Source organism: Nocardioides nanhaiensis, assembly GCF_039542785.1.
GTDB classification, from domain to species: Bacteria; Actinomycetota; Actinomycetes; order Propionibacteriales; family Nocardioidaceae; genus Nocardioides; species Nocardioides nanhaiensis.
The window spans coordinates 229,313-449,386 of record NZ_BAABIM010000001.1; the positions used below are offsets into that span (position 1 = coordinate 229,313).

Genomic DNA, 220,074 nt, shown 5'->3' on the forward strand with positions numbered 1-220,074 from the left:
CCGCTGGAGGAGGGGGTTCCCGCCGAGGGGCACATCGCCGACCGGCTGGTCGCCATCCCGTTCCGCCAGGTGGCCGAGCGCGGCTTCGAGGCGGTCGACGACGGGACGCCGCTGGTGGTCGTCGACGTCGAGACCGAGCTGGAGTTCTCGGTGGCCGAGGTGGTCGAGGCGATCGAGGAGGTGCCGGTCACCTTCAGCGACACCGGCGGCTTCGAGACCGACGACGAGACCTACGCGAAGGTCGTCGAGCAGATCATCCGCGGCGAGATCGGTGTCGGCGAGGGCGCCAACCTGGTGGTCGGGCGGCACTACCGCGCGCAGCTAGAGCAGTGGGGGGCGCCGCAGGCGCTCACCGTGCTCAAGCGGCTGCTCGAGCGCGAGCGCGGGGCCTACTGGACCTTCTGCTTCTTCACCGGCGACCGCTACCTGGTGGGTGCGAGCCCGGAGCGGCACGTCTCGATCCACGGCGGCGACGTGCGGATGAACCCCATCTCGGGCACCTTCCGGCTGCGCGGTGGCGACGACGAGCGCCCGCTGCGCAGGCGGCTGCTGGACTTCCTGGCCGACGAGAAGGAGATCTTCGAGCTCTTCATGGTCGTCGACGAGGAGCTGAAGATGATGTGCGACATCTGCTCCGAGGGCGGCCAGGTGCTCGGCCCGTTCCTCAAGCCGATGACGCACCTGATCCACACCGAGTACCTGCTCGCCGGGCGCACCGACCGAGACCCGCGCGAGGTGCTGCGCGACACCATGTACGCCGCCACCGTGACCGGCAGCCCGGTCGAGAACGCCTGCCGGCTGATCGCGAGGTACGAGCAGCAGGGCCGCGGCTACTACGGCGCCGCGCTCGCGGTGCTGGGGCGCGACGAGGAGGGCGGCCCGGTGGTCGACAGCCCGATCGTCATCCGCACCGCCGACGTCTCGCTCGGGGGCGCCCTCAAGGTCACCGCCGGCGCCACGCTGGTGCGCGACTCCGACCCCGCCTCCGAGGTGGCCGAGACCCACGCCAAGGCCGGCGGCATCCTCTCCGCGTTCGGCCTGGTGCCGCCCGCGCCGACGCCCACCACCAACGTCGCCGAGCTGGTCAGCGACGAGGACGTGCTGCTGGCGCTCAACGCCCGCAACCGCCGCCTCAGCACGTTCTGGCTGACCGACCAGGCCGGGGCCAGCCCCGACCCGCGGCTGGCGGGCCGCAGCGTGGTGGTGCTCGACGGCGAGGACGACTTCGTCAACATGCTGCGCCACCTGCTGGGCGTCATGGGCATGACCTCGCGCGTGGTGCGCCACGAGGACTACGAGCCCGGCTGCTTCGCCGACGACGACCTGGTCATCGTGGGGCCCGGCCCGGGCGACCCGCGCGACGGCGCCGACCCCAAGATCGCGCGGATGCGCGCCGCCGTCGACGAGCTGCTGGCGGCCGAGCGCCCGTTCCTGGCGGTGTGCCTGGGCCACCAGACGCTCTGTCACCAGCTGGGCCTGCCGCTGGAGTTCAAGGACATCGTCTTCCAGGGCACCCAGTCCTCCGTGGTGCTCGACGACGGCGAAACCGACGAGCGGGAGGAGCGCGTCGGCTTCTACAACACGTTCGTGGGCCGGGTCGACGAGAGCACTGCTCTGCCCGACGGCGTCGCGGTCGACGTCGACGCGGCCACCGGTGACGTGCACGCCCTGCGCGGCCCGCACTACCGCGGCATCCAGTTCCACGCCGAGTCGATCCTCACGGAGAACGGGTTCCGCCTGGTCCACGACCTGGTGCGTGACCTGTTGCTGCCCGCACGGCAGTGACGACGCCGGACGTCGTGGTGGTCGACCACCACGACTCCTACACCTACAACCTGGTGCACCTGGTCGCGCAGGTGACCGGCACCCTGCCGCGCGTGGTGCAGCACGACGAGACCGACCCCGACGACGTGCTGCGCCACAGCCACGTGGTGCTCTCGCCCGGCCCCGGCCACCCTGCTGACCCGGCCGACTTCGCCGTCGGCGGTGCCGTGCTGCGCGCGGGCACCCGACCGGTGCTCGGTGTCTGCCTCGGCATGCAGGCCATCGTCACCGTGTTCGGCGGCCAGGTGCAGCGGGTCCGCCCCGCGCACGGCGAGGTCGCCCGCATCACGCACGACGGGCGCGGGGTGTTCACCGGTCTGCCGCAGGGCTTCGACGCCGTCCGGTACCACTCGCTCGCCGCCCTCGAGGTGCCGGAGGAGCTGGAGGTCGGCGCGCACGCCGAGGACGGCACGGTGATGGCCGTGCGGCACCGCTCCCTGCCGCTGGAGGGCGTGCAGTTCCACCCGGAATCAGTGCTCTCGCAGTGCGGTGCGCAGCTGGTCGCCAACTTCCTGGAGGCAGCGTGGTAGCCGACATCGAGCACACCTTCACGCGCGTGGCCGAGCGCCACGCCCGCTGCTTCTGGCTCGACGGTGGGGGAGCGCGCGACTGGTCGGGCCGTCGCTCGATCCTGGGCTGGCTCGACGACGAGGACGTCTCGCTCACCTACTCCGCGGCTCGTCGTGAGGTGCTGCGCCACGAGGCGGGGGAGGCCGTCGTGGTGGGGGACGACCCCTTCGCCGTGCTGGAGGAGGAGCTCGCCCGCGGTCACGCGCACGACCAGTGGTTCGGCTACCTCGGCTACGCGTGCCGGCCCGACCTGCCGGCACTGGTCGAGGAGGGTGGCGTGCCCGACGCCGTGTGGATGCGGTCGCCGCAGGTGCGGTTCTTCGAGCACCCGGCCTCGGGTGCCGGACGACTGCCGCGCCGCACGGCCGCCGAGCCGCAGGCGGAGACGCCGGTGCCGGACACCTACGCCGCGGCCTTCGCCCGCGTGCAGGAGCACCTGCGCGCCGGCAACACCTACGAGGTCAACCTGACCCACCGGCTCGGCGTGGGCGACGACGTGCCGCCGCACGAGGCGTACCTGCGCCTGCGGTCGCTGAACCCGGCGCCCTACGCGGGATTCCTGCAGCACGACGTGCCAGGCGCCAGCGCCTGGCTGCTGAGCTCGAGCCCCGAGCGCTTCGCCACGGTGGGCGCCGACCGCACCGTGGAGACCAAGCCGATCAAGGGCACCACACCGCGACGTCAGGACCCGGCGGACGACGAGCGCGAGCGCCGTCGCCTGGCCACCGACCCGCGCTTCCGGGCCGAGAACCTGATGATCGTCGACCTGCTGCGCAACGACCTGGCCATGGTGTGCGAGCCGGGGACGGTGGAGGTCCCGGCGCTGATGCAGGTGGAGAGCTACGAAACCGTCCACCAGCTGGTCTCCACCGTGCGGGGCCGTCTGCGCGACGAGATGGGCACCGTGGCGGCCCTGCGCGCGCTGTTCCCCGCCGGCTCCATGACGGGAGCCCCGAAACGCCGCACCATGGAGGTGATCGCCGAGGTCGAGAGCACTGCTCGCGGCGCGTACGCCGGCGCCTTCGGGTGGATCAGCGGCGACGGTCGAGCCGACCTCGGTGTCGTGATCCGCAGCCTCACCAGCGCCGGCGACGGGCACTGGCAGCTGGGCACCGGCGGCGGCATCACCGTGCTCTCCGAGGTCGCCGACGAGCACGCCGAGGCGTCGCTGAAGGCCGCCCGCCTGCTCGAGGTGCTCGGACCCGGTTCAGCCGGGTGACTCGGTGCCGAAGCTCCCCGAGGGTGAGGGCGTGGTGATCTCGGCGGGTGCCCCGGCCGAGAGCAGCCCCAGGATGCGACGCACCGCCGTGACCGAGCGCTCGCGGTCGAACGGCGCGGGGTCCACGAGGTCGAGGGTCTGGATCAGGTCGCCGTTCTCGACGAAGCCGCTGACGAACAGCTGCTCGCCGTCGGTGTCGACGACGACGCGGGCGTCGTCGGCGCCCGGCACCTGCACCTGCGTGACCGCCGACTCCTCGACGCCCATGCCCTCGAAGATCGAGTCGAGCCCCGAGTCGAGCTGCTGGTAGTTGGCGTTGAGCACCGGACCACCCTCGGCGAGCGGGGTGAAGGTGCACACGGGCGCCTCCGGGGTGCCGGACTCCTGGGCCAGCTCGGTGCCCAGCAGCCGCGAGACCTCGGCGACCTCGAGCGCGGTGCACGGGTTGAACAGCGGCTCCGCCGGACCGGCGGGCTCGTAGCGGGGGAGCTCGTCCTCGCCGCAGCCGGCCAGGGGCAGGGCGAGCGCCAGCGCGAGGGCGGCGCCCGCGAGGCGGGCGGCGGTCATGAGGACTCCCGGGGTCGGTCGGCGCGGCCGGGGAGGCGCAGCACCAGGCGCGCACCTCCGCTGGGTGAGGCGAGGGCCTCCACCGAGCCGGCGTGCCGGTCGGCGGTCTGCGCGACGATGGCCAGGCCCAGGCCGGAGCCCGGCAGCGTGCGCGACTCCTGGGCGCGCCAGAAGCGCTCGAAGACGTGCGGGCGGTCCTCCTCGGCGATGCCGGGGCCGTCGTCGTCGACCGTGAGGACGCCGTCCACGAGGCGGCACGTGACCCGGCCGCCCGCCGGGCTCCACTTGGCGGCGTTGTCGAGCAGGTTGGTGATGGCGCGCTCCAGCGCGGCGGCGTCGCCGGTGACCCACCAGGGGTGAGCGACGGCGTCGAAGGTGACGCCCGGTGCGCGCAGGCGCACCCGCTGCAGCGCGTGGTCGAGCACCTCGCTCAGCTCGACCTCGGCCACCACCGACTCCGGCGGCACGTCGCGCGCCAGCTCGGTGAGGTCGCCCACCAGCGTGGTGAGCTCGTCGATCTGGGAGCGGATGTCGTCGAGCATCTCGGCGCGGGCGGCGGGCTGCAGCACCGGACCGCCGGTGCCGTCGGCGCCGCCGGCGTCGGACTGGCTGAGCAGGTCGATGTTGGTGCGCAGCGAGGTGAGCGGGGTGCGCAGCTCGTGGCCGGCGTCGGCCACCAGGCGTCGCTGGCGCTCGCGGGAGGCGTCGAGGGCGAGCAGCATCTGGTTGAACGCCGCCGCCAGGCGCGCCACCTCGTCGTCGCCCTCCACGGGCAGCGGGCGCAGGTCCTCGGTGCGGGCGATGTGCTCCACCGAGGTGGTGAGCCGGCGCACCGGCCGCAGGCCGTTGCGGGCCACGGCCCAGCCGGCCAGACCCGCCGCGACGACGCCGGCGCCGCCGAAGAGGAGCATCACGATGCCGAGCCGCCCCAGCACGGAGCGCTGGTCGGCCAGCGACTGCGCCATCACGATCGTGAAGCCGTCCTCGCGGCCGACGGCGACGACGCGCCAGCGGGTGGTGCCGTCGTCGCCCATGATGGTGCGGACCGACTGGGGGTCCTCGCCCTCCACCACCTCGCGCTCGGGAACGCCGAGGGACAGTGCCGGCAGGTCGCGGCTGGTGGCCCGCGCGACGCCGACCCCGCCGGTGAAGCAGGCCACGTAGGAGTTGGCGGCGCCGAGGTACTCGGCCGGCACCTGCACCTCGGGGTCGCAGAGCTTGATGGAGGCCGACTCGGCGCGGCTGATGAGCGAGGTGTCGAGGGAGGACTGCAGCTGCGCGCGCACCGTCACGTACGCGCCGGCCGCCACGAACGCCACCGCCAGGCCCACCGCCATGGTGGTCAGCACGATGACCCGGCTGGCCAGCGAGCGCCGGTAGTGCCACCGCGCCGGCGTCTCACCCGCGGGCGTGCCGGGCGGTGTGCGGGGCGGCGGGTGCGTGGGCAGCGACGCGGGTGCACTCACCCGATCAGGACTCCTTGAGCACGTAGCCGACGCCGCGCACGGTGTGGATCAGCCGGCTCTCGCCCTCGGCCTCGGTCTTGCGGCGCAGGTAGCCCACGTAGACCTCCAGGGAGTTGGCGGTGGTGCCGAAGTCGTAGCCCCACACCTCCTCGAGGATGAAGGCCCGCTCGAGCACCCGGCGCGGACGGCGCAGGAACATCTCGAGCAGCGTGAACTCGGTGCGGGTCAGCTCGATCGCGCGGCCGGCGCGGGTGACCTCGCGGGTCGCGACGTCCATGGTGAGGTCGGAGAACGACAGCACCTCGTCCTGGCCGTCGTCCTCGGGCACGACGCGGCGCAGCAGGGCGCGCAGCCGGGCCAGCAGCTCGGGCAGCGCGAAGGGCTTGGTGAGGTAGTCGTCGGCGCCGGCGTCGAGCCCCTCGACCCGGTCGCCCACGGCGTCGCGTGCGGTCAGCACGATGATCGGCACGTCGTTCTTGGCCGCCCGCAGCGCGCGCGTGGTCTCCAGCCCGTCCAGGCGCGGCATCATCACGTCCATGACGACGACGTCGGGCCCCACCTGCCCGATGGTGGCGAGCGCCTCGGCGCCGTCGCCGGCCAGGTGCACCTCGTAGCCGTTGAACTCCAGCGAGCGGCGCATCGACTCGCGCACGGCCTTGTCGTCGTCGACGACGAGCACGCGCGGCGGGGTGGGGGCGGTCGTCACGGTGTCATGGTGCCAGCCGGTCCTGAGTCGCGCCTGAGACGGCCCGACCTCGACCCGACCTCGACCCGATCCCGACCTGACCGTGCCGGTCAGTGGTAGCGGCGGGCGACCTCGGCCGCGCGGGCGCCGTAGCGCCCGCCGAACAGGCAGGCGTGCACGAGCAGCGGGAACAGCTGGTGCAGGCCGATCCGGTCCTCCCAGCCCTCGGCCAGCGGTGCGACCTCCTGGTAGCCCTCGAGCACGCGTGCGAGGTGGGGCAGGCCGAACAGCGCGAGCATGGCCAGGTCGACCTCGCGGTGCCCGGCGTGGGCGGCGGGGTCGATCACGTGGGCGCGACCCTGCCCGGGTGCGGCGGGGTCCTGGCCCCACACCACGTTGCCGTTCCACAGGTCGCCGTGCAGACGGGCGGGCGGCTCCTCGGGCAGCAGCGCCGTGAGCCGCGGCACCACCGCCTCCACCGCGGCGGCGTCCTCGGGCTCGACGGCGCCGCGGTCGCTGGCGAGCTTGAGGTAGGGCAGCAGGCGGCGCACGGCGTAGAACTCCGCCCACGTGGGAGCGGGTCGGTTGGGCAGCGGCAGCCGGCCGATGAAGCCCTCCTGCTCGGCCCCGAAGGTGCCGGTCTCGCTGCCGGCGGCATGGGTGACGGCGAGCGTGCGGCCGAACTCGGCGGCGGCGTCGCCGCTGCTGCGGCCGGGTTCGACCCAGGCCAGCACGAGGCACTCCTCGTCGACGCCGAGCACCTCGGGCACGGGGACGCCGCCGGGCACTTCACCCAGCCAGCGCAGACCCGCCGCCTCGCGCTCGAAGAACCCGGACGGGGCGTGGTTGAGGGTCTTGACGATCGCTGTCTGCCCGGTCGAGAGGCGCAGCTTGGTGGCCGTCGAGACGTCGCCGCCGGCCACAGGCGCCGTCGCCACCACCGAGGCGCCGATCAGCTCCTCGGCGCGGCGGGCCACGAGGGGTTGGCGGGTCATGGCGCGACCGCTCGCGCCAGCCGCGCGACCAGTGCGTCGCTCGTGCGCTCCACCATGGCCAGCACCTCCTCGAAGCCGTCGTCGCCACCGTAGTACGGGTCCGGCACCTCGCCACCGGGTTCGACGGGGTCGTGGTCCCGGAAGAGCCGCAGCCGTCCCTCGGCGGCGAGCCCGGGGCTGACGGCGCGCAGGTCGGCCAGGTTCTGGCCGTCCATCGCCAGCACCAGGTCGTGCTCGTCGGCCCAGTCGTCCTCGTACTGGCGGGCCCGGTGCCGGCTGGGGTCGTAGCCCGCAGCGGTCAGCGTGGCCGCGGCGCGGGAGTCCATCGGGCCGCCCACGTGCCAGCCGCCGGTGCCGCCGCTGGTGACCCGCACCTGCTCGCCCAGCCCGGCGTCCTCGACCTTGCGGGCCAGCACCACGTGCGCCGTCGGCGAGCGGCAGATGTTGCCCAGGCAGACCAGTGCCACCGCGTAGCGGCCGGGCGTGCGGGCAGGGGGCAGGGGGGCGGCTGCCTCCGTCACCGGCGGTCCTCGCCGATCAGCCCGTCCACCAGGTAGGTGACCACGGTGATGATCACCGCACCGAACACCGCCGACCAGAAGCCCTCGACGCGGAAGCCGAGGTCGACGGCGTCGGCCAGCACCGCGGTGAGCTTGAGCATCGCGGCGTTGATGACCACCAGGAAGAGCCCCAGGGTCACGATGATGAGCGGGAACGAGAGCAGCGTCAGGATCGGCTTCACCAGCGAGGTGACGACGCCGAGGATCAGCGAGACCAGCAGCAGCGGGAGGATCTTGTCCTCGATCTCGGCGCGCCCGGAGGTGGCGCCGGTGAAGCTGATGCCCTCGATCAGCCAGGCCGCGGTGGCCAGGGAGACGGCGGTGGTCACGAGCCAGGTCAGGAAGCGCACCCGCCTATCGTCCCAGGTCGCGAGTGGCGGTCGGCGGGGCGGTAGCTGGGGCCAGCGGGTGGGGTGGGGCTGGTGAGGCTGTTGGGGGCGCGGGGGTTCGTGGGGCTGGGAGGCGATCCCACGTCCACGTGGGATCGCGGAACAGGGGGGCCGGAATTCTGGCCCTCCGGTTCCGCGATCACCCCTCCACTGTGATGCGAGCGACGTGTGAGGCGCTTGGGGCGGCGACGGCGACGCGCCCTGCCGGCTTCGGCCGCCTGGCAGCTACCTCGCCGACCGCCGACCGCCGGTCCCTCGTCCGACCGTGACCGGTGGCCGAGGACTACCTAGACCAACCCCAGCGCGTGCACGATCTCCTCCTCGGCGTCGACCAGGTGGGCGCGCAGGAAGCGGTGGGCGGCCTCGACGTCGTCCTCGTCGAGCAGCCGCACCAGGGCGGTGTGGGTCTCGGCCTGGTCGTGGGCGTTGCGGTTGATCCGCTCCACCTGCGCCAGGGCCAGGCGCAGCTCGTCCATCAGCCCCTCGGCCATCGACACCAGCCGCGGGCTGCCCACGAGCGCCACCAGCGAGACGTGGAAGGCCAGGTGCCGGGCGTTGAGCTCCTGGTAGCTGGCGCCGGCCCGCACCGCCGAGGTGTAGGCGTCGAGCGTCTCGTGCACGTGGGCGCGCTGGTCGGAGGAGGCCGCCTGCCAGGCGCGGACGCCGGCGCCCTCGAGCACCCAGCGGGCGGCGCAGACGTCGCGCACCGAGGCCGCCTGGGGCGTGGCGACGGCGACGCCGCGGTGCGGCTCGCGCACGGCCAGCCCCTCGGCGACCAGCACGGTGAGGGCTTCGCGCACCGTCGAGCGGGAGACGCCGAGCGACTCGGCGAGCGCCACCTCGCGCAACGGGGTGCCGGACTCCAGCTCGCCCTCGAAGACCGCGCGGCGCAGCTCCTCGGCGACCCGGTCGACCGTGGAGGAGTGCTCCAGGCGCAGGCTCGCGAACGGGCGCTCGGCGGGCATCCGCGCATTCTTGCCTGCTGGGCTCCGGTGCGCCACACTGGCGAATGTCTGATTGTCAGACAATATGAGCCACGTCACGCACCCGTGACCGATGACCCGGAGGTGGATCCATGACCGACACCCGCGCCGACACCCGCGCCGACGCACTCACCTGGGGCCGTCACTACGTCGCCGTCGAGCCGACCCACTTCCGGGTCGAGTACGCGATCAACCCCTTCATGGACCCCGCCGTCCAGCCCGACCCCGCGCTCGCGATGCAGCAGTGGCGCACCCTTGTCGAGACGCTGCGCGGCCTCGGCGCGCACGTCGACGTGCTCCCGCAGCGCCCGGACGCGCCCGACATGGTCTACGCGATGAACCTCGGCCTCGGCGTCGTCCGGCCCGACGGCGGTCGGCACGTGGTGATGAGCCACATGCGCTACCCGCAGCGCCGCATGGAGACCGCCTCGGCGCAGGCCTGGTTCGCCGAGCACGGCTGGAGCACCTCGCAGGTCGGGCGCGACGGCGTCGGAGCGCACCTGGAGGCCGGTGACGCCTTCGCCTGGCGCGGCGACCTGGTGGTCGGCTACGGCCCGCGCACCGAGGAGCTGGCGCTCAAGCACCTGGCCACCGACCTCGGGGTGCGCATGCACGGGTTGCGCATCACCCACCCGGGCATGTACCACCTCGACCTCGCCTTCTGCCCGCTCGACGAGCGACGCGCGCTCATCTGCCCCGAGGCCTTCGACGACGCCTCGGCCGCCGCGCTCCTGGAGCTGGTGCCCGAGCCGCTCGTGCTCACCGAGGCGGAGGCGCTGACCACCTTCGCCGCCAACTCCGTGGTCGTGGGTCGCACCGTCGTCATGCCCGACTGCCCCGATCACGTGCGCGCGCAGCTGGAGTCCTGGGGGTTCGAGGTGGTCGTGCTGGACCTGGGCGAGTTCCACAAGGGGGGCGGCTCGATCCGCTGCCTGACCAACCCCGTCGACCTCACCCTCGGGCGCGACCTCGTGGTGCAGGACACCCCCACGGTGGTCCTGCCCCCGGTGTAGGCGTGTAGCCGCCGACGGCGCTGGGTAGCGTCGTCGCCGTGTTCCCGGTCGGCGGCGTAGGCGTGATGCTGGTGCTCATCGCACTGGCGGGTGCCGCCTGCGCGCTGCTCGGCTGGGCCACCCGGCGGCGCCTCGGGCTGCTCGGTGCGACGACGCTGGCGCTGCTGGTCTGGAGCCTGGTCGTCATCGGCGTGCTCACGCTGATCCCGGCCAACGGCGCCCCCGGCTGGGTGATGGCCGAGGAGCGGCTCGAGACCTGCTCCTTCGACTACGGCGGGCCCGCGCCCGAGGGCTTCTGGATCTTCGGCGGCGGGCAGCGCATGCTCAACGTGGCGATCTTCGTGCCGGCCGGCGCGCTGCTCGTGCTGTTCGCGGCGCGCTGGCCGCGCACGGCCTGGCTCACCGCCCCGTTCGGCGTCCTGGCGCTGGCTGCCTCGTCGGTCGTCATCGAGCTCGCCCAGCTCGAGCTCGCCCGCCTGGACCGGGCCTGCGACGTCACCGACATGGTCGACAACGCCACCGGCGCCGCGGTGGGCGGCGCGGTGGGGTTGGTGCTCGCGCTGCTGCTGCGGCCGTGGCGCCACCGCGGCGTGGATCCCGGTCGCGGACGATGAGTCCGGAGCGCGGGACCGGTCGGCACTGACATGCGCACTCTCGCCATCACCCAGAACATCACCCTCGACGGCCGGATCGAGATGCTCGACGACTGGTTCGACGGAGCAGCCCAGGGCGACGCTGGCCACGAGGAGCAGCTGGCCGAGAACGCCCGGCAGCGGCAGCGGGCCGACGCCCTGCTGGTGGGTCGCAGGACGTTCGAGGACTTCCGCCACTCGTGGCGCGCCCTCGCGGACGACGCGACCGGCATCTCGGACTACCTCGACGGCGTGCGCAAGCACGTCGTCTCCAGCACGTTGGACGAGGCCGACCTGGACTGGGCGGGCAGCAGCGTGCTGCGTGGGGACCCGGTGGCCGCGGTGCAGGAGCTCAAGGCACGGCCCGGCGGCGACATCGTGTGCACCGGCAGCATCCGGCTCACCCACACCCTGGTCGCGGCGGGGGTCGTGGACGAGTACCGGCTCTTCGTCTACCCGGTCGTGCAGGGCCGGGGGCAGGGACTCTTCCCCGAGGGGCACTCCGCCTCCGGCCTGCGGCTGACCGAGGCCCGCGCCTTCGGCAACGGCGTCGGGTACCTGCGCTACCGCGCTGGCTAACCTCGGCGCATGGCCCACCCCCAGCCCCGCTCCAGCGTCGCCGCCATCCCGGCGTACGTGCCCGGCAAGCCCTCTACGCCCCGTGAGGGCCTGACCACCTACAAGCTCTCGTCCAACGAGAACCCCTACCCGCCGCTGCCCGGCGTCGTCGAGGCCGCCCACGGCGCGGTCTCGGTGATGAACCGCTACCCCGACATGGGCAACAGCGCGCTGTACGCCGCGCTCTCGGCGCGGCTCGGGGTGCCGGTGACCCACCTGGCCGCTGGCACCGGCTCGGTGGCGCTGATCTACCAGCTGCTGACCGCCTTCTGCGAGCCCGGCGACGAGGTGGTGCACGCCTGGCGCAGCTTCGAGGCCTACCCCATCGCCATCACGACGGCGGCCGCCGTCAGCGTGCCCGTGCCGGTCGCCGCCGACGGGCGGCACGACCTCGACGCCATGGCAGCCGCGATCACCGACCGCACCCGCGTCGTGCTCGTCTGCACCCCCAACAACCCGACCGGCCCCGCCGTCACGCAGAGTGACCTGGACGCCTTCCTGGCCCGGGTGCCCGAGCACGTGCTGGTCGTGGTCGACGAGGCCTACCTGGAGTTCGTGCGCATGGACGACGCCGTCGACGGCGTCGCCACCTATGCCCGGCACCCGAACGTGGTGCTGTTCCGCACCTTCTCCAAGGCCTACGGCCTGGCCGGGTTCCGGGTGGGCTACGCCGTGGCGCACGACCCGGTGGCCGCCGCACTGCGCGCCGTCTCGCTGCCCTTCGGCGTCTCGCACGTGGCGCAGGCCGCCGCCATCGCCTCGCTGGAGAACGAGGCCGCGCTGCTCGAGCGGGTCGACGCCCTGGTGGCCGAGCGCGACCGGGTGGTCGCCGGCCTCGCTGACGCCGGGTGGACCGTGCCCGAGCCGCAGGGCAACTTCGTCTGGTTCGGGCTCGGCCCGCGCACGCCCGAGCTGACGGCGGTAGCGGAGGCCGCCGGCATCACCGTGCGGCCCTTCGCCGGCGAGGGCGTGCGGGTGAGCATCGGCGAGCCCGAGGCCAACGACCGCCTGCTGCAGCTGGCGCGGGAGCTGCGCCCGTGAGCGGCGCGCCCGTCGTCCCCGTCGTGGTGGTCGGCGCCGGCATCTCCGGCGTGGCCTGCGCCCGCGCCCTGCAGGCCGCTGGCGCGCCCGTGCGCGTGGTCGACCGCGGGTACCGCATCGGCGGCCGGATGGCGAGCAAGCGCCTCGACGACCGCGCCGTCGACCTGGGTGCCTCCTACTTCACCGTCTCCGACCCGGCCTTCGAGGCCGTGGCCGCCGACTGGCGCGACCGGGGGCTGGCCGAGCCCTGGACCGACACCTTCCACGTCGTCGACGCGACCGCACCCGGCGGTGCGCTGGAGCCCAAGAGCGGCCCCGTGCGCTGGCGCGCCCCGGGCGCGTTGCGCTCGCTGGTCGAGGACCTCGCCGCACCGCTGGAGGTGGAGCGCGCCGAGGTCGCGCAGGTCGACCGCGACGAGCGCGGCGTCCTCACCGTCGACGGCGAGCCGGCGGCCGCCGTCGTGCTGGCCATGCCCGACGTGCAGGCACGCCGGCTGCTCGGCCCCGGTCTCGAGGGGGTGGGTGAGCAGCTGACCCGCGACTTCGAGCCGGTGCTGGCCCTGGTCGCGCGGTTCGCGGAGCGCAGCTGGGGCTTCGACGGCGTCTTCGTCAACGGCGACGACGACCTGGCCTGGATCGTCGACGACGGACGCCGCCGCGGCGACGACGCCCCCGTGCTGGTGGCGCACACGACGCCCGAGCGCGCTGCACACCACCTGGAGGACCCGGAGGGGGCCGGTCCTCTCCTGGTGGCGGCGCTGCGCCGGGTGCTCGGTCTGCCCGAGCCAGAGTCGCACGTGGTGAAGCGGTGGTCGCTGGCGCGGCCGGTCGGCGAGCGCGAGGAGCCGTACCTGCTGGCCGGCGGCGAGAACACCGAGACCGGCCTGCTCGGCGTCTGCGGCGACGGCTGGGGGCCCACGCCCAAGGTGGAGGGCGCCTACCTCTCGGGGCACCGCCTGGGGCAGGCGTTCGCCGAGCGACTCGCCTGACGGCCGGGGGAGCTCCGGCCGTCGGCGGGACCGACTAGCGGCGCTTGCGCAGGAACCCGCGGGCGGCCTGCTCGACGCCACGCGCGATGTCGCCGTTGGCGCTGCCGCGGGCGTGCCCGCGGCGACCGGCACCGCCGACACCTCCGACCCCTCCCGCGGGGCGACGTCGTCCGCCGCCGGTGACCCTGCTGATGAGCTGACGAAGCATGGTGCTCTCCCTCTTCTGGTCCCCCCGAGATCGAGGGGGTGAATCGGTCAGGTACCCGCCCGCTCCGACAAACCTCCGGTACGTGAGGCCTCGTCGAGGGGCTCCGGGCGGCGGTCGAGCTCACGCCAGCGCGGGTCGAGCGCCGGGGCCGTCGTCACCAGCAGGTACGCCACGCCGCAGGTGAGCATGGCCGCGGCCAGGCCCCACGACTCCACCAGCAGCCCGCCGACCAGGCCGCCCAGCGGCATCAGCGCAAAGCACAGGGCGGTGCTCAACGAGGAGACGCGGCCGACCAGCGGTGCCGGGATGCGCTCGAAGATCACTGCTCCCAGCACGGGGTTGAGGAACCCGGAGGCGAACCCGGCGACGGCGAACACCGCGGCTACCGCCACGAGCGGCACCTCCACCACGAAGATCGCGAACCGTGGCAGGCCGGTGAGCAGGAAGCCCACCAGGTAGACGGTGTAGCGCGGCAGTCGGGAGGCGAACGCGGCGGCACAGGCGGCACCCAGCGCCGAGCACCCGCTCATCAGGGCCAGCAGCAGTCCCAGTGCGGCAGCACCCTCGCCCGAGGTGACCGCCCACACCGGCATCAGGACCGCGCTCCACGCCATGTCGAGCAGGTTGGTGAGCGCCACCATGACCGTGATGCCGAGCAGGAGCGGGTCGCTGCGCAGGAAGCGCCAGCCCTCCCGCAGCTGGTCGAGGTAGCGCTGCTCGCCCGGCTCCACCTCGCCCGCCGCGGCAGCAGTGCTCTGCACCGGGACGCCGGCGGTGGCCCAGGCCAGCACCAGCGCCGCGACGCCGAGCGCTCCCGCGTTGACCACCAGCGCCTCGGCGGCCCCCACCGAGGCCACCAGGATGCCGGCGAGCGCCGCCCCGGTCATGGACGCGGTGCGCTCGGCCGCGCCGTCGAGGCCGGTGACGCGTTCCAGGGGCACCCCGGCGTGCGCGGCCAGCGCGGGCGACATGGCGTTCTGGGCGCTCTCGCCCGGGCCGCGCAGTGCGCCCGCCACCGCCACCAGCACCAGCAGCAGCGGGAAGGTGAGCGCGCCGGCCAGGTGCAGCGCGGGGATGGAGCCGACCGCGACGACCGAGAGCATCTCGCAGGTGAGCGCGACGCGTCGCGGGCCGACCCGGTCGATGATCGGGCCGCCGAGCACCTTGAGCAGCACCAGCGGCGCCATCTCGCAGAGCGCGACGAGCCCGGTGAGCGCGGCGCTGCCGGTGAGCTCGAGCGCGAACAGGGGCAGCGCCACCATCGAGACGCGCGTGCCGGTGGTGGAGAGGAAGCCCGCACCGAGCCACCCGGTGAAGGCCCGGTTCACCGCTCCTCCTCCGACTCCGGCACCGCCCGGGCGACGCGCCCCGGCCGGGGGAAGGTGTGCAGCACGACCACGAAGTCCTCGGCGCCCTCGTCGGCCGGGTCCTCGTCGGTCTCCTCGATGGCGGCGATGAGCGCCGTCATGAGCGCCTCGGCACGCCGGGGGGTGAGCCGCAGGCCCCAGTCGCTCAACGTGGAGGCGCGTCGCCAGGCGTCGGGCACCAGCTCGCGCTCCTCGACGGCGCGCTGCAGCTGCTCGGTGTGCACCACCGCCACGGCCTGCACGAACGCGTCCTCGGCGGCACGCGCCTCGGGGTCGGTGGTGAACTCCGTGCGGGTGCTCTGGGCCGAGGCCCGCCACCACCGCTCGCGGCCGTTGCCCCGCTCGGCGTCGTCCTCCACGAAGCCGTGCTGGGCCAGCTGGCGCAGGTGGTAGCTGGTGGCACCGGAGTTGAGGCCCAGCCGGGTGGCCAGCGCCGTCGCGGTGGTGGGTCCCTCGCTGCGCAGCAGGCCCAGGATGCGCAGGCGCACCGGGTGGCTGAGGGCGCGCAGCTGGTGCGGCTCGGGCGTGATCGAGGTGAGGTCCACGAGAGCACCGTAAGTCCACAAAGATGTCTTTGCAAATAGTTCTTTGCGATCGGCCGGGTCGCTTCGCAACACGCCGGCTACCTGCGCGGTGCGCGGAGCGGGCAGGCTGGGCGCATGTCCATCAAGGTCGCGCTCGAGCACCGCACCAGCTACGACTTCGCGCACCCCGTGCAGGTCGGCCCCCACGTGGTGCGACTGCGGCCCGCGCCGCACTGCCGCACGCCGATCGAGGCCTACTCGCTGGACGTCTCGCCCGCCGAGCACTTCGTGAACTGGCAGCAGGACCCCTTCGGCAACTGGCTGGCCCGGCTGGTGTTCCCCGAGAAGGTCAGCCGGCTGGAGATCACCGTGGGCCTGGTGGCCGACCTGATGACCATCAACCCCTTCGACTTCTTCATCGAGGAGCACGCCGAGACCTTTCCCTTCGCCTACGAGCCGCAGCTGGCCGCCGACCTGGCGCCCTACCTGCGGCCGGTGGAGGAGGCGGAGGCCGCCCGGGCGCTGCGCGACCCGGACGCCGCGTCGCCCGAGCCGGTGCCCACGGTGCAGTTCCTCGCCGACCTCAACGCCGCGGTGCACCGCGAGGTGGCCTACAGCGTGCGCATGGAGGCCGGCGTCCAGACGCCCGACGAGACGCTCGCGCGCGCCATCGGCTCGTGCCGCGACAGCGCCTGGCTGCTGGTGGCGATGCTGCGCCAGCACGGCCTGGCCGCGCGCTTCGTGAGCGGCTACCTGGTGCAGCTGACCGCCGACCAGGAGGCGCTCGACGGGCCGAGCGGCCCCACCGCCGACTTCACCGACCTGCACGCCTGGGCCGAGGTGTTCGTGCCCGGCGCGGGCTGGGTCGGCATGGACCCCACCAGCAGCCTCTTCGCCGGCGAGGGCCACATCCCGCTCAGCGCGACGCCGCACCCCAGCAGCGCCGCACCGATCGAGGGCGTCACCGACCCGGTGGAGGTCACCTTCGGCTTCCACAACGAGGTGCGCCGCATCCACGAGGACCCGCGGGTCACCAAGCCCTACACCGAGCTGCAGTGGGCGCGCGTCGACGCGCTGGGCGAGGCCGTCGACCGGCGCCTGGTCGAGGGTGACGTGCGGCTGACGATGGGCGGGGAGCCCACCTTCGTCAGCCTCGACGACGCCACCACCGACCAGTGGAGCACCGACGCCGACGGCCCCGAGAAGCGTGTGCTGGCCGGCACGCTCGCGGCGCGCCTGCGCGAGACCTACGCGCAGGGCGGTGTGGTGCACCGTGGGCAGGGCAAGTGGTACCCCGGCGAGCCGCTGCCGCGCTGGAACATCGCGCTGCAGTGGCGCACCGACGGCGTCGACCTCTGGCAGACCCCCGAGCTGTTCGGCGACCCCTGGGCCGAAAGCAACACCGCACCCCCGGAGGCTGCCGAGGCGCTGGCCCGGCGGGTCACCCGGGTGCTCGGCCTGCCGGAGCAGCACCTGCTGCCGGCCTTCGAGGACCCGCTGGCCGCCCTGGTGGAGCAGGTGCGCCGGCCCGTCGGCGAGCCTCCCCCGGGAGAGCCCACGATCGACGACGTCGCCACGCTCGACGCCGGCGTCCAGACCCCCACCGGCTGGGTGCTGCCGCTGGTGACCGCCGAGACCGGCTGGACGAGCCCGGCGTGGCGGTTCCGTCGCGGCCGGCTGGTGCTCACCCCGGGCGACAGCGCGGTCGGGCTGCGGCTGCCGCTGGACGCCATCGCGTGGCGCGACCCCGAGGCCGCCGGGGAGCCGAGCTACCTCGAGGCCGGGCCGCCGCTGGAGCCGCAGGTGCCGGTCGTCACCGTCGTCGACCCCGAGGAGGTGCCCACCACCGCGATCGCGTTCGAGGTGCGCGAGGGCCTGGTGCACGTGTTCCTGCCGCCCACCGAGCGGCTGGAGGACTACGTCGACCTGCTCAAGCTGGTGGAGGTGGCGGCCCGGCGCGTGCGCGACGAGCTGCCCGGTGGGCTGGTGCTCGAGGGCTACGGACCGCCGCCCGACAGCCGGCTGACCCAGCTGGTGGTCACGCCCGACCCCGGCGTGATCGAGGTCAACGTGCAGCCCACCGCCAGCTGGGCCGAGCAGCGCGACCTGCTGACCACGCTCTACGACGAGGCCCGGCGCGCGCGGTTGACCACCGAGAAGTTCGACCTCGACGGCCTGCACACCGGCACCGGCGGCGGCAACCACCTGACCCTCGGCGGCCGGCAGCCCGTGGACAGCCCGCTGCTGCGTCGGCCCGACCTGCTCGCCAGCCTGGTGACCTACTGGCAGCGCCACCCCAGCCTGAGCTACGTGTTCTCCGGCCGTTTCATCGGACCCACCAGCCAGGCACCGCGCTTCGACGAGGGCCGGCCCGAGGCCGTGCACGAGATGGAGATCGCGCTCGCCGAGATCCGCCGGCTGCAGGCAGCGGCGCGGGAGGGCGACGCCGACGTCGAGACGGACGAGAGCGGTGATCACATCGCTCCGTGGCTCGTGGACCGCGCGCTGCGGCACCTGCTCACCGACCTGACCGGCAACACCCACCGCGCCGAGTTCTGCATCGACAAGCTCTACAGCCCCGACTCCAGCCGCGGGCGGCTCGGCCTGCTGGAGATGCGCGGCTTCGAGATGCCGCCGCACCCGCGGATGGCGCTGGTCCAGGCGCTGCTGGTGCGCAGCCTGGTCGTGATGTTCTGGGAGCGCCCGCTGGTGGCACCCCTGGTGCGCTGGGGCACCACGCTGCACGACGACCCGCTGCTGCCCGAGGGCGCGGAGCGCGACCTCGCCGAGGTGGTGGCCGACCTGCGCGCGGCCGGCATCGACTTCGAGCAGACCTGGCTCGCACCCTTCACCGAGTTCCGCTTCCCCCGGATCGGGGTGGCCACCGGCGGCGTGGGCGCGGGCGCGTGGGAGCTCGAGCTGCGCCAGGCCATCGAGCCGTGGCACGTGCTCGGCGAGGAGGCCACCGGGTCGGGGACGGCGCGCTACGTGGACTCCAGCGTCGAGCGGCTGCAGGTGTCGGTCCGCGGGATCGACCCGCAGCGGCACCTGGTCACGTGCCAGGGTGTCCCCGTGCCGCTGACCCCCGCTCGGACAGACGCAGGCGCGTCCTACGCGGGCGTGCGCTACCGGGCCTGGCAGCCGTGGTCGGCCCTGCACCCCTCGATCGAGGTGCACGCGCCCCTGGTGTTCGACGTCGTCGACACCGTGGCCGGCGTCAGCCTCGGCGGGGCGACCTACCACGTGGTGCACCCCGGCGGCCGCGCCTACGAGACGCCACCGGTCAACGCGCACGAGGCCGAGGCGCGCCGCGCCGCGCGCTTCGAGCCCCACGGCCACACCGCGGGCCACCTCGACGTCGGAGCCCTGCGCGAGGCGGCCGCGACCGCCGCGAGCCCCGACCACCCCCACACCCTGGACCTGCGCCGAGCCCGGGTCAGGACCCGGGTCGAGTAGCACCCCCGTGACCGTCTTCTCCGACTACGCCGCCCGGGTCACCCAGCCGGCGCTCGACGGGCGCGTGGAGCGCTACGACGAGGTCGTGCGCCCCGACGGCTCGCTGCGGCCGGCGTGGCGGGAGTTCGCCGAGGTGGCCGTGGCGATCACCGACCGCGACCTGCGGCGCGTGGACGAGGAGATCGGGCGCTCGCTGGCCGACGACGGCGTCACCTACTCCCGCCCCGGCCGCCGGCTGGGCCCCTGGCGGCTGGACCCGGTGCCGCTGGTGCTCGACGCCGAGACGTGGACGCCGCTGGAGGTCGGCCTGGCCCAGCGCGCCGAGCTGCTCAACGCGGTGCTCGTGGACCTCTACGGCGAGCGTCGGCTGCTCGCGGAGGGCGTGGTGCCCGCCGCGGTGGTGATGGGCCACGCCGGCTACGTGCGCGCCGTGGCGCGGCCCAGCACCATCGAGCCGCGGCCGCTGGTGCTCTCGGCCACCGACCTGGGCCGCGACGCCCGCGGCGAGTGGCGGGTGCTGGGCGACCGCGCGCAGGCGCCGTCGGGGATGGGCTACGCCATGGAGAACCGGCGGGTGGTCTCGCGGGTGCTGCCCGAGCTGTACCGCGAGGCCCGGCTGCACCGCATCGAGCCGTACTTCTGGGCGCTGCGCTCGGCACTGCTGCAGTCGGCCTCGGGCGACCTGGCCGACCCGCGGGTGGTGGTGCTCTCGCCCGGCACGCAGTCCGAGACCGCCTACGACCAGGCGTTCATCGCCTCCTCGCTCGGCTTCCCGCTCGTGGTGGGCAGCGACCTGGTCGTGCGCGACGGCTCTGTCTACCTGCGCGGGCAGGGGCGCCTGGAGCGCGTCGACGTCATCCTGCGCCGCGTCGACGCCGCCTGGAGCGATCCGCTCGAGCTGCGCGGCGAGAGCCAGCTGGGCATCGCCGGGCTGACCGAGGCGGTGCGCCGCGGTCGCGTGCGCGTCGTCAACGGCCTGGGCGCCGGGGTGCTCGAGAACCCCGGGTTGCTGCCGTACCTGCCCGCGGCCTGCGAGCTGCTGCTGGGCGAGTCGCTGCGACTGCCCTCGGTCGCCACCTGGTGGTGCGGCGAGCCCGCCGGCCTGGAGCAGGTGCTCGACCGGCTGGAGGGGCCCGACGCCGTCACGGTGCGCGCCCTCGACGGCCCGAGCACCGGGCTGCGCCACCTCGAGCCGGCCGAGCTGCGGGCGCGGGTGCTGGCCGCCCCCCACCGCCACGTGGGCCAAGAGCAGCTGCCGTTCTCGCAGGCCCCGGCCTGGCGGGCCGAGCGCTCCAGCCCCACGGGCGGCACCGTGCTGCCGCAGTCGCTGACCCTGCGCACGTTCACGCTGCGCTACGGCTCCTCCTACCGCCCGCTCGTGGGCGGGCTGGCCAGCGTCTACGAGGGCGGGGCGGTGCAGTCCACCACCAGCAAGGACGTCTGGGTGCTCAAGGGCGAGGCCGGCGACCCCGACCAGGGCCTGGCCGAGGTGCTGCCCATGACCACCGGCCGCGCGGTCACGGTGGCCGTGCCGCGCGTGCTCGAGGACATGCTCTGGTTCGGCCGCTACGCCGAGCGTGCCGAGGACATGCTGCGCCTGGTGCTGGCCTGCCACGGACTCTCCGACGGCGGTCGGCCGCCCGGCGCCCGCGCCGGCGGCGGCCGGGCGCTCGACGTGATGCTCGCCGCGGTGCGCCGGATGGCCGGGCACCAGCACGACGACGTCGACGGGGAGCTGCGCTCGGTGCTGCTCGACGGCGCCCGCGACGGCAGCGCCGCCCAGGCCCTGGGGGCGCTCCGCGAGGCCCTGGCCGGGGTCCGCGACCAGCTCTCGCCCGACATCTGGCGGGCCTTCGGCACCACGGACCGGGCCGCCGCCGCGCTGCAGGCCACCCCGCACGGCCACCAGGTCTCCGAGTCGGCCGGACGGATGCTCACGGGCATCCTCTCGATGCAGGGCGTCACGGCCAGCATGATCCGCGACGAGGGTTGGCACATGATCGCCGTGGGGCGCTCGCTCGAGCGCGCCCTGCAGGTGTGCCACCTGCTGGCGGCCACCACCACCGAGCGTCGCGGCATCGACGTCGACCGCGAGGTGCTCAACGCCGTCCTGGTGGCCACCGAGAGCGCCGTCACCCACCGGCGCCGCTACCGGGGCTACGTGCGACCCGGTGGAGTGCTCGAGCTGCTGCTGATGGACGCCACCAACCCGCGGTCGGTGGCGTTCGCGCTGGCCGACGTGGCCGAGCACCTGCCGGCGCTGGCCGCCTCCACGGGCTCCTCGCGACCCGAGCGGCTGGTGGCCGACCTGGCCGCCGATTTGTCCGGCACCGACGTCGCCACGCTGGTGGCGATCGGTGGCGCGAGCCGGCCCAACCTGGAGGCCTTCCTGGCCACGTTCACCGCCCAGCTGCTGCGGCTGGCCGAGGCCGTCGTCGAGCTGCACGTGGCCGACGGGCCCGCCCCGCGGCCCTTCGGCGCGCTGACCTTGGTCGAGAGCCTGGAGCCGGGCCGGTGAGCGTGCGGTACCGGGTGCGGCACACCACCACCTACAGCTACGACGAGCCGGTCACCGACAGCTACGGGTCGTGCTGGCTGGTGCCGCGCGCCCTGCCGTGGCAGCAGGTGGCCGACTACCGGGTCGAGGTGCGGCCCGACCCGGTCGACGTCGGCGAGGACACCGACCACTACGGCAACCACGCCACCTACTTCCAGGTGCGCGAGCCCCACCGCGAGCTGGTGGTGGAGGGGTGCGGCGAGGTCGTCGTGGGCGTGCCGGTGGTCGACGAGGAGGCCGCCGCCACCCCCTGGGAGCGGCTGCGCCCGCTGCTGGAGCCGGCTGCCGACGGCGCCTGGCTGGCCACCGACGTCGCGCTGGAGTCGACGCTGGTGGAGCACGCGGAGGCTGCGCGCGCCTACGCCGCACCCTCGCTGGGTCGTGGGCGGCCGGTGGGGGACGCGGTGGCCGAGCTGGTGCACCGCATCCACGCCGACTTCGAGTACGACCGCACCGCCACCACGGTCACCTCCACCATCGGCGAGATCCTCGAGCAGCGCGCCGGCGTCTGCCAGGACTTCGCGCACCTGACCCTGGCCTGCCTGCGCAGCCACGGGCTGGCCGGTCGGTACGTGAGCGGCTACCTGGCCACGACGCCGCCGCCGGGCCAGGCGCGCCTGGTGGGTGCCGACGCCTCGCACGCGTGGGTCTCGGTGTGGCTGGGCGGCGACCACTGGCTCGCCGTCGACCCCACCAACGACACCGCGGTCGACGAGCGCTACGTCACCGTCGCCTGGGGCCGCGACTACGGCGACGTCCCGCCGGTCAAGGGCGTGATCTTCACCGAGGCCAAGCGCTCGACGCTGCGGGTCTCGGTGGACGTCGCACCCGTGTAACCCACCACCTCTACGGTGTCCCCATGGAGCAGCCGCACGTCGTCGTCCTGTTCGGTGCCACGGGCGACCTGGCCAAGCGCAAGCTGCTGCCGGGTCTGTACCGGCTGCGGCGCGCGGGCCTGCTGACCGACGCCCGGGTGATCGGCACCTCGCTGGAGGAGATCGACACCGAGGCGTTCGTCGACCTGGCGCGCGAGGCGTGCGTCGAGCACGGCCGCGGCGCCTACGACGAGGAGAAGTGGGCGCTGTTCGCGACCACGCTGAGCTACGTCTCGCAGGCCGCCGGACCGGCTGCGCTGGCCGACGCCGTCGCCGAGGCCGAGTCGGTGCTCGCCGACGCCGCGCAGGCCGCGGGCAAGGAGATCCAGCGCCTGCACTACCTCTCGGTGCCGCCCAAGGCCGCGCTCGACGTGCTGCACCAGCTCGACGAGGCCGGGCTGGTGGAGCGCAGCCGGATCGTGATGGAGAAGCCCTTCGGCACCGACCTGGAGTCGGCGAAGAAGCTCAACCACCGGGTGCACGAGGTCTTCGGGGAGGAGCAGGTCTTCCGCATCGACCACTTCCTGGGCAAGGAGGCGGCCCAGAACATCCTGGCGTTCCGCTTCGCCAACGGGCTCTTCGAGCCGATCTGGAACCGTAACTTCATCGACCACGTGCAGATCGACGTGCCCGAGACGCTCGGGCTCGAGGGCCGCACCGCCTTCTACGAGTCCACGGGCGCCTTCCGCGACATGGTGGTGACCCACCTGATGCAGGTGCTGGCCTTCATGGCCATGGAGCCGCCCACCTCGCTGGCACCGGGCCCGATCAGCGACGAGAAGCTGAAGGTCTTCCGCTCGATGAAGCCGCTGCAGCCGAAGGATGCCGTGCGCGGCCAGTACACCGGCTACCGCGGCAAGGAGCAGGTGGCCGACGACTCCGACACCGAGACCTTCGTGGCGCTCAAGGTCGAGATCGACAACTGGCGCTGGGCCGGCGTCCCGTTCTTCCTGCGCACCGGCAAGAAGCTGGCCGAGGGGGCACGGATCATCTCGATCGCCTTCAAGGAGCCCCCGCTCTCGATGTTCCCGCAGGGCTCGAACGTGGGCATGCAGGGCCCCGACCACCTCACCTTCGACCTGGCCGACCAGTCGAAGATGTCGCTGTCGTTCTACGGCAAGCGCCCCGGGCCGGGCTTCAAGCTCGAGAAGCTCTCCATGCAGTTCGCCACCCACGAGACGCCGTCGGCCGGGCTGGTGCTGGAGGCCTACGAGCGGCTCATCCACGACGCGATGCGCGGCGACCACACCCTGTTCACCACCGCCGCCGGCATCGAGACGCTGTGGGAGAAGGCGATCCCGCTGCTCACCGACCCGCCGCCGGTGCGCTCCTACGCGCCCGGTTCGTGGGGGCCGAACGCCATCCACCAGCTCGTCGCCCCGCACGCGTGGCGGCTGCCGTTCGAGCGCACCTGGCGCGACCCCGACGCGCACGGGGTGTGAGCCCGGCTCACGCCTCCACGCGCGTCCCGTCGTCCCGGTAGCGCACCTGCTCGAAGTTGATCGCGCGTCTGCTGTTGGCCAGCGCGGTCACCTGCACCGTGCCGCACACCCCGGAGCGGTCGAACATCACCGACGTGCCCGCGGCGATGCCGTCGTGCTCCGTGCGGTGCAGGGCGGTGAGACCGACGTCGAGACCGTCGGGCAGCCGGGTCAGGGTCAGGGTGAGGTCGGTGTTGATGTGCTCGACGCCGCGGGCACCCCAGTTGGTGGTCAGGCTGGCGCCGTCGGCGGTGGCCGCGGCGGCCACGAAGCCGCTCGGACGCTCCTGCGGGACCACGGGCACCACGTGGTTCCACGAGCTCTTGCGGCCGGCGTTCTGGTGGGCGCCGAAGTCCTGGGACCAGTCGGCGTCGCTGCGCACGAACGGCACGTGCGGCTCCTCGGCGGCCGGGGCCACCTCGAGCGGCGGCGGGGCGAACAGCGGGTCGGGCTCGGGCGCCCAGAGCCCGACGTCGGGGGTCTCGGTGGGCTTGAGGAACAGCCCGGCGGCGCGGGTGACGGTGCGGCCCTCCTGCTCGACGGCGACATCGACCAGCAGCAGGCGCGCGCTCTCGCGGACCACCTCGGTGCGGATCACCAGCGGCTCGTTGCGCACCGGCCGGAACAGGTCGACGGTCCAGCGCGCGGCCCGCAGGTCGGTGCGCCCGGCCGCGTGGACCTCCGACTCGGCGGCGCGCGCCAGGGCGCCGCTCACGGCCACGCCGTGGAGCTGGGTCTCGCTCCAGCTGCTGATCGCGAGGGGGGTGGGTACCAGTGAGGAGCCGTCGTCGTCGAGCGTGAAGAAGGAGAGGTTGTCCGGCATGCGTCAGATCATCCCGTCCCGTGTCCGGAGCCGATCGTGAGGGCCTTCCGCTGTCGCGTCTGCGACAACCAGCTGTTCTTCGAGAACTCGGTCTGCGTCAGCTGCGGCACCGCCCTGGGGTACTCCCGCGAGGAGCGCGCGATCGTGCCCGTCGACGAGCAGGGTCGCTACGTCGACGCCGCCGGCCTGGTGTGGCACGTGTGCGCCAACCTGGGCCTCTCCGGCTGCACCTGGCTCGCCCCGCTGGAGGGTGGGCTCTGCTTCTCGTGCACGCTCACCCGCACGCGCCCCAGCGACGACGACCTGGTCGGGCTGGCGAACTTCCCGCTGGCCGAGCAGGCCAAGCGCCACCTGATCGTCGAGCTGGACACGCTCGGCTTCGCGATCGTCGGCAAGGACCCCGCCGCGGGAGGTGACGAGGAGAACGGCCTGGCCTTCGACCTGCTCTCCAGCGTCGAGGAGAACGTCGTCATCGGGCACGAGAACGGCGTGGTCACCATCGACCTCGCCGAGAGCGACGACGCCTACCGCGAGAAGGTGCGCGCCAGCCTGGCCGAGCCCTACCGCACCATGCTCGGTCACTTCCGGCACGAGGTCGGTCACTACTACGAGTGGCAGCTGGTCCAGGGCGAGGAGCTGATGACGCGCTGCCGCGAGCTGTTCGGCGACGAGTCGAAGGACTACCAGGCCGAGATCGACCGGCACTACGCCGAGGGGCCGCCCGAGGGCTGGGAGCAGGAGTACATCTCCACCTACGCCACCATGCACCCCTTCGAGGACTTCGCCGAGACGTGGGCCCACTACCTGCACATCGCGGACTCGATCGAGACCGCCCGCGAGTTCGGGCTGGTCACCGTCGGCGGCATCGGGGCGTTCTCGACCTTCCGCGACCTGGTCACCGGCGTCTGGGTCCCGCTCTCCACCGCGCTGAACCAGATGAACCGCTCCATGGGCAAGGACGACGTCTACCCGTTCGTGATCCCCGCGCGGGTGCTCGACAAGCTGGAGTTCGTGGCCTCGCTGGCTCCCGTCCGGGAGCCTGTGGGCCAGAATCAGGTGTGACCTCGACCGAGCCGACCTGGTACCGACTCACGACCCGGGTCAGCGACGCCGGCTCGCTGCGCGCTGCCCTGGTCGTGCTCGTCGTCGTGGTGGTCGTGGGCGCCGCCGGCGTCACGGCGGCGGCGCAGGCGGCGGCCGGCTCGCCGAGGGGCATCGTCGCGCGCTACGAGCGGGCCCTCGGCCAGATCCCGGCCGACTGCGACGTGCTCGGCGACGTGGCCACGCGGGCGCACGCCGACGAGCTCGCGCCGCTGTGCCTGCCCACCGGCGACGAGGCGGACTGGGTGTTCGGGTGGCCCGAGGGCGGGGAGGCGACGACGCGCACGCAGGTGGTCTCCGAGACCGAGGACGGGGACACCGCGCGGGTCGAGCTGTTCACGGTCAGCACCTCGCCGGGGTCGCGGGTCGAGGCACGGACCACCTACGTGCTCGAGCGCGAGAACGGGGACTGGCGGGTCGCCGGCACCGGGTAGGCGCGATGCCGGGCGTGGCCTGCGTGAGTGGGTACCGCAGGAGGGAGCCCGACGGGTTCGCAGACGTGTGTCGACGGAGAGGTGGACGAGGTCAGTGGCTGGTCAGGACGGCGGGCAGGACGGCGGGCAGGACAGCGAGCAGGGCGGGTCGTACGTGGAGAAGGGCGGCTTCAACCGCGACATGAACTACGTGCCCGACCGGATCACCCAGGACGGTCGCCGGCCCGAGCACGGCCCGGTCGAGGGCGAGCTGTGGCCGGTGGAGCCGGGCCGCTACCGGCTCGTCGCTGCCGCCGCCTGCCCGTGGGCCAACCGCGCCATCATCGTGCGAGGGCTGCTCGGGCTCCAGGACGTGATCAGCATGGGTCTCACCGGACCCACCCACGACGAGCGCAGCTGGACCTTCGACCTCGACGAGGGGGGCCGCGACCCGGTGCTGGGCTACGAGCGCCTGCAGGAGGCCTACCTCAAGCGCTTCCCCGACTACTCCCGCGGCATCACCGTGCCGGCGATGGTGGAGGAGTCCAGCGGCGAGCTGGTGACCAACGACTTCCCGTGGATCACCCACGACTTCTTCCACGAGTGGCGCGACTTCCACAGCGCCGACGCCCCGGACCTGTGGCCGACCGACCTCCGCGAGGAGATGGAGGAGGTCATGAAGCGGGTCTTCACCGAGGTCAACAACGGTGTCTACCGCTGCGGCTTCGCCGGTGACCAGGAGAGCTACCAGGACGCCTACGACCGCCTGTGGACGGCGATGGACTGGCTCGAGGAGCGGCTCGCCTCGCGGCGGTTCCTGATGGGTGACGCCATCACCGAGGCGGACGTGCGGCTGTTCACCACGCTCGCCCGCTTCGACGCCGTCTACCACGGCCACTTCAAGGCCAACCGGGTCAAGCTGACCGAGATGCCGCAGCTGTGGGGCTACGCGCGCGACCTGTTCCAGACGGCCGGCTTCGGCGAGACGATCGACTTCGCCCAGATCAAGACGCACTACTACGTGGTGCACAAGGACATCAACCCCACCCAGGTGGTGCCGGCGGGCCCCGAGCCCGACGTGTGGCTCGAGCCCCACGGCCGCGGCTGACCCTCGCGGTCTTTCGGTGCGGTCTGGACGGCTGCGCGTCTCCCTGCGAGGCGGCGCGCGCAGCCGCTAGCCTCCCCGCGGGCGCCGCTCGGCGCCCGTCCTCATGGGGGAGGAAGACGTTGGTGCCGCCATGCGACGACGACGCGCCGCCATCCTGGTCCTGCTCGCCGCCCTGCTGACGGCGGGACTCTCCGCCGCGCAGGCGGCGCCCCCCGATCGGTCCCGCGGCGGTGGTGGCGGCGGGGACGCCTGCGGGGAGCCGCTGCTGCGCGAGGACGGCACCCGCTGGGTCTGCACGATGGCGGAGGAGTTTGACGGACGGTCGCTGGACCGCCGGCGCTGGTTGCCGCAGACCAGCTTCGCGACCGGGGTCGAGGGGGCCCGCTCCTGCCACGTGGACTCACCCGCCACGGTGTCGGTGCGCAGCGGCGTGCTGCGGCTCTCGGTGCTGCCTGCCCCGCAGCCCTTCGACTGCGTCGGCCTCACCGCCACCCACTACTCCGGTCAGGTCTCGACCTACCGGCTCTTCAGCCAGCAGCACGGTCGCTTCGAGGTGCGGATGCGTTCCACGCCGACCGAGGAGCCCGGGCAGCCCGGTCTCCAGGAGGCGTTCTGGCTCTGGCCCGACGACCGCTACCCTTCGCTGCTGCCCTGGCCGGCGGCCGGGGAGATCGACGTCGCGGAGACCTACTCCCAGCACCCGGACCTGGCGATCCCGTTCCTGCACTACACGGCCTGGGACAACGGCGGCCCCGTGCAGGGCCTGAACACCGAGTACTGCCTCGCGCAGCGCGGTGAGTGGCACACCTACACGCTCACCTGGACGGCGTCCACGATCGCCATCGACGTCGACGGCCGGCGCTGCCTGACCAACGACTCCGGTGACCAAGCGTTCCAGAAGCCGTACATCATCGCGCTCACCCAGGCGCTGGGCATCGCTGGCAACGCGCACACCGGCACCGCGCCGGCGACCGCGACCACCGAGGTGGACTACGTGCGCGTCTGGCGCTGAGATCCCGGCTCGTCGTCCTGCGCCAGCACGGTGGGTGCCTGGCCCGACCAGAACGCGTCGAGCCCGCGCCACCAGCGCAGCGACTCGGCCCCCAGCAGGGGCTCGAGCTGCTCGGGTGCACAGGCGGGATGGCGACGCGCTGCGTCCTGCAGGTCCTCGAGGTAGCCGATCGTGGCGAGCTCGCGCACGTAGGCGTCGCCCTCGAGGTGCATCCGCTCGACGACGGCCAGCGCCGCCGCGACCTCCACGCGGTCGCCGGCCACGAACCGCCCCACGAGGTGGTCGGCCACTCGGCCGGCGTCGGCGTAGTGCAGCCGCGTGCCGTCGTCCTCGACGACGAGCGGGTCGTGCTCCAGGTCTGCCCAGACCGCCGCGAACGAGGGGCACGCCGCCAGCAGCAGCGGCACGACGTCGTCGCGGGTGATCACGGGGTCAGGCTAGGCCCGGTCGACCTCGCTCTTGGACTTCAGCACCTTCGAGCCGTCCTCCTGCTCGATCAGGTAGGCCGGCTCGTCGTCGCTGGCGTTGCGGGTGATCTCGCTGCCGTCGATGGTGCGGGTGACCTTCTCGTGGAAGACCTCGACCACCTTGCCGGTGGTCGTGTTGCCGCTCCAGTTCCAGCTGACCTCGGTGCCCTTGCGGATGCTCATGCCCCACCGGTTCCCCGAACCGGGTGAGTCAGGCCGGGTCGGGTCCGGATCAGGCCCGGCGCTCGGCCTCCGCCTTGAGCTTGGGCAGGGTGGCGTCGATGCCGGCCTGGTTGCGCGCGGGGAACCCGGCGGCCTTGAGACCCAGCGCGAGCAGCGTCGGGTAGTAGGAGGCGTCCCAGGTCTCGGTGACCCGGGTGCGGCCGGGGTTGCCGGCCACCGGCTCGAGCTCGTAGCGCCAGCGGTGCAGACCCTTGTGGCGCCAGGCGATCAGCCGGTCCGGCTCGAACTCCACGACGGTGTTGCCGATCTTGTACGGCGCCCCCATCTTCATGTCCATGCCGAACTTCGCGCCCAGGCTGAGCCGCTCGGGCCCGGAGACCGAGTCGCGCACGGTGCCCGACCCGTCGATCACGGAGTGCTGGCGCGGGTCGGCCAGGATGTCGAAGATCGTCGACGCCGGGGCGTCGACCTCGATGGAGCCGGTGGCACGCAGGTCGCTCATGCCCTCCAGGATGCCGGACGCCGCCTAGGCTCCCGGCCATGGATCTGGACGAGCAGCACCTCGACGAGCTGTGCGACGCCCTGGGCGACACCGAGTCGGCCACCCTGCTGGTGGTGGCGGACCCCGCTGCCACGGTCGAGTCGGTCGCCGCCGAGCTGGGAGCTCGGCTCGCCCAGGAGCAGGCGAGCGGGTGGGACGGCGCGGAGGAGGAGACCGCGTGGGCGCTGGTCGCGGTCGCGGGAGGTGTGCTGGCGTTCGAGGACACCGGCTACGGCGACCCGTCGCTCGCAGCTCTCTCGGCGCTGTCGCGCGGAGGCACGGCGAGCGTCGTGCGCAGCAACATCGACGGCAGCGAGCGCTTCGGTTACGCCCGCGGCGGCGAGGTGCTCTTCGACGACGACGAGTACTGCTTCCTCGAGGACACCAGCGAGGTTCCCGACGAGGTCCGTGCGCTCGTCGAGCTCGCCTGTCTCGACCCGGAGGAGGACGACGACGCCGAGGATGCGCCGAGCGGTTTCGTCGTCGGACTGGCCCTCGTCGAGCAGGTCACCGGGACCCGGCTGCTGCCGGCCGACCTGCAGCGCGCGGTGTCGGCGCCCCGACGCCCGGCGCCGAGCCTGGTGTACGGAGGAGGAGAGTCCTAGGACGTCCGATAGTCGGATGCCCGCGGTGATTGGCCGGGACACCACGACCCCGGTATCTTCGCCTGCACCCACGAATGTGGCCCCGATCACGTCTCGCCACCACCCCGGCAGGCCGGTCGGACCTGCCACCCGGCAAGCGGCGATCCCGTCACCGGCGACACGAAGGAGTGCAGCGTGAGCGACCCCCGAACCCCCGAGACCCTTCACGATCCCGAGTTCGGCCCCGACCTGGCCGAGGTGTTCGGCCCCGCGCAGCGCGACGGCGGCCCGGAGCTGGTGCAGCTGCTCACCCCCGAGGGCGAGCGCGTGCACCACCCCGAGTTCGACCTGGACTTCGGCGCCGAGGAGCTGCGCGGGCTGCTGCGCGACATGGTGCTGACCCGGCGCATCGACACCGAGGCCACCGCGCTGCAGCGCCACGGCGAGCTCGGCATCTGGGCGCAGCTGTTGGGTCAGGAGGCCGCGCAGATCGGCGCCGGCCGAGCCACCCGCCCGCAGGACTTCGTCTTTCCGACCTACCGCGAGCACGGTGTCGCCTGGTGCCGCGGCCTCGACCCGCTGCGGCTGCTCGGGCTCTTCCGCGGTGTCGACCACGGCGACTGGGACCCGGCGGAGTTCAACTTCAACCTGTACACGATCGTCATCGGCGCCCAGACCCTGCACGCCACCGGCTACGCCATGGGCATGCAGCGCGACGGCGTCGTCGGCACCGGCGACCCCGACCGCGACGCCGCCGTGCTCGCGCACTTCGGCGACGGCGCCAGCAGCCAGGGCGACGTCAACGAGGCGTTCATCTTCGCCGCCTCCTACAACGCGCCGGTCGTCTTCTTCTGCCAGAACAACCAGTGGGCCATCTCCGAGCCGATCGAGCGCCAGAGCCGGATCCCGCTCTACCAGCGGGCGCTGGGCTTCGGCTTCCCCGGCATCCGGGTCGACGGCAACGACGTGCTGGCCACCTACGCGGTCACCCGCGCCGCCCTGCAGCGCGCCCGCGAGGGCCAGGGCCCCACCTTCGTGGAGGCCTACACCTACCGGATGGGCGCGCACACCACCACCGACGACCCGACCCGCTACCGGCTCTCCGACGACGTCGAGCACTGGAAGCTCAAGGACCCCATCGCCCGCCTGGAGGTCTACCTCAAGCGCAACGGCCTGGCCGACGACGACTGGTTCGCCGACCTGGCCGCCGAGGCCGACGCGCTGGGCCACACCCTGCGCGAGGGTTGCAAGGCGCTGCCCGACCCGCAGGCGCTGGCGATGTTCGACCACGTCTACGCCGAGGAGCCGCCCGAGCTGACCCGCCAGCGGGAGGCCTACGCCGACTACCTCGCCGGCTTCGAGACCGCCGGAGGTGCGGCATGACCACCACGTCCACCAGCGCGTCCACCACCAAGGTCACCCTCGCCCGCGCCCTCAACATGGGTCTGCGCAAGGCGATGGAGGACGACCCCAAGGTCCTGCTCATGGGTGAGGACGTCGGCAAGCTCGGCGGCGTCTTCCGGATCACCGACGGCCTGCAGAAGGACTTCGGCGAGGACCGCGTGATCGACTCGCCGCTGGCCGAGTCCGGCATCGTCGGCACCGCTGTGGGCATGGCGATGAGGGGTTACCGACCCGTCGTCGAGATCCAGTTCGACGGCTTCGTCTACCCCGCCTACGACCAGATCGTGTGCCAGGTCGCCAAGCTGCACTACCGCAGCAAGGGCCGGGTGAAGATGCCGATGGTCATCCGGATCCCGTTCGGCGGCGGCATCGGCGCCGTCGAGCACCACAGCGAGTCGCCCGAGGCGCAGTTCGCGCACACCCCGGGCCTCAAGGTCGTGGCGTGCTCCAACCCGGTCGACGGCTACTGGATGATCCAGCAGGCCATCGCCTCCGACGACCCGGTGATCTTCCTCGAGCCCAAGCGGCAGTACCACGCCGACAAGGCCGAGCTCGACGAGTCCGCGACCCCGCCGCCGCTGTTCACCTCGCGGGTGGTCAAGCGCGGCAGCGACGCGACCCTGCTCGCCTACGGCCCCACGGTGAAGACCTGCCTCAAGGCCGCCGAGGCGGCCGCCGGCGAGGGGCGCTCGCTCGAGGTGATCGACCTGCGCACCCTGAGCCCGCTCGACCTCGACGTCGTCCACGAGTCGGCGCGGCGCACCGGCCACGTCGTCGTCACGCACGAGGCGCACGTCAACCTCGGCCTCGGCTCGGAGCTGGCCGCGCGCATCACCGAGGAGTGCTTCTACTCCCTCGAGGCGCCGGTGCTGCGGGTGGGCGGCTTCGACACGCCCTACCCGGCCTCGCGGATCGAGGAGGACTTCCTCCCCGACCTCGACCGGGTGCTCGACGCCGTCGACCGCTCGCTCGCCTTCTGACAGCCCGACCCACAGCCACCGACCAGGTTCCCCCGCGGAGGAGACCCATGCCCGAGTACCTGCTGCCCGACGTCGGCGAGGGCCTGACCGAGGCCGAGATCGTCAGCTGGAAGGTCAAGGTCGGCGACGTGGTCGCCATCAACGACGTCGTCGTTGAGATCGAGACCGCCAAGTCCCTGGTCGAGCTGCCCTCGCCCTACGCGGGCACCGTGACGGCGCTGCTGGTCGCCGAGGGCGAGACGGTGGAGGTGGGCACCCCGATCATCGCCATCGGCGACCCCGCCGCCGCCACGTCGCCCGGTGAGACCCCGCCCGCCGACCTCGAGATCGACCTCTCCAACCCCGCGGCCAGCGGCGGCGGCGAGGGGGAGTCGCTCGTGGGCCGGATGAAGGCCGACCGTGGCGCCACCCGGCGCCCGCGCCGCCAGCTCACCGAGGCCGCCGGCGTGCACACCGCCCGCGCCGACGTGCACGACGTGTTCAACCAGAACGCCACCCACCAGCACGAGGCCGTGCAGCACCTGGTGGAGTCCGTCGACCAGGCGTCCGCCGCCACCGCGCCGGCCGCACCCGAGGTGCCGGCCGAGCCTGCTCCGAGCGCCTCCACCGCGCGTGCGCTGGCCAAGCCGCCGGTGCGCAAGCTGGCCAAGGACCTCGGCATCGACCTGACCACCCTCACCGGCAGCGGGGCCGGCGGCGTCGTCACGCGTGACGACGTGCAGTCCGCCGCGGGGTCGGCCGGCCAGGAGGCAGCCCCTGCCGCGGCCGCGCCGCGACCCGCGAGCCAGGCGCAGGGCGAGCGCGAGTGGCGCGAGCCGATCAAGGGCGTGCGCAAGATGATGGGCCAGGCGATGGTCGACTCCGCCTTCACCGCCCCGCACGTCACCGAGTGGGTCACCGTCGACGTCACCCGCACCACCGAGCTGGTGGAGCGGCTGCGCGGGCACCGCGACTTCCGCGACGTGAAGGTGACGCCGCTGCTGGTGCTCGCCAAGGCCTGCGTGCTGGCGCTGCGCCGCACCCCGATCCTCGGGTCCACGTGGGACCAGGGGGCGCAGGAGGTCGTGCACCGCTCGTACGTGAACCTCGGCATCGCCGCCGCGACGCCGCGCGGCCTCGTGGTGCCCAACATCAAGGACGCCGACGCGCTCTCGCTGCGCGAGCTGGCCGAGGCGCTCGGCGCGCTCACCGCGACGGCGCGCGAGGGCCGCACCCAGCCCGCCGAGATGAGCGGCGGCACGTTCACCATCACCAACGTGGGCGTCTTCGGCGTCGACGCCGGCACGCCGATCATCAACCCGGGCGAGTCCGGCATCCTCTGCTTCGGCGCCACGCGCCGCCAGCCGTGGGTCGTGGGCACCGGCGCCGAGGAGCGCATCGAGATCCGCGACGTCTGCACGCTCGCGCTCTCCTTCGACCACCGCCACGTCGACGGAGAGGCCGGCTCGCGCTTCCTCGCCGACGTCGCCGGCATCCTGGAGGACCCCGCCACCGCGTTGATGTTCTGAGGACGGCGTCTCACGAGGGGCCCTGTGGACGCCGGGATGAGTGAGGGCGCCACAACGGGGTAGAACACGGGGGTGAGCACCGAGACTCCTGGCTACCCCGTGCCCGGGGAGATGGTCGGTCCGTACCGGATCGAGCGTCGCCTGGGCTTCGGTGGCATGGGCGTGGTGTTCGCGGCCTTCGACGCCAGCCTGCAGCGCTCGGTGGCACTCAAGATCATCAGCCCCCACCTGGCCGACGACGAGGGCTTCCGGGCCCGCTTCGTCCGCGAGGCCCAGGCCCAGGCCTCGGTGCGCTCGCCCCACGTCGTCGCCGTGCACTCCCACGGCGAGGCCGACGGGCGCCTCTACATCGCCACCGAGCTGGTCGACGCCGGTGACCTCGGCCGGCTGGTGCTCGAGCACGGTCCGCCGCCCATGCCGGTGGCGCTCGACATCCTGGCCCAGGTGGCCAGCGGCCTGGCCGACGCGCACGCCGCCGGGCTGGTGCACCGCGACATCAAGCCGGCCAACGTGCTGCTGCGCCGGCGCGAGGACGGCGTCCAGGCCTACCTGGCCGACTTCGGGATCGCCCGTCAGGTGGGCGTCGACCCGGCGTTCACCCAGGTCGGCGGCACCGTCGGCACGCCGTCCTACATGGCGCCGGAGCTGCACACCGGCGGCCGCGCCGGCCTGGAGAGCGACATCTACTCCCTGGGCTGCCTGCTGTGGGCCGCGCTCACCGGCACCGCGCCCTTCGCCGGCGGCAGCGACTACGAGGTCGTCACCGCCCACCGTGAGCAGCCGGTGCCGCAGCTGCGCGGCGGTACCCCCGCGGCCGAGAAGATCAACCAGATCCTGCTGCGCTCCCTGGCCAAGCGTCCCACCGAGCGGTACGTCGGCGCGGGTGCCATGGCCCGCGACCTGCGCGCTGCCGTCGCGCTGGCGGAGACCTCCGAGGAGCGCGCGGTCCCGGCCGGGAGTGCCGGCCGGCCCGTCGCCGGTCGCACCCACGTCTCCGGGTCGGGTGCACCCGCCGCGCCCGAGGGCTCCTCGATCTTCGGCAACCGGCACACCCCCACGCCCACCCCCGCCCCGCCGCGGGTCATCTCGCCCAGCCCCGCCACCCCGGGCTACACCGGGCGACGACGCCGGGTGGCGCTCGTCGTCGTCGCGGTGCTGCTGGCACTGGCGGCCGGTGCCGGCGTGGCGTACGCGCTCATGCGCGACTCCGACGAGGAGGGCGGTCCGCGCGCCGTCGATGCCAGCAGCTCGGGCGAGCCGGGCGCGGGGGCCGGCGACAGCGAGCCGCCGAGCGACGCCAATCCCCCCACCGGTGAGCCGACGGCGGCGCAGCGCCAGCAGCTGGTGGAGTCGATGGCGGACGGCATCGGCGCGGTCAGCCCGCTGATCACGGGTGAGAACGCGACCTGCACCGCACAGGCGTGGCTGGACGCCGTGGGCGTGCAGGCCTTCGTCGAGGCCGGCTTCGTGGACGTCGACTGGACCTTCGTCGACCGTCCGCAGGAGGACCTCACCCCCGAGATGCAGACCGCTGCCCAGGAGGCCGTGCTGAGCTGCGCCCTGGGGCAGGTCGGTTGAGCCGGTCCGGCTGAGCCCTCAGACCGCCTCACGGTGCACGGTCAGCCGCGGCACCCCGCCCAGGCCCAGCCGGTAGCGGGTGTGGTCGGGGTAGTGGGCGAGCAGGTCCCAGAGCGCGGCGTGCGCGGACCAGGGGAGCGGCTCGTCGCCACGGCGCCAGGTGTCGCCGAACGCGATCCACACCGGCGTCCATTCCGCGGCGAGGTCCCAGGCGCCGCGCTTGGCCATCAGCATCCGACGGCGCAGCTGGAACGCGAGGCGCGGCCCGTCGCCGCCGGTCACGTCGTCCGGCGCGGTGGCCACCGGCCACAGCCACAGGTCGCGGCCCACCAGCTCCAGCTCGAGCTCGGGCAGCACGGCGGGGTCGACCAGGACGGTCGCCACGTTCTCGTGCGGTGCGCGCCTCACGGTGCGACGGTACCCAGCGGAACCCGGTGTCGTCAGCCTCCCGAGGGCTCTCGCTGCCACGCAGCCAGCAGCTCGGCCTCGCGCTTGCCGCCGATGCCGGTGCGGGCGGCGTCGGGGTGCTCGCGCAGCCAGGCCAGCGTGTCGCGGGCGGTGGCGGCCACGGGCCTCGTGACCAGTCCCGCCGTCAGCGGGGCGGTGGTGTCGTGGTCCATCATTCCGTCGTGGTCGGGCCGCGGCAGCCACAGCGGCACGGCGTCGTCGCCCATCCAGGGCTCGACGCCCCGGGCCTGCAGGAAGCCCTGGTCGACCCAGGTGAGCGCCGGCTGCGCGCCGACGCCGTCGGCCACCGCGGCCAGCAGGTCGCCGAGCGGCGTCGCCGGACCGACGGCGTCGAGCACGCCTCGGTGGCGACGCTCGGCCAGGTCGACCAGCCACGCCGCGAGGTCGCGCACGTCGAGCACCTGCACGACGTCGCCCGGGTCGCCCGGGGCCAGCACCGACTCGCCGGGCCGGGCGGAGCCGAGCCGCTCGGGCCAGTACCCGAACCGCCCGGTGGGGTCGCCCGGCCCGACGATCAGCCCGGGGCGCACGATGCTGGCAGAGGCGGCGCCCTGCTGCACGGCCTGCTCGCACGCCACCTTCATGGCCCCGTAGGCGTCGGGGTCGGACGACGGGTCCGCGTCGTGGTGGAGCGGCTCGCGCAGCGCCAGCGACGCGGGGCCGCCGCCGCGCGTGCGGTCGTCGGCGTAGACGTTCACGGTCGAGACGAACACCCAGTGGGCAGCGGGCCAGGCGGCCACCGCGCGGCGCACGTGCGAGGGCGTCCGACTCACGTCCACGACCACGTCGGGCGCCAGGCCGGCCAGGTCGTCGGGAACAGCCTCCGCCCGCTCCCAGACCACGTGGCGGACGCCGTCGGGCGGCGACCCCGTGACGCCGCGGCTGGCGCACACCACGGTGTGGCCGCGCGCGGCCGCCAGCTGCGCGGTGGCGCGGGAGAGGAACACGGTCCCGCCGAGCACGAGGATCAGCACCTCGTCATCGAACGGGGTGGTCGGCGCGAGGGCAAGCGGATCTGCCCAGGGCAGAAGTCGGGTTCGGGGTACTGGCGCCCCCGGACGAGGGCGAGGAGGCGCGGGCGTGAGGCAACCGGACGAGACGACCGACGTGCTGGTGGTGGGCGGCGGCAACGCCGGCATCTCGACGGCGGCGCGGCTGCTGCGTGACGGTGCCCGGGACGTGATGGTGCTGACGCCCGGCGACGTGCACCTGTACCGGCCGTTGCTCAGCTACGTGGGCTCCGGGGAGGCGTCGATGCGCGACCTCGAGCGGGGCATGGCCGAGGTGCTGCCGCCGGGGTGCCGTCGCGTCGACGACGCCGCGGTCGGCGTCGAGGTCGAGGGCTGCCTGACGGTGCTGACCCGGGACGGGCGCCGGATCGCGTGCTCGACCCTGGTGCTGTGCCCGGGGCTCGAGGAGGCCTGGGACCTCACGCCGGGTCTGGCGGGTGCCTACGACGCCGGCTGGGCGGTCTCGACCTTCGTGGCCACCACGGCGCCCCGCGTGTGGGAGGCCGTGCGCTCGCTGCGCAGCGGCAGCGCCGTGTTCACCGTGCCGCCCGAGCCGGCACCGTGCGCGGCCACGGCGCTCAAGCCGCTGCTGATGGCGTGCGACCACTGGCGCCGCGAGGGCGTGCTCGAGCGCATCCGCGTGCACCTGGTGCTGCCGGGGCGCGGCGTCACCGGCCAGCCGGAGCCGGACCGCCGGCTCGAGGAGGTGCTGGCGGCCGCCGGCGTGGAGGTGCTCCGGGAGGCGCGCGTCGTCGCCGTCGACCACCTCGACCGCAGCGTGACCGTCGCGACGCCCGCGGGGGAGCAGGCGCTCGACGGCGTCGACCTGGCGCACCTGGTGCCGCACTACCGCGCGCCCGCCTGGATCCGCGCTTCCGGCCTGGCCGACGATGGCGCCGCCGGCCTGCTCGACGTCGACCCCGAGACCCTGCGGCACCGGCGGCACCCCCGCATCTGGGGTCTGGGCGACGCGGCGGCGTTGCACACGCGCCCCTCGGGTGGCGCGCTGCGCAAGCAGGTGGCCGTCCTGGCCCACAACCTGGCCCACGCCGACTCCACCGACGAGGGTGGCACCGAGCCCCAGCGCTACGACGGCTACACCGTCATGCCGATCACCACCGACCGGCGTCGGCTGATGCTGGTGGAGGTCGACCGCGCCGGCCGGCCCGTGCCGTCGGTGCCGTTCCCGGACATGACCGTGCCGCGGCGCCTCACGTGGCTGGTGGACCGGTACGCGCTGCCGGTGACCTACTTCCGCCGGATCCTGAAGGGCAAGGTGTAGCGGGGGGTCAGTCGCGCGACGGCGTGGTCTCGCCGAGCAGCCAGGCGTCGAAGAAGTCGCTCAGCTCCTCGCCGGTGGAGGACTCGATGAAGTCCAGGAACTCCTGGCGGGTGGCGTTGCCGTTGTCGTTCGCAGCGGGCCAGCCGCGCGCCATCGCGAAGAACGCCTCGTCGCCGACCCGTTCCCTCAGCTCGTGGAACATCAGCGCGGGGCCGTAGTAGACGTTGCTGGAGGCGAAGGCGCCCCGGTCGTAGGCGCCGGGCGGCCCGGACTCGGCGCGGTACTGGGCCTCGGAGGGCGCCCACTCGTCCATCACCACGCCCACCTCGACGCCACGCTGCTCGGCCTCCCACATGCCCTGCAGGTACATGGCCATGCCCTCGTTCATCCACAGGTCCGCCCAGTCGGTGGGGGTCACCTGGTTGCCGTACCAGTGGTGGGCCAGCTCGTGGACGACGACCTCGGGCGAGGTCGTGTACGGGGTGTCGCCGAGCGTCACCATGGTCTGGGTCTCCATGGCGCTGTCGGAGTCGACGACCACGGTCCCGAAGGTGTCGTAGGGGTAGGGGCCGAGCAGGTCCTCCAGCCAGTCCATCGCCTCCGGCGTCACGGCGAGGGCGGCCTTGAGGGCGGGGCGGTCGCGCGGAGTCCAGTAGGTGAGCGGCACGCCGGAGCCCGAGACGTCCTCGGTCATCTCGTAGTTGGCGAACGCCGCGGTGACCAGGTAGGGCGCGGCCGGCTCGGCCAGGTGCCAGCGGGTGGTGGTCTGCCCGTCGGCCTCGGTGCGCTCGAGCAGCTCGCCGTTCGAGACGCCGGTCCACGGCGCCGGCACCCGCATCGTGACGTCGTAGAGCGCCTTGTCGGAGGGGTGGTCGTTGACGGCGTACCACGTGTGCGCGCCCCAGGGCTCCTGCATCGTCCAGGTCTCGCCGGCGGGCGTCACCGTCCACCCCGTGCTGGAGAAGTCGGTGCGGGTGGTTGGCACCCCCACCGGCTCGGGGCTGCCGGCGTAGGCCAGGCGCAGCTCGTGCTCGACGTCGGCGCGCACCGGTGCCCGCACGAGGAGCGCGTCGCCGTCGCGACTCGTCGTCACCGGGTCGCCGTCGAGCGTCGCCTCCGAGACCTCGAGCGGGGCGCCGAGGTCGAGCCGCACGCTCCCGGCGTCCTCGGTGGCGCGGAAGGTGAGCGTCTGTGCGCCGGTGAGCGTGCGGGCCGCCGGGTCCCAGGCGAGGTCGAGGTCGTAGTGCAGGGCGTCGACCAGCGGGTCGCCGACCTCCGGGTAGTAGGAGTCCTCGCGGGTCTCGCTCCGGGCCAGGTCGAGGTCGGGCTCGGGGGCGGCCTGCGCCGACGGTGTCGGCGTGACCGACGGCGACGCCGACGACGGCTCCGACGAGGCGGGGCCCTCGGCGCCCCCCGTGCGGAGCTCGGCGGTGCCGGTGCAGGCCGTCAGGGCGACGACGAGCGTGGCGGGCACGATCCGGCGGGCGCGGTTCACGAGGACTCGCGGAGCATCGGCCGGACCAGCTTGCGGCCGTGGTGGATCTGCGCCTTGACGGTGCCCAGCGGGGCGCCCGTCTGCTCGGCGATGTCGGCGTAGGCCAGGCCGTAGACGTCGCGGAGCAGCAGCGGCTCCACGAACTGCGGGTGCTCGCGCTCGAGGGTCTCCATGGCCTCGAGCAGGTCGAGCCGGGTGCCGGCGATGACGCTGGTGGTGCGCGGGTCGGGGCGGTCCAGCGCGGGAGAGGCGGGGTCGCCGGCCGCACCGCTGGCCACGGCCTGGTTCTTCATCCGGCGGTAGGTGGAGCGGGCGGCGTTGAGCGCCACCACGTGCACCCAGCTGGTGACCCGCCCCTGGCCGTGCCAGCTGCCCAGCTTGGTGGCCACGCTGAGCATCGCCTCCTGGCAGGCGTCCTCGGCGTCGGGGGTGTAGGGCAGCACGCCGCGGCAGATGTGGAGTATCCGCGGTCGCAACGCGGCCAGGAGCTCGTCGAGGGCGGCGGACTCGCCGGCCCGCGCGCGGTGCGCGAGGTCGTCGAGCTCGTCGGGAGCGGGTGGGGCGGCGGGTGCCATGCGGCCATCCTCCCCGATCGGTGGGGGATGATGCCTGCGATGCACGACGACGACGCACCCGCTGCCGGTGTCTCCCCGGGCTCCCTGCTGCCCGGGCGGATGGGGCGCTACGTGGTGCGCCGCCGCATCGGCGCCGGTGGCTTCGCGACGGTGTGGCTGGCCTACGACGAGCAGCTGGACGCGCCGGTGGCCATCAAGGTCCTCGCCGACAACTGGACGGCCGACCACCACGTGCGCACCCGCTTCGTGGAGGAGGGGCGCTTCCTGCGGCGCGTGGAGTCGCCGCACGTCGTCACGGTCTACGACGCCGGCGACCTGGACGACGGCCGCCCCTACCTGGTGATGACCTACGCCGACCAGGGCACGCTGGCCGACCGCCTGGCCGACGTCGAGCGCGGTGCCGGGGCGCCCGTCACCGTGCCGCAGGCACTCTCGATGGTGCGCCAGGTGGCCGACGGCCTGCAGGCGCTGCACGACCGCGACGTGCTGCACCGCGACGTCAAGCCCGCCAACGTGCTGTTCCGCACCGTGCGCGGCGCGCGGGGTGCCGAGCCCGAGCTGCGCGCCCTGGTGGGCGACCTGGGTCTGGGCAAGGCGCTCGACGTCTCCTCGCGGCTGACGATGATCGCGGGCACGCCCTCCTACGTCTCGCCCGAGCAGGCGCAGGGTGAGACGCCCGACGCGCGCTCGGACCAGTACAGCCTCGCCGCGATCGCGTTCCTGGTGCTGACCGGGCGCCCGGCCTTCACGCACGCCAGCCTGACGGCGGCCGCCGACCCCGGCCCACCCCCGGCGCTGCCGGCGCCCGGCCAGCCGGCGGCGGCGCAGGCGGTGGTGCACCGCGGACTCGCCCGCGAGCGCGAGGAGCGGTTCGCGACCGTCACCGACTTCGCCGACGCGCTCGCCGAGGCGTTCGAGGGGTGGGAGCCCCCGGCCGACGCCGCCACCGCGGTGTGGCGCCCGCGCGACCCCGGCGCCACCCAGGCGGGCGCCGTCCCCACACCCCGCAGTGGCGCCGCGGCCTCGGAGGTCGCCACGCCGCCGGTGGCGGCGCCGCGCCGTCGTCGTCGACTCGCGCTGGCTGCGTTGGGCCTGGCGGTGCTGGCCGGTGGCGCCGCAGGTGGCTGGGCCCTGCAGCGGGCGGTGGCGCCCGACGAGGTGACCATCGGCGACGCCGGCGGCACCCTGGCCGTCACGGTGCCCGTCGGCTGGCGGCACCAGGTGGCCACGCAGGGCTGGACGCCCACCGAGGAGGGCACCTACCCGGCCGTCGCCACTGGCTCCGACGCCGGCTGGACCCGCACGGGCAGCAGCGCCGAGGGGGTCTTCGCCGGTCTGCTGCCCACCACCGCCGCCGAGGACCTCCCCGACCCGCCGCAGCACCCCGAGTGCGAGACGCCCGGCGAGCCCGTGCGCCGCGCGGGCTCGGTGACCGTGGTCTCCGAGGGCTGCCCGGGCGACGTCGTCGTGGTGGAGCGCCTGGACCGCGTCGCGGAGAACCGGGTGCTGTGGGTGCAGGTGCGGGCCGACGACGGCGCCACCGCCACCCGGGTGCTCGACAGCGTGCGGGTCTCCGGGATCTGACCTCTGCCCGTGGTGGTCTTGATGCCCCCTGGTGTATCTGGTCCGGCGGCCCAGGGGGTGATCCCACGTCCACGTGGGATCGCGGAACAGGGGGGCCAGAATTCTGGCCCTCCGGTTCCGCGATCGGCCCCCAGGTGCAACCCGTGTGACCACCGGGGCTGATGAGACGAACCTGCGCCGCTCAACTCACCGGGCGCAACCCGTCCCGGAACTGGTCGAAGAGCCCGCGCAGACCCACCTCGTCGCGAGCCCGGCCGACCACCGACATCTCCAGGCTGGCCTCGCCGGCGCCGGGAGCGGCGAACCAGCGGAAGAAGTTGTAGCGCAGCCGGTTGCTGCTGGGGGTGCGGTAGGTGAAGTAGAGGCTGTCGTCGGTGCGCTCGAGCAGGGTGAGGTCGGGGAACGAGGTGGGAGCCAGGCGCAGGGCGCGCAGCTTGTCGGCCAGCATCGTGGCCGGGGGCACGTGGTCGTTGACGGCCTTCACGCGCAGCGAGTAGCCGCCCTCGACGGGCTCGTCGGGCGGGCGGAACCGCACCTCCTGGCGGCTGTCGACCTGGGCGGGCGGCAGCTCGACGTCGTCCGGCACGCTGTAGGCCTGCCAGCCGCGCGGGGCCAGGTAGCGCCAGGCCTGCACGTCGTTGCCGATGCGGTAGGTGACGAACCGCGTCGGCGGCACCAGGGTGCGGTAGTCGATGTCCTCGGCGTACGGCTCCGGCTCGTCGGACTCCTCGTCCGCGCCCGGCAGTGAGGGTGAGGCGGCCAGCGGTGCGGCGGTCGGCTCGGTCACCACGTCGTCGCCGGTCTGCGTGGCGACGCCGAACCCGGCACCCGCGCCGAGCAGCGCGAGCGCCACCAGGGCGACGACGGCGCGGGGCGTGCTCACGGCGCGATCATGCCTGCTCACGACCACACCGCCAGGCCGCCACCCGGCATCGAGACCACGCGCTCTCCGTGCGGGCCGACGACGTTCCAGCTCTCGAACCGCGCACATGGTGCCACCCGCAGCAGACCGGCGGCCACGCCGAGGGCCAGCCCGCCACGCTCGTCGACGACGGCGCGGGTCACCGGGGCCTCGACGGCGGTCCCGAGCGCGGCGACGATCACCGGCTCTTGTCCGTCCGCGGTGTCGAGCAGCACTCCGTCCGGACCGGTCAGCGTGTACTCGTCCTCGATCGTCAGCGACCAGCGTCTCCCCACGGTCAGCTCCAGGACCGAGGTGCAGCGCACGGCGGAGAGTGGTTCGCCGACGAGTCGAGCCAGCACCTGCTGGGCGGCGCCGTCGTCCTGCCTCATGAGAACACCCGTGTCAGCACCTCGCGCGGGGGGACGCGCGCCGCAGCGCGCCGCAGCCTGGTGGTGGTCCTCGACGCCACAGGGTCCCTCCCGTCCGTCCACGCCCTACCCGGGTCGTGCCGCCGCGAAACCCCGCCACTAGCGTTCCGCCCATGGCCGACCTGCTGATCCGTGGCGCGCGACTGGTGCCGCTGACGCCGGGCGACGCACCGCCCGACCACCCCGTCGACGTGCGCGTCGCGGAGGGCGCCGTCGTCGAGGTGGCGGAGCGGCTCGAGCGCCCCGAGGGTGTCGAGGAGGTGGCGGCCGAGGGCCGCTGGCTGGTGCCCGGGCTGTGGGACCAGCACGTGCACCTCGGGCAGTGGACCCTGGCGCGGCAGAGGTTCGACCTCGCCGGCGCCACCAGCCCCGAGGACGTGGTCGCGCGGGTGGGCGCGCGCATCGCCGAGGGGCCGGGCCAGCCGCTGATCGGCTGGGGCCACCGGCCGGGCACCTGGACCCGCGGCGTCACCGTGGCCGAGCTCGACGAGGTCACCGGCGTGACCCCGGTGGTGCTGATCGCGGGCGACGCCCACCACGCCTGGCTCAACAGCGCCGCCCTGGCCGCGCTCGGGCTCCCCCCGCGCGAGGGCGAGGACCAGGTCGTGCGCGAGAACGAGTGGTTCGCCGCCTACGCGCTGCTCTACAGCCTCACCGGCACCGACGGCACCTCGCCCGCCGCCTACGCCGACACGCTGCGCGCCACCGCCGCGCAGGGCGTCGTCGGCGTGGTCGACCTGGAGTTCGTGGGCGGCGTCGAGGACTGGCTGGACCGCTGGGGCCAGGGCTGCGACCTGCTGCGCGTGCGGATGGCCACCTACGTGGAGGGTCTCGAGGACGTCGTGCACCGCGGGCTGCGCTCGGGGATGCCGCTCGCCGGCCCCGGTGGCGACGAGCGGCTGGTGATGGGGCCGTTGAAGATCATCAGCGACGGCTCGCTCAACACCCGAACCGCCTGGTGCTGCGAGCCCTACGCCGACGGCGACCGCCTCGAGCACCCGCGCGGCGCAGCGAACCTGACGGGCCACGAGCTGCGCCACCAGCTGACCCGCGCCAACGTCTCCGGTCTCGAGGTGGCCACCCACGCCATCGGTGACGCCGCTGTCTCGGCCGCCCTCGACGCCTACGCCGCCACCGGCGCGTTCGGCTCGATCGAGCACGCGCAGCTGGTGCGCCGCGAGGACGTGCGCCGGATGGCGCAGCTGGGCCTGCGCGCCAGCGTGCAGCCCTCCCACCTGCTCGACGACCGCGACCTGACCGAGCTGATCTGGCCCGGGTGCGCCGAGCGCTCCTTCGCGTTCCGCTGGATGCTCGACGAGGGCGTCACCCTGGTGCTCGGCTCCGACGCGCCGGTCTCGCCGCTCGACCCCTGGCTCTCGATCGCCGCCGCCGTGCACCGCAGCGACGACGACCGCGACGCCTGGACGCCGGCGCACGCGCTGACGCCGCAGGAGGCGCTGGCCGCCTCGGTGGACCGCCAGCCGATGGTGCAGCCCGGGTCGCGCGGCGACCTGGCCCTGCTCGACCACGACCCGCTGGCGCGCGGCGTCGAGGGCGGCGCGGGCGCCGTGCGCGACCACCTGCGCGGGGTCACCGCGGCGCTGACCACCGTCGGTGGCTCGGTGGTGCACCGCGCGGTGTGAGGTGCGCCGCGCGGTGCGGGACGCGTGGAACGCGTGGGCCCCCAGCCGCACCGCCTCAGGCGCCGACGTCCACCTGCTGCAGCACCAGGCCGGCGACGGCGCGCTGCTCGACGGCGAAGGGGTGGAAGGGGGTGCCGCGGTTGGCCATCGGGTCGACGCCGCCCATCCAGGCGTCCTCGCTGCAGGCGTCGTGGCCCTCGCTGGCCCCGGTGACGTCGACGTAGCCGGCGTTCTCGACGGCGCCCGCGGCGGTCTCGAGCACCTGCGCCATCCGGGTGTTGACGCCGCGGACGTAGGGGTAGTCGCCGGGGGCGAGGGGGATGCGTTCGGGGCAGGTGCCCTCCTCCGGCACCAGGTGCGGGTAGCTGACCACCAGGATCTGCGCCTGCGGTGCCCGCTCGCGGATGCCCCGGACGACACCGGCCACGCGGCGCCCCACCACCTCGACGCGCTTCTCCAGCAGGTCGAACCCGCTGGGCCGCACCAGCAGGTCGCGGCACGGCGAGCCCTGCGGGTCGACCCGGCGCATGACCGCGCACCGGCCGAACATCGTGTGGAAGAGCCGGAAGTCGTTGTAGCCGATGCTCAGGGTCACCAGGTCGGCGTCCTCGCGCAGCGAGTCGAACTGGGCCGGCACCAAGGAGGACCCGCCGGCGTCGCGCTCGCGCTCCATGTGGATGGTGGCCGCCCCGGAGCAGCTGGCGTCGACCACCTCCACGGCGACGCCCTGCGCGGCGAGGCGCTCGCCGACGATCGTGGGGTAGTTGCGGTCCGACTGGCGGCACCCGTCCTTGAACGAGGTGGTCGGCACGCCGTGGGCGGCGGTGTAGGAGTCGCCCAGCGCCACGTAGACGAAGGGGTCCACGGCCGGGGTGTCGACGGCGGCGGAGGCGGTGTCCTCGGCGGCCGGGCCGCCCTGCGGCTCGGACTGCTCCTCGGTGGTGGAGCAGGCGCCCAGCGCGAGGGCGCCGACGGCGAGCAGGCCGACGACGCGCAGCTCGACGGCGCGCAGGTGGAGGCCCCGCCTCCCCATCGACCAGGGCTTGGACATGACCCTCAGGGTACGGCCAGTGCCACCACGAGCCGCAGCACCTCCTCGGGATCGTCGAGCCGGTCGCCCAGCAGCTCGCGGACCTGTCCCATCCGGTAGCGCACGGTCTGGGGGTGCACGAACAACGCCTCGGCGACCTCCTCGCGGCGCCCCTGGAGCAGCAGCCAGGCGCGCAGCGTGTCCACCAGCTTCTCCGCGCTGGCCGGGCGCAGCTCCTCCAGGGGGGCGAGGACCCGGGCGCGCAGGTCGGCGAGCGCCTCGGCGTCGCTGCCGACCACCAGCCGCACCAGGTGCTCGTCGGTGTCGCCGCGCAGCCCGAGCCCATGGGCGCGGACCGCCCGCTCGTAGGAGCCCCGCACGGCGAGCCAGGGCCGGCCCGGCCCGACGACGGCGTCGCGCCCCTGCACCGCTCGCAGCAGACCCGCACGGCGACGGCCGTGGGCGTCGGGCACCAGCAGCACGGTGTCCTCCAGGCCCGGCGTCTCGGCCACCTGCAACGTCTGGGGCGAGACCTCGGCCAGCACGGGTCGCGCCGCCGCCTCGCGCAGCACGACAGCGGTCAGGGTCGTCGGAGGTGCCCACCCGGCGTGCTCGGCGGCGGTCTGCACGACCTCCTCGGCCGCCCCCTCGAGCAGGTGGCGCGCGACGCGGTCCAGCAGCCGCGCCCGGACGCGGCCCGAGGTGGCCGACTCGTCGGCGTGGCCGGCGACGCTGGCCGCGGAGAGCTCGTCGATGTAGGCGAAGATCAGGCCTGCGAACGAGGCCACCGTGCGGGCGTCGAGGCCGGCGACCACGGCCGAGGCCGACATGCGCTGCCAGGCCACCCGGGCGCCGATGCGGTAGGCGGCCAGCAGTGCGTCGGTGGTGCGCCCGCCGCGCGCCTCGCCGCGGCCGAGCTGGTAGGCGCCCTGGGTGGCCGGCGCGTTCGGCGACTGCGGGTCGACGCCGCGCTTGCGGGTGGCCAGCGAGAGGAAGCCGCCCAGCGCCACCTGCACGGCGTTGTTGATGGTGGCACCCATGGGACCGGAGAAGGCGTCCTCGTAGCTGGGCACCTCGGCGATGATCGCGGCCACCACGGCGTCGGCCACCGAGGGCAGCTCGGCACGGATCTCGGCCGCCGCCTGCTCGGTGAGCACCAGGGCGTGGCCGGCGGTGCGCCGGGCGGAGGGATCGGCGGGGGTGTGGGCCACGGGCTCAGGCTCCTCTCAGGATACGCACGGCGAGTCGTCGGCGTGTCGCGGAACGTTCGATCTTTTTTGTTCGCTGCGTATGAAACTACCGGACAGGTTCACGTCGCACGCAGCAGAATTCATCGCCCGGAGTCATCAGTATGGAGTCATGAGTAGTTTCGCCCTCACCCGTCTGGCCGCCGAGGACCGGCGACCCCGTCGCGTCGGCTTGCGCGAGCGGGCCCGTCGCCTGGCCGACGCCGCCGTCACGCCGCTGACGCTGGACGACGTGCTGGACACCTTCCACCCGCTGCGCGCCGGCACCGACCTGCGCGGGCGCATCGTCGAGGTGCAGCCCGAGACGGCCGAGTCGGCCACGATCGTCGTCAAGCCGGGCCGCGACTGGGCGGGCCACGTGCCGGGCCAGTACGTGCGCGTCGGCGTCGACGTCGACGGTGTCCGCCTGTGGCGCACCTACTCCCTGACCCACGGGCCCCGCCCCGACGGCTGCATCAGCCTCACCGTCAAGGCGATCCCCGGCGGCGTGGTCTCGAACCACCTCGTGCACGACGCGAAGCCGGGCCAGATGGTGCAGCTCGAGCAGGCCGAGGGCGAGTTCGTGCTGCCCCAGCCGCTGCCCGAGAAGCTGCTGCTGGTCACCGCCGGCTCCGGCATCACCCCGGTCATCGGCATGCTGCGCAACCTCTTCTCGCGCCACGAGCCCGCGATCACCCACCCGGGCCGGATCGTCCTCGTGCACGTCAACGCCACCGACCCCGCCTCGCTGTTCAAGGACGAGCTGCGCCAGCTGGCCGCCGACGAGCGGATCACGTTGCTGGAGCGCTTCGACGACCGCGACGGCCTGCTCGACGTCGACGACCTCGACGCGCTCGTGCCCGACCTCGCCGAGCGCCTCACCTACGCCTGCGGGCCCGCCGGGCTGCTCGACGCCCTCGAAGCCCACCACGCTGCCCGCGGACTGGAGCTCACGACCGAGCGCTTCCGCCCTGCCTTCGGCGACGTCGAGCCGGGCGAGGGCGGCACGGTCGGCTTCGCCGACGGCACCGTCGTCGAGGCCGACGGCGCCACCACCATCCTCGACGCCGCCGAAGCCGCCGGCGTCCTCATGCCCAGCGGGTGCCGGATGGGCATCTGCATGGGCTGCGTGATCCCGATGCGCGAGGGCGTCGTCCGCGACCTGCGCAACGGGGCCCTCACGCGCGCCGTGCCGGGCGAGACCGACCCCGCCGGCGTCCCGATCCAGACCTGCATCAGCGCTGCCGCCGGTGCCTGCCACGTCAACGAAGGAGCTCGTCGATGACCACCATCACGAAGAAGCCCGTCAACCCCACCGCCCACCTGACCCCCGAGGACATCGAGGCGATCGGTGTCGAGCTCGACACCATCCGCCAGGACATCCTCGACGCCCGGGGCGAGAAGGACGCCGCCTACATCCGCCGCGTCGTCGACGTGCAGCGCAAGCTCGAGCTGGGCTCCCGCGCGGTGCTGCTCGGGTCGGCCCTGCCGCCGCTCTGGGTGCTCGGCACCATCGGCCTCTCCGTGGCCAAGATCCTCGAGAACATGGAGATCGGCCACAACGTCATGCACGGCCAGTGGGACTGGATGCGCGACCCGAAGATCCACTCCACCACCTGGGAGTGGGACAACGCCTCCACCTCCGACGGCTGGAAGCACTCCCACAACGAGATCCACCACACCTACACGAACATCGTGGGCAAGGACAACGACCTCGGCTACGGCATCATGCGCGTCGACGAGGACCAGCGCTGGCACCCGATGTACCTGGCCCAGCCCCTGTGGAACCTCATCAACGCCTGCTTCTTCGAGTACGGCATCGCGGCCTACGACCTCGAGCTGGGCCGCAACCTGCGCACGCCGAAGGAGAAGCGCAGCGAGAAGTTCAAGAACGACCTGAGCAAGACGCTGGGCAAGATCCGCAAGCAGGCCACCAAGGACTACGTGGTCAACCCGGCACTGGCGCTGCCGTTCGGTGGCTTCCTGCCCGCCCTCGCCGCCAACTTCACCGCCAACGTGGTGCGCAACGTCTGGTCGCACTCGGTGATCATGTGCGGTCACTTCCCCGAGGGTGTCGAGACCTTCGAGAAGAAGTCGATCCCCGACAACGAGACCCGCGGCGAGTGGTACCTGCGCCAGATGCTCGGCTCGGCCAACATCTCGGGCTCCAAGGCGATGCACCTGATGACGGGCAACCTCTCCCACCAGATCGAGCACCACCTCTTCCCGGACCTGCCCAGCAGCCGGTACGCCGAGGTCGCCCCGCGGGTGAAGGCCTTGTTCGAGAAGTACGACCTGAACTACCACGCGGCCCCGCTGCCGGCGCAGGTCTACTCGGCCTGGCACAAGGTGGTGCGTCTCTCGCTGCCCAACGGTTGGATGGAGACCACCACGCCCGCCAACCTGCCCCAGCAGCTCAAGCTGCTCTACGGCATGGCCACCAAGGGCCCGAAGGTGCGTCGCGCCGCCCAGGCCCGCCTGCAGCAGCAGGCGCGTCGCGTGCAGGCCGAGAAGGCCGAGAAGAAGGTCGCGCAGGCCGCCTGACCTGCCACGACCCCGCTACGCACGAACCGGCCGGCACCCCACGGGGTGCCGGCCGGTTCGTCGTGTCCTGCTGAGCGCGACTGGTCAGCCGCGCGGCGTCGTCACTTGTTGACGGCGGCCTTGAACGCGGAGCCGGCCTTGAAGGCGGGAGCGGTGCTCGCGGCGATCTGCATCTCCTCGCCGGTCTGCGGGTTGCGACCGGTGCGGGCCTCGCGCTTGCGGGCCTCGAAGGTGCCGAAGCCGGGCAGCGTCACCTTGTCGCCACCGGCGACGGCGTTGGTGATGGAGGTCAGCACGGCCTCGACGGCGGCGTCGGCCTGGGCGTTGGTGAGCGAGGCGTGCTCGGCCACGGCGTCACGGAGCTGGGTCTTGTTCACGATAGTTCTCCTGCGGATCGGGGAGCCCGGTGGCGGTCGGGGTGCCACGCGGGCGTTCGGTACGACGCTCGAACCTAACGCCTCAGCCCTGCCGGGCCTTGAGGCGGGGGTTCTGCTTGTTGATCACGTACAGCCGACCACGGCGACGCACCACTTGGGAACCCGGCTGGTTCTTGAGCGATCGCAGGGAGTTGCGGACCTTCATCGGGAGTCCTTCCGGTAGGGGTGGGGGTCCACCACGCCGCGGTGCACGGCGCGGACCAGGGGGCGGGGGACGCGGTGCTCGACGCCGTCCAGCAGCACCGGCACCAGGTCGGGCGGGGCCGCCTTCCACTGCGAGCGGCGGTGCCGGGTGTTGCTGCGCGAGGTGCGACGCTTCGGGACGGCCATCACGCCACCTCCCGGATCGGGCCGAGCCACGGCTCGAAACCGTCGTAGGAGGTGCGCCAGCTGCCGCGGGCGGCTGCCTCGTCGGGGGTGAGCAGCAGGCGCCGGAAGGCCTCGGCCAGCTGCTCGCCGGGGCGACCGAGCCCGGTCAGGACGAGGCGGGTGAGCGGTGCTCGCTGAGCCCACGCCCCGTGGTCCCCGATGCTCAGCTGGCCGCCGGCGCCGTCCCAGGTGATCACCCGGTCGGGGCGGGTGGGGAGCCAGAAGCAGCCACGTGAGCGGTGCTCTCCGGAACCCAGGGACTCCAGGTCGTCCAGCAGGCGCTCGGGGTGGAAGGCCAGCGGGGAGACCAGGTCGAGGCGCCACACGTGCTGCAGGCGCACCCGGGGGAAGGGCACGGTGAGCACCGGGTCGATCCACGCCAGCGTGCGGTCGTGCTGGTGCAGCACGGTCGTCAGCGAGGGCACGTCTACGTGCTCCACGCCCGCCACCACCTGGGCTCCCGGGCGGGCCAGGGTCTCCAGCAGCTCACGGCCGGCGTCGTCGAGTCCACCGTCGGCCACGACGACGTCGGCGTACTCCACCAGCGCTGCCTGCACCTCGCCGACGCCGCGCCTGTCCTCCTCGCCGCTGTGGTGGCCGCGCTCGGCCAGCAGGTCGTCGCCGAGCAGGTCGGCGGCGACGCTGCCGCCGGCCACGGCCGCCACCACCGAGCTCACGCGCAGGTGGCGGGCCAGCCGGGTGTCCTGCGCCAGCACGGCACACACCTGCCCCGCCTCGGCGCCGGTGGGCAGGTGCGCCACGATGCTCTGCCAGCGCCCCTCGCGGCTGAGTCGCTCCAGGGTGGGCAGCACGTCCTCGCGCAGCGCGCAGCTGACGCAGGCGTGGGCGAGGTCGATCTCCTCGCGCTCCAGGACGCCGGTCAGGTCGCTGACCACCCGGATGAGCACGCTGCGCCCGGGGTCGATGTGGTGGCGCACCGCGACGGTGGTCGGCAGGTCGAACTGCAGCCCCACGACGGTGGCGGCCATCGCGTCGGGGTCGACGCCGGTCACGAGCACGACGGGGGTCCTCATCGGTCACCGCCGGCGCGCCTGCCGTAGCGGCGCTCGAAGGCCTCCACGCGCCCCTCGGTGTCCATGACCCGGCCCCGGCCGGTCCAGAAGGGGTGGGTGGCGCTCGAGACGTCGACGTCGACCAACGGGTAGGTGACGCCGTCCAGCTCGACCGTCTCCTCGTCCGGGCGTGGGGCGCGGGTGGAGCGGGTCAGCAGCAGCAGGTCGCCGGAGCGGTCGCGGAAGACCACCGGTCGGTAGGCGGGGTGGATGCCGTTCTTCATCTGGTTGTCCTCGTCTGTGTAGAATGAGAATCGTTCTCAAGTATGCCACACGATGAGGAGCCCGCATGTCCCGGACCTGCCAGGTCACCGGCCGGACGCCGTCCTTCGGCCACGCCGTCTCGCACTCCCACCGGCGCACCAAGCGCCGCTTCGACGTCAACGTGCAGCGCAAGCGCTACTGGGTGCCGACGCTCGGGCGCACCGTCACGCTGCGCCTTAGCGCGCGCGGCATCAAGGTCGTCGACGCCCGCGGCATCGACGCCGTCGTCGGGGAGCTGCTGGCGCGGGGGGAGAGGCTCTGATGGCGCGCCGCGGCAACGACCTGCGCCCGATCGTGAAGCTGCGCTCCACGGCCGGCACCGGCTACACCTACGTCACCCGCAAGAACCGGCGCACCACGCCCGACCGGATGACCATGCGCAAGTACGACCCCGTCGTGCGGCGCCACGTCGACTTCCGCGAGGAGCGCTGAGGTGGCGAAACGGAGCTTGATCGTGGCCGACGCCCGGCGCCGCGAGGTCGTGGCGCGCTACGCCGAGCGCCGCGCGGCGCTCAAGCAGCAGGTGCGCCTCGCCGAGCCCGGCTCGCAGGAGCTGGCCGATGCCGTCCGAGCGCTGCAGCGGCTGCCCCGCGACGCCTCACCGGTGCGGCTGCGCAACCGCGACCAGACCGACGGCCGCCCACGGGGCTACCTGCGCAAGGCCGGCGTCTCCCGGATCACCTTCCGCACGATGGCGCACCGCGGTGAGCTGCCGGGGGTGAGGAAGTCCAGCTGGTGAGCTGTCGAGCGGGTGCCGGGTCTGGGGGCGGTCCGTACGGTGGAGGGTGCCCCGCTCCACCCGCGGCCCCAGACGTCGGAGGAGCACCCGTCACACCGCTCCTGCGCGTCCGAGGTCCTCGATCCACGGAGGATCCACCGGCATGTCCCACACCCCCCGACCGTCGTGCTCAGCCGCGCCGCCGGCGCCGCCAGCGAGCCCGGCCGCCCGGCTGGCGCAGCCTCCCGCCGGCCGTCCAGCCGCCCCGCAGCGATTCGCCCTCGGGCGTGGCCGTGAAGACGTTGCCCGGGTGGGGGGCGGTCGCGGGCCCGCGCAGCAGGACCCGACGCACCAGCACCGGTGCGATCCGGTCGTAGAGCCACGGCGCGAGCCGGAAGCCCGCCACGGTGGGCAGGTTGACCGGACCGACGTGCCGCAGCCGCCGCGGGCGGTCCAGGCACCCGACGACGGCCTCGGCCACCCGCTCCGGACCGACGACCGGCGGAGGCGCCGACCCGGCGCTGCCCGCGTAGGTGGCGGCCTGGTGGTAGATCGGTGTGTCGACGGCGCCGGGCAGCACCAGGCTCGCGTGCAGCCGGGGCTCGGCGCGCAGCTCGCCCTGCAGCGAGCGGACCAGGCCGAGCTGGCCCCACTTGGCCGCGCAGTAGGCGCCGAGGGACGGCACGGCGATCTCGGCCAGCAGCGAGCTGACGACCACGAGTGTCCCGCCCCCCGCGGCGCGGAACCGCGGCAGGGCGGCGCGGGCCAGGTGTGCGGTGCCCACCACCGCCACCTCGCTCATCCGCGCCAGCACCTCGGGGGGCACCTGCTCCAGGGTGCCGTAGGCCATCGGCTGGGCGGTGGTGACGACGCCGTCGACGTGCCCGAAGGTGCGCTCCGCGGCGGCGAAGGCCTCCTCGAGCGCCGCAGCGTCGGTGATGTCGGCGGCGGCGACCAGGGTCGGACCCGGCAGGTCGGCGGCGACCTCGTGGAGCCTCCCGGCGTGACGGCCGACCAGCACCACCCGGTCACCGCGTGCCGAGAGCCGTCGGGCGGTGGCCAGGCCGATGCCCGAGCCGGCGCCCACCACCAGCACGGTCCGCGTGGTCCGGGGTGCAGTCATGCTCCCGACCGTACGCACCGCCCCGCGACGCACCGCGGGAGCGCGCGATGAGGCTCCCGGGTGGTCCCCGTCGTCGCGCCGGCCTGGTGGTCCTGGTCACCGGCGCCTCCAGCGGCATCGGTGCGGCCGTCGCACGCCAGGCCGCCGGCGACCACCACCACCTGGTGCTGGTCAGCCGGGGCAAGCAGAAGCTGGGGGAGGTCGCCACGGAGTGCCTCGCGGCAGGTGCGGCCTCGGCCACCGTGCACGCGCTCGACGTCGGCGACGACGAGGCGGTGCGCCTCGGCATCGACGAGGTCGTCGCCGAGCACGGCCGGCTCGACGTGGTCGTGCACTGCGCCGGGGTGGTGACCTACGGGCGCAGCGAGGAGACCTCCGCCGAGGACTTCGCCTCGGTGGTGTCGACCAACCTGCTGGGGAGCGCCAACGTGGCGCGGCACGTGGTGCCGGTGCTGCGCCGCCAGGAGCGGGGCGACCTGGTGCTGGTGGGGTCGCTGCTCGGGCACCTCGCCGTCCCCGACATGACGCCGTACGTGGTGAGCAAGTGGGGCGTGCGGGCGCTCGCGCGCCAGCTGCGCATCGAGAACCTCGACGTGCCCGGCGTCCGGATCAGCCACGTGGCCCCCGGCAGCGTCGACACCCCCATCTACGACAACGCCATCGACTCGGCCGGCATGGTCAACACGCCTCCGCCACCCACGATCAGCCCGGAGCGCGCCGCGAGAGCAGTGCTCGCCCAGGTGGGCGGTGGTCGACTCGAGTCCCAGACGGCCTGGCTCAACTACGCCATGATCGGCGCGTTCAACCTCGCTCCGCGGGTCTGGGACCGGGCGATCGGCCCGGTCTTCCAGGCCGTCTCGAGGACGCGGGCCAGATGAGTGAACAGTCGGAGCGACTGGCGCGCGGCGAGTGGTACCTCGACGACGAGGAGCTCCAGGATCGGCGCAGACGGTGCTGGCGCCTGCTCGACAGCTACAACGCCACCGGCGCCGACGACGACGCGGAGCGCGCACGCCTCCTGACGACGATGCTGGGGTCGGTCGGCGACGGGGTCGTGGTGATGCCCCGCTTCCAGTGCAGCTACGGCAGCAACATCGACCTCGGCGAGGGCGTCTTCGTCAACCGCGGCGGCTTCCTGATGGACGACGCACCGATCCACCTGGGCGCGCACACACGGGTGGGCCCGGGGGCGCAGCTGATGACGGCGCTGCACCCGGTGGACGACCACCAGCGACGTCGTGAGGGGTGGGAGCGTGCGCTGCCCATCACGATCGGCGAGAACGTCTGGCTGGGGGCCAACGTGGTGGTCGGCGCGGGCGTCAGCATCGGGGACGACACGGTCGTCGGCGCCGGCAGCGTCGTGCTGGAGGACCTGCCCGGCCGCGTGGTGGCCGCCGGCGCACCGGCGCGCGTCGTGAGGTCGACCGCACCCGGAGGTGCCTAGGCTGATCACCATGACCGACGACCTCGAGCTCGACGACGCCGAGATGGACGCCCTGCTGGCCGAGTGGGACGAGCTGGACCAGCTCGGCGCCGAGTACCTGGCCGAGCGGGTGCCCGACGTGGGCGCCGAGCTCGCGCTGGAGGACGAGCGGTGGCTGGCGCAGGTCGCCGCGTCCATGTTTCCCAGCGAGGCGCCGGAGGAGGGCGAGATCGAGGGGATCGCGGCACTGATGGCGCTGGAGCACGTCGACTGGCTCGGTCTTGCGCTCGGTGCGTGGCGCCGCGGCGGCGGAAGCGGTCTGGACGCCCAGCAGGTGCAGGACGACATGATCGCCCTCGAGGACGTCGAGGGCGACCTGGAGGACCCCGACGGCCACCTGCAGGTGACGGAGGCGGCGCTGCTGCACGTGGCGCCACGCTGGCACGAGCTCGGCGTCCTCGACGATCAGGACCAGGTGACCGAGCGCGGCGCCTGGGGTCTGCCGCGCGCCCTGTTCCGTGCGTGGAACGGGAGCGACCGCGCGGCCTCGTAGAACTGCGGACACGACTGCAGCTGGGCGGTCCTCGCCCGCGTGGAACCGGGCCCACCGCAGGGTGAGCAGGGCAACGCGTCCCACTTCCACGGCGCACCGACGTAGCGTGGCGGAATGACGAGCGCTGCCGCCCTGGCCGACGCGGTGCGCCGCGCCACCGCCGAGACGCCCTACACCGTGGTGGACGAGACCCCCGGCGGTTTCGCCGTGCAGATCGACGTCGCCGACCAGCAGTGGTGGACGTTGCTCCACCGCAAGTCCCTGAGGAAGTCGTTCAAGCACGTGGTGGCGGTCCACGAGGCCGCCGGCACCTACACCGTGACCGACCAGAGCCTCGAGGTCGCCTGGGAGGCCGGCGCCGACGTCAGCGGTGGGCTCCCACGCCCGACGCTGCAGGGCAGTGTGTCTGCCGAGCGGGGCCTGCTGGTCGAGAAGTCGTTCCGCAAGGAGTACGGCGTCGACGACCAGGGCGAGGTGGGCGCGGTCGTCGACTACAGCTTCGACTCCCGTGAGGGCAACCGGCTCATCGACGCGCAGGCGCGGCAGCTGGGTCTGAGCAAGAAGCTGAACCCGACGGCGAAGGTCGGCCTCGTGGTCGCCGGCGCCGTGCTGCTGGGCCTGCTGGTCTCCGGGATCGTGCTCGTGGTGCTGCTGCTCGTGAACTGACCCCCGTGGCACGCCCGGTCGGTCACGACCCCCCGAGCGCCGCGGAGACCACCTCGCGCGCCTCGGCCTGCACCTGTGCCAGGTGGTCGGGGCCGCGGAAGCTCTCGGCGTAGATCTTGTAGACGTCCTCGGTGCCCGAGGGGCGGGCGGCGAACCAGGCCGACTCCGTGGTGACCTTGAGCCCGCCGATGGCGGCGCCGTTGCCGGGCGCCTCGGTGAGCTTGGCGGTGATCGGCTCGCCGGCGAGCTCCGTGGCGGCGACGGCCTCGGGGGAGAGCGCGCCCAGCCGGGCCTTCTGCTCCCGGTCGGCGGGGGCGTCGACACGCGCGTAGGCGGGGTCGCCGTGCTCGGCCACCAGGTCGGCGTAGTGCTCCGAGGGGCTGCGGCCGGTGCGGCCGCGGATCTCGGAGGCCAGCAGCGCCAGGATGATCCCGTCCTTGTCGGTGGTCCACGTGGTGCCGTCGGTGCGCAGGAACGAGGCGCCGGCCGACTCCTCGCCGCCGAAGCCGAACGAGCCGTCGAGCAACCCGGGCACGAACCACTTGAATCCCACCGGCACCTCCACCAGCGGCTTGCCCAGCCCGGCCGCCACCCGGTCGATCATCGACGACGACACGAGCGTCTTGCCGATCCGCGCGCCCTCCGGCCAGCCCGGGCGGGCACCGCCGAAGAGGTAGCCGATCGCGACGGCCAGGAAGTGGTTGGGGTTCATCAGGCCGGCGTCGGGGGTCACGATGCCGTGCCGGTCGGCGTCGGCGTCGTTGCCGGTGGCGATGTCGAAGTCGCTGCGCCGGCCGATCAGCGAGGCCATCGCGTCGGGGGAGGAGCAGTCCATCCGGATCTTGCCGTCCCAGTCCAGGGTCATGAACCGCCAGGTGGGGTCCACCAGAGGGTTGACGACGGTGAGGTCGAGCCCGTGCCGCTCGGCGATCTCGCCCCAGTAGTGCACCGCCGCGCCACCGAGCGGGTCGGCGCCGATGCGCACCCCGCCCTCGCGGACGGCGTCGAGGTCGAGCACCGCGGGCAGGTCGTCGACGTAGGTTCCGAGGAAGTCGTAGCCCTGCGCCACCGCACGCGCACGGGTGAAGGGGGTGCGACGCACGCCGTCCAGCCCGGCGAGGATCAGCTCGTTGGCGCGGGCGGCGATGAGCTTCGTGGCGTCGGAGTCCGCCGGGCCGCCGTGCGGCGGGTTGTACTTGAAGCCCCCGTCGGCAGGCGGGTTGTGCGAGGGCGTCACCACGATGCCGTCGGCCAGGCCGGACCCCGATGTCAGGTCCTTGCCGCGGTTGGCGCGCAGGATCGCGTGCGAGACGGCCGGTGTCGGGGTGTAGCCGTCGCGGTCGTCGACGAGCACGGTGACGTCGTTGGCCACCAGCACCTCGATGGCCGTGGCCCACGACGGCTCGGAGAGGGCGTGGGTGTCGCGGCCGAGGAACAGCGGCCCGTCGTAGCCCTGCGCGCGGCGGTGGTCGCAGATGGCCTGGGTGGTGGCCAGGATGTGGGCCTCGTTGAACGAGGTGCGCAACGAGCTGCCGCGGTGCCCGCTGGTGCCGAACGCCACCTGCTGGTCGGCCCACGCGTCGCCGTCGGGGTCGGGGGAGTCGGTGTAGTAGGCGGTCACGAGGTGGGCGACGTCGACCAGGTCCTCGGGGGCGGCGGGCTGTCCAGCGCGGGGGTGGGCCATGGCTGCATCATGCCGCCTGGGGCGAATCCGGGAACCCCCCTCGCGGGTGCGGACATGAGAGAGCATGGATCCGACCACGCCGACGCTCGGGAGGCCCGAGGTGGACGACGACGAGACCGTCGCGCGACTGCGCGACGGCGACCCCGACGCCCTCGCCCGGCTCTTCGACCAGCACGCCGACCGCATCTACAACTTCTGCTTCCGCCGCACCGCCTCGTGGGCGCTGGCCGAGGACGCGACCAGCTCGGTGTTCCTGGAGGTGTGGCGCATCCGCGACCGCGCCACCACCCACGACGGCCAGGTGCTGCCCTGGCTCTACGGCGTGGCCACCAACGTGTGCCGCAACGCCGCTCGCGGCCAGCGCCGCTGGACGGCGCTGCAGGCGCGCACCCCGCGCCCCGAGGCGCAGCGCGACCACGCCGAGGAGGTGGCGGGGCGCGTGGACGACGAGCGCCGGATGGTGCGGCTCGTGGCCGCCCTGCGGCAGCTCCCGGAGCGTGACCAGCAGGTGCTGAGCCTCGTGGCCTGGGACGGCCTCACCTACGAGCAGGCCGCCGCCGCGCTGGAGGTGCCCGTGGGCACCGTGCGCAGCCGGCTCTCCCGCTCCCGCCACCGACTCACCGCCCTGCTCGCCGAGGGCGACGACCACCCCACGACCACTCCGGAGGACCTCCGATGACCGACCAGACTCCCGACCCCCAGGTGCCCGGCGAGCGCCGGCTCTCCGACCAGACCCGGGCTCGGGTGCGCGCCGAGCTGCTGCACCACGCCGAGGGCCGCGAGGTGGCGGCGCCGACGGCAGCAGGCCGTCGCCGCTGGCTGCCCGCCGCCGTGGCGGCGGCCGCGGTCGCCGTCGTCGGGGTGGGCGGGACCCTGCTCGTGCAGGCGGTGGACGACGACGGCGACACCGGCGCGCCGGCCGGGCCGGCGTCGAGCGTGCCCGAAGCCCCGGAGTCCGAGGCCCCCGAGCCCTCGCCATCGGCGCCGACCACCACCGGATCGGCGTCGCAGGGGCCGGAGGCGGGGGCGTGCCTACAGCTGCCCCAGGCGCGCAAGGCGCTCGATGCGCGTGCCATCACGATCGGGCAGACCACCGTCCGCCTCTACGAGACAGAGACCATGTGGTTCGTCTGCGACGAGTGGGCCGCGCTCGACGGCGGCGACCCGACGATGTTCGCACCGCAGCGCATCGGGTCGGCCCTGACCCGGGACCACCTGCGCGTCAGCATGAACTTCTCGATGAACGAGCGAGGGGTCGGCGAGTACGTGGCCGGCGGGGCGCTGCCCGACGACTCGGTGACCGCCATCAGCTACGAGTTCCCCGACGGCCACGTGCAGGAGGCCGTGATCCAGGACGGCATGTGGGCGATGGCCTACTTCGCCACGGAGCGGCCGCTGAACGGCACCGGGCGGATGCCGACCCAGGGCGAGGCCACCGTGGCCGTCGACTACCGCGACGGCACGACCCAGGAGTTCGTGCTGGAGTACCCGCTCGACTTCTGCGCCCAGATCAACCACGGCTGCTGAGGGCGCAGGGCAGCTACCGCGGGGCGTCCTCGCCGACCAGGCCGTCGACCGACTCGCGGATCAGGTCGGCCTGGCCGGTGTGGCGGGCGTACTCCTCGACCAGGTCGAGGAGCACCCGGCGCAGCGTGTGCCGGGGCTCCTCGTCGGCCACGGCCACGGCCTGGTCCAGGCCGCCGTCGGCGAGGGCCCGCTCCACCGCCGCCTCCGAGCGGGCCACCGCGGCGAGCCACAGCCCGAGCAGCTCCTCGGGGGAGTCCTGGGCGGCGGAGCTCCACTCCCAGTCAGGGTCCTCGGAGGTGGCCAGGGGCGCCCACACCGCGGGGTACTCCTCGCCGAGGAGCTGGTGGGTGAGGTAGTGGTCCTCGATCAGCGCGAGGTGCTTGACCAGCCCCCCGAGGGTGATGCTGGACGGCGCCAGCGTGCGCCTCATCCCCTCGGCGTCGAGTCCGCTCACCTTCCACCCGAACGTGCGGCGGTTGCGGTGCAGCACGGTGAGCAGCGCCTCGACCTCGGTGGGCGCAGCCGGGAACTCGCGTGCGGGCAGCAGGACGGCGTCACTCATGGCTCGATGCTGCCACCGTCCCGCTCCTCGCGCGCGGCGCGTCGTCGCTCGTCCTGCTGGCGGCGTCGGCGCACCTCGTGGAGGGCGATGACGACCGCGACCAGCACCGGGGCCACGTACTGCAGCCAGTCGGGCGTGGAGAAGCTCGGCAGGTCGACGTCGGGCCAGGGGATCGAGGGCAGGTCGGGCCACGGGATCGAGGGCAGGCTCGGCCAGGGGATCGACGGCAGCCCCCAGTCCGGCCACGGCACCCGCACCACCACCTGCGCCAGCAGCCAGACGACGAGCAGCCCGCCGAGGACCTTCGCGACGGCGCCGCCCGCGGCGATCGCGGCGTGGCGGCGCGGGTGCTCGCGCACGCGTGCCTCGTGGCGCGCGGCCGGCGACCCGGGAGCGGGCTCGAGGTCGACGTCGGGCTCGTCGGGCACGACCAGGGTGGCGCGGCGGCCGTGACCCAGGGTGCTGAAGACGAGCTGCAGCCGGCTCGGGCCACCGGCGTCGTCCGGTGCGGTCACGGTGAACCGCTCGTCCATCCGCGAGGCCGTGGCCACCTCGCTGCCGTCCACCAGCCAGCGCACCCGGTGCACGGTGGTGCCGCGGGACTCGACGCGGTGCTCACGCCCGTGCAGGGTCAGCGACCACACCTGGTCGGGGTCGCGGTCGGGGCGGGCCATGCCTGGACGCTAGGCAGCGGCGGGGGTACCGCGCATCGGTCGCCGGTCCACGACGCCCCGACCAAAGTCAGGGCCAGCGCAGACCCACGGCCCGTTCGCTGACCTCCCAGAGCGCCCGCTGGGCCACCGGGTCCTGGGCGCGACTGCCCGCGGTCACCACCTGGGCGACGCCGGAGAGCTCGCCGAGCCCGCCGGGGCCGCAGAAGGTGCCTCCGGGCAGGTCGGCCGTGGCCGCCATCAGCGTGGGCCACGCGCCGGCCGCCGGGGACTGCGACACCGCGCGGATGGCGCCGTCGAGCACGCTGGCGACACCGCCCGAGGCTCGCCCGTACTGCCCGTTGGCCGCCAGGTGCGTGCCGGCGAAGCCCGGGTGGGCTGCGGTGGCGCGCACCGGCGCGCCGGACTCGCGCAGGCGCCGCTCCAGCTCGAAGGTGAACAGCAGGTTGGCCAGCTTGCTCTGCGCATAGGCGTTCCACTTCTGGTACCGCCCGGGCACGCGGGGGTCTCCCAGCGGCGCGCTGCGCGCCGTCCGGTGGAACAGGGAGCTCACGGTCACGACGCGGGAGTCGATGCCGGTGGCCTCCGCGCCGGCGACGAGCCTCGGCAGCAGTAGCCCGGTGAGCAGGAAGGGACCGAGGTGGTTGGTGGCCAGCTGCAGCTCGAACCCGTCCCGGGTCCGCCGCAGCGGGGTGCCCATCACGCCGGCGTTGTTGACGAGCAGGTGCAGCGGCCCGAGCGTGCCGGCGTGCTCGGCGGCGTGTCGCACCGACTCCAGCGAGGCGAGGTCGAGCTCCAGCCGCTCGAGCTGCGCGCCGGGGACCTCGTGGCGGATCACGTGCGCGGCGTCGTCGAGCTTGGCCGTGGTGCGCCCGGCGAGCACCACGCGCGCGCCGGCGCGAGCGAGCTCGAGCGCGGTGTGGAAGCCGATCCCGCCGACCGAGGGACCGGTCACCAGGGCGGTGCGGCCGGCGAGGTCGGGCAGCGGACTCCTCGTCCAGGGACCGGCGCCGGACATCAGGGTGTGGTGGCCATGACGCCGAGCAGTCGCTCGCCGAGCGCCGTGTCGCCGGTGACCTCCACGGCGCCGGTCGCGGCCGGACGCCGCCCCCCGGCCAGCACGAGGAACGTCTCCCGGTCCGTGACGAGCTCCACCGAGGGGGTCGAGGGCAGCTGGTCGAGCCGACGCCCGCGGCCGTTCTCGTCGACGGCGAACGCCATCGGCTCGCTGCCCTCGACCCGCAGCACCGCGGTGGTGCCCGCGGGTGCCTGAGCCTTCTTGGCCAGCACGTAGCCGAAGGACTCCATCAGGTAGTCGGTGGTGTGCTGGGCGGCCGGCGTGTCCAGACCCCCGGGCCTGCCGACGGCGCGACGCACGTCCTGCTCGTGCATCCACACGTCGAGGGGCCGGTTGCGCAGCAGCGTCTCCCAGCTCCACGGCACGCCGCCGAAGATCACCGCGGGCCTGGCGGAGGCGTCGGTGGGCGGGTCGGCCTGCAGCGCGGTGCGGCGCGCGGCGGCGGCGGTGCGGATCTCGGCGACGATCGCCTCGGGTGCCGTCTCGCGCCGGTTGATGACGCCGATCTCGGTGTAGGCGCCCATGAACCCCGTGATGTGCGGCAGCTCGGGCACCTCGGCGGTCTCCTCGGGCGCGCCGGCCAGGATGCCCTCGAGGTGGGCGGTGTGCGCGGCGACGGCGCGCACGTCCCAGCCGGCGAGGTCGGTCGGCGTCGACCACTGCTCCTGCGGCAGCTCCTCCAGCAGGGCGGTGAAGGACTCGATCGCCTGCCACCACACCTCCACGTACCCGGCGAGTCGCTCCTGGTCGCTCATGGCCGTGAGGTTAGCGAAGCGGCTCACCCGCGGGCGAGCATGACCGCGATGGCCAGCATGGTGACGCCGATCAGGACGTCCAGGACCTGCCAGGCGCGGGGGCTGGCCAGGCGTCGGTGGGCGAGCCGGGCGCCGTAGCCCAGGGCGGTGAACCAGAGCAGGCTGGCCGCGCAGGCGCCGGCAGCGAACCACCAGCGGCCCTGCGATCCGTGGGTGCTGGCGATCGAGCCGAGCAGCAGCACCGTGTCGAGGTAGACGTGCGGGTTCAACCAGGTCAGCGCCACGGCACTCCCGACGGCGGCGCGACGGCTCGGGGCGCCTGCCCGCGCGGCCTCCAGCGTGTCGGCCGGTCGCCGGGCCCGCAGCAGCGAGCGCACGCCGTAGACGGTCAGGAACGCGACGCCGAGCCAGCGCACGACCTCCACCAGCCATCCCGCGCGCTCGACGATCGTGCCGATGCCGGCCACGCCGGCCAGGATCAGCAGCAGGTCGGAGACCGCGCACACCGCGACGACCACACCCACGTGCTGACGGGCCAGGCCCTGGCGCAGCACGAAGGCGTTCTGGGCGCCGATGGCCACGATGAGGGAGAGCCCGGTGGCCAGGCCGGCCGCGGTGGAGGTGAGCACGGTCCGACGCTAGGCGGCCGCCCGGGCGTAGGCCAGCGAATGATTCTGCGGATGCCGTAGCTGCGCTAATGTCCCGTCATGGTGACCCGGGGCGAGGTGCCGCCCGCCCAGCTCGAGGCGCTGGTGGCGGTGGTGGAGCTCGGCACCTTCGAGGCCGCGGCGCGCCGCCTGCACGTGACGCCGAGCGCCGTCAGCCAGCGGATACGCGCGCTCGAGGCAGCCGCGGGGCAGGTGCTGGTGCAGCGGGCCTCGCCGTGCCGGGCCACGCCCGCCGGCGAGGTGCTGCTGCGGCTGGCCCGCCAGGTGCGGCTGCTCACCTCGGAGGTCGCGCACGAGCTCGCGGCCACCACGGTCCTGGACCTGTCGGTCGCCCTCAACGCCGACACGCTCGCCACCTGGTGGCAGCCGGTGCTGGCCGAGGTGGCCGCGTGGGGCGACGTCGCGCTGCGCCTGCACGTGGAGGACCAGGCGTGGTCCGCGGACCTGCTGCGCCGCGGCGAGGTGCTCGCCGCCGTCACCTCCGACCCCGGCCCGGTGCAGGGCTGCCGGGTCGAGCGGCTCGGGGTGCTGCGCTACACCCCGGCGGCCACGCCGGCCTTCGCGGAGCGATGGCGGCGCGGTCGTAGGCTGGACTGGGCGGCGATGCCGGTGGTGGTGTTCAACGAGAAGGACGCCCTGCAGCACGACGTGCTGGCCGCGCACGACGTCGGCCTGCCCCCGGTTGTGCACCGGGTGCCCACCTCGCACGACTTCCTCGCCGCGGTGCGCGCCGGGCTGGGGTGGGGCACGCTGCCCGAGCCGCAGCTGGCGCCCGAGGTCGAGGCCGGCCGCCTGGTGGCGCTCACCCCGCGCCGGCACGCCGACGTCGAGCTGCACTGGCAGCGGTGGCGGTTGGACTCCCCGTTGCTGGAGCGGCTCGGCGACGCCGTCCACGCCGCCGCCCGCGCCGGCCTGCGCCCCTGACGCTGCCGAGACGACGACGGCCGCCCCGGTGCCGGGGCGGCCGTCGTGTGGAGCAGGAGCGTCAGGCGATCAGAACGCGGACTCGTCGAGGTCCATCACCGAGAGGTCGGTGGCCTGGGCGATCGCCAGCTCGGCGGAGATGCGCGGCAGGTTGGTCTGCGCGAAGAACTGCGCGGCCGCGACCTTGCCCTCGTAGAAGGCGCGGTCCTTGCCGGGCTCGCCACCCAGCTTCTCCAGGGCGACCTCGGCCTGACGCAGCAGCAGCCAGCCGCACACGACGTCGCCGAGCGCCATCAGCAGGCGGCTGGTGTTGAGACCCACCTTGTAGATGTTGCGGATCTCGTCCTGCGCCGACATCAGGTCGTTGATCATCAGGCCGACCATGGCGTTGGCGTCCTCGAGCGCCTGGGCGAGCAGCCCGCGCTCCACCTTGAGCCGGCCGTTGCCGCCCTCGGCGTCGAGGAACTTCTGGATCTCGCCCGCGAGGTGGCCCAGCGCCTTGCCCTGGTCCTTGACGATCTTGCGGAAGAAGAAGTCCTGGCCCTGGATCGCGGTGGTGCCCTCGTAGAGGGTGTCGATCTTGGCGTCGCGCACGTACTGCTCGAGCGGGTACTCCTGCAGGAAGCCGGAGCCGCCGAGGGTCTGCAGCGACTCGGTGCCGAGCAGCACCCACGAGCGCTCCGAGCCGTAGCCCTTGACGATGGGCAGCAGCAGGTCGTTGACCGCGGCGGCCAGCTTGGCCTCCTCGGTGTCGGTGGTGCCCGCGTGCTCGGCCAGGTAGACCGTGTCCTGGTAGGAGGCGGTGTAGAGCACCAGCGCGCGCATCGCCTCGGCGAAGGCCTTCTGCGTCATCAGCGAGCGGCGCACGTCGGGGTGGTGGGTGATGGTGACGCGCGGGGCGGTCTTGTCGGCCGCCTGGCTCAGGTCGGAGCCCTGCACGCGCTCCTTGGCGTACTCCAGCGCGTTGAGGTAGCCGGTGGAGAGCGTGGCGATCGCCTTGGTGCCCACCATCATCCGGGCGTTCTCGATGACCTGGAACATCTGCGCGATGCCGTTGTGCACCTCGCCCAGCAGCCAGCCCTTGGCCGGCTCGCCGCCACCCACGGAGGGGTCGCCGAAGGTGAGCTCGCAGGTGTTGGACACCTTGATGCCCATCTTGTGCTCGACGTTGGTGACGTAGACGCCGTTGCGCTCGCCGGTGAGCTCGCCGGTCTCGTGGTCGAAGTGGTACTTCGGCACCAGGAACAGGCTCAGGCCCTTGGTGCCCGGGCCGCCGGCGCCCTCGACGCCCACGGGGCGAGCGAGGGTCAGGTGCATGATGTTGTCCTGCAGGTCGGACTCGGCCGAGGTGATGAAGCGCTTGACACCCTCGATGTTCCAGGAGCCGTCCTCGTTCGGGGTGGCCTTGCTGCGGCCCGCGCCGACGTCGGAGCCGGCGTCGGGCTCGGTGAGCACCATCGTGGCGCCCCAGTTCTTCTCGACCATGATCTGGGCGATGCGCTGGTCGCGCTCGTTGCCGTTGCGGTCGACGACCGAGGCGAACGAGGGGCCGGCGGCGTACATCCAGATGGGGGCGTTGGCGCCGAGCACCATCTCGCCGAGGGCCCAGTTCAGGGTCGGGGGCGCGGGGGTGCCGCCGATCGACTCGGGGATCTGCAGACGCCAGTACTCCGAGGCCATGTAGGCGTCGTAGCTCTTCTTGAACGACGCCGGCACGGGCGCCAGGTTCGTGGCCGGGTCGAAGACCGGCGGGTTGCGGTCGCCGTCGACGTAGGACTCCGCGAGGTCCTCGCGGGCCAGGCGCTCGACCTCGCCCAGGATGGCGCGGGCGGTCTCGCCGTCGACCTCGGCGAAGGGTCCGGTGCCGAGGATGGAGTCGATGCCCAGCACCTCGAAGAGGTTGAACTCGATGTCGCGCAGGTTGCTCTTGTAGTGGCTCATGGCCCCACCGTTCCGTGTCGGTCACCCGGCGGTTACCGGGCGGTGCTACTTGGGAGTAACTTCATGGTACGAGGTGGTCGGCAGGGCTCGCAAGAAGACGCAGACTCCTAGCTCACCCGAGTCGGTCGATCTATCTGACAGACTGGACCCATGCGAGTCTCCGCCAAGTCCGACTACGCGCTCCGGGCGCTGATCGAGATGGCGGGCCGCGTCGACGGCAAGGCCGTGAGCGCCGAGGAGCTGGGCCGCCTGCAGGACATCCCGCACGGCTTCCTCCAGGCGATCCTGGCCGACCTGCGCCGCGCCGGCCTGGTGATGTCGCAGCGCGGCCAGTCCGGCGGGTGGCGGATGGGGCGCCCCGCCGACACGATCTCCGTGGCCGACGTCATCCGCTCGGTCGACGGTCCGCTGGTCTCGGTCTACGGCCTGCGGCCCGAGTCGGTGCAGTACAACGAGTCCGCCGACGTGCTCCAGCACGTGTGGATCGCGGCACGCCGCGCCCTGCGCGAGGTGTTCGAGCAGGTCTCCATCCAGCAGCTCGCCGACGGCCAGCTGCCGGCCCAGGTCAGCGAGCTGACCGCCGACGAGGACGCCTGGCAGCCGCACTGATCCTGCGGTGAGCGGTGGAGGCGTCAGGCGGCGTCGGCGGCCTGACGGCGCTTGAGGCGTCGACGGCGCCGCTCGGTCTCGGCCAGCTTCAGCTCGAGGGTCTCGTTGCGGCGCGCCAGACGGGCGACGACGGCGAGTGCCTCGCCGAGCGTGGTCGGCGTCGGCTGGGCCAGGCCGGCCACCGAGAGCGACGCGGTGCCGAAGCCCACGAGCGCTCCGAAGCGGCGCCAGACCTCGGCGCGGTCGGCGGCGTCCACCTCGAGCACGTGCACCCGCTCGGGCTTCTTGACTGCGCGACCCCAGCGCTCCCGCAGCTCGGCCAGCGTGTCCGGGTCGGCGTCGGGGCCGGCGACCAGCACCACGTGCACCTTGGTGCCGGCCAGGGTGTCGACCAGCAGGTCGATCTGCTCCGGCGTGGCGTCGTGCAGCAGCGGCTGGCTCAGCACGGCGGTGTCGAGGCCCTTGAGCTTGTGGATCCGGCGGCAGATGCCGGCCCACGCACCCTCGACCTCGCGGCGCTTGTAGCCCCAGGCCTTGTGGGTGCGGGTGATCTCGACGGCCGCGCGGAACATCTCGTCCGCGTTCTCGACCGGCACCCGCACGCCCAGGGAGGCCAGGGCGTGGGTGTGCTCGAGCAGGGCGGCCTCGAGGAAGTCGCCCGGACCCCCCGAGACGCCGACGTGCAGGTAGACCTTGCGCTTGGTGGCCATGCGGCCAGGGTGCGGGCGGCTCGTGACAGGTCGGTGAACGACGGTCGAACCCGGCGCGGCGCCCGGCTGAGGACTGCGCGCCGGTGTGGGGTGTGACGTAGACGCCGTCCGACGCGTCGAGAGGGGTGTACCAACACCCAGGAGTGAGATGACCACCACCCGCCAGACCCGCGCGCAGCGTCGCGAGGAGGAGTTCGAGCAGCTGGCACTCGCGGTGACGCCGCGGCTGCTGCGCTCGGCGCGCCTGCTCTGCGGCGACGCACACGGTGCCGAGGACCTCGTCCAGGAGACGCTGGCCAAGCTCTACGTGCGCCAGCGCTCCACCCTCCTGCCGCGGCTGGAGAACCCCGCCGCGTACGCGCAGACGGTGCTGACCCGCACCTTCCTCTCCGCACGACGCCGGCGCAGCAGCACCGAGCTGCCGCTCGGCGAGCTGCCCGACCGGCTCGAGCCGTGGGGGGTGGCTGCGCCCGCGGCTCCCGAGGACCGGCTGGCCCTGCAGGCGGCGCTGGCGGAGCTCGCGCCGGGCGACCGGGCGGTGCTGGTGCTGCGCTACCTCGAGGAGCTGAGCGTGGAGGAGACGGCCGACCGGGTGGGCTGCACCGCCGGGGCGGTGCGGACCCGGTGCTCGCGAGCACTCGGGCGGCTGCGCGTGGTGGTGGAACGGTCACTCGTCGAGACGGAGGAGCAGCGATGAACGAGCACGAGGTGGACCTGGACGAGCAGCGGACCGGAGCCCGGCTGGGCACCCTGCTGCGGGAGGCGGGCCCGGGTGTCGACGAGGTCGAGACGGTCGCGCTGGTCCGCGCCGGCACCGCGCGCGGCCGCAGGCTGCGCCGACGTCGGCAGGGGGCCGCCGCCCTGGCCGCGGCCGCCGTGGTGGGAGTCGTCGGCGCTGTGGGGCTGACCGGGGCGCTGGGCACCGGAGCGGAGCCCGTGCAGGCGCCTGCCACGCAGGGCCGCGAGGCCGCGCCCGAGCTCCCTCCCGAGCCCGAGGAGGCACCGCCGGCGCGGTGGCGGCCCGTGGAGGCGACCGAGCTGGCGGGGGCTGTCGAGTCGGCGCTCGGCGGCCAGGTGCGGACCGTCGCGACGGAGGACGTGGGCTGGCCGATCGCCGACCTGACCTGGAACGGCTTCGCGATGCGGGTCTACGTGCGTGCGGCGGTCACGGAGGGCGACGGCGCCGCCCGCTGCGCGGTGGAGGGCAGCGGCCCCTGCCGCCCCGTGGACGAGGGGGCCGTCGACGCCCTGACGTGGACGGGCCCGGCCGAGGAGGGCGGCGTGACCGGTCGCAGCGTCACCGTGTTCGACGACCGTGGGTGGGACGTCGGGATCCTCGTGTTCAACGCAGCCGACAGCAAGGCGGGCCCGCTGCTGGCCGACCAGCCGCCCCTGACGGTGCGCGAGCTGACCCGCGCGATCCTGACCGGGGACGGCTGGTTCGAGGCTCAGCGACGCGGGTAGCTGCGCGCCTTCAGCTCGGGGGCGGGGCGGAACTGGGTGACGACGCCCGGGTGGTCGGTGTGCAGGCGGTGCATGACGTGCCACCCGTCGATGCGGTAGGCGGCGTCCTTCTCCGACATCACGTAGTCGATGCGCCAGCCGGACTTGTAGCCGGCCGCGCTGTACTGGTTCTCCAGGCCCAGCGGCCGGGTGAGCTTGCCCTTGACCAGCTTGCCGGTGGTGTCCTTGCTCTCGGTGACGTTGCAGTCGCACAGCGCCACGAACTGCTGCTCCTCGGGAGTGCGGCGGGCGAGCTCGCGCACGCTGGCCGCCATCCGGTAGAAGGCGCCGAGGCGCTGCGGCTCGCCGTAGTTGGGGCCGCCGGTGTTCCGGTTGTGGATCAGGTTCGGCATGTGGAAGCTGATCGCGCGCACGACCTGGCCGGTGCGGCGGTGCTCGAGCACCGTGACGACGCCGTACTGGTCGACGGCGGTCTGCCCGGAGTTGCGTGCCCAGGTGCGGCCGGTGAGCAGCCGCGGCCAGGAGCTCTTGGCCTTCCAGACGCGCTTGTCGAAGGCGATCGGGTTGTCGTCGGTGCCGTCGCGCTTGACCGGCATCCGCAGCGCCCAGTGGTCGGGCAGCGCGGCGCGCATCTGGCGGCGGGTGTCGCGGCGCTCCTGGAACCCGATGATGCTCGGCTGGCGCTGCTTGATCATCTTGCGCACGTCGCCGCGCAGCTGCCCGGCCGAGAGGTTGTTGTGCAGGTTCAGCGTGGCGATGCGGAACCCGTCGTCTGCCTTGCGCTTCTTCTCCGCGGGCGCCACCGGAGCGCTGGCGGCTGCCGCGGGGGCTGCCGCGGCCTGCTCCGGCACTGCCTGCACCGCGACCGGCGCGAGGAGGCCGGCGCCCAGCGCGAGGGCGGCGATCGAGCGCCCCCAGGGGCGCTGGGTGGTCGTGCGGACGGGCGGGGTGGTGCTGTTCGGCGTCGGCATCGGTGGAAGACCCTGCCAAGGTCGGTGCGGGGCTCGCAAGTCGGCGATACCCCCGCGGGGTTCGGCTCAGGCGGTCCAGCGCAGCGACTCGGCGGCCCAGTCGGCCCGCGCGTGCACGCCTTCGAGGTCGGGTCGCCGGGTGAGCAGGTCCAGCAGGCTCCGGGTGTGGTCGTCGCGGCGGCGCTGCACCTCGGCCAGTCGGTCGGCGTCGGCGGAGTCGGGCCTGCCGCGCGTCATCGGGCGGCCTCCTCGGGGGCGCGGGTGCTGTCACGATCCAGTCGCGCGATCGCGTAGGCGGCCGCGTAGGCCGCGGCGGCGGGCAGCACGAACACGTACGCCTCGGTGAGCGCGAGCGCGATCAGGTGCACCGCGGCGAAGAGGGTGATGACGATCGTGCCCGGGTGGGGCGTCGGGTGCGTCATGGGGGGCTCCTGTCGTCGTGACTGATCTAGAACTATCAAGTCACTAGACAATAGCCAAGGGGGGCGGCCCCCCGCGGTCAGCCGGTGGGCTCCTCGGCCGCGGCCATCGCGGTGTCGAGCCACCGCACGAGCGGGCGCAGCGTGCGCCAGTCCTCGCGCACCAGGGTGCGCACCGCGGGGGTGTGGATGACGGGCTCGAACCCGTAGGAGCGTCCGACCGCCAGGGTCTTGTGGCGCAGCAGCTCGATGCGCGGGTGGTCCTGGTCGTAGCCACGGGGAGCGGTGCGCAGCGTGTCCCCGCCGATCTCGAAGCCGGCCTTCTCGAGCTTCGTGAGGATGCGGCGCAGTGACGGGCCGCTGCGGTCGTCGGCCATCGCCGCGCGCACCGCCGCCAGCTCGGCCGGCGTCGAGGCGTAGAACCCACCGCCCACGCGCACGCCGCGGGGCGAGAGCTCGACGTACCAGCCCCGCCGCGGGCCGACGGGGACGAACGCGCCCTGGTGGGTCTTGTACGGCGTCTTGTCCTTGCGGAAGCGCACGTCGCGGTAGGGACGGAACACCTTGGCCGCGCCGAACTCCTGCTCCAGGCTCGCGCACAGCGCCACCATCGGCGCCTTCACCGACTCCTCGTAGACGTGCCGGTGGGCCTCCCAGAACGACTTGGAGTTGTCGACCTCGAGGTCGTCGTAGAAGTCGAGTGCTGCGACGGGGAAGCCGGTGAAGTCCACGGTGCCGAGGGTAGGTCGGCGGGGTTCGCTACCGTGCCGCGCATGTACGACCCGGCGGGCAACGCGATCGCCCGCGATGCTGCCGTCGTGACCTTCGTCGAGGCCGCACCGCCCGCCGCGCTGGGGCACCTGGTTCACCGGTTCGTCTCGCTGCGCACGGATGTCGAGCTCGATGAGGACTACCGCTTCCATGCGTTGCCGGACGCGTGCACGTACCTGATCTTCGACCAGCGCGATCCTCGCATCTGCGGCGCGACCAGGCTGCGCGCGAGCTCGCAGGAGCTGGACCTCGGTCGCGAGTTTCACTTCACCAACGTGCGGTTGATGCCGGGGGCATGGGCGGGTGACGACGTGGGTGAGGGGCCCGTCGAGGACGGGTATCGCGGCGACCTGCCGTTCCGCGAAGTCGCCCGACGTCTGGTGGGGCTGGACTTCGCGGCCCAGCAGCGGGTGCTCTCGCGCTTCGTCGGGTGGCTGGCCGAGAAAGGGCTGGTGAGACCGGAGCCGGCGATCGCCCGCATCTTCGCCCACGTCGACGACGTCGCCTCGGTCGCCGACATGGCGAGCGCTGCATGCCTGTCGCCGCGCCAGCTGCAGCGCAGCCTCAAGCACTCGACCGGACTGGCGCCGCACGACTTCCTGAAGGTCCTCCGGTTGCAACGGACGCTGCGCTCGCACGACCACTCCGCCTACGCCGACCAATCACACTTCATCCGGTCCTTCCGCACCGCCACCGGCTACACGCCCGGTCGCTTCGGCGCCACCTTCGATGTCTGATTCGTCCAATCCCACGGCGGCATCGCGTTCCTAGGCTGCCGACGACGAGTGTCGGACGGTGTGAGGAGCAGAGATGACGAGTGACCAGACGATCCCCAGCGCGGTGTCGTGGTTCGAGATGCCCGCGGACGACCTGGACCGTGCGGCGGGCTTCTACCGGAGCGTGTTCGGGTGGCGGACCCCGCCGATGGGCGCGGACGGCGCGTACGCGCTCACGGTGGCCGCCGACGAGCACGGCAACCCCACCGAGGTGGGCGGCATCAACGGCGGTCTCCACCGCCGCACGGATCCCGCGGACGCCGGACCGGTCGTGAACATCCACGTGGCCGACGTCGACGCGGTGCTGCAGCAGGTCGTGGCAGCTGGCGGTCAGGTCGTGCGCCCACGCACGGAGGTCCCCGAGTTCGGGCTGTCGATGGCGCTCTTCGCCGACACCGAGGGCAACGTGCTCGGTGTGTACCGCTCCGGCGGCGCCGAGGACTAGCCGACGGGCCGGTACTCGGAGGCGTCGATGGCGTGGTCGCGCAGCACCCGGAACTCGGTCTGGGTGAGGTGGTGGGTGCCGCGGTGGTCGACGAGGCGGTAGGGGCCGTTGGGCGTTCCCCAGATCCAGGCGGCCGGTCCGGTCTGGAAGACGGTGTACCCCAGGTGTGTCTTGGCGCGGTGGGCCAACCGCTGCAGGGGCGCGGTGGTGTGGTCGCCGGTCTGACCGGGTGGTCCGCCGGATCTGACTGGTTCGTAGGGGATGACGTGGTCGAGGTCGGGTGGGCGACCTGACTGGTGGGGCAGGTCGCTGGCGTGGGGGAAGACGGTGCCGGCGGTGCGGAGCGTGACTCTCGCGCGGATGTCGGTGGGGTGTTCGTAGCCGTTGACGGAGCGGCCGGTGCAGGTCGACGACGGGGGTGACGGTGATGTCGTGGTGGCGCAGGAGGTCGGCGAGCTGGCCGGTGAGGACCGGGCCGAGGCCCTCCACGCGGGTGACGGGCCCGAGGTCGCCCTCGGGGGTGAGGGCGAGGTGGAGGTAGAGATTCGCCGTGCCGCGGGTGCGGGCGGGCTGCTGGAACGGTGAGGGGGTCCCGCTGCTGGGCTCGTCGGCTGCGACGGGCCGCCAGTCGCGCCGGTCCTCGGGGTCGTGCGGGGTGTCGGCTGCGTCGTCCTCGGCTGCCTGGTCCTCGTCGGACTGGTCGGGCTCGTCGGTGGGCTCGCGGTCACCGGGCGGGACGGCGCCTGAGTCCGGTGCGGGTGCCGGTGTGGGGTGGTCGCATTGGTGGAGGAAGGCGAGGGCGGCGGCGGGGTCAGCGAGCAGGACGAGGGCCTCGGAGCGCCCGTGCCCGGCGGAGAACGGTTCCTCGTCGTCGGGCTGGGGGGCGGCGTGTTCCTCGAGGAGGGTGGCGAGCTCGGTGACGGCGGCGTGGAACGCGGCTGCGTCGGCGGTGGAGAGCTTGGCGACGATGGTGGCCAGGCCGGGGTTCTCGAGGCGGTCCTCGCCGGCGCGGGGGCGGATGAGCCACACGTCGCGGGTTGTCGCGGCTTTGTCGAGGCGGGCTTGGTGGGCTGCGGGGTCGGCTTCGATGGCCTTGGCCTCGGTGATCTCGAGGATCCGGGCAGGTCCCTGGGCGAGGGCGTCACTGACGGCGGTGTCGACGAGCTGGACCTGCTCGGCGGTCAGCTGACGCGACATGCGGGCGACCCGTCGTGCGACCCATGCGGGGCATTCGAGGTTCTGGACGCCGGCCCACACCAGCGCGACTCCCACGACCTGGGGAGGGCGGCTGACCGAGCGACCGGCGAGGGCAGACCACACCTCGACCGGAGAAACGTTGGAGCGGATGACGAGACTCGAACTCGCGACATCGACCTTGGGAAGGTCGCGCTCTACCAACTGAGCTACATCCGCAGTGCGGGGTCACAGTACCGGACCGCCTGCGCGGTCGCCGAGCCGCTGCTCGGCGGGGGCTGGGAGGGTGGTGGTGTGAAGAAGCTCGGGATCGTCCTGGCGGTGCTGCTCGTCCTGGCCCTCGCGGTCGACCGGGGTGGGGCGTGGGTGGCGGGTCGGCTGGCGGGCGAGGCGCTGCAGAGCTCGCAGGACCTGCCGGAGCGCCCCGACGTCACCGTCCGGGGCTTCCCGTTCCTCACCCAGCTCGCGCGCCAGCGGTTCGGCGAGGTCGACGTCTCCGGCAGCAACGTCCCGCTCGGAGGCTCGGGGGTGAGCCTGCGCACGATCGACGTCGACCTGCGCGGTGTCGAGCGGGTCGGCGAGCGGGTGAGTGCCGAGCGCGCGCGGGCGGTCGCCGTCATCGGCTACGACGAGCTCTCGGCGGCGCTGGGTGACGGCGTGACGCTCGGCTTCCTGCCGGAGGAGGCCGGCGGTGAGGAGGGTGGCCGACTCGGCGTCGAGGTGCGGGTGGCCCGCCCGGTGGAGCTGACGGTGCGCGGCACCGTCGGTGTCCGGCTGCGCGACGACGTGCTCGTGCTCGACGGCGTCCGGCTCGACGACGGGGGCGACTCGGGGGTGCTGGCGGCTGCACAGGAGCTGGTGTCCCTGCGGCTGCCGCTCGCCGAGGTGCCGTTCTCGGTGCGCGTCGACGACGTCTCGCTGACCGAGGCGGGGGTGCGGCTGGCGCTGCGCGGCTCGGACCTGCGCTACGACGTGGCGGCGTTCGACTGACGAGCCCGCCCGGCCGGATCGGTAGGGTGCGTGCGTGCTGCTGTCAGACCGCGACATCCTCGCCGAGATCGACGCCGAGCGGATCCGGCTCGATCCGTGGGAGCCGGCGATGCTGCAGCCCTCCTCGATCGACGTGCGGCTCGACCGCTTCTTCCGCGTCTTCGAGAACCACCGCTACCCGCACATCGACCCGGCGGCGGACCAGTCCGACCTGACCCGGATGGTCGAGCCCGAGGGCGACGAGGCGTTCATCCTGCACCCCGGCGAGTTCGTGCTGGGCTCCACCTACGAGGTCGTCTCGCTGCCCGACGACGTCGCGGCACGGGTGGAGGGCAAGTCCTCGCTGGGCCGCCTGGGGCTGCTCACCCACGCGACGGCCGGCTTCGTGGACCCCGGCTTCTCCGGTCACGTGACCCTCGAGCTGGCGAACGTCGCCACGTTGCCGATCAAGCTGTACCCGGGCATGAAGATCGGCCAGTTCTGCTTCTTCCGGCTCTCCTCGGCCAGCGAGCACCCCTACGGCGCGGAGAAGTACGGCTCGCGCTACCAGGGCCAGCGCGGGCCGACGCCGTCGCGCTCCTTCCAGAACTTCCACCGCACGGTCATCTGAGCCGCCCCTTGAGGTGGCGCAGGTCCTCGAGCTTGTCGAAGGTCCACCACAGGTAGTTCAGGGTGCCGCCCTCGCGCAGCGGGTGCAGGTCGGCGGTGTCGGGATCGTCGAGGAAGGCCCGGAGCGCGTCGTGGGAGGGCCACTCCACCAGGACGACCATGTCGCGCGGAGGGACGCCACCGTCGTGCTCGGGTGTCTCGGCGCCCCCGTTGCCGAGCGCGACCACGTGGCCGCCGTGCCGGGCGACCGCCTGCGGCGAACGGCGCGAGTAGGCCAGGTAGTCGTCGTTGTCGGCGAGGTCGAAGAGGTTGAGCGCGTAGACGGCCATGCGCTGACCGTAGGAGCGGGGGAGCGGGTTGGCCACCACCCGGTCGCGTGGGTTAACTTAGGCAAGCCTTACTTCCCCAGACGTCCGGAGACGCCGCCGATGACCACCGCCCCCGCCACCTTGCCGATGCTGCTCGAGGAGCTCGAGGTGCGCGCCGTCGAGCGTCTCTCCCCGAGCTTCGTGCGCGTGCACCTGGGCTCCTCCGCCCTGGCCGAGTTCGGTGTCGACGGCCCGCTCTACGACCAGCGGATCAAGCTCGTCTTCCCCGGCACCGAGGGCTTCGAGGGCATCCGAGCCGCCCGCGAGCAGGCCGCCGTCGACGAGGGCTGGATGGCGCAGTGGTACGGCCGGCCCGAGGAGGAGCGGGGCTACATGCGCACCTACACGGTGCGCGAGGTGCTCGGCGAGGGCGAGGACACCCGCCTGGTCGTCGACTTCGTGCTGCACACCGACGGCGCCCACGGACCCGGCGGCGACTGGGCGGAAACCGCGCAGACCGGCGACCGCGTCGTGGTGCTGGCCCCGCGCCGCGGCTTCCCCTTCGGTGGCATCGAGTTCGCCCCCGGCGAGGCCACCTCGCTGCTGCTGGTGGGGGACGAGACCGCCCTCCCGGCCATCGCGCGGATCCTCGAGGACCTCCCCGACGACGCCCGCGGCGCCGCGTTCGTCGAGGTGCCGGTGGCCGACGACGAGCAGCAGCTGCGCCGTCCCGCCGGCGTCAGCCTGACCTGGGTGGCCCGCGAGGGGCGCCCGCGCGGCGCCGACCTCAGCACCGCCGTGCTGGACCACCTCGGCGCCCACGCCGACGCCGAGCAGGTGCTGGCCGTGGCCGAGGAGGAGATCGACCCCGACCTGTGGGAGACCCCCGTCTACTCCTCCTCGGGCGAGGAGGTCGACGCCCCCGTCGTCACCGTGGGCCACGAGTACGACGGGCTCTACGCCTGGATCGCCGGCGAGTCCAAGGTGGTCACCGGGATGCGTCGCGCCCTGGTCAAGGACCTCGGCATCGACCGGCACCAGGTGGCCTTCATGGGCTACTGGCGCGTCGGCGTCAGCATGCGCTGACCTCGCCCAGCACCTGCGCCCCCCGCACGAACGACGCCGGATCGGGGCCACTGAAGCTCACCCGCAGGTAGCCGGCCGGGGGCTCGGCCGGGAACCAGGCGTCACCCGGCGCCACCAGCACGTCGCGCTGCTCGGCCCGCCGCGCCACGTCCTCGGGGTCGACGCCGGGGGGCAGCCGCACCCACAGGCTCAGTCCGCCCCGCGGCACGTGCTCGACCTCGAGCGAGGGCGCGTGCTCGGCCAGGGCGCCCAGCAGCAGGTCGCGACGCTCGCGGAGCCGGTCGCGGAGCGCGCGCCGGTGCGTGCCCCACCCCGGGTGGGTCACCACCTCGAGCGCCGCCTCCTGGAGCAGCCCCGAGACGTACATCGACTCGGCCGCCTGGTCGGCGAGCAGGCGCTGCCGCGCGGGGCCGCGCGACACGACGGCGGCCACGCGCAGCGAGGGCGAGACGCTCTTGCTCAGCGACCTCAGGTGGACCACGTGCCCGGCGTCGTCGAGCGCCGCGAGCGGTGCGGCGACAGGGCCGGCGTCGATGCCGAGGTCGTGCGCCCAGTCGTCCTCCACCAGGAACGCCCGGTGGCGCCGCACCACCTCCAGCACCGCGGCGCCGAGCGACGGCGACCACAGCGCGCCGGTGGGGTTGGCGAAGCGGGGCTGGGCGTAGACGGCGCGGGCACCGGTCTCGGCGAGGACCCGGTCCAGCTGCGCGGGGTCGGGGCCCGCGGGCCCGCTGGGCACGGGCACCACGCGCACCCCGGCGTGCCGGGCGGCGCTCAGGGCGCCCCAGTAGGTGGGTGACTCCACGAGCAGTGGCCGGCCCTGCCCCACGAGGGCGCGGAAGACCGAGCTCAGCCCGCTCTGGCTGCCGGGCAGGACGACGACGTCGGCCGCCGTCGGGGCCGTGACGCCTGCGGGCGCCCGCTCGGCCAGCTCCGCCGCGAACCAGGACCGCAGCGCGGGCAACCCCGCCGACGGTGGTCGCTCGAGTGCCGCAGCGCCACGGGCGGCCCGGCCCAGCGCCGTGCGCACGAGCCTGCCCGGGAGCAGCTCGGTCGCCGGGTAGGCGGCGTGCAGCGCCACCTGGTCGGCGGTGGCGGTGCGCAGCGCCACCGTGGCGCCCGGCGCACGCGCGGGCGGGTCGGGGTGGAGCGCCGCGGTCTGCCAGGTGTGGTCGACCGGTCGCGCTGTCGGCGCCGGGCGCGTGAACGACCCGGCGCCGGGCCGGGTCTCCACCAGACCGCGGGCCACCAGAAGCTGGACGGCGCGCTGCACCGTGGCCGGCCCGGCCCGGTGCTCGGCGGCCAGGCTGCGCGTGGACGGCAGCCGTGCCCCGGGGGGAGCCGCGGCCACCCAGCGCTCGAGGGCCGCCGCCAGGCGTGCGGCGGAGGAGTCGCCCGGTCGGGGGCTGCTATCGTCGTCCATGTACGAGCAGAGTAGCGCTATCGCTCCAAGTTCGTCCCCGCTTCCGGTGCGAGCGCCCGGACTCGCCTGGGGTCTCCTCGGCGTCGCGGCCTTCTCGCTCACCGTGCCGCTCACCCGGGTGGCCGTCGAGGTGTTCTCGCCGTGGCTCGTCGGCGCGGGCCGTGCGGTCCTCGCGGCCTGCCTCGCGGGCCTCCTGCTGCGCACCACCCGGGCTCGCCTGCCCGACCTCCGGCAGGCCCTGCGCCTGGTGGTGGTGGGCGGCGGTGTGGTCCTGGGGTTCCCGCTGCTCACCTCGCTCGCCCTCACCGCGGTGCCGGCCGCCCACGGCGCGGTGGTGGTCGGGGTGCTGCCGGCGGCGACGGCCGTGGCGGTCGTCCTGCGCACCGGTGAGCGGCCCAGCCGCCGCTTCTGGGTCGCGGCGACCTGCGGACTCGGTGCTGCCATGGTCTTCGCCGCCCGCGGCGGGGTGGGTCCGCCGGCCCTCGCCGACCTGCTGCTGCTCGGCGCGGTGCTGGCCGCGGCGATCGGCTACGCCGAGGGCGGTCTGCTGGCACGCGAGCTGGGCGCCTGGCAGACCGTCTCGTGGGCGCTGGTCTGCTGCCTCCCGGCGACGCTGGCGCTCGCGTCCTGGTCGGTGGTCGCCCAGGGCGTCCCGGGTCTGGGCGACCAGCCGGACGCCGGACCGCAGCACTGGGCCTCGCTCGGCTACCTCGCGCTCGTGAGTGCCTACCTGGGCTTCTTCGCCTGGTACCGGGGCCTGGCGCTGGGGCCCATGACGACGGTCAGCCAGGTGCAGCTGGCCCAGCCCGTGCTCTCCCTGGTGTGGGCGGCGCTGCTGCTCGGCGAGCCGCTCTCGCCGACCACGATCGGGGGTGCCGGACTGGTCGTCCTGAGCGCCGGATGGGCGGTCCGCAGCCGCTGAGGAGGGGTTGGTGGACGCTTGTGCACCACCTGTGCACGCAGTGTTGACGACTGTCACGGACCCGTGGAACCCGGATCGGCACGATGGATGACGCACGACTGGAGGACCGCAGGGGGCGGTCTCCGACAGGGGGAGTCCGATGAGCATCTCGACCTCGGGTGGAGCCGACGCGCGCCGCGCCCGGCTGATCACCAGGAAGGGGAGGTCGCTCGGGGCCACTCCGGCGGAGCTCGAGCAGATGGTGCGCGGCGGTGGACGCCGCCGCCGCTGGTCGCGCCGGGTGCAGCCCTACCTCGTCCTGGGCGACCTCGCCGTCGTGCTCCTGGTCACCGCGATCGCCTCCGCGACCCCGGCGGCCGGTGCGCTGGCCGGTCTCGCCGCCCTGCTCGTGCTCGCCGCCCGCGGCGCCTACCGCTCGCGCCTGACCCTCTCGGCGCTCGACGACGCCCCGACGATGGCGATGGCCGCGCTGGTGGCGCTCGCCGCCGAGAGCGCGGTGCTCATGGCCGCGGGTGGCCAGCCCAGCGGTCAGGCCTCGGTCCTCTACTTCGCCGGTCTGGCCCTCGGGCTCGGCCTGGTGCGCGCGATCGCGTACGGCGTGGTGCGCGAGGCGCGCCGCCGCGGCTGGGTGCAGCACCGCACGCTCATCCTGGGTGCCGACCAGACCGGCCGCCAGCTGGCCCGCGCCGCCCTGGACCACCCTGAGTACGGGCTGCTGCCCGTGGGCTTCCTCGACCACGACGGCGCCGCCGTCGACGACGACGAGCCGCTGCCGGTGCCGCTGCTGGGCAGCTACCAGCAGCTCGCCACCTTCGTGCGCCGCGAGGGCGTCAGCGAGGTGATCGTGGCCTTCCTGGACTCCGAGGGCGCCCGCAACGCCGTCAGCGTGCATGACGACGGCCGACTGGTCGAGGCGATCCGCGCCTGCGACCGGCTCGACGCCGAGATCTTCGTGGTGCCGCGCCTGCACGAGCTGCGCCACCGCGGCTCCGACGTCGACGAGCTGTGGGGCATCCCGCTGGTCCGTTCGCGCCGTGCGACGTGGCGCAGCCCCTCGTGGCGCCTCAAGCGGGTCCTCGACGTGCTGGTCTCGGGGGCCGCCCTGGTGGCCATCTCGCCGCTGCTCCTGGCGCTGGCGGTGGCGGTGCGCCTGGAGGTGGGCCCCAGCGTGCTCTTCCGCCAGACCCGGGTGGGTCTGGACGGGGAGCCGTTCACGCTACTGAAGTTCCGCTCGCTGACGCTGCCCGACTCGCCCGACGACGGCGGCGGCGCCGCGGCGGTGTGGTCGATCAACGCCGACGCCCGGCTCGGCCCGGTGGGTCGCTTCATCCGCGCCACCTCGCTCGACGAGCTGCCGCAGCTGATCAACATCCTGCGCGGCGACATGTCGCTGGTGGGCCCGCGCCCCGAGCGGCCGGAGTTCGTCGACGAGTTCGCCCGCTCGATCCCGCGCTACACCGCGCGGCACCGTGCCCCCGCGGGCCTCACGGGCTGGGCGCAGGTCAACGGCCTGCGCGGCGACACCTCGATCGAGGAACGCGCCCGCTTCGACAACTACTACATCCAGAATTGGTCGCTGTGGTTGGACGCGAAGATCATGGCCCGGACGGTCTCCTCGGTGCTGCTGCGGCGCGGATCGTGACGACGAGCGCCGTCGCACCCCCCGCCGCGCGGCTGCGCACCGAGCTGGTGACGCGACCGGAGCAGGCGCGCGCCCTGGCCCCGGAGTGGGAGGCCCTGGCCCGGCGCAGCGGTGCCGGACCCCTCTCGCTGCCCGACTACTGCCTGGACTGGTGGCACCACCTGGGCCGCGGCCGGCTGCTGGTGGCCACCGTCCGCGACCAGGACGGCAGCCTGCTGGCGCTCGCCCCGCTGCACGAGCGGGGCCTCGGACCGGCGCGCGTGGTGCGCTGGCTCGGCCACGGGCTCGGCACCGTGGCCCAGGTGCTGCTCGAGCCCGGCCGCGAGGACGCCGCCCGCGCCCTGTGGGCCGCCGTCGCCCGCCGGGGCCGCGTGCTCGAGCTGACCGAGACCCGGGCCGACCGCCCGGGCGTCCCCGACCCCGCGGCGCTCGACGGTCCCTCCCGCCGCACCACCGTGACGCCTCGCGACGAGTGCCCCGTGTGCGACCTCACCGACGACGACGGTCTCGGTGTCGTCCGGGCGCAGGGCAACAAGAACCTGCGCAAGAGCCTCAAGCGCGCCGACGCCGCGCTCGAGCAGCGCGGAGCCACGTTCGACGTCGAGGTGGCCACCGACCGCCCGGGGTTCGAGGCCCTGCTGCCCGCGGTGCGCGAGGTCTTCGACGACGCCGAGGCCGACCGGCCGCGCCAGCACTTCCTGCGCCCGCCCTACGAGCCGATGACGCTGGACTACCTGCGCCGCAGGTTCGACGACGGCGCCGCGGTGCTGCTGGTGGGGCACGTTGGCGGCCGCCCCATCGCCTTCCAGGCCGGCATGGTCGACGCGGGGCCGGACACCGACGGCGGCACCGTCTCGCTCTGGCTGGCCCGCTTCCACCCCGAGTTCGCCGACCTCAAGCCGGGGTACCTCCTGCAGCGCGCGACCTTCACGTGGGCCGCCCGTGCCGGACTGCGCCGGGTCGACCTGCTGCTGGGCGCCTCGCAGACCAAGCGCCAGTGGTCGACCGACTCCTACGGCACGCTGCAGGTGACCAGCGGGCACCCGCTGCTGCTGCGCGTGGCGAGCGCGGCGGAGGCGGTGCTCGCCCGTCGTCGGGAGCGGGCCACCGCACCAGCTGAGCCGAACGGCGACTAGCGACCACACCCCGCGGTTACCCTTCCAAGGGCCGCGACCGTCCATCCCCCCACGACCACCAGGAACGCCCATGACCACGGTGCTGGCCGCTGTCGTGGCGGCTCTCGTGGTGGTCCGCGTGGCGTGGTGGGTGCTCACGCGGCCCCAGCGCGGGGTGCTGCTGCTCGCGGCCCTGGTGCCGTTCGACGGCCTGCTGCTGGTCGTGCCCGGCGGGGGAGCCCTCGGCCCGTGGAAGGAGGGGCTCACCCTCGCCGTGCTGGCTGCGACGCTGGTGGCGCCCGCCTCCGCCCGGGGCGAGCGCGCGCGACCGCTGCCCTCGTGGGGCTACGCGGTCGTGGGCTACGGCACGCTCGGACTGGTGGCCGCGGCCCTCGCCGCCGACCTGGTGGGGCTGTGGGGGCTCAAGGTCGGCTACTTCTACCTGGTGCTGCCGGTGGTGCTGTGGCGCTGCCCGTTCACCGCGCGTGACCGCGACCGGCTGGTGACGGTCCTGATGGCGACGGGCGCGATCACTGCTCTCGTCGGTCTGGGCCAGCAGGTGGTGGGTGCCGAGCGGCTGGCCGGGCTGGGCTACGAGTACAACACCACCATCCGCACCGCCGGTGGTCTGCTGCGCGCCTTCTCCACCTTCACCCAGCCGTTCTCCTTCGGGCTCTTCGTGATGCTGGTGCTGCTGGTGTGCCTGCCGGTGGCGCTGAGCGACCCCCGCCGCACCCGCAACCTGGCCTTCCTCGCGGCCTCGCCCCTCCTCGTCGTCGGCATGGCGACCTCGGTGGTGCGCGGCGCCTTCCTCGGCCTGGCCGCCGGTCTGCTCGTGCTCGCCGTCTGGCGCTACCGGTCGCTCGCGCACGCCCTGGGTCCCGCCGTCGTGGGGCTGTTCTTCCTGCCACCGGCCGTGGTGGCGGCCTTCGCCTCCTCGACCTCGCTGGGTCAGCGCACCTCCGGGTGGTCGGTGGTGCTCGAGCGGATCCTCGGCGCCCCGTGGGGCAACAGCGTGGGCTACACCGGCGCCGGAGCCGAGAAGGCCGTCGAGGAGGGCGCCGACCCGAGCCAGGTGCTCACCCTCGGCGGCGAGCTGTACCTGCCCGACAACCAGTACGTGAAGTCCGCCCTCGAGCTCGGGGTCGTCGGGCTGTGGCTGCTGCTCGTGGTGGGCGCCAGCGTGGTGGTGGCCGGTCGCCGGGTCGCGCGCACCGCGGCGGCGCAGGGACGCACGGCCGACCGCGCGCTGGCCGAGGGCATCACCGCCTCCGTGGTGGGAGCGGCGGCCGCCGGCCTGGTCTCCACCTACCTGGAGATCTTCCCGCTCGACGTCTATTTCTGGCTGCTCCTGGGAGTTGTGCTGTGTCTGGATCGCCCCGCCCCACCGTCCACTGGCAGGCTCTCGCTCTCCGGCCCAGCGGAAGCGGCGTCCAGACCTACATCCGCGAGCTCCTCGGCGCACTGACCCCGCAGCTCGCGGCCGGTGGCGACCCGCGCCTGGTGGCCCACGTGCAGCGCGACGCCGTCGACGAGCTGCCCCCGGGCGTCGAGGCGGCACCCCACCCCGTGGTCGACGGCGCACGTCGGGCGCTGCTGGGGCTGGCCCTGTGCACCGGGAGCGGGCTGCTGCACGGGCTCGACGTCGACCTGCCGCTGCGGCACCGGGGTCCCACCGTCGTCACCGTGCACGACCTCTCGGTCTTCGACGTGCCCTGGGCCCACAGCCGGCTGCGCTCCCGCGGCGAGCAGGCGCTGGTGGCGCGCTCGCTGCGGCGCGCCGACGCGGTCGTGGCGGTGAGCGGCTTCACCGCCGAGCGGGTGCGCGAGCGGTTCGGTCGCGAGGCGACCGTGACCCACCTGGCCCCCTCGGCCGACATGCGGCCGGCGTCGTCGGAGGAGGTCGAGCGGGTCCGCGAGCGTTACGGTCTAGGAACGGACTCCGTCCTCTGCGTCGGCACGATCGAGCCCCGCAAGCGGGTGCCGCTGCTGGCGCAGGCCTGTGAGCAGGCAGGGGTCCCGCTCGTGCTCGCCGGCGGCCTCGGCGAGGGTCAGTCCGTGCCCTCCTCCGCGCGGCACCTGGGCTACGTGCCCGGCGAGGACCTGCCGGCGCTGTACGCCGCGGCGGCCGTGGTCGCCTACGTCTCCACCTACGAGGGCTTCGGCCTGCCGCCGGTGGAGGCGATGGCGTGCGGTGGGGCCGTGGTGGCCACCCGGGTGGGCGCGCTCCCCGAGGTGCTCGAGGCGGAGGCCGCCGAGGCCCTGGTGCCGCCCGACGACGTCGACGCGCTGGCCGCCGCGCTGCGCAGCGCCGTGCGCGACGCCGACCGCAACGCGGCCCTGCGCGCCGCCGGGCTGCGCGCCGTCGGCCACCTGGGGTGGGAGCGGACGGCCGTCACGACCCTCGAGGTGTACCGCTCGCTGGGGGTCCCGTGCTGACGCCCCCCGAGGCCGCTACCGACGAGCCCGAGCCGCAGCCCGCCCCGGGCAAGGGACTGGTGTCCAACGCCGGCACGCTGCTGGCCAACCGGCTGCTGCAGGCGGTGCTCGGCTGGTCGGGCACGGTGCTGATCGCGCGGACCCTCTCGATCGACGACTTCGGCCAGTTCACGCTGGTCTTCACCGTGCTGGGCCTGATGTCGATCGTCACCGACATGGGCATCGGTCGGCTCGCCGTCCGCGGCATGCTGGGCGACCCCGACCACGACCCGGAGCACTTCGCCGGCGCCTACGTGGTGCTGCGCTCGCTGCTCGGCCTGCTGGGGTACGGCGTGGCGCTGCTGGTCGTCTGGGTCAGCGGCTACCCCGACGACCTGGTGGCCGCGATGGCGGTCGCGGGCCTGGTGGTGGTGCTGGCCACGCCCTCGGCGGCGCTCGACGTGGTGTTCCAGTCGCGGATGCGCCTGGGCAGCGTCGGGCTGATCGAGTCGGCGGGCATGCTCGCCCAGCTGGCCCTGACGGCGGCGCTGGCCGCGGCCGGGGGCTCGCTGCTGCTGTTCACGATCCCCGCGGTGCTCTTCGAGGTGGTCGTGCTGGCCTGGAAGTGGCCGCTGGCGCACCGGATGGTCGCGATCCGGCTGCGCGTGGACTGGCCGCTGTGGAAGAACCTGCTGCGCGAGGCGCTGCCGCTCTCGATCGGGTTCGGGCTGGCCACGGTCTACACCCGGGTCGACGCGGTGATGCTCAGCCAGCTCGCCGACTTCGAGGCCGTCGGCATCTACGGCGTCTCCTACAAGTTCATCGACGTCGTCCACTTCATCTCCACGGCCGTGACGGCGCCGCTGCTGACCCTGCTGGTGGCGGCCTGGCCGCACGACCCGGGCGCCTTCCGCGAGGCCGCGCGCAAGGGGGCGATGCTGCTGGCCCTGGGCGGTGGCCTGGCCCTGACCGGGCTGCTGGCCTTCGCCGGCCCGGTCACCGCGCTGCTCTACGGCGCCGACTACGCGCCGGGCGCCGACACCACCCGCGTGCTGGCGCTGGCCGAGATGCTGACCTTCGCCACGGCGCTGGCGATGTCGTGCCTGGTGGCGGCCGACCGCCACCGGGTCTACCCGTGGGTGATGGCGGGCGGGCTGCTGCTCAACGTGGGCCTGAACTTCCTGCTGATCCCGCAGCTGAGCTACCTGGGGGCTGGTCTGGCCACGCTCACGAGCAACGTGCTGGTGACGGCGCTCATGTGGTGGGTGCTGCTCCGGGTGCCGGGGATGCGCCCGCTGGGGCTGGGCCGGGTGGCCCTCGCCCTGCCGGCCTGCGCGCTGGGCGTGGGCGCCGGGCTGGGGGCGGACCAGGTGATGCCCTGGGTGCCCGCCGCGGTCCTGGGCTGCCTGGTCTACGTGGGCGCCGCCGTCGCACTCGGGCTGACCCGCGCGGCCGGCGTGCACCGGGGGGTGCGCGCATGACACGGCTGCTCGCCGTCGCCGGCACCGGTCAGGTCTCCGGCGCGGAGCGCGTGCTCCTGCGGGTGCTGGCCACGGCCCGCTCCGAGGGCTGGGCCGTGGCGTGCGCCGCGCCGCCCGGTCCGTTGGCGGCGCAGCTGCGCGAGCACGGCGTCCGCGTGGTGCCGCTGCCCGAGCTTGGCCTGGCGGCCGGACCCCGTGCGCTGGCGGTGCCGCGCACCCTGGCCCGCTGGGCCCGCGCCGCCGCTGCCGTGCGGCGCGCTGCGCGCGGGGCCGACGTGGTGCTGGGCAACGCCCTCACCGCGCTGCCGGTGCTGCGCCTGGCCCGCTGCCGGCCACCGGTGGTGTGGCTGGCCCACGACGTCGTGGTGCGTCCCGACCGGCTGCGCGTGGTGCGCCTCTCCGCACCGGCGCTGAGCCGCGTGGTGGGCGTCTCCGCGGCCGTCACCGAGCGGTTGCAGGGAGCCGGGGTGCCGCTGAGCGTGGTGCACAACGGCGTCGCCTGGCCGGTCGACCCCGCGCACCCGGAGCCCGCGCCCGCGGTGCCCGTGGTCGGCGTCAACGCGTTGCTGACCCCCTGGAAGGGCCACCACGTGGTCCTGGAGGCGGCGGCACGCCTGGCCGGGCCGGTGCGGATCGAGATCATGGGCGGCCAGCTGCCCAAGGACGCGGAGTACGCCGACGGCGTGGCCCGGGCGGCCGCTGCGGTCTCGTCGTCCGCGCGGCGCGTGGAGGTGGAGGTGCTGGGCCACGTGGCCGACCCCCTGGCGCGGATGCGCACGTGGACGGTCGCGCTCAGTGCCAGCACCGACCCCGAGGCCTGTCCGCTCAACGTGCTGGAGGCGATGAGCCTCGGCGTGCCCGTGGTGGCCACCGACCACGGCGGCTCCCCGGAGGTGCTCGACGGCAGCGGGGTGCTGGTGCCGCCCGGCGACCCCGCCGCGCTGGCCGCGGCGGTCGTCCGGCTGCTCGACGATCCCGAGCTGCGAGAGCGGTGCTCTCATTCGGGGAGGCACCGGGTCGCGCAAGCGCACCGGTTGGAGGAGCAGACCCGGGTGCTGCTGCGGCTGCTGGCCGACGAGGCCGCCGGCCACGAGGTGGGGGAGAGCCGATGAGGGTCCTGTTCGTCAACGAGAACATCGGCGGCCACGCCACGGTGCACGCGCACCTGCGGGCCACGCTGGAGGCGCACCCGGAGGTGCTGCCCACCTGGCTGGACGTGCCGCCGCCCACGCTCTTGCGCCGCGTCGTCGGGGCAAGCCTGCCGGGGCTGGGCGGGCTCGACCTGGACCTGCAGCCGCTGCGCGCCCAGCTGGCGCTGAGCGCCTGGGTGCGGCGTCGGCTGGTGCGACTGGCCCCGCAGCACGACGTGCTGCACGTCTACACCGGCAACGCCGGGCTGCGCAGCGCTTCGCTGCTGGCCGCGCACCCCACGGTGGTGAGCACCGACGCCACCAACACCACCAACGCCTACCGGCTGCCCTACCGCGAGCCCACCCGCTTCACGCCCCACGCGCTGCGCCTGAGCCACCGCGTGGAGAAGCCGGTCTACGACGCCGCCACGCTGCTGGCGGCCAGCACCGGTTGGGCGGCGGACTCGCTGCGCGGGGACTACGGCCAGCCTGCCGACAAGGTGCGGCTGCTGCCCTTCGGCATCGTGGCGCCGGACCTTCCCGCCGGGCCGGCACCGGGCACCCGGCCGGCGCCGGGGCGGCTGCCGCAGGTGGTCTTCGTGGGGCGCCAGCTCGAGCGCAAGGGCGCGCTGCGGCTGCTGCGGCTGCACCAGGAGCACCTGGCGGAGGAGTGCGAGCTGGTGCTGGTGACCACCGAGCAGGCGCCGCCCGGCCGCAACGTGCGCGTCGTCGACGACGTGCGGGTCGGCTCCGGGCGACTGTGGGAGGTGCTGTGCGAGGCGGCGGTGTTCGCGTTCCCGAGCGCGATCGACCAGGCCTCCAACGCCGTCATCGAGGGCATGGCGGCGGGGCTGCCGGTGCTGGGTCTCGAGCAGGGCGCGATGCCGGAGATGGTGCCGCCCGACGTCGGGCGGCTGGTACCGGTCGACGACGACGGCGCGCTGGTCTCCGCGCTGCGTGAGCTGGTGCGTGACGCCGACCTGCGTGCCCGGCTGGGTGCCGCGGGTCGGCAGCGGTTCGAGACCACCTACGACGCCCGGGTCTCCACCGGGCGCCTGGTGGCACTGCTGCACGAGGCGCGAGAGCTCCACGCCGGCCGCGGGAACGGCTCGTGAAGGGCCCCCTGGCGGCGGCTGCGCGGCTGGCCACCGGCCGCGCGGCGCAGGGCGGCGCCGTCGTGCTCTGCTACCACGACGTCGTGCTCGGCCCCGGCGACGCGGGGGCCGAGCTCGACCTCAACGTCACCGCCGCCCAGCTGCGCCGGCACCTGCTGCTGCTGCGGCGCTTGGGCTACCGGGTGGTGCCGCTCGGCGAGATCACCACGCGCGTGCTCGCCGGGCTGCCGGTCGCGGGCCTCGCCGCCGTCACGTTCGACGACGCGCTCGCCGGGGTGCACCACCACGGGCTGCCCGTGCTGCTGGAGCTGGGCGTGCCGGCCACGCTGTTCACGGTCAGCACGCTGTGGGGGTCCCCGCCCCCGTGGTGGGCGGGCTCCGGCCCCACGATGACCCGGCGACAGCTCGAGGAGTGCCGTGCGCACGGGCTCGAGCTGGCCGCGCACACCCGCACCCACGCCTCGCTGCCCTCCCTCACCCGGTCCGGCGTCGTCGACGGCGCCGCGCGGCTGCGCGAGGAGGTGGCCGGGTCCCGCGCCGAGATCGAGCAGCTGGTGGGCCACCCGGTGGAGGTGTTCGCCTACCCCTTCGGCCACCACGACGAGCGGGTTCGAGACGCCGTGCACGACGCCGGCTTCACCGCCGCCTACACCTTCCTCAACGGCCGGGTCGAGGGTGGCGAGGACTCGCTGCGGCTGCCCCGCTTCACCATGGGGCGCCACCACGACCGGCTGCGCCTGGCCTACCACCTGGCGCGTCCGCCGGCCTCGTGGCCCGACCACCAGGTCGAGGTCGTCACCGACGGCACCCTCAGCTGAGGGGTGGGCCGAGCCCTGCGGGCGGCTCCGGCTCCCGGCGGCCCAGTGCCCGGCGCAGGGGTCGCAGCACGCCGGCGCGGTGCAGCCAGGTGGTGACGGCGGCTCGCGCCTGCTCGCGACGGCTCACCTCCAGCACGACCGACGCCTTGTCGACCCCGACGGCGTCGGCCACCCACGCCTGCAGCGGAGCAGTGCTCTCCTGACGGGCGGCCTCCACGAGCGCAGGGCGCTCGGGGCAGCTGCCGCCGCCGAAGTGCCAGCGCGCACGCACCGTGCCGTCGGGCTGGCGCAGCCCGACCGACAGCACGTTCAGCGGGAAGAGCGAGCAGTCGAAGGGCCGCTGGTCGAAGACCGTGCAGCGCCGGTCCTCGCCCAGGTAGGGGCACGGCCCCGGTACGTCCACCAGCGCGAACGGCCCCTCGTGGTGCGTCACGTGCGCGGCCAGCAGCGGCAGTCGGTCGAGCTCGGGCCTGGTCATCCGCAGCGCGGTCACGTCGTGGCAGCACCAGCCGCACCCCGCGCAGAGGTCGTCGCCGTCGAGGAAGCTCATCGGTGTCTCCGCTCCACCAGGTCGAGCGCGCGCTGCACGCCGGCGGCGAGCAGCCGGGGCGCCTCGACGACGTCGCAGGTCCCGTAGCCGCCGGTGGCCCACAGGCGCTTGTAGGCACTGTCACCGAGCAGCAGGTCCACCCGGGTCAGCCCCCGGTCGGCGGCGGCGTGCAGCCCTGCGCGCTGCAGCAGGTGGCCGGGGCTGAAGGCCGCGGCGTCGGGGTGGAAGCGGCCCACCCAGGTGTGCATCGTGCGGGCGGTGAGGAGGGCGAGGTCGAAGCTCACCGGCTCGCCGTCCACGTGCCCCACCAGGACCAGTGCGCGCCCACGACCGCTCGCGCGCAGGAGGACCTGCTCGGTGAAGCCCTGCCAGGGTGGGCGCAGCAGGTGCTGGCGTGGGCGCCCGGCCTCGGCGGCGTCGAAGACGTGACGCACCGCCGGCAGCACGGCGCGGACGGCCTCGGGGTCGTCCGCGGTCTCCACGTGGAAGGTCGAGCCGGCGGCGGCCAGGCGACGGTCCGCGAGGCTCAGGGTGCGCCGCAGGCGGCGTCGTGCCGGGTCCCGCAGGTGGGCCTCGACGCCCGCGGAGAGGTCGACCACCGGGCAGCGGTCCCGTGGTGAGGCGCGCACGCTCCTGCCACGCCGCCCCGCTCGCAACGGCTCCAGCGCCGGTGCCCCCTCCAGGCTCTCCACGAGCTGCAGCGACTCGCCCCGGGCGGTGGCCCCCCGCCAGAGCGCCCCGGCGGCCTCCTCGGCACCCGGCGCGACGACGGCCTCACCGACGGTGCCGAGCCCGTGCCCGAGCCACCGCAGCACCGCGGCGGGCCCGCGTCCGCGGCGGTGGAGCGGGGCGAGGGCCACGAGGCGGTCGCCGGTCCACGCCGTGACCAGGTGCAGGGCGCCGCTGCCGAGGTGCTCCCACCAGGTGAGTGCGTAGTCGGGTCGTGCGAAGGGGCCGGCCCCGGTGTCGTCGGCCAGCCGCTCCCAGGCGGCGGCGAGCGCCCACGCCTCCTCCGGGTCGGCGTGGACCCGGACACGGACAGGCTCCCGCCCGTGGCTCCCCCGCGCCGTGCCCATCGGGCGAGGCTAGTGGGCGGGGCGGGTCACCGTGGCTCTTCGGCAGATCGGACGACGGCGGCGCGCAGCCGGCGGTGGAGCGCCGGGTCGTCGGGGCGCACGGCCAGCAGCGTGGCCAGCAGGAACTCGCGGTCGGTCTGCGGGGAGCCGCGGTGCGCGTCGGTCCAGTCGAGCACCCCGCAGAGCCGGTCGCCGTCGACCAGCAGGTTGCCCAGCCAGAAGTCGCCGTGCACCAGCACCGAGCCGTCGTCGCGGCGCGTGCGCTGCTGCAGGTCGTCGAGCACCGCGGCCGCGCGCGCCGTCCAGTCGACCAGCTGCTCGTCGTCGAGGGCGGCGACCTCCAGCGGGTGGCCCGCGAGCCAGGAGTAGCGCACCCGCGTGCCCTCGTCGGCCAGGACGGCGGCCGCCAGGGTGAAGCCGGAGCGCCCCACCTCGGCCAGGGCCGCCGCCTCGGCCGCGCCCTGTGCCGGGTCGAGGTAGACCTTCTCGATCTCGCGTGGCGGGTCGCCGCGCAGCAGCTTGACCTGCACGCTGTCGCGGTTGGCGACCTTGCCGACGATGCGCCGCGGGTCGGGCTCGGGCGCGGGGAGGGCGTGGGCGACCGTCAGCCACCCCGGGGTGAGCATCGCCAGCAGCACCACCATGACCCGGCCGGGCAGGCGCAGCAGCGCGTGCAGCGCGCGCCCGCGGCGTCCACCGACGTGGGTGAGGCTCGCCTCGACCGTCAGTGCGGTGCCGGTGTCGGACCGCAGGTCGCAGGCGGTCACGGGGCTGCTGGTGGAGCGCAGCAGCGCGAAGACCTGCACCGACCGCAGGTCGAGCCCACGCGCCCGGCGTCCCACCGGGGTCGCGCGGAGGCGGGCGTCGTCGCCGCCCGGTCGCCCCCGGAGCGCGTCGAGTGCCCGCAGCGGGCTGAGCCGGTTGTCAGCCACCTGTGCCCAGCGTCCGCCGGGCACCAGCCGGTCCCGCAGCGCCCGGCGCTGCGCCGGGGGCAGCCGGACGCCGTCGACGCACACCAGGTCGGCGCGTGGCGGGAGGTGGGGTGCGTCGGCGTCGCGCACCACGTGCACGTGCGGGGTGCGACGGCGCAGGTGCTGCTCGGCGTCACCGGTGCCGGGGACCAGCAGCACGACGTCGTCCGGTGCGACGTCGAGCAGGTCTACCCAGGTGACCGCCAGCGGCGGCGCGACCTGCTCGCCTGCCGAGGACGCCGTGGTCACGCGGAGAAGAGTAGTGGTCGACCGGCCCGTCCGGGTGGTGTGTCGATGGCCGATCGGGCGGACCAGCCCGAGGGACCGCGACAGGGCTGGTGCGGGGTGCGAGGATCGTCACGGTTGTCTGCCGGGGGGTCGGACGTACCGTTGACCACCAGACTGCAGGGGAGCCCGGGTGACCCACCCTCATGACGACGTTCGCGAGCACGCCGCCGACCACGGCCGGCGCGGTCCGCTGCGCGCAGCCGTCCGGCTGGCGCTGGCGGCGACGCTGGTCGCCGCTCTCGGAGCGCTGGTGCTCGGTGTGCCCGGCGGGGAGCGGGGCCACCACCGCGGCGTCGAGACCGGCGCGGCACCGGGAGCGGCGTTGAAGGGCCTTCCGCGGCTGACCTCGCGCACCTATCCGTGGCCGGGCGCCGCCCCTGCGCCCCAGCCCCCGGCTGCGCCCGCGCGGGGTGCCACCGACATCGGCTTCAGCCCGGGCTTCGACATCCTCTACCAGCCCGAGGCCGAGCTGCACCGCGACCTGGCGGCCATGCGGGCACTGGGCATGCGGCGCCTGCGCGTCGACCTGAGCTGGGCGTTCGTGGAGCGGCAGCGCGGTCGCTACGACTGGTCGGCCAACGACCGGGTCTTCGGCGCCGCCCGCGCCGCCGGGCTGCAGGTGCTCGCCGTCGTCGGGTACGCGCCGTCGTGGGCCACCTCCTCGGCGGGCACGCCCGACGCCGCGGGGTTCGCCGATTTCGTGAGTGCCGCCGCCCGGCGCTACGGCCCGACCGTCGCCGCCTGGGAGATCTGGAACGAGCCCAACCTGGAGCGGTTCTGGGACGCGCCGGACCCCGAGGGGTACGCCCGGCTGGTGGCCGCCGCAGCGCCCCGGCTGGCCGCGCTCGACCCGGCCGCGGCGGTGGTCGTGGGCTCGCTGGCGCCCGCCGTCGACGCCCGTGACGGCTCGCAGATCTCGCCCGAGACCTTCCTGCGGCGCTTCTACGCCGCCCTCCCGCGGCCGCTGCCGCGCGGCCTCTTCGACGCCGTCTCGGTGCACCCCTACTCCTACCCGGCGCTGCCCGCCGGCGACGAGGAGTGGAACACCTTCGCCCGGCTGCCCGAGATCCGCGAGGTGATGGTGCAGGCCGGCGACAGCCGCAGCCGCGTGTGGCTGACCGAGTACGGCGCGCCGACCGGCACCTCCGACCGCGCGGTCAGCACCGGTCTGCAGTCGCGGATGCTGGTGGAGGCGGTGCGCGAGGCCCGGCGCCTGCCGTTCGTGAGCGCGCTGTATCTCTACTCCTACCGCGACGCCGGCAGCAGCCCGGGCGACCCCGAGGCCAACTTCGGCGTCGTGAGGGCCGACGGCGGCGCCAAGCCGGCACTGGCCGCGTTGCGCCGCGCCCTGCGCTGACCTCCGGCTGGATCCCGGCTGGCCGCTGATCGGCGATCGGCCGCGCGCCATCCTCCCACCTGGGATACTCGCGGCGTGGATCTCTCCGACCAGCTGGCCGCCGTGTGGGCCCGCCGCATGGTGGTGCTCGTGGTGGCCCTGCTGGTGGGGGCGGCGGTGTTCGCGTGGCGCGTCACCTCCCCCGAGGAGTTCGAGGCCTCCAGCACCCTGCAGGTGCGCCCGCCGGTGGAGGACACCAGCGACCCCGCGCTGCGCGTGAGCTTCTACGCCGACACCGTGATCGGCCTGGTCACCAGCCGTGGCGTCGTGGCGGCCACGCTCGAGGAGCTCGGCCGCGACGAGGACCCCGACGACGTCGTCGACCTGGTGGCCGCCGAGGAGGGCACCCAGCCCGGCTTCGTCACCGTGCAGGTGCGCGACTCCAGCCCGGCGCGCGCCGTCGAGCTGGCCGACGCGCTGGTGGCCGCCGTCGACGAGCGCGTGGAGGCCGACCAGGCCGCCGACCGCGAGGCCGAGCGCGACGCGCTCACCCAGGCCATCGCCGACGTCGGCCTGCAGCGCGACCAGCTGCCCCAGAGCGACTACGCCGGCCGCGCGGCGCTGATCCGTGAGCGCGAGTCGCTGCTCGCCGCCCTGCGCTCCAGCGCCGGGCGCACCTCCTGGCAGGTCACCACGGTGGCCGAGGCCCAGGAGCCCACCTCCGCGGTCGCCCCGCAGCCGCTGCGCGACGGGCTGCTCGCCGGGATCGTGGCGCTGCTGCTGCTGGCCGAGGCGATCGTGGTGCGCCGGGCCTGGCGCGGCGCGCTCTCGGCCCGCGAGCCCGCGCGTGACGTGCGTGAGGCCGTGGGCGTGCCCGCCGTCGCGGTGGCCCCCGACGACGGCGTGGGTGCGCTGGCGGCGCTGCTGCCGCAGCTGGCCGACGCCGAGCGCGTGAGCGTCGTGCACCGTGGGCCCACGCCGAGCGCGCACACCGCGCTGCTGGTGGCCGAGCTGCTGGCGGCCCGCGGCCACGACGTGCTGCTGGTCGACGTCGCGAGCGCGCGCGGCTCGGTGCACCGCGAGCTGGGTGTGGACGCAGGGCCCGGCTTCGCCGACCTGCCCACCGAGGAGCGCTCGCTGCGCCGCGACCTGGAGCGGCTCCCGCGCCTGGGCGGCGCCCGGGTGCTGGTCGCCGGCTCCGCCGAGGGTGCCGGTGCGCGCGAGCCCGCGGCCACGCTCGCCCGGGTGGTGAGCTCCGCCGGCGCCGAGCGCGTGGTCGTCGCCGCCTCGGTGGAGCGGCCCGACGAGCTGTACGCCGTGCTGGGCCAGGGGTCCGCCGGCGCGGTGGTGCTCGACGTCGACGGCGCCTCGGCCACCAAGCGCGAGCTGCGGGAGGACGCCGCCGCGCTGGTGGGACTGCAGGTGGGTCTGGTGGCGGCCACGGTGCAGACCGGCGGCGGCACCGAGGGCCAGCGGCTGGAGTCGCGACGCCGTCGCGGCCTGCGGGTGACGCCGGCGGCCACGGGCGGCAAGCCCGCCCGCACCCCGTGAGCCGCGCTCACGGGCCGCGCGTCGTCGTCGTCCACGAGCGGTTCAGCGAGCTCGGCGGCAGCGAGCGGGTGGTGCAGCAGCTGACCCAGGCCTTCCCGGGGGCCGAGGTGTTCGTGCCGATCGACAGCCCCGCCGGGCGACCGGAGGGGCTCGAGGGCGTGCGGGTGCGCACCAGCCCGCTGCAACGGCTCTACCGCGGCGGCTCCTACGCCCACCTGCTCCCGCTGCTGCCCTGGGCCATGCGCAGCGCCCGCCTGGGCGAGCCCGACGTGGTGGTGACCTCGCACCACGCCTTCGCCCAGCGGGTGCGTCCGCCGGCCGGGGTGCCGGTCGTGAGCTACGTGCACAGCCCGGCGCGCTGGATGTGGGAGCCCGGCATGCGCGCGGGCGAGCTGGGCGGCGCGCTGGGGGAGCGGGCGCTCGGGGCCTTCGCGGCAACCCAGCGCCGTGCCGACCGACGCGCCGCGCAACGACCGGCGCAGATCGTGGCCAACTCCTCCACGGTGGCCGACCGGGTGCGGCGCTGGTGGGGGCGCGACGCCGTGGTGGTGCACCCGCCCGTGCGCACCGAGGTGTTCACGCCCGGCCCCGAGCCGGCCGCGGAGCGCGGCGACTTCTTCCTGCTGGCCGGCCGGCTGGTGCCCTACAAGCGACCCGAGGTGGCGGTGGCCGCGGCTCGCGCCGCGGGGGTGCGGCTCAAGGTCGTGGGCGACGGTCGCTCCCGGGAGGCGTGCGAGGCGGTGGCCGGTCCGGGTGTGGAGTTCCTCGGTCGGGTCGACGACGCCGCGATGATGGGCCTGATGCGCCGTGCCCGCGCGCTGGTGTTCCCCGGTGAGGAGGACTTCGGGATCGTGCCCGTGGAGGCGATGGCGTGCGGCACGCCCGTCGTCGCGCTGGGTGTGGGCGGCGCGCTCGACACGGTCGTGCCCGGTGTGAGCGGTGCTCTCGTCCGTCCCGACGGCGACTCCCGCGAGGCGCACGTGGCCGCGTTCGCCGTGGCGCTGCGCGACTTCGACGACAGCCTCGACCCCGCCCGCGTGCGCGCCCACGCCGAGGGCTTCGCCCAGGAGCGGTTCCGCGAGCGGATGCGCGAGGTCGTGGCCGAGGTCCTCGGGGGCTGAACCTGGGTGCCGCGTGCCAGGGTGGTGGCATGAGCGACTCGGCAGCTGCCACCGACCCCCAGCCCGTCCTCGTCGTCGGGGCCAACGGCCTCGTCGGCGCCCAGGTGTGCACGCGCCTGGCCAGCCACGGCACGCCCGTGCGGGCGCTGGTGCGCCGTGCGGGCACCGCGCCCCAGGCGCCCGGCGTCACCGAGGTGGTGGGCGAGATGCTCGAGCCCGCCGACGTCGAGGCCGCGCTCGCGGGCTGCCAGGCCGTCGTCACCACCGTGCACCCGATGGGCAGCGACCGCGCCACCCAGGCGCAGGTCGGCGTCCAGGGCAACCTCGCCGTGGCCCGCGCGGCGGCGGCAGTCGGTGTCGATCGGTTGGTGCACGTCTCGACCGCCGCGGTCTACGACCGCTCGCCGGGCGTCGGCGACGTCGACGAGGACAGCGCCGTGGTGCCCGACGACGCCGACGACTACGCCGTCACCAAGCGCGACACCGACGCCGCGATCGCCGAGGTCGAGGGGATCACCCGGGTGCTGGTGCGCCCGCCCGCGATCCTGGGTGAGGGCGAGACCTCGGTGTGGAACACGCTGCGCCCGCGCGGCATGCAGGAGGACCCGAGCTCGGGCAGCCACCGCCCCGAGCAGTCCTGGCCGTGGGTGCACGTGGCCGACCTGGCCGCGCTGATCGCCGACGTCGCCACCGGCGCGATCCCGACCGGCACCGATCCCTCGCTCGGCCCGGTGCCCGGCGGGTGCACGGTCGTCAACGCCGCCGGCCGGCCGGCCACCCAGGCCGACTACCACCGCGCGGTGGCCGGGGCGCTCGACCTCGAGCTGCCCGAGGTGACCGACGGCGAGGTGTGGCGCGGCCGCCTGGTCGCCGACCGGGCGCTCGCCTGGGGGTGGACCCCGCAGGTCGACCTCGACGTCGCGCTCACCGAGCTGGCCGAGGGTCTGCGCTGAGCCGATGAGTCGGCGGAGGCTGCTGCTGGGGGGCGTTCTCGTCCTCGTCGTCGTGATGGTGGCGGGGGCGCTGTGGTGGTGGACCCAGCGTGAGAGCGCCGCTCCGGTGGACGAGCGGCTGGCCGGCCGCATCGAGGCCACCGGGCTCCAGCCCTACCGGATCGACCTGGAGGGGGCCGAGCCCGTCTCGGTGCAGGTGCGACGGCGGATGCTGGAGGTGCGCTACGAACGCGACGACGTGCACGTCTTCTTGCTGCTCGTGCAGCGGGCACCCCAGGGCGACCTCTGCCCCCGCGGGGAGGGCGAGCAGCCGGACGGCGGCACCTGCACCTCCGACGGCGACACGCTCCTCACCTCGTTCGAGGAGATGGGCAGTGCCTCGCTGCGCCGCGACGGCGTGCTGCTGACCGTGGGTGCCCTGGTGATCGAGTCGGACGCCGGGCTGCAGCAGCGGGCCCTCGACGCGCTCGCCGGTGCCGACCCCATCAGCGCCGAGGAGCTCTCGCGGCTGCGGCACTAGTGCCACGTCCCGAAAGTTCTTGGACGCTTCGCGTCCCCATGGCACGCACATCGCGGCGTTGCCGACGCTTGCGAGACAACCCGGTATGGCGGCGCGCCGGCGCCTTGCGCTGCACGCACGCCTTCAGAACGCCAACCGATCAACAACTTACGAGACGCGGCACTAGCGCAGGTGTCCGACCAGCGCGACGACCTCGCCGGTGGTGGGGCAGGCCCACACCACCTCCTGCTGCTCGTCGGGGATCACGAGCGGGTGGTTGCGGGGGTGCCGGGGACACGGCGGCCAGTTGCTGGGCAGTCCGTGGTCCGGGAGCTGCTCGAGGACCCAGTCGTGCGCGAGGTCGGCCACGCGGGCGAGCAGCTCTGCGTGGGTGGCGTCGTCCTCGTCCTCGAAGCAGATCGTGCTGAACCCGACGGGCGTGACGAGGAAGAGACCGCGCGGGTCCTCTCCGAGGTCGGCACCGGGCGTCACGTCCAGGGGCAGGGGGACGGGAAGGTCACGTGCATCGCGCAGGAACATCTGCAGCCCCTCGCGTGCCTGCTCCAGCAGGGACGGGCCGCTGGGTCCGTCTGCGTTCACCGGTCCTCCTCGTCGTCGTCCGACCACTCCCAGCGATCGCCGGTGAAGACGATGGTGTCGCTCCCTCCACCCGAGACGTCCATCAGCTCGTCGGCTGCCCACTGCGGGAGTCCGTCGACGAGGCGGTCGGCCGTCGGGACGATGTACCCGTCGGAGCTGGGTGCGTGCTGGTAGGTCCGGTTGAGGTACGTCGCCCAGGCCTCGGCGTCCACGCGGTACGTGAGGACCTGGGGAGCGCTGCCGACGGCGATCTCGCCCCTCGCGCGGTTGGCGGTCACGACCTGGCCGTGGACGGCGAGGTGGTCGCGCAGTGCGAGCCAGGCCTCCGTCGTCGTCCACGACCGGCGCAGCCAGGGCTCTCCGGGCCGCGAGTCGGCATCGACCTGGTTCTTGAACCGGTGTGCCGCGGCCAGCTGGGCCGCTGCCCAGGCGTCACGTGCAGCGCGCCGCGCGTCGGCCGCAGGTCGCCACGCGACCTCGGTCGTGCCGCGGATGCGGCGACCGTGCGGCTGGTGGTCGTCCGGCAGGTACTCGGGGTCCTCGTAGGACCACACGAGGCGCAGCGCGTCGCTCCGGCCGCCCGCAGGACCCACCTCGTCGAGACGAAGCGTGAGCGGTGCTCCCGGCACGTCGACGACCTCGGCCGCGTGCCGCAGCGCTGCATCGGATCGACTCACGCACGGGAGGTTAGTGGGGCGGCACCGCTCGGGCGACGGAGTTGTTGTCGGGAAGGGCTTGCAGGCATGGGTCTGCGCCGAACTCATGAACAAAGGAGCCACCCGACCAGGTCCTCACGCTCAGCGCCGAGCGAGAGGTGCGCGTTTGTTCATCACTTCGGCGCTCTTCAGCGCCCCACGGCGTCAGGTGTCGAGCCGCTGGGCGAGGGAGACGATGATCCCGCTCGGCCCACGCACGTAGGCCATCGCCCAGATGCCCTCGTACTTGCCGATGCCGCCGACGGTCGGGTGGCCCTGCGCGGCGAGCCGCTCGACAACGCCGGCCAGGTCGTCGACCTCGAAGGCCACGTTGCGGATGCCGACCTCGGTGGCCATCGCGGTCGGTGACCCGGGCTGGTGGTCGGGGCGCACGAAGGTGGAGAGCTCGACGGCGGTGCCGCCGTCCGGCGCGCGGAGCATCGCGATCTCGGTCTTCGAGTCGGGGATGCCGATGACGGTGTCGAGGAACTCGCCCTCCACGAACTGGCGTCCCGCGACCTCGAGCCCGAGATCGGTGAAGAAGTCGATGGCGGCGTCGAGGTCCTCGACGGTGATGCCGACGTGGTCGAAGCGCTTGATGGCGGCCATGGCAGGTCCTCCTCTGACGTCAGGCGGGAGCCGACGACTCGAGTATCTCCCGAAGACGCTCCAGGTCGGCGGCCACGAGGGCCACGTCGCGCTCGAACTCGTCGTCGGTCAGCTCGATCTGGCGCACCGTGAACAGGACTTCGGCGCCGTCGGGGTGGGCGAGGACCCGCATCGGGTTGGTCACCACGGTGCCGCTCGGCAGGACGACGTCGTGGTCGACGACACCGAGGTCGTTGCGGGGCACGAAGTGGACCTGCACCTGCCCCATGGGGGAGTCGACGAGCAGGGTGTCGCCCTGGCGGGTCACCTCGCTCTGCGCCAGGCCGGCCGCCCAGGCGGGCAGGTGGTCGGGGTCGGCGGCGTAGGCGTAGACCTCTTTCGGCGCGCGACGGATGACGGTGCTGACGTGACGGGAGGCGATCGGCGCGGGCACGCCTCGCAGGCTACGGCCGCACGGGCAGCGTGACCACCGACGGATAGCGCTGGCCGGCGTGGATGGTGAGCGGCGCGAGGGTGCTCGGCAGGTCGGGGAGCGTCGGCAGCAGGTGCGGCACGTCGAAGGCCTGGACGGCGATCCGCAGCCGGTGGCCCTTCTTGATCACCGCTCCGGTGGGGAACACCTCGACGTCGACCGGAGCCACCTGGCCGCGGGCCAGCGGGCGCTTGGCCGCCTTGGTGAACGGGTGGTGGGGCTGGATGAGCCGGCCTCGCAGGTAGCGGGAGCGTTCGCGGTCCAGGGCGCGGTGCGAGATCACCTGCCAGCCGCCGGTGAGCCGGGTGACGGTGCCGTCCGGGGCGACGTCGGCCAGCGCGACCGAGAGCATGCCGTCACCGGTGGGGGTGGAGGTGAAGAGCCGGGCGTTGATCGGGCCCTGGATGCGCAGGCGCTTGGTAATGGGCCCGGTCTGGTAGACGACGCCGGTGGCGTCGTTGAGCCGGTTGTCGCGCAGGCACGGGTTGCTCGGCCACGCCTGGCGCAGGAGGCCGGCGGTCCACTGCGAGGCAGAGCGGGTGCACAGGCCGCTGACCGGCACCGGGGGTACGACGGCCCGGCCGGCGGCGGCGGTGCTGCCAGTGGCCAGGACGCCCATCCGCAGGCCGGCGACGGCGCCGCCGGAGAGCCGCAGGGTGCGGGGACGCAGGTCACGGTCGATCCAGCGCTGCGTGCGGACCCAGCGGTCGCTGCCCTGCTCGTAGTAGCTCACCGGGGCGATGTCGCGCAGCAGGCGGGGGTCCTCGCGACCCATCACGTAGCGGTCGAACCAGCGCAGCTGCAGCTGCTCGAGGGTGCCGTAGCCGGCGTCGGCCAGGCCCTCGCCGGAGGAGCCCTGAAGGTGGTCCCACGGCCCGATGATCATCCGGGTCGGGACGCCCTGGCGCTGCAGCCGCTCGAAGAGCAGCGGGGTGCCGCGCTGAAAGATGTCGTGCTGCCCACCGACCAGGAACGTGGGCACGCGCACCCGGTCGACCACGTTGATCGGCGAGCGCTCGCGGTAGAAGGGGCCGTCGAAGGCAGGGTCGCTGCCCAGCACCGCGCCCGCGAGGAGCGGGAGGGTGAAGGTGGTGGCGGTCGTGAGCCTGTCCAGCAGGGTCTGGAACCCGGCGGCGGGCTCGAAGACGGCGTAGGCGGGCGGCACCAGGCCGGTGCCGGTGACCAGGCCCAACCACAGCGGGATGAAGCCGGCGTCCACCTGACCGCCGGAGGCGACGACGTCGCGGTACACGTCGGCCGCGGGCACCTGCGGGAAGATCGCCTTCAGGCCGGCCGGACGACGGGCCGCGGCGAAGACCTGGGTGATGCCCAGGTAGGAGGGGCCCATCATGCCCACGCGGCCGTTGCTCCACGACTGCCGGTGCGCCCACTCCACGACGGCGGCGGCGTCGCGGCCCTCGCGCGCGCTGAAGGCGCCCCAGGTGCCCTGCGAGCCGCCGGTCCCGCGGGCGTCGACGGTCAGCACGGCGTAGCCGCGTCGCACGAAGTAGTCCGCCCCCGAGCCGGTCAGGCCGATGCCCGAGGAGGCGCTCTTGTTGTAGGCCGTGACGACGACGAGCACCGGCGCCCGACGGGCCAGCGGCTCGCCGGCCGCGGTGGCCGGCTGCACCAGGTCGCCGCGCAGGATCGTGCCGTCGTCCACGGTGATCGGCAGGTCGCGGGTGGTGGCGGTGCCCTTGACCGTGGCCGGGCGGGGCTTCCAGCCCTTGAACGCCGGGGCCGCCGGGGCCGCCGGCGCTGCCGCGGCAGCAGGTGCCGCGGGCGGCGCGGCGGCGCCCGGCGGGACGGCGGGCAGCAGCAGCCCGAGGGCCATCAGCGTGGTGGCCAGGACTGTCGTCAGTGCGCGGCGGTGCATCGGTCTTCCTCCCGGTGGCTCCCGTTACCTGCCGGTAGCAACGAGCCACGGGAGTCCCAGGTCACGCCGGCGCGTCGGGCGGCCGCCGGCCCAGCACCCGCTCGAGCAGCCGCGGGTCGGTGGGCCACGCAGCCCGGAGCACGGGCGGGGGCACCCGCCGGGCGGCGAACCGCAGCAGCAGCACCACGGCCAGCACGTCGTCCAGAGGCCCGATGACGGGCAGGAACTCGGGCAGCAGGTCGATCGGCGAGACCACCCACACGACTGCCACCACCATCGCCACCCGCGCGCTGCGCGGGACCTGTGGGTGGCGGCGCAGGGTGCGAGCAGTGCTCACGCACGAGGGCAGGAACTCCAGCACCTGTCGCAGCAGGCCGGGCGGTAGCCGCCGCGCCACCACGACCATCACCACACAGAGCAGCGCCCACACGGCCAGTGCCACCGCGATCGTCGTCAGCCAGGCCTGCACCGGACCATGATGACCGCTGGCGGGTGGTGCGGGTCAGCCGTCCAGGCGGTCGGCCACGCTCCGCAGCCGGCGCGCCAGGTCGTGCCGCGCGGCGTGGCGCGGAGGTCCGGGGCGCCGGTGCCGGTCGGCGGCGCGGGCCAACCGCTCGCGGCTCTCGGCCAGGGCCAGGGTGGTCATCAGGTGCTCGTTCATCGCCGGCTCCTCAGCGCTCGGTGAGCACGACGTCGCCGCTCACGGTCGTCGCGCGCAGCTCGACGTGGTCCTGGCCCTCGGTGGGGCGGCCGCCGCCCTGCAGGCCCGAGCTGATCCGGCCTGAGACCGTCTGGATGTCGGTGAACACCGGCACCCCGGCCACGACACCGACGCGCACGTCGCCGGAGGCCGTCTTGGCGCCGACCCGGCCGCGGTGGACGGTCACCAGCTCGAGGTCGCCGCTGCCGGTGGTGGTCCGCACGTCGTCGAGCGCGTCGACCACCCGGATGTCGCCGGAGCCGGTCTTCACGGCCACCGTCGCCGCGGCGCGCGCGACGACGACGTCACCGGAGCCGGTGGAGACCACGGTGGCGGCCTCCACCAGGTCGAGCACCACGTCGCCGGAGCCGCACTTGACCGCCAGCTCGTCGCGGACCTGGCCCACGCGCACGGCGCCGGAGCCCGTCTCCACGCGGCCCTCGCCCCCCACGACCTCCACCAGCACGTCGCCCGAGCCGCTGCGCAGCGCGACCCGGCCGGCCTCCCCGGTCACGGTGATGTCGCCGCTGCCGGTGCGCCCGGCCACGTCGCTGGCTTCCGGCACGGTGACGACGACGTCCACCTCGTGCTGGCGGCCCAGCAGGCGGCTGGCGTGCTTGGGGGCGACGACGGCGAGGTCGTCGCCCTCGAGGGTGACGCTCACCTGCTCGGCGTCGCGGCCGCTCAGCTCCACGCGGGAGGTGGTGGTGTCGGTGAGGTGGACGCGCACCGAGCCGGCAGGCACCTCCACGTAGAGGTGGACGGGCTGTGGCGTGTCGACGACGTGCTCGAGGTCCGGCATGGGGGCTCCTGAGGGTGTGCTGGTCGGCGGGAGCGCCGGTCGGCGTCCCGTGGTCGGTGGTGCGGCGTCGGGTAGGTGGCTAGACCCAGCCGGTCATCCGGCGGCTCCCGCGCCGGAACGGGTCGGGGGTGGCGCGGCTGTCGGCGGCGCCACCGAACGGCAGGCTGGAGAGGTCGACGTCGACGCGGACGACGTCGTCGCCCGGGCCGCGCGTGGCGGCGCGCACGGCGCCGACCAGCCAGGTGTTGAGGCTCTGCCCGGCCTCCGCGGCGGCGTCCTCGGCGCGCGCCTTGACGCCCTCGGGCAGGCGCAGCGTGACGCGGGCCAGCCCGCCCTCCTCCTCGGGCTCGGGCGGGGAGGGCGGGACGGGGGGTGCCGACGGCACCGGCGGGACGGGCAGCGGTGCTGCCTCGACGACGAAGGCCAGCTCGCGTCCGTCGAGCCGCACGTCGACGCCACCGGCCGGCATCTCGGCGGTGATCTCGGCGGCCGCCTGGCTGATGGCCTCCATGAGCGCGAGGCGGGCCGCGGGGTCGAGGGCGAACGCCAGCCGCTCGGCGGCCTGCCGCAGCTCGGGTCCGGCTCCCTCGGCGGCTGCGGCGAGGTCCCGGCGCAGGCTCTCGACGTACGGGGTCAGCTCCATGACGCCACTATGACATCATCGTGGCGTCACGACAAGAGTAGCTGACGTCTTCATGGTGTCAGCATGACGTCAGGGTGGTTCCGACATCGCGACGGGAGCCGTTGATCATGACAACGGTCTCCACGGGGCACCGGGTCCCTCGTGACCCCGCTCGTGCTTCCGCTCGCCTCCGACACACTCATCGACGCCGGCGCCGTCGACTACCTGATCGTCGGTCTGTACTTCGCCGTCGTGCTGGGCATCGGGCTCGTGGCCCGCCGCCAGGTCTCCGACTCGGTGGACTTCTTCCTCTCCGGGCGGGCACTGCCCGCGTGGGTGACCGGCCTGGCGTTCGTCTCGGCCAACCTGGGCGCCGTCGAGATCATGGGCATGTCGGCCTCGGGTGCGGAGTTCGGCCTGCCGACCGTGCACTACTTCTGGGTCGGCGCCATCCCCGCCATGCTCTTCCTCGGCGTGGTGATGATGCCGTTCTACTACGGCTCGAAGGTGCGCTCGGTCCCCGAGTTCATGCTGCGGCGCTTCGGCACGGGCGCCCACCTGGTCAACGCGATCAGCTTCGCCGTGGCCCAGCTGCTGATCGCCGGCATCAACCTCTACCTGCTCGGCACGATCATCCAGGCGATGCTGGGGTGGCCGCTGATCGTCGCCCTGCTGGTCGCCGCCGTCGTCGTGCTCTCCTACATCACCCTCGGCGGGCTCTCGGCCGCGATCTACAACGAGGTGCTGCAGTTCTTCGTGATCGTGGCCTCGCTGCTGCCGCTGACCCTGATCGGCCTGAACCGGGTGGGCGGGTGGAGCGGCCTGAAGGACCGGATCGCCGAGGCGGCCGTGGCCAACCCCGACGGCCCCAGTGCCGCCGAGCAGCTCAACTCCTGGCCGGGCAACGCCCTCTCCGGCTTCAGCAACGACATCCTCTCGGTCGTCGGCATCGTGTTCGGCCTCGGCTTCGTGCTCTCCTTCGGCTACTGGACCACCAACTTCGTCGAGGTCCAGCGCGCGATGGCCTCCGACTCCATCTCGGCGGCGCGACGCACGCCCATCATCGGTGCGTTCCCGAAGATGTTCGTCCCGTTCATCACGATCGTCCCGGGCATGATCGCCGCGGTGCTGGTCACCGAGATCGCCGACGTCAAGGCCGGCGAGCAGGTCTCCGGCGGCGCCGAGGGCACGGTGCAGTACAACGACGCGCTGCTCTACCTGATGCGCGACCTGCTGCCCAACGGCCTGCTGGGCGTGGCGATCGCCGGTCTCCTCGCGGCGTTCATGGCCGGCATGGCCGCCAACATCTCGGCGTTCAACACCGTCTTCAGCTACGACCTGTGGGAGCGCTACGGCGTCAAGGACCGCGAGGACGGCTACTACCTCAAGGTCGGCCGGGTCGCCACGGTCGGCGCCACGGTGGTCGCGGTGGGCACCGCCTACCTGGCCACCAACTTCAGCAACATCATGAGCTACCTGCAGACCCTGTTCGGCTTCTTCAACGCGCCGCTCTTCGCCACCTTCATCCTCGGCATGTTCTGGAAGCGGATGACGCCGACCGCCGGCTGGGTCGGACTGGTCTCGGGCACGCTGGCCGCGATCGCCGTCGCGTTCCTCAGCGAGGACGCGTTCGGGTCGCTCAGCCTCGGCGTCATCCCCCTGGGCGGCCAGGGCGCCGCCTTCGTGGCCGCCGGCGCCGCGTTCGTCGTCGACATCGTGCTGAGCATCGTGGTCTCGTTGGTGACCAAGCCCAAGCCCGCCAGCGAGCTGCGCGGGCTGGTGTGGTCCGAGACGCCCAAGGAGGACCTCGTGGACGCCGACGAGGCCTCCTACCCCTGGTACCGCCGCACCCTGCCGCTGGCCGGCGTCGCACTGGTGCTCGTGACCATCCTGAACTTCGCCTTCTGATGCCCGACCCCCGACAGGAGCCACCCGTGAGCGAGCCCACCGAGACCTCCGACGTCGACCGCCCCGGCCACCACACCGCCGGAGCCTTCGACATCCGCAACATCATCGGCGGCCTGATCGGCCTGTACGGCGTGATCCTAGGGCTGATGGGCCTGCTCGGCGACCCCGAGACCGACAAGACCGGGGGCGTCAACGCCAACCTGTGGGCAGGCCTGGGTCTGCTCGTCTTCGGCGTGGCCTTCGTGCTCTGGGCCCGGCTGCGCCCCGTCGTGGTGCCCGACGACGTCTGAGGTCTCCCCCCGGGTAGAGACCGGTTTCTGCCCGCAGGCCGATGTGGAGGTGGGTGCCGGCAGCGTGTGATGGGGGCATGAACCCGAGACCGGACACCGACCCCCACGACGAGCCCGTCATCGCCGTGCGCGGACTGACCAAGAGCTACGGCGGCCGCCGCGTCGTCGACCACCTCGACCTCGAGGTGCACGCCGGCGAGGTGGTCGGCCTGATCGGCGCCAACGGCGCCGGCAAGACCACCAGCGTCGAGATCCTGCAGGGCCTGCGCCGCCAGGACTCCGGCGAGGCGCGGGTGCTGGGCCTCGACCCGCACCGGGACGCCGACCGGCTGCGGCAGCTGGTGGGCAGCCAGCTGCAGAGCTCCGGCCTGCCGGACCGGCTCCGCGTGGGCGAGGCGGTCCGGCTCTTCGCCGGGCCGCGCGCCACGGACGCCGACCGGCTGCTGGAGCAGTTCGGGCTGGCGCACCGGCGTCGCTACCCCTTCGCCGGCATGAGCGGCGGCGAGCGCCAACGGCTCTTCCTGGTGCTGGCGCTGCTCAACCGCCCCCGCCTGGTGGTGCTCGACGAGCTGACCCAGGGCCTGGACCCGGCCGCCCGTCGCGACGTCTGGGAGGCGGTGGCCCAGCTGCGCGACGGCGGCACCACGGTGCTGCTGGTGACCCACGAGCTGGCCGAGGCCGCCGCCCTGTGCGAGCGGGTGGTGGCCATGGGTGACGGCAGGGTGCTCGACCAGGGCACCCCGCACGAGCTGGTGGCCCGGCACGGCGGCGGCGTCGTCGTTGCCTTCACCGAGCAGGCGCGCAGCGACGCCGAGCGCGCGGCGGCCCTGCAGCAGCTGAACGGACTGCCCGGCGTGACCGGCGTGACCCGTGAGGGCGACCAGCTCGTCGTCCGCGGTGGGAGAGCAGTGATCGCGCACGTGGGCGCCTGGCTCCTGACCACCGGCCGCCCGGTGCCACCCGACCTGCGCGTGCACGTGCCGAGCCTCGAGGACGCGCTGCTGACCCTGCTCGACACCCCGACCACTGTGAAGGACGCCGCCTGATGACCACCCTGGACACGCTGCCACCCACGACGGGGACCGAGACCCCGCGGCGCACGGTGCGCCCGGCCACGCTGCGGCTCGTCGCCACCGAGCTGCGCCTGCTGACCCGCGACCCCCTCACGCTGACGTTCGTGCTCGTGTTCCCGATCGTCTCGATGCTGATCATCGGTGGGTCTTTCGGCACCGAGGCCGACGACGTCTTCCCGGTCAACCCCTCCCACTGGTACGTGGCCTCGTACTTCACGGTGGTGATCGGCGCGACCGGCCTGATCATGCTGCCGGTGCACATCGCGACCTACCGCGAGCGCGGTGTGCTGCGCCGCTTCGCCGCCTCCGGGTTCCCGCGGTGGTCGTTCGCGCTCGCCGAGATGGTGATCGGCCTGACGGCGGTGCTGGTGGCCGGCGCCCTGCTGCTCGCCGTCGCGGCTCCCGTCTACGGCATCCCCACGATCGAGCAGCCGGTGCGGGTGGTGTCAGGCATGGTGATCGGCTCGGTGGCCTTCATCAGCCTGGGGGTGCTGCTCGGGACCCTGCTGCCCTCGGCACGAGCAGCCCAGGCGGTGGGCCTGCTCCTGTTCTTCCCCTCCTTCCTGCTCGGCGTCGGTGGCCCGCCGCCCGCGGTGATGGCGCCGGCGCTGCGGGAGATCGCCGACGTGCTGCCCCTGACCCTGGTCAATCAGGCGATCCGTGAGCCGTGGCTGGGCATCGGCGACGCCGGTGGTCAGCTGCTGGTCGTCACGGTGCTCGCCGTCGGGGCGACAGCCCTGGCCGCACGACGCACCGCCCTGTGAGACTGCTCCCCGTGAGGTCCTGGAGCATCGAGCGGTGGGCGCGGGTGGGGGCATCCGCGGCCCTGGCGCTGTTCATGGTGCTCGGGATCGTGATGACCCGCCGCCCCCTTGAGGTGGCCCTGCCCGCGGCCGTGCTGGCCGTGGCGGTGGGCGCGCTGCTGGCCTGGCGGGGACCTCAGGACTGGCGCCTGCTGGCGGGGCTCGCGGTCCCGGTCGTCGCCACCGCCGTGCTGGGGCACGACCAGTCCGCCAATCTGGTGTGGATGACGTCGTGCGTGCTGGCGGCGTGGACGGCGCTGGTGACCGGTCCGCGGCTGGCCGGCGCCGCCTGGGGGGGACTCGTCGCCGTCCTGGTGACCCAGCTGGCGCTCGACCGCGGGGAGTCCGGCTGGTTCGCCTGGATCGTGGGCACCACCTTCACCTCGGTGGCCTGCACGTTCGCGCGGCGGCTGCGGGTCACCAACGAGCGGCTGACGGCGGCCCAGGCCGAGCTGGCCGAGCGCAGCCGGGCCGAGGAGCGGCACCGCATCGCCGGCGAGGTGCACGACGTGATCGGGCACGCCCTCACCGTCTCGCTGCTCCACATCGAGGGCGCGCGGCTGGCCGTGGACGACGACGACCCCGCCGACGCCCGGGAGCGGCTCGCCGAGGCCGAGCGGCTGACCCGGCACAGCCTGGAGGAGGTGCGTGCCACCGTCGGGCTGATGCGCGCCGACGGCGACACGGCGCCCCTCCCCGACGCCCGTGACCTCCCGGCACTGGTGGAGTCGTTCCGGCGGGCCGGGGCGAGGGTCGAGCTGCATGTGAGCGGTGATCTCGCCGCGGCGGGACAGGCTCGCGGTCTGGCCGTCTACCGGATCCTGCAGGAGGCGCTCACCAACGCGACCCGCCACGCCCCCGGCGAGCCGGTGCAGGCACGGGTCGAGGTGATCGGGAGCGAGGTGACCCTGGAGGTGCTCAGCTCCGGCGCCGCAGCGGCACCGGCCCTCGAGGGCTCCGGGCTGCGCGGCATGCGCGAGCGCGCCGACTCGCTCGGCGGCCTGCTGACCGCAGGCCCGGTGGCGCAGGGCTGGTGCGTCGACGCGAGGATCCCCCGGTGAGCCCCCGGTGAGTCACGTGCGCGTGCTGCTGGTGGACGACCAGGAGCTCATCCGTACCGGCCTGCGCGGCATCCTGCGCGCCCGCGACGGCTTCGAGATCGTCGGCGAGCTCGACGACGGCGCGGGGGTGGTGGCTGCCTGCCGCGAGCTGCGGCCCGACGTCGTGGTCATGGACGTGCGGATGCCCGGCGTCGACGGCGTCGCCGCCACCCGAGCCCTGCGCGACCAGCCGGACGCGCCACCGGTCCTGGTGCTCACCACCTTCGAGGACGAGGAGGTGCTGGCCGGTGCTCTGCGCGCCGGCGCCGCGGGCTTCCTGCTCAAGGGCGTGCCGGCCCTGGACCTGCAGCGGGCGGTGCGGGCCGTCGCCGACGGTGACTCGTGGCTCGACCCCGCGGTGACCGGGCGCGTCTTGCACGCCTACCGGGAGGGTGCGGCTCCTGCGCGCTCCGGCGCCGAGCTGGAGGTGCTCACGCCGCGGGAGCGCGAGGTGCTGGCGCTCGTGGGTGCGGGACTCTCCAACGCCGAGATCGCCGAGCGGCTGGTCCTGGGCGAGGGCACGGTGAAGACCCACGTGGGTCACGTGTTCGCCAAGCTGGGGCTGCGCGACCGGGCTGCCGCGGTCGTCGTCGCCTTCGACCACGGCCTGGTCCGGCCGCGCGGCGGTGCCTGAGCGGGAGCCTGGCTGAGCTCACCTGCCCGTGTAGGCCACGACGCTGTCGATGCCCGTGGAGCTGCGGTAGAGGTCCAGGGTGAGCGGGCACGAGGTCCTGCCCGGGATCGTGCCCGCGACCAGTCGCAGCGCCGGGCGGGTCGTGATGCTGGCCGGCCGGGACAGGCCGCACGTGCGGGGTGGCGCCGGTGCCACCTCCACGCCGAGTCGTGGAGGACCGTCCGCTCCCGCCGCGACCAGCAGGTCGAGCAGTCCTGCCCAGCGCTCCGGGTCGCCGGCCGCCTCACCGCTCAGGGTGCTGGGCGCGGACCCGTCGACGACCAGCGTCACGGTCCGCGCGAACGGCGGCGCCGGGCCGCCCCGCGCGAAGCCCACGAACCGCCAGGCCTCCCGGCGGGCGACGAGCCGGGCGGCGCACGAGGTGGTCTCCTGGGTCAGCGCGGCCAGCACCTCCACGCGCGTCCCGGCCGGCACGGATCGACCGGCGGCGGGCTCGGTGTCGAGGACCAGGCCGTCGGGCTCGCAGGCGGGCCGACGCGTCACGTCGCTGCTCAGACCGGCCCGCTCGAGCACCTGTTCCGCGTCGTCGGCGTCGAGGCCGAACAGGGAGGGCAGTCGCACCTGCTCCGGGGGCTCGGGCCGCAGCCACACCACCACCGCGGTGGCCAGGAGCGCGACCACGAGGCCACCGGCGACACCGACGACCGCCCTCCGGGCCGCCGGGGGCAACGGGCGGCGCGGCGGCACAGGGGGAGCCAGGCGCTGCTCCAGCGCCGCGTGCACGAGCGGGTCGGGGTCCTCGGCGCGGGCGATGCGACGCCGCTGCGCCGCGAGCACCTCCTCGACGACGCTCTCGGCCTGCTCCTCCTCGCAGCCGAGCTCGCGGGCGCGCTCGACCAGCCGCGTCCACCGCGCCGTCCGGTACTCGTGCACGTCCACCGGCCACCACAGTACGAGCACGCACGCAGACGGCCCGCCGGCACGAGGCCGGCGGGCCGTCTGGGGTGGTGCTGGTGCTGGTGTGCTGTGGCGCTCGCCTAGAGGTCGAAGAGCGAGCTGCTGCCACTGATGTCGGCGTCGGTGCGCGGCTGGTGGCCGCCCCCGTTCGACGACGGCGGTGCGGGCTTCTTCTCCGGCTCCGGCTCGGGGGCCTCCTCCGCCTCGGGCTCGGGCTGAGCGTCGGGCTCGGGCTGAGCCGCGGGCTCGGCTGCCGCGGGCTCGGCCACCGCCGGGGCGGCGATGTCGAACAGCGAGCCGCTGCCGATCGAGGACGACGGCGCCGGGGTCTCGGCCTTCGCCTCGGGCTCCGGCGTCGGTGCCGCCTCGGTCTTCGGCTCCTCGACCGGGGCAGCCGGGGCCTCGGCCTTCGCCTCGGGCTCCGGGGTGCTGGCCGGGATGTCGAACAGCGATCCGCTCGAGGAGGCGACCGGAGAGGGGTCGGCCTTCGGCGCCGGCTTCTCAGCGGGCTTCTCGGCCTTGGCCGGCTGCTCGGCCTTCTCCTCGCCACCGCCGATGTCGAACAGCGACCCGCCCGAGGCAACCGGCTTCTCGGCAGGCGTCTCCGCCTTCTCGGCCGGCTTGTCGGCGGGGGTGTCGAACAGAGAGCCACCCGAGGCGGGCTTGTCGGCCGGCTTGTCGGCGGGGGTGTCGAACAGCGAGCCGCCCGAGGCAGCGGGCTTCTCGGCAGGCTTCTCCGCGGGGGTGTCGAACAGCGAGCCGCCCGAGGAGGAGGCCGGCTTCTGCGCAGGCTCGGTGGCCGGAGCGTCCGCCGCGGCGGCCGAGGGGTCCTCGAAGAGCGAGGAGCCCGCGCCGCCCGAGGCCTTGGCCGCGGGACCGACCTGGTCGGCCTCCTTGACCGTGGTGTCGGCCGGAGCCGGGTCGCCCTCGCCGCCGGGCTCGTCGTCGCGAGCCTTGGCGGCCGGGGCGGGGGTGGCCGTGCGGGTGGCGCCCTCACCGGGCAGCAGCTTGGTGGCCTGCGTGCCCTTGACCGAGGCCAGCAGCATCTGCGCGACGTCGAGGACCTCGACCTCCTCGCGGGCCTCGCCGTTGCTCTGCTTGGCGGTCAGGCCGTCGTCGAGCATGACGCGGCAGAACGGGCAGCCGACGGCGATCTGGTCGGCGCCGGTGCCGACGGCCTCCTCGGTGCGGTTGTTGTTGATCCGCTGGCCGATCGTCTCCTCCATCCACATGCGCGCGCCGCCGGCGCCGCAGCAGAAGGACCGCTCGGAGTTGCGCTCCATCTCCACGTATGAGGCGCCGGGCAGCACCTGCAGCAGCTCGCGCGGCGGCGAGTAGACGCCGTTGTGGCGGCCGATGTAGCAGGGGTCGTGGTAGGTGATCGAGCGCTTGTGGGCGCCCGCGCCCTCGGCGACCGGCGTCAGCTTGCCCTCGCGCACCAGCCGGTTGAGCAGCTGGGTGTGGTGCACGACGTCGAGCTCGATGCCGAACTCCGAGTACTCGTTCTTGAGCGTGTTGAAGCAGTGGGCGCAGGTCGAGACGACCTTCTTGACCTTGTACTCCTTGAACGTCTCGACGTTCTGCTGGGCCAGGCCCTGGAAGAGGAACTCGTTGCCCGCGCGGCGGGCGGAGTCACCGGTGCAGGTCTCGCCGGTGCCGAGCACGCCGAAGGTGACGCCGGCCATGTCGAGCAGCTCGGCGACGGCGCGGGTGGTCTTCTTGGCGCGGTCCTCGTAGGCGCCGGCGCAGCCGACCCAGAACAGCCACTCGACCTCGTCGAGCGACTCGATGGTGTCGCCCACGACCTTGACCTCGACGTCGAGGTCCTTGGCCCAGTCCAGGCGGCCGTTGGGGGAGAGGTTCCACGGGTTGCCGCGGCTCTCCATCCCCTTGAACAGGCCGTTGAGCTCGGCGGGGAAGTTGTTCTCCACCAGCACCTGGTAGCGGCGCATGTCGACGATGTGGTCGACGTGCTCGATGTCGACGGGGCACTGCTCCACGCAGGCGCCGCAGGTGACGCAGGACCAGAGCACGTCGGGGTCGATGACGCCGGCGCCGTTCTCGGGCATGTAGAACCAGTCGTCGGCCGTGTCGCCGACCAGCGGCCGCTCGACCTCCTTGACCAGGGTGTCGTTGCCCTCGAGCAGCGCCTCGCGCTTGCCCTCGGGGGCGATGGTGTGCGGGCCCTTGGCGTAGGAGGCGTCGCGCAGCGCCATGATCAGCAGCTTGGGCGAGAGCGGCTTCTCGGTGTTCCACGCCGGGCACTGGCTCTGGCAGCGGCCGCACTCGGTGCAGGTCGCGAAGTCCAGGGTGCCCTTCCAGCTGAAGTCCTCGACCGCGCCGACGCCGAGCTTGGAGTCCTCGTCGAGGTCGTCGACGTCGTCGAGGGTGACCGGCTTGCCGGCGTTCATCAGCGGCTTGACGGCGCCCAGGGCCTTGGGGCGGCGCCCGAAGAGCACGTTGACCGGGGCGATGAACACGTGCAGGTGCTTGGAGTTCACGACCTCGATGAGGAAGACGAACATGACACCGATGTGCAGCAGCAGGCCGATGCCCTCGAGGGTCTCGAGCGCGCCCTCGCTCAGGCCGTCCAACAGGTTGCCGACGCCGATGGAGGCGAAGGCACCGGACTCGTAGGGCAGGTTGCCCAGCGCGGAGGCGGCGCCGCGGAACAGGAACATCGTCCAGATGACGGTGAAGATCAGGAACAGCACCAGGTAGGCGCCGAAGAGCTTGGACTTGAAGAAGCGCGAGTCGCGGCCCAGCTTGGCCGGGGAGTTCTTCATCCGGATCCGCCAGAAGGCGACGATGCCGACCAGGGCCAGCAGCGCGATGGCGTCCTGGGCGAAGCCGAGCACGGCCCACTCGCCGACGAGCGGGATGTGCCAGGCGGCGTTGCCGGAGATCAGGATGCCGAACGCCTCGACGTAGACCGTGCCGAGGATGACGAAGGCGTAGAACACCGACGCGTGGGCGGCGCCGGGCACCGACCACTTGAGCAGCTTCTTCTGGCCCACGACCTCGACCAGCTGGGTCTTGAGCGCCAGGCCCAGGCGGCCGGTGACCCCCTTGATCCGGTCGGGCGCCGGCTGGCCGGCGGTGATGAGGCGGGTCAGGAACACGATCCGCTTGCCGGCGATCGCGAGGCCGGCGATGGCCATCACGAGGGCGACGAGTCGCACCCAGAGGGCGAGGTCATGATGCACGAGGCACTCCCACACGTTCTCGGCCCGCCGGGCGCGGGCATCTGCAGGCTAGTGGCAGGAACGGCGTCCGGGGGGTCGTCCTGCGGGTGAGAAGAATCCTACCGGTAGGTAACTTGTAAGGCTGCCCTTACCCGGTGTTCAGGCGATGCGGAGGCCCCGGACCTTCCCGCCACGGGTGAAGTCGACCCGCACGGTGACCTTGGCGCGTCCGGGCGCCTTCGCGCACGTCGTGTAGGTGGTGCCCAGGCGCTGGTAGGGCTGGCCGAGCACCCGCATGACCGCGCGGGTGCTCATGCCGGGCCGGATGCGCTGCTGGACGGCGCCGACGGTGCGGCGCAGCCCCGGGTTGCGGCAGGCGTCGGGCCGCACGCCCTCGGCGCGCTCCCACATCTGCAGGTACGCCTCGGCCCCGCGCTCCATGTCGTCGCGGATCGCCGCGCCCTGGCGGCCGGCCACCTTGGTGAGGTCCTGGATCCAGTCGGGGTAGAGGCCGTACTGCGCGACGCCGTCGACGTTGATGTCGTAGACGCGCTGGCCCGCGCGCTGCTTGCGCACCGTGACGCCGCCGAGGCCGCGGAAGGGGTAGGCGACCTTGTTGGGCACGTCGGCGCCACGGGGGTTGCCCTGCGCGCCGAGCCCGTTGATGTCGGCGCCGTAGCCGAAGCCGAAGTAGTAGCGCGGGTCGGCCCAGCCGAGGTGACGGCGCCACTTGGCCACGAAGCCGGTGGAGTCGCCCGCGTAGGGCGCCACGAAGCCGCCGGCCTTGTAGATGCGCGGGTAGGCGTCCGGCGTGGACCACGAGTGGCTGGAGAGCACGCCGGGGTAGCGCATCCGCTCCACCTCGTCGAGCGCGGCCTTGCGCGCCTTCACGCTCAGGTGGTCGGGGTCGAACATCATCTTGCGCTTGGCCAGGCCGCGCACCGTGAAGGCGCCGAGGTTGGTCAGGCCGCGGCTGTTGCAGTGCAGCGGGGTGGGGTAGAGCGGCAGCGCGGGCAGCACCGGTCCGAAGAGCTGGCCGATGGCGCCGAACAGCGCGTCCTGCTGGCCGGCCGACACGTCGGGGAAGCCCAGCTGCGTGCGGTCGGAGCTCTCGCCGTCGGCGGGCTCGCAGTGCTTCATGTCCCAGAACGTGCCGGTCTCGAGGAAGTTGGCCGCGTTGACGGCGACGCCGGTGCTGCCGGTGTCGCCCGCGACCCCGCCCAGCGCGTTGTCGAACTTGTTGACCAGCTCCATCTGCCGCACGCCGAGGCGGTGCATCTCGGTGAGCTGGCGGTCGATCGAGGAGGTGGTGCAGGCCGGCAGGTCGCTGCCGAGCACGGCCTTGAACGTGCAGCCGAACGGCACGCTGGTCTCGATGCCCATGACCACCGCCATCTTGCCGGCGTTGATGACCTCGCGGGCCTCCCACGGGCTGCGCACGATCTGGTAGAAGCCGCGACCCGGGCCGCCGAACTGCGCGTCGACGTAGCGCTCGAAGGCGTACATCTGCTTGGCCTGCAGGCGGATGGAGTCCATGTCGTCGCACGAGTTGCGCTTGAGCGGGTAGAGCTCGCAGAGCTTGTTGTTCTCGACCAGCAGGTTGACGAACAGCCGTTGGCCTCCGCGCCAGGAGCGCTCCATCCAGCGGTAGTAGGTGCCCTCGTGGGTCAGCGAGTCGGGCGCCGGCCAGTCCTTGAACGTGGGCCAGCCGGTGGTGTCGTGCGTGGGCTTGCCGGAGAGGGCGGTCTCGAGCACCGCGCCCGTGCCGCCGGTGAGCTCGTGGTCGGGGCAGTCGCGCAGCGCGTACACGACGCCGTAGGGGTGCCACGGACGGCCGCAGTGCGCCTGCCCGCCGAGGAACTCGAAGGCCATGTGGTGGGTGTGGGCGTCGGCGTAGCCGCGCACCTCCTGGAAGGTGCTGACGCCGGCGTGCGGCTTGCCGTCGACGTCGACCTGGGCCTCGGGGTAGGAGGCGCAACCGGTGGTGCGCCGCAGCGTGAACCGGGTGGGGGAGGAGCCGAGCTGCAGCGTGCCGCCGCGCACGGCGAGCCCGCGGCCGCCGTTGCGCAGCTGGAATCCCTGGCCGGGGCGGCTGCGCGGTGCCTTGGTGATCGACCAGACGGCGCCGACGCTGGGCCCGCGGTCGTCGGCGACGCCGTCGGTGGCGGCCAGGAAGCCCCGGCGCCCGCCCCAGAGCAGGTAGCTGCCCAGGTCGGTGGCCTTGAAGTAGAACCGGGCGGCGCCACCGCGGGGGCCGCGCACCTGGTAGCCGCCCGCGGGCGTGCGACGCACGGCGCCGTTGCTGGTCTGCAGCAGGTAGCAGCCGTTCGCCATCGCCCAGCGGTCGGCCGGGAGGAGGGTGCGCTCGCGCAGCACCGGCACCGAGGTCAGCTCCGGGTCGGGCAGGCGGCGCTGTTGCGCGACGGCGGCCGCGCCCCGCCGCCGTTGGGCCGCGGTGGTGGGGTCGGCGGTCTCGGCGCCGGCGCTGCCCGCGCGGGAGACGGCGTTCTTGGTGAGGGGGTTGCTGTGGTGGTCCGGCGGCAGGTAGGCGGGGTCGTCGTGCGGCAGACCCAGGTCGCCCTTGAGCTGCTCGTTGGCCTCCAGCAGCGAGGGCGCCGGGCCGGCGCCGTCGGGCAGTGCGGCCGCGGCCGCGCCCACCATCACCACGGCCGTCGCCAGGGCGGTCACCAGGTGGCGTCGACGTCCGCGTGCCGGCTCGGGCACGCCTGCTCGGCTCGGTCCGCGCTGTCCGCTGTGTCGACTGGGTCGACTGGGTCGGATCACTGCTCCACCTCCGGCCGGGGGCGCGTCGAGCAGGCCCCACGATGACTCACACCCCCGGCGAGAACGCCGGGGGTGTGAGGGAGGTTACGCCGCGCGCCCGCTGGCCGCGGGCGAACGGAGGATCCGCAGCTGTCGGGTCAGCGGCCCTTGTTGGGCTTGGCCACCCGGATGCCGAGCGAGACCTTGCCGAGGTCGATGGTCGCCCCGGTGCCGTCGAGCAGGGTGACGCGCAGTCCGACGACGTTCACGCCGTTCTTGGTGTTCTGCACGATCTTGCTCTCCAGCTTGAGCAGGCCGGGGATCTCCAGGCCGTCGAGCGGCAGCTCGGTGGCCTCGCCGTCGACGACGAGCTCGCCGATGCCGGTGCCGGCGGTGCTGCGGGTCAGGCGGTTGCCGGGCAGCCGGTTGACGCGGGCGACGCCGTTGATGCCGTTGATGACCACGCGGCCGCCGAGCAGCGAGACGCGGGCGACGCGGGCCGCGCCCTGGGCGACCGAGGGGCGCCTGTCGGTGCCCTGCTTGCCGAAGACGCCGGACTCCAGTGCGCCGACCTCGAGCAGGCCGGGCAGGTTGATGCCGGCGACGCTCTCGGTGCGGACCTTGCCCTTGGTGCCGTCGCAGGGCATGTTGACGATCGGGGTCTTGCCCAGCTCGACGAGGTCGGCGAGAGCGGTGCCCTGCAGGCCGATGGCGTTGCCGCCGAAGAGGCCGCGACGGATGCCGGCGTTCATCTTGGACTTGGTCTGGGCGATGACCACGCGGGTGTTGGTCGGGTAGACCGCGATGTTGATCGCGCTGACCTCGGCCGAGGAGCCGTTGCGGGTCACCCGGGTGCGCGGCTGGCCGATCGAGATGCGGGCCAGGCCCGGCACGGTGATCGTGTCGCCGGGGCTCGGGACGGGGATGTTGACGGCGGGCCCGACCGGCGGGGTGAAGCGGATCGAGGCGATCTCGCTGGTGGTGGCGGCGCGGAAGCGCTTGCCGTCGTGCCAGGTGTGCGAGCGGGCCGAGACGCCGGCGATGTCGAGCGTGCCCAGCGGGCTGTCGACCAGGGTCACCCGGGCGACCGAGTGCTGGGCGTAGGAGTTGACCGTCTTGCCGCGCTTGGTGGTCCAGGTGCGCGAGGAGACGCCGCGCACGGTGCCCAGGCCGGGCACGTTGACGGCGGCCACGGCGTTGCGACCGCTGATGTTGGCCTTGTTGGTGCAGCTGAGCACCTGGGCGCCGGTCTGGCTGGAGCTGGCGGGGATGTCGCCGCCCAGCACGCGGGTGCCGATGGCGACGCCGACCATGCCGTAGGGGACGCGGACGACCTTGCGGGCGGCCGCGGAGGGCGCGGCCGCGGCAGCCGGCGCGAGCGTGAGGGCGGCGGGAGCCGCGCTGGGCGCCGCGGTGGCCGAGCCGGCCACGAGGGCCGAGCCGGCGAGCGCGAGCGCCATGGTGAGTGGGACGAGTCGTGCGGTGCTTCGTCGGTGTCGACGCATGATCGGAGGGCCTCCCCAGTTGGCAAAACGGTGCACGCCGCCCCCCGACAACGTGCAGAACACGCGGAAACGTAGCGGATCCGAGGGGTGGTCCGGACCGGAATGGTCCATTTGGTGCGATTCGCTGATCTGGACACCCCACGGGGTATAGGTTGTGGCGGCTCGGGCTCGCGGCGCTCTCCCGGCGCCGGCGCGCCAGGGACGACCGGGTCTGGTGTCAGCCGTTGCGGAGGCGTTGGATGTCCCCCGTGGACCACTCGACCGCGCCGACGCCCCACGCCCTGCCGCCGATCGCGGTGGGCACCGGCCCCGTGGCACCGCACGAGCTGGTGAGCGTGGCCCGGGGCGGCGCCGGCGTCGAGCTCACCGAGCAGGCGCGCACCGCGATCGCCGGAGCGCGTGCGGTGGTGGAGGCGCTCGCCGCGTCGCCGACGCCGGCGTACGGGGTCTCCACGGGCTTCGGGGCGCTGGCCACGCGGCACATCCCGGCGGCCATGCGCACCGAGCTGCAACGCTCGCTGGTGCGATCGCACGCCGCGGGCTCCGGACCCGAGGTCGAGCGCGAGGTCGTGCGCGCCCTGATGCTGCTGCGCCTCTCCACGCTGGCCACCGGTCGCACCGGCGTGCGCGAGCAGACCGCGCAGCTGCTCGCCGACCTGCTCACCCACGGGATCACCCCGGTGGTGCACGAGTACGGCTCGCTGGGCTGCTCGGGCGACCTGGCCCCGCTGGCGCACTGTGCGCTGGCGCTGATCGGTGAGGGCACCGTGCGCGACGCCTCGGGGGCGCTGGTCCCGGCCGACGCCGCCCTGGCCGCCGCGGGCCTGGCCCCCGTCGAGCTGGCCGAGAAGGAGGGCCTCGCGCTCATCAACGGCACCGACGGGATGCTGGGCATGCTGGTCCTGGCGGCGGCCGACCTGCGCCGGCTCCTGCGCACCGCCGACGTCGCCGCCGCCATGTCGGTGGAGGGGCTGCTGGGCACCGACCGGGTCTTCGCCGCCGAGCTGCAGGCGCTGCGCCCGCACCCCGGCCAGGCCGCCTCGGCCGCCAACCTGGTGGCGCTGCTGGCCGATTCCGGCGTGGTCGCCTCGCACCGCGGCCCGGACTGCAACCGGGTGCAGGACGCCTACTCGCTGCGCTGCTCGCCGCAGGTGCACGGTGCCGCGCGCGACACGCTGGCCCACGCCGAGTCCGTCGCCGCCCGCGAGCTGGCCTCCGCCGTCGACAACCCGGTGGTCGTCGTCGAGGAGGGGCGGCTGGAGAGCAACGGCAACTTCCACGGTGCGCCGGTGGCCTACGTGCTCGACTTCCTGGCCATCGCCGCGGCCGACGTGGCCTCGATCAGCGAGCGTCGTACCGACCGCTTCCTCGACAAGTCCCGCAACCACGGGCTGCCGCCGTTCCTGGCGCACGACCCCGGCGTCGACTCGGGCCACATGATCGCCCAGTACACGCAGGCCGCGATCGTCGCCGAGCTCAAGCGGCTCGCCGCGCCCGCCTCGGTGGACTCCATCCCCTCCAGCGCCATGCAGGAGGACCACGTGTCGATGGGGTGGTCGGCGGCCCGCAAGCTGCGCCGCTCGGTCGACGGGCTCACCCGGGTGCTGGCGGTCGAGATCCTGACGGCGGCGCGGGCGCTCGACCTGAGAGCACCGCTCACGCCCTCGCCCGCCACCGGCGCGGTGGTGCGGCTGCTGCGCGAGGCCGGCATCGAGGGTCCCGGTCCCGACCGGTACCTCGCGCCGGAGATCGAGGTGGCCGTGGGCCTGGTGGCCCGCGGGGCCGTGCTGGACGCCGTCGACGACGTGATCGGAGAGCTGGGATGAGCGGGACGAGCAGCGACGAGACCGCGGGGGCCAACCCCCGCCTGCCGATCCGCGCCGCGCGGGGCAGCACGCTCACGGCACGGTCGTGGCAGACCGAGGCGCCGCTGCGGATGCTGATGAACAACCTCGACCCCGAGAACGCCGAGAACCCGGCCGAGCTCGTGGTCTACGGCGGCACCGGCAAGGCCGCCCGCTCCTGGGAGGCCTACGACGCGATCGTGCGCAGCCTCACCACGTTGGGCGACGACGAGACGCTGCTGGTGCAGTCGGGCAAGCCGGTCGGGGTGCTGCGCACACACGCCTGGGCGCCGCGGGTGCTGATCGCCAACTCACACCTGGTCGGCGACTGGGCCACCTGGGAGGAGTTCCGACGGCTGGAGGACCTCGGCCTGACGATGTACGGCCAGATGACGGCCGGCTCCTGGATCTACATCGGCACCCAGGGCATCCTGCAGGGCACCTTCGAGACCTTCGCCGCCGTCGCGGACAAGAGGTTCGGCGGCACGCTGGCCGGCACCATCACGCTCACCGCCGGGCTGGGCGGCATGGGCGGCGCGCAGCCGCTGGCGGTGACCATGAACGAGGGCGTCGCGATCTGCGTCGACGTCGACCAGGCGCGCATCACCCGCCGCATCGAGCACCGCTACCTCGACGAGCAGGCCGACTCCGTGGAGGACGCCGTCGCCCGGGCCGTGGCGGCGCGCGACGAGCGCCGTCCGCTCTCGATCGGCCTGCTCGGCAACGCCGCCGAGGTGTTCGCGCAGCTGCTGGAGTCGAGGGCGCCGATCGACGTCGTCACCGACCAGACCTCGGCGCACGACCCGCTCTCCTACCTGCCGGTGGGGGTGGCCGTGGAGGACTGGCACGACGCCGCCGAGCGCGACCCGGACGGCTTCACCAAGGAGGCCCAGGCCTCGATGGCGGCGCACGTGCGGGCGATGGTGGAGTTCCAGGACCGCGGGGCCGAGGTGTTCGACTACGGCAACTCCATCCGCGACGAGGCGCGCAAGGGCGGCTACGACCGCGCCTTCGCGTTCCCGGGCTTCGTGCCCGCCTACATCCGGCCGCTGTTCTGCGAGGGCAAGGGCCCCTTCCGCTGGGCGGCGCTCTCGGGCGACCCCGCCGACATCGCGGCCACCGACCGGGCGATCCTCGAGCTGTTCCCGGCCGAGCAGTCGCGCGACTACGAGCGTCTGCACCGCTGGATCACGATGGCCCGCGAACGCGTGCACTTCCAGGGACTGCCGGCGCGGATCTGCTGGTTGGGGCAGGGCGACCGCGCCCGGGCGGGCCTGCGGTTCAACGAGATGGTGGCCTCGGGCGAGCTCTCGGCACCGGTGGTCATCGGTCGCGACCACCTCGACACCGGCTCGGTGGCCTCGCCCTACCGCGAGACCGAGGCGATGGCGGACGGCTCGGACGCCATCGCCGACTGGGCCCTGCTCAACGCCCTGGTCAACACCGCCTCGGGCGCCACCTGGGTCTCGCTGCACCACGGCGGCGGCGTGGGCATGGGCCGCTCGCTGCACGCGGGCCAGGTGTGCGTGGCCGACGGCACCCCGCTGGCGGCCGAGAAGCTGGCGCGGGTGCTCACCAACGACCCCGCGATGGGGGTGCTGCGCCACACCGACGCCGGCTATCCGCGAGCAGCCGAGGTGGCCGCCGAGCACGGGCTGCGGGTCCCCATGAACGAGAACGGCGCATGACCCGCCGCGCGCTGGTGCTCGGTGGTGGCGGCATCACCGGGATCGCCTGGGAGACGGGGTTCCTGGCCGGGCTCGCCGAGTCCGGGCTGGACCTCACCGCCGGGGGCCCGACGCCGCCGGACCTCGTCGTCGGCACCTCGGCAGGCTCGATCGTGGGCTCGCAGGTGACCAGCGAGGTGCCGGTGGCCGAGCTGTACCGCCGGCAGCTGCTGCCGCCCGCGCAGCTGGGCGACGGCGGCGTGCCGCTGGCCGCCATCGGCCCCCGGGTGCTGCTGACCTTCGCGGCCAGCCTGCTGCGCGCCCGCGGCGACGTGGAGCGCTTCGGCCGGCTGCTGGGCGAGCGGGCGGTCGCGGCCGCCCGGGCGGGGCGGGTGCCCTCGGTGGAGGAGCGCTACGCGCAGGTGCGCCAGCGCCTGGTCACGCAAGCATGGCCCGGGGAGGGCGCTCCGCAGCTGGTCGTCACCGGCGTCGATGCGGCCACCGGGCGCCGGGTCGCCTTCAGCGGCCCGGGCGGCGAGCTGCCCGGGGTGGGGCTCGAGGACGCCGTCAACGCCAGCTGCGCGGTGCCCTGCGTCTACCCGCCGATCCCGATCGCCGGCCGCACCTACCTCGACGGGGGTGTGCACTCCGGCTCCAACGCGGACCTGGCCGCCGGCTGCGACGTGGTGCTGGCACTCTGCCCCGCCGACCGTGCGGTCGGGCCGCTGCGCAGCGCGTCCCAGGCCCTGGCCGGGCTCGGCGTCCCCCACCTCGTGGTGACACCCGACGACGCCTCGCGCGCCGCCATCGGCCGCAACGTGCTGGACCCGCAGGCGCGGCCGCCCTCGGCACGGGCCGGGTTCGAGCAGGGCGTCGCGTGGGCCGAGCGGGTGGGCGACCTCTGGCGGGGCGGCCCGCCGCCGACGTAGCGTCCTGCCGTGCCCCACCCGCAGATGTTCGAGGACGACGACCCGCGGTTGGCGCGCGTGCGGGCCCTGGCGCTGGCGCTGCCCGGCGCCGCGGAGAAGGTGAGCCACGGCCGGCCGGCGTTCTTCACCACCAAGGTGTTCGCCTACTACGGCGGCTCCCAGCGCATCGACGGGGAGTGGGTCCAGCACGCGCACTGCGTGATGGTGCTGCTCGAGCTCGACGAGCGCGAGGCCCTGCTGGAGCAGGAGCGCACCTTCGTGCCCGCCTACCTGGGCCCCAGCGGCTGGATCGGTGTGCAGCTGCCCGAGCCGGACGGCGCCGGGTGGGACGAGGTCACCGAGTGGCTCGACGCCTCCTACCGCAGGACTGCCCCCGCGAGGCTGGTGCGGCAGCTCAGCTGAGCCGCTGCTCCTGCCGCACCGGCACCAGGGCGATCGCCAGCATCGGGAACACCGCGGCCAGGGCGAAGGTGAGCCCGAAGCCGCCCTGGGTGACGGCGAGCCCGGCCAGGGGCGGCACGGCCGAGGCGGTGGCGTACTGCGCGGTGTTCTGCAGTCCGAGTGCCCGCCCGGACCAGAACGGTCCGGCCCGCTCGGCGACGCCCGTGAAGGCCAGCCCGTTGGGTGCCACGGTGACGACGGCGGCCAGCACCAGCACGAGGACCGAGACGCCGAGGTCGAGGCCGGCGGTGAGGGCGAGCACCCCCATGACGACGGCGCCGGCCACCGACACCCAGCGCAGGGGCCGCATCCGGCTGGCGACGACGTCGGAGAGCTGACCCGCGCCGATCCGCCCCAGCGCGCCGAGCACCTGGGTCGCGGCGACCAGCGAGCCGGCGGCGGCCGGCGACCAGCCACGGTCCTGCACCAGCCAGACGAGCGCGAAGGTCCACACCACGAACTGCGGCACCACCAGCAGCACCGAGGCCGCGTGGATGCGCGCCAGGTACCCGTCGGCGCGGTAGGGGTTGCCCAGGGATCCCGCCGTCGCCGCGGTGCGCTCGGGACGGGGAGGGTCCAGCACCACCAGGGCGACGGCGACCCACGCCACCGCGCAGGCCACGACCGGCACCAACAGCGCGGCGGCGATGCTCACCCGGTCGGCGAGCACCGCCATCGAGACCGCGGCCACGCCGACGCCGGCGGGTTGCGCCATCTGCCGGATGCCCATGGCCAGTCCACGACGGTGCGGTGGGAACCACCCCACCACCACGCGGCCGCTGGCGGAGTTGGTGCAGGCGGCCGCGGCCCCGGCCACGAACAGCGCGGCCGAGAGCGCCACCGGGCCGCGCGCGAGGAGGGCAAGTGCGCCGAGCGCCGTCGCGGCACCGACCCCGAGGAGCAGCACCAGGCGCTCGCCACGGCGATCGGCGAGCGCGCCCCACGCCACCAGCGCCAGCATGACGCCGACGGTGGGGGCGGCGGCCACGACACCGGCCTGGGCGAGCGTGAGCCCCTCGCGCTGCACCAGCGCGGGGATCAGGAACGCCGGACCGTGGATGAGCACGGCCGCGGCGCCCTGGGCCAGGGTGCCGGCGCCGAGCATCGCCCAGCGGCGGCCCTGACCGACCTCCCGCTCGACCTGCGCGCCGGTCAGGAGCCCAGCGCCTGCACGGCCTCGTGGATGCTCAGCGTGCGCTGGGCCGACTCGACGTGCAGGTTCTCGATCATCCGGCCCTGGTAGGTCACGACGCCGGAGCCCTGGCCCTCCTCCCAGGCCTGCAGGATGCCGCGGGCGCGCTCGACGTCGTCGTCGGACGGCGCGAACGCCTGGTTGGCGCCCTCGACCTGACCGGGGTGGATCAGCGTCTTGCCGTCGAAGCCCATCTGGCGCCCCTGCAGGCACTCGGCGGTGAAGCCCTCGAGGTCCTTCACGTCGTTGTAGACGCCGTCGACGATGGCGATGCCGGCCGCGCGGGCGGCAAGGAGGGCGGTGTGCAGGCTGGGCAGGATCGGGGCACGACCGGGCACGTGCTCGGCGTAGAGCTCCTTGACCAGGTCGTTGGTGCCCATCACCAGGCAGGTGAGGCGCTCGTGGGCGCGGGCGATCGCGAGCACGTCGAGGATGGCGCCCGGGGTCTCGACCATCGCCCAGAGAGCGGTGCTCTCCGGAGCTCCGGCGGCTTCCATGGCGGCCACGAGCTGCTGCACCTCGGCCGCACTGCCCACCTTGGGCACCACGACGGCGTCGGGACCGGCCTGGCTCGCCGCGGCGAGGTCGGCGTCGTGCCACCGGGTGCCGATGCCATTGACCCGGATGGTGAGGGTGCGGCGGCCGTACTCGCCGGAGCGGACGGCGGCGCACGCGGCGTCGCGTGCGGACTCCTTGGCGTCGGGTGCGACGGCGTCCTCGAGGTCGAAGATGATGCCGTCGCAGGCCAGGCCCTTGGCCTTCTCGAGGGCCTTGGCGTTGCTGCTCGGCATGTAGAGCACCGAGCGCAGGGGGGTGAACGCGGGGGAGCCCGTCGTGGGAGTGGTCTCGCTCATCTCAGGCCTCCAGCTCGATCGCGTCGTACTGCTCCTTGAGCTCCGGGTCGATGGCGGCGAGCTGCTCGGCGAGCTCGACCATGACCAGGCACTGCTTGAGGGAGGCGTCGTCCTCCATCTTGCCGTCGAGCATCACCGCCCCGGTGCCGTCGCCCATGGCGGCCTTGACGCGCCGGGCGTGCCTGACGTCCTCGACGCTCGGGCTGAAGACCCTGTTGGCGATCGCGATCTGCTTGGGGTGCAGGCTCCAGGTGCCCACGCAGCCCAGCAGGAAGGCGTTGCGGAACTGGTCCTCGCAGGCCACCACGTCGGTGATGTCGCCGAACGGCCCGTAGTAGGGGTAGATGCCGTGCATCGCGCAGGCGTCGACCATCCGGGCGATCGTGTAGTGCCACAGGTCCTGCTGGTAGGTGCTGCGCGGTGCCTCGTGGTCGCTGACGCCGAGGTCGTTGACCGGCGGGTCCTGGCGCACCAGGTAGCCCGGGTGCCCGCCGCCGACGCGGGTGGTCTTCATCCGGCGGTCGGCCGCCAGGTCGGCCGGGCCGAGGCTGAGCCCCTGCATGCGCGGGCTCGCGCCGCAGATCTCCTCCACGTTCGCCACGCCGCGGGCGGTCTCGAGGATCGCGTGCACGAGGATCGGGCGCTGCAGCCCGGCCTTGGCCTCGAGCTGGGCGAGCAGCCGGTCCACGTAGTGGATGTCCTCGGCGCCCTGCACCTTGGGCACCATGACGACGTCGAGCCGGTCGCCGATCTCGGTCACGAGCGTCGTCAGGTCGTCGAGCGCCCAGGGGGAGTCGAGGGCGTTGACCCGGGTCCACAGCTGGGTCTTGCTGTCCGGCCCGCCGAGCTCGGGCGTGGCCTGCGCGATGTCGACCAGGCCCTGGCGCGCGGCCTCCTTGTTGTCGGCCTTGACGGCGTCCTCGAGGTTGCCGAGCAGCACGTCGACGCTGCCGACCATGGCCGGGATCTTGGCGGCCATCTTCTGGTTGCTCGGGTCGAAGAAGTGGATGGCGCGGCTGGGCCGCGCGGGCACCTCGTGCAGGGGCTGCGGCGCCCCCACGGCGAGGGGGCGGAAGAAGTCCTTGGCGGGTCGGGAGGCGCTCGGCATGGCGCGGAACCTACCCGCTGGTCACCGGGTCGCGGTATGACCGATCTGACAGCGGACGGCGGGGTGGCCATCCCTCGCGCGGGGGATGGGCGGTCGTGCCAGATCGTCCTCGCGCCCGATGCCCGGGCGGCCCGCCCCTGCCTAGCGTGGCGGCACGCCGTCGTCCGGCGGCGCTCCGCTCCCGACCCGTACCTGGAGGCGAACGACCGTGGCCACCACCACCGCACCCCGCACCAAGACCTTCGACCCCATGAAGCTGGCGATCTGCGTGGGCATCGGCGCCGCGCTGGGCATCGTGCTCGACCTCGAGGTGATCGGCGTCCCGAGCGCCGCGTGGATGCCCGCCCTCGCCGTCTTCGTCGCCCAGCTGTGGAGCCGCCCGGAGCGGGCCGCGGCGCGCCGCGAGGCGGAGGCCTCCACCGCGAGGTGACGGTCGTCGGATCGGCCTCCCCCGCGAGGGGGAGGCCGGTTTCCGACTCGCGGCCGACGCGGCGCAGGGCCCCGCGTGACTAGCGTCTCGGTCAGCCGGTGGGACCCACCGGCATCCATCCCCGGAGACCAGGAGGACCCGTGACCGCGCCGACCCTGACCCAGCTCCCGACCGACACCCTGCCCGACGTCCTGCCCGACGTCCTCGACGCCGAGCTCGAGGCGGTCGTGGGCGACCTCGAGACCGAGCTCGCGGAGCAGCGCTGGGGCGGCGAGTCGGCCGTCCTCACCGGGATGCCCGGTGTCTCGACGGTCCACTGCCTCACCGTGCGCGTCGACCCCGGCGTGCTGCCCACCCTCTGAGCACCGCGACCGTGCAGGCCGCCACCGTGCAGGGGGGCTGGGAGCGGCTCTTCCCCGAGCTCGACGGGCGGTCCGACGAGCTGGCCGACCTGCTGCGCCGGCTCGACGACGTCACCCCGCCCGCGGCGCCCAGCCTGCCCGCCGGATCGTCACGGCCCGGTGCTGCTGGGTCTCTGGGGCCCGAGGAGGCCCACGGCCTCTTCGGTGCCCTGCCGACGCTCCTGCTCGGCGACCTGCCGACCGTCGCCACCGAGGCGCTGCGCTGCCACCCCCTCCTCGCCGACCCGGCGCGCGTCGCGCGCGCCCTGCGTGCCGAGCTGACGGAGGGCGCCACCCGGCTCCTGGCGCGCACCCTGCTCGGACACCTGCACGCCGGGCGCCGGGCGGGGCTGCTCCGTGGCGCGACACCGCAGGAGCGCTTCGCGGACTTCCTCGCCAGGGCCACCACCCCTGCCGGCCTCGCCGAGATCGGCGAGACGTGCCCCGGCCTCCTGGCGCACGTGCGCGAGGTCGCCGCGCGACGCATCACGGCCGTCCGCGGCCAGCTCGACGCCACCGCACAGGCGTGGCCGCAGCTGGCCGCCCGGCTGCCGGGCGTCGGGCGCCACGACCGCGTGGTGGAGGTGCGCCTGGGAGCCGGCGACACCCACGGGCTCGGGCAGAGCGTCTCGGTGCTCGTGCTCGACTCGGGTGCCGGGGTCGTCTGCAAGCCCCGCGACCTGCGCGTCGAGCAGGGCACCGGCCGGTTGCTGGCCTGGCTCGGCGATCGCGTGGACGCCGACCTGGCCGCGCCGGCGACGGTGTGCGGCAAGGGCCTCGGCTGGGCCGAGCACGTCGAGGCCGGGCGCCCCGGCGCGGGCTGGTGGCGCGGGGTCGGGGTCCTGCTGGCCGGCCTCTACCTGCTCGAGGGCACCGACCTGCACTACGAGAACCTGCTCACCGACGCCGCCGGCCGTCCCGTGCTCGTCGACACCGAGGCCGTCCTGACACCCCGCCTGCGCGTGCCCGGCGGTGCGCACGACGACGGGCGGCTGCTCGGGGTCGCGGCCACCGGGCTGCTCTCCGCGCGGGTCACCGCCGGCGACGGCCGCACCCTGGACGCCGGGGCACTGGCCTACCGCCCGGGTGTCTCGCCCTTCGGCACCTGGCAGGTCGAGCGGCCGGGCCGCGACGACATGGCGCTGCGGATGGCGCCGGCCGAGGTCGCGCACCCGGCGCCCACGGACGGGCTGGTCCGCGGACGCGCCGAGCGGTCCGCGCTGCTGGCCGGGCTGGGCGACGCCCTCGCCCACGTGCTCTCCGACCGTGCGGCGTGGTGCCGCCGGGTGCGGGCCGAGCTGGGTGAGGGCACCGTGCGGTACCTGCACCGGCCGACGATGCTCTACGCCCAGGTGCAGCGCACGGCCACCCACCCGAGCCTGGCCGGCGGCACGCAGCGGCGTCGTCGCGCGCTGGGCCGGCTGGCGGTGCTCGCGCCGTCCGGCCCCTCGACGCCCTGGCCGATCGTGGCCTCGGAGGTGCGCCAGCTGCTCGCCGGCGACCTGCCGAGTTTCCACGTCCCGGTGCGGGGTAGGAGCCTCCTCGACGGTCACGGCACCGACACCGGGGTGGCCTGCCACCCGCCGCTCGAGCGCACGCTGGCGGCGGTGGCCGCCCTGGACGAGGAGCAGGCCGCCGCGCAGGTCGCGGTGGCCGCCCGCACCCTCGGGGAGTGGTGAGCGTTGACCGAGGTGGAGCCGCAGAGCCGGCAGCAGGCGCCGGAGCGAGGAGGTGGGACGGTCGTGGACCGGCTGCTCACCGCGTTCGGCGTGCACGAGGGCTGGCAGCGCCCGGTGCCGCTGCGCCGCACGCTGCGGGTCGACGTCGTCGTCGCCCTGGTCTTCGCGGGCGGGGCGCTGCTCTCCCTGGAGACCGCGCGCAGCCTCGGCTCGCTCGCCCAGGTCGAGCTCTCGCAGGGCTGGCAGTACGTGTGGCTGCTGCTGCCGGCGGCGACCCTGGTGGTGCGCCGCGTGTACCCGCTCACGGTGCTGCTGGTCGCCATCACCCACTTGAGCCTCACCGCGGTGGTCGAGCCGGCGCTCTCGCCGGCGTTCGCGGTCCAGCTCTACTACTTCTTCGCGCTCTTCAGCGCGATCGCCTGGGCCCCGGACCGTCGGCGCCTGGTGGCGGCCGTCGGGCTCTTCGTGGCCGTGTGCCTGGGCTGGATCGTGCTCGACTTCGCGATCCGCGACGGGCTCGAGACGCTGGCGGCCGCGCCGCAGCTGGGGTGGTTCACCCCGGCGGTGGCGGCGGTGCTGCAGGTGGGCCTCTCCACGCTGGTCTTCCTGATGGCCTCCTGCCTCTCCGGCACGCTGACGTGGTGGAGCGCCTGCCGCGAGGCCGAGGCGCGGCGCCAGGCCGTCACCATCGCCGACCAGGCCGCGCAGCTCTCCGACGCCGCCGTGGGCCGCGAGCGGTTGCGGATCGCGCGCGAGCTGCACGACGTCGTCGGCCACCACATCGCCGTCATCGGCATCCAGACCGGTGCCGCGCGGCGGGTGCTCGAGCGCTCGCCCGAGCAGGCCAGCGAGGCGATGCTGCACGTGGAGGAGTCGGCACGGGCGGCCACCCGCGACCTGCGGCTGCTCCTCGGTGCGCTGCGCACCCGCGAGGAGACCGAGTCCCGCGCGGACACCCACCCCGGCGGGGTCAGCCTGCCGTTGACCGTGGAGGCCTTCGAGCGCCTGGGTCTCGAGGTCCGGTTGCGGGTCGAGGGCGAGCTCGACGCCGTCCCCACCTCGGTGGGCCTGACGCTCCACCGGGTCCTCCAGGAGAGCCTCACCAACGTCCGGCGGCACTCGACGGCGCAGCGCGTCGACGTCGAGGTCGTCGTCCACGGCTCCGGCACGCCGGAGGCGGGTGCGGACGGGCCACGTGCCGGCACCGTGAGCCTCGTGGTGCGCGACCACGGCAGCGCGCGCGGTGACACCTCGGGCTCGGGGATCGGCATCCGCGGGATGCGCGAGCGGGTCGCGCTGCACGGCGGCTCGCTGGAGACCTCGACGACCCCCGACGGCGGGTTCCGCGTGGCCGCCTGCCTGCCCTGGCAGACCGCGTGAGGTGGCTGCGATGCTGACCCGACCGATCCCGTGCCGCGCTGAGGAGCCCCGAGGATGACCGCACCGACCACGACCCGCCTCCCGCGGCAGGCGGCGCCGGTGCGCGTGCTGCTCGTCGACGACGAGGACCTCGTGCGCCGCGGCTTCACGATGATCTTCAGCGTCGAGGAGGACCTCGAGGTGGTCGGCGAGGCCCGCGACGGCGCCGAGGCGGTGGAGCTGGTGCGCACCCTGCGACCCGACGTGGTGCTGATGGACGTGCGGATGCCGCGGCTCGACGGCATCGAGGCCACCCGGCGCATCCTCGCGGAGGGGCCGGCGACGGTCCTGATGCTGACCACGTTCGACGACGAGGAGAACGTGCTGGCCAGCCTCCAGGCGGGAGCGGCGGGCTTCCTGCTCAAGAACACCGACCCCGACCAGCTGGTGAGAGCAGTGCTCGCGGCAGCGGAGGGACACGCGCTGCTGGCCCCCGAGGTGACCCGGCAGGTCATCCACCGCGGCATGGACGCCACCAGCCGGCGCTCGCCGATGTCGGACGCCGACGCCGCCGCGATCGACGCGCTGACCCCCCGCGAGCGCGAGGTGCTCGTGCTGGTGGCCCGCGGGCTCTCGAACGCCGAGATCGCCGAGGAGCTGGTGGTCGGCGAGGCCACGGTCAAGACCCACGTGTCGGCGTGCCTGGCCAAGCTCGGCCTGCGCGACCGGGTCAAGCTGGTGGTCTTCGCCTTCGAGTCCGGTCTCATGGACGGGGCCGGCGAGTCCTGAGGTGACCCGGTCTCGTCCGCACGGACGAGACCGCGGGGTCCACCTGCCGGACCATGCGTCGCGAGGGGAGCCGCTCCTACGGTGGGAGGGCCCCGGGCCGATCGGTCCGGGAGAGCCAGCCACCCAAAAGCCACCCACCAGCGAGGAGGAGCCCGCCCGCGGGCGCACCACGCCATGGAGCCACAGCACCCGGACCGCGACGCCCCGCTGATCCGCCTGGTCGCGCCCGACGACGCCGGACCGGGCTCGCTGCTCGGGGCAGCGCGTGGGGCGGCCGGCGCCGCGAGCCGCGAGGCGCTGCGGCGGATGCGCGACCTCGGCTCCTGGTTGCGGGCCCAGCACGAGGCCGAGCACCGGGGCCCGCGCCGCGACCCGGCTGCGGTCACCGCGGCACTCACCGCGCTGCAGGAGTGGCCCGACCCTGCTCGCCGCGACGCCGCCCACCGGGCGTCCCTGGCGCGGTGGGCGGCCGTGCTCGCCGGCCGTCCCGCACCGGGCCGCAGCCTGGACGGGTTGACACTGGCGCGGCTGGGCTGGTCGGCGGACGCCCTGGTCGTCGTCGACACGGACCCGGCGGCCGCCCCCGCGGCGCTCGACCTCGGGTGGTTGACCGGCGACCTGGTGGCCCTGACCCACCGGGCGCGCGCCGAGGGCGGCGACCCCGGCGTGACCGAGGGGCTCCTGACCGGCTTCCTGACCGGCTACGACGGCCTCACGGCCTCCGGGCCGGGCCGCAGTCTCGAGGTGCGCCGGGCCGCCGCGGTCCGGCTGCTCGTGCGCGCGGTCGAGCAGGCCGGGACGCGGGAGGGCGAGGTGGACCTGCGGTTGTGCCGGCTGCTCGTCGAGCGCTGCTGGGCCGAGGAGCGCGTCGCCTCCTGAGGGGGGCGGGTCCCTCGCACGGGGGAGACGGGCGGTGCCACGACTCCGACGCGCGCGCGAGGAGCGTTGCCCGCAGATCGCCGCGGCGGCCGATGTGCCGCAGTGCCCGGCCGGGCGAGGGTGGTGTCACGCCGTCGGACGCGACCACCGCCGCCGTCCGGCCTCCGACCAGCACCCGTGAGGACGCCGATGCGCATCGACCCCGAGCTCGACCCGTTCCTGACCCGTCACGGTCTGGGCACCGCCCGCCCGGAGACCGCCAAGCACCAGAACGGGCGCAACACCAACCTGCTGGTGGTCACCACCACCGGCCACGCCCTGTTCGTCAAGCGGGTCAACACCGGCTCGCACGACGCGGCCGAGCGGATCGCCGCCTGCCGTGCGTTCGAGGAGCTGCGTCGCACCGACCTGGGAGTCCGCCGCTCGCTGGGCACCGCACCGCTGCTGGCCTGCGATCCGGAGCTGGGGCTGCTCGCCTACCAGGCGGTGACAGGCGCGACCAGCCTCGCCGAGCTCAGTGGCGAGGACCCGCGCGCCGACGGGCCCCTGGCCCCCCACGTGCCAGGCATGGGCCGCCTGCTGGCCGCGGTGCACGCGCTCGACGTCGAGCGGGTCCCGCCCCGCTCCGGACCCCCGGGCATGCCGCCGGTGGACTGGCTGCAGGAGCTGCCCTGGCGCATGCACCAGTCGGCCACCGCGCCGGTTCTCGAGGTCTGGCGCCGGCTGCAGGGCGACCCCGAGGTCGCCGCGGCACTGCGCACGCTGCGCGCCGACGAGGACGCGGCGGTGCGCGAGCGACCCGTCGCCGTGCACGGCGACGTGCGCCTGGACCAGCTGCTGGTCGGGCACGACGACGTGCTGCGCCTGGTCGACCTCGAGGAGTTCCGCCGCGGCGACGCCGCCCGCGACGTCGGTGCCATGGTGGGCGAGTGGCTGCACCGGGCCACCCTCGACATCGTCGAGGACCACGTGACCGACCCCGAGGCCGGCGCCGGGCCGGGCGAGCGCGCCCGCGCCGCCGTCGCCGACCTGCAGCTGACGCACGACGAGGTGGTGGCCTCCGGCACCGCCGCCCTCGAGCGCCGCCGGGTCGTCGTCGAGCGGTTCTGGGAGGCCTACACCTCCGCGGGCGGCCAGCACGACCCCGCCTTCGTCGAGCGGGTCACCCGGTTCGCCGGCTGGCACCTCTTCGACCGACTGATCGCCGTGGCCGAGCACACGTCGCGCATCTCGGCCGTGCACTGGGCCGCCGCCGGCATCGGCCGCCGCGCCCTGCTCGACCCGGCCGCCGCCGCCCCGGCGCTCGGCCTGCCCGACCCCCGCACCGCCACCGAGGAGACCGCCGCATGAGCACCCCCGTCCTGCCCCCGCGCCTGGCCGAGAGCCTCGATGAGGTGCGTGTCGACGCCGACACCTGGACGGCGTCCGTCGGCCCCCGCGAGCTCGAGGGAGGCCGCCCCCGCGACCTGCGCCCGCGCCTGATCGGGGCCCTCTACGAGGTGCTGCACGCCGGTCGCGCCGAGGAGAAGGACCTCGGCAAGATCGGCCGCGAGCCGGACGTCGAGCAGCTGCTGGGCGCCGCCGTCCCGCACGAGCTGGCTCCGCGCCGGGCGCCGGTGCTGCGCCGCGACGAGGACGGCTCCGCCGTCGTCGAGCTGGCCGGCGTGCGGACCCGGATGCCCGCGGAGCTGGTGCCGGCCAACGCCCACCCCGGAGAGCTGGCCACCCTGCACCTGCCCGCCGCCCGGCCCGCGCTCTCGCACGGCTTCTACCTGCTCGACGGCCCGCACGGTGGGCCCGACCCGCGCGGCGGTCTGCGCCGGGTCTACCTGCACGCCGAGGACCCCGCGGCCGCCGCCCGCCTGTGGCGACCGGTGCTCGAGCACCTCAACGACGCCGGGGTGCGCTACCGCTCGAAGGCGCTCTCGCACCACGAGGGCTACCCGCGTCGCGACGCCGTCGTGGTCTACCTGCCGCTCGCGGCGGCCGGCGTCGCGGAGGAGCTGGCCGACGCCGTGGCCGGGCTGCCCGGCCTCGCCCCCGACGTCTCGGCGCTCGCCCACCGGGTCGGGCCCGGCGTGGCGGTGGCCGACGACCCCCGCGACGCGCGCCCGCAGTACCGCGAGCTGAGCTTCGGCGAGCACCGCTGCGCCGTGCTGGCCAACGCCCTGCTGCGCCACGCCGCCGACCCCGCACACCCCCTGGGGGCGCTCTTCGCCGAGGAGTGCCGCGCCGCAGGCGTGCGCGCCGACGCTCCCGCCTTCAACACCCCTGTCCCCGTCCCCACGACCACCGCCGCCTGAGCGACGAGAGGAGAACGAGATCGTGACCACCACCGACACCACGACCACGACGACCGACCGGACCGAGGGCGCTGCCCAGCCCTTCGGCGAGAACACCTACGGCGACGGGCTCGCCGCCGTCTACGACTTCCTCTACCCCACCAGCCCCGACGCCCAGATGGCCGGGGAGTACGTCGCCCGCCTCGCCGGCGAGGGCGGCACCGCGCTGGAGCTCGGCGTCGGCACCGGCCGGGTGGGTGTCTTCACCGCCCGGGCCGGGGTGAGGCTGGTCGGCGTCGACGCCTCCCAGAAGATGCTCGACACGCTGCACGAGCGCCACCCCGGCAGCGGCATCGAGACCCGCCTGCTCGACTTCACCAGCCAGAGCACCGGGCAGCGCTTCGACGTCGTCTACGTGCCGCTCTCCACGTTCTTCGTGGGGCGCACCGCCGAGGCGCAGCAGCGCACGATGCACCTGATGCGCGAGCAGGTGCAGGACGACGGGCACGTCGTCGTCGAGGCGTTCGAGCCGCGCGACTACCACGCGCTCGAGGGCATGCGCACCGACACGCACCCCTTCCCCGACGGGTCGCTGATGATCGACACCACCGCCGTCGACCGCACCCGGCAGCTGATCGTCGTCAGCCACACCACCCTGGGCCCGGGCGGGCGCTACGAGACCGTCAAGGAGGTCGTGCGCTACGCCTTCGCCTCCGAGATCGACCTGATGGCGGCGAGGGCCGGCCTCGAGCTGGTCGAGCGCTCCGAGGACTACGTCGGCACGCCGTTCCACGCCGGCAGCCTGCGCCACGTCTCCCGCTACCGCGTGGCGCGGTGAGGAGCCGGACCATGCACGCCCTCCCCACCGAACCCCAGCCGGACCCGACGATCGACGTGCTGCTGGTCGACGACCAGGACCTGGTGCGCAGCGGCGTCGCGATGATCGTCGAGCACGAGGCCGACCTGCACGTCGTCGGGCAGGCCCGCTCGGGCCCCGACGGCGTCGCGGCCGCCGTCGAGCTCGCCCCCGACGTGGTGCTCATGGACATCTCCATGCCCGGGGAGTACGACGGCATCGAGGCCACGCGCCGGATCGTGGAGCAGACCGACTGCCGGGTCATCGTGCTCACCACCTTCGACGACGACGAGTGCGTCTTCCCCGCGCTGCAGGCCGGCGCCAGCGGCTACCTGCTCAAGGTCAGCGAGGGCGAGGCGCTGGTGGAGGCGGTGCGCACGGTGCACCGCGGCCAGGCGCTGATGTCACCCGACGTCACCCGCACCGTGCTCGACCACTTCACCTCCCGCGCCACCGGCGGCACCTTCCGGCCGCGGCTGGTCGACAGCCTGACCGCGCGCGAGCGCGACGTGCTGGGCCTGGTGGCCCGGGGGTTCTCGAACGCCGAGATCGCCGCCGAGCTGTACGTGAGCGAGTACACCGCCAAGACCCACGTCTCCCACATCCTCACCAAGACCGGGCTGCGCGACCGGGTGCAGGCCGTCTCACTCGCCTACGAGAGCGGCCTGGTCCGTCCCGGCGAGCTCGCCTCCTGAGCCCACCCCGCCCACCCCGCCCAGACCCCGAAGGAGATCCCGATGAGCCGACCCGTCAGCGTGCACGACTGCTCGCTCATGTACCCGACCTCGCCGGTGGACCCGGTGGAGCTGCGCACCTTCGCCTCCTTCGCCGAGCTGGCGGGGATGCAGCGCCTCTACCTGGGCCAGACGCTGGTCTTCGAGCCGCACTCGACGTTCTCGCGCCTGCTGGCGCAGGGCAGCACGACGCCGCTCGGCACCGCGGTGACGCTGATGCCGCTGCGCCACCCCATGACCGCGGCGCTGCAGGCGCGCGAGCTCGCCGTCTTCTCCGGCTCCCGCTACGTGGCCGGCCTGGGCCTGGGCTCGCGGCGGTTCAACGAGACGATCGGCGGCGGCTGGCCCGCGAGCCCGCTCGGCTACGTGCGCGAGTACGCCACGATCGTGCGCGGCCTGGTGCGCGGCGAGCGGGTGCAGGTGGACGGCGACCACTTCCGGGTGGACACGCGGCTGAGCCCCCCGGGGCTGACCTGCGACGTCGAGGTCGGGCTCGGCGTCCTGCGGCCGCGGATGACCGAGCTGGCCGGCGAGGTCGCCGACGTCGCCGTCTCCTGGCTCACGCCGCCCGAGTACTGCGCCGAGCAGCTGGTGCCCGCCCTCGAGCGCGGCGCCGTCGACCGGGAGGAGCGGCCGCGGCTGGCCACCGTGGTCAACGTCGCGGTCGACCGGCCCGGCCGCGACCCGGTCGAGCTCGCCCTGGCCGGTCTCGGCGACCACCTGGCCGCGCCGCACTACGGCGACGCGCTGCGCCGCGCCGGCTACGACGTCGTCGTCGGCGACCGCCAGCACAACGCGGCCGAGATCGTGCGACGCGGCCTGTACGCCTACGGCTCGCCCGAGGAGATCGCGACGACGCTGCGCGGCTACCGCGAGGCCGGTGTGGGGGAGATCCTGCTCAACGTCGGCGGCGTCTACCTCTCGCGCGGCCCCGTCGAGGCGCTGCAGGACCTGCAGGCGATCACCGAGGTGCTCGACGGCGGCCCGGTGCCGGCCGACGCCTCCGGCCTGACCGCCCCGGAGGCCGCCACCGCGGGAGCCCGGTCGTGAGCGCCGCCGCGGGCCCCGGCGTCGACCCCGGCAGCGCCGAGCAGTTCGCGCGCACGCTGGCCACGCTCGAGGGGCGCCGCGTGGCGCTCGTCGTCACCGGCTCGCTGAGCGCCGCCTACCTGCCCTACTGGCTGAACTTCGTCTCCGGACTGGAGGCGCCGCCGCGGCTGCAGGTGCTGCTGACCCGCAGCGCCACCCGGATGGTGGCTCCTACGGCAGTGCGTGCGCTCGCGGGGGGCGAGGTGGCGGTGGACACCTGGGAGGACGCGCCCGAGGGGGCGTCCCCGCACGTCGAGCTCGCGGAGTGGGCCGAGGCCTTCGTCGTCCACCCCTGCACGTTCTCCTACCTGGGCCGGTTGGCCGCCGGTCTCGCCGACTCGCCCGCACAGCTGGCGATGCAGTGCTCACCGGCCCCGAAGGTGGTCTGCCCGGCGCTGCCGCCCGGCACGCTGCGCAGCCCGGCCTACCAGGCCCACCTGCGCACGCTCGCCGAGCAGCGTCCGGACGTGACGGTGCTGGAGCCGACGCAGGGCGTCAGCGCCGCCACCGGGCGGCGCGAGGGCCTGCCGCCGGCCTACTTCCCCGTGGCACTGGCCACGGCAGCCGCGGCGCTCGGCGAGACCGGTGCTCCGAGCGCCGGGAGCGCCGAGGACGCCGCGTGAGCACCGCGAGCCTGCGGCGCACCGAGACCGGCTACCTGGTCACCGAGCTGCACGAGGACCCGGCGGGACTGGTGCTGGTGCGCCGCCCGGGGCCCGCGCGCGAGGGGCACCATGAGCCGTGCCCCGACGTGGTCGCCTCGCTCGGTGCGCTGACGGTGCCGGGGGTGGTCTGGGCAGCACCGGTCCATCGCGGGTTCCTCCTCGAGCCCGGCGTCGAGCGCTTCGTGGTGCCCGGGCCGGCCAGTGTCGCCACTCTCGTGCTGGGCGGCATGCCACCCGCGGCGGTGGCGACGATGCTGCGGCCGGTGGGTGGCGCGCTGGGCGCGGTGCACGCCTCGCCGCTGCGCACCCGGCGTGCTCCTGCCGCGGTGCGCCGCCTGCACTCCTGGCTGCTCACGGGCCGTGCTCCCGGTGAGGGCGCTCGGCTGCACGCCGCGCTCACGGATCGCCCAGCCTTTCACCGGTTCGCCGTCGACGCCACCGAGCGGGTGCTCTCCGCGCCAGCGTGCTGTGCGCTCGGAGCGCCCGGTCAGAGCGTCCTCTACCCCCACCCCGACGGCTCGGCGACCACCGTGCTGCTCACTGACGAGGTGGGCGACGCCCCGCCGGAGTGGGACCTCGGCTGGCTCCTCGGCGAGCTGCTCGAGCTGCTCAACGCACCCGCCCGCGCGCCCGAACCCCGGCCCCTGGCAGGCTTCCCCCCGGCCGACGCCCTGCTCGCGGGGTACGACGCTCCCCTCGACGAGGGTCTCCTGGCGCGCACCTGCCTGCTGCGCTGGCTGCTGCACCTGCACGACTACGCCGCCTACGTCGACTGGGACGACGACCTCCTCGCCCGGCTGGACCGCATCGCCGCCCTCGCCGCCGACCTTCCCCGGGTCCTCGGCTGACACGCGTTGCGCCCCCTGCTGGTTGAGGTGCGAGGAGCGCTAGGGATCCCCTGCTGGTTGAGGTGCGAGGAGCGCCAGCGACGAGCCTCGAAACCCAGGGAGCCGACCGCCCTCCCTCAGGACCGGCATCGTCCGTGACGGGCGGTCGGTGGTCCGGACCGACAGCGACGACGGCGAAGCGCCGCGGTGGGTCACGGAGGACGGCCGCCACCCGGCGTGCTCGATCAGAGACCTCCGCACCTGCTCGCCGACCTCGCCCACCAGGTCTGACAACGGGAGAACTGTTACCAGTTTGTTCCTCGCCGACCAGTGGAGAACCCCTGATTCGGGCCCTTCTATGTCGGTGGTGAGTGCTTGAGTAGACCCATGACCACCACGGCTCCCGACCTCGCCGAGGTCCTCGCGCGCGAGGAGCGCGAGCGCAGGGAGCGCGAGCACGCGTTGCGGATGGTGCGCTCCGCACAGTCGCAACTGATGAGTGCGGAGGTCGCGAAGCTCCAGATGATCGTGGAGTGGGCCAAGGTCAACCGGTTGGACGCCGACCACCTCGAGGGCGAGCCCGACCCCGACGCGGTGATGAGCGACGAGCAGGTCGCCGAGCTCGAGGCCGCGCTGGGCGACCAGGGAATCTGCGACCGCTGGTTGAGCGTGGCCGGCCCGGGCGCCCCGGTGGTCTCGGAGTTCGCCGTCATGGAGCTGGCGAGCACCCTGAACATGAGCACCGACGCCGGCCTCGTCCTGGTCGGGCGGGTGCTGGAGCTGAAGTACCGCCTCCCGCGGCTCTACCACCGGGTGGAGGAGCTGCAGCTGCCGGTGTGGAAGGCCTTCGAACTGGCCGACCTGACCCAGAAGCTCCCGTACGAGGCGGCCGAGCACGTGGACCGGCAGGTCGAGGCGGCGGCCGGGAAGGTCGGCAAGCGTCAGATGGAGCGCCTGGTCGCCGAGACCCAGGCACGGTTCGACCCCGACGCCGCAGCCGAAGCGGGGGAGAAGAAGCGGGAGCGGCGGTTCTTCGACATCGGCGAGGGGCGCCGTACCGACTCCACCGCCGGCACCCTGGAGGACCTCGCCGGCACCGTGCCGGTCGTCGGCTGCCTGGATGCTGCCGACGCCGCCGACCTCGAGGCCGCGATCCGCCACACCGCCCGCGCGCTCGGCAAGGCGGGTGCGAGGACTCGTTGGACGTGCGCCGCGCGGCTGCGGTGGGTGAGCTGGCGAGGAACCAGCTGGCCCTGGATCTCGAGACCGGCGAGATCCACGAGCCGTCGGCGCACCACGGCCGCGCGATCGAGCTGGTGGTGCACCTCTCCGACGAGGTGTTCACCGCCGCCGGGTTCATGGTCGGCCGCCTGGAGAGCACCCAGAGGCCGGTGAGCGCCGAGGTGATCCGCGAGTGGTGCGGCACCGCCGGCCGCATCACCGTGCGCCCCGTGATCGACCTCAACGGCGCCGTGCACGTGGAGCAGTACGAGGTCCCCGACCGGCTCAAGCAGCGTTCCCGGTGGACCGACCCGCGGTGCGTGTACCCGCACTGCAACCGTCCCGCGGATCGTTGCGACTGCGACCACATCCAGCCGTTCGAGCAGGGTGGCGCGACCTGTTCCTGCAACCTCCCCCGCTCTGCCGTCGCCACCACCGGTTCAAGACCCATGGCGCCGTCATCTATCGCCGGATCGGACCGGGTGCCTACGAGTGGGAGTTCCAGACCGGGATGACCATCGTCCGCGACCACCTCGGCACGCACGAACCGCAGTGGCCCAAGCCCCCACCTCTCGAGCACTGGGAAGCCGAACCTCCGGACGATCCCGTCTTCGATTGACCTGTTGGTCAACGGCGCGGCTCGAGCAAGGCACCCCGCGAATCCGCGGACGTGCGTCACCCGCCACGTGCTGAGAGCCAGCCCCAGCGCAACCGCCGCGCTGTTGCCGCTGCGCGCCGCGACTCTCGAGGTCCGTCAAGCGCGCAGAAGGCTCCATCAGCTTGTGATTCGTGGACAGCAGACCGCTACTGCACGTTGACGGGCCGCCACGACGAGGTTCTCCGCGCGCACTCAACGAACCCCACACATGCACGCAAGCTGAAGCACCGCGGCTGCTCGGCGGCGCGGACGGTTTGGTGCCCGTGACAGCCTGAGGGTGGTCGCACCCCTGCGACGACAACCCGAAGGAGCCCCCCGTGGCCAGCCCGGACGCTGCATCGAACCCCCAGGCGAACCCGGCCCCGACCCGATCGGCGGCCCCCGCCTCCCGCGACGCCAAGCCGGTGCCCGTGACGGGCTCCGCCAAGACCGGGGGCGACCCCCTCAAGGCATCAGGCAAGAAGCCCGACGCCCCGCTCGCGAACCCGCCGGCGACGCAGGACACGCCTGCAGCTGAATGAGCTCGGCGCTGGAGAGTCCAAGGATCCGGCGTGCAACCCCCGCTTGAAGCCTGGATCAAGCCGTGCGCTGCGGCATGGTCAGCGCCACTGGTCGTCCGCCCGACTCTGCCGCTCTGCGGACATCTGCCGATCACCGGGCGTCTCGGGCCGACCGTGCAGAGATCAGGAGTGCTCGTCACGGGATGCCTCCACCGGGCTCAGCCCCGCTGCAGCGCCTCACGGAGCCGCACGCGACCGCCGGAGCGGAGGACCGAGCCGGCGTAGATCCGACCGGCCAGCACGAAGGAGACGGCGGCGGTGAGGGCGGCGACGGCCAGCGAGGCGGCGACCTGCCACAGCGGCATGCCCTCGACGGCGATCCGGGCCGGCATCACGAACACGTTGAGCACAGGGACCATCGAGCCGAGGTCGAGCCAGGGGCTGTCGGCGAACTCGAAGGCCAGGTAGACCGCCGCGACCAGGGGCAGCAGGGCGACGGCGAGCGCGGGCTGCAGAGCGCTGCTGAGGTCCTCCTGGCGCTCCACGCGGGCGGCGAGACCGGCCATCAGGGCGCAGCAGGTGACGATCGCCAGCAGCAGGCAGGCCGACGAGACGGCGACCAGCGACCAGTCGACCCCCTCGAGCCGGGGCAGACCTCCGGCCAGGCCGAGGCCGGCCGCAGTGGCGCCCAGCACGAGGACCAGCTGGGTGAGGCCCAGCACCGTGGTGGCCAGCACCTTGCCGGCCAGCAGCTGCCAGGGGCGGATGCTGGTGAGCAGGATCTCGACGACGCGGGAGACCTTCTCCTGCATCACGTCGGTGGCGAGCGGGATGCCCCAGAGGAGCACCACGACGACCGCGCCGGCGGCGAACCCCAGGGCCACGAGCACCGAGGTGGTGTCGAGGCCGGAGCCGAGAGCGACGACGGCGGGGTCCGCTGCCCCGGCCTGCAGCTCGGTGGGGTCGACGCCCGCGGCGGCCGCCGCGTCGCGCAGCGCCTGGTCGGAGGCGGTGGAGGAGAGCAGTGCTCCGACAGTGGGGTCCAGGCTCGTCTCGACGATCACCTCGGGGCCCGTGGGGCCCTCGGTCAGGACGGCGTCGAACCGGCCCTCCTCGACGGCGGCACGGGCCTCGCCCGCCGAGACCTGCTCCACCTGCACCGACTCGCCTCCGGCCTGACCGACCGCGGTGGCGAGCGACTCGGCTCCGCTGGTGTAGCCCAGGGTCGGCCGCTCCTCGTCGCCGCCGCCCATCAGCAGCGGCCCGGCCAGCGCCAGGGCGGCGAAGATGCCGGTGCTCAGCAGGAAGGCGGTGGTCATCAGCTTGGTCGACAGCTCGCGGCGCAGCACGATGCGCACGCCGCCGAGGCCGCGCACCCGGCGCGGGTCGGTGGGGGTCGGGGTCGAGGTGGTCGGTGACGTGGTCATGCCGCACGCTCCTCACGGTTCCGGTGGTCGTCGGTCTGGTCGGTCTGGTCTGCCGGGTCGACGGTCGCGCCCACGACGTCGCGGTAGACGTCGGTGAGCGAGGGCCGCCAGGGCCGCAGCTCGCGCAGCACGCCGTGGCGGCGCACGACGTCGACCACGAGCGGCAGGGCGTCCTCGGCGGCCCGCAGGGTGACGGCACCGGCCGGGTCGCCGGGGTCACCCTGCGGGCGGACCGTGGCGTGCAGGGCGGGCGCGCGCTGCGCCAGCTCCGCGAGCCAGCCCGGGGCGCCGTCGGCGCGCACCAGGTGGCGGTCGCCCTCGTCGCCGGTGAGCTCGGCGACCGAGCCCACGGCCACCACCCGTCCCCCGGCCAGCACGGCGACGCGGTCGCAGATCCGCTCGACGAGGTCGAGCTGGTGGCTGGAGAAGACGACCGGCACCCCCCGGTCGGCCTCCTCACGCAGGATCTGCGCCATCACGTCGACGGCGAGCGGGTCGAGGCCGGAGAACGGCTCGTCGAGCACCAGGACGTCGGGGGAGTGCACCAGCGCGGCGGCGAGCTGCACGCGTTGCTGGTTGCCGAGGCTGAGGTCCTCGAGCCGGTGGTGGCGGCGCTCCGCGAGTCCGAGGCGGTCGAGCCAGGCGTCGGCGGAGCGCGCGGCGGCGCGGCGCTCGACGCCGCGCAGCTCGGCGAAGAAGCGCAGCTGCGCGTGCAGCTGCATGGTGGCGTAGAGACCGCGCTCCTCGGGCATGTAGCCCATCCGCGCACGCACGGCGTCGTCGACCGGCTGGCCGTCGAGGGTGACGGTGCCGGTGTCGGCGGTGGCCACGCCGAGGGTGATGCGCATGGAGGTGGTCTTGCCGGCGCCGTTGCCGCCGACGTAGCCGAGCAGCTCACCGCGCTCGACGTGCCAGGTGACGTCGTCGAGCACGCGGCGCGGCCCGTAGGACTTGCTGATGTGGTCGAGGGCGAGCACGGGGTGTCCTTTCCGACGGGGCTGCGGTGGAAGCACCATCACCGTAGAACAGATCGTTAGGTTTACACAACAGGTGATGTGAAAAAGCATCAGAAAATGCTTGATCGCCCGACGGTTGAGCAGGTACGTTCGATCCATGGCCCGATCGACCCGACGTGACGACGACACGAGACGCATCCACAACCGCGTCAACGTCGTGCGCGCCGAGGTGGGCATGTCGCGGGCGCAGCTGGCCGAGCTGGTGGGGGTCAACCCCCAGACCATCGGAGCCCTCGAGCGTGGCGACCACTACCCGAGCCTCCAGCTGGCGATGAGCATCTGCGAGGTCTTCGACCTCCCGGTCGAGGCGGTCTTCAGCCGCACGCCCTTCCAGTCCATCGCCGCCAGCTACCGCCGCGACCCCGAGGTCCCCGCGAGAGGAGACCAGTCATGACCTCCCCCCTCGAGACCCCGCGCCCCGGCGCCCGGCCCGCCCGCGACCGACGACCCTCGCGGCGCCTCGCCGTCACCGGGGTCGTGCTGGCAGGCGTCCTCGGCTGGACGGCCCTGACGGTGCTCAGCCTGGCCGGGCACGCCAACACGTGGGGCTGGGGGCTGGCCCTGGTCGTCGTCGGCGCGAGCTGGTTCGGCTGTCGTGCCCTGACCCGCGACGTCGCCGAGCGGCGTGCCAGCGAGGTCGACGAGTACGAGCTGGCCCAGCGCCAGCGGGTGCGCGAGGTCGGCTACGTGCTGGCGCTCGTCGTGGCGCTGGTGCTCTACGTGGTGCTGACGGTGGCAGTCAACCTCGCCGACGGTGGCCGCCCGACGCTGCTGGAGCGGGCGCCGGACCTGGTGCTGATCGGCTTCCTGCCCGCCGCGGCGCTGCCGTCCTTCCTGCTGGCCTGGCAGACCCGCGACACCGACGACGACACCGACTGACCCGACCCGACCGACCCGACTGACCCGACCGAGCGACACCCGACGTCCACACCGAGGGAGAGACTCATGACCACCTCCACCACCACCCCCCTGGTCTCCAGCGGCGCGCTGAGCGTGCCGGAGGCGCTGATGCCGTTCCTGCACAACGGCGACGGCCAGGCCTTCCAGAGCGCGCGACCCCAGGCGCTGACCGCCTGCGCGGAGATCGCCGAGCTGGTGGTCCGCGGCCTCGTCCGGCTCGACGACGACCGGCTCGTGGTCACCGGCCAGGCAGACGCCGCCGCGGGCCGGCCCACCTGGACGACGGAGGTGACCCGTGAGCTCACCGAGCGGGGAGCCACCGTCAAGCAGTGGGTGCGACGACGCCGCGCGGCGCTCGAGGTCCAGCGCGAAGAGGCGGTGACCCGCGGTCTGCTCGTGCCCGGCCGCGGCCGGCTGCTGGGCCTGGTGCCCTACCCGCGCCACGACGTGCCGGCAGGCACCGTCGAGACCCTGGCCCACGACCTGGCCGGCGCCGCGGCCACCACCGAGCGCGGCCGTGCCGTGGCGCGGCTCGTTGTCCGCTCCGGCCTGCACCGGCGCCACGGGCTCGACACCGCCGTGCGCGAGGCGCTCGAGGCGGTCTCGCAGCAGGCGGGCGAGGTGCCGCACCCGGCGCTCGACGCGATCGACGTCGCGATCGGCATCACGGTGCTCGGCGTCGTCACGGGCGGCGAGTGACCCCCTTCCCGGCGCCCACGCTCGAGCGGCTGCCCAACGGGCTGCGCCTGGTCGTCGCGCCGGGCGCGCGCGCCGGCGTCGCGGCCGTCGCCGTGCACGTGGGTGTCGGCTTCCGTGCCGAGCCGCCCGGCGCCTCGGGCCTGGCCCACCTCTTCGAGCACCTGATGTTCGCCGGCAGCGCCCACGTGCCCGCCGGGGGTCACTTCGCCGCCGTCGAGGCCGGCGGTGGCCGGGTGGGGGCCCACACCCGCCACGACCACACCGAGTTCTTCGACCTCGTCGCCGCGCCCGCGCTCGGCGAGACCGTGGCCCTGGAGGCCGACCGGCTCGCCGGCCCCCGCCTGGACCAGCACGCGCTGAGCACCCAGGTCGACGTGATCGCCGCCGAGATCGCCCAGCAGGTCGACGCCGTCCCGTTCGGTGGCTTCCCCTGGCGCCAGCTGCCAGCGGTGCTCTGGAGATCGCCCACCAGCACCCACGACGGCTACGGCGACCTCGCAGCCCTGCGCGCGGTCACTCTCGAGGACTGCGAGCGGTTCTTCGAGCGCTGGTACGACCCCCGCAACGTGGTGGTGACGCTCGAGGGTGAGCTGGAGCCGCGCGAGGTGGACCGTGCCCGCGAGGCCCTGGCCGCCGTGCCCGCCCGCACCGGCCCCGCGCCGACGCCGGTGCCGGTGGCCGAGCCCCCGCTGGTCGAGGACCGGCACCTGACGACGGTCGCGGCCAACGCCCCGGCCCCCGCGTGGGCGGCCGGCTTCCGGATGCCCGACCCCGTCGGGGAGCCGCAGCTCCACGCCGCCTGCACGGCGCTCGCGACGCTGCTCCCGCTGCACGCGCCCGCGCTGCGCCTGACCGGTCGCTCCGGCTGGTACGGGGTGCCGGCCGACGCGCGCACCCCCGACGTCCTGGTGCTCAGCACCCATCCGCGCCCCGGCGTCGCGCCGGAGCCGCTCGCCGCGGCGCTGCGGGAGTCGCTGGCCGCGCTGGCCGAGGACGTCCGACGGTCGACGCCGTCCGCGGTGCTGCGCACCGCCGCCGCGCGGTTGCGCCACCAGGCCTACCAGCGTGGCGAGCGCACCGCCCACCGCGCCCGGCGCCTCGGGGCCACCGAGCTGCTCTTCGGCGACTACCGTCTCGACGAGCGACTGGACCCGGCCGACGCCCTCGGCGCGCTCCCCGCAGCCCTCGCGCACGTGCTGGACCAGCCGATGGCCTCGGTGCTGGTGACCCCCGCCGGTGGTGACGCGTGAGGGCGCCGGCGCGGCAACGCTGCCGCACGGCCTGCGGCGCCGACCTGGTGGTGGTGGACCGGCCGGACGCGCCGTTCGCCGAGGTGCGCTGGCAGGTGCCGCTGGTACGTCGCGACCACGCCGACGCCGCGGTGGCGCTCGTTGCCGGCCGCGCGCTCCTGCTCGGCCCGCTCGACGGCGACGCCGCCGCGGCGCAGCAGCGCGTGCTCGAGGAGGGTGGGGTCTGGTCGACGACGCCCGCGGTCGACCGGGTCACGCTCAGCGCCACCGTTCCCGCGGAGCGGCTGCCGTGGCTCCTCGGCGAGCTGCGGGACCGGCTCGAGAGCCCGGCCCCCCGCCCCGAGGCGCTCCAGGACGCGCTGGCGACCGAACGGACCCGGCTGGCCGCCGCGGTCGCGCACCGCGAGCTGGGGCTCCACCGCCTGCTGGCCCGGCACCGCTGGGGGCCCGAGCACCCCTACGCCCACGCCGTCCTCGAGCCCGCGGACCTCGACGCCGTCGACCCCGCCGCGGTCCTCGACCTGCTCACGACGCGGGTCCACCCCGCCGGCTCGACCCTGCTGGTGCTCGGCCCGCTCGGGTCCCTGGGCGGGCTCGACGCCCTTGAGCTGCTCGCCGCGCCGCTCGGCGGCGCCGTCGGCCCCGGCGGCCCCAGCGACCGCGACCCTCGTGCGCCGGCACTGCCGGCCGACCCCGGCCCGCGCGGCGTGCCACCGCAGCGCCTCCCCGTGGCGCCCCACGAGCCGACGGCCTCGCTGCGCCTCTGGGCGCCCGCGCCGCCGCGCAGCCATCCCGAGCACCTGCCGCTGCACCTGGCCGGCATGGCGCTCGGCGGCTACTTCGGCTCGCGGCTCACCCAGGAGCTGCGCGAGCGCCGGGGCGACGTCTACGGCGTCACGACGGGCTTCGAGGTGCTCGCCTCCGGCACCACGTGGGCGCTCTCGCTGGAGTGCCCGGCCGACCGCATCGGCGCCGTCCGCGAGACCGTGCACGCCGCTCTGGCCGCCCTCGGCGACCCCGGCGCCGACGAGCAGGAGCTGGAGCGCGCCGCGGCCTACGCCCTGCAGGGCGCCGCCGTGGGTCTCGCCTCGCCGGCCGCGTTGGCCTCCGCCGGCTCCACGGTGCTCTTCGCCGGCGACGACCTGGACTTGTGGGAGCGCCAGGCCGCGCAGGCGGCCACGACCACCCCTGACCAGGTGGCCGAGGTCGCGCGCAGCTGGTGGCGCAGCGACGCGCTGGTCGAGGTGGTGGCCGACCCGCGGGACGACGCGGGTGTGCCCGCTCCTCCGCAGGACTGAGGGCACGAGGTCGTCGTCGCGGACGATGCCCGGCGAGCAGGCCGGCTCCTAGCGTCGTGGAGCGAAGGCCGGCACCGTCCGCGTGGCCGGCGACACCACCAGAGATCCCAGGAGAGACGCATGAGCACCCAGGACCTGATCGCCGGCTACGCCGCCTACACCGAGGCCGCCGAGCTCGGAGCCGCCGACTCCGCCGACGCCCCCGGCGTCACCCCGACGACCACGACCACCTCCTCCAACGCCTGTGCGGCCAGCGTGGGCGCCTCGATCTACTTCACCGTCTCGCAGTCCTGCTGACCCGCCCCCACCGACGACGCCGTGGCCCTGGTGGCCACGGCGTCGTCGTGCGTCGGGACCCTGCCGGCCTCGGCGCCTCCCCCGCGCAGGGGAGGCGGCGGGCGACTCCTCGTCCGCGCCGACGACGTGGCCGAACCGGCACCGCGGACGATCCGCGACGGCGCCGTCGCTGCCTAGCGTGGGATCCACCAGCGCGGCACGGACCGACCGGCCGCGACCCGACGAGCAGAAGGAGACCCACCATGAGCACCCAGGACCTCATCGCCGGCTACGCCGCCTACACCGACGCCGACGAGCTCGGCGCCCAGGCCGGCGACAACGCCGCGGGCATCACTCCCGTCACCTCTTCGCAGCCCTGCGCCGCCTCGGTGGCCACCGCGATCTCCGTGTCGGTCGTGACCACCCAGGAGAACAACTGCTGAGGACCAGCACCAGCGCTCCACGACGGCGCGGCAACCCCCTCGGGTTGTCGCGCCGTCGTCGTGCGTCCGGGGGGAGCTGGCACGGACTCCGCGTCAGGCGCAGTCGCCCCTCGCCCGTGCGGACGATCCCCGCAGATGCTCCCGTCGGGCGATGAGCGCGACCACCGCCGGCTCCTAGCGTCGTGGTCACGAGGTCGACGAACGGCCTCCGTGCCCCACCCGGGCCTGTGGCTGGCCCGCGGGCACTCGCACCCCAACCAGAAGGAGAACACCATGAGCACCCAGGACCTCATCGCCGGCTACGCCGCCTACACCGACGCCGCCGAGCTCGGCGCGACCGGCGGCGACGCCCCCGCCGTGACCCCGACGACGACCTCCTCGTCGTTCTGCGTGGCCACCTCCGCGGCCGTCATCAGCGCCAGCGTCGACAACACCTTCGACCACAGCTGCTGAGCGCCCCGGCAGGGGGCGGTGCACCCGCGCCGCCCCCGCCGCACGGGGTCGCGACCCGCACCCAGACCACCGTCCGAGGATCCCAGGAGACCGCCATGAGCACCCAGGACCTGATCGCCGGCTACGCCGCGTACACCGACGCCGAGCGCCTCGCGCACGTCGCCGCCGAGGCCCCGGCCATCACCCCCACCACCACCTCCTCCACCTTCTGCGCCGCCACGGCCTCCGCCATCTCGGCGGCCTCGGCGGAGAACACGATCGAGCACACCTGCTGAGACTGCTCGACCAGCTGGACCTTGCTGGATCTTGCTGCCCAGGGGCGGCCCCGCGCGTCGGGGCCGCCCCTGGGCGCGTCCGCGACCGGGTCGCGCCGCCGCCTCCTCCCCCGCACGGGGGAGCCGGTTCGACCGCACGGACGACGCCCGCGGATGGCGCCGAGGCACGACGCGCCCGCCGCTCGCCGTTCCTAGCGTGGTGGTCCAGATCGCAGCGACCCGACGTGCACAGGAGGCCACGATGACCCGCTCCGTCCCCGCCCGCCGGGTGGGCACCCGGCCCGGCGCCCCGCCCACGCCGTGGCCGGCACCCTCCGGGCACGAGCTGCCCGCGCCCGGCCGGCGCGGTGGGGCCCTCCGGTGACCGCGCTGCTGCTGTCCCGCCTGCGGCCGCACGCGGGCTCCCTGGCGCTGCTGTGCCTGCTCCAGGTCGCCGCGGTGGGCGGCACCCTGTGGCTCCCGGCGCTCAACGCCCGCCTGATCGACGACGGCGTCGCCCAGGGGGAGGTGGCGACGGTGTGGTCGCTGGGCTCGCAGATGCTCGGCGTCGGCCTGGCCCAGCTGCTGGCTGCCGCCCTCGCGATGGTGCTCGGCGCTCGCGTCGCCGCCCAGGTGGCCGCCACGCTGCGGTACGAGGTGTTCGAGCGCGTGATGCACCTCGACGCCGCCCAGGTGCGTGCGGTCGGAGCGGGGTCGCTGCTGACCCGCTGCGGCAACGACGTGCTGCAGCTGCAGATGCTGGTGCTCACCTGCTGCACCGTGCTGCTGACCGTGCCGCTCACCATGACCGGCGCGATCGTGCTCGGGCTGCGCGAGGATCCCGGCCTGGCGTGGCTGATGGCCGTGGCCGTGCCCGCGGTGGCGCTGGTGCTGGGGCTGTTCGCCTGGTGGGCCGTCCCCGGCTACCGCCGCATGCAGGGCCAGATCGACGACGTCAACCTGGTGCTGCGCGAGCAGCTCACCGGGCTGCGCGTCGTGCGCGCCTTCACCCGCGAGCGCCACGAGCAGCGCCGATTCGAGCGCGCCAACGACGCGCTGGTCGACACCTCGTTCGGGGTCGGCCGCCTCTACCTCTCGCTGGGCCCGGTCGTGGCGCTGCTGATGAACGCCGGCGGCGTCGCGGTGGTCTGGTTCGGCGGGATGCGGGTCTCCGCCGGCGAGATCGGCATCGGCTCGGTGACGGCGTTCATCGCCTACCTGCTCCAGCTGATGAGCTCGGTGCTGATGGCCTCCGCGATCGTCATGCAGCTGCCGCGCGCCCGGGTCTCCGCGGGCCGCGTGCGCGAGCTGCTGGACCTGCCCCCGGGTGCCGGCTCCGTGCGCGGGGCGCGCACCGCTCCCGTCCCGGGCCGGTCCCGCGACGGCCTGCGCATGGAGGGCGTGGAGCTGCGCCACCCCGGATCGCCCGGTGCCGTGCTCGAGCACGTCGACCTGCACCTGCCCCCCGGCTCGCACACGGTGCTGCTCGGCTCCACCGGCTCCGGCAAGACCGCGCTGCTGCAGGCGCTCGCCGCGCAGCTGACCCCCACCCGCGGCCGCGTCCTGCTCGAGGGTGTCGACCTGGCCGAGGCGGACCCGGCGCTCGCCCGGCGGCGGGTGCTGCTGGTGCCCCAGCGCGCGCACCTCTTCGGGGGCAGCGTGGCCGACAACCTGCGCTACGGCGCCCCCGACGCGAGCGACGACGAGCTGTGGGAGGCCCTGCGCGCCGCGCACGCCGACGACGTCGTCGCCGGGCTCGGCGGGCTGGACGCGACGCTGCCCCCCGGGGGGCTCACGCTCTCCGGCGGCCAGCGCCAGCGTCTGTGCCTGGCGCGCGCCCTGCTCGCCCGCCCCGACCACTACCTCGTCGACGACGCGCTCTCCGCGCTCGACGCGCGCACGGAGGCCGCCGTCCGCGAGGCCCTGCTGGCGTGGGCGGCCTCGCACGGCGCCGGTGTGGTCACGGCGACCCAGCGCCTCGCCGGTGTCGAGCGTGCCGACCGGGTGGTCGTGCTCGACCGCGGCGCCGTGGTGGGCCTGGGCACCCACGACGAGCTGGCCGGCACCTGCCGGGCCTACGACGAGCTGCTCGACGCCGACCACGAGGGAGCCCTGGCATGACCCGACCGCTGCACCTGTCGACCCTGCTGCCCCTGCTGTGGCCCGTGCGTGCGCGGGTGGCGCTGCTGGTGCTGCTCACCGCGGCCGCCGTCGGGCTCGGCGCGCTCGGGCCGCTGGCCCTCGGTCGCGCCACCGACGTCGTCTTCGACGGGTTCCTGGGGGCCTCGCTCCCCGCCGACCTGACCCGGACCGAGGCGGTGGCCGGGCTGCGCGAGAACGGTCAGGACACCTTCGCCGGCGTCGTCGCGGGATCGGACGCCGTGCCCGGCCGGGGGGTCGACGGCGGGGCGCTCGCCCGCGCCCTGGCCGTGGCGCTCGGGCTGTTCGCGGGGGCCGCGCTGCTGCAGCTGGCCGCCGCCTCGCAGCTCAACCACGCGCTGCACAGCGTCATGCGCGACCTGCGCCGCCGCACCGAGACCAAGGTCAACCGGACGCCGGTCGAGGTGGCCGACCGGCAGGGTCGCGGCGACCTGCTCTCCCGCGTGACCAACGACGTCGACACCATCACCGTCTCGCTGACCCAGGGGCTGGGGCAGCTGCTCTCCGCGGCGATGACCCTGGCCGTGACCGCGACGGTCATGGTCGTGCTCTCGCCGGTGCTGGCGCTCGCCGCGTTCCTCACGCTGCCCCTGGCGGTGCTGGGCACGCGGGCGCTGATGAAGCGCTCCCAGGCCCGCTTCGTGGCCCAGTGGGAGGCGCTGGGGCAGCTCACCGCCGCCGTCGACGAGGGCATCTCGGGTCACGAGGTGAGCAGCGCGTTCCACCGTCCCGACGAGCACGTCGCGCGCTTCGCCGAGCACAACGACCGCCTGGCCCGCGAGGGCTTCCGGGCCCAGGCCGTCAGCGGCCTGGCCGCGCCGCTCATGACGTTCGTGGGCAACCTGTCCTACGTGGTGATCTGCGTGCTCGGCGGCCTGCGGGTCGCGAGCGGCAGCATGACGGTGGGCGGGGTGCAGGCCTTCGTGCAGTACGCGCGCCAGACCTCGCAACCGATCAGCGAGATCTCGGGCATGCTCAACGAGCTGCAGGCCGGCGTGGCCGCGGCCCAGCGGGTGCTGACGTTCCTCGAGGGACCCGAGGAGGACGCCGGCGTGCGCACCGACCGGGTCGGCCGTGGCGAGCTCGAGCTGCGCGACGTGACGTTCGGCTACGACGCCGACGCGCCAGTCCTGCGCGAGGTCTCGCTGCGGGCGGCCGCGGGCGAGACGGTCGCCGTCGTCGGACCGACCGGCGCGGGCAAGTCGACGCTGGTCAACCTGCTGCTGCGCTTCCGCGAACCGCAGTGCGGCGCGGTGGTGCTCGACGGCCGCGACGTCGCGGAGCTCTCCCTGACTGACGTGCGCTCGCGGGTCGGCCTGGTGGCCCAGGACCCGTGGTTGTTCTCGGGCACCATCGCGGAGAACATCGCCTACGGCTGCGCGGGGGCGACCCGCGCCGACGTCGAGCGGGCCGCCACCCTCGCCCGGGTGGATGCCTTCGCCCGGGCGATGCCCCGGGGGCTCGACACGCCGATCGGCTCCGACGGCGCCGACCTCTCCGCCGGCCAGCGCCAGCTGGTCACGCTCGCCCGGGCGCTGGTCGGCGACCCCGAGCTGCTGGTGCTCGACGAGGCGACCAGCTCGGTGGACCCGCGCACCTCCGCGCTGGTGCAGGACGCGCTGGCGCAGGTGCGGCGCGACCGCACCTGCCTGGTGATCGCCCACCGCCTGGCGACCGTCCGCGAGGCGGACCGGATCGTCGTGCTCGACGAGGGCCGGGTGGTCGAGTCGGGCACGCACGAGGAGCTGCTCGGGACCTCGGGGCTCTACGCGGAGCTGCAGGCCAGCTCGCTCGTGCCCGCCTAGGGAGTCGCTGCCCGTCGGCGGCGGAGACACCGGGTGATCCACGAGCCGGCCCGGCTGCGGCTGACCAGCCTGCTGGCCGGCGTCGACCGGATGGCCTTCTCCCAGGTGGCGAGCGCGCTGGGAGTCAGCAAGTCGGTGCTCAGCAAGCACGCGCGCGTGCTGCAGGAGTCCGGCTACCTGCAGCTGAGCAAGGAGCCGCAGGACGCCCGGGGCACCCGTGCCTGGCTCGCGCTGACCGACGACGGACGCCGCGCCCTCGCCGGCCACCTGGCCGCCCTGCGGGCCATCACCGCGGGCGTCGACGGGCTGGTCTGAGCCGGGCTCGTGCGGGTGGGGCTCAACCGCGGCGCCACCAGCGTCGACGTCGGGGCGGCTCGGCGGCCCGGGCGGCCGCCACGGCCGCCCGTGCCTGCTCGCGCCGCGCCTCGCGACGCTCGCGCCACGCGGCCACCTCGGCCTCGACGTCGCGGGGCATCGTCACGAGCGGGGGCCCCTCGGCCAGCGAGTAGCGCGCGCGGATGACCCGCTCGTTGAAGTCGGTCAGGTCGCGGCGCACCTCGGACTCGACGGCGAGGGCGTCCAGGCGCGCGTCGAGCTCGGCGTCCTCTTTGCGCAGCTGCAGCGAGGGCGGCAGCACGCCGGTGATCTGCTCGCGCTCGACCAGCCGCTTGACCCACCAGTCGGGGTCGTGGCTGCCGCCCAGGTCGCGGATCGGCTTGCCGGCGCCGGGCAGGTCGTCGAACTCGCCCTTGGCCATGGCGACCCGGATCTGCTGGTCGACCCACGAGCTCTGGTGCTGCATGCGCACGGCGGCCGCGCTGCGCCCGGTCCGCTTGTCGCGGCGACCGGTGCGGTCGGCCTTCTCGGGCTCGTCGTCCTGGGGCTGCTCGGGCTGGGTCATGTCATCACCTCGCCCCTCCACTCTAGGAAGGCAGCGGTGAGAGCGGGTCGGCGGTGATCGCCTCACGGTCGCCGAACGCGTGCCGCGGAGCGGCGAGCAGGGCGAGGGCGGCCAACAGCGCCGCGCCGGAGCAGACCGCCCAGACCGTCAGGTAGCCCGAGAGCGGCGCCTCGGCGCGGGTGACGCCGTCGATGCCGTCGGCGGCCAGCGCGATGGCGAAGATCGAGGAGGCGATCGCGCCGCCCACGGTCTTGGTGGCGTTGGTCATGCCGGTGGCGAAGCCGGTGCGGTGCGCGGGCGCCGCCGCTGCGGCCGCTGCAGGGAGCGCGGCGACCAGGGCGCCGGAGCCGAGGCCGGCGACCGCCATGTTGGTGAGCGCCTGCGCGGTCGTGTCGTGGAACGGGATCCACAGCGCGTAGCCGACGGCCACGAGCAGCGAGGAGCCCACCAGCGCGCCGCGCATGCCGAGCAGCCGTGCGGTCAGCGGCAGCGTGAAGGCGCCGATCGCCAGGGTGACGACGTAGACGCCGATCAGGGTCGAGACGAACGCCGCCTCGGCGCCCAGCCCGTAGCCGCGCACCGCGGGGTCGGCCTGCGCGAACGTGGAGAGCGGGATCTGCCCGCCCAGCACCGGCACGCCGAAGAGGAACGCCGTGGTCTGCACGGGCCACTGCGCGGGGGTGGCGAGCAGCCGGACGTCGACGAGCGGCTCGGGCACCCGCAGCGAGTGCCGGGCGAACGGCACCAGGGTGGCCAGTCCGGCCAGCACCAGCGCCCACGGCAGCAGGCTCGCGGCGCCGTCGAGCCGCAGCGCCACCAGGCCACCCATCACCAGGCCGAGCGCGCCGGTGATCCACGCCAGGCCGGTCCAGTCGATGCCGCCGCTGCCCTCGCCGGGGGTGTCCTCGATGCCCACCAGGATCACCAGCAGCACGGCGGTGACCACGATCGCGGGGAGCGCCAGCACCAGGTTCATGTCGAGGGTCTCGACGAGCATCCCGCTGGTAAGGGCACCCACGATCACCGAGAGCTCGAGCACGCCCACGAGCACCGCGGCGCCGCGGCGGGTGAGCACCGCCTGCCGGCCGGAGTCGCGGGTGCGTCGGTGGATCAGCGCCACCTCGAGCGGCAGCCACACCACGTAGGCACCCTGCAGCGCCCACCCGACGAGGAAGGTGGTGAACGACGGCGCCACCGCCAGCACCCACGAGCCCAGCGCCGTCACGGCGGTGGAGAGCACCAGCACCTTCTTGGGCCCCACCAGGTCCGAGAGCCGCGCCAGCAGCGGCACGCACAGGGCGCTCACCACCAGCTGCGCGGCCTCGAACCAGTTGACGTCGCCCTCGCTCACCGACAGGTGGTCGGCGATCTGCGGGAAGATCGGGGTGTAGAAGCCCTGCAGCACGCCGCTGGCCACCTCGACGGCGGCGAGCAGGCCGACGACGGCCAGCAGGCTCTGGGCGGGCCGGGTCGGGAGCCCCGGGAGCGGGAGACTCATCGGGGCAGCTCCTCGACCAGCCGCCGGTACCAGCGCACGCCCTCGAGCAGCGCCTCGACGCCGAGGTGCTCGTCGGCGGCGTGGATGGACTGCCGCTGCGCCCTGGTCATCCGGAAGGGCGCGAAGCGGTAGACGCGCTCGCAGATCGCGGTGAAGTGCCGCGAGTCGGTGGCGGCCATCATCACGTAGGGCGTCGGCACGGCGTCGGGGAAGACCTCGGTGATCGTGCGCTCGAGCAGCGCGAAGCCCGGGTCCTCGGAGGTCATCGGCGAGAGCGGGCTGGGCTCCCCGTGCTCGAGCACGTTCACCTGCACGGCGTCGTCGGCCACGACGCGGCGCACGTGCGCCACCACGCCCTCCACGGTGTCGCCCAGCATCACCCGCACGTTGACGCCGGCGCGTGCCGTCGTCGCGATCACGTTCAGCGCGGGCGAGCCGGCCAGCGTGGTGACGGCGAAGGTGGTGCGCGCCATCGCGGCCGTCTCGGGACCGGCGGCCAGCAGCACCCGGGTGAGCGCCGGGCGCAACCGCTCGGCGCGGGCGAAGAGCGGTCGCAGGGGCAGCGGGGCGTGGGCGGCCAGGCGTCGGAACAGCTCCACGGTGGGGGCGGGCAGCGAGGCCGGCATGGGGGCGTCGTCGAGCCGGGTGATGGCGCGGGCCAGACGCGCGGTGGGGCCGTGGCGGGCCGGGGTGCTGGCGTGGCCACCGGCACCGTCGACGCGCAGCTCGAGGTCGGTGGTGCCCTTCTCGGTGACGCCGACGACGCCGAGCGGTGCCCGGATGCCGGGGAAGGCCTCGGTGGCGATCGCGCCGCCCTCGTCGACCACCACCCACGGCCGCACGCCGCGCTCGCGCAGCACGGCCACCGCTTCCTGCGCCGCGGTGCCGGAGACCTCCTCGTCGCAGCCGAAGGAGAGCCACACGTCCTGGGCGGGCACGTGGTCCTGCTCAAGCAGCGACTCGACGGCCTGGCAGATGCCGACGACGCAGCCCTTGTCGTCGAGGGTGCCGCGGCCCCAGACGGCGCCGTCGTGGATCTCCCCGGAGAACGGGTCGCGCGACCACTGCTGCCCCTCGACCGGGACGACGTCGAGGTGTGCCATCAGCACCAGTGGCTGCGCGTCGCTGGCGCCGTCCCAGCGGAACAGCAGGCCGTGCGTGCCGACGCGGGTGAGCTCGAGCCGGGCGTGCACCAGCGGGAACTGCGCTGCCAGCTCGTCGAGCAGCCGGTCGAACGCGCCTGCGTCGGTGCGCGCGGCGTCGCGGTGGCTGACGGTCGGGATGCGGACGAGTGCCTGCAGCGCGCTGACGGCGTGCGGCAGCGCCGATCCCTCCCCAGGCATGGACGGAGGCTAGGGCACCCGTGCGCCGCGGTCGAGGGAGCGGTGCCAGCCGGCCAGCCGCCCGTGCTCGCTGACGGCGCGCAGCCGCTCCTCCACCACCTCCCGCGCCTCGCGCGGGGCGGCCACCAGCACGTGGTCGCCGTGGCGCAGCGCGGTGGCGCCGGTGGGGGAGAAGAGCCGTCCCTCACGCAGCACCAGCGAGACGGCGACGTCGGGCGGCAGGCGCAGCTCGGCCACCTCGACGCCGGCCAGGCGCGAGCCCGGCGGCACCGCGAACTGCAGCAGCGCCGCGCCGACCGACTCCAGCGGGGCGGACTCGACCGCGACCTCGCGCGGGTTCTGCTCCGCGACGGCGCCCAGGCGGCGCGCCACCCACGGCAGGGTGGGGCCCTGCACCAGCGTGAACACGACGACGAGCAGGAACACGACGTCGAAGATGCGCGTGGCGCCCGGCAGGCCCGCGCTGAGGGGGATCGTGGCGAGCACGATGGGCACCGCGCCGCGCAGGCCGGCCCAGCTGATGAACGCCTGGTCGCGCCACGGCACCCCGAACGGGGTCGCGCAGACGGCCACCGAGAGCGGGCGGGCCACCAGGGTCAGGGCACCGCCCACCACCACCGCGGTGGGCAGCGCCTCCCACAGCCGCTCCGGGCTGGCGAGCAGGCCGAGCAGCACGAACAGGCCGATCTGGGCCAGCCACGCGAGCCCGTCGATGAACGAGGCGGTGGCCGCCCGGTGGGGCAGGGGGGCGTTGCCGAGGGTCAGCCCCGCCACGTAGATCGCCATCAGCGCCGAGCCGCCGCTGCTGCCGGCCACGGCGAACGCCAGGAACGCGATCGCCAGGGTGGCGATCGGGTAGAGCCCGGACGCCGGCAGCGCGCTGCGCGCGAGCACCCACAGGCCGGCCCGCGCCACCACGAAGCCCAGCACCAGACCCAGCACCAGCTGGTAGCCGACGGCGCCCAGCAGGCCGATGCCCGGCGAGCCGTCCCAGGCGTCGGAGGCCACCACCGTGACCAGGATGATCACCGGCGGGTCGTTGAACCCCGACTCCGCCTCCACCGCGGCGCGCAGCCGGCTGCGCACCGGCAGGGCGCGCAGCACCGAGAACACCGCGGCGGCGTCGGTCGAGGAGGCCACCGCCCCCAGCAGGATGGCCGTGCGCAGGTCGACGTCGAGCAGCACGTAGGCCAGCGAGGAGGTGACGGCGACCGAGACACCGACCCCGACGGTCGCCAGCACCGCCGCCAGCGGCGCGACCGGGCGCACGCTGCGCCACTCGGTGGTGAAGCCGCCCTCGGCCAGGATCACCGCCAGCGCCACGGTGCCGAGCACCTGGGTGAGGTCGGCGTCCTCGAACTGCACCCCGAGGCCGGACTCGCCGATCACCAGGCCGATGGCGAGGTAGACGAGCAGGCTGGGCAGCCCGGCGCGCGAGGTGACGCGCACGGCGGCGACCGCGATGATCAGCACCCCGGCACCCAGCAGGAGGCTCAGGTTGAGGTCGGCCGGGTCCATGCACCTGCTTCCTGACCTGCCGGATCTGCCTGACCTGGGCGCCGCGCCGGACGGCCACGGTCTCGGGATCCCTGGCCGCCCGGCACTGGCGCTGCCGTGCCGGCATCGGGGGATGTCGGCCTCGGCGTGCTCCAGCCTGCCCGTGGCGGCCGCGTCGCGGAATGGGGTCCGCACCCCATCTGTGCGCGGCCGCGGCTCACTAGGGTGCGCGCATGGGCCACTCGCTGCCGCTGTACTGGAGGGTCTGCCTGATCAACGGCGGGGTCTTCGTGCTGGGCCTGCTGGCGCTGGTGGTCACGCCGGCGACCGTCTCCTCCGAGGTGCTGCCCTCCGAGGTGGCGGTGCTGGTGGTGGGCCTGCTGGCGATGCTGGGCCTCAACGCGGTGCTGCTGCGCCGCAGCCTCGCGCCGATCGACCGGGTGGTGGCCCAGATGGCCACCGTGCGCCTGCCCGGCAGCGAGCAGCGGCTCGCGGAGGGCGCGCCCGGGCCGGGCGGCCGGCTGGTGGGCACCTACAACGCGATGATCGACCGCCTCGAGCGGGAGCGGTCCGACGGCAACGTGCGGGCCATCTCGGCGCAGGAGGCCGAGCGGGAGCGGATCGCCCGCGAGCTGCACGACGAGATCGGGCAACAGCTCACCGTCGTCCTGCTGGGCCTGAGCCGGGCGGTGGAGAAGGCGCCGCCCGCGCTGGCCACGGAGCTGGCCGACCTGCGCGACAGCGCCCGCAGCGGCCTGGACGACGTCCGCCGGGTCGCGCGCCGGCTGCGGCCCGGCGTGCTCGACGACCTCGGTCTGACGACGGCGCTCGCCTCGCTGGCCTCCGAGGTGGGGGAGCGCGGCGGACCTCGGGTGGAGCGCGCCGTCGGCGCCGGGCTGCCCGACCTCGCACCCGAGGCCGAGCTGGTGGTCTACCGGGTGGCCCAGGAGGCGCTCACCAACGTGCTGCGCCACGCGGCGGCCCGGTCGGTGCGGCTCTCGCTGACCCGCCGGGCGGAGGTGGTGGTGTTGGAGGTGCGCGACGACGGCTGCGGGTTCGACGTCGACGCCGCCACGCGGGAGGGCGCCGGGATGCTGGGCATGCGAGACCGCGCCCTGCTGGTGGGCGGCACCCTGCGGGTCGCGAGCGACCGCAGCGGGACCACCGTGCGGCTCGAGGTGCCGGTGCCGTGAGCGCGTCGGCCGAGCCGGTGCGGATCCTGCTGGCCGACGACCACGCCCTGGTGCGGCGCGGCGTCCGGCTGATCCTCGAGCACGAACCCGACCTGGCGGTGGTGGCGGAGGCCGGTGACGGCGCCGAGGCGGTGGCCGCCGTGCGCGAGGCACAGGCGGCGGGCGCACCGATCGACGTCGCGGTGCTCGACATCGCGATGCCCACGATGACCGGGCTGCAGGCCGCCCGCGAGCTGGCCCGGCGCGGCGACCCGCCGCGGATGCTGATGCTCTCGATGCACGACCACGAGCAGTACTTCTTCCAGGCGCTGCGGCTGGGGGCCTCGGGCTACGTGCTGAAGTCGGTGGCCGACCAGGACCTCGTGGCCGCCGTGCGCGCGGTGATGCGCGGCGAGGCGTTCGTCTACCCCGGGGCGATGGGCGCCCTGGCCCGCGACTACCTCGACCGGCTGCGGCGGGGTGCCTCGGTGCCCGAGTCGGTGCTGACCCCGCGCGAGGACGAGGTGCTGAAGCTGATCGCCGAGGGGCTCTCCTCCAAGGAGATCGCCGTCACGCTCACCATCTCGGTGCGCACCGTGGAGCGCCACCGCGAGAACATCCTCGGCCGCCTCGGGATGCGCGACCGCACCCAGCTGACCCGCTACGCGATCCGGGCGGGGTTGATCGAGCCCTGACGGGTCGGGGCGTCCGGCCTGGTCAGCCGCCCCAGTGACCGGTGTGCACGACCTCCTGCCAGGGGCGACGGCGACGCCGTGCCGGTGACCCCTGCGCGCCGCGCGCCGACTCGGCGGGCTCGGCGGGGTGGCCGAGGGTGATGGCGCCGATGGGGTCGTGCGTGGCAGGGATGCCGAAGGCCTCGCGCAGGGCCGGCTCGCGGCCGGCGGCGATGCCGAAGAAGCAGGCGCCCAGGCCCTCGTCGACGGCCGTCTGCAGGATCAGCAGCGAGGCCATCGCGGCGTCCAGGTGCCAGTAGGGCATCTGCCAGCGGCTCTCGTCGCGGTCGGTCCAGCCCTTGTCGGGCTCGGCGTACCGCTCCACGTAGGCCGCCTTGCTGCTGCAGGGCAGCACCACCACGGGTGCGCGCATCATGCCGGCCAGCCAGGCGCCGGGGCGGTCGACGTCGTCGCTGCTGGCGCGCCAGAACCGCTCGACGGCCTCGGGGGTGTCCAGGCGCAGGAAGGCCCAGCCCTGGCTGAAGCCCGCGCTGGGCGCGCGCGTGGCGTTGGCGAGGGCGCGGTCGATGGTGGCAGGCTCGACCTCTCGCTCGGCGTAGCTGCGCACCATGCGGCGTCGCCGGACGACCTCGGAGAACTCCATGGGCGGAGCATAGGAAGGGTGGGCGGGCACGGTGGTCGACGACCTCGAGCGGATGTGGGCCGACCTCGTGCCGGTGGGCCGCTCGGCGGTCTCCGGCGGCTACCACCGCCAGCCGTTCCTCACCGCCGAGCGCGAGCTCGACGCCTGGTTCGCCGAGCAGGCCGCCGCGCGCGGGCTGCGGCTCGAGCGTGACGCCACCGGCAACACCGTGGCGTGGTGGGAGCCGCCGGGTGCCGCGGGGCCGGGGGTGCTGACCGGGTCGCACCTGGACTCGGTGGTCGACGGGGGTGCCTTCGACGGACCGCTCGGCGTGGTCTCGGCCCTGGCGGCGCTCGACGTGCTGCGCGAGCGCGGCGTGCGACCGGCGCGGCCGCTCGGGGTCGCGGTGTTCGTGGAGGAGGAGGGCTCGCGGTTCGGCCTGGCCTGCCTGGGCTCGCGACTGGCCACCGGCGCCGTCGACTGGGAGCGGGCGCGCGAGCTGCGCGACCGCGAGGGCACTGCTCTCGCCGACGTCGTCGAGGGGGGCGGGCCCGGGCTGCTGGCCGGGGTCGGCCGCTACGTGGAGCTGCACGTGGAGCAGGGGCGCGACCTCGTGCACCGCGACGCCGCCGTGGGCTGGGGCAGCGGCATCTGGCCGCACGGTCGCTACCGCTTCGACCTCTCCGGTCGTGCCGACCACGCCGGCACCACGCGCATGGAGGACCGCGCCGACCCGATGCTGACCTTCGCCATGACGGCGCTGGCGGCCAACAAGCAGGCTCGCCTGGGCGGGGCCCGGGCCACCTTCGGTCGGGTCGAGGTGAGCCCCGGCGGCACCAACGCCGTGCCCGGGCGGGTGAGCGCGTGGCTCGACGCACGTGCGCCCACTCCCGCGCAGCTGGATGCGCTGCTGGTAGCCGTGGAGCGGCAGGCCGGCGAGCGCGCGGACCGCGACGGCACCGCGCTCGTCGTCACGCCCGAGTCGGTCTCGGGGCTCGTGGAGTTCGACGCCACGCTGACGGCGCGCCTGGCCGGGGACCTGCCGGTGATCCCCACGGCCGCCGGGCACGACGCGGGCGTGCTCGCCGCGGCGGGCATCCCCACCGCCATGCTGTTCGTGCGCAACCCCACGGGCGTCTCGCACTCGCCGGCCGAGCACGCGGAGGCGGCCGACTGCCACGCCGGCGTCGCCGCGCTGGCCGACGCGCTGCAGGAGCTGCTCACCGATGGCTGAGGCCTACACCCTCGAACGCGCCTGGGTCGGCGGCGCCGTCCGCGACCAGGTGGTGGTGGAGGTCGAGGCGGGCCGCTTCACGCGCGTCGACGTCGGTGGTGGCTCCGCGGGCACGCCGCTGCCGGGGCTGACGATCCCGGGGCTGGCCAACTGCCACAGCCACGCCTTCCACCGCGCCCTGCGGGGGCGCACGCAGCGCGGCGGCGGCACGTTCTGGACCTGGCGCGAGCAGATGTACGCCCTGGCCGGGGCGCTCGACCCACGGACCTACCAGGCGCTGGCCACGGCGGTGTTCCGCGAGATGGCGGCCGCGGGCATCACCGCCGTGGGCGAGTTCCACTACCTGCACCACCAGCCGGGCGGAGCGCCCTACGGCGACCCGCAGCAGATGGACCTGGTGCTGGTGCAGGCGGCCCGGACCGTCGGCGTCCGGCTCACGCTGCTCGACACCTGCTACCTCGCCGCGGGGTTCGGGGAGGCGCCCGCCGGCGCGCAGCTGAGGTTCGGCGACGACGACGCGGACGCCTGGGCGGAGCGGTTCGACGACCTCGTCGAGCGGCTGGCCGAGGAGCCCGGCGTCGTCGTCGGGGCGGCGGTGCACTCGGTGCGCGCGGTGCCGGCCGACCAGCTGGCGACCGTCGCGCAGGCGGCCGCGGGCCGGCCTTTGCACGTGCACCTCTCCGAGCAGCCGGCCGAGAACGAGGCCTGCCTGGCCGCCCACGGCCTCACGCCCACCGGGCTGCTCGCCGAGCGCGGGGTGCTCGGGCCGCTGACCACCGCCGTGCACGCCACCCACCTCACCGACGACGACGTCGCGCTGCTGGGCACCAGCGGCACGCACGCCTGCTTCTGCCCCACCACCGAGCGCGACCTGGCCGACGGCGTCGGGCCCTCGCGGGCGCTGCACGAGGCGGGGAGCCCGCTCACGCTGGGCTCCGACAGCCACGCCGTCGTCGACCTCTTCGAGGAGATGCGCGCCGTCGAGCTGCACGAGCGCCTGGTGTCCGGGCGGCGCGGGCACTGGAGCGCTGCCGAGCTGCTCGACGCCGCAACCGCCGTCGGACACGCCAGCCTGGGGTTCGCCGACGCCGGTGAGATCGCCGTCGGTCGGCGCGCCGACCTGGTGACGCTCACGACCGACGGCCCGGCGACCGCCGGCACGGGAGCCGACGAGCACACCGCCGTCTTCGCGGCCACCGCCGCCGACGTGGTGCACGTGGTGGCCGACGGACGCGTGGTGCACACGGCGGCGCAGCGACCCGAGGTGGGCGCGCTGCTGGCCGAGGCGGTGGCCGCTGCCTGGCAGCTGGTGGAGGAGGGGGCGCGATGACGAGCACGCTGCTGACGGGCGCGGGGGAGCTCTTCGGGCACCCGCACCTCGTGTCACCGGCACTCGTGACCGACGGTGACCGCATCGCCTGGGTGGGGGAGCAGCGCGAGGCGCCCGAGGCCGACGCCGTCGTCGAGCTCGCCGGCCGCGCGGTGCTCCCCGGCTTCGTGGACTCCCACAGCCACCTGGTCTTCGCCGGCGACCGTTCCGCGGAGTTCGCCGCCAGGATGGCGGGTGAGCCGTACGCGGCGGGGGGCATCCGCACCACCGTGGCGGCCACCCGCGCCGCCACCGACGAGCAGCTGACGGCCCACGTGGCGCGGCTGCTCGGCGAGATGCGCCGCCAGGGCACCACCACGGTGGAGGTCAAGAGCGGCTACGGACTCACCGTGCACGACGAGGCGCGCTCGCTGGCGGTGGCGCGGCAGTTCACCGACGAGACGACGTTCCTGGGTGCCCACGTGGTGCCGGCGGAGCACGCCGAGGACCCCGCCGCCTACGTCGACCTGGTGACCGGTCCGATGCTGGAGGCGTGCGCCCCGCACGCCCGCTGGATCGACGTGTTCTGCGAGCGCGGGGCCTTCGACGACGACCAGGCCAGAGCGGTGCTCTCTGCCGGCGAGCGGGCCGGTCTGCGAGGCAGGTTGCACGCCAACCAGCTGGGCCCCGGCCCTGGCGTCAGGCTGGCGTGCGAGCTCGGCCTCGCCGCCGTCGACCACTGCACCTACCTCGAGCCCGCCGACGTCGAGGCGCTTCGTGGCTCCGGCACGGTGGCGACCCTGCTGCCCGGCGTCGAGTGGAGCACCCGGCAGCCCTACCCCGACGCCCGCGCCCTGCTCGACGCCGGCGTCCGCATCGCGCTCGCCTCGGACTGCAACCCCGGCTCGTGCTTCACCTCCTCGCTGCCGTTCTGCATCGCGGTGGCCGTGCGCGAGATGGGCCTGACGCCGGCCGAGGCCGTCACCGCCGCCACCGCCGGCGGCGCCGCCGCCCTGGGGCGCACCGACGTCGGTCGGCTCGAGGTCGGTGCCCGCGCCGACCTGGCGGTGCTCGAGGCCTCGAGCCACGTGCACCTGGCCTACCGGCCGGGTGTGCCGCTGGTGGCGCAGACGTGGGTCGGCGGGCGGCCGGTCTGATGGATGTCCGCGCTGGATACCGGAGACGTGCGCGGTCGATCTCCCCGACCTCGCCTGACGACGCCCTGGAGGACCCGTGCCCGACCCGCACGACGCGCAGCAGGAGGTGACCCCTCTCGAGGGGCACGAACGGGGCGAGGGGTGGCACTTGGGAGACGCGGTCGGCAACCGGTCGCGGACGGTGGCCACGGTGATCGCGGGCCTGCTCGTCCTCGTGGCGGCCGCGGCGGCGGTCAACGGAGCCTGGCCGGCCGCCGGCCTGCTGCTCGCGATCGCGGTGGGAGCCGCCGTCCTGCGGCTCGGCCGGGACCCGATGTCACGGACGCCGCAGCTCGCGGAGGGCGAGGGCGTGCTGCTGCCGGCGCGCCCGGCGCGGCCGGTGGTGCTCGTGACCTGGCTGCTCCTCGGGCTGTTGCTGTCGGTGTCCGGGGTGGCGCTGGCGCTGGACCAGCTCGTGTCTGCTGGCGCGCCCGACCGGGCGGAGGTGACGGGCGCCGTGCTCGCGGGCGGCGTCGCCCTGCTCCTGGGGATGGTGGTCCTCGGCGCCACCTGGTCCGGGGTGCGTCACCGCTCGACTCCGCGCCAGGGGCTGCTGCTGCGCCCCGACGCGCTGGTGCTGCGTACCCAGGCCAAGCCCGTCGTCCTGCCCTGGGAGTCCATCACCCGGGTCCGCCCGCACTGGAGCCGGCAGCGCGCCCGCGGCGTCACCGTGGCGGTGCGCTCGTGGCTCAGCATCGAGGTGGCCCCGCCGCTGGCGCGCGGCGAGAGCACCGCGCTCTCGGCCTTCGCCGGCACCGGGACGGTCCCGACCGTCGACATCGAGGCCGTGGCCGTGCCACCCGGTGCGGTGCTGGAGCTCTGTCGCTCCTACCTGGAGCACCCGGAGCGGCGTGATGAGCTCGCGACGTCGCAGGGGTTGCGGCGGCTCGCGGAGGCCTGCGAGCGGCACCGCGAGCGGGAGGGGGTCCGATGAGCACCGAGCTGCCCGGCACCACGCCGACCGAGTTCAACAGCGAGGGCGAGGGCTGGCACCACGACCACCGCTCCTCGCGCCGGCTGACCGTCGGTGCCTCCGTGATCCTGGGCGGCATCCTGCTGGTGAGCGCCGGGGGCGCGGCGCAGGCGCAGGCCTGGCTGGCGGCGGTCTTCCTGACGCTGGTGGGCCTGGCGGTGCTGATGCTCACCGCGGGCCGGGACCCCCGACCTCGACCGGCACGCCTCTTCACCCCTCCGGCGGATCCGCTCGACCCGCCCACTCCCGGCACCAGCACCGGTGTGCTGGTCCCCACCCGTCCCCATCGGTGGGCGACCCTCTACGCGTGGGGGGTGCTGGGGCTCGTGCTGGCCGGTGCGGGCATCGGGATGGCCGTGGAGGCCGCGATCGCCAGCCGGCCGGGCGAGGTGCTGCAGGGGCTGTTCCCCGGTGGCTTCGGCGCGCTCCTCCTCATCGGCGTGTACGCCGGCGTGCGGAACCGGCTGACGCCGCACCAGGGGTTGATGCTGCGACCCGACGCGCTCGTGCTGCGCAGCGAGGCGGTCCACGTGACGGTGCCGTGGGAAACCGTTACGCGGCTGCGGCAACACTGGACCAAGGTGAAGGCGCGCAGCGGAGCCACCGTGGCGGTCAACAACTGGCTCAGCGTCGAGACCACGCTGGAGCTGACGCCCGAGGAGACCACCGGGCTCTCGATGATGGCGCGCACCGGCACCACGCCCACCCTCGACATCGACGCCCTGGCGGCGCCACCGATCGCCGTGCTGGAGGTGTGCCGGTTCTACCTCGAGCACCCCGAGCGCCGGGCAGAGCTGGAGACCGAGCGAGGCGTCAGCGCGGTGCAGCACTGGGAGCCGCCGCGCTGAGCGGGACCGGTCAGGGGCGACCCAGCTGCGCCACCACCAGGTCGGCGAGGTCCTCGGTGAGGTCGCACCACCGGCCGTAGTCGGCCCGGTGCAGCCGCGCCGCCACCAGCGCGCCGAGCCCCGGCAGCGCCCACGCCCACTCCTCGCCGAGCAGGTCGCGGCGACCTTCGAGCCAGGCGTAGCGCCGGTAGTGCACGTCGCGGCCGTGCAGCTCGAAGCAGTCCTCGTCCTCGACGTCGAACCCGTGGCTGTGCCTGCGCAGCACGTGCAGGTCGACGGCGCGCCAGGACCGCACGTCCGGGGGGTCCGCGGGCCCCCCGAGCGAGATCAGCTCGACGCGCACCTCGGGCCGCACCCCGCCGGTCCCCGGCCGGCCGGTGAGCACGAGCAGGTCGGGACAGGTGTGCACGGCCCAGCCGGGCAGCCCCGGGAGGGTGGGCAGGGCCGGCCGCTCGGGCAGGTCCGCCGGGTCAGGCAGGGGTGCCGTGCTCGTCATCACGGGTCACCTCCTCGTGGGTCAGCAACGTGTCGAGGCGGCGGTGCAGACCCGCGACCGTCGCGGTGAGCACCGGCAGGCTGCCGGCGGCGAGGCCGCTCAGGATCCGGGGCCCCGAGGCCCGTGGGCTGGGGGGCTCCGTCGCCGGGCGCTCGCCACCTGGTGCCGGCGTGGCGCGGTGCGCCGCAGCGACGGGGTGCCTCCCGCGGTCACGGCCGGGCTCGGGGTTCGCCACGCGGTCCGGCTCGCGGTCCTGCGGCGGGGCGGACGGGGCGGACGGCGCGGGCGGGTCCTCGGTGGGACTGCGCGGAGCCTCGTCCGGAGGCAGGCTGGGCACCGTGGGCGCGCTGGTGACCGGCGAGGCGAAGCCTGCCTCCTGGGCCGGCGGCAGGCCGGTGGCGCCGCTGAGCGCCGCGCGGTAGCGACGCTGCGCCGCGTCCTCGAGGGCGCGGCCCTTGGCGGCGATGGTGTGGAGCCTGCGGTAGAGCGCCCGCTGCTCGGGCTCGGCGTCGGCCGTGGGTGCCTGCACCACCCAGCCCTCGACGCCCAGCCGCCCGCGGGCGACGGCGCGCACCCGCGACATCAGCGACCGAAGGTCGGCGAGGTCGTCGGCGAGCACGAGCAGGGCGCCGGCCAGCAGCTCCAGCTGCTCGCCGAGACGGCGGGCGGCGAGGGCGAGCCCGGTGCAGCGGGCCCGGTAGGCCTGCGCGGCCATCCCCTCGAAGCCGGCGCGACCGGGCAGCGCCTGCGCGGCCAGCAGCTGCTCGCCGTGCTGCACCGTGCCCGCGAGCTGCTGCAGGCGACGGGCGGACTCACGGCACGGCCCGGGGCTGCCCTCCACCCAGGTGTCGATGCTCATCGCCGGCTCACCCGCCGACCTGCATCAGCAGCAGGCCGTGCAGCGCACCGACCTCGCCGTCGAGCTCGACGACGCTCTCGACGAACGCCTCGAGTCCGTCGCCGGTGCCACGCAGGGCGTCGCTGAGGGTGTGGCTCCGGGTGAGCAGCAGCTCGAGCCCGGCGGCGGTCGCGGCGCGACTGGTACCGGTGTCGGGAGCGGGGACCGCGGCGTCGTCGGCGTCGTCGGCGACGTCGAGGCCGTGGCGGACCAGCGTGCGGCCGGTGGCCAGCACGGCGGTGGGGTCGATGTCGAACATGCCGCCACCCTGCCCCGGTGTCGCGTTCCGTGGGCCGGGCCGACGTCGCCCTGTGGAGGACCGGCGTCGGGAGTGCCGCCTGTGGACGGGAAGTGGGCCGGTCAGCCCCGGTCGAACGCCGCGCGCACCTGGGTCTCGGAGAGCCCGTAGTCCTTCAGGGAGTAGCGGTGCGAGGGCTTGGCCGCTCCCTCCTTGCTCTCGCGGTCCAGCTCGGCGACGGCGGTCTCGACCTCGGGCCCCCAGCCCAGGTCCCACCGCTCGTAGAGCCCGCGCACCACGCCCATCGGGTCGGCGCGCAGGTCGTCGAAGGCGACGTCGGCGAACTGCGCGGCGTCGTAGCGCGGCCGGGCGTCGTGGAAGGCGTGGTAGGCGTGCGACCAGAGGCCGAGCTGGGTGTGGCCGATGACGCCGCCGACGTAGGTCTCGGAGTGGCCCTCGGTGGTGGCGGCCGAGAGCGAGCAGGAGGAGGCGATGCAGACCACCGGGTCGCGGTGGGTGTAGACGACCAGGGCGTCGGGGTAGACCGCCATCAGGGCGTCGAGCGCCGTCATGTGCGAGGGGTTCTTCAGCACCCAGCGCTTCTCGGCGTCGTTCAACCCGATCAGCTGCAGGTTCTGCTTGTGGCGGGCGAAGGCGTCGGTCCAGTCCTGGCCGCGCAGCCAGTCGGTGTAGCGGGGCAGGTTGGCCAGCGACTCGTAGGAGTTGGACTTGCCGGTCTGGCGCAGCAGGCGCCAGCACTCCTCCACCGAGGTGGCGTCCATGTAGTGGATCCCCAGGTACTCGGGCGACTCCACGTGGTGTGCCGAGAACGCCTGCTGCATGGCCGTGAAGATCGGGTCGTCCTCCCAGGTCTCGCGCGGGGGCCGCGGCTGGGGGTACTGCGTCAGCCACATCTCCAGACCTTGCGCGGCCGGGTCGGCGTGCAGCAGCCGGTGCAGCGCGGTGGTGCCGGTGCGGGGCAGGCCCATCACGAAGACGGGGCGCTCGATCGGCACCTCGGCGTGCTCGGGCCGGGCGTTGAACTGGGCCTGGGTGAGCAGCCGGCCCACCAGGGCGCTCTTCACCTCCGAGCGCTGGAAGTAGTTGCCGCGCGGGGTGAGGCCGGCCTCGGGGGAGGCGAGGTCCTCGACCAGCACGCGCAGGCCCTCCTCGTGCGCGGTGCCGCCGAAGTCGTCCATGCCGGTGGTGCGCACCGCCGCCGCGGCGATGTCGTCGTAGGTCCCGACGTCGGCGCGCTCGCGCGTCATCACGTTGTCGCTCATCGCGCCTGCCCTCTCAGTTGTCGTGGAACTCGCCGCAGTCGACGTTGAGCATCGTGCCCGTGACGGCGCTCGCGAGGTCGCTGGCCAGGAACAGCGTGGCGCGCGCGACCTCCTGGGGGGAGGCGAGGCGCTTGAGGTCGGTCGGGGCGGCCTTCTCGGCGTACACCTCGTCGTGGGTGCGTCCGGACTCGCTCGCGATCCAGTCGAAGTAGGACTTGTTGACGTCCTCGTAGATGTAGGAGGGCGCTACGCTGTTGACGCGGATGCCGCGCGGACCGAGCTCGGTGGCCAGGCTGGAGGCCAGGTGGGCGAGCGTGCCCTTGCTGAGCTTGTAGCCGCTGTACTCGGGCTCGCTGGAGTACTGCACGCAGGAGTTCAGCATCACGATCGACCCGCCGGGCTTGTCGGGTGAGGCGGCCAGGGCGTCGGCGAACAGGGCCGAGAGCCGCAGCGGGGCGAAGACGTTGGTCTCGTTGGCGGCGCGCAGGGCGTCGAGGTCCAGCGTGCTGATCGGGTCCATCGGCGGGATGCCGAAGGCGTTGTTGAGCAGGCAGTCCACGCGGCCGAACTCCTCGAGGCTGCGCTCCACCAGGCGGGCGCGCGAGGCCTCGTCGGTGATGTCGGTCGGGACGACGAGCGCCCGCCGCCCGTGCGCGCGGACCACCTCGGCCATCTTCTCCAGACGCTTCTCGGTGCGGCTGACCAGCACCAGGTCGGCGCCCATCTGCGCGGCCTCCTCGCCCAGCGCCCGGCCCAGGCCGGGGCCGACGCCGGAGAGCACGATCACCTTGTCCTGCAGCAGGGGAGCCGGGGTGTAGGCGGCCTCGACGAGGGTGGCGGCGGCCTCGTGGGCGGCGGCGGTGGTGGTCACCGGGTCACACTAGAACGTGTTCCAGTTTGGCGTCTACGGCGGAGCTGCCCAGGCCGGAGGTGTCGCACGTCGCGCTGAACGGGGTGGTGGTGCACGGCTGGGACCGGTCGTGACCCGCGGTGGACCCAGGCGGGCTGAGGCTCGCACCTGGGCTCGAGGTCCGCGCTCTGGGCGCGCAGCTCGACGAGCTCGGCGGTGGTCAGCCGGTGGGTGCCGGGGCCATGCCCCCCGCAACACGTTCCTCAGAGGATCCCTTCGGCCGCTGCGGCGTGGATGGTCGGCACCGTCGGCCGGAAGCCGAGCTCACGGGCCAGCGCTCCGTCCATGCGACCCGACCACGGGTGCTCGAGGGGTGCGGAGGACTCCTCGAGGGTCGCGCCCGCCAGACGTGCCATCTCCCAGACCGTGACGGGGGCGTCGTCGGTCAGGTTGACGACGCGACCGTCGGTGGTGCCGGCCAGCGCCATGCGCACCAGGGCGGCGACGTCGCGGTGGTGTGCGACGGAGTAGGTGTGCGCCGGGTGCAGCCCGAAGCGCGGGGCGAGGGTGGCGATCGTGGCCAGGTGCCCGTCGTCGTCGCCGTACACGAAGGGCAGGCGCAGGATCGACCAGGTCAGGCCGCTCTCGCGCAGCAGCTGCTCGGCGGCCACCTTGCTCGCCGGGTAGGCGGCGGTGGGCGTGCACGGGTCGGTCTCGCGCGCCGGGCGCGGGGCGGTCGCGTCGTAGACGTTGCCGGTGCTGGCCATCACGACGCGCGCCGTGGGTGCGTGCGCCGCGACCGCCTCGACGAGGTGGCGGGTGCCGTCGTGGTTGGCACGCCAGATCGCGGCCTCGTCGTCGGTGCGGAACAGGGCGGCGAGGTGCACCACGGCGTCGACCCCCTCCAGGGCCGGTGCCAGCGAGGCGGGGTCGTCGAGGTCGCCGCGGACGGCGGTGACCCCGGCGGGCAGCTCGACGTCGCGACGCACCAGGGCGCGGCAGTCGACGCCGTCGTCGGCGAGCCGGGGCAGGAGGCGGGAGCCCACGAGGCCGGTGGCCCCGGTCAACAGAACAGTGGTCATGATCATCCCTTTGCTAGATCGTCAGCGCTACTGATGATTAGCGTACACCCTACGATGGCGCCATGGGTGACGAGCGGGACGTCGGACCGGCAGTGCGCCGTCGGCTGATCTACCAGCTCAAGCACTCCCTGCTGAGGTTGGAGGAGCTGCACGCGGCACACCTGGAGGGATCCGGGGTGACCGCCCGCGAGCTCGGGGCGCTGCTGCTGCTCGCCGACCGCGAGCCCGAGTCCCAGCAGCAGGCCGCGCTGCGCCTCGGCGTCGACCGCACCTCGATGGTCGCCCTGCTGGACGGACTCGAGGCCAAGGCGTTCGTGGTGCGCCGGCCCGACCCCGCCGATCGCCGCCGCAACGTCGTCGAGCTCACCGATGCCGGCCGCGCGACCCTCGACGTCGCGACGCGGGCGAGTGACGAGGCCGAGCGGGAGCTGCTCGCCGACCTCGACCCGCCGGACGCCGCGCTCCTGCGCGAGCTCCTCGGGCGGCTCGTGATCGGCTCGGGCGGAGGCTAGGTGCTCCGACCGTGAGTGCCGGGGGACCGATCTGGCGTCAGCCGGGGATGGCGCCGCTGGTGGTGATGACGTGCGCGGGGTTCTCCAGCTACGCGGTGCTCCTCACGGTCGCTCCGCTGTGGGTGGTCGAGGGCGGGGCCGGCACCGCGGGCTCCGGACTCGTCAACGGCGTGCTGCTGCTGTTCACGGTGCTCACCCAGCTCCTCGTCCCGCGCGCCCTGCGCAGCTTCGGCTGGGGCCCGGTGCTGGCCGTCGGGCTGACGCTGCTGGGGCTGCCCGGCCTCCTGCTGTCGATCAGCAACGAGCTCGGCGTGGTGCTGGGGGTCTCGGCGGTCCGTGGCATCGGGTTCGGTGTCCTGACCGTCACCGGGAGTGCCGCAGTGGCCGCACTGGTGGGTGCCGAGCGCCGTGGGGAGGCGATCGGGGCCTACGGGCTCGCCGTCGCGGCGCCGAACCTGCTTCTGCTGCCAGCCGGACCGTGGGTCGCCGAGAACGTCGGCTTCGGGGTGGCCTTCACGGTGAGTGCCCTGCCTCTGCTCGGCATCCCGGCCGCGCTCCGGCTGGCGGCGGCGCTGCGGCTGGGCGCCCCCGACCTGCACCCCGCCGTCGCTGGAGCCGGTGACCCGGGCGACCCGGAGTCGGCCGCCTACCGGCGGTTGCTGCGACCGATGCTGCTGCTCCTGGCGGTCACGCTGGCGGGTGGAGCGGTGATCACGTTCACGCCCCAAGTGGTCGACAGTCCGTCGGTCGCGGCGGGCGGGCTGTTCCTGATGGGGCTGACGGCCGCGCTCAGCCGGTGGCGGGTCGGGGTGCTGGCCGATCGCCACGGACCGCAGCGCTTCCTCGTGCCCCTGGTCCCCCTCACCGGGGTGGGGATGGCGCTCGTGGCGTGGTCGGTCGCGAGCCCCGACGGCGTGCGCGTGGGACCCTTCCTCGCCGCCATGCTGCTGATCGGCCTCTGCTACGGCGGACTGCAGAACCTGACGCTCCTGATCGCCTTCGCAGCCGTCTCGCGTCGGCACCACAACCTGGCGAGCGCGGTCTGGAACGTGGGCTTCGACGCCGGGACGGCACTGGGCTCGGTGGCCGTCGGGGTGATCGCCGAGCTGAGGTCCTTCGCCACGGCCTTCGCGGTGGCGGGCGCGGCGGCCGTGGCGACGCTGCCGCTCGCGCTGCAGCGGCAGGCCGACCGACGGTGAGGTCGGCGACCTCAGCCGGTGCTGTCGAGGATCAGTCGGGTGGCTTCGCGGGGTGCGTCCCACTGGGGGAAGTGACCGCACCGCTCGAACCAGTGCAGGACCGCGTCGGGGTACAGCTCCACCGCGCGTGCGGCCTGCGCCGGCACGGTCACCAGGTCACGACGACCCCAGCCGATAGTGACTCGCCCGGGCACCGTGCCGGCCGGCGCGCCCTCCTGCTTGGGCCCCTTGGTCAGGGCGTCCAGGGCAGCTCCGGTCGACGGCGAGTCGGCCAACCCGCGCACGTCGGGCAGCACGGTGTCGCGCGAGAGCGCCCAGGGCCGCGCCGACAGCTGCGCCAGCAGCAGGGTGCGTCCCACCGGGTTGCCGAGCAGGGTCGGCAGCATGCGCCGGAGGACGCGGACCAGGGCGATCGAGGGTCGCAGCGTGGCGCCGAAGACGAGGAGCTCGCGGTCGCTCCAGAAGCCGCCCGGGTCCAACGCCACGGTGTCGCCGCCGACTCCCCGCCTCGCGAGCTCGAGCACCAGCCGGCCGCCCATCGACTGGCCGACCGTCGAGACGCCCTCCAGGCCCTGCTCGCGGATGAAGGCCTCGACCGAGTCGGCCAAGGTGGCGATCGAGACCTCGCCGGTCAACGGCGGCGTCTCGCCGAACCCCGGCAGGTCGATGGCGATGACCTCCCGGCTCTCGGCCAGCTGGTCGAGGACGGGAGCCCAGGACCGCCACCCCGCGCCCAGTCCGTGCACCAGCAGCAACGGACTGCCGCTTCCTCTTCTCACCTGGTTCAACGTCACACCTTGAACGCTAGCCCGCGACCAAGTGGGCAGGGTCGTGCGCGCGGCCGGCCCCCCCGGCCGATGGAGCCGTGGCCCCCGTCCGCACGCGCGGGAACCGGTGGGCCGCACGTGACGTCGCACAGGCATGAACCGCGCCAGCGTGGCCGCCGCCGTCGTCCTGCTGACCGCAACGGGATGCGGCCGCAACGGCTCGTCCGACGACGAAGCCAGGGAGCCCCCGCAGTCCACGAGGTCGTCGCCCGCATCGTCCGCGCCGTCGGGGGACGCGGCGCCTGGCACGCAGGTGGTCCTCTACGTCTCCAACCAGTCCTTCGACGACGAGCGGGTGCGCCTGCGCGTCACGCTCGACGGCCAGGTCGTGGCCGACCAGTACTTCGACGTCGAGGGCCAGCACAACTGGGTGCGCTTCCCGGTGCGGGTGCCGATCGGCCGGCCCCTCGAGCTGGCGGTGGAGGCCGACTCCGGTGCGAGCCTGCGCAGGTCGCTCGTGGCACTCGAGGACGTCGCCCGCGGCGTCGTCGTCGACTACTGGGGGGCCGGGGAGGAGGCCTTCGTCGGGGCCACGGTGGTGCGCGAGCCGGTCGCGTTCGCGTGACCCGTGTGAGCATGGGGCGGTGAGGAGCCTCCGCGCCGCCGCTGTCGGGCTCGCTGCCGCCCTGCTGCTGGCCGGGTGCGGCACCTCGACGCCGCAGAGCGAGCTGGGTGGCGAGCCGTTCGCGCTGCCGACCGGTCCCACCACCTGGGAGCAGACGAGCCCGGCGTGGCTGCTGGACGGCACCCTGCACGTGGGCGAGCAGCAGGTGCGACTGGGACGGGACGCCGAGCAGTTCGTGCTCGGCGCGACCGGCGCCTACTGGGTGCGGGGGTCGGACCTGGTGTTCACCAGCGTCGAGGGCGAGACCCAGGAGGTGGCGCCCACCGGCTGGGGCAACATCGCGATCTCCGCCGACCACCGGGTGTTCGCCACCGTCGACCAGTCGCGCGGACCCACCGACGAGTACGGCACCCACGTGATGCAGGTGGCGGCCTTCGACACCCGTACCGGCGAGCAGCTCTACCGCACCCCCGACGAGGAGCCCGACCGCAGCGACGACCTGGCCGACCTCTACAGCGAGACCATGCCGCTGCTGGACGGCGTCAGCGACACCCGGCTGTTCCACGCCGGCCGGACCATCGAGCTGGACGACGGCTCCTCAGTGCCCTGGAACACCGACCCCCAGGGCGGCAACGTCTACGAGGGTTACGACGGGGCGCTGTTCCCCGACGGCTACCGGGTCCCCGTCCGCAAGCGGGGCGACCGCCTCGTACTGGGCGACTCCGAGGCGTGGGGCACCGGACGACTCTCGCCGGACCGCAGCACGCTCTTCGACGTCACCCAGTGGCCGGCGCGCGCCGTGGCCTACGACGCCGAGACCGGGGAGCGCCGCCAGGTCGACGCTCCGTGGGACCACCTGCTGCTCGGCCCCTTCGACGACGAGGGGTCCTTCACCGCGATCGCCCAGCTGATCAAGCCACGTGCGATGACGGTCGTGCGGGCCCAGCAGGTCGTGCAGTGCGAGGTGGCGACCCTGCGCTGCGTCACGGTCAGTCCGGTGGTGCCCACGGCCGACGACGCGTACCCGCCCCTGTTCCTCGAGAGCGGCGAGGGGTTCTACTAGCTGATCATCCGCCGCGCGACCGCCGGCCGCCGCACGCGGTGCTGCTCGATCGGGTTGAGTGGCCACATGCCTCCACCACGCCGAGCCTCGACACTGCCACCACAGCTCGATCCCGTGCCGCTCGGCGAGCTGGGCGTCGGTGACGCCGAGGAGCTGGTCGCCGACGCCGACCTGGACGGGCGGTCGTTCGACGGCGTCACCACCCCCACGCTCGATCTCGGCGGAGCTGCCGTCCTCGGCTGCGCCTTCATCGGCGTCGCGGCCCGCGAGGCAGACTGGGGGTCCACCCGGCTGCACGAGGTGACCTTCGACCGGCTGGACGTGCCCGTGATGCGTGCCCCGCGCGGCGACTGGCGCGAGGTGCGCGTCGAGGGCTCACGACTGGGCTCGGTCGAGGCCTACGAGACGTCGTGGCGCTCCGTGCACTTCGTGGGCTGCAAGCTCGGCTACCTCAACCTCCGGGGCGCCGAGCTGCTCGACGTCGCCTTCACCGACTGCACGATCGAGGAGATCGACGTCGGTCGTGCCACGGCCCGGAGGGTGGCCTTCGCCGGCAGCCGGCTCGCTCGGCTGACCGCGCAGGGAGGCTCGTTCGAGCACGTCGACCTGCGGGGCTGCGAGCTCGCCGAGGTCGACGGTGTCGACTGCCTGCGCGGCGTCACGATCAGCCCCGAGCAGCTGGACCTGCTGGCACCGCTGCTCGCCCGGGAGAGGGGGATCAAGGTCGAGGGGGAGGCTGGCGACTAGGGCGTCCTGTCCGCGACCAGGTCAGCGAGGTGCTGCAGCGAGTTCGCGAGGTGGTCCGGGGGAACGGCGGGAACGCGAGGTACTCGCGCGGCCCCGGCCCCACCGCCGACCAGTCGTCGGTGTGCACCACCTCGCAGGCGTGCGATCCGCGCGAGGTCAGGTCGTAGCGCCACGTCCAGCCACCGAAGTCGAGCGCGCCCGGGGTGGGGTCCGGCACGTAGCCGGGCCTCCACTGGATGGCGCGCGCGTCCTCGAGGTCCAGCACCAGGTTGTGGATCTCGTAGCGCCCGAGGGCGCAGACCTCCGGATCCGTCAGCTGATCATCCGCCGCGCCACAGCCCGCTGCCGCGCCGCGATCCGTGCCACCCACTCCTCCTGGCTCAGCGGCGAGGCGAGCGGCAGCAGGGTCGGCACGTCGGCGAGTTCGACGACCTGCACCTGCGGGCCGTCGTCGTCGGTGAGGTCGCGCTCGAGCCGCTGCCAGCGGAGCATCATCGGACCGGTGCGGTGGCCGGTGGTCTCCAACCAGTTGGCGATCGGAGCACCGCTCTCGCCGGGCGGCCGCGCGGAGACGACGAACCGCATCATCCCGTCGGGATCGGTCTGCGCCTGAGCCTTGGTCAGCGAGGTCTGGTGGGTCTCGTAGTCGGTGCTGGCGTACCAGTCCGAGCCGATCTGGACGGCCTGGTAGCTGCAGTCGTCGCAGCGCGGCACGGTGATGACCATCGCCTGGTCGTCGTCGAGCTCGTAGTGCCCGATCGAGGAGCGCTGCGAGGAGAGGCCACCCGGCGTGGCCTTCGGCGGCGTCAGGGTGTTCACCGGCTCCCGGTACTGGAAGAACTGGGGGAAGGCGAACCAGGTCTGGATGGAGCCGGTGAGCGAGCGTGCCGCCACCTCGTACTTCTTGCGCAGCAGCTGCTCGGTGAGGGGCCGAGCCGGCTGGCCGAGGGTGTCGGTGCGCTCGATGGTGAGCGAGCCGCGCTCCTCGGTCTCCCAGTCGTTGAAGACCTCGCGCACGATCATCGTCTTGGCGCCCGGCTCGGCGGTGTAGGTGAGCTCGAAGCGGCCCTCGTCGTCGATCTCGAGCTCACGGTCGTCGAAGGCCAGCATGCTGGTGGCCGCGGAGTCGGCGGTGTAGGCGCCCCCCATCACCTGGAAGGAGAGGTCGGCGCTGGTGCCGCGGCGGCCGCGCACCACGTACTCGACGCCCTCGCGCAGGTAGGCGTTGAAGTAGATCGCGTCGGGGTTGTCGAGCCCCTGGCGGGAGAACTGGTGGGTGGGGTTGACGAACAGCGGGCGGTCGAGGTCGTAGTCGAAGGCGGTCTGCATCGCCATCCGGATGCGGCCGGCCAGGTAGTCGTAGCCCTCGAGCAGGTCGGCCTCGGTGCGGATGAACGGTGCGCCGGCGATCAGCCGCTCCGCCTCGGCGATCGCCTCCTGCAGCACGTCGGTCAGGCCCAGCGGCTCGACGGCGGGGTCGGCGGGCTCGGTCACGGGTTCACCTTCGCGATCACGGACTCCGCGTACGACTCCAGGTGCCGCACCTTCGTCTCGAGCGGCTCGGTGTCGGGGCCCTTGATGTAGGGCACCCGGAACCCGACGATGCAGTCGGTGACGCCCTTGTCCTCCAGGCGCTTGACGCCGTCGGGGTCGTAGGCGTCGTAGCTGATCACGTGCACCTCGAAGTCGTCGCGGTCGTCGCCCTCCTCGCGACGGATCTCGGCCAGCCGGGTGAGGAGCCGGTCCAGCTCCTCGCCGTCGCCGCCGGCGTGCATCCAGCCGTTGCCCTTGCGCACGGCCCGGCGCAGGGCGGCGTCGGCGTGACCACCGACCAGCAGGGGGATGGCGCGGCCGGGCGCGGGCCGCTGCTGCACCTCCTCCAGCTGGAAGAACTCGCCGTCGTAGCCGAAGAACTCACCGCTGGTGAGGCCGCGCAGGATGTCCATGCACTCGTCCATCCGCTTGCCGCGGCGCGCCCAGTCGACGCCGAGCGCGGCGAAGTCCTCGGGCCACGGCGAGAGCCCGACGCCGAGCCCCAGCCGGTCGCCGGAGAGGTGGGCCAGCGAGGAGGCCTGCTTGGCCACCAGCACCGGTGGCCGCACGGGCAGCTTGAGCACGAAGGGGGTCAGCCGCAGCGTCGTGGTGTGCGCGAAGAGGTGTGCGCACATGATCATCGTCTCGATGAAGTCCTTGCCGAGCAGGAACTCGCGGTCGCCGGTGTCGGTGTAGGGGTAGGTCGAGTCCGACTCGCGCGGGTAGATCAGGCTGTCGGCCACCGTCATGCTCGTGTAGCCGGCCGCCTCGGCCGCCTGCGCCAGCGGCGCGTAGTAGCTGACGTCGGTCATCGCCTCGGCGTAGGTGAATCTCACCGCGCCAGACTAACCGCAGACTAGAACGTGTTCTAGATGTCTGGGAGAGTGACCCGCGTGGACCTCCAGGAGATCGGCGACCGCCTCGAGATCGCCGACGTGCTCACCCGCTACACCCGCGCCATCGACACCGGCGCCTGGGACCTGCTCGACACCGTCTTCACGCCCGACGCCGCCATCGACTACACCGAGTCCGGGGGGATGGCCGGCGCCTACCCCGAGGTGAGGGCGTGGCTGGCCGAGGTGCTGCCCGCGTTCTTCCCGAAGCGGCTGCACACGCTGGGCCAGCTCGACGTCGAGCTCGGCGTCGACGGCGACCCGGACGCCGCCACCTGCTCGGCCTACTTCCACAACCCGATGCCGCTCGCCGACGAGCAGGGCACCGAGCGGATCGTGGAGTTCGGCGGGCTGTACCACCACCGGCTGCGCCGCACGGCCGAGGGCTGGCGCAGTGAGAGGCTGCACGAGGAGATCGTCTGGACGAGAGGACTGTGACCGTGCGCGGTGGGGCGAGGACCGAGGACGAGAAGCTGGCCAAGCGCAAGGAGGCGCTGGCCCACCCGGTGGTGCCGAAGGTGATCAAGGCGATGGCGCGCCTGAACGTGCGGCTCTTCCGGCTCACCAACGGCCGCGTCGGCAGCACGTGGCGCATCGGCGCGGGTCTGCGCAAGCCGGTGCCCGTGCTCCTGCTCGAGCACGTGGGCCGCAAGAGCGGCGCCACCTTCACCACCCCGCTGCTCTACCTCGAGCACGGCGCCGACCTCGTGGTCGTGGCCTCCCAGGGCGGGCTGCCCAGGAACCCGCAGTGGTACCCCAACCTGCTGGCCCACCCCGAGACCCACGTCGACCTGCGTGGCGAGCGCCGGCGTCCGGTCCGGGCCCGCGAGGCCGAGCCGCAGGAGCGCGAGCGACTCTGGCCGCTGCTGGTGGACCTGTACGCCGACTTCGCGACCTACCAGCAGACCACCGACCGGGTGATCCCCGTCGTCGTGCTCGAACCCCGCTGACCTGCGGCTGAGCAGGCGGTTTGGCGCCCTCCCGGTGGCCCCGCACAATGGGCGGCATGGCTGAGCAGACCCCACCGCCCGAGGAGCAGGACCCCTCGGAGCGCACCGACCGCCCCATCCTCACCGGGCTGGTGGCGCTGGTCGGCGTCGGCCTGGTCGTCGGTCTCGTGCTGGGCGGGGGTGCGCTCGCCGCGACCCGCCTGCTGGGCCTGGGCGGCGAGGAGGAGGCGGCCACCGCCGTCGCCACCGAGCGCGACTCGCTGGTGCTGCCCGAGCCCGAGGAGACCGAGGAGCCCGACGGTCCGCTGGTCACGCTGCGTCCCGACCCGCAGCAGAGCGCCCGCCCCTCGCAGGAGCCGACCGAGGAGGAGGAGGAGGGCATCACGCTCTCCGCCGGCCAGACCCAGGTCAGCCCGATGGGCCAGATCGACCTCACCGGCGTCTACCCGGGCGGCGAGGGCGCGATCTTGCAGGTGCAGCGCTTCGAGGGCGGCCGCTGGGGCGACTTCCCGGTGACGGCCTCGGTGAGCAACGAGACCTTCTCGACCTACATCCAGACCGGCCAGACCGGCGTCAACCGGTTCCGGATGCTCGACACCGACAGCGGCGACGCCTCCAACGAGGTCAAGGTCACCGTCGGCTGATCGCGCCGAGCCGGCTCCGATCCGCCCGACGGGTCCAGTAGCCCACCCAGCCGGTGCCGAGCAGGCCGACGCCCCCGACGACCACGCACGCGGCGGCCAGCGGCGCTACCGACGCGACGGCGGAGATCAGCAGCGGCCCGCCCGAGAGCCCGACGTCGCCGCACAGCCGCCACCCGCCCAGGAACTGCGCGCGGCCCTCGGTGGGCGCGGAGTCGGCGCCGAGCGTCATCACGATGCCCGAGCCGAGGCCGTTGCCGACGGCGATCAGACCCACCACCGCAGCCACCGACCACGCCGCCGCGGTGAGCGGCAGCAGCAGCGACCCGACGGCGACCGTGAGCACGACCGGCACCGCCACCAGCGTGCGGCCGTAGTGGTCCATCACCCAGCCGCCCGGGTAGAACATCGCGATGTCGACCGCGGCGGCGAGCGCGAAGATCAGCGAGGTCGTGCTGGCCGCGATGCCCACGTGGTCGGCCCACAGCGGCAGCAGGCTGGTGCGCACCGAGCGTGAGGCCGAGAGCACGACGACGGCGCTCCCGAGCGTGAGCAGGGTGCGCCGGTGCGCGCGCAGCACCGACCACACGCTCAGCTGGGTGCTGCCCGGTCGGCGTCGCTCCGAGCCCAGGTCGGGCATCAGCAGCGCCATCAGGCCGGAGAGGGCCGAGGTGACGGCGGCGAGCACGAACACCCAGCGCAGCCCACCGACGTGGATCACGCCGGCGCCCAGCAGCGGCCCGACCAGCAGCCCCACCCGGTGCGAGCCGCCGAGCGCCGCCAGCGCCCGCGCGCGCTGGTGGGCGGGCACGGCGTCGATCATGAAGCCCTGCCGCGCGAGCAGGAACGCCGTCCAGGTGGCGCCGCTCGCGGTGACGGCGACCGCGAGCAGCAGCACCGAGCCGCTGGCCGCGGCGGCCAGCATGATGACGGCGTCGAGCAGCCCGGCCCCGAACAGCGTGCGCCGCTCGCCGATCCGCGCCACCAGCGCCCCGGCGGGCAGCGAGGCGATCAGCATCCCGACGCCGAGCAGCCCCACCACCAGGGCGGCGGTGCCGACGTCGGCGCCCAGCTCGCGGGCCCGCAGCGCCAGCACGGGGGCCACCGCTCCGTGCCCCGTGGCGTTGACGATCGTGGGGCCGTAGGCGGTCAGCGCCACCTCACGCAGCCGGAAGCGCTCCTCGCCGACCTGCTGCGCGGGGGTGGGCATCGCTCCATTCTGCGACGACGCGTCAGCGTGCTCGGTGCTGGGGGCGCTCTGCCACCATGGGCCCGTGAGGTCGACGCGCATCCGGCAGCTCTCCCGCAGCACCCTCCCGCTCGCGGCCCTCGGCGTCGCCCTGGCGCTGGGCGCCGGGTGCACCCGCGACGTCGGCGGCGACGACCAGGCGCGGGCGGTCCCCGGCGTCGGGACCGAGGACGCCGCGCCGGCCGAGCCGACCCCGTCCGAGCCCAGCGGGTCGACGTCGGTCGACACGGCGCCCACGGTGCCGCCCGACGAGTCCGCGGAGGTGCTCGAGGGCACCCTGCAGGTCCGGGCGGTCGAGGAGGCCAACCCGAGCGACACCGACGGGGTGGACTGCTCGGCGACCCCGAGACCGACCGTGGAGACGCCGGCCGAGGAGCGCGTCGTGGCCTGCGACGCGCTGGGCGTGCCCTACCTGCTCGCGCCGGCGGCCATCGAGGGCGGCGTCGCCTCCGCCGAGGCGGAGAACGTCGACGACACGACGTTCGTGGTCTCCATCGAGTTCGAGGGTGACGCCGCGCGGGTCTTCGCGGAGGTCACTGGGCAGCTGGCCACCACCGGCCAGCAGATGGCGCTGGTGCTGGACGGTCGCGTGCTCGCCGCGCCGTCGGTGCAGGAGTCGATCACCGGCGGCACGGTGCAGATCTCGAGCAGCTTCACCCAGGCCTACGCCGAGGCGCTCGCCGCCGCCATCGAGGACGGCGGCTGAGCGCCCCGGCAGCTCCGGATCGGCTCCGGACGAGCCCGGATCAGTCCGGGATGTAGTCGAACGTGTCGGGGTTCGGGCCGGTGCGGCCGTCCTCGCCCCGATCGAGGCCCGAGATGCGCGCCACCTCGTCGTCGGTCAGCTCGAAGTCGAAGATCGCGAAGTTCTCCTCCATGCGCTCGCGGCTCATCGACTTCGGGAAGACGACGTCGCCGCGCTGGACGTGCCAGCGCAGGGTGACCTGCGAGGGGGTCTTGCCGTGGGCCGACGCGATCTCGCCGATCGTGGCGTCGTCGAGCACCTTGCCCTGGGCGATGGGCGACCAGCCCTCCACGACCACGCCGTGGCGCTGCGAGGCGGCGCGGGCGGCCTCGTTGGTGAAGTAGGGGTGGACCTCGATCTGGTTGATCACGGGCACGACGCCGGTCTCGGCGACGATGCGGTCCAGGTGCTCGGGCTGGAAGTTGGAGACGCCGACCGAGCGGGCGCCGCCGGCCTCCACGAGCTCGGCCATGGCGCGCCAGGTGGCCACGTAGTCGCCGTCGTACTGCGTGGGCAGCGGCCAGTGGACCAGGAAGAGGTCGACCTGCTCGAGGCCGAGCTTGCGCAGCGACTCCTCGAAGGAGCGCTTGACGTCGTCGGGCCGGTGGTTGTTGTTGTTGAGCTTGGTGGTCACGTAGAGCTCGTCGCGGGCGATCCCGGCGGAGGCGAGGGCCTGGCCGACACCCTCCTCGTTGCCGTACATCTGCGCGGTGTCGATGTGGCGGTAGCCCACCTCGAGGGCGGTGGTGACCGTCTGCGCGGTCTCCTCGGGCGGCACCTGGAACACGCCGAAGCCGAGCTGCGGGATCGAGGTCTTGTCGTGCAGGTCGATGGTGGGAACGGTCATGGGAGTCCTGAACCCCGGGAGCGGCACGGGCATTCCGCGCGACCGCGGGGCCGTGGGGCTCATCACCCGTCGGGCACGATGGGGGGATGGAGTTCACCGACTACGACACCCGTGTGGCGGCCTACGCCGTGGTGGTCGACGGTGAGCCCGGCGCCGAGCGGGTGCTCCTGGCGCTGTGGAACGAGGCCGAGGAGCCGCGCTGGACGCTGCCCGGCGGCGGCGTCGAGCTGCGCGAGACCGTCGAGGACGGCGCCGTGCGCGAGGTGCGCGAGGAGAGCGGCTACGACGTCGAGCTCACCGGGCTGCTCGGCGTGCACTCCTACGTGATCCCGCCGAGCCGCCGCTTCGTGCGCACCCGCCGTCCGATGAAGGCGCTGCGCGTGGTCTTCGGGGCCCGTGTGGTCGGCGGCAGCCTGACCCGCGAGATCGGCGGCACCACCGACGAGGCCCGCTGGTTCGACCTCGCCGAGGTCTCGGCGCTCCCGCAGGTGGGGCTGGTCGAGATCGGGCTCGAGATGTGGCAGCGCGCCCAGCAGGCCCGGCGCTGACCCCTGCCCGACCAACGCTCCGGCCGCCGAGCCCGGGCCGTGGGAATGCGCGCGCTCCGGACTGGGTTGCACCGACTGACGAAACTTGAGTCGAGTGGACTCAACCAACTTGAACGCGCTGCCACCGCGACGCACACTGGAGGCACCGCGCCACCCACGCGCAGCACCAGACGCACCGAGAAAGGTTCATCACCATGGCACGAGCAGTCGGCATCGACCTCGGCACCACCAACTCCGTCGTCGCCGTCCTGGAGGGCGGCGAGCCCACCGTCATCGCCAACGCCGAGGGCGCGCGCACCACCCCCTCGGTCGTCGCCTTCGCCAAGTCCGGCGAGGTGCTGGTCGGCGAGGTCGCCAAGCGCCAGGCGGTCACCAACGTCGACCGCACCATCCGGTCGGTCAAGCGCCACATGGGCACCGACTGGAAGCAGCAGGTCGACGAGAAGTCCTTCACCCCCCAGCAGATCAGCGCCTTCGTGCTGCAGAAGCTCAAGCGCGACGCCGAGGCCTACCTGGGCGAGTCCGTCACCGACGCCGTCATCACCGTGCCGGCCTACTTCTCCGACGCCCAGCGCCAGGCCACCAAGGAGGCCGGCGAGATCGCGGGCCTCAACGTGAGCCGCATCGTCAACGAGCCCACCGCCGCCGCGCTGGCCTACGGCCTCGACAAGGGCGACGACCAGACCATCCTCGTCTTCGACCTCGGCGGCGGCACCTTCGACGTCTCCCTGCTCGAGATCGGCGAGGGCGTGGTGGAGGTCAAGGCCACCAGCGGCGACAACCTGCTGGGCGGCGACGACTGGGACAACCGCGTCGTGGAGTGGATGGTCACCAAGTTCAAGAACAACAACAACATCGACCTCGCGGCCGACAAGATCGCCAAGCAGCGCCTGCAGGAGGCTGCCGAGAAGGCCAAGATCGAGCTCTCCTCCTCCAGCGAGACCACGATCCACCTGCCCTACATCACCCAGGGCGAGTCGGGCCCGCTGCACTTCGAGGAGAAGCTGACCCGCAGCGAGTTCCAGAAGCTCACCGCCGACCTGCTCGAGCGCACCAAGAAGCCCTTCCAGAGCGTGCTCAAGGACGGCGGCGTCGCCGTCGACAAGATCGACCACGTGGTGCTGGTGGGCGGCTCGACCCGCATGCCCGCCGTGAGCGAGCTCGTCAAGGAGCTGCTCGGCGGCAAGGAGCCCAACAAGGGCGTCAACCCCGACGAGGTCGTCGCCATCGGCGCGGCCCTGCAGGCCGGTGTCCTCAAGGGCGAGGTCAAGGACGTGCTGCTGCTCGACGTCACCCCGCTCTCGCTGGGCATCGAGACCAAGGGCGGCGTCATGACCACCCTGATCGAGCGCAACACGACGATCCCGACCAAGCGCTCGGAGATCTTCACGACCGCTGACGACAACCAGCCCTCGGTGGAGATCAAGGTCGCCCAGGGCGAGCGCCAGATGTGGGGCCAGAACCAGCCGCTGGGCAACTTCGAGCTCACCGGCCTGCCCCCGGCCCCGCGTGGCGTGCCGAAGATCGAGGTCACCTTCGACATCGACGCCAACGGCATCGTGCACGTCTCGGCCAAGGACCAGGGCTCCGGCAAGGAGCAGTCGATGACCATCTCCGGCGGCTCGGCGCTCGGCAAGGACGAGATCGACCGCATGGTCAAGGAGGCCGAGCAGTACGCCGAGGAGGACGCCAAGCGTCGCGAGGCCGTCGAGGCCCGCAACCAGGGCGACCAGCTCGTCTACACGACCGAGAAGTTCCTGGCCGACAACGGCGAGAAGATCCCCGAGGAGGTCCGCGCCGAGGTGCAGGCCGACGTCGACGCCCTCAAGAGCACGCTCGAGGACGCCGAGGCCAGCGCCGACGCGATCAACGCCGGCATCGGCAAGCTCAACGAGTCCAGCCAGAAGATGGGTGCGGCCATGTACGCCGCCGCGGAGGCCGACCAGGCCGCCGCCGGGGGCACCACCGGCGCCACCGGTGAGGCCGACGAGGACGTCGTCGACGCCGAGATCGTCGACGAGACCGACGGCTCGGCCGAGGGCGAGCAGCCGGCCTCGGGTGAGGGCGAGTCCAAGTGACCGACCCCGACCGGCACGAGGCACCCACGGCCGAGGACCAGGGACTGCCCGACACCAGCGGTGTGGGCAACTGGGTCGAGGAGGGCGGCCCGCTCGAGCCCCAGGACGTCGTCGACGTCGAGGGCGCGGGCGGGTCCGCCCCGGCGGACGGGCCCCACGGCGAGGTCGGCGGGTCCGAGGGCGGCTCCGCGGAACTGGCGCAGGTGCGGCAGGCGCTCACCGAGCGCACCGAGGACCTCCAGCGGCTGCAGGCGGAGTTCGTCAACTACAAGCGGCGGGTGGAGCGCGACCGCGACCTGCTGAAGCAGAACGCGGTCTACAGCGCGCTGGCGCCGATCACCGAGGTGCTCGACACCGTCGACCGTGCGCGCGAGCACGGTGACCTCGACCCCGGTCTCAAGGCCGTGGCCGAGCAGCTCGAGCGCACGGTGGCCGCCCAGGGACTGGTGAAGTTCGGCGCCCCGGGCGACGCGTTCGACCCGACCATCCACGAGGCGCTCTCGCACCTCGGCGAGGACGAGGGCGTCGAGGTCACCACGTGCCGCACGATCGCCAAGTCCGGCTACCGGATCGGCGAGCGGGTGGTGCGGGCCGCGCAGGTGCTGGTGGTCGACCCGCCGGCCGGCAGGTGAGCAGGACGACGATGACACGGAGATCCGGGAGGGAGGTGCGCGATGGCTGACGACGGGATCCGGGCCGACTGGGCGCAGAAGGACTTCTACGCCGTGCTCGGCGTCGGCAAGGAGGCCGGCGCCGACGACATCAAGAAGGCCTACCGCAAGCTGGCGCGCGCCAACCACCCGGACTCCAACCCCGGTGACACCGCCAAGCACGAGAAGTTCAAGTCGGTGGCCGAGGCCTACGACGTGCTCGGCGACGCCGAGAAGCGCGCCAAGTACGACGAGGCGCGTCGGCTCTTCGCCTCCGGCGGCGTCGGCTTCGGCCGCGGCGGCGCGACTGGTGGCGGGGGCGCCGAGGGGTTCAACCTCGACGACCTGCTGCGCGACCGGGCCGGGGCGGGTGGTGGCTTCGGTGACATGTTCGGCGACCTGTTCGGTCGTGGCCGCACCCAGCAGCGGCCCCGCGCCGCCAAGGGTCAGGACGTCGAGACCAGCGCCACGGTCTCCTTCACCGACGCGCTCGAGGGCGTGACGATCTCGCTGCGGCTCACCTCGGACGCACCCTGCCCGGCCTGCTCGGGCACCGGCGGCAAGCCGGGCACCAAGCCGCACATCTGCACCGAGTGCGAGGGGGCGGGGTTCGTCGTCTCCTCCATGGGCGGCGGGTTCTCGATGAACGAGACCTGCCCCGCCTGCGGTGGCCGCCAGCTCGTCTACGACGAGCCGTGCCCCACCTGTCACGGGTCCGGCCACGGCACGTCCGCGCGCAGCATCCAGGCCCGCATCCCGGCCGGGGTGAAGGACGGGCAGCGGATCCGGCTGCGCGGCAAGGGCGGCGCGGGTGAGAGCGGTGGCCCGGCTGGCGACCTGTTCGTGGCGGTCAAGGTGACCCCGCACCGCATCTTCGGACGCAAGGGCGACAACCTCACCCTCGACGTGCCGGTCTCCTTCGACGAGCTGGCCCTGGGCGCCGACGTCAAGGTGCCCACGCTGGGTGGCGCGCCCGTGACGCTGAAGCTGCCTGCGGGCACGCCCGACGGCCGGACCTTCCGGGTGCGTGGCAGGGGTGCCCGCAAGAGCGACGGCACGGTGGGCGACCTGCTCGCGACCGTCAAGGTGCAGGTGCCCTCGCACCTGGACGCCACGGCGCGCGAGGCCGTGGAGGCCTACCGCGCCGCGATGGCCGGCAAGCCGCTGCGCGCCGGGCTGTTCGAGGCCTGAGGCGAGGGGAGCCCCACGATGAGCGACGGCGCAGGCGGGTCCGGGGCCGGCTCGGGCCGGCAGCCTGCGCCGGACGCTCCGGTGTACGTCATCTCGGTGGCGGCCGAGCTGACCGGTCTGCATCCCCAGACGCTGCGCACCTACGAGCGCGTCGGCCTGATAACGCCCGGGCGCACCGGAGGCGGCGGCCGACGCTACTCCGCACGCGACCTCGACCGACTGCGCGAGATCGCCGAGCTCACGGCCTCCGGCATCGGCATCGAGGGGGTACGACGCATCCTCGACCTGGAGAACAAGAGCGCTGCTCTCGCCTCGCGCAACGCCGAGCTCCAGCAAGAGCTCGAGGCCACCCGCGAGGCGCTGCGGCAGGCGCTCGCCGCTGCGCGCACCGCCGCGCGCCAGGGGGTCCCGCCCAGCCGTCTGCCCGCGGTCCGGCAGCCGGCCCCGGGGCAGTCGGTGGTGGTGTGGCGGCGGGGCAGGTCGTGAGCAGCAGCCCGGCCTGGGTGGGCTTCGACGCGATCGTCGAGCCCCTGGTGTGGGGCGAGAGCACGTACACGATCATCCGGCTCGACGACGCTCTCGCTGCGGCCGCGGCCGCCCAGCGCACCCGGCGCGTCGAGGGCCGGGTGGAGGACGTCGAGGTCAACGTGGGCCTCAACCGGGCCGACGTGCTCGAGGACGCGTTCATGTACGTGGGCGGCTCGCTGCGTCGCCGGCTGGGGGTCCGGCCCGGCGACGTCGTGCGCTGCCGGCTGCGACCTGCCGACCCCGACCTCGTGCCGCTGCCCGACGACGTGCGCGAGGCCCTGACCGCCGCCCGCCGGCTGGAGCCCTTCGAGCGCCGTCGCCCCGCCGAGCGCCGGCGTCGGCTGCAGCCGGTCGAGGACGCGGCGCGCCCCGAGACCCGCGCCCGCCGGATCGCTGCGCTGGTGGCCGGCGAGTCGCCGGACTGATCAGTCGCCCGAGGGCACCGTCGCGGCGATGAGCGTGCCGTCGGCGCGCCGGGTTCCGGCGGGGTTGGCGGGCTCACCGGTCAGGCGCGGCCCCTGGTGCTCCAGCGGCACCAGCGTGGGTTGCCCGGGTCGGACGACGACGCGCTCGCCGCGCACGTCGAAGGAGACCTCGGTGGCGAGATCGGCCACGTCGCCATCGTGCTCGGCGTCCTCGATCTCCAGGCACAGCTGGTCGCGCTCGACCTGCACCTTGACCCGGACGCCCCGCAGGGTCAGCCGGTAGGTGAGCGACTCCCAGGCGTCGGGCAGCCGCGGATCCAGGCACCACTGCTCGCCGTCGGCCACGGTGCCGAGGTCGCGGAAGCCACCGAAGCCGCCCACGAGGGCGCTCCACACGCCACCGGTGGAGGCCACGTGCACGCCGTCGGCGGCGTTGGCGTGGCGGTCGGCGAGGTCGACGTAGAGCGAGCCGAGGAAGTAGCGCAGCGCCAGGTCGTGGTAGCCCACCTCGGCGGCGATGATCGACTGCACGACACCGGAGAGCGTGGAGTCGCCCGTGGTGATCGGGTCGTAGTAGTCGAAGTCGGCCTTCTTCTGCTCGGTGGTGAACTCCTCGCCCTGCAGGTAGAGCGCGAGCACGACGTCGGCCTGCTTGAGCACCTGGAAGCGGTAGATGACCAGCGGGTGGTAGTGCAGCAGCAGGGGCCGCTTCTCCAGCGGGGTGCGGCCCAGGTCCCACATCTCGCGCTCGAGGAAGTGGGAGTCCTGCGGGTGGATGCCGAGGTGCTCGTCGAAGGGGATGGCCATGGCCTCCGAGGCGCGCTCCCACTCCTCGACCTCGAGGTCCAGGAGGCCGGTGCGGCGCACCATCGCGTCGTAGGCCTCGGGGTCGGCCTCGCCCAGCTCGCGGACGGCGCGGGCGGCACGGCGCAGGTTGAAGCGCGCCATCACGTTGGTGAACAGGTTGTCGTTGACGACGGTCGTGTACTCGTCGGGGCCGGTGACGCCGTGGATGTGGAAGGCGCCGCCGTTCTCCTCGCGCCAGAAGCCGAGGTCGGCCCACAGCCGGGCGGTCTCCACGAAGATGTCGACGGCCTGCCGGTGCAGGAAGTCCAGGTCGCCGGTGGCGCCCACGTACTGGCTGAGCGCGTAGGCCACGTCGGCGTCGATGTGGTACTGCGCCGTGCCGGCCGCGTAGTAGGCCGAGGCCTCCTCGCCGTTGATGGTGCGCCACGGGAAGAGCGCGCCCTTCTGGGTGAGCTCGCGAGCGCGACGGCGCGCGTCGTTCAGCAGCGAGTGACGGAAGCGCAACGCGTTGCGTGCTGCCCAGGGGGAGGTGTAGGTGAGGAAGGGCATCACGTAGATCTCGGTGTCCCAGAAGTAGTGACCGCCGTAGCCCGAGCCGGTCACCCCCTTCGCCGGGATGCCGGCGCCGTCGGCGCGCGCCGCGGCCTGCATGATCGAGAAGAGGTTCCAGCGCACGGCCTGCTGCACCTCGGGCTGGCCCGGGATCTCGACGTCGGCGCGGGCCCAGAAGTCGGCCAGGTAGGCGGCCTGGTCGGCCACGTGCTCGGCGACGCCCTCCTCGGTGACGCGGTCGAGCGTGCGGTCGCAGCGGTCGAGCAGCTCGCGCGGTGGCACGGCGCGCGCGGTGTGGTAGCTGACCAGCTTGGTGAGGCGCACCGGCACGCCGGGCTCGGCCTGCACCCGGATGCTGGCCTTGGCGAGGTCCTCGCTGCTCTCGCGCCGCACCGAGTAGTCGTTCTCGGTCTCCACGTGGTGGTCGGCGGTGACCGCGATCGTCATGCCGCTCTCGGCGCAGCGGAAGCCGAGCGCCAGCCGGTGGGAGTCCTCGTGGTCGGCGTGCACCACCGGCACGAGCACGCGGTGGCTGAACTGGGCGGCCTTGCGGGGGTCCATGCCGGTGTCCACCAGCGCGGAGAGCAGCTCGTACTCGCTGTCGCTGTCCTGGCGGTTGAGCAGCTGCGAGGAGATCGTGAGCGGCGCGGGGGCGTCGAGCAGCGTGACCTCGAAGGTGAGCACCGCCAGGTGGCGCTGGGTGAAGGAGACCATGCGGGTGCTGACGACCTTGACGCGCTTGCCGCTGGGCGTGCGCCAGATCAGCGAGCGGGTCAGCACCCCGGTGCGCATGTCGAGCGAGCGCTCGTACTCCTCGAGGTCGGCGGTCGAGAGCTGCAGCGGCTCGTCGTCGACGTAGAGGCGCAGGATCTTGGCGTCGGGGGCGTTGACGATGGTCTGGCCCACGCGCGCGAAGCCGAAGGCCTCCTCGGCGTGCTTGATGCTCCAGGTCTCGTGGAAGCCGTTGACGAAGGTGCCGTTGGTGGCGAAGTCGCGGCTCTCCTCGTAGTTGCCGCGCAGGCCGAGGTAGCCGTTGCCGACGCTGAACAGCGTCTCGGTGACGCCGAGGTCGCGGGAGTCGAACCGGGTCTCGGTGAGCCGCCACTCGTCGACCGGGAAGCGCGTGCGGTCGAGCGGGTCGGTGGCGGGGGGCGGCACGTGGCTCGCGCCGTGGTGCCGCTCGTCGTCAGGGGGCTCGACCGTCATGCCGAGAACGATAGGGGCGACGGCATGTGGCGCGGGCCGGCATCCGCGGGGGTGCGACGGTGGTCACGCGCGCGGCAGCAGCGACTCGACGACCTCGACGGCGGTCCGGGCGCCGCCGGCCTCCTCGATCTCGGCGGCCAGTGCGGCCGCGCGACGGCGCACCGGCTCGGAGGTGACGGCGGCCAGGGCGGCGCGCAGCTCCTCGACGCCCACGGTCGCGCTGTCCACTCGCTGCGCGACGCCCGCCGCCACCAGGGCGTCGGCGTTGCTGAACTGATCGACGTCCTGGGGTGCGGCGATCATCGGCGTGCCGGTCGCCATGCCCTCGGCCGAGCCGCCCATGCCGGCGTGGGTCACGAAGGCGCTCGCATGGCGCAGCACCTCCAGCTGCGGCACCCACGGCAGGATCTCGACGTCCGGTGGCACGGGCCCCCCGCCGGTGACCTCCTCGACCGACACGTGGCGCCCGACCTGGAGCACCAGGTGCCAGTCGTCGAGGCCGCCGAACGCCGCCAGGCAGCGACGGTAGAAGTCGGGCCGGCGGGTGAAGGCGGTGCCCAGCGAGACCAGCAGCACCCGGCGCCCGGGCGGGGGCGTCCAGGTGGCCCCGGGGTCGGTGCGCCGCAGCGCCGGGCCCACGAAGGTGTAGGTCCCCTGGTCCACGCGCTCCAGGTGCGGCTGCAGCGAGGGCGGCACCAGCACCACGCACCGGGGCGGTCGGCCGAGGTAGGTCAGCGCATCGGTCGTGACGCCGCAGCGCGCGAGCATCGCCTGCTGGCGCTCCAGGTAGGCGACCCCGCGGGGGTCGGTGCGCAGCTGGTGGTGGAAGTCCGCCAGGTCCTCCTCGTAGCCCTCCCAGGCCACGTAGGTCGGCGAGAGCTGCAGCGCCGGGAGCCCCCAGGTGTCGGCGAGCAACCGCGCCGGGATGCCGGCGATGTCGTAGAGGAACAGGTCGGGGCGGTCGGTGGCGAAGGCCGCTTCCACCACCGGCAGCATCGCCTCGTACTCGTCCTGGAAGAGCGCGAGGTGGTCGACGGCGTCGCCCGCGTAGCCGGTGTCGGGTGCGGTGTCGCCGCCGGCGGTGTTGGCCCGGGGGAGGACGGAGCGGTAGGGCACGAGCCGCGCGCCCACCGACTCGACCTCGGCGCGCACGGCCTCGTCGTTGACGTAGGTGACCCGGTGGCCGCGCTCCACCAGGCGTCGCAGCACCTCGAGCGAGGGGTAGACGTGCCCGGGTGCCGGGATGCTGACCATGCCGAGGTGAGCCACGGCGTCCTCCTGAATGACGAAACGGTGCGTATCGTTTCGTGACGCTACCATCGTGGCGTGCCGCCCGCACCCCGACCGCCCGACGCCGCCCGGCGCTCCGAGCGCGCCCGCACGGCCGTGCTCGAGGCCGCGCTGGCCCTGACGGCGGAGCGTCCCTACCCCCAGGTGACGGTCGAGGCGGTCGCGGCGCGCGCCGGCGTCAGCAAGGCGACGATCTACCGCTGGTGGCCCAGCCGGGGCGCGGTCGTCGTCGACGCCCTGGCCCACCGTGCCCGGACGGGCGGGGACCACGCGCTGCCCGACACCGGCGAGCTGGAGGCCGACCTGGCGCTGGTGCTGCGCGCGATCGTGGACGAGCTCGCCGACGAGACCTGGAGCAGCCTGCTGCGCGCGCTGACGGTGGAGACCCTGCTCGACGAGGGGTTGCGCGGCCAGGTGCTGGAGACGATCTTCGCCCCGCAGCTGGAGGCGTTCGGCGCGCGCTTCGCCGCCGCCCGCGCCGTGGGCCAGGTGGGGGAGGGCGTCGGAGACCTCGAGGCGCTCGAGCTCGTCGTCGCGCCGGTGTTCCACCGCTGGCAGCAGGGCTCCGGGCCGCTCACGCACTCCTACGCCGACGGCGTCGCGGCTCGCGCCTGCCGGGCCCTGGCCCCGGCCTGAACCGGCTGGACCGGCTGGACCGGTTGGGTCAGGGAAGGAGCTCGGCCAGGTCCTGGACGACGAGGGTGGCGCCGGCCTCGCGCAGCGCCTGCTCGCCCGCGCCGCGGTCGACGCCGACCACCGCGGGGAAGCCGCCGGCGGCACCGGCGGCCACGCCGCTGGTGGCGTCCTCGACGACGACGGCCCGGTCACGGGCCACCCCGAGGTCGTCGGCGGCGGCCCAGAACGTGTCGGGCGCCGGCTTGCCGGCCAGTCCCCGCTCGGCGGCCACGCCGCCGTGCATCACCACGGGGAAGTAGTCGGCCACGCCCGCCGCCTCCAGCACCGCCGGGGCGTTGCGGGAGGAGGAGACGATCGCCATCGGCACCCCGCGCTCGCGCAGGGCGTCGAGCAGCGCCACCGAGCCCGGGTAGGCCTCGACGCCGTCGGTGCGCAGCTCCTCGGCGAAGACGGCGTCCTTGCGGTTGCCCAGCCCGCTGACGGTCTGCGCGGTGGGCGGGTCCTCCGGGCTGCCCTCGGGCAGCTCGATCCCGCGCGAGGCCAGGAACGCCCGGACGCCGTCGTAGCGGGGCTTGCCGTCGACGTGGTCGAAGTAGTCCTGGTCGGTGTAGGGCTCGGCCACCCCGAGGTCGGTCAGGAGCTGGGAGAACATCGCCGCCCAGGCCCGCATGTGCACCTCGGCGGTCGGCGTGATCACGCCGTCGAGGTCGAACAGGACGCCGTCGTAGTCGCTCCAGTCCAGGCTCACGTCGCCAGCCTAGGCGGGTGTGACCCAGGGCCCCGTACCGCGGGCGTAACGCCGCTGCACCTTTCCTGTTACTCCCGGTAGTCAGGCACTACCCTCGGGGTCCGAGCCCCGGGTGAGCGGGCGGAGTCAGGAGCGGCACGTGGACGCGGCGCAGGAGTGGTTCACCCAGTGGCTCGAGGAGCTCAACTGGGTGGCGTTCCTGTCCATCCCGGTCTTCACCGGCGTGATCGGATGGCTGATCAACTGGTCCGGCCTGTGGATGCTGTTCAGCCCCGTGCGCTTCCACGGCGTCACGGTGCCGGGCTTCCGCGAGATCTCGGCGCTGCTGCCGCGCAAGATCCAGGAGGTGCCCGGCGTCCTGCAGGGGGGCATCGGCTGGCAGGGCATCGTGCCCGCGCGGGCCGCCAAGATGGGGTCGATCGCCGTCGACAAGGCGATCTCCAAGCTCGGCACGCCCGCGGAGTTCTACCAGCAGCTCGAGCCCGACCAGATCGCCGAGCACATCGTGCGGGTCTTCCGCCCCGAGGTGCCCCAGCTGGTCGACGAGGTGATGACGCGCGAGCACCCGCGGCTGTGGCGCGACCTCCCGCGACCGGTCAAGGAGGCGATCTACGAGCGGGTCGCCGCCCAGCTGCCGGGCGTCGTCGGCACCGTCACCGACGAGATCGGCATCCACATCGACCAGCTGCTCGACCCGAAGATCATGGTCATCGACCACTTCCGGAAGAACCCCGAGCTGGTGGTGCGGATCTTCCGCGACTTCGGCCAGCGCGAGCTCGACCTGATGGTGCGCTTCGGCTTCGTCTTCGGATTCCTGCTCGGCATCCCGCTGGCGATCGCCGACTCGATCCTGCACCTGTGGTGGGTGCTTCCCGTGATGGGTGTCGCGATCGGGTGGATCACCAACGCGCTCGGCATGTGGCTGATCTTCGAGCCGCCGGAGCCCAAGCGGCTGTTCGGCGTGATCCCCGTGCACGGGCTGTTCCTGCGCCGCCAGGACGAGGCCGCCGAGGTCTACGCGCGGATCATCGCCGAGGACGTGATCACCCTCGAGCGGATCGGTGACTTCATCCTCGACGGCCCCCGCGGCGACCGGACCCGGCAGATGCTCGCCACCGCGCTGCGCCCGGCCATCGACCGGGCGGCCGGTCCCGCCCGCGCCGCCGTCCGGGTGGCAGTGGGCCCGGCGCGGTTCGACACCATCCGCGACTCCGTGGCCGCCGAGGCCGTGGGACGCACGCTGACGCCGTTCAAGGACCCCGAGTTCTCGGCCCGGCAGGCCGAGAAGATCCGCGTCCTCGTGGCCACGCGCACCAAGGAGCTGCCTCCGCGCGACTTCGTGGAGATGATGCGCGCCGCCATCAAGGAGGACGAGTGGATGCTCTACGCCCACGGCGCCATCATGGGCGCGGCGGGCGGCTTCCTGCACCTGGCGATCTTCGGGGTACAGGGTGGCTGACGAGCAGAACGGTGACCGGCGGCAGGAGGGGCACGTGAGCGGGGTGGAGCGCCACCGCGGCACGAACCGCGAGGAGGTCGAGGGCGCCATCGAGGCGATCCCGGGCCTGGCGCGAGTCGCGGCACACGCGGCCTGGCACACGACCGAGTGGGGCGTGCGCACCTCGGCGCGCGCCTGGCTGCGCGTCGGCCGCGCGGTGACCCGCCCCGAGGAGGCCGGAGAGCTGGCCCGCGACGTGACCCGCGCCGCCTCGGTGGTCGGCGAGCTGGCGCGCTCGGTCTCGGCCGGCACCCCGGTCTCGAAGGCCCTGATGTCGGCGGGGGAGTCGCTCGGCGGCATCGTCGAGCAGGGCGAGGTGGTGGACGGCACCGTCGTCAACGGTCACTCACACACCTCACGCCCAGGTCACTCCCGGCAGCCGCCGCAGACCTCGCTGCGCGAGCGGGGGCAGGAGCTGCTGCACCGCTCCCGCGACGTCTGGAACACCGACGAGGGCCACCCCGCGTTCGAGCGGATCCTCGGCGAGCTCGCACCCGACGAGGCGCGCATCCTCCTGCTGCTGCTCAAGGGCGGCCCGCAGCCCAGCGTCGACGTGCGCACCGGCGGCCCGATCGGCATGGTCAACAGCCAGCTGGTGGCGCCGGGGCTGACGATGATCGGCGCACGCGCCGGGTGCCGCTACCTCGACCAGGTGCCGGCCTACCTCAACAACCTGTTCCGGCTCGGGCTCGTGTGGTTCTCCCGCGAGGCGCTGCGCGACCCGCTGGAGTACCAGGTGGTCGAGGCGCAGCCCGACGTGCTGGCCGCCATGCACTCGGTGAAGTTCGCCAAGGTGGTGCGGCGCAGCATCCACCTCACCCCGTTCGGCGAGGACTTCTGCAAGGCCTGCCTGCTCGAGGAGGACGCCGCCACCGTGGCGTTCCCCGAGCACGCCACCCCTCCGGCCAGCGATGCCGCGGAGCCGCCCTCGCACTCCTGACCGCGCGGGCCTGCGATCCCGTGCCGGTCAGGCGGCGGGCAGGGTGATCGTGAACTCCGCGCCGCCGCCCTCGCGTGGGGCGTAGGCGACGGCGCCGTCCTGCGCCTCGGCGAGGGTGCGCACCACGTAGAGCCCCAGGCCGGTACCGGCGGCGGTGACGCCGTCGGCGCGGGCGAACTCGCTGAAGAGTCGGGAGTGGAACGCCTCGGGCACGCCACCGCCGCGGTCCAGGACGGCGATCTCCAGGTGCCCGGACCGGTGCGACCCGCGCACCTGCACCTCGATCGGCGGTGCGCCGTACTTGACGGCGTTGTGCACCAGGTTGGCCACCATCTGCTCCAGGCGCAGCGGGTCGGCCAGGACCGTGCGCGGGTCGAGCACCCGCACCGTGGCCGCCTCGCCGCGGACGCCGGAGCGCTCGAGGGCCAAGGTGGCCACCTCGCCGGGGTCGACGGGGCGCAGCTGGAGCCGCAGGCTCCCGCGGTGCACCTGGGCGGCGGTCAGCAGGTCGGCGGTGATGGTGTCGAGGATCCGCACCTGCCGGGTGACGGCGCGCATCATCCGCGCCAGGTCAGCGCCGTCGACGTCGGACTCCTCGGCGATCATCTCGGCCACTCCGCCGAGCACCGTGACCGGTCCCCGCACCTCGTGGGCGGCCGTGGCGATGGCCCGTCGCAGCAGCTGGGCGTCCTCGGGAGCGCGGTCCAGGTAGAGCAGGAGCGACCCGTCGGCGGCGCGCTGGCGCACCCGCACCCGCACCCCGGTGGCGGTCTCGAGCTCGTACTCGGCGTCGGGGTGCAGCCGGTGGCGGGCCAGCGCCTCGGCGAGCCGCGGCGCGACCTGCTCGAGCGTGGCGCCCTCGCACAGGTCGGCCCCCAGCAGGGCGCGGGCCTCGGGGTTGAAGGCGAGCACGCGCACCGCCTCGTCGCCCGCGGCGGCGGGGGACGGCGGCGTGAGGGCGAGCACGCCCAGCGGGGCCAGTGCCAGCGCCTCGCCCGGCAGGGTGTCGGGAGGCGGCCTGGGGGAGTCGGGGGGCGGCCCGGGAGGGTCGCTCACCAGCGAGAGCGGGGGGAGCGACCGCCCGGTGGTGCCGGCGGTGGCGGTGCTGGTGGTGGTGGTGGTGGCGCCGCCGTCGTGCCGCACCTGCTGCAGGTAGGCCAGCATGCTGCGGATCGGTGCCCCCTTCTGCACGTAGCCGTCGGCGCCGGCGGCCACGGCGCGGGCCGCCATCTGGTCGGCCCCGAAGCCGGAGAGCACCACGATCCGGGCCGTGGGGCAGCGGCGGCGGATACCGGGCAGCGCCTCGATGCCGTCCATGACCGGCATCGCGAGGTCGAGCAGCACCAGGTCGGGCTGCTGGGCGGCGCACACCTCGATGCCCTGGCGCCCGTCGCCCGCCTCGCCCACCACGTCGTAGCCACCACGGGTGAGTGCCATCCGCATCAGCTCGCGCAGGTCGGCGGTGTCGTCGACCAGCACCACCCGGGGGGCGGTCAGGGGCACGCTGGTGATGCTCACGGCCGGCCCGGCTCCTCGCCGAGGTCGATGACGGCCGGGCTGCTGCGCAGGAGCTCGACGGTGAAGTGCTCGTGGCCCAGCAGGTCGGTGATGATGTCACTGGCCGAGGCGATGGAGGAGGAGAGCGCCGCACCGGCGCGCGCGGAGTCGCCGAGGTCGAGGGCGAGCTTGGCGACCACCAGGCCCTGCAGCACGCTGTCGTTGAGCTCCAGGGCCTGCTGCTCGCGGCGGCGCAGGTCCTCGAAGAGCGCGGCTCCCTGCATGAGCGGTCCGTAGGTGCGCCGCAGCGTGAAGTAGTAGATCGCCACCACCAGGCCGACGGCGTCCCAGACGGTCAGCGGCCAGGTCCAGGCCTCGCGCATGGCCAGGCCGGCCGGGTCGCTCACCCCGAAGGAGGGCAGCAGCATGTGCACGGCGTGGCCGCCGTGGTGCACCGCGCAGGTGAAGAAGATGGCGGCCGTGGCGGCGCCGAGAGGGTTGCTGCGCAGCTGCTTGCTCCGCGCGAGCGGCCTGAGGATCGCCAGGCAGACGAACAGGTAGGCGACGGCGATGCCGGCGTTGAAGGCCGCGCCCAGGTACCAGCTCACGCCGCCCCCACCCCGCCCAGGGTCAGCAGCGCCAGGGCGCCGACACCGAGGGTCAGCACCACGTGCGGGGCCGGGTGCCAGTCGAGCCAGTGGGCGGTGCGGTGCCCGTGCCCCGCACGCAGCGCGCACACGCCACCGGCCACGGCGGCCAGCTGCGTCGTCAGGGCGAGCAGGTCCCACGCGCCCACCGGCTCGGGGCCGGGGAGCAGCGGCGGCAGCCCGGTGGCGCGGCTGAGTGCCCACAGGGCGCAGACCCCCAGCTGGGCGGCGACCCCGAGCCGCAGCAGCCACGGCGTGGGTCGCAGCACCAGGGCCGCCGCCCAGCCCAGCTGACCGGCGGCGCAGACGGCGAAGGCCATCGCCAGGGTGGGCAGCGTGGCGGAGTGGGGCGGCACCAGGGCGGCGTGCACCCCGGCGGCCACGGTGCTGCCCACCACCGCGAGCGGCAGCCAGCAGCGCGGGGTGGTCGCGGCGGCGGCTCGCGCGGGTGCGGGTCGCGCGGTGGTGGTGCGCAGCAGCGCGAGGTGCGCGGCGACCTCGTCGGGCAGGCCGGTGTGGTCGCGGCCGGCGGTGCTGCTGACGGTCCTGCTGGCGTGGTGGGAATGTGGCAGCGGCGTCGCGGCGCGGTGCACGAGGTGGGGCAGCAGGATGGCGGCCAGGCCGAGCACCCCGATGACGACGACGCCCAGGTGCACCAGGTGTGCGGAGGCGTGCGGCACCTGCGCGGCCACGAGAACGGTCGCTGGGCTGCTCACTGCTCCCCCTACCGGGGCCTCCCGGCGCAGCCCTCCCCGACCGCGCCTCCCCCGGAGGTTCCAGGCTAGGGACGTCGGCGCCGGTGGGAAGGGGATCGCGGCAGATCGGGCGGCGCGGACCAGACCGGATCGAAATCAGCTCACCCACTTGGAGTTGAGCGGAACAGACTCAACTTTTCTGACGTTGACGAGTGTGACAGCCTCGTGGAGGCGCACCCCGCACCAGCACAGATCCAGGAGACGCCCGTGAGCCAGTTCGGCGCCGACAAGTTCACCACCCGCAGCCGCGAGGCCATCGAGGCCGCGCAGCTGGCCGCGACCACCGGCGGTCACCCGCACACCGAGCCCGTGCACCTGCTGGCCGCGCTGCTGCGCGAGCCCGAGGGCACCGCGCGCACGATGGTGGCCAAGGCCGGCGTCGACGCCGGCGCCGTGGCGGCCGCGGCCGAGCAGGCGCTGGCGGCCCTGCCCCGGGCGAGCGGCTCCACCGTGCAGCAGCCCGCCGGGTCGGCCTCGCTGACCCGGGTGCTGGCCGGCGCCCTCGACCTCGCGGGGTCGATGAAGGACGAGTACGTCGCCACCGAGCACCTGCTGATCGCCCTGGCCGGCACCGAGAGCAGCGCCCAGCGGCTGCTCACCGAGGCCGGGCTCACCGAGGCCGGTCTGCGCGAGGGCCTCACCGCCGTGCGCGGCAACCGGCGGGTCACCAGCCAGGACGCCGAGTCCACCTACGAGGCGCTGGAGAAGTACTCCGTCGACCTGACCCGGGCCGCCGAGGAGGGCAAGCTCGACCCCGTCATCGGGCGCGACGCCGAGATCCGCCGCGTGGTGCAGGTGCTCTCGCGCCGCACCAAGAACAACCCGGTGCTCATCGGCGAGCCCGGCGTCGGCAAGACCGCCGTCGTCGAGGGCCTGGCCCAGCGGGTGGTCGACGGCGACGTGCCCGACTCCCTCAAGGGCCGCCGGGTGCTGAGCCTGGACCTGGCCGCGATGGTGGCCGGCGCCAAGTACCGCGGCGAGTTCGAGGAGCGGCTCAAGGCCGTGCTCGAGGAGATCAAGGACGCCGGTGGCCAGGTGGTCACCTTCATCGACGAGCTGCACACCGTCGTCGGGGCGGGCGCCGGCGGTGACTCGGCCATGGACGCCGGCAACATGCTCAAGCCGATGCTGGCCCGCGGCGAGCTGCACATGATCGGCGCGACCACGCTCGACGAGTACCGCGAGCGGATCGAGAAGGACCCCGCGCTGGAGAGGCGCTTCCAGCAGGTGCTGGTGGGCGAGCCCTCCGTCGAGGACACCATCCAGATCCTGCGCGGCATCCGCGAGAAGTACGAGGCGCACCACAAGGTGCGCATCACCGATGCCGCCCTGGTGGCCGCCGCCACCCTCTCCGACCGCTACATCACCGGCCGCCAGCTGCCCGACAAGGCCATCGACCTGGTCGACGAGTCGGCCTCGCGCCTGAAGATGGAGATCGAGAGCAGCCCGGAGGAGATCGACGTGCTGCGGCGCGTCGTCGACCGGCTCAAGATGGAGGAGTTCGCGCTCGAGAAGGAGACCGACGACGCCTCGGTGGAGCGGCTGGCAGTGCTGCGCGCCGACCTGGCCGACCGCGAGGAGGAGCTGCGCGCGCTCGAGGCCCGCTGGGAGCAGGAGAAGGCCTCCCGCGAGGGCGAGGGCGAGCTGCGCGCCCAGCTGGACCAGCTGCGCATCGAGGCCGAGCGGCTGCAGCGCGAGGGCGACCTGGGGGCCGCGAGCGAGATCCTCTACGGCCGCATCCCCGCGCTCGAGCAGCAGATCGCCGCGGCCGAGGAGGCCGAGAGCGTGGCGTCGGCCGACGTCGACCCGCTGGTCGGCGACTCCGTGGGCGCCGAGCAGATCGCCGAGGTGGTGGAGGCCTGGACCGGCATCCCCACCGGCCGGATGCTCGAGGGCGAGACCGCCAAGCTGCTGCGCATGGAGGAGGTCGTCGGCGAGCGGCTCGTGGGTCAGGCCGACGCCGTCCGCGCCGTCAGCGACGCCGTCCGCCGCTCCCGCGCCGGCATCGCCGACCCGAACCGGCCCACCGGCTCCTTCCTCTTCCTCGGACCCACCGGCACGGGCAAGACCGAGCTGGCCAAGTCGCTGGCGGACTTCCTCTTCGACGACGAGCGCGCGATCGTGCGCATCGACATGAGCGAGTACAGCGAGAAGCACGCCGTCGCGCGGCTGGTCGGCGCGCCCCCGGGCTACGTGGGCTACGACGAGGGCGGCCAGCTGACCGAGGCGGTGCGGCGTCGCCCCTACTCGGTGGTGCTGCTCGACGAGGTCGAGAAGGCGCACCCCGAGGTGTTCGACATCCTGCTGCAGGTGCTCGACGACGGTCGCCTGACCGACGGGCAGGGCCGCACGGTCGACTTCCGCAACACGATCCTCATCCTGACCAGCAACCTGGGCTCGGGCTTCCTGGTCGACCCGCTGCTGGACCCGGAGAAGAAGCGCGAGTCGGTGATGGCCACCGTGCGCGCGGCCTTCAAGCCCGAGTTCCTCAACCGGCTCGACGAGATCGTGCTGTTCGAGGCGCTGACGCTGGCGGACCTGACCCGGATCGTCGACCTGCAGCTGGCGCTGCTCGAGCAGCGGCTGGCGGTGCGGCGGATCAGCATCGAGGTCGACGACGCCGCCCGCACCTGGCTCGCCGAGACCGGCTACGACCCCGCCTACGGGGCGCGGCCGCTGCGCCGGCTGATCCAGAGCGCGATCGGCGACCCGCTGGCGCGGATGCTGATCGGCGGCGAGGTCGTCGACGGCGGCGCCGTGCGCGTCGAGGCCGCCGAGGGCGGGGGCCTCGCGCTGCGGGTCTGACCCGGCAGGGCCGGCAGGCGGGTGGGGTCGGTCTGCTGGAATGGGACCGTGCCCCCCGACACCCCCGACGACCGCCCCGGCCGTGGCTCCCGCTCCGGCGCCACCCTCGAGCGCCCGCGCCAGACCGGCTTCGCCGCCTGGGGGATCCTCGGCGGGTCCGCGTTGCTGGTGGTCTCGGCCTTCGAGGGAGTGGCCGGGCTGCAGAGCCTGGAGACCCAGGAGGCCGTCCGCGACTTCCTGGCCGAGCCGCCCGGCTCCGGCCTCGGACTGAGCGAGCAGGGTGCGCGGTCGGTGCTGCGGGTGCTGATGCTGGTCGGCGGCGCGAGCGCCGCCGCGGCGGCGATCCTCGGCGGCTACGTGCTGACCCGCTCGCACAGCGCGCGCGTGGGGCTCTCGGTGCTCGCCCTGCCGCTGCTCGTCGGCGGGTTCGCCGTCAGCAGCCTGCTGACGGCGCTCGTCGTCGGCCTCATCGTGACGCTGTGGCTGCAGCCCTCGGCCAGCTGGTTCCGCGGCGAGGCGCCGCCCGAGCCGCGCCGGCCGGCGCCGAGCACGGCGTCGCCCGCCGCCGCGCGGCAGCCCGCGCCGACGTCGGCTGCCGCGCCCGGATCGACCGCGTCGGGCTCCGTGCCCCCGATGGCCTGGCCGCCCTCCGGCGCCCAGCAACCGGCTCCCTACGGCCAGGCTCCCTACGGCCAGGCTCCCTACGGCGGGGCGGGCGTCGGGCAACCGGTCCCGACGCGGAGGCCCTCCTCGGTGCTGGCGGCGTGCCTGGTCACCTGGATCGCCACCGGCCTGGTGGCGCTCGGCATCGCGGCGACGGCCTTCACCCTGGCCACCGTGCCCGACCTGCTCTTCGAGGAGCTGCAGCGCCAGAACCCGGACGCGCTCTCCTCGGCGGGCCTCACGCAGGGGGAGGTGCGCGCCAGCACGCTGGTGCTGTGCGGCGTCGCGCTGGCGTGGTGCGTGGCCGCAGCGGTGTTCGCGGTCGGCACGTTCCGGGGGCGCTCGTGGGGTCGGCGCGGGTTGCTGGTCTCCGCGGCGCTGGTGAGCGGGCTCTCGCTCGTCACCATGCTGGCCAGCGTCGCGATGGTGCTGCCGCTGGCCGCGGGCGCGGCGACCGTGGGGCTGCTGCTGCGCCCCGAATCGCGCGCGTGGTGTCGCCGGGCCACCGGCGCTGGTGTTTCATGACCCCATGAGCGACCCCCAGTACCCCTCCCCGTCCCCCTCCGGCGAGGGCGGCCCCTCCGGCCAGGGCCCGTACGGTCAGCAGCCCTACGGCCAGCAGCCCTACGGCCAGCAGCCCTACGGCCAGCAGCCCGGCTACGGCGGCCAGCAGCCCTACGGCCAGCAGCCGTTCGGCGTGCAGCAGCGCGACCCCGACAAGCGACCCGGCACGGTGCTGGCGGCCGGTCTGGTGGCCGCGATCTCCTCGGCCATCGTGATGATCTTCGCCGGACTCGTGGCACTCGGCGGTGACGCGGTGCTCGACGAGATCCGCCCCGACCTCGAGCGTGAGCTCGCCTCGGGCGACTACGGCAACCTCACCGTCGACGACATCGGCGGCGTCGTGATCGGCATCTTCGTGGTGCTCGCCGTGTGGAGCCTGATCGCCCTGGTCACCAGCATCCTGGCGCTGATGCGGCAGAACTGGGCGCGCATCCTCACGGTCATCTCGGCCGCCGTGGCCGCGCTCCTCACGCTCGTGGCCGGCTTCCTGACGATCGTGCCCTGGGTGATCACGATCGCGGCGGTCGCCTCGATCGTGCTGTTCTTCGTCGGCGGCGCCAGCGAGTGGTACGCCCGCAAGGGCGGCTCCGCGCAGCAGCTGCCCACGGGCACCTCCCAGCCCTGGGGCTGAGCGGGCCGGGTCAGGCGGTGAGGTCGGCGGCGGCGAGCCGTGCGACGCCGTCGGCGATGACGGCGGGCTCCTTGCAGAACGCCCAGCGCACGTGGTGGCGCCCGGCCTCGCGGCTGGCGGGCAGGTCGGGGTCGTAGAAGCCCTGCGCCGGGATGGCGACGACGCCGGCACGCTCGGGCAGTGCCCGGCAGAAGGCGTCGCCGTCGGCCCACCCCAGGTGGGCGACGTCGGTGCTGGCGAAGTAGGTGCCTTGCGGCACCGTGGGCTCCAGACCGGCCTCGCGGAGACCGGCGACCAGCAGGTCGCGCCGCTCGCGCAGGCTCGCGGCCAGGGAGCGCGGGAAGTCCGGGTGCTCCTCGAGTGCGACGGCGACCGCCGGCTGCAGCGGCGAGCCGGAGGTGAAGGTCAGCCACTGCTTGGCGGCGAGCACCGCCTGCACCAGTGGCGCGGGTCCGGTGGCCCACCCGACCTTCCAGCCGGTGAACGAGTAGGACTTGCCGGCGCTGGAGAGCGTCAGCGTGCGCTCCCACATGCCGGGCAGGGTGGCCAGCGGCACGTGCTCGGCGTCGTCGAAGGTGAGGTGCTCGTACACCTCGTCGGTGATCACCACGAGGTCGTGCTCGATCGCGAGGTCGGCCACGGCCTGCAGCTCGGGGCGGCTCAGCACGGTGCCGGTGGGGTTGTGCGGGGTGTTGAGCAGCACGAACCGGGTGCGGGGGGTGACCGCGGCCCGCAGCTCCTCGACGTCGAGGCGGTAGTCGGGTCCGCGCAGCGTGACGGGACGGCGCACCCCTCCCGCCACCTGGAGCATCGCCGGGTAGGAGTCGTAGAACGGCTCGAGGAGCACCACCTCGTCGCCGGGGTCCACCAGGCCCAGCAGCGCCGCGGCCACGCCCTCGGTGGCACCGGTGGTGACGACGACCTCGGTGTCGGGGTCGACCTGCAGGCCGTAGTGGCGCTGCTGGTGGGCGGCGATCGCGCGGCGCAGCGCCGGGACCCCGATGCCGGGCGCGTACTGGTTGGCGCCGTGCTCGAGGGCGGCGACGGCGGCGGCGATCACCGGTGGCGGGCCGTCGACGTCGGGGAACCCCTGGCCGAGGTTGACGGCGCCCGTGCGCACCGCCAGCGCCGACATCTCGCTGAAGATGGTGGGTGGGATGCCGTGCAGGCGTCGGGCGAGCATGCGCCCGAGCCTACGAGCCGGCACGATCAGGCTCCTCCCAGGCGACGCCGGTAGCGTGCTGCCCGTGACCACCACCGACGACGCGCTCGCCGCCGACATCGACGCCTGCTGCCGCCTGACCGGGGAGTTCACGCTCCGCTCGGGGCAGGTGAGCACCGAGTACTTCGACAAGTACCTCTTCGAGGCCGACCCGCTGCTGCTGGCACGCGTCGCGCGCGAGATGGTGCAGCTGCTGCCGCAGGACACCGAGCTGCTGGCCGGGCTCGAGCTGGGCGGCGTGCCGATCGCCACCGCCGTCAGCGGGATCCTGGGCACCCCTGCGCTCTTCGTGCGCAAGGAGCCCAAGACCTACGGCACGGCCAAGCAGGCCGAGGGGCCGCCGTTCGCCGGCAAGCGCGTCACGATCATCGAGGACGTGATCACCACCGGCGGGGCCGTGCGCGACGCCGTCGCCCACCTGCGCGAGGGTGGCGCCGTCGTCGAGGTGGTCTGCTGCGCGATCGACCGCAGCCCCGAGGGCGAGAACCCGCTGGCCGACGTCGGCCTCGAGGTGCGCCCGGTGCTCACCAAGGCCCAGCTCGACGCCGCCCGCGCGGCGACCCGGGGCTGAGCGCGTGCCGCACGTGTGGGCGCTGGCCGCCGCGGCCGACGGCACCGAGGAGCTCACGGGCATCGCCGGCTGGGCCGTCGACGTCATGGAGCGGCTCGGGCCCGCCGGGGCCGGGCTGCTGATCGCGCTGGAGAACCTCTTCCCGCCGCTGCCGAGCGAGGCGATCCTGCCGCTGGCCGGCTTCACCGCGAGCCGCGGCGACTTCTCGCTCGCCACCGCCATCTTCTTCACCACGCTGGGGTCCGTCGTCGGCGCCATGGTGCTCTACGGGATCGGGGCCGGCTTCGGGCGCGACCGCACCTTCTGGCTGTGGAAGAAGCTGCCGCTGGTCAAGGAGGACGACTTCCTGCGCACCGAGGAGTGGTTCGCCAAGCACGGCCGCAAGGCGGTGTTCTTCGGGCGGATGATCCCGATCTTCCGCAGCCTGATCTCGATCCCCGCCGGACTCGAGCGGATGCCGGTGCTCACGTTCCTGCTGCTCACGACCGCCGGGAGCCTGATCTGGAACAGCGTCTTCGTGGTGGCCGGCTACCAGCTGGGCGAGCAGTGGCACCGCGTGGAACCGGTGGTGGGCTACCTGCAGTGGGGCGTGGTCGCCGTCGTCGGCTTCGGCGTGGCGTGGTGGGTCATCAAGCGGATCCGGGAGCGCCGGCTCACCGTGTGACGCGGTCCGGCTCCTCGTCCGGCACCGGCCCGACGGCGCCGACCGCGCCGTCGCGGGCCGCACGACGGTGCGCGCGACGGTGGCGCCACCACTCCCACGCGATGGGCACGGCCGTGAAGGCGAGGATCGCCAGGATGGCGGCGTCGATGTTGTGCTCGAGCCACGGCACGTTCTCGCCGAGGAAGAAGCCCAGCGCGGTGATGGTGAGCACCCAGGCGAGCCCGCCGATGAGGCTCCACAGGTAGAAGACGTGGCGCGGCATCCGGGTGATGCCGGCGACCACGGTGACGTAGGTGCGCACGAAGGCCACGAAGCGGCCGATGACCAGCGCCTTCTTGCCGTGCTCGGCGAAGAAGCGCTCGGTGCTGGCGATGTGCTTGCGCTTGATCAGCCGCCCGTCGCGGTTGCGCAGTGGTTGCCCCACCCCGCGGCCGATCTCGTAGCCCACCACGTTGCCCAGCCAGGCGGCGGCGAGCAGCAGCGTCAGCGCGATGCCCAGCTCGACCAGGCGGGAGCCGGGGAACAGGTCGATCTGGCCGGTGGCGATGAAGATGCCCATGGCGAAGAGCAGGCTGTCGCCGGGCAGGAACGGGAAGAAGAGCCCGCACTCGACGAAGATGATGATCAGGCTGATCCAGAACAGCTCCGCGCCGAAGCGCTCGAGCAGCCACTGGGGGTCCATCCAGTCGATGCCGAGGAACATCGGGAGCACGATCTCGGTCACGGATGTCACGGTAGCCCCGAACACCGGCACCGGCATCGGGATTCCCCCCGGGGGCACCCCTATCCTTCGGTCGGTGGAGGGACCGGAGGCGGTGGACGGGTCAGGGGGCGAGCCGCGGGCGCCCTACGACCCGATGCCGCACGGCCGTCCCGAGGTGGGCGTGGGCCCGTGGGAGGGGCCCAGGCCCGCCGACCCGCACCTGGACCCCGAGCTGCTCGAGCACGGTGACCGCCGCAACGTTGTCGACCGCTACCGGTACTGGCGCCTGGAGGCGATCGTCGCCGACCTCGACACCCGCCGGCACGGCTTCCACGTGGCCATCGAGAACTGGCAGCACGACTTCAACATCGGCACGATCGTGCGCACCGCCAACGCCTTCCTGGCCGCCGAGGTGCACATCGTGGGCAACCGGCGCTGGAACCGGCGTGGAGCGATGGTGACCGACCGCTACCAGCACGTGCGCCACCACCCCGACGTCGAGACGCTGAGCGCGCACCTGGCGTCGGGCGTCGAACGGGTGCCGCTGCTCGGCATCGACAACCTGCCCGGTGCCCGGCCGCTGGAGACGCTCGCGCTGCCGCGCGCCGTGTGCCTGCTGTTCGGCCAGGAGGGGCCGGGGCTGAGCGAGGCGGCGCGCGCCGCGTGCGACGGCACGTTCTCGATCGCGCAGTTCGGCTCCACGCGCTCCATCAACGCCTCGGCCGCGGCCGCCATCGCGATGCACACCTGGGTGCGTCAGCACGCCGACCTGGACGGCGCGGGCCCGGGCGGCGAGCAGGTCTGGCGGGGCTGAGCCGGACCGAGCGCCGGCCTCAGCGCCGGGTGAGCAGGTCGCAGACCAGGACCCGGTTGCCCGCGCGCCACTGCAGCTCGTCGGGGACGCCGACGTCGTAGCGCCCGGCGCCGAACCGCTGGCAGCGGACGGCCGCGCGCTGGACGGTGGCCGGGGAGGGGTAGGCGCGCCCCACCTGCAGCGCCCCCACGGACCGGGTCACGTGGGGGACACCGCAGTGGACGGCGTACCCACGACGGTCCTCGCAGGCGCTCAGCCGCTCGGGCAGCGGGCCGTCCGGCAGGCGCAGGTCCTCGTCGAGGCTGATCAGCCGGTCGCCGGCGCCGCGGATGCCGAGGTCGCAGCGGATCCAGGAGGCGCCGCGCCGCTGCTGGGCGGCCGTGGGCACGAAGAAGTTGAAGAGGTAGGGCGTGAGCGCGCGCCGGGTGACCGACGAGCCGAGCACGCGGGCGCGCGCCCGGGTGCAGGCCGGTCCGGCCGCGCGGTAGACCTGGCCGAAGTCGGCGAGGTCGACGCTGCCCGGGACCCGCACGACGGACACGGTGCGGGTGTTGTGCCGACCGCTGCACGGCACCGCTCGCTTCGTGTCCGAGAAGGCCTGGCTCTGGCGGCGCGAGAGCTGGTGGCAGGTGCCGACCCGGGGCAGACCCGGGGCCGTGCGCGCGGTGGCCGGCCCGGACGGCGCGGACGCCGCAGCCAGCGGGAGCACCGAGGTGGCGGAGGTCGCCGGCGTCGGCGAGCCCAGCACGAGGGCGGCCAGCAGCGCCGCCGTCAGGCTCAGCACGCGCGCGCTCACCGTCGGGTCTGCTCGTAGCAGACCAGCGCGCGGTTGCCGGCCCGGAAGAGGGGTTTCAGCGCGTAGCGGTAGGTACCTCGGCCCTCGATGAACCGGTTGCAGCCGCGGGCCTGCTCGCGCGCCCGCTCCGGCGTCGGGAAGCCACCGCGGAGACGGACGGCGCCCACCGCGCGGAAGCTGTGCGGCCGGCTGCAGGTCAGGATGTAGAGACGGCGGGCGTCCAGGCACCCGGTCGGCTGCGCGGCAACCGACCCGCGGGGAGTCGGAGGTCCTCGTCGAGCGGGACGACGGTGCGACCGCCGAAGATGCCGATGTCGCAGCGCACCCACGCGGCACCACGGCGTCGCTGAGCCGGGGTGGGCACGAACAGGTTGAGGTCGTAGGCGCTCTGGGAGCGCACCAGGTCGGTCCGACCCAGCACCCGGGCACGGGCGCGCTCGCAGGACGGCGCGACCGCCGCCATCGCGGTCTGGAAGTCCTCGTAGTCGATGGGACGGGCGAGGCGCTTGACCGCGAGGGTGCGCAGGTTGTGCCGGCTGCTGCACGGCACCGCACGCCTGGTGTCGTAGGAGGAGAGCAGCTCGCGAGCGGAGAGACGGTGGCAGCTCCCGACCGTCGGCACCTGGTAGTTGCGGCGGCTCGCGCTGCGGCTCGCCGTCGCCGTGGTGACCACGGCGCCGACGGGCTGTGCGACCGAGGGGCCCGAGGCGGCCAGCGGGCGCGCCTGCGCGCTGGGCGCTGCGAGCAGCAGGGAGAGGGCGGCGGCCAGGGCGACGGCGACCGCACCCAGGCGCGGGGCCGTGCGGGGTGGCAGGGGCATGCGAGGACTCCCGAGAGACGAGGTGGGTGCAGGGCTCGACCGCGCCGCGGTCAGCACTGTAGGGAGTGCCGCCGACACTGTCCCGCGATTCGCCCGAACCGCACTAGAGCCGACCGCCGACGGTCTCCCGGAGCCGCCCGATGCCGCGCGAGGCGTGGCTCTTGACCGTGCCCTCGGAGATGCCGAGCTCGGCAGCCACCTCCGCGACCGGTTGGTCGAGCAGGTAGCGCAGCACCACCACCTTGCGCTGCATCTCGGGCAGCTCCTGCAGGGCGGCGACCAGGTCGTCGCGGTCCTCCGGGCCGGGGCTCGGCGCCGTCGCCGGGTCGAGGCCCTCCAACCCCGGGCGCTCCGGCCGCCTGCTGCGGCGGCGGTGCTCGTCGATGGAGGTGCGCACCAGGACGGTCCGGGCGTACGCCTCCTCGCGACCCTCGCGCCGCACCCGCGGCCAGGCCACGAAGAGCTTGGCCAGCGCGATCTGCAGCAGGTCCTCGGCCAGGTGCCAGTCGCCGCACAGCGAGTAGGCCACCCGGCGCAGGTGCGCCTGGCGGCCCTCCACGAAGGCGACGAACTCCGCCTCGCGCTCGGCGCGCCTCACAGCATGCCCTCGCTGCCGCCGCCGGGCCCGTCGGCGTAGCGCTCGCGTGCGAAGGCGAGGAAGTCGTCCAGGGTGGAGGCGCGCGCCAGCGCCACGGTGATGACGTCGGTGGCGGCCGGGTCGCGGGCGAGCAGCCAGGTGCGCTCGCCGTCGACCTCCACGAGCGCGGCGGCGGTCACCAGGTTCCCGCCGTCGTAGGAGTCCGGCAGGTCGGGCGAGGCGACCTGCTCGATGATCTCGACGCCGGGACGGCCCGGCGCCAGGGTGCCGTCGGGCGCCAGCCGCACCAGGGCCGCGCGCGCGGCGGGGCCGCCGGGGAAGGTCTGGTCGCTCACCCAGTCGGCCAGGCTGTCGAAGGCCACGTAGGCGTCGAACGAGGTCGTTCTCCGGCGGTCGACCAGGTACCACCGGACGTCGTCGCCGGCGCGCAGCTCCAGCCCGACGCCGTCGCGGCCGGCGTCGATCCGGTCCAGCTCCTCGACGCCGTCGGCGAGTCGCACGGCGCCGTCCTGCCACTGCGCCCACTCGCCCTCGGGGGGCGGCATCGGAGCCCTCGACGTGGTGGGTGGCGCCGCCGGCGGCTCGGTGGCACGGGAGGAGCCGCCGTCACCCACCACGGCCCAGCCGCCGACCAGCACCGCCAGCACCGCGGTGACGGCGCCGAGCTCGGCGACGCGGCGGCGGCGCAGTGCGCGCCGTCCGGCCGCCAGGTGCTCGTGCGCGGGGCGGACGGGCGGCTCGTGGGCGGCGAGGCGCTCGAGGTGGTCGCTGAGGTCCAGGTGGTCCATGGGGTGCTCCCGGGTGGTCCGTGCGTCGGGTCGTCGTCTGCCCACTAGTACGCCGCGCGGGCGCGCGAGGTTGTCCTGCTACTAGGGTCGGGGTCGACGGCCGGTCCGCAGCCCCGAGGAGACGCACGATGCCCATCGCCACCCCTGAGAAGTACGCCGAGATGCTCGACGCCGCCAAGAGCGGCCAGTACGCCTTCCCGGCCATCAACGTCTCGTCGTCGCAGACGCTGAACGCGGCACTCAAGGGCTTCGCCGACGCCGGCTCCGACGGCATCATCCAGGTCTCCACCGGCGGTGCCGAGTACTTCTCCGGCCCCTCGGTGAAGAACATGGTCACCGGCTCGGTGGCGTTCGCGGCGTTCGCGGCCGAGGTGGCCAAGAGCTACCCGGTCAACATCGCCCTGCACACCGACCACTGCCCGCAGGACAAGCTCGACGGCTTCGTGCGCCCGCTGCTGGAGATCTCGCGCGAGCGGGTGCAGCGCGGCGAGGCGCCGCTGTTCCAGTCGCACATGTGGGACGGCTCCGCGGTGCCGCTGGAGGAGAACCTCTCGATCGCCAGCGAGCTGCTGGAGAAGTGCATCGAGGCCAAGATCATCCTCGAGATCGAGGTGGGCGTGGTCGGCGGCGAGGAGGACGGCGTCGAGAACGAGATCAACGAGAAGCTCTACTCCACCCCCGAGGACGCCATCGCCACCGTCAAGGCCCTCGGCCACGGCGACCGCGGCTACTACATGACCGCCCTGACCTTCGGCAACGTGCACGGCGTCTACAAGCCCGGCAACGTCAAGCTGCGCCCCGAGGTGCTCAAGGCCGCCCAGGAGGCCGTCGTCGCCGAGGTCGGTCTCGAGCCCGGCAGCAAGCCCTTCCACCTGGTCTTCCACGGCGGCTCGGGCTCCTCGGCCCAGGAGATCGCCGACGCCGTCGACTACGGCGTGGTGAAGATGAACGTCGACACCGACACCCAGTACGCCTTCACCCGGCCCGTGGCCGGCCACATGCTCGCCAACTACGAGGGCGTGCTGAAGGTCGACGGCGAGGTCGGCAACAAGAAGCTCTACGACCCCCGCGCCTGGGGCAAGGCCGCCGAGGCGGGCATGGCCGCGCGCGTCGTGGAGGCCTGCGAGCACCTGCGGGCCGCGGGCAAGTCGCTGGGCTGAGGCTTGCCGCGGGCGCATGTTACTGACCCGTGGCACTACTAGATGGGGTCGTGGTGAGCGGTCCTAGCAGTCGCAACAGTCAGTAACATGCCCGCTCACGACCATCCCTCCGGCCGGCCTGACCGACGTTCTCCACAGGCGCTCGGCAGGCACTTCCGAGCGAGCCGCATCCCAGGCAGGGTGACGCCTCATGGTCGCCACGATGCCCACCCACGCCCGAGCCCGCGCCGAGGCCAACCTCGGCGTGGTGACCCGTCAGCAGCTGCTCGACACCGGCACGACCCCCTCGGTGATCGCCGCCCTGGTGCGTGCGGGCGAGCTGCGGGTGCTGCGCCGCGGCGCCTACTGCCTGGGTGAGACCTGGGAGGCAGCGGAGCCCTACGTCGAACGCCCGCGCATGCTGGCCCGGGCCGCGGTGGCCACCATGCACCGCTCGTGGGTGCTCAGCCACGACTCGGCGGCGCACGAGCTCGGACTGAGCATCTTGACGCCGCCCGAGCCGGTCGTGCACGTCACCCGACCCGGCTACTCCTCAGCCTGGACGCGCGACGGCGTCGCCCGGCACTACGCACGGTTCCAGCCCCGGCAGGTGGCGCAGGTCGGCGGGATGCGCTGCCTCGACGTCGCCCGCACCGTGGCCGACATCGGCCGGCTACGAGGCGAGCTGCACGCGATGGTCGCGATGGACGCAGCGCTGGAGATGGGCGTGACCCGGGCCGCCGTCGAGGAGGCGATGGCGGCGATGGACTTCTACCCGGGGATCGTGGCCGCCCGGCTGGGCGTGGGTCGCGCGCGCCTCGGTGCGGAGAGCGTCGCCGAGACACTGGCCCGCGACCTGCTCCAGGTGCTCGGCTTCGATGACATCGACCTTCAGTTCCCGGTGCGCACCCGGTCCGGTCGGATCTACTGGGCGGACCTGCGGGTCGGGAACCACCTGGTCGAGGTGCACGGCGTCCTGAAGCTGCGGCCGGTCAGCGACGGCGGCCTCGCGGACCGCCCGGCCGACGATGTCGCGCGCGAGATGCAGGAGCGCGCATCCTTGATCTCTGCGCGTCGGCTGGGCATCAGCGACCTGTGGTGGAAGGACGTGCGCGGGCCGGGGCGGCAGCTCGCCGGGCTGCGCCTGTTGCGGGACATCGCGACCACCTGCGACCGCTATGGCCCGACCCTCCACCCGGAGCTGGCCGAGGAGGCGGAGCGGATCAGGGCGGCGCACCCGCGTCGTCGGACGCCGGGCACACTGGGGGCATGACCCACCAGGACCTGATGGCCGGCCCCCCGCCCACCCACCTGCCCGTCGACCCGGCGGTCGAGGCGCTCGCCTCCGCCTCGCCGGTCGACGTCGTCCGCGCCCACCCGGCGTCGCCGGCGGCGTGGGCCGCGCTGGCCACCGAGGCGCGCGACGGCGGAGCCGACGACGTTACGGTCTACGCCTACTCGCGGGTGGGCTACCACCGCTCGCTCGACATGCTGCGCCGCAACGGGTGGAAGGGTCACGGGCCGGTGCCGTGGGAGCACGAGCCCAACCGCGGCTTCCTCACCTGCGTGGCGCTGCTCGCGCTCTCGGCCCGCGCCATCGGCGAGACCCCGGAGTGGGAGCGCTGCTCGGACTTCCTGCGCGACTCCAGCCCGGCGGCCTACGACGCGCTGCTGGGCTGAGCCTGCGCAGGCGGTGGCGCCGGACGCGGCATGTTACTGACTGTTGCGACTACTAGGTGGGGTCACGATGACACCACCTAGTAGTCGGGCGGGTCAGTAACATGCGCCTGGCTCAGCGCGCCTCGGGCCGCAGGTGCGGGAAGAGGATCGTCTCGCGGATGCCGGCGCCGGTGAACAGCATGATCAGCCGGTCGATGCCGAGCCCCAGGCCGCCCATGGGCGGAGCGCCGTACTCCAGGGCGCGCAGGAAGTCCTCGTCGAGCTGCATGGCCTCAGGGTCGCCGCCGGCGGCCAGGCGCGACTGCTCGGTGAGCACCTCGCGCTGCACCACCGGGTCGACCAGCTCGGAGAACGCGGTGCCGCGCTCGACGCCGCCGATGATCAGGTCCCAGGCCTCGATCAGGCCGGGCTCGCTGCGGTGCGCGCGCGCCAGCGGCTGCGCCGAGGGCGGGTAGTCGCACACGAAGGTGGGCTGCACGAGCGTCGGCTCCACCAGCTCGGAGAGCAGCTCGAGCACGATCTTGTCGTGGCCCCACGCCGGGTCGAGCTCGACGTCGTGCTCGGCGGCGAGGCGACGCAGCTCCTCGACCGGGGTCGACGTCGTCACCTCGGTGCCGACGGCCTCCGAGACGCCCTCGTAGACCGGCAGCCAGCGCCACTCGCCGTCGAGGTCGACGACGCCCGCGGGCGTCTCGACCTGCCGGGAGCCGGCGGCGTCGGCGGCGGCCAGCACCATCGTGCGCATCAGCTCGGCCATCGTGTGCTGGTCGCCGTAGGCCTCGTAGCACTCGAGCATCGTGAACTCGGGGGAGTGGGTGGAGTCGACGCCCTCGTTGCGGAAGATCCGGCCGATCTCGAAGACCTTGTCGACGCCGCCGACGACGGCCTTCTTCAGGTTGAGCTCGAGCGCGATGCGCAGCGTCATCGCCTGGTCGAAGGCGTTCATGTGCGTGCGGAACGGACGGGCCGCCGCGCCGCCGTGGATGAGCTGCAGCACCGGGGTCTCGATCTCGAGGTAGCCCTGCTCCTCGAGGGTGCGGCGGATCGCGGAGACGATGGCGGCGCGGGTGCGCACCATGTCGCGCGCCTCCTGGCGCACGATCAGGTCGGCGTACCGCTGCCGCACCCGCGACTCCTCGGAGAGCTCCTTGTGCAGCACCGGCAGCGGTCGCAGCGCCTTGGAGGCCATCCGCCACGAGGAGGCCATCACCGAGAGCTCGCCGCGGCGTGAGGAGATCACCCGGCCCTCCACGAAGACGTGGTCGCCGAGGTCGACGGTGCGCTTCCAGCCCTCCAGCGCCTCCTCGCCGACCTCGGCCAGCGAGAGCATCACCTGCAGCCGGGTGCCCGCGCCCTCCTGCAGGGTCGCGAAGCAGAGCTTGCCGGTGTTGCGCACGAACATCACCCGGCCGGCGACGCCGACGACGTCCTGGGTCTCCTCGCCCGTCTCCAGGTGGCCCCACTGCTCGCGCACGGCAGCCAGCGTGTGGGTGCGCGGCACCACGACCGGGTACGGCGCGTGCCCCTCGGCCAGCAGCCGCTCACGCTTCTCGCGGCGCACGGCCTCCTGGGTGAGGCGCTCCTGCTCGGCCTCGTCGGCGGCTGGCGTCCCCGGGGTCTGCTCGCTCATGCTGGCAGGCTATCGAGCAGGCGGCAGGTCCCGACTCAGGGCACCACCGACGGCGCCACCAGCGAGTACGCGGCGGGCTCCAGGCGCCAGGAGCGGTGCCGCTCGGGGCCGTCGATCTCGCCGTCGGCACTGCACCAGAACTCCTCGCCGGCGATCGAGACCTCGCGGCCGCGGTAGCGGTCGACGTCGGGGTGCTCGAGGTGGGTGCCCACGCCCAGGCGCGCCGCGTAGACGATGCGACCGACCGGCCCGATGGCGCGCGAGACCACGACGTCGATCCGGCCGTCGCTGGGGTCGGCGTCGGGGGTGAGCTCGGTGCCACCGCCCACCGAGCTGCCGTTGCCGAGCGCGACCTGCAGCACGGGCGAGTCCAGGTCGTTGACGACGACGCCGTCGACCTCGACGCGCAGCCGGATCACCGGAGGGTTCCAGGCGGTGATGGCGGCGCCGATGGGGTAGCCGAGCTTGCCCAGGTTGAGCTTGCCGACGCCGACGGGCCGCAACCGCTTCTTCCAGCGGGTCGAGCGGCGGCTCGCCTGCGCGCCGGCGCCCACGTGCACGCCGTTGACGACGACCTGACCGACCTCGTCGACCATCAGGTCCATCGCCTGCGGTGTGCCCTCGACCAGCACCCGGGCCGCCTCGGGCACCTCCAGCGGGATGCCGACGCCGCGGGCGAAGTCGTTGCCGGTGCCGAGCGGCAGCAGCCCGAGCACCCGGCCCTCCAGCTCGCGCCGCTTGTGCAGGCACGACACGACGGCGTGCAGGCTGCCGTCGCCTCCGGCCACGACGATGCGGCGCGACCCGGCGCGGTGCAGCACGCCGTCGAGCTCGCCCGGGTCGGCGGTGGCCGCGACCTCCACCGAGGTGTGCTCGCGCAGCACCTCGAGCGCGAGGTCGAGCCGCTCCTGGTCGGAGGTGCCGGCCTCGGCATTGGTGATCACGAGCAAGGGGTCCACCGGCGCCACGGTACCGGTGGGTACCCCCGCCCCCTGCTACCGTGTCGCCGCAAGAGCCCCGGACGCTGTTGCCGGGGCTTCGTCGTCCCCGGCCGACGCGGGGGCACCCGCGAACGGAAGAGAGCACACCCATGCCCGCCATCGCCATCATCGGCGCCCAGTGGGGCGACGAGGGTAAGGGCAAGGCCACCGACCTGCTCGGCCACCGCGTCGACTACGTCGTGAAGTTCAACGGTGGCAACAACGCCGGCCACACCGTGGTGGTGGGCGACCAGAAGTACGCGCTGCACCTGCTGCCCAGCGGGATCCTGACGCCGGGCTGCACCCCGGTGATCGGCAACGGCGTCGTGGTCGACGTCGACGTCCTCTTCGAGGAGATCGACGGCCTGGAGGCGCGCGGCGTCGACACGAGCAAGCTGCGCGTCAGCGCCAGCGCGCACGTGATCGCCGACTACAACCGCAGCCTCGACAAGGTGACCGAGCGCTTCCTCGGCAAGCGCCGCATCGGCACCACCGGTCGCGGCATCGGCCCGACCTACGCCGACAAGATGAACCGCATCGGCATCCGGATCCAGGACCTCTTCGACGAGAAGATCCTCACCGCCAAGGTGGAGGGCGCGCTGGAGCTGAAGAACCAGCTGCTCGCCAAGGTCTACAACCGCCGCGCGGTCACCGTGGAGGAGGCCGTGGAGAGCCTGCTGGTGCACGCCGACCGGCTCGCGCCCATGGTCTGCGACACCGGCCTGCTGCTCAACCAGGCGCTCGACCGCGACGAGACCGTGCTGCTCGAGGCCGGGCAGGCGACCCTGCTCGACGTCGACCACGGCACCTACCCGTTCGTGACCTCCAGCTCGGCCACCGCCGGCGGCGCCTGCACCGGCTCCGGAATCCCGCCCATGCGTCTGGACCAGGTGATCGGCATCGTCAAGGCCTACACGACCCGCGTGGGCGAGGGGCCTTTCCCCACCGAGCTCTTCGACGAGCACGGCGAGCACCTGCGCTCGGTGGGCGCCGAGTTCGGCACCACCACCGGTCGCCCGCGCCGCTGCGGCTGGTACGACGCCGTCATCGCCCGCTACGCCGCCCGCGTCAACGGCGTCACCGACTTCGTGCTCACCAAGCTCGACGTGCTCACCGGCCTGGAGCAGGTGCCGGTGTGCGTCGCCTACGAGGTCGACGGCGTGCGCCACGACGAGATGCCGGTCAACCAGACCGACTTCCACCACGCCGTGCCGGTCTACGAGAACCTGCCGGGCTGGACCGAGGACATCTCCGGAGCCCGCTCCTTCGACGACCTGCCGCCCGCCGCGCAGGCCTACGTGGAGGCCGTCGAGGAGATGTCCGGTGCGCGGATCTCCGCCGTCGGCGTCGGCCCCGACCGCGCCGCCACCGTGGTGCGGCACGAGCTGATCTGAGCAGACACCCGCTCAGTAGCCGCTCCACTGTGCGGTGGTGGTCGGGCCGAGCACGTGGCTGTAGCCCTCGTCGGGCAGGTCGCGGGCCCACACCTGGGCCGCGGCGAGCTCGGGCCGACCACCCTCGGCGGTGAGCGAGCGGAGCACAACGGCGCGGCGCGGCCCCTCGAAGTCGGAGTCGTAGGCGACCAGCACCAGGTCGTCGCGCCCGTCGCCGTCGACGTCGCTGAGGGCCACCTCGTCGGCGTAGGCGTCGCCCACGCCCGCGCCCCCGCCCGCCACGGGGAGCCGGATGCTGGTGCCCAACCCACCGGCTCCCGACCCGTCCAGCGGCCAGACCACGACGCCGTCCTCGATGCCGCCGCTGGTCACGTAGACCAGCTCCGGGGCGCCGTCGCCGGCGAGGTCGGCGGTCAGCAGGGTCCCGGAGTCGTCGCGCAGCGCCGCGGCGGGCACGCTCCCGCCGGCGCGGAAGCGACCCCGCGCGGCCGTGAGCACCCGCAGCTGCGCACCCGAGCCGCCGGGTACCGCCACCACGAGGTCGGCCGCCGCGTCGCCGTCGAGGTCGGCCGCGGTCACCACCGCGGTGTCGCTCTCGCCGGTGTCGACGGGGCCGTCGAACCACGAGCTCGCCTGGCCGAAGCCGCCCGCGCCGTCGCCCACCGCCACCGTGACCGTCAGGGGCCCCTCCTGGACCGAGGAGGCGACCAGGTCGAGCACACCGTCGCCCGTGACGTCGGCGAGCAGGAAGCTGCTGCCCGGGGTCACCGGCACCGGCGAGGCGACGGTGGGCTGACCCGGACGACGTACGCGGACCGCCACCACGGCGCCGTCGCCGTCGACCTCCACGAGGTCCTCGCCGCCGTCGCCGTCCAGGTCGCCGGCCAACGCGTCCGCCTCCACCGGACGCCGGCCCGCCGCGCCCTGCGGCGCGGTGAGCTCGCTGCCGGTCGAGCGCCAGGTGAGCAGGACGCCGCGATCCCGGTCGAGGTAGCCCACGTCGCCCAGCCCGTCACCGTCGAGGTCCCCGGTGACGGCGGGGGCGGGCTCGGGTGCGGGGGGCGCGGTGGTCCCAGCGTCGTCCGGGTCGCCCTCCGCGTCGGGGGAGGTGCCCGTCCCGGCGGTGGGGGCAGGCTCGTCGTCACGGGTCAGGAGCACGCCGGCGGTGACGCCGCCGGCCACCAGCACCAGCGCGAGGGCGCCCGCCAGCAGCCCGCGACCGCGTCGTCCTGACCCCGCGGCGGGCCCACCGGCGCCCAGCGCGGGCCCGCCGCTGAACGAGGGGGCGACCGCGGGGGGCACGAGCGCGCGCAGCTCCTCGCGCAGGGCCAGCGCCGACGCCGGCCGGTGTGCGGGGTCCTTGGCCATCGCGCGCGCCAGCACGGTGTCGGCCCGCTGCGAGGTCGCGTCGGCCGCGGCGAGCTGCGGCACCGGTTCGGTGAGGTGCGCCATCGCCACCTCCACGTCGCTGCCGGCGTAGGGCGGTCGACCGGTGAGGGTCTCCCAGAACAGGCATCCCACCGAGTAGACGTCGGTCAGCGGGGTCCCCGCGGACCCCTCGGCCCGCTCCGGCGCCAGGTAGTTCCAGGTGCCCGCGACCGCGCCGGCCGTCGTCAGGCCGCCGGAGGAGTCGTGGGCGACGCCGAAGTCGCCCAGGTAGACGTGGATCCTGCCGGCCTGCTCGGGGGAGGCGTCGCGCACCAGCACGTTGGCGGCCTTGACGTCGCGGTGCACGACGCCCACGGCGTGCGCGGCGGCGAGCGCGTCGGCCACCTGGCTGCAGACCCGGGCGGCCAGGGCCGGCGGCAGCGGGCCGCGCTCGGCCAGCAGGGTGGCCAGGTCCCCACCGGCGGCGTACTGCGTCACCAGGTAGGGCCAGCCGTCGATGACGCCGTGGTCGAAGACACTGAGCACGTGCGGAGAGTCGAGCCGCGCCATGACGGCGGCCTCGCGCTGGAAGCGACGCAGGTAGGTCTCCTCCTGCGCGTGCCGCTCGAGCAGCACCTTGAGCGCGACCGGCCGGTTCAGCCGCGGGTCGTGCGCCAGGAAGACGGCACCCATGCCGCCGTGCCCGAGCAGGCGCTCCACCCGGTAGGGACCGAAGGTGCTGCCCGGCGTCGGAGCACCGCTCACGGGAAGCTCTCCCCGCCGAGCGTGAGGTAGGCGTCGCCGTCGGCCGGGAGCCGGTAGCGACCCCATAGCTGCGGTGCGGCGAGATCGCCGCTCTCGCGTGCGAGCACCGCAGAGACGAGCACCGGCCGCGAGTTGGCTTCGCGCTGGTGCAGCTGGACCAGGTCGTCGAGGCCGTCACCGTTCACGTCACTCACGGTGATGGCCATGTCGAAGTCCTCCACCAGACCGGCGACCCGCGGGGCCGAGAGGCGGCCGTCCCGGTCGTCCATCAGGTGCACCGGGGTGACGCCGCCCGAGGCGTAGACGTCGGCGAGCAGCACCTCCTGGTCGCCGTCGCCGTCGGTGTCGGCCATCAGCGGCTGGGGCGCCAGACCGGTGACGAAGTCGCGCTCCGGGGAGCCGCCGCGGGTCCGTGCGGTGAAGCGGCGGCCGTCGCCGGAGTAGACGGTCACGTTGGTCCGGTAGCTGTACTGCGGCCGCTCCACGGTGGTGATCACGACGACGTCGACGCGACCGTCGCCGTCCACGTCGCCGACCTCGGTGTCGCTGGCGTCGTAGCTGATGCCCTGCGTCTGCAGCGCGGGCCGCGGGTCGGTGAAGCCGTCGTCGGTGGCGAGCGAGACGAAGTAGTCGAACGGCTCGTCCTCGGCCCAGACGGCGATCGTGAGGTCGTCGCGGCCGTCGCCGTCCACGTCGCCCGGGTAGTAGGTCACGTACTCCTCCTCGCCGGCGAGCGGGGCCATCTCCGCGACCGGACCGGGCGCGCTGCCGTCGGTGGGGACGGCACGCACCTGCACGGGCGCACCCGGACGGTCGCGCTGGGTGATCTCGAGCAGCTCGGCGACGCCGTCGCCGTCGGTGTCGGCGAGCACCTGGTCGCGGCTCTTGAAGCCCTTCGCCGAGGGCAGGGTGACGGTCTCCTGCTCGCTCAGGCTCGTGCCGTCGGAGAGCCAGGTGGTGCTCACGTTGCTGTCTCGCGTGCTGTCGAGCACCACCAGGTCGCCGAAGCCGTCGTCGTCGAGGTCGCCTCGGCGCCCGGCGCCGCTCGTCGGTGTGGGAGCTGCGCTCTCGGTCGGGCTCTCGGTCGGGCTCTCGGTCGGGCTCTCGGTCGGGCTGCCGCTCGAGCTCTCGGTCGGGCTCTCGGTCGGCCCCCCGCCGGGAGCGGTGCTGCCCTCGACACCGCCGGTGCGCGCGGGGTCCTCGCCGCCGCCCAGTGTCGTCACCGCGACCACGCCGCCCACCACCGCGAGCACGGCGAGCGCCGCCCCGGCCACGGCCCAGGCGCGACGGCGAGGTGACGACGCACCCGGCGAGGTGGGCGGAGGGAAGGCGCCCGGCGTGAGCGGTCCGGGGGTCCCGGGCGTCAGCCCGCCCGTGGTGGAGCCGGGGCCGGTGGCGGGACGCCCGACCGGGCCCCCCGCGCCGGCGGGCAGCTGCGGACGCACCGGCAGGGTCGGGGGCGGAGTCTGGGCGAGCGCCAGCAGGGCGCCG

General features: G+C 74.1%; 229 protein-coding genes and 1 tRNA gene (2 of these 230 only partly in view). 132 read left to right on the forward strand and 98 right to left on the reverse strand.

The features are described from left to right. The 3 genes in view from ABD948_RS01005 to ABD948_RS01015 are tightly spaced (each overlapping or abutting the next) and all read left to right on the forward strand, a layout consistent with a single transcriptional unit that may run on beyond the window. Positions 1-1,785 carry the 3' portion of an anthranilate synthase family protein gene (locus ABD948_RS01005; protein WP_345262179.1) on the forward strand. Its footprint begins 153 nt before the window's first position, so the window shows 1,785 of its 1,938 coding nt (coding positions 154-1,938); its start codon lies beyond the left edge, outside the window; its stop codon occupies positions 1,783-1,785. Beyond that, positions 1,782-2,354: an anthranilate synthase component II gene (locus ABD948_RS01010; protein WP_345262180.1), complete on the forward strand. Its 573-nt coding sequence runs from the start codon at positions 1,782-1,784 to the stop codon at positions 2,352-2,354. The genes ABD948_RS01005 and ABD948_RS01010 overlap by 4 nt, the downstream gene beginning before the upstream one ends. Next, a complete protein-coding gene (locus tag ABD948_RS01015; protein ID WP_345262181.1) occupies positions 2,348-3,613 on the forward strand; it encodes an anthranilate synthase component I family protein in 1,266 nt (421 codons plus the stop codon). The genes ABD948_RS01010 and ABD948_RS01015 overlap by 7 nt, the downstream gene beginning before the upstream one ends. Here ABD948_RS01015 and ABD948_RS01020 read toward each other — a convergent pair. From ABD948_RS01020 to ABD948_RS01050, 7 genes are all read right to left on the reverse strand, one after another. Beyond that, positions 3,602-4,180 carry a hypothetical protein gene (locus ABD948_RS01020; RefSeq protein WP_345262182.1) on the reverse strand — a complete coding sequence of 193 codons (579 nt, stop codon included), beginning with the start codon at positions 4,178-4,180 and terminating at the stop codon, positions 3,602-3,604. The two genes, ABD948_RS01015 and ABD948_RS01020, sit on opposite strands and share 12 nt — an antisense overlap. Beyond that, entirely contained in the window at positions 4,177-5,646 is a 1,470-nt protein-coding gene (locus ABD948_RS01025) for a HAMP domain-containing sensor histidine kinase (protein ID WP_345262183.1), read from the reverse strand. Before ABD948_RS01025 ends, ABD948_RS01020 begins: the two co-directional genes overlap by 4 nt. Positions 5,647-5,650: 4 nt before the next feature. Beyond that, entirely contained in the window at positions 5,651-6,352 is a 702-nt protein-coding gene (locus tag ABD948_RS01030; protein ID WP_345262184.1) for a response regulator transcription factor, read from the reverse strand. 89 nt (positions 6,353-6,441) lie between these two features. Further along, positions 6,442-7,326, reverse strand: coding sequence for a fructosamine kinase family protein (locus ABD948_RS01035; RefSeq protein ID WP_345262185.1), 885 nt, complete (start codon positions 7,324-7,326; stop codon positions 6,442-6,444). Next, positions 7,323-7,847: a low molecular weight protein-tyrosine-phosphatase gene (locus ABD948_RS01040; RefSeq protein ID WP_345262186.1), complete on the reverse strand. Its 525-nt coding sequence runs from the start codon at positions 7,845-7,847 to the stop codon at positions 7,323-7,325. The genes ABD948_RS01035 and ABD948_RS01040 overlap by 4 nt, the downstream gene beginning before the upstream one ends. After that, the gene (locus tag ABD948_RS01045) at positions 7,844-8,236 is read right to left on the reverse strand and encodes a phage holin family protein (protein ID WP_345262187.1); all 393 of its coding nucleotides are present in this window, start codon (positions 8,234-8,236) and stop codon (positions 7,844-7,846) included. The genes ABD948_RS01040 and ABD948_RS01045 overlap by 4 nt, the downstream gene beginning before the upstream one ends. Positions 8,237-8,562: 326 nt before the next feature. Next, positions 8,563-9,240 (reverse strand): GntR family transcriptional regulator, encoded by a 678-nt coding sequence (locus tag ABD948_RS01050; protein ID WP_345262188.1) that lies wholly within the window; start codon positions 9,238-9,240, stop codon positions 8,563-8,565. 110 nt (positions 9,241-9,350) lie between these two features. Between ABD948_RS01050 and ABD948_RS01055 the strand changes: the two genes are divergently transcribed. From ABD948_RS01055 to ABD948_RS01075, 5 genes are read left to right on the forward strand one after another with little or no spacing between them, the layout of a single operon-like run. Then, positions 9,351-10,271: a dimethylarginine dimethylaminohydrolase family protein gene (locus ABD948_RS01055; protein WP_345262189.1), complete on the forward strand. Its 921-nt coding sequence runs from the start codon at positions 9,351-9,353 to the stop codon at positions 10,269-10,271. A gap of 38 nt (positions 10,272-10,309) precedes the next feature. After that, complete coding sequence (locus tag ABD948_RS01060) at positions 10,310-10,885, forward strand: VanZ family protein (protein WP_345262190.1); 576 nt, start codon at positions 10,310-10,312, stop codon at positions 10,883-10,885. Positions 10,886-10,915: 30 nt separating this feature from the next. Then, entirely contained in the window at positions 10,916-11,482 is a 567-nt protein-coding gene (locus ABD948_RS01065) for a dihydrofolate reductase family protein (protein ID WP_345262191.1), read from the forward strand. A gap of 9 nt (positions 11,483-11,491) precedes the next feature. Then, positions 11,492-12,562, forward strand: coding sequence for a histidinol-phosphate transaminase (hisC, locus tag ABD948_RS01070; RefSeq protein ID WP_345262192.1), 1,071 nt, complete (start codon positions 11,492-11,494; stop codon positions 12,560-12,562). Beyond that, positions 12,559-13,551, forward strand: coding sequence for an NAD(P)/FAD-dependent oxidoreductase (locus tag ABD948_RS01075; protein ID WP_345262193.1), 993 nt, complete (start codon positions 12,559-12,561; stop codon positions 13,549-13,551). The genes hisC and ABD948_RS01075 overlap by 4 nt, the downstream gene beginning before the upstream one ends. A gap of 34 nt (positions 13,552-13,585) precedes the next feature. Here ABD948_RS01075 and ABD948_RS01080 read toward each other — a convergent pair whose 3' ends face one another. Genes ABD948_RS01080 through ABD948_RS01090 form a run of 3 tightly spaced genes read right to left on the reverse strand, consistent with a single transcriptional unit; the run spans position 13,586 to position 15,671 of the window. Next, positions 13,586-13,759, reverse strand: coding sequence for a hypothetical protein (locus ABD948_RS01080; RefSeq protein ID WP_345262194.1), 174 nt, complete (start codon positions 13,757-13,759; stop codon positions 13,586-13,588). A gap of 47 nt (positions 13,760-13,806) precedes the next feature. Continuing rightward, positions 13,807-15,087, reverse strand: a complete 1,281-nt coding sequence (locus ABD948_RS01085; protein ID WP_345262195.1) for an MFS transporter — start codon at positions 15,085-15,087, stop codon at positions 13,807-13,809. Continuing rightward, entirely contained in the window at positions 15,084-15,671 is a 588-nt protein-coding gene (locus tag ABD948_RS01090) for a helix-turn-helix domain-containing protein (protein WP_345262196.1), read from the reverse strand. The genes ABD948_RS01085 and ABD948_RS01090 overlap by 4 nt, the downstream gene beginning before the upstream one ends. Positions 15,672-15,785: 114 nt before the next feature. Here ABD948_RS01090 and ABD948_RS01095 point away from each other — a divergent pair, with 114 nt between their 5' ends. From ABD948_RS01095 to zwf, 4 genes are read left to right on the forward strand one after another with little or no spacing between them, the layout of a single operon-like run. Next, positions 15,786-19,106 (forward strand): transglutaminase family protein, encoded by a 3,321-nt coding sequence (locus ABD948_RS01095; protein ID WP_345262197.1) that lies wholly within the window; start codon positions 15,786-15,788, stop codon positions 19,104-19,106. Positions 19,107-19,113: 7 nt separating this feature from the next. After that, positions 19,114-21,624 (forward strand): circularly permuted type 2 ATP-grasp protein, encoded by a 2,511-nt coding sequence (locus ABD948_RS01100; protein ID WP_345262198.1) that lies wholly within the window; start codon positions 19,114-19,116, stop codon positions 21,622-21,624. Beyond that, on the forward strand, positions 21,621-22,499 hold the full coding sequence (locus ABD948_RS01105; protein ID WP_345262199.1) for a transglutaminase family protein: 879 nt from the start codon (positions 21,621-21,623) through the stop codon (positions 22,497-22,499). The genes ABD948_RS01100 and ABD948_RS01105 overlap by 4 nt, the downstream gene beginning before the upstream one ends. Positions 22,500-22,522: 23 nt before the next feature. Then, the gene (gene zwf / locus ABD948_RS01110; protein WP_345262200.1) at positions 22,523-23,980 is read left to right on the forward strand and encodes a glucose-6-phosphate dehydrogenase; all 1,458 of its coding nucleotides are present in this window, start codon (positions 22,523-22,525) and stop codon (positions 23,978-23,980) included. A gap of 7 nt (positions 23,981-23,987) precedes the next feature. On the opposite strand, the gene ABD948_RS01115 is transcribed toward zwf, so the two are convergent. Then, the gene (locus tag ABD948_RS01115) at positions 23,988-24,842 is read right to left on the reverse strand and encodes an acyl-CoA thioesterase domain-containing protein (protein ID WP_345262201.1); all 855 of its coding nucleotides are present in this window, start codon (positions 24,840-24,842) and stop codon (positions 23,988-23,990) included. A gap of 36 nt (positions 24,843-24,878) precedes the next feature. Between ABD948_RS01115 and ABD948_RS01120 the strand changes: the two genes are divergently transcribed. From ABD948_RS01120 to ABD948_RS01135, 4 genes are all read left to right on the forward strand, one after another. Further along, a complete protein-coding gene (locus ABD948_RS01120; RefSeq protein ID WP_345262202.1) occupies positions 24,879-25,904 on the forward strand; it encodes a zinc-binding metallopeptidase family protein in 1,026 nt (341 codons plus the stop codon). Further along, positions 25,901-26,377 carry a hypothetical protein gene (locus ABD948_RS01125; protein ID WP_345262203.1) on the forward strand — a complete coding sequence of 159 codons (477 nt, stop codon included), beginning with the start codon at positions 25,901-25,903 and terminating at the stop codon, positions 26,375-26,377. The genes ABD948_RS01120 and ABD948_RS01125 overlap by 4 nt, the downstream gene beginning before the upstream one ends. Before the next feature lie 181 nt (positions 26,378-26,558). Continuing rightward, positions 26,559-27,464, forward strand: coding sequence for a glutathione S-transferase C-terminal domain-containing protein (locus ABD948_RS01130; protein ID WP_345264431.1), 906 nt, complete (start codon positions 26,559-26,561; stop codon positions 27,462-27,464). A gap of 130 nt (positions 27,465-27,594) precedes the next feature. Next, positions 27,595-28,476 carry a glycoside hydrolase family 16 protein gene (locus ABD948_RS01135; RefSeq protein ID WP_345262204.1) on the forward strand — a complete coding sequence of 294 codons (882 nt, stop codon included), beginning with the start codon at positions 27,595-27,597 and terminating at the stop codon, positions 28,474-28,476. Here ABD948_RS01135 and ABD948_RS01140 read toward each other — a convergent pair. Genes ABD948_RS01140 through ABD948_RS01150 form a run of 3 tightly spaced genes read right to left on the reverse strand, consistent with a single transcriptional unit; the run spans position 28,455 to position 29,628 of the window. Next, entirely contained in the window at positions 28,455-28,904 is a 450-nt protein-coding gene (locus ABD948_RS01140) for a DUF7674 family protein (RefSeq protein ID WP_345262205.1), read from the reverse strand. The two genes, ABD948_RS01135 and ABD948_RS01140, sit on opposite strands and share 22 nt — an antisense overlap. A 9-nt stretch (positions 28,905-28,913) precedes the next feature. Next, a complete protein-coding gene (locus ABD948_RS01145; protein WP_345262206.1) occupies positions 28,914-29,126 on the reverse strand; it encodes a hypervirulence associated TUDOR domain-containing protein in 213 nt (70 codons plus the stop codon). A gap of 49 nt (positions 29,127-29,175) precedes the next feature. Then, positions 29,176-29,628, reverse strand: a complete 453-nt coding sequence (locus ABD948_RS01150; protein WP_345262207.1) for an SRPBCC family protein — start codon at positions 29,626-29,628, stop codon at positions 29,176-29,178. Positions 29,629-29,666: 38 nt separating this feature from the next. Here ABD948_RS01150 and ABD948_RS01155 point away from each other — a divergent pair, with 38 nt between their 5' ends. The 5 genes from ABD948_RS01155 to ABD948_RS01175 all read left to right on the forward strand — a co-directional run bounded on the left by ABD948_RS01155 (position 29,667) and on the right by ABD948_RS01175 (position 35,721). Beyond that, complete coding sequence (locus tag ABD948_RS01155; protein WP_345262208.1) at positions 29,667-30,272, forward strand: DUF6461 domain-containing protein; 606 nt, start codon at positions 29,667-29,669, stop codon at positions 30,270-30,272. A 237-nt stretch (positions 30,273-30,509) separates the two neighbouring features. After that, positions 30,510-31,634, forward strand: coding sequence for a pyruvate dehydrogenase (acetyl-transferring) E1 component subunit alpha (gene pdhA, locus ABD948_RS01160; protein ID WP_425576541.1), 1,125 nt, complete (start codon positions 30,510-30,512; stop codon positions 31,632-31,634). Next, positions 31,631-32,635 carry an alpha-ketoacid dehydrogenase subunit beta gene (locus ABD948_RS01165; protein ID WP_345262209.1) on the forward strand — a complete coding sequence of 335 codons (1,005 nt, stop codon included), beginning with the start codon at positions 31,631-31,633 and terminating at the stop codon, positions 32,633-32,635. Before pdhA ends, ABD948_RS01165 begins: the two co-directional genes overlap by 4 nt. 47 nt (positions 32,636-32,682) lie before the next feature. Continuing rightward, a complete protein-coding gene (locus ABD948_RS01170; RefSeq protein WP_345262210.1) occupies positions 32,683-34,143 on the forward strand; it encodes a dihydrolipoamide acetyltransferase family protein in 1,461 nt (486 codons plus the stop codon). A 72-nt stretch (positions 34,144-34,215) separates the two neighbouring features. Continuing rightward, positions 34,216-35,721 carry a serine/threonine-protein kinase gene (locus ABD948_RS01175; protein ID WP_345262211.1) on the forward strand — a complete coding sequence of 502 codons (1,506 nt, stop codon included), beginning with the start codon at positions 34,216-34,218 and terminating at the stop codon, positions 35,719-35,721. Positions 35,722-35,739: 18 nt separating this feature from the next. Here the strand turns inward: ABD948_RS01175 and ABD948_RS01180 are convergent, their stop codons facing one another. Both ABD948_RS01180 and ABD948_RS01185 read right to left on the reverse strand, forming a co-directional pair. Continuing rightward, the gene (locus ABD948_RS01180; RefSeq protein WP_345262212.1) at positions 35,740-36,129 is read right to left on the reverse strand and encodes a hypothetical protein; all 390 of its coding nucleotides are present in this window, start codon (positions 36,127-36,129) and stop codon (positions 35,740-35,742) included. 32 nt (positions 36,130-36,161) lie between these two features. Then, the gene (locus ABD948_RS01185) at positions 36,162-37,163 is read right to left on the reverse strand and encodes an NAD-dependent epimerase/dehydratase family protein (RefSeq protein ID WP_345262213.1); all 1,002 of its coding nucleotides are present in this window, start codon (positions 37,161-37,163) and stop codon (positions 36,162-36,164) included. A gap of 106 nt (positions 37,164-37,269) precedes the next feature. On the opposite strand from ABD948_RS01185, the gene ABD948_RS01190 reads away from it, so the two are divergent. Next, positions 37,270-38,481 (forward strand): FAD-dependent oxidoreductase, encoded by a 1,212-nt coding sequence (locus tag ABD948_RS01190; protein WP_345262214.1) that lies wholly within the window; start codon positions 37,270-37,272, stop codon positions 38,479-38,481. Positions 38,482-38,488: 7 nt separating this feature from the next. Here ABD948_RS01190 and ABD948_RS01195 read toward each other — a convergent pair whose 3' ends face one another. Then, the gene (locus ABD948_RS01195; protein ID WP_345262215.1) at positions 38,489-39,976 is read right to left on the reverse strand and encodes a M1 family metallopeptidase; all 1,488 of its coding nucleotides are present in this window, start codon (positions 39,974-39,976) and stop codon (positions 38,489-38,491) included. Next, positions 39,973-40,551 (reverse strand): RNA polymerase sigma factor, encoded by a 579-nt coding sequence (locus ABD948_RS01200; RefSeq protein ID WP_345262216.1) that lies wholly within the window; start codon positions 40,549-40,551, stop codon positions 39,973-39,975. Before ABD948_RS01200 ends, ABD948_RS01195 begins: the two co-directional genes overlap by 4 nt. 39 nt (positions 40,552-40,590) lie before the next feature. Here ABD948_RS01200 and ABD948_RS01205 point away from each other — a divergent pair, with 39 nt between their 5' ends. Beyond that, on the forward strand, positions 40,591-42,135 hold the full coding sequence (locus ABD948_RS01205; RefSeq protein WP_345262217.1) for a serine/threonine-protein kinase: 1,545 nt from the start codon (positions 40,591-40,593) through the stop codon (positions 42,133-42,135). 181 nt (positions 42,136-42,316) lie between these two features. On the opposite strand, the gene ABD948_RS01210 is transcribed toward ABD948_RS01205, so the two are convergent. Then, positions 42,317-43,018 carry a hypothetical protein gene (locus tag ABD948_RS01210; RefSeq protein ID WP_345262218.1) on the reverse strand — a complete coding sequence of 234 codons (702 nt, stop codon included), beginning with the start codon at positions 43,016-43,018 and terminating at the stop codon, positions 42,317-42,319. 17 nt (positions 43,019-43,035) lie between these two features. Continuing rightward, complete coding sequence (locus ABD948_RS01215) at positions 43,036-43,428, reverse strand: DUF6188 family protein (RefSeq protein ID WP_345262219.1); 393 nt, start codon at positions 43,426-43,428, stop codon at positions 43,036-43,038. Between the two features lie 152 nt (positions 43,429-43,580). Between ABD948_RS01215 and ABD948_RS01220 the strand changes: the two genes are divergently transcribed. Further along, positions 43,581-45,110, forward strand: a complete 1,530-nt coding sequence (locus ABD948_RS01220; RefSeq protein ID WP_345262220.1) for an amidohydrolase — start codon at positions 43,581-43,583, stop codon at positions 45,108-45,110. Between the two features lie 55 nt (positions 45,111-45,165). Here ABD948_RS01220 and ABD948_RS01225 read toward each other — a convergent pair whose 3' ends face one another. Together ABD948_RS01225 and ABD948_RS01230 are read right to left on the reverse strand one after the other, a co-directional pair. Next, positions 45,166-46,161 carry an SGNH/GDSL hydrolase family protein gene (locus ABD948_RS01225; protein WP_345262221.1) on the reverse strand — a complete coding sequence of 332 codons (996 nt, stop codon included), beginning with the start codon at positions 46,159-46,161 and terminating at the stop codon, positions 45,166-45,168. 5 nt (positions 46,162-46,166) lie between these two features. Continuing rightward, positions 46,167-47,351, reverse strand: a complete 1,185-nt coding sequence (locus ABD948_RS01230; protein WP_345262222.1) for a PucR family transcriptional regulator — start codon at positions 47,349-47,351, stop codon at positions 46,167-46,169. A gap of 148 nt (positions 47,352-47,499) precedes the next feature. Between ABD948_RS01230 and ABD948_RS01235 the strand changes: the two genes are divergently transcribed. Beyond that, a complete protein-coding gene (locus ABD948_RS01235) occupies positions 47,500-48,651 on the forward strand; it encodes a ferredoxin reductase (protein ID WP_345262223.1) in 1,152 nt (383 codons plus the stop codon). Beyond that, complete coding sequence (locus ABD948_RS01240) at positions 48,648-49,910, forward strand: fatty acid desaturase family protein (protein ID WP_345262224.1); 1,263 nt, start codon at positions 48,648-48,650, stop codon at positions 49,908-49,910. The genes ABD948_RS01235 and ABD948_RS01240 overlap by 4 nt, the downstream gene beginning before the upstream one ends. Before the next feature lie 101 nt (positions 49,911-50,011). On the opposite strand, the gene ABD948_RS01245 is transcribed toward ABD948_RS01240, so the two are convergent. From ABD948_RS01245 to ABD948_RS01265, 5 genes are all read right to left on the reverse strand, one after another. Next, on the reverse strand, positions 50,012-50,287 hold the full coding sequence (locus ABD948_RS01245) for an HU family DNA-binding protein (RefSeq protein ID WP_345262225.1): 276 nt from the start codon (positions 50,285-50,287) through the stop codon (positions 50,012-50,014). A gap of 82 nt (positions 50,288-50,369) precedes the next feature. Continuing rightward, positions 50,370-50,492 (reverse strand): type B 50S ribosomal protein L36, encoded by a 123-nt coding sequence (gene ykgO / locus ABD948_RS01250; RefSeq protein ID WP_345262226.1) that lies wholly within the window; start codon positions 50,490-50,492, stop codon positions 50,370-50,372. Continuing rightward, positions 50,489-50,677, reverse strand: a complete 189-nt coding sequence (rpmF, locus tag ABD948_RS01255; protein WP_345262227.1) for a 50S ribosomal protein L32 — start codon at positions 50,675-50,677, stop codon at positions 50,489-50,491. Before rpmF ends, ykgO begins: the two co-directional genes overlap by 4 nt. Beyond that, positions 50,677-51,750 carry a GTP-binding protein gene (locus tag ABD948_RS01260; RefSeq protein ID WP_345262228.1) on the reverse strand — a complete coding sequence of 358 codons (1,074 nt, stop codon included), beginning with the start codon at positions 51,748-51,750 and terminating at the stop codon, positions 50,677-50,679. Before ABD948_RS01260 ends, rpmF begins: the two co-directional genes overlap by 1 nt. Then, complete coding sequence (locus ABD948_RS01265; RefSeq protein ID WP_345262229.1) at positions 51,747-52,013, reverse strand: type B 50S ribosomal protein L31; 267 nt, start codon at positions 52,011-52,013, stop codon at positions 51,747-51,749. Before ABD948_RS01265 ends, ABD948_RS01260 begins: the two co-directional genes overlap by 4 nt. A gap of 65 nt (positions 52,014-52,078) precedes the next feature. Between ABD948_RS01265 and rpmB the strand changes: the two genes are divergently transcribed. From rpmB to rpsN, 3 genes are read left to right on the forward strand one after another with little or no spacing between them, the layout of a single operon-like run. Continuing rightward, positions 52,079-52,315: a 50S ribosomal protein L28 gene (rpmB, locus tag ABD948_RS01270; RefSeq protein WP_345262230.1), complete on the forward strand. Its 237-nt coding sequence runs from the start codon at positions 52,079-52,081 to the stop codon at positions 52,313-52,315. Then, positions 52,315-52,485 (forward strand): 50S ribosomal protein L33, encoded by a 171-nt coding sequence (gene rpmG, locus ABD948_RS01275; protein WP_345262231.1) that lies wholly within the window; start codon positions 52,315-52,317, stop codon positions 52,483-52,485. Before rpmB ends, rpmG begins: the two co-directional genes overlap by 1 nt. A gap of 1 nt (position 52,486) precedes the next feature. Continuing rightward, on the forward strand, positions 52,487-52,792 hold the full coding sequence (gene rpsN, locus ABD948_RS01280) for a 30S ribosomal protein S14 (RefSeq protein ID WP_345262232.1): 306 nt from the start codon (positions 52,487-52,489) through the stop codon (positions 52,790-52,792). 169 nt (positions 52,793-52,961) lie between these two features. Here the strand turns inward: rpsN and ABD948_RS01285 are convergent, their stop codons facing one another. Beyond that, positions 52,962-53,894, reverse strand: coding sequence for an SDR family NAD(P)-dependent oxidoreductase (locus tag ABD948_RS01285; protein WP_345262233.1), 933 nt, complete (start codon positions 53,892-53,894; stop codon positions 52,962-52,964). 47 nt (positions 53,895-53,941) lie between these two features. Here ABD948_RS01285 and ABD948_RS01290 point away from each other — a divergent pair, with 47 nt between their 5' ends. From ABD948_RS01290 to ABD948_RS01305, 4 genes are all read left to right on the forward strand, one after another. After that, the gene (locus ABD948_RS01290) at positions 53,942-54,772 is read left to right on the forward strand and encodes an SDR family NAD(P)-dependent oxidoreductase (protein WP_345262234.1); all 831 of its coding nucleotides are present in this window, start codon (positions 53,942-53,944) and stop codon (positions 54,770-54,772) included. Next, positions 54,769-55,338, forward strand: coding sequence for a sugar O-acetyltransferase (locus tag ABD948_RS01295; RefSeq protein WP_345262235.1), 570 nt, complete (start codon positions 54,769-54,771; stop codon positions 55,336-55,338). The genes ABD948_RS01290 and ABD948_RS01295 overlap by 4 nt, the downstream gene beginning before the upstream one ends. A 10-nt stretch (positions 55,339-55,348) precedes the next feature. Further along, positions 55,349-55,870 carry a hypothetical protein gene (locus ABD948_RS01300; RefSeq protein ID WP_345262236.1) on the forward strand — a complete coding sequence of 174 codons (522 nt, stop codon included), beginning with the start codon at positions 55,349-55,351 and terminating at the stop codon, positions 55,868-55,870. A gap of 114 nt (positions 55,871-55,984) precedes the next feature. Beyond that, on the forward strand, positions 55,985-56,536 hold the full coding sequence (locus ABD948_RS01305) for a hypothetical protein (protein ID WP_345262237.1): 552 nt from the start codon (positions 55,985-55,987) through the stop codon (positions 56,534-56,536). A gap of 22 nt (positions 56,537-56,558) precedes the next feature. Here ABD948_RS01305 and pgm read toward each other — a convergent pair whose 3' ends face one another. Further along, positions 56,559-58,220 carry a phosphoglucomutase (alpha-D-glucose-1,6-bisphosphate-dependent) gene (gene pgm, locus ABD948_RS01310; protein ID WP_345262238.1) on the reverse strand — a complete coding sequence of 554 codons (1,662 nt, stop codon included), beginning with the start codon at positions 58,218-58,220 and terminating at the stop codon, positions 56,559-56,561. A 64-nt stretch (positions 58,221-58,284) separates the two neighbouring features. On the opposite strand from pgm, the gene ABD948_RS01315 reads away from it, so the two are divergent. Together ABD948_RS01315 and ABD948_RS01320 are read left to right on the forward strand one after the other, a co-directional pair. Beyond that, positions 58,285-58,899, forward strand: coding sequence for an RNA polymerase sigma factor (locus ABD948_RS01315; RefSeq protein WP_345262239.1), 615 nt, complete (start codon positions 58,285-58,287; stop codon positions 58,897-58,899). Next, entirely contained in the window at positions 58,896-59,747 is an 852-nt protein-coding gene (locus tag ABD948_RS01320; protein WP_345262240.1) for a hypothetical protein, read from the forward strand. Before ABD948_RS01315 ends, ABD948_RS01320 begins: the two co-directional genes overlap by 4 nt. 13 nt (positions 59,748-59,760) lie before the next feature. On the opposite strand, the gene ABD948_RS01325 is transcribed toward ABD948_RS01320, so the two are convergent. From ABD948_RS01325 to ABD948_RS01345, 5 genes are all read right to left on the reverse strand, one after another. Beyond that, positions 59,761-60,309: a mycothiol transferase gene (locus ABD948_RS01325; RefSeq protein WP_345262241.1), complete on the reverse strand. Its 549-nt coding sequence runs from the start codon at positions 60,307-60,309 to the stop codon at positions 59,761-59,763. Continuing rightward, positions 60,306-60,983, reverse strand: coding sequence for a hypothetical protein (locus ABD948_RS01330; RefSeq protein WP_345262242.1), 678 nt, complete (start codon positions 60,981-60,983; stop codon positions 60,306-60,308). The genes ABD948_RS01325 and ABD948_RS01330 overlap by 4 nt, the downstream gene beginning before the upstream one ends. 67 nt (positions 60,984-61,050) lie before the next feature. Continuing rightward, entirely contained in the window at positions 61,051-61,998 is a 948-nt protein-coding gene (locus ABD948_RS01335) for an oxidoreductase (RefSeq protein WP_345262243.1), read from the reverse strand. Continuing rightward, positions 61,998-62,813, reverse strand: a complete 816-nt coding sequence (locus ABD948_RS01340) for a maleylpyruvate isomerase family mycothiol-dependent enzyme (RefSeq protein WP_345262244.1) — start codon at positions 62,811-62,813, stop codon at positions 61,998-62,000. Before ABD948_RS01340 ends, ABD948_RS01335 begins: the two co-directional genes overlap by 1 nt. A gap of 23 nt (positions 62,814-62,836) precedes the next feature. Beyond that, entirely contained in the window at positions 62,837-63,442 is a 606-nt protein-coding gene (locus tag ABD948_RS01345) for a LysE/ArgO family amino acid transporter (protein WP_345262245.1), read from the reverse strand. Between the two features lie 78 nt (positions 63,443-63,520). Here ABD948_RS01345 and ABD948_RS01350 point away from each other — a divergent pair, with 78 nt between their 5' ends. Then, complete coding sequence (locus tag ABD948_RS01350; protein WP_345262246.1) at positions 63,521-64,405, forward strand: LysR family transcriptional regulator ArgP; 885 nt, start codon at positions 63,521-63,523, stop codon at positions 64,403-64,405. A gap of 69 nt (positions 64,406-64,474) precedes the next feature. Here the strand turns inward: ABD948_RS01350 and ABD948_RS01355 are convergent, their stop codons facing one another. Further along, a complete protein-coding gene (locus ABD948_RS01355; RefSeq protein ID WP_345262247.1) occupies positions 64,475-66,346 on the reverse strand; it encodes an acyl-CoA dehydrogenase in 1,872 nt (623 codons plus the stop codon). 150 nt (positions 66,347-66,496) lie between these two features. On the opposite strand from ABD948_RS01355, the gene ABD948_RS01360 reads away from it, so the two are divergent. Further along, entirely contained in the window at positions 66,497-66,955 is a 459-nt protein-coding gene (locus ABD948_RS01360; RefSeq protein ID WP_345262248.1) for an RrF2 family transcriptional regulator, read from the forward strand. Positions 66,956-66,978: 23 nt separating this feature from the next. On the opposite strand, the gene ABD948_RS01365 is transcribed toward ABD948_RS01360, so the two are convergent. Next, on the reverse strand, positions 66,979-67,665 hold the full coding sequence (locus ABD948_RS01365; RefSeq protein ID WP_345262249.1) for a hypothetical protein: 687 nt from the start codon (positions 67,663-67,665) through the stop codon (positions 66,979-66,981). Between the two features lie 148 nt (positions 67,666-67,813). Between ABD948_RS01365 and ABD948_RS01370 the strand changes: the two genes are divergently transcribed. Both ABD948_RS01370 and ABD948_RS01375 read left to right on the forward strand, forming a co-directional pair. Continuing rightward, complete coding sequence (locus ABD948_RS01370) at positions 67,814-68,362, forward strand: sigma-70 family RNA polymerase sigma factor (RefSeq protein WP_345262250.1); 549 nt, start codon at positions 67,814-67,816, stop codon at positions 68,360-68,362. Further along, positions 68,359-69,129 carry a hypothetical protein gene (locus ABD948_RS01375; RefSeq protein WP_345262251.1) on the forward strand — a complete coding sequence of 257 codons (771 nt, stop codon included), beginning with the start codon at positions 68,359-68,361 and terminating at the stop codon, positions 69,127-69,129. Before ABD948_RS01370 ends, ABD948_RS01375 begins: the two co-directional genes overlap by 4 nt. On the opposite strand, the gene ABD948_RS01380 is transcribed toward ABD948_RS01375, so the two are convergent. From ABD948_RS01380 to ABD948_RS01395, 4 genes are all read right to left on the reverse strand, one after another. Next, positions 69,114-70,100: an exonuclease/endonuclease/phosphatase family protein gene (locus ABD948_RS01380; protein ID WP_345262252.1), complete on the reverse strand. Its 987-nt coding sequence runs from the start codon at positions 70,098-70,100 to the stop codon at positions 69,114-69,116. The two genes, ABD948_RS01375 and ABD948_RS01380, sit on opposite strands and share 16 nt — an antisense overlap. Positions 70,101-70,166: 66 nt before the next feature. Continuing rightward, the gene (locus ABD948_RS01385) at positions 70,167-70,337 is read right to left on the reverse strand and encodes a hypothetical protein (RefSeq protein WP_345262253.1); all 171 of its coding nucleotides are present in this window, start codon (positions 70,335-70,337) and stop codon (positions 70,167-70,169) included. Next, positions 70,334-70,522, reverse strand: a complete 189-nt coding sequence (locus ABD948_RS01390) for a hypothetical protein (RefSeq protein WP_345262254.1) — start codon at positions 70,520-70,522, stop codon at positions 70,334-70,336. The genes ABD948_RS01385 and ABD948_RS01390 overlap by 4 nt, the downstream gene beginning before the upstream one ends. A 77-nt stretch (positions 70,523-70,599) precedes the next feature. Then, positions 70,600-71,250, reverse strand: coding sequence for a DUF2461 domain-containing protein (locus ABD948_RS01395; RefSeq protein WP_345262255.1), 651 nt, complete (start codon positions 71,248-71,250; stop codon positions 70,600-70,602). A 42-nt stretch (positions 71,251-71,292) separates the two neighbouring features. Between ABD948_RS01395 and ABD948_RS01400 the strand changes: the two genes are divergently transcribed. Together ABD948_RS01400 and ABD948_RS01405 are read left to right on the forward strand one after the other, a co-directional pair. Beyond that, positions 71,293-72,027 carry a helix-turn-helix domain-containing protein gene (locus tag ABD948_RS01400; RefSeq protein ID WP_345262256.1) on the forward strand — a complete coding sequence of 245 codons (735 nt, stop codon included), beginning with the start codon at positions 71,293-71,295 and terminating at the stop codon, positions 72,025-72,027. Between the two features lie 73 nt (positions 72,028-72,100). Beyond that, positions 72,101-72,511, forward strand: coding sequence for a VOC family protein (locus tag ABD948_RS01405; protein ID WP_345262257.1), 411 nt, complete (start codon positions 72,101-72,103; stop codon positions 72,509-72,511). Here ABD948_RS01405 and ABD948_RS01410 read toward each other — a convergent pair. Beyond that, the gene (locus ABD948_RS01410; protein ID WP_345262258.1) at positions 72,508-72,699 is read right to left on the reverse strand and encodes a hypothetical protein; all 192 of its coding nucleotides are present in this window, start codon (positions 72,697-72,699) and stop codon (positions 72,508-72,510) included. The genes ABD948_RS01405 and ABD948_RS01410 overlap by 4 nt on opposite strands. Positions 72,700-72,910: 211 nt before the next feature. On the opposite strand from ABD948_RS01410, the gene ABD948_RS01415 reads away from it, so the two are divergent. Next, positions 72,911-73,096: a hypothetical protein gene (locus ABD948_RS01415; protein ID WP_345262259.1), complete on the forward strand. Its 186-nt coding sequence runs from the start codon at positions 72,911-72,913 to the stop codon at positions 73,094-73,096. A 752-nt stretch (positions 73,097-73,848) separates the two neighbouring features. On the opposite strand, the gene ABD948_RS01420 is transcribed toward ABD948_RS01415, so the two are convergent. Further along, a tRNA-Gly gene (locus tag ABD948_RS01420) sits at positions 73,849-73,924 on the reverse strand. A 75-nt stretch (positions 73,925-73,999) separates the two neighbouring features. Here ABD948_RS01420 and ABD948_RS01425 point away from each other — a divergent pair. Together ABD948_RS01425 and dcd are read left to right on the forward strand one after the other, a co-directional pair. After that, on the forward strand, positions 74,000-74,695 hold the full coding sequence (locus ABD948_RS01425) for an LmeA family phospholipid-binding protein (protein WP_345262260.1): 696 nt from the start codon (positions 74,000-74,002) through the stop codon (positions 74,693-74,695). Between the two features lie 34 nt (positions 74,696-74,729). Further along, positions 74,730-75,305 (forward strand): dCTP deaminase, encoded by a 576-nt coding sequence (dcd, locus tag ABD948_RS01430; protein WP_345262261.1) that lies wholly within the window; start codon positions 74,730-74,732, stop codon positions 75,303-75,305. Here dcd and ABD948_RS01435 read toward each other — a convergent pair. Further along, a complete protein-coding gene (locus tag ABD948_RS01435) occupies positions 75,298-75,633 on the reverse strand; it encodes a DUF1330 domain-containing protein (RefSeq protein ID WP_345262262.1) in 336 nt (111 codons plus the stop codon). The two genes, dcd and ABD948_RS01435, sit on opposite strands and share 8 nt — an antisense overlap. A gap of 99 nt (positions 75,634-75,732) precedes the next feature. Between ABD948_RS01435 and ABD948_RS01440 the strand changes: the two genes are divergently transcribed. Then, the gene (locus tag ABD948_RS01440) at positions 75,733-76,698 is read left to right on the forward strand and encodes a siderophore-interacting protein (RefSeq protein WP_345262263.1); all 966 of its coding nucleotides are present in this window, start codon (positions 75,733-75,735) and stop codon (positions 76,696-76,698) included. On the opposite strand, the gene ABD948_RS01445 is transcribed toward ABD948_RS01440, so the two are convergent. Then, positions 76,685-78,121, reverse strand: a complete 1,437-nt coding sequence (locus ABD948_RS01445) for an aminotransferase-like domain-containing protein (RefSeq protein ID WP_345262264.1) — start codon at positions 78,119-78,121, stop codon at positions 76,685-76,687. The two genes, ABD948_RS01440 and ABD948_RS01445, sit on opposite strands and share 14 nt — an antisense overlap. A 46-nt stretch (positions 78,122-78,167) precedes the next feature. Between ABD948_RS01445 and ABD948_RS01450 the strand changes: the two genes are divergently transcribed. From ABD948_RS01450 to ABD948_RS01490, 9 genes are all read left to right on the forward strand, one after another. After that, positions 78,168-79,043, forward strand: coding sequence for a DMT family transporter (locus ABD948_RS01450; protein WP_345262265.1), 876 nt, complete (start codon positions 78,168-78,170; stop codon positions 79,041-79,043). A 139-nt stretch (positions 79,044-79,182) separates the two neighbouring features. Then, positions 79,183-80,685 (forward strand): sugar transferase, encoded by a 1,503-nt coding sequence (locus ABD948_RS01455; protein ID WP_345262266.1) that lies wholly within the window; start codon positions 79,183-79,185, stop codon positions 80,683-80,685. Further along, positions 80,682-81,821 (forward strand): GNAT family N-acetyltransferase, encoded by a 1,140-nt coding sequence (locus tag ABD948_RS01460; RefSeq protein ID WP_345262267.1) that lies wholly within the window; start codon positions 80,682-80,684, stop codon positions 81,819-81,821. The genes ABD948_RS01455 and ABD948_RS01460 overlap by 4 nt, the downstream gene beginning before the upstream one ends. Before the next feature lie 70 nt (positions 81,822-81,891). Further along, positions 81,892-83,268 (forward strand): O-antigen ligase family protein, encoded by a 1,377-nt coding sequence (locus ABD948_RS01465; protein ID WP_345262268.1) that lies wholly within the window; start codon positions 81,892-81,894, stop codon positions 83,266-83,268. Further along, positions 83,166-84,239, forward strand: coding sequence for a glycosyltransferase family 4 protein (locus tag ABD948_RS01470; protein ID WP_345262269.1), 1,074 nt, complete (start codon positions 83,166-83,168; stop codon positions 84,237-84,239). Before ABD948_RS01465 ends, ABD948_RS01470 begins: the two co-directional genes overlap by 103 nt. Then, entirely contained in the window at positions 84,233-85,699 is a 1,467-nt protein-coding gene (locus ABD948_RS01475) for a flippase (RefSeq protein ID WP_345262270.1), read from the forward strand. The genes ABD948_RS01470 and ABD948_RS01475 overlap by 7 nt, the downstream gene beginning before the upstream one ends. Further along, positions 85,696-86,811 (forward strand): glycosyltransferase family 4 protein, encoded by a 1,116-nt coding sequence (locus ABD948_RS01480; RefSeq protein WP_345262271.1) that lies wholly within the window; start codon positions 85,696-85,698, stop codon positions 86,809-86,811. The genes ABD948_RS01475 and ABD948_RS01480 overlap by 4 nt, the downstream gene beginning before the upstream one ends. After that, the gene (locus ABD948_RS01485; RefSeq protein WP_345262272.1) at positions 86,808-87,944 is read left to right on the forward strand and encodes a glycosyltransferase family 4 protein; all 1,137 of its coding nucleotides are present in this window, start codon (positions 86,808-86,810) and stop codon (positions 87,942-87,944) included. Before ABD948_RS01480 ends, ABD948_RS01485 begins: the two co-directional genes overlap by 4 nt. Then, on the forward strand, positions 87,941-88,762 hold the full coding sequence (locus ABD948_RS01490; RefSeq protein WP_345262273.1) for a polysaccharide deacetylase family protein: 822 nt from the start codon (positions 87,941-87,943) through the stop codon (positions 88,760-88,762). The genes ABD948_RS01485 and ABD948_RS01490 overlap by 4 nt, the downstream gene beginning before the upstream one ends. Here ABD948_RS01490 and ABD948_RS01495 read toward each other — a convergent pair. From ABD948_RS01495 to ABD948_RS01505, 3 genes are read right to left on the reverse strand one after another with little or no spacing between them, the layout of a single operon-like run. Further along, a complete protein-coding gene (locus ABD948_RS01495; RefSeq protein ID WP_345262274.1) occupies positions 88,755-89,312 on the reverse strand; it encodes a YkgJ family cysteine cluster protein in 558 nt (185 codons plus the stop codon). The genes ABD948_RS01490 and ABD948_RS01495 overlap by 8 nt on opposite strands. Beyond that, on the reverse strand, positions 89,309-90,388 hold the full coding sequence (locus ABD948_RS01500; RefSeq protein ID WP_345262275.1) for a GNAT family N-acetyltransferase: 1,080 nt from the start codon (positions 90,386-90,388) through the stop codon (positions 89,309-89,311). The genes ABD948_RS01495 and ABD948_RS01500 overlap by 4 nt, the downstream gene beginning before the upstream one ends. A gap of 26 nt (positions 90,389-90,414) precedes the next feature. Then, positions 90,415-91,608 carry a phosphotransferase gene (locus ABD948_RS01505; protein ID WP_345262276.1) on the reverse strand — a complete coding sequence of 398 codons (1,194 nt, stop codon included), beginning with the start codon at positions 91,606-91,608 and terminating at the stop codon, positions 90,415-90,417. Between the two features lie 169 nt (positions 91,609-91,777). On the opposite strand from ABD948_RS01505, the gene ABD948_RS01510 reads away from it, so the two are divergent. The 5 genes from ABD948_RS01510 to ABD948_RS01530 all read left to right on the forward strand — a co-directional run bounded on the left by ABD948_RS01510 (position 91,778) and on the right by ABD948_RS01530 (position 97,128). Further along, complete coding sequence (locus ABD948_RS01510; RefSeq protein ID WP_345262277.1) at positions 91,778-93,004, forward strand: glycoside hydrolase 5 family protein; 1,227 nt, start codon at positions 91,778-91,780, stop codon at positions 93,002-93,004. Between the two features lie 75 nt (positions 93,005-93,079). Continuing rightward, positions 93,080-94,534: a YveK family protein gene (locus ABD948_RS01515; protein ID WP_345262278.1), complete on the forward strand. Its 1,455-nt coding sequence runs from the start codon at positions 93,080-93,082 to the stop codon at positions 94,532-94,534. Further along, complete coding sequence (locus tag ABD948_RS01520; protein WP_345262279.1) at positions 94,531-95,655, forward strand: glycosyltransferase; 1,125 nt, start codon at positions 94,531-94,533, stop codon at positions 95,653-95,655. The genes ABD948_RS01515 and ABD948_RS01520 overlap by 4 nt, the downstream gene beginning before the upstream one ends. A 29-nt stretch (positions 95,656-95,684) precedes the next feature. Continuing rightward, complete coding sequence (locus ABD948_RS01525) at positions 95,685-96,608, forward strand: NAD-dependent epimerase/dehydratase family protein (RefSeq protein ID WP_345262280.1); 924 nt, start codon at positions 95,685-95,687, stop codon at positions 96,606-96,608. Positions 96,609-96,612: 4 nt separating this feature from the next. Next, positions 96,613-97,128: a hypothetical protein gene (locus ABD948_RS01530; protein ID WP_345262281.1), complete on the forward strand. Its 516-nt coding sequence runs from the start codon at positions 96,613-96,615 to the stop codon at positions 97,126-97,128. 162 nt (positions 97,129-97,290) lie between these two features. Here ABD948_RS01530 and ABD948_RS01535 read toward each other — a convergent pair whose 3' ends face one another. The 9 genes from ABD948_RS01535 to ABD948_RS01575 form a co-directional block, all read right to left on the reverse strand. Then, positions 97,291-97,707 (reverse strand): hypothetical protein, encoded by a 417-nt coding sequence (locus ABD948_RS01535; RefSeq protein ID WP_345262282.1) that lies wholly within the window; start codon positions 97,705-97,707, stop codon positions 97,291-97,293. Continuing rightward, positions 97,704-98,384 carry a hypothetical protein gene (locus ABD948_RS01540; RefSeq protein ID WP_345262283.1) on the reverse strand — a complete coding sequence of 227 codons (681 nt, stop codon included), beginning with the start codon at positions 98,382-98,384 and terminating at the stop codon, positions 97,704-97,706. Before ABD948_RS01540 ends, ABD948_RS01535 begins: the two co-directional genes overlap by 4 nt. 183 nt (positions 98,385-98,567) lie before the next feature. After that, positions 98,568-99,011 (reverse strand): VOC family protein, encoded by a 444-nt coding sequence (locus ABD948_RS01545; protein ID WP_345262284.1) that lies wholly within the window; start codon positions 99,009-99,011, stop codon positions 98,568-98,570. A gap of 19 nt (positions 99,012-99,030) precedes the next feature. Beyond that, positions 99,031-99,444 (reverse strand): SRPBCC family protein, encoded by a 414-nt coding sequence (locus tag ABD948_RS01550; RefSeq protein ID WP_345262285.1) that lies wholly within the window; start codon positions 99,442-99,444, stop codon positions 99,031-99,033. Positions 99,445-99,454: 10 nt separating this feature from the next. Then, a complete protein-coding gene (locus tag ABD948_RS01555) occupies positions 99,455-101,359 on the reverse strand; it encodes a CocE/NonD family hydrolase (protein ID WP_345262286.1) in 1,905 nt (634 codons plus the stop codon). A 61-nt stretch (positions 101,360-101,420) separates the two neighbouring features. Beyond that, entirely contained in the window at positions 101,421-101,828 is a 408-nt protein-coding gene (locus tag ABD948_RS01560) for a YkvA family protein (protein ID WP_345262287.1), read from the reverse strand. Between the two features lie 33 nt (positions 101,829-101,861). Further along, entirely contained in the window at positions 101,862-102,020 is a 159-nt protein-coding gene (locus ABD948_RS01565) for a hypothetical protein (RefSeq protein ID WP_345262288.1), read from the reverse strand. Positions 102,021-102,030: 10 nt separating this feature from the next. Next, positions 102,031-102,861, reverse strand: coding sequence for a DUF4097 family beta strand repeat-containing protein (locus ABD948_RS01570; RefSeq protein ID WP_345262289.1), 831 nt, complete (start codon positions 102,859-102,861; stop codon positions 102,031-102,033). A gap of 79 nt (positions 102,862-102,940) precedes the next feature. Then, positions 102,941-103,504: a pilus assembly protein HicB gene (locus ABD948_RS01575; RefSeq protein ID WP_345262290.1), complete on the reverse strand. Its 564-nt coding sequence runs from the start codon at positions 103,502-103,504 to the stop codon at positions 102,941-102,943. 153 nt (positions 103,505-103,657) lie between these two features. Here ABD948_RS01575 and ABD948_RS01580 point away from each other — a divergent pair, with 153 nt between their 5' ends. From ABD948_RS01580 to ABD948_RS01605, 6 genes are all read left to right on the forward strand, one after another. Continuing rightward, positions 103,658-105,391, forward strand: coding sequence for a sodium:solute symporter family protein (locus tag ABD948_RS01580; RefSeq protein WP_425576543.1), 1,734 nt, complete (start codon positions 103,658-103,660; stop codon positions 105,389-105,391). Positions 105,392-105,417: 26 nt separating this feature from the next. Next, a complete protein-coding gene (locus ABD948_RS01585) occupies positions 105,418-105,681 on the forward strand; it encodes a hypothetical protein (protein WP_345262292.1) in 264 nt (87 codons plus the stop codon). A gap of 77 nt (positions 105,682-105,758) precedes the next feature. Beyond that, positions 105,759-106,727 (forward strand): ABC transporter ATP-binding protein, encoded by a 969-nt coding sequence (locus ABD948_RS01590; protein ID WP_345262293.1) that lies wholly within the window; start codon positions 105,759-105,761, stop codon positions 106,725-106,727. Next, positions 106,727-107,518 (forward strand): ABC transporter permease, encoded by a 792-nt coding sequence (locus ABD948_RS01595; protein WP_345262294.1) that lies wholly within the window; start codon positions 106,727-106,729, stop codon positions 107,516-107,518. Before ABD948_RS01590 ends, ABD948_RS01595 begins: the two co-directional genes overlap by 1 nt. 11 nt (positions 107,519-107,529) lie before the next feature. Next, complete coding sequence (locus tag ABD948_RS01600; protein WP_345262295.1) at positions 107,530-108,618, forward strand: sensor histidine kinase; 1,089 nt, start codon at positions 107,530-107,532, stop codon at positions 108,616-108,618. A gap of 7 nt (positions 108,619-108,625) precedes the next feature. Then, positions 108,626-109,291 (forward strand): response regulator transcription factor, encoded by a 666-nt coding sequence (locus ABD948_RS01605; protein ID WP_345262296.1) that lies wholly within the window; start codon positions 108,626-108,628, stop codon positions 109,289-109,291. Between the two features lie 18 nt (positions 109,292-109,309). Here ABD948_RS01605 and ABD948_RS01610 read toward each other — a convergent pair whose 3' ends face one another. From ABD948_RS01610 to ABD948_RS01625, 4 genes are all read right to left on the reverse strand, one after another. Continuing rightward, complete coding sequence (locus ABD948_RS01610) at positions 109,310-110,230, reverse strand: PASTA domain-containing protein (protein WP_345262297.1); 921 nt, start codon at positions 110,228-110,230, stop codon at positions 109,310-109,312. 98 nt (positions 110,231-110,328) lie between these two features. Next, positions 110,329-113,454, reverse strand: coding sequence for a heterodisulfide reductase-related iron-sulfur binding cluster (locus tag ABD948_RS01615; protein WP_345262298.1), 3,126 nt, complete (start codon positions 113,452-113,454; stop codon positions 110,329-110,331). Between the two features lie 138 nt (positions 113,455-113,592). Beyond that, entirely contained in the window at positions 113,593-116,157 is a 2,565-nt protein-coding gene (locus tag ABD948_RS01620; protein WP_345262299.1) for an amidohydrolase family protein, read from the reverse strand. A gap of 197 nt (positions 116,158-116,354) precedes the next feature. Continuing rightward, positions 116,355-117,656 carry a choice-of-anchor P family protein gene (locus tag ABD948_RS01625; RefSeq protein ID WP_345262300.1) on the reverse strand — a complete coding sequence of 434 codons (1,302 nt, stop codon included), beginning with the start codon at positions 117,654-117,656 and terminating at the stop codon, positions 116,355-116,357. A gap of 293 nt (positions 117,657-117,949) precedes the next feature. Between ABD948_RS01625 and hutH the strand changes: the two genes are divergently transcribed. The 4 genes from hutH to ABD948_RS01645 are packed head-to-tail and all read left to right on the forward strand — an operon-like array spanning position 117,950 to position 122,543. Then, complete coding sequence (hutH, locus tag ABD948_RS01630; protein ID WP_425576510.1) at positions 117,950-119,527, forward strand: histidine ammonia-lyase; 1,578 nt, start codon at positions 117,950-117,952, stop codon at positions 119,525-119,527. After that, a complete protein-coding gene (hutU, locus tag ABD948_RS01635) occupies positions 119,524-121,233 on the forward strand; it encodes a urocanate hydratase (protein WP_345262301.1) in 1,710 nt (569 codons plus the stop codon). The genes hutH and hutU overlap by 4 nt, the downstream gene beginning before the upstream one ends. Next, entirely contained in the window at positions 121,230-122,141 is a 912-nt protein-coding gene (locus ABD948_RS01640; protein ID WP_345262302.1) for a patatin-like phospholipase family protein, read from the forward strand. The genes hutU and ABD948_RS01640 overlap by 4 nt, the downstream gene beginning before the upstream one ends. 9 nt (positions 122,142-122,150) lie before the next feature. Then, on the forward strand, positions 122,151-122,543 hold the full coding sequence (locus ABD948_RS01645) for an MmcQ/YjbR family DNA-binding protein (protein WP_345262303.1): 393 nt from the start codon (positions 122,151-122,153) through the stop codon (positions 122,541-122,543). Here ABD948_RS01645 and ABD948_RS01650 read toward each other — a convergent pair. The 3 genes from ABD948_RS01650 to ABD948_RS01660 are packed head-to-tail and all read right to left on the reverse strand — an operon-like array spanning position 122,536 to position 125,736. Continuing rightward, entirely contained in the window at positions 122,536-123,687 is a 1,152-nt protein-coding gene (locus ABD948_RS01650) for an MFS transporter (RefSeq protein WP_345262304.1), read from the reverse strand. The genes ABD948_RS01645 and ABD948_RS01650 overlap by 8 nt on opposite strands. Positions 123,688-123,734: 47 nt before the next feature. Then, positions 123,735-124,628 carry an HpcH/HpaI aldolase/citrate lyase family protein gene (locus ABD948_RS01655; RefSeq protein WP_345262305.1) on the reverse strand — a complete coding sequence of 298 codons (894 nt, stop codon included), beginning with the start codon at positions 124,626-124,628 and terminating at the stop codon, positions 123,735-123,737. Between the two features lies 1 nt (position 124,629). Continuing rightward, complete coding sequence (locus ABD948_RS01660) at positions 124,630-125,736, reverse strand: HpcH/HpaI aldolase/citrate lyase family protein (protein ID WP_345262306.1); 1,107 nt, start codon at positions 125,734-125,736, stop codon at positions 124,630-124,632. Between the two features lie 208 nt (positions 125,737-125,944). Here ABD948_RS01660 and ABD948_RS01665 point away from each other — a divergent pair, with 208 nt between their 5' ends. The 15 genes from ABD948_RS01665 to ABD948_RS01735 all read left to right on the forward strand — a co-directional run bounded on the left by ABD948_RS01665 (position 125,945) and on the right by ABD948_RS01735 (position 139,462). After that, a complete protein-coding gene (locus ABD948_RS01665; RefSeq protein ID WP_345262307.1) occupies positions 125,945-126,166 on the forward strand; it encodes a hypothetical protein in 222 nt (73 codons plus the stop codon). A gap of 140 nt (positions 126,167-126,306) precedes the next feature. Beyond that, on the forward strand, positions 126,307-126,528 hold the full coding sequence (locus tag ABD948_RS01670; protein WP_345262308.1) for a hypothetical protein: 222 nt from the start codon (positions 126,307-126,309) through the stop codon (positions 126,526-126,528). Between the two features lie 11 nt (positions 126,529-126,539). Beyond that, positions 126,540-128,246: a DUF4135 domain-containing protein gene (locus ABD948_RS01675; RefSeq protein ID WP_345262309.1), complete on the forward strand. Its 1,707-nt coding sequence runs from the start codon at positions 126,540-126,542 to the stop codon at positions 128,244-128,246. Positions 128,247-128,258: 12 nt separating this feature from the next. Continuing rightward, positions 128,259-129,626 (forward strand): sensor histidine kinase, encoded by a 1,368-nt coding sequence (locus tag ABD948_RS01680; protein WP_345262310.1) that lies wholly within the window; start codon positions 128,259-128,261, stop codon positions 129,624-129,626. 54 nt (positions 129,627-129,680) lie between these two features. Further along, positions 129,681-130,394, forward strand: a complete 714-nt coding sequence (locus ABD948_RS01685; protein WP_345262311.1) for a response regulator — start codon at positions 129,681-129,683, stop codon at positions 130,392-130,394. A gap of 174 nt (positions 130,395-130,568) precedes the next feature. Then, the gene (locus ABD948_RS01690; protein ID WP_345262312.1) at positions 130,569-131,273 is read left to right on the forward strand and encodes a hypothetical protein; all 705 of its coding nucleotides are present in this window, start codon (positions 130,569-130,571) and stop codon (positions 131,271-131,273) included. Positions 131,274-131,450: 177 nt separating this feature from the next. Continuing rightward, positions 131,451-132,623 carry a class V lanthionine synthetase subunit LxmK gene (gene lxmK, locus ABD948_RS01695; RefSeq protein WP_345262313.1) on the forward strand — a complete coding sequence of 391 codons (1,173 nt, stop codon included), beginning with the start codon at positions 131,451-131,453 and terminating at the stop codon, positions 132,621-132,623. Beyond that, on the forward strand, positions 132,620-133,576 hold the full coding sequence (locus tag ABD948_RS01700) for a T3SS effector HopA1 family protein (RefSeq protein ID WP_345262314.1): 957 nt from the start codon (positions 132,620-132,622) through the stop codon (positions 133,574-133,576). Before lxmK ends, ABD948_RS01700 begins: the two co-directional genes overlap by 4 nt. 22 nt (positions 133,577-133,598) lie before the next feature. Beyond that, positions 133,599-134,393 carry a class I SAM-dependent methyltransferase gene (locus ABD948_RS01705; RefSeq protein ID WP_345262315.1) on the forward strand — a complete coding sequence of 265 codons (795 nt, stop codon included), beginning with the start codon at positions 133,599-133,601 and terminating at the stop codon, positions 134,391-134,393. An 11-nt stretch (positions 134,394-134,404) separates the two neighbouring features. After that, positions 134,405-135,106, forward strand: a complete 702-nt coding sequence (locus tag ABD948_RS01710) for a response regulator (RefSeq protein ID WP_345262316.1) — start codon at positions 134,405-134,407, stop codon at positions 135,104-135,106. 42 nt (positions 135,107-135,148) lie between these two features. After that, a complete protein-coding gene (locus ABD948_RS01715; protein ID WP_345262317.1) occupies positions 135,149-136,195 on the forward strand; it encodes an LLM class flavin-dependent oxidoreductase in 1,047 nt (348 codons plus the stop codon). Continuing rightward, entirely contained in the window at positions 136,192-136,857 is a 666-nt protein-coding gene (locus ABD948_RS01720; protein ID WP_345262318.1) for a flavoprotein, read from the forward strand. The genes ABD948_RS01715 and ABD948_RS01720 overlap by 4 nt, the downstream gene beginning before the upstream one ends. Beyond that, on the forward strand, positions 136,854-137,747 hold the full coding sequence (locus tag ABD948_RS01725; RefSeq protein WP_345262319.1) for a hypothetical protein: 894 nt from the start codon (positions 136,854-136,856) through the stop codon (positions 137,745-137,747). Before ABD948_RS01720 ends, ABD948_RS01725 begins: the two co-directional genes overlap by 4 nt. Before the next feature lie 366 nt (positions 137,748-138,113). Next, the gene (locus ABD948_RS01730; RefSeq protein WP_345262320.1) at positions 138,114-139,121 is read left to right on the forward strand and encodes a hypothetical protein; all 1,008 of its coding nucleotides are present in this window, start codon (positions 138,114-138,116) and stop codon (positions 139,119-139,121) included. Beyond that, positions 139,118-139,462: an HNH endonuclease signature motif containing protein gene (locus ABD948_RS01735; RefSeq protein ID WP_345262321.1), complete on the forward strand. Its 345-nt coding sequence runs from the start codon at positions 139,118-139,120 to the stop codon at positions 139,460-139,462. The genes ABD948_RS01730 and ABD948_RS01735 overlap by 4 nt, the downstream gene beginning before the upstream one ends. Positions 139,463-140,323: 861 nt before the next feature. On the opposite strand, the gene ABD948_RS01740 is transcribed toward ABD948_RS01735, so the two are convergent. Together ABD948_RS01740 and ABD948_RS01745 are read right to left on the reverse strand one after the other, a co-directional pair. Next, positions 140,324-141,532 carry an ABC transporter permease gene (locus ABD948_RS01740; RefSeq protein WP_345262322.1) on the reverse strand — a complete coding sequence of 403 codons (1,209 nt, stop codon included), beginning with the start codon at positions 141,530-141,532 and terminating at the stop codon, positions 140,324-140,326. Continuing rightward, complete coding sequence (locus ABD948_RS01745) at positions 141,529-142,509, reverse strand: ABC transporter ATP-binding protein (RefSeq protein WP_345262323.1); 981 nt, start codon at positions 142,507-142,509, stop codon at positions 141,529-141,531. Before ABD948_RS01745 ends, ABD948_RS01740 begins: the two co-directional genes overlap by 4 nt. A 136-nt stretch (positions 142,510-142,645) precedes the next feature. On the opposite strand from ABD948_RS01745, the gene ABD948_RS01750 reads away from it, so the two are divergent. The 13 genes from ABD948_RS01750 to ABD948_RS01810 all read left to right on the forward strand — a co-directional run bounded on the left by ABD948_RS01750 (position 142,646) and on the right by ABD948_RS01810 (position 152,401). Then, positions 142,646-142,942: a helix-turn-helix transcriptional regulator gene (locus tag ABD948_RS01750; protein WP_345262324.1), complete on the forward strand. Its 297-nt coding sequence runs from the start codon at positions 142,646-142,648 to the stop codon at positions 142,940-142,942. Further along, positions 142,939-143,427: a hypothetical protein gene (locus ABD948_RS01755; RefSeq protein ID WP_345262325.1), complete on the forward strand. Its 489-nt coding sequence runs from the start codon at positions 142,939-142,941 to the stop codon at positions 143,425-143,427. Before ABD948_RS01750 ends, ABD948_RS01755 begins: the two co-directional genes overlap by 4 nt. A gap of 66 nt (positions 143,428-143,493) precedes the next feature. Beyond that, complete coding sequence (locus ABD948_RS01760; RefSeq protein WP_345262326.1) at positions 143,494-144,147, forward strand: GPP34 family phosphoprotein; 654 nt, start codon at positions 143,494-143,496, stop codon at positions 144,145-144,147. Next, positions 144,144-145,397, forward strand: coding sequence for a M16 family metallopeptidase (locus ABD948_RS01765; protein ID WP_345262327.1), 1,254 nt, complete (start codon positions 144,144-144,146; stop codon positions 145,395-145,397). Before ABD948_RS01760 ends, ABD948_RS01765 begins: the two co-directional genes overlap by 4 nt. Next, positions 145,394-146,695 carry a M16 family metallopeptidase gene (locus tag ABD948_RS01770; RefSeq protein WP_345262328.1) on the forward strand — a complete coding sequence of 434 codons (1,302 nt, stop codon included), beginning with the start codon at positions 145,394-145,396 and terminating at the stop codon, positions 146,693-146,695. The genes ABD948_RS01765 and ABD948_RS01770 overlap by 4 nt, the downstream gene beginning before the upstream one ends. Before the next feature lie 120 nt (positions 146,696-146,815). After that, a complete protein-coding gene (locus ABD948_RS01775) occupies positions 146,816-146,992 on the forward strand; it encodes an LxmA leader domain family RiPP (RefSeq protein WP_345262329.1) in 177 nt (58 codons plus the stop codon). 242 nt (positions 146,993-147,234) lie between these two features. Then, positions 147,235-147,414 carry an LxmA leader domain family RiPP gene (locus tag ABD948_RS01780; protein WP_345262330.1) on the forward strand — a complete coding sequence of 60 codons (180 nt, stop codon included), beginning with the start codon at positions 147,235-147,237 and terminating at the stop codon, positions 147,412-147,414. Positions 147,415-147,687: 273 nt separating this feature from the next. Then, a complete protein-coding gene (locus ABD948_RS01785; RefSeq protein ID WP_345262331.1) occupies positions 147,688-147,867 on the forward strand; it encodes an LxmA leader domain family RiPP in 180 nt (59 codons plus the stop codon). 95 nt (positions 147,868-147,962) lie between these two features. Then, positions 147,963-148,142 (forward strand): LxmA leader domain family RiPP, encoded by a 180-nt coding sequence (locus ABD948_RS01790; protein ID WP_345262332.1) that lies wholly within the window; start codon positions 147,963-147,965, stop codon positions 148,140-148,142. Positions 148,143-148,383: 241 nt separating this feature from the next. Then, positions 148,384-148,506 carry a hypothetical protein gene (locus ABD948_RS01795; protein ID WP_345262333.1) on the forward strand — a complete coding sequence of 41 codons (123 nt, stop codon included), beginning with the start codon at positions 148,384-148,386 and terminating at the stop codon, positions 148,504-148,506. Continuing rightward, positions 148,503-150,242 (forward strand): ABC transporter ATP-binding protein, encoded by a 1,740-nt coding sequence (locus ABD948_RS01800; RefSeq protein ID WP_345262334.1) that lies wholly within the window; start codon positions 148,503-148,505, stop codon positions 150,240-150,242. The genes ABD948_RS01795 and ABD948_RS01800 overlap by 4 nt, the downstream gene beginning before the upstream one ends. Continuing rightward, positions 150,239-152,086, forward strand: a complete 1,848-nt coding sequence (locus tag ABD948_RS01805; RefSeq protein WP_345262335.1) for an ABC transporter ATP-binding protein — start codon at positions 150,239-150,241, stop codon at positions 152,084-152,086. Before ABD948_RS01800 ends, ABD948_RS01805 begins: the two co-directional genes overlap by 4 nt. Before the next feature lie 33 nt (positions 152,087-152,119). Beyond that, positions 152,120-152,401 carry a transcriptional regulator gene (locus tag ABD948_RS01810; protein ID WP_345262336.1) on the forward strand — a complete coding sequence of 94 codons (282 nt, stop codon included), beginning with the start codon at positions 152,120-152,122 and terminating at the stop codon, positions 152,399-152,401. Positions 152,402-152,423: 22 nt separating this feature from the next. Here ABD948_RS01810 and ABD948_RS01815 read toward each other — a convergent pair whose 3' ends face one another. From ABD948_RS01815 to ABD948_RS01830, 4 genes are read right to left on the reverse strand one after another with little or no spacing between them, the layout of a single operon-like run. Beyond that, positions 152,424-152,987, reverse strand: coding sequence for a DnaJ family domain-containing protein (locus ABD948_RS01815; RefSeq protein ID WP_345262337.1), 564 nt, complete (start codon positions 152,985-152,987; stop codon positions 152,424-152,426). 22 nt (positions 152,988-153,009) lie between these two features. After that, positions 153,010-154,485, reverse strand: coding sequence for an MFS transporter (locus ABD948_RS01820; protein WP_345262338.1), 1,476 nt, complete (start codon positions 154,483-154,485; stop codon positions 153,010-153,012). Beyond that, positions 154,482-155,828 (reverse strand): M20/M25/M40 family metallo-hydrolase, encoded by a 1,347-nt coding sequence (locus ABD948_RS01825; protein WP_345262339.1) that lies wholly within the window; start codon positions 155,826-155,828, stop codon positions 154,482-154,484. Before ABD948_RS01825 ends, ABD948_RS01820 begins: the two co-directional genes overlap by 4 nt. A gap of 9 nt (positions 155,829-155,837) precedes the next feature. Beyond that, on the reverse strand, positions 155,838-157,346 hold the full coding sequence (locus ABD948_RS01830) for a potassium/proton antiporter (RefSeq protein ID WP_345262340.1): 1,509 nt from the start codon (positions 157,344-157,346) through the stop codon (positions 155,838-155,840). A 212-nt stretch (positions 157,347-157,558) separates the two neighbouring features. On the opposite strand from ABD948_RS01830, the gene ABD948_RS01835 reads away from it, so the two are divergent. Both ABD948_RS01835 and ABD948_RS01840 read left to right on the forward strand, forming a co-directional pair. After that, entirely contained in the window at positions 157,559-158,518 is a 960-nt protein-coding gene (locus tag ABD948_RS01835; RefSeq protein WP_345262341.1) for a sensor histidine kinase, read from the forward strand. Continuing rightward, positions 158,515-159,192, forward strand: coding sequence for a response regulator (locus ABD948_RS01840; RefSeq protein WP_345262342.1), 678 nt, complete (start codon positions 158,515-158,517; stop codon positions 159,190-159,192). The genes ABD948_RS01835 and ABD948_RS01840 overlap by 4 nt, the downstream gene beginning before the upstream one ends. Positions 159,193-159,214: 22 nt before the next feature. On the opposite strand, the gene ABD948_RS01845 is transcribed toward ABD948_RS01840, so the two are convergent. Further along, positions 159,215-159,835 (reverse strand): nitroreductase family protein, encoded by a 621-nt coding sequence (locus tag ABD948_RS01845; protein WP_345262343.1) that lies wholly within the window; start codon positions 159,833-159,835, stop codon positions 159,215-159,217. A gap of 31 nt (positions 159,836-159,866) precedes the next feature. Between ABD948_RS01845 and ABD948_RS01850 the strand changes: the two genes are divergently transcribed. The 5 genes from ABD948_RS01850 to ABD948_RS01870 all read left to right on the forward strand — a co-directional run bounded on the left by ABD948_RS01850 (position 159,867) and on the right by ABD948_RS01870 (position 165,374). Further along, the gene (locus ABD948_RS01850; RefSeq protein WP_345262344.1) at positions 159,867-161,048 is read left to right on the forward strand and encodes an allantoate amidohydrolase; all 1,182 of its coding nucleotides are present in this window, start codon (positions 159,867-159,869) and stop codon (positions 161,046-161,048) included. Continuing rightward, positions 161,041-162,378, forward strand: a complete 1,338-nt coding sequence (locus ABD948_RS01855; protein WP_345262345.1) for a formimidoylglutamate deiminase — start codon at positions 161,041-161,043, stop codon at positions 162,376-162,378. The genes ABD948_RS01850 and ABD948_RS01855 overlap by 8 nt, the downstream gene beginning before the upstream one ends. Continuing rightward, complete coding sequence (gene hutI, locus ABD948_RS01860) at positions 162,375-163,514, forward strand: imidazolonepropionase (protein WP_345262346.1); 1,140 nt, start codon at positions 162,375-162,377, stop codon at positions 163,512-163,514. Before ABD948_RS01855 ends, hutI begins: the two co-directional genes overlap by 4 nt. A 148-nt stretch (positions 163,515-163,662) precedes the next feature. Beyond that, positions 163,663-164,487 (forward strand): hypothetical protein, encoded by an 825-nt coding sequence (locus ABD948_RS01865; RefSeq protein ID WP_345262347.1) that lies wholly within the window; start codon positions 163,663-163,665, stop codon positions 164,485-164,487. Then, entirely contained in the window at positions 164,484-165,374 is an 891-nt protein-coding gene (locus ABD948_RS01870; RefSeq protein ID WP_345262348.1) for a hypothetical protein, read from the forward strand. The genes ABD948_RS01865 and ABD948_RS01870 overlap by 4 nt, the downstream gene beginning before the upstream one ends. Positions 165,375-165,384: 10 nt before the next feature. Here ABD948_RS01870 and ABD948_RS01875 read toward each other — a convergent pair whose 3' ends face one another. The 6 genes from ABD948_RS01875 to ABD948_RS01900 all read right to left on the reverse strand — a co-directional run bounded on the left by ABD948_RS01875 (position 165,385) and on the right by ABD948_RS01900 (position 170,221). Further along, a complete protein-coding gene (locus ABD948_RS01875) occupies positions 165,385-165,870 on the reverse strand; it encodes a hypothetical protein (protein ID WP_345262349.1) in 486 nt (161 codons plus the stop codon). Next, a complete protein-coding gene (locus tag ABD948_RS01880) occupies positions 165,845-166,729 on the reverse strand; it encodes a hypothetical protein (protein WP_345262350.1) in 885 nt (294 codons plus the stop codon). Before ABD948_RS01880 ends, ABD948_RS01875 begins: the two co-directional genes overlap by 26 nt. 7 nt (positions 166,730-166,736) lie before the next feature. After that, positions 166,737-167,027 carry a hypothetical protein gene (locus ABD948_RS01885; protein ID WP_345262351.1) on the reverse strand — a complete coding sequence of 97 codons (291 nt, stop codon included), beginning with the start codon at positions 167,025-167,027 and terminating at the stop codon, positions 166,737-166,739. Between the two features lie 101 nt (positions 167,028-167,128). Further along, complete coding sequence (locus ABD948_RS01890; RefSeq protein WP_345262352.1) at positions 167,129-168,289, reverse strand: sulfotransferase family protein; 1,161 nt, start codon at positions 168,287-168,289, stop codon at positions 167,129-167,131. A gap of 13 nt (positions 168,290-168,302) precedes the next feature. Beyond that, on the reverse strand, positions 168,303-169,160 hold the full coding sequence (locus ABD948_RS01895; protein ID WP_345262353.1) for an SDR family oxidoreductase: 858 nt from the start codon (positions 169,158-169,160) through the stop codon (positions 168,303-168,305). 242 nt (positions 169,161-169,402) lie between these two features. Beyond that, the gene (locus ABD948_RS01900) at positions 169,403-170,221 is read right to left on the reverse strand and encodes an NAD-dependent epimerase/dehydratase family protein (RefSeq protein WP_345262354.1); all 819 of its coding nucleotides are present in this window, start codon (positions 170,219-170,221) and stop codon (positions 169,403-169,405) included. Between the two features lie 62 nt (positions 170,222-170,283). Between ABD948_RS01900 and ABD948_RS01905 the strand changes: the two genes are divergently transcribed. Together ABD948_RS01905 and ABD948_RS01910 are read left to right on the forward strand one after the other, a co-directional pair. Next, on the forward strand, positions 170,284-170,733 hold the full coding sequence (locus tag ABD948_RS01905; RefSeq protein ID WP_345262355.1) for a MarR family winged helix-turn-helix transcriptional regulator: 450 nt from the start codon (positions 170,284-170,286) through the stop codon (positions 170,731-170,733). Between the two features lie 11 nt (positions 170,734-170,744). Next, a complete protein-coding gene (locus ABD948_RS01910; protein ID WP_345262356.1) occupies positions 170,745-171,932 on the forward strand; it encodes an MFS transporter in 1,188 nt (395 codons plus the stop codon). An 11-nt stretch (positions 171,933-171,943) separates the two neighbouring features. Here ABD948_RS01910 and ABD948_RS01915 read toward each other — a convergent pair whose 3' ends face one another. Then, a complete protein-coding gene (locus ABD948_RS01915) occupies positions 171,944-172,726 on the reverse strand; it encodes an alpha/beta fold hydrolase (protein ID WP_345262357.1) in 783 nt (260 codons plus the stop codon). Positions 172,727-173,012: 286 nt separating this feature from the next. On the opposite strand from ABD948_RS01915, the gene ABD948_RS01920 reads away from it, so the two are divergent. The 3 genes from ABD948_RS01920 to ABD948_RS01930 all read left to right on the forward strand — a co-directional run bounded on the left by ABD948_RS01920 (position 173,013) and on the right by ABD948_RS01930 (position 175,134). After that, positions 173,013-173,324, forward strand: coding sequence for a hypothetical protein (locus ABD948_RS01920; protein ID WP_345262358.1), 312 nt, complete (start codon positions 173,013-173,015; stop codon positions 173,322-173,324). A 19-nt stretch (positions 173,325-173,343) separates the two neighbouring features. After that, complete coding sequence (locus tag ABD948_RS01925) at positions 173,344-174,387, forward strand: hypothetical protein (protein WP_345262359.1); 1,044 nt, start codon at positions 173,344-173,346, stop codon at positions 174,385-174,387. A gap of 66 nt (positions 174,388-174,453) precedes the next feature. Then, on the forward strand, positions 174,454-175,134 hold the full coding sequence (locus ABD948_RS01930) for a pentapeptide repeat-containing protein (RefSeq protein ID WP_345262360.1): 681 nt from the start codon (positions 174,454-174,456) through the stop codon (positions 175,132-175,134). A gap of 312 nt (positions 175,135-175,446) precedes the next feature. On the opposite strand, the gene ABD948_RS01935 is transcribed toward ABD948_RS01930, so the two are convergent. Both ABD948_RS01935 and ABD948_RS01940 read right to left on the reverse strand, forming a co-directional pair. Then, entirely contained in the window at positions 175,447-176,628 is a 1,182-nt protein-coding gene (locus tag ABD948_RS01935; RefSeq protein WP_345262361.1) for a hypothetical protein, read from the reverse strand. Continuing rightward, positions 176,625-177,503: a TIGR03619 family F420-dependent LLM class oxidoreductase gene (locus tag ABD948_RS01940; protein ID WP_345262362.1), complete on the reverse strand. Its 879-nt coding sequence runs from the start codon at positions 177,501-177,503 to the stop codon at positions 176,625-176,627. The genes ABD948_RS01935 and ABD948_RS01940 overlap by 4 nt, the downstream gene beginning before the upstream one ends. Positions 177,504-177,560: 57 nt before the next feature. Between ABD948_RS01940 and ABD948_RS01945 the strand changes: the two genes are divergently transcribed. From ABD948_RS01945 to ABD948_RS01955, 3 genes are read left to right on the forward strand one after another with little or no spacing between them, the layout of a single operon-like run. Continuing rightward, entirely contained in the window at positions 177,561-177,998 is a 438-nt protein-coding gene (locus tag ABD948_RS01945) for a nuclear transport factor 2 family protein (protein ID WP_345262363.1), read from the forward strand. Beyond that, positions 177,995-178,510, forward strand: a complete 516-nt coding sequence (locus ABD948_RS01950) for a nitroreductase family deazaflavin-dependent oxidoreductase (protein ID WP_345262364.1) — start codon at positions 177,995-177,997, stop codon at positions 178,508-178,510. The genes ABD948_RS01945 and ABD948_RS01950 overlap by 4 nt, the downstream gene beginning before the upstream one ends. 56 nt (positions 178,511-178,566) lie before the next feature. Further along, the gene (locus ABD948_RS01955; RefSeq protein ID WP_345262365.1) at positions 178,567-179,154 is read left to right on the forward strand and encodes a hypothetical protein; all 588 of its coding nucleotides are present in this window, start codon (positions 178,567-178,569) and stop codon (positions 179,152-179,154) included. Here ABD948_RS01955 and ABD948_RS01960 read toward each other — a convergent pair. Continuing rightward, complete coding sequence (locus ABD948_RS01960; protein ID WP_345262366.1) at positions 179,141-180,361, reverse strand: MFS transporter; 1,221 nt, start codon at positions 180,359-180,361, stop codon at positions 179,141-179,143. The two genes, ABD948_RS01955 and ABD948_RS01960, sit on opposite strands and share 14 nt — an antisense overlap. Before the next feature lie 64 nt (positions 180,362-180,425). On the opposite strand from ABD948_RS01960, the gene ABD948_RS01965 reads away from it, so the two are divergent. Further along, complete coding sequence (locus tag ABD948_RS01965) at positions 180,426-181,106, forward strand: SecDF P1 head subdomain-containing protein (RefSeq protein ID WP_345262367.1); 681 nt, start codon at positions 180,426-180,428, stop codon at positions 181,104-181,106. A 40-nt stretch (positions 181,107-181,146) separates the two neighbouring features. On the opposite strand, the gene ABD948_RS01970 is transcribed toward ABD948_RS01965, so the two are convergent. Next, the gene (locus ABD948_RS01970) at positions 181,147-181,992 is read right to left on the reverse strand and encodes an aldo/keto reductase (protein ID WP_345262368.1); all 846 of its coding nucleotides are present in this window, start codon (positions 181,990-181,992) and stop codon (positions 181,147-181,149) included. Between the two features lie 86 nt (positions 181,993-182,078). Between ABD948_RS01970 and ABD948_RS01975 the strand changes: the two genes are divergently transcribed. From ABD948_RS01975 to ABD948_RS02000, 6 genes are all read left to right on the forward strand, one after another. Next, complete coding sequence (locus ABD948_RS01975; RefSeq protein ID WP_345262369.1) at positions 182,079-182,540, forward strand: NUDIX hydrolase; 462 nt, start codon at positions 182,079-182,081, stop codon at positions 182,538-182,540. A gap of 194 nt (positions 182,541-182,734) precedes the next feature. After that, on the forward strand, positions 182,735-184,618 hold the full coding sequence (dnaK, locus tag ABD948_RS01980; RefSeq protein ID WP_345262370.1) for a molecular chaperone DnaK: 1,884 nt from the start codon (positions 182,735-182,737) through the stop codon (positions 184,616-184,618). Continuing rightward, positions 184,615-185,250, forward strand: coding sequence for a nucleotide exchange factor GrpE (gene grpE / locus ABD948_RS01985; RefSeq protein WP_345262371.1), 636 nt, complete (start codon positions 184,615-184,617; stop codon positions 185,248-185,250). The genes dnaK and grpE overlap by 4 nt, the downstream gene beginning before the upstream one ends. Positions 185,251-185,292: 42 nt before the next feature. Further along, entirely contained in the window at positions 185,293-186,459 is a 1,167-nt protein-coding gene (gene dnaJ / locus ABD948_RS01990) for a molecular chaperone DnaJ (protein ID WP_345262372.1), read from the forward strand. A gap of 18 nt (positions 186,460-186,477) precedes the next feature. Further along, positions 186,478-186,945, forward strand: a complete 468-nt coding sequence (locus tag ABD948_RS01995; RefSeq protein WP_345262373.1) for a heat shock protein transcriptional repressor HspR — start codon at positions 186,478-186,480, stop codon at positions 186,943-186,945. Next, positions 186,942-187,412, forward strand: a complete 471-nt coding sequence (locus tag ABD948_RS02000) for a YdeI/OmpD-associated family protein (RefSeq protein WP_345262374.1) — start codon at positions 186,942-186,944, stop codon at positions 187,410-187,412. The genes ABD948_RS01995 and ABD948_RS02000 overlap by 4 nt, the downstream gene beginning before the upstream one ends. On the opposite strand, the gene ABD948_RS02005 is transcribed toward ABD948_RS02000, so the two are convergent. Together ABD948_RS02005 and ABD948_RS02010 are read right to left on the reverse strand one after the other, a co-directional pair. Next, positions 187,413-189,929 carry a glycoside hydrolase family 65 protein gene (locus ABD948_RS02005; protein WP_425576544.1) on the reverse strand — a complete coding sequence of 839 codons (2,517 nt, stop codon included), beginning with the start codon at positions 189,927-189,929 and terminating at the stop codon, positions 187,413-187,415. It lies immediately after the preceding gene. A 111-nt stretch (positions 189,930-190,040) separates the two neighbouring features. Next, the gene (locus ABD948_RS02010; protein WP_345262376.1) at positions 190,041-191,246 is read right to left on the reverse strand and encodes a macrolide family glycosyltransferase; all 1,206 of its coding nucleotides are present in this window, start codon (positions 191,244-191,246) and stop codon (positions 190,041-190,043) included. Positions 191,247-191,303: 57 nt separating this feature from the next. Between ABD948_RS02010 and ABD948_RS02015 the strand changes: the two genes are divergently transcribed. Beyond that, complete coding sequence (locus tag ABD948_RS02015) at positions 191,304-191,903, forward strand: TetR/AcrR family transcriptional regulator (RefSeq protein WP_345262377.1); 600 nt, start codon at positions 191,304-191,306, stop codon at positions 191,901-191,903. A 28-nt stretch (positions 191,904-191,931) separates the two neighbouring features. Here ABD948_RS02015 and ABD948_RS02020 read toward each other — a convergent pair whose 3' ends face one another. Beyond that, positions 191,932-192,645 carry an HAD family hydrolase gene (locus ABD948_RS02020; protein ID WP_345264437.1) on the reverse strand — a complete coding sequence of 238 codons (714 nt, stop codon included), beginning with the start codon at positions 192,643-192,645 and terminating at the stop codon, positions 191,932-191,934. Positions 192,646-192,790: 145 nt separating this feature from the next. Here ABD948_RS02020 and ABD948_RS02025 point away from each other — a divergent pair, with 145 nt between their 5' ends. After that, positions 192,791-194,110: a DUF445 domain-containing protein gene (locus ABD948_RS02025; protein WP_345262378.1), complete on the forward strand. Its 1,320-nt coding sequence runs from the start codon at positions 192,791-192,793 to the stop codon at positions 194,108-194,110. 34 nt (positions 194,111-194,144) lie between these two features. Next, positions 194,145-195,089 carry an Abi-alpha family protein gene (locus tag ABD948_RS02030; RefSeq protein WP_345262379.1) on the forward strand — a complete coding sequence of 315 codons (945 nt, stop codon included), beginning with the start codon at positions 194,145-194,147 and terminating at the stop codon, positions 195,087-195,089. A 27-nt stretch (positions 195,090-195,116) separates the two neighbouring features. On the opposite strand, the gene ABD948_RS02035 is transcribed toward ABD948_RS02030, so the two are convergent. From ABD948_RS02035 to ABD948_RS02045, 3 genes are read right to left on the reverse strand one after another with little or no spacing between them, the layout of a single operon-like run. Continuing rightward, positions 195,117-196,607: a sensor histidine kinase gene (locus ABD948_RS02035; protein ID WP_345262380.1), complete on the reverse strand. Its 1,491-nt coding sequence runs from the start codon at positions 196,605-196,607 to the stop codon at positions 195,117-195,119. Next, positions 196,604-197,194: a hypothetical protein gene (locus ABD948_RS02040; protein WP_345262381.1), complete on the reverse strand. Its 591-nt coding sequence runs from the start codon at positions 197,192-197,194 to the stop codon at positions 196,604-196,606. The genes ABD948_RS02035 and ABD948_RS02040 overlap by 4 nt, the downstream gene beginning before the upstream one ends. Further along, positions 197,191-197,949: a hypothetical protein gene (locus ABD948_RS02045; protein WP_345262382.1), complete on the reverse strand. Its 759-nt coding sequence runs from the start codon at positions 197,947-197,949 to the stop codon at positions 197,191-197,193. The genes ABD948_RS02040 and ABD948_RS02045 overlap by 4 nt, the downstream gene beginning before the upstream one ends. Before the next feature lie 246 nt (positions 197,950-198,195). Here ABD948_RS02045 and clpB point away from each other — a divergent pair, with 246 nt between their 5' ends. Genes clpB through ABD948_RS02060 form a run of 3 tightly spaced genes read left to right on the forward strand, consistent with a single transcriptional unit; the run spans position 198,196 to position 202,651 of the window. Then, positions 198,196-200,793, forward strand: coding sequence for an ATP-dependent chaperone ClpB (gene clpB / locus ABD948_RS02050; protein WP_345262383.1), 2,598 nt, complete (start codon positions 198,196-198,198; stop codon positions 200,791-200,793). A 48-nt stretch (positions 200,794-200,841) separates the two neighbouring features. Beyond that, positions 200,842-201,981, forward strand: coding sequence for a hypothetical protein (locus ABD948_RS02055; RefSeq protein WP_345262384.1), 1,140 nt, complete (start codon positions 200,842-200,844; stop codon positions 201,979-201,981). A gap of 4 nt (positions 201,982-201,985) precedes the next feature. Further along, a complete protein-coding gene (locus ABD948_RS02060; RefSeq protein WP_345262385.1) occupies positions 201,986-202,651 on the forward strand; it encodes a hypothetical protein in 666 nt (221 codons plus the stop codon). A 10-nt stretch (positions 202,652-202,661) separates the two neighbouring features. Here the strand turns inward: ABD948_RS02060 and ABD948_RS02065 are convergent, their stop codons facing one another. Further along, entirely contained in the window at positions 202,662-203,834 is a 1,173-nt protein-coding gene (locus ABD948_RS02065; protein WP_345262386.1) for a pyridoxal phosphate-dependent aminotransferase, read from the reverse strand. Between the two features lie 64 nt (positions 203,835-203,898). Between ABD948_RS02065 and pyrE the strand changes: the two genes are divergently transcribed. Together pyrE and ABD948_RS02075 are read left to right on the forward strand one after the other, a co-directional pair. Then, entirely contained in the window at positions 203,899-204,444 is a 546-nt protein-coding gene (pyrE, locus tag ABD948_RS02070) for an orotate phosphoribosyltransferase (RefSeq protein ID WP_345262387.1), read from the forward strand. A 4-nt stretch (positions 204,445-204,448) separates the two neighbouring features. Further along, on the forward strand, positions 204,449-205,108 hold the full coding sequence (locus ABD948_RS02075) for a DedA family protein (RefSeq protein ID WP_345262388.1): 660 nt from the start codon (positions 204,449-204,451) through the stop codon (positions 205,106-205,108). On the opposite strand, the gene ABD948_RS02080 is transcribed toward ABD948_RS02075, so the two are convergent. Then, complete coding sequence (locus tag ABD948_RS02080; protein WP_345262389.1) at positions 205,098-205,832, reverse strand: DedA family protein; 735 nt, start codon at positions 205,830-205,832, stop codon at positions 205,098-205,100. The two genes, ABD948_RS02075 and ABD948_RS02080, sit on opposite strands and share 11 nt — an antisense overlap. A gap of 133 nt (positions 205,833-205,965) precedes the next feature. Here ABD948_RS02080 and ABD948_RS02085 point away from each other — a divergent pair, with 133 nt between their 5' ends. Next, positions 205,966-206,625 carry a TrmH family RNA methyltransferase gene (locus ABD948_RS02085; RefSeq protein ID WP_345264439.1) on the forward strand — a complete coding sequence of 220 codons (660 nt, stop codon included), beginning with the start codon at positions 205,966-205,968 and terminating at the stop codon, positions 206,623-206,625. A 19-nt stretch (positions 206,626-206,644) separates the two neighbouring features. Here ABD948_RS02085 and ABD948_RS02090 read toward each other — a convergent pair whose 3' ends face one another. The 5 genes from ABD948_RS02090 to ABD948_RS02110 form a co-directional block, all read right to left on the reverse strand. Next, entirely contained in the window at positions 206,645-207,421 is a 777-nt protein-coding gene (locus ABD948_RS02090) for a hypothetical protein (RefSeq protein WP_345262390.1), read from the reverse strand. Further along, positions 207,418-207,588: a hypothetical protein gene (locus ABD948_RS02095; RefSeq protein ID WP_345262391.1), complete on the reverse strand. Its 171-nt coding sequence runs from the start codon at positions 207,586-207,588 to the stop codon at positions 207,418-207,420. Before ABD948_RS02095 ends, ABD948_RS02090 begins: the two co-directional genes overlap by 4 nt. A gap of 29 nt (positions 207,589-207,617) precedes the next feature. Beyond that, complete coding sequence (locus ABD948_RS02100; protein WP_345262392.1) at positions 207,618-208,241, reverse strand: hypothetical protein; 624 nt, start codon at positions 208,239-208,241, stop codon at positions 207,618-207,620. A gap of 103 nt (positions 208,242-208,344) precedes the next feature. Then, complete coding sequence (locus tag ABD948_RS02105) at positions 208,345-208,839, reverse strand: SigE family RNA polymerase sigma factor (RefSeq protein WP_345262393.1); 495 nt, start codon at positions 208,837-208,839, stop codon at positions 208,345-208,347. Beyond that, positions 208,836-209,627 carry a hypothetical protein gene (locus tag ABD948_RS02110; RefSeq protein WP_345262394.1) on the reverse strand — a complete coding sequence of 264 codons (792 nt, stop codon included), beginning with the start codon at positions 209,625-209,627 and terminating at the stop codon, positions 208,836-208,838. Before ABD948_RS02110 ends, ABD948_RS02105 begins: the two co-directional genes overlap by 4 nt. Before the next feature lie 128 nt (positions 209,628-209,755). Between ABD948_RS02110 and fbaA the strand changes: the two genes are divergently transcribed. The 3 genes from fbaA to ABD948_RS02125 all read left to right on the forward strand — a co-directional run bounded on the left by fbaA (position 209,756) and on the right by ABD948_RS02125 (position 212,446). Then, positions 209,756-210,787, forward strand: a complete 1,032-nt coding sequence (gene fbaA, locus ABD948_RS02115; protein ID WP_345262395.1) for a class II fructose-bisphosphate aldolase — start codon at positions 209,756-209,758, stop codon at positions 210,785-210,787. Between the two features lie 202 nt (positions 210,788-210,989). Further along, a complete protein-coding gene (locus ABD948_RS02120; protein ID WP_345262396.1) occupies positions 210,990-212,039 on the forward strand; it encodes a type IV toxin-antitoxin system AbiEi family antitoxin domain-containing protein in 1,050 nt (349 codons plus the stop codon). After that, positions 212,036-212,446, forward strand: coding sequence for a DUF3151 domain-containing protein (locus ABD948_RS02125; protein ID WP_345262397.1), 411 nt, complete (start codon positions 212,036-212,038; stop codon positions 212,444-212,446). The genes ABD948_RS02120 and ABD948_RS02125 overlap by 4 nt, the downstream gene beginning before the upstream one ends. A 112-nt stretch (positions 212,447-212,558) precedes the next feature. On the opposite strand, the gene lysS is transcribed toward ABD948_RS02125, so the two are convergent. Further along, a complete protein-coding gene (gene lysS, locus ABD948_RS02130; protein WP_345262398.1) occupies positions 212,559-214,076 on the reverse strand; it encodes a lysine--tRNA ligase in 1,518 nt (505 codons plus the stop codon). Between the two features lie 35 nt (positions 214,077-214,111). Then, positions 214,112-215,035, reverse strand: coding sequence for a diacylglycerol/lipid kinase family protein (locus ABD948_RS02135; protein WP_345262399.1), 924 nt, complete (start codon positions 215,033-215,035; stop codon positions 214,112-214,114). A gap of 131 nt (positions 215,036-215,166) precedes the next feature. On the opposite strand from ABD948_RS02135, the gene ABD948_RS02140 reads away from it, so the two are divergent. Next, positions 215,167-216,450, forward strand: a complete 1,284-nt coding sequence (locus tag ABD948_RS02140) for an adenylosuccinate synthase (RefSeq protein WP_345262400.1) — start codon at positions 215,167-215,169, stop codon at positions 216,448-216,450. Positions 216,451-216,462: 12 nt separating this feature from the next. Here the strand turns inward: ABD948_RS02140 and ABD948_RS02145 are convergent, their stop codons facing one another. Together ABD948_RS02145 and ABD948_RS02150 are read right to left on the reverse strand one after the other, a co-directional pair. After that, a complete protein-coding gene (locus tag ABD948_RS02145) occupies positions 216,463-218,583 on the reverse strand; it encodes a protein kinase domain-containing protein (protein ID WP_345262401.1) in 2,121 nt (706 codons plus the stop codon). Continuing rightward, on the reverse strand, positions 218,580-220,074 hold the 3' portion of the coding sequence (locus ABD948_RS02150; protein ID WP_345262402.1) for a protein kinase domain-containing protein. 848 nt of this gene lie beyond the right edge of the window; only the last 1,495 of its 2,343 coding nucleotides appear in the window; its start codon lies beyond the right edge, outside the window — the gene reads right to left on this strand; its stop codon occupies positions 218,580-218,582. The genes ABD948_RS02145 and ABD948_RS02150 overlap by 4 nt, the downstream gene beginning before the upstream one ends.

Excerpts from the sequence above, each read along its gene's own strand:
- ABD948_RS01020 (WP_345262182.1), bottom strand. The coding sequence starts at position 4,180 with ATGACCGCCGCCCGCCTCGCGGGCGCCGCCCTCGCGCTGGCGCTCGCC.
- ABD948_RS01035 (WP_345262185.1), bottom strand. The coding sequence starts at position 7,326 with ATGACCCGCCAACCCCTCGTGGCCCGCCGCGCCGAGGAGCTGATCGGC.
- ABD948_RS01050 (WP_345262188.1), bottom strand. The coding sequence starts at position 9,240 with ATGCCCGCCGAGCGCCCGTTCGCGAGCCTGCGCCTGGAGCACTCCTCC.
- ABD948_RS01055 (WP_345262189.1), top strand. The coding sequence starts at position 9,351 with ATGACCGACACCCGCGCCGACACCCGCGCCGACGCACTCACCTGGGGC.
- ABD948_RS01065 (WP_345262191.1), top strand. The coding sequence starts at position 10,916 with ATGCGCACTCTCGCCATCACCCAGAACATCACCCTCGACGGCCGGATC.
- hisC (WP_345262192.1), top strand. The coding sequence starts at position 11,492 with ATGGCCCACCCCCAGCCCCGCTCCAGCGTCGCCGCCATCCCGGCGTAC.
- ABD948_RS01080 (WP_345262194.1), bottom strand. The coding sequence starts at position 13,759 with ATGCTTCGTCAGCTCATCAGCAGGGTCACCGGCGGCGGACGACGTCGC.
- ABD948_RS01095 (WP_345262197.1), top strand. The coding sequence starts at position 15,786 with ATGTCCATCAAGGTCGCGCTCGAGCACCGCACCAGCTACGACTTCGCG.
- zwf (WP_345262200.1), top strand. The coding sequence starts at position 22,523 with ATGGAGCAGCCGCACGTCGTCGTCCTGTTCGGTGCCACGGGCGACCTG.
- ABD948_RS01115 (WP_345262201.1), bottom strand. The coding sequence starts at position 24,842 with ATGCCGGACAACCTCTCCTTCTTCACGCTCGACGACGACGGCTCCTCA.
- ABD948_RS01130 (WP_345264431.1), top strand. The coding sequence starts at position 26,559 with ATGAACTACGTGCCCGACCGGATCACCCAGGACGGTCGCCGGCCCGAG.
- ABD948_RS01135 (WP_345262204.1), top strand. The coding sequence starts at position 27,595 with ATGCGACGACGACGCGCCGCCATCCTGGTCCTGCTCGCCGCCCTGCTG.
- ABD948_RS01145 (WP_345262206.1), bottom strand. The coding sequence starts at position 29,126 with ATGAGCATCCGCAAGGGCACCGAGGTCAGCTGGAACTGGAGCGGCAAC.
- ABD948_RS01150 (WP_345262207.1), bottom strand. The coding sequence starts at position 29,628 with ATGAGCGACCTGCGTGCCACCGGCTCCATCGAGGTCGACGCCCCGGCG.
- ABD948_RS01155 (WP_345262208.1), top strand. The coding sequence starts at position 29,667 with ATGGATCTGGACGAGCAGCACCTCGACGAGCTGTGCGACGCCCTGGGC.
- ABD948_RS01165 (WP_345262209.1), top strand. The coding sequence starts at position 31,631 with ATGACCACCACGTCCACCAGCGCGTCCACCACCAAGGTCACCCTCGCC.
- ABD948_RS01170 (WP_345262210.1), top strand. The coding sequence starts at position 32,683 with ATGCCCGAGTACCTGCTGCCCGACGTCGGCGAGGGCCTGACCGAGGCC.
- ABD948_RS01200 (WP_345262216.1), bottom strand. The coding sequence starts at position 40,551 with ATGGCACCCGCCGCCCCACCCGCTCCCGACGAGCTCGACGACCTCGCG.
- ABD948_RS01205 (WP_345262217.1), top strand. The coding sequence starts at position 40,591 with ATGCACGACGACGACGCACCCGCTGCCGGTGTCTCCCCGGGCTCCCTG.
- ABD948_RS01215 (WP_345262219.1), bottom strand. The coding sequence starts at position 43,428 with ATGAGGCAGGACGACGGCGCCGCCCAGCAGGTGCTGGCTCGACTCGTC.
- ABD948_RS01220 (WP_345262220.1), top strand. The coding sequence starts at position 43,581 with ATGGCCGACCTGCTGATCCGTGGCGCGCGACTGGTGCCGCTGACGCCG.
- ABD948_RS01225 (WP_345262221.1), bottom strand. The coding sequence starts at position 46,161 with ATGTCCAAGCCCTGGTCGATGGGGAGGCGGGGCCTCCACCTGCGCGCC.
- ABD948_RS01235 (WP_345262223.1), top strand. The coding sequence starts at position 47,500 with ATGAGTAGTTTCGCCCTCACCCGTCTGGCCGCCGAGGACCGGCGACCC.
- ABD948_RS01240 (WP_345262224.1), top strand. The coding sequence starts at position 48,648 with ATGACCACCATCACGAAGAAGCCCGTCAACCCCACCGCCCACCTGACC.
- ykgO (WP_345262226.1), bottom strand. The coding sequence starts at position 50,492 with ATGAAGGTCCGCAACTCCCTGCGATCGCTCAAGAACCAGCCGGGTTCC.
- rpmF (WP_345262227.1), bottom strand. The coding sequence starts at position 50,677 with ATGGCCGTCCCGAAGCGTCGCACCTCGCGCAGCAACACCCGGCACCGC.
- ABD948_RS01260 (WP_345262228.1), bottom strand. The coding sequence starts at position 51,750 with ATGAGGACCCCCGTCGTGCTCGTGACCGGCGTCGACCCCGACGCGATG.
- ABD948_RS01265 (WP_345262229.1), bottom strand. The coding sequence starts at position 52,013 with ATGAAGAACGGCATCCACCCCGCCTACCGACCGGTGGTCTTCCGCGAC.
- rpmB (WP_345262230.1), top strand. The coding sequence starts at position 52,079 with ATGTCCCGGACCTGCCAGGTCACCGGCCGGACGCCGTCCTTCGGCCAC.
- rpmG (WP_345262231.1), top strand. The coding sequence starts at position 52,315 with ATGGCGCGCCGCGGCAACGACCTGCGCCCGATCGTGAAGCTGCGCTCC.
- ABD948_RS01285 (WP_345262233.1), bottom strand. The coding sequence starts at position 53,894 with ATGACTGCACCCCGGACCACGCGGACCGTGCTGGTGGTGGGCGCCGGC.
- ABD948_RS01290 (WP_345262234.1), top strand. The coding sequence starts at position 53,942 with ATGAGGCTCCCGGGTGGTCCCCGTCGTCGCGCCGGCCTGGTGGTCCTG.
- ABD948_RS01295 (WP_345262235.1), top strand. The coding sequence starts at position 54,769 with ATGAGTGAACAGTCGGAGCGACTGGCGCGCGGCGAGTGGTACCTCGAC.
- ABD948_RS01300 (WP_345262236.1), top strand. The coding sequence starts at position 55,349 with ATGACCGACGACCTCGAGCTCGACGACGCCGAGATGGACGCCCTGCTG.
- ABD948_RS01305 (WP_345262237.1), top strand. The coding sequence starts at position 55,985 with ATGACGAGCGCTGCCGCCCTGGCCGACGCGGTGCGCCGCGCCACCGCC.
- pgm (WP_345262238.1), bottom strand. The coding sequence starts at position 58,220 with ATGGCCCACCCCCGCGCTGGACAGCCCGCCGCCCCCGAGGACCTGGTC.
- ABD948_RS01315 (WP_345262239.1), top strand. The coding sequence starts at position 58,285 with ATGGATCCGACCACGCCGACGCTCGGGAGGCCCGAGGTGGACGACGAC.
- ABD948_RS01320 (WP_345262240.1), top strand. The coding sequence starts at position 58,896 with ATGACCGACCAGACTCCCGACCCCCAGGTGCCCGGCGAGCGCCGGCTC.
- ABD948_RS01325 (WP_345262241.1), bottom strand. The coding sequence starts at position 60,309 with ATGAGTGACGCCGTCCTGCTGCCCGCACGCGAGTTCCCGGCTGCGCCC.
- ABD948_RS01330 (WP_345262242.1), bottom strand. The coding sequence starts at position 60,983 with ATGGCCCGCCCCGACCGCGACCCCGACCAGGTGTGGTCGCTGACCCTG.
- ABD948_RS01335 (WP_345262243.1), bottom strand. The coding sequence starts at position 61,998 with ATGTCCGGCGCCGGTCCCTGGACGAGGAGTCCGCTGCCCGACCTCGCC.
- ABD948_RS01340 (WP_345262244.1), bottom strand. The coding sequence starts at position 62,813 with ATGAGCGACCAGGAGCGACTCGCCGGGTACGTGGAGGTGTGGTGGCAG.
- ABD948_RS01350 (WP_345262246.1), top strand. The coding sequence starts at position 63,521 with ATGGTGACCCGGGGCGAGGTGCCGCCCGCCCAGCTCGAGGCGCTGGTG.
- ABD948_RS01355 (WP_345262247.1), bottom strand. The coding sequence starts at position 66,346 with ATGAGCCACTACAAGAGCAACCTGCGCGACATCGAGTTCAACCTCTTC.
- ABD948_RS01360 (WP_345262248.1), top strand. The coding sequence starts at position 66,497 with ATGCGAGTCTCCGCCAAGTCCGACTACGCGCTCCGGGCGCTGATCGAG.
- ABD948_RS01365 (WP_345262249.1), bottom strand. The coding sequence starts at position 67,665 with ATGGCCACCAAGCGCAAGGTCTACCTGCACGTCGGCGTCTCGGGGGGT.
- ABD948_RS01370 (WP_345262250.1), top strand. The coding sequence starts at position 67,814 with ATGACCACCACCCGCCAGACCCGCGCGCAGCGTCGCGAGGAGGAGTTC.
- ABD948_RS01375 (WP_345262251.1), top strand. The coding sequence starts at position 68,359 with ATGAACGAGCACGAGGTGGACCTGGACGAGCAGCGGACCGGAGCCCGG.
- ABD948_RS01380 (WP_345262252.1), bottom strand. The coding sequence starts at position 70,100 with ATGCCGACGCCGAACAGCACCACCCCGCCCGTCCGCACGACCACCCAG.
- ABD948_RS01385 (WP_345262253.1), bottom strand. The coding sequence starts at position 70,337 with ATGACGCGCGGCAGGCCCGACTCCGCCGACGCCGACCGACTGGCCGAG.
- ABD948_RS01390 (WP_345262254.1), bottom strand. The coding sequence starts at position 70,522 with ATGACGCACCCGACGCCCCACCCGGGCACGATCGTCATCACCCTCTTC.
- ABD948_RS01400 (WP_345262256.1), top strand. The coding sequence starts at position 71,293 with ATGTACGACCCGGCGGGCAACGCGATCGCCCGCGATGCTGCCGTCGTG.
- ABD948_RS01405 (WP_345262257.1), top strand. The coding sequence starts at position 72,101 with ATGACGAGTGACCAGACGATCCCCAGCGCGGTGTCGTGGTTCGAGATG.
- ABD948_RS01435 (WP_345262262.1), bottom strand. The coding sequence starts at position 75,633 with ATGGCCGTCTACGCGCTCAACCTCTTCGACCTCGCCGACAACGACGAC.
- ABD948_RS01440 (WP_345262263.1), top strand. The coding sequence starts at position 75,733 with ATGACCACCGCCCCCGCCACCTTGCCGATGCTGCTCGAGGAGCTCGAG.
- ABD948_RS01445 (WP_345262264.1), bottom strand. The coding sequence starts at position 78,121 with ATGGACGACGATAGCAGCCCCCGACCGGGCGACTCCTCCGCCGCACGC.
- ABD948_RS01455 (WP_345262266.1), top strand. The coding sequence starts at position 79,183 with ATGAGCATCTCGACCTCGGGTGGAGCCGACGCGCGCCGCGCCCGGCTG.
- ABD948_RS01465 (WP_345262268.1), top strand. The coding sequence starts at position 81,892 with ATGACCACGGTGCTGGCCGCTGTCGTGGCGGCTCTCGTGGTGGTCCGC.
- ABD948_RS01480 (WP_345262271.1), top strand. The coding sequence starts at position 85,696 with ATGACACGGCTGCTCGCCGTCGCCGGCACCGGTCAGGTCTCCGGCGCG.
- ABD948_RS01485 (WP_345262272.1), top strand. The coding sequence starts at position 86,808 with ATGAGGGTCCTGTTCGTCAACGAGAACATCGGCGGCCACGCCACGGTG.
- ABD948_RS01495 (WP_345262274.1), bottom strand. The coding sequence starts at position 89,312 with ATGAGCTTCCTCGACGGCGACGACCTCTGCGCGGGGTGCGGCTGGTGC.
- ABD948_RS01500 (WP_345262275.1), bottom strand. The coding sequence starts at position 90,388 with ATGGGCACGGCGCGGGGGAGCCACGGGCGGGAGCCTGTCCGTGTCCGG.
- ABD948_RS01525 (WP_345262280.1), top strand. The coding sequence starts at position 95,685 with ATGAGCGACTCGGCAGCTGCCACCGACCCCCAGCCCGTCCTCGTCGTC.
- ABD948_RS01530 (WP_345262281.1), top strand. The coding sequence starts at position 96,613 with ATGAGTCGGCGGAGGCTGCTGCTGGGGGGCGTTCTCGTCCTCGTCGTC.
- ABD948_RS01545 (WP_345262284.1), bottom strand. The coding sequence starts at position 99,011 with ATGGCCGCCATCAAGCGCTTCGACCACGTCGGCATCACCGTCGAGGAC.
- ABD948_RS01555 (WP_345262286.1), bottom strand. The coding sequence starts at position 101,359 with ATGCACCGCCGCGCACTGACGACAGTCCTGGCCACCACGCTGATGGCC.
- ABD948_RS01565 (WP_345262288.1), bottom strand. The coding sequence starts at position 102,020 with ATGAACGAGCACCTGATGACCACCCTGGCCCTGGCCGAGAGCCGCGAG.
- ABD948_RS01570 (WP_345262289.1), bottom strand. The coding sequence starts at position 102,861 with ATGCCGGACCTCGAGCACGTCGTCGACACGCCACAGCCCGTCCACCTC.
- ABD948_RS01575 (WP_345262290.1), bottom strand. The coding sequence starts at position 103,504 with ATGGAGCTGACCCCGTACGTCGAGAGCCTGCGCCGGGACCTCGCCGCA.
- ABD948_RS01590 (WP_345262293.1), top strand. The coding sequence starts at position 105,759 with ATGAACCCGAGACCGGACACCGACCCCCACGACGAGCCCGTCATCGCC.
- ABD948_RS01595 (WP_345262294.1), top strand. The coding sequence starts at position 106,727 with ATGACCACCCTGGACACGCTGCCACCCACGACGGGGACCGAGACCCCG.
- ABD948_RS01625 (WP_345262300.1), bottom strand. The coding sequence starts at position 117,656 with ATGGCGCTCGCGCTCGCCGGCTCGGCCCTCGTGGCCGGCTCGGCCACC.
- hutU (WP_345262301.1), top strand. The coding sequence starts at position 119,524 with ATGAGCGGGACGAGCAGCGACGAGACCGCGGGGGCCAACCCCCGCCTG.
- ABD948_RS01640 (WP_345262302.1), top strand. The coding sequence starts at position 121,230 with ATGACCCGCCGCGCGCTGGTGCTCGGTGGTGGCGGCATCACCGGGATC.
- ABD948_RS01650 (WP_345262304.1), bottom strand. The coding sequence starts at position 123,687 with ATGCTCGGCGCCGGCACCCTGGCCCAGGGCGCCGCGGCCGTGCTCATC.
- ABD948_RS01655 (WP_345262305.1), bottom strand. The coding sequence starts at position 124,628 with ATGAGCGAGACCACTCCCACGACGGGCTCCCCCGCGTTCACCCCCCTG.
- ABD948_RS01660 (WP_345262306.1), bottom strand. The coding sequence starts at position 125,736 with ATGCCGAGCGCCTCCCGACCCGCCAAGGACTTCTTCCGCCCCCTCGCC.
- ABD948_RS01685 (WP_345262311.1), top strand. The coding sequence starts at position 129,681 with ATGACCGCACCGACCACGACCCGCCTCCCGCGGCAGGCGGCGCCGGTG.
- ABD948_RS01690 (WP_345262312.1), top strand. The coding sequence starts at position 130,569 with ATGGAGCCACAGCACCCGGACCGCGACGCCCCGCTGATCCGCCTGGTC.
- ABD948_RS01700 (WP_345262314.1), top strand. The coding sequence starts at position 132,620 with ATGAGCACCCCCGTCCTGCCCCCGCGCCTGGCCGAGAGCCTCGATGAG.
- ABD948_RS01710 (WP_345262316.1), top strand. The coding sequence starts at position 134,405 with ATGCACGCCCTCCCCACCGAACCCCAGCCGGACCCGACGATCGACGTG.
- ABD948_RS01715 (WP_345262317.1), top strand. The coding sequence starts at position 135,149 with ATGAGCCGACCCGTCAGCGTGCACGACTGCTCGCTCATGTACCCGACC.
- ABD948_RS01730 (WP_345262320.1), top strand. The coding sequence starts at position 138,114 with ATGACCACCACGGCTCCCGACCTCGCCGAGGTCCTCGCGCGCGAGGAG.
- ABD948_RS01740 (WP_345262322.1), bottom strand. The coding sequence starts at position 141,532 with ATGACCACGTCACCGACCACCTCGACCCCGACCCCCACCGACCCGCGC.
- ABD948_RS01750 (WP_345262324.1), top strand. The coding sequence starts at position 142,646 with ATGGCCCGATCGACCCGACGTGACGACGACACGAGACGCATCCACAAC.
- ABD948_RS01755 (WP_345262325.1), top strand. The coding sequence starts at position 142,939 with ATGACCTCCCCCCTCGAGACCCCGCGCCCCGGCGCCCGGCCCGCCCGC.
- ABD948_RS01760 (WP_345262326.1), top strand. The coding sequence starts at position 143,494 with ATGACCACCTCCACCACCACCCCCCTGGTCTCCAGCGGCGCGCTGAGC.
- ABD948_RS01775 (WP_345262329.1), top strand. The coding sequence starts at position 146,816 with ATGAGCACCCAGGACCTGATCGCCGGCTACGCCGCCTACACCGAGGCC.
- ABD948_RS01780 (WP_345262330.1), top strand. The coding sequence starts at position 147,235 with ATGAGCACCCAGGACCTCATCGCCGGCTACGCCGCCTACACCGACGCC.
- ABD948_RS01785 (WP_345262331.1), top strand. The coding sequence starts at position 147,688 with ATGAGCACCCAGGACCTCATCGCCGGCTACGCCGCCTACACCGACGCC.
- ABD948_RS01790 (WP_345262332.1), top strand. The coding sequence starts at position 147,963 with ATGAGCACCCAGGACCTGATCGCCGGCTACGCCGCGTACACCGACGCC.
- ABD948_RS01795 (WP_345262333.1), top strand. The coding sequence starts at position 148,384 with ATGACCCGCTCCGTCCCCGCCCGCCGGGTGGGCACCCGGCCCGGCGCC.
- ABD948_RS01805 (WP_345262335.1), top strand. The coding sequence starts at position 150,239 with ATGACCCGACCGCTGCACCTGTCGACCCTGCTGCCCCTGCTGTGGCCC.
- ABD948_RS01815 (WP_345262337.1), bottom strand. The coding sequence starts at position 152,987 with ATGACCCAGCCCGAGCAGCCCCAGGACGACGAGCCCGAGAAGGCCGAC.
- ABD948_RS01820 (WP_345262338.1), bottom strand. The coding sequence starts at position 154,485 with ATGAGTCTCCCGCTCCCGGGGCTCCCGACCCGGCCCGCCCAGAGCCTG.
- ABD948_RS01825 (WP_345262339.1), bottom strand. The coding sequence starts at position 155,828 with ATGCCTGGGGAGGGATCGGCGCTGCCGCACGCCGTCAGCGCGCTGCAG.
- ABD948_RS01830 (WP_345262340.1), bottom strand. The coding sequence starts at position 157,346 with ATGGACCCGGCCGACCTCAACCTGAGCCTCCTGCTGGGTGCCGGGGTG.
- ABD948_RS01835 (WP_345262341.1), top strand. The coding sequence starts at position 157,559 with ATGGGCCACTCGCTGCCGCTGTACTGGAGGGTCTGCCTGATCAACGGC.
- ABD948_RS01845 (WP_345262343.1), bottom strand. The coding sequence starts at position 159,835 with ATGGAGTTCTCCGAGGTCGTCCGGCGACGCCGCATGGTGCGCAGCTAC.
- ABD948_RS01855 (WP_345262345.1), top strand. The coding sequence starts at position 161,041 with ATGGCTGAGGCCTACACCCTCGAACGCGCCTGGGTCGGCGGCGCCGTC.
- hutI (WP_345262346.1), top strand. The coding sequence starts at position 162,375 with ATGACGAGCACGCTGCTGACGGGCGCGGGGGAGCTCTTCGGGCACCCG.
- ABD948_RS01870 (WP_345262348.1), top strand. The coding sequence starts at position 164,484 with ATGAGCACCGAGCTGCCCGGCACCACGCCGACCGAGTTCAACAGCGAG.
- ABD948_RS01875 (WP_345262349.1), bottom strand. The coding sequence starts at position 165,870 with ATGACGAGCACGGCACCCCTGCCTGACCCGGCGGACCTGCCCGAGCGG.
- ABD948_RS01880 (WP_345262350.1), bottom strand. The coding sequence starts at position 166,729 with ATGAGCATCGACACCTGGGTGGAGGGCAGCCCCGGGCCGTGCCGTGAG.
- ABD948_RS01885 (WP_345262351.1), bottom strand. The coding sequence starts at position 167,027 with ATGTTCGACATCGACCCCACCGCCGTGCTGGCCACCGGCCGCACGCTG.
- ABD948_RS01890 (WP_345262352.1), bottom strand. The coding sequence starts at position 168,289 with ATGAGCGACAACGTGATGACGCGCGAGCGCGCCGACGTCGGGACCTAC.
- ABD948_RS01900 (WP_345262354.1), bottom strand. The coding sequence starts at position 170,221 with ATGACCACTGTTCTGTTGACCGGGGCCACCGGCCTCGTGGGCTCCCGC.
- ABD948_RS01905 (WP_345262355.1), top strand. The coding sequence starts at position 170,284 with ATGGGTGACGAGCGGGACGTCGGACCGGCAGTGCGCCGTCGGCTGATC.
- ABD948_RS01930 (WP_345262360.1), top strand. The coding sequence starts at position 174,454 with ATGCCTCCACCACGCCGAGCCTCGACACTGCCACCACAGCTCGATCCC.
- ABD948_RS01955 (WP_345262365.1), top strand. The coding sequence starts at position 178,567 with ATGGCTGAGCAGACCCCACCGCCCGAGGAGCAGGACCCCTCGGAGCGC.
- ABD948_RS01960 (WP_345262366.1), bottom strand. The coding sequence starts at position 180,361 with ATGCCCACCCCCGCGCAGCAGGTCGGCGAGGAGCGCTTCCGGCTGCGT.
- ABD948_RS01970 (WP_345262368.1), bottom strand. The coding sequence starts at position 181,992 with ATGACCGTTCCCACCATCGACCTGCACGACAAGACCTCGATCCCGCAG.
- ABD948_RS01975 (WP_345262369.1), top strand. The coding sequence starts at position 182,079 with ATGGAGTTCACCGACTACGACACCCGTGTGGCGGCCTACGCCGTGGTG.
- dnaK (WP_345262370.1), top strand. The coding sequence starts at position 182,735 with ATGGCACGAGCAGTCGGCATCGACCTCGGCACCACCAACTCCGTCGTC.
- dnaJ (WP_345262372.1), top strand. The coding sequence starts at position 185,293 with ATGGCTGACGACGGGATCCGGGCCGACTGGGCGCAGAAGGACTTCTAC.
- ABD948_RS01995 (WP_345262373.1), top strand. The coding sequence starts at position 186,478 with ATGAGCGACGGCGCAGGCGGGTCCGGGGCCGGCTCGGGCCGGCAGCCT.
- ABD948_RS02060 (WP_345262385.1), top strand. The coding sequence starts at position 201,986 with ATGAGCGACCCCCAGTACCCCTCCCCGTCCCCCTCCGGCGAGGGCGGC.
- ABD948_RS02065 (WP_345262386.1), bottom strand. The coding sequence starts at position 203,834 with ATGCTCGCCCGACGCCTGCACGGCATCCCACCCACCATCTTCAGCGAG.
- ABD948_RS02085 (WP_345264439.1), top strand. The coding sequence starts at position 205,966 with ATGCCGCACGGCCGTCCCGAGGTGGGCGTGGGCCCGTGGGAGGGGCCC.
- ABD948_RS02100 (WP_345262392.1), bottom strand. The coding sequence starts at position 208,241 with ATGCCCCTGCCACCCCGCACGGCCCCGCGCCTGGGTGCGGTCGCCGTC.
- ABD948_RS02110 (WP_345262394.1), bottom strand. The coding sequence starts at position 209,627 with ATGGACCACCTGGACCTCAGCGACCACCTCGAGCGCCTCGCCGCCCAC.
- fbaA (WP_345262395.1), top strand. The coding sequence starts at position 209,756 with ATGCCCATCGCCACCCCTGAGAAGTACGCCGAGATGCTCGACGCCGCC.
- ABD948_RS02120 (WP_345262396.1), top strand. The coding sequence starts at position 210,990 with ATGCCCACCCACGCCCGAGCCCGCGCCGAGGCCAACCTCGGCGTGGTG.
- ABD948_RS02125 (WP_345262397.1), top strand. The coding sequence starts at position 212,036 with ATGACCCACCAGGACCTGATGGCCGGCCCCCCGCCCACCCACCTGCCC.
- lysS (WP_345262398.1), bottom strand. The coding sequence starts at position 214,076 with ATGAGCGAGCAGACCCCGGGGACGCCAGCCGCCGACGAGGCCGAGCAG.
- ABD948_RS02140 (WP_345262400.1), top strand. The coding sequence starts at position 215,167 with ATGCCCGCCATCGCCATCATCGGCGCCCAGTGGGGCGACGAGGGTAAG.